The 230686-nt window shown below is 70.7% G+C and carries 201 protein-coding genes, 5 tRNA genes and 3 rRNA genes (1 of these 209 cut by a window edge); 49 read left to right on the forward strand and 160 right to left on the reverse strand.

Annotation, left to right across the window (positions count from 1 at the left end; all coding sequences use genetic code 11):
- Positions 1–88 precede the first annotated feature (88 nt).
- The 4 genes from cydC to B4915_RS04235 are packed head-to-tail and all read right to left on the reverse strand — an operon-like array spanning position 89 to position 6125.
- Positions 89–1825 (reverse strand): thiol reductant ABC exporter subunit CydC, encoded by a 1737-nt coding sequence (cydC, locus tag B4915_RS04220; protein ID WP_105804604.1) that lies wholly within the window; start codon positions 1823–1825, stop codon positions 89–91.
- Positions 1822–3573, reverse strand: coding sequence for a thiol reductant ABC exporter subunit CydD (gene cydD / locus B4915_RS04225; protein ID WP_105804605.1), 1752 nt, complete (start codon positions 3571–3573; stop codon positions 1822–1824). The genes cydC and cydD overlap by 4 nt, the downstream gene beginning before the upstream one ends.
- A gap of 56 nt (positions 3574–3629) precedes the next feature.
- Complete coding sequence (gene cydB / locus B4915_RS04230; protein WP_105804606.1) at positions 3630–4658, reverse strand: cytochrome d ubiquinol oxidase subunit II; 1029 nt, start codon at positions 4656–4658, stop codon at positions 3630–3632.
- A 24-nt stretch (positions 4659–4682) separates the two neighbouring features.
- Complete coding sequence (locus B4915_RS04235) at positions 4683–6125, reverse strand: cytochrome ubiquinol oxidase subunit I (RefSeq protein WP_105804607.1); 1443 nt, start codon at positions 6123–6125, stop codon at positions 4683–4685.
- 259 nt (positions 6126–6384) lie between these two features.
- On the opposite strand from B4915_RS04235, the gene B4915_RS04240 reads away from it, so the two are divergent.
- Genes B4915_RS04240 through B4915_RS04250 form a run of 3 tightly spaced genes read left to right on the forward strand, consistent with a single transcriptional unit; the run spans position 6385 to position 9224 of the window.
- Entirely contained in the window at positions 6385–7065 is a 681-nt protein-coding gene (locus B4915_RS04240; protein ID WP_105804608.1) for a DedA family protein, read from the forward strand.
- Positions 7066–7110: 45 nt separating this feature from the next.
- Positions 7111–8160, forward strand: coding sequence for an App1 family protein phosphatidate phosphatase (locus B4915_RS04245; RefSeq protein ID WP_245907334.1), 1050 nt, complete (start codon positions 7111–7113; stop codon positions 8158–8160).
- Complete coding sequence (locus tag B4915_RS04250; protein ID WP_245907335.1) at positions 8157–9224, forward strand: FUSC family protein; 1068 nt, start codon at positions 8157–8159, stop codon at positions 9222–9224. Before B4915_RS04245 ends, B4915_RS04250 begins: the two co-directional genes overlap by 4 nt.
- 75 nt (positions 9225–9299) lie before the next feature.
- Here the strand turns inward: B4915_RS04250 and B4915_RS04255 are convergent, their stop codons facing one another.
- The 9 genes from B4915_RS04255 to ftsY all read right to left on the reverse strand — a co-directional run bounded on the left by B4915_RS04255 (position 9300) and on the right by ftsY (position 17098).
- The gene (locus B4915_RS04255; protein ID WP_105804609.1) at positions 9300–9857 is read right to left on the reverse strand and encodes a YceI family protein; all 558 of its coding nucleotides are present in this window, start codon (positions 9855–9857) and stop codon (positions 9300–9302) included.
- A 182-nt stretch (positions 9858–10039) separates the two neighbouring features.
- A complete protein-coding gene (locus B4915_RS04260) occupies positions 10040–10807 on the reverse strand; it encodes a type 1 glutamine amidotransferase (RefSeq protein WP_281258196.1) in 768 nt (255 codons plus the stop codon).
- A 5-nt stretch (positions 10808–10812) separates the two neighbouring features.
- Complete coding sequence (locus B4915_RS04265; RefSeq protein WP_105804610.1) at positions 10813–12189, reverse strand: Mur ligase family protein; 1377 nt, start codon at positions 12187–12189, stop codon at positions 10813–10815.
- A 55-nt stretch (positions 12190–12244) separates the two neighbouring features.
- Positions 12245–13090, reverse strand: coding sequence for a tRNA (guanosine(37)-N1)-methyltransferase TrmD (gene trmD, locus B4915_RS04270; RefSeq protein ID WP_105804611.1), 846 nt, complete (start codon positions 13088–13090; stop codon positions 12245–12247).
- Positions 13087–13740: a ribosome maturation factor RimM gene (gene rimM / locus B4915_RS04275; RefSeq protein ID WP_105804612.1), complete on the reverse strand. Its 654-nt coding sequence runs from the start codon at positions 13738–13740 to the stop codon at positions 13087–13089. The genes trmD and rimM overlap by 4 nt, the downstream gene beginning before the upstream one ends.
- Positions 13740–14006 (reverse strand): RNA-binding protein, encoded by a 267-nt coding sequence (locus B4915_RS04280; RefSeq protein ID WP_181158455.1) that lies wholly within the window; start codon positions 14004–14006, stop codon positions 13740–13742. The genes rimM and B4915_RS04280 overlap by 1 nt, the downstream gene beginning before the upstream one ends.
- Before the next feature lie 5 nt (positions 14007–14011).
- Complete coding sequence (rpsP, locus tag B4915_RS04285) at positions 14012–14425, reverse strand: 30S ribosomal protein S16 (protein ID WP_105804613.1); 414 nt, start codon at positions 14423–14425, stop codon at positions 14012–14014.
- Positions 14426–14593: 168 nt separating this feature from the next.
- Positions 14594–16156: a signal recognition particle protein gene (gene ffh, locus B4915_RS04290; protein WP_105804614.1), complete on the reverse strand. Its 1563-nt coding sequence runs from the start codon at positions 16154–16156 to the stop codon at positions 14594–14596.
- A 66-nt stretch (positions 16157–16222) separates the two neighbouring features.
- On the reverse strand, positions 16223–17098 hold the full coding sequence (gene ftsY / locus B4915_RS04295) for a signal recognition particle-docking protein FtsY (protein WP_105804615.1): 876 nt from the start codon (positions 17096–17098) through the stop codon (positions 16223–16225).
- A gap of 330 nt (positions 17099–17428) precedes the next feature.
- Here ftsY and B4915_RS04300 point away from each other — a divergent pair, with 330 nt between their 5' ends.
- From B4915_RS04300 to B4915_RS04315, 4 genes are read left to right on the forward strand one after another with little or no spacing between them, the layout of a single operon-like run.
- The gene (locus B4915_RS04300; protein WP_245907336.1) at positions 17429–18766 is read left to right on the forward strand and encodes a branched-chain amino acid ABC transporter permease; all 1338 of its coding nucleotides are present in this window, start codon (positions 17429–17431) and stop codon (positions 18764–18766) included.
- An 8-nt stretch (positions 18767–18774) separates the two neighbouring features.
- Positions 18775–19764, forward strand: a complete 990-nt coding sequence (locus tag B4915_RS04305; protein WP_105804617.1) for a branched-chain amino acid ABC transporter permease — start codon at positions 18775–18777, stop codon at positions 19762–19764.
- Positions 19757–20725, forward strand: coding sequence for an ABC transporter ATP-binding protein (locus B4915_RS04310; RefSeq protein ID WP_105804618.1), 969 nt, complete (start codon positions 19757–19759; stop codon positions 20723–20725). The genes B4915_RS04305 and B4915_RS04310 overlap by 8 nt, the downstream gene beginning before the upstream one ends.
- Complete coding sequence (locus B4915_RS04315; RefSeq protein WP_105804619.1) at positions 20722–21486, forward strand: ABC transporter ATP-binding protein; 765 nt, start codon at positions 20722–20724, stop codon at positions 21484–21486. The genes B4915_RS04310 and B4915_RS04315 overlap by 4 nt, the downstream gene beginning before the upstream one ends.
- 89 nt (positions 21487–21575) lie before the next feature.
- Here B4915_RS04315 and B4915_RS04320 read toward each other — a convergent pair whose 3' ends face one another.
- From B4915_RS04320 to B4915_RS04395, 15 genes are all read right to left on the reverse strand, one after another.
- Positions 21576–22868, reverse strand: a complete 1293-nt coding sequence (locus tag B4915_RS04320; protein ID WP_105804620.1) for an ABC transporter substrate-binding protein — start codon at positions 22866–22868, stop codon at positions 21576–21578.
- A 204-nt stretch (positions 22869–23072) separates the two neighbouring features.
- Positions 23073–26819: an AAA family ATPase gene (locus B4915_RS04325; protein WP_105804621.1), complete on the reverse strand. Its 3747-nt coding sequence runs from the start codon at positions 26817–26819 to the stop codon at positions 23073–23075.
- 158 nt (positions 26820–26977) lie between these two features.
- Positions 26978–27574, reverse strand: coding sequence for a class I SAM-dependent methyltransferase (locus tag B4915_RS04330; RefSeq protein ID WP_105804805.1), 597 nt, complete (start codon positions 27572–27574; stop codon positions 26978–26980).
- A gap of 31 nt (positions 27575–27605) precedes the next feature.
- Positions 27606–28025 carry a TA system VapC family ribonuclease toxin gene (locus B4915_RS04335; protein WP_105804806.1) on the reverse strand — a complete coding sequence of 140 codons (420 nt, stop codon included), beginning with the start codon at positions 28023–28025 and terminating at the stop codon, positions 27606–27608.
- Entirely contained in the window at positions 28015–28269 is a 255-nt protein-coding gene (locus tag B4915_RS04340; RefSeq protein ID WP_105804622.1) for a hypothetical protein, read from the reverse strand. Before B4915_RS04340 ends, B4915_RS04335 begins: the two co-directional genes overlap by 11 nt.
- Before the next feature lie 311 nt (positions 28270–28580).
- A complete protein-coding gene (gene mutM, locus B4915_RS04350) occupies positions 28581–29531 on the reverse strand; it encodes a bifunctional DNA-formamidopyrimidine glycosylase/DNA-(apurinic or apyrimidinic site) lyase (RefSeq protein ID WP_105804623.1) in 951 nt (316 codons plus the stop codon).
- A 14-nt stretch (positions 29532–29545) separates the two neighbouring features.
- Positions 29546–30208, reverse strand: a complete 663-nt coding sequence (gene rnc, locus B4915_RS04355) for a ribonuclease III (protein ID WP_105804624.1) — start codon at positions 30206–30208, stop codon at positions 29546–29548.
- Between the two features lie 61 nt (positions 30209–30269).
- Positions 30270–30473: a 50S ribosomal protein L32 gene (gene rpmF / locus B4915_RS04360; RefSeq protein WP_017885009.1), complete on the reverse strand. Its 204-nt coding sequence runs from the start codon at positions 30471–30473 to the stop codon at positions 30270–30272.
- A gap of 11 nt (positions 30474–30484) precedes the next feature.
- Positions 30485–31072 (reverse strand): YceD family protein, encoded by a 588-nt coding sequence (locus tag B4915_RS04365; protein WP_105804625.1) that lies wholly within the window; start codon positions 31070–31072, stop codon positions 30485–30487.
- Complete coding sequence (gene coaD / locus B4915_RS04370; protein WP_105804626.1) at positions 31072–31566, reverse strand: pantetheine-phosphate adenylyltransferase; 495 nt, start codon at positions 31564–31566, stop codon at positions 31072–31074. Before coaD ends, B4915_RS04365 begins: the two co-directional genes overlap by 1 nt.
- A gap of 10 nt (positions 31567–31576) precedes the next feature.
- Positions 31577–32269, reverse strand: coding sequence for a response regulator (locus B4915_RS04375; protein ID WP_105804627.1), 693 nt, complete (start codon positions 32267–32269; stop codon positions 31577–31579).
- Entirely contained in the window at positions 32266–33705 is a 1440-nt protein-coding gene (locus tag B4915_RS04380) for a sensor histidine kinase (protein ID WP_245907337.1), read from the reverse strand. The genes B4915_RS04375 and B4915_RS04380 overlap by 4 nt, the downstream gene beginning before the upstream one ends.
- 72 nt (positions 33706–33777) lie before the next feature.
- Positions 33778–34677: an ABC transporter permease subunit gene (locus B4915_RS04385; RefSeq protein ID WP_105804629.1), complete on the reverse strand. Its 900-nt coding sequence runs from the start codon at positions 34675–34677 to the stop codon at positions 33778–33780.
- A gap of 103 nt (positions 34678–34780) precedes the next feature.
- Complete coding sequence (locus B4915_RS04390) at positions 34781–35686, reverse strand: ABC transporter ATP-binding protein (RefSeq protein ID WP_105804630.1); 906 nt, start codon at positions 35684–35686, stop codon at positions 34781–34783.
- A gap of 163 nt (positions 35687–35849) precedes the next feature.
- Positions 35850–38048 carry an ATP-dependent DNA helicase RecG gene (locus B4915_RS04395; protein ID WP_105804631.1) on the reverse strand — a complete coding sequence of 733 codons (2199 nt, stop codon included), beginning with the start codon at positions 38046–38048 and terminating at the stop codon, positions 35850–35852.
- Between the two features lie 81 nt (positions 38049–38129).
- On the opposite strand from B4915_RS04395, the gene B4915_RS04400 reads away from it, so the two are divergent.
- Complete coding sequence (locus B4915_RS04400; protein ID WP_105804632.1) at positions 38130–38768, forward strand: RsmD family RNA methyltransferase; 639 nt, start codon at positions 38130–38132, stop codon at positions 38766–38768.
- An 88-nt stretch (positions 38769–38856) separates the two neighbouring features.
- Here the strand turns inward: B4915_RS04400 and B4915_RS04405 are convergent, their stop codons facing one another.
- Positions 38857–40326 carry an NAD-dependent succinate-semialdehyde dehydrogenase gene (locus tag B4915_RS04405; protein WP_105804633.1) on the reverse strand — a complete coding sequence of 490 codons (1470 nt, stop codon included), beginning with the start codon at positions 40324–40326 and terminating at the stop codon, positions 38857–38859.
- Between the two features lie 35 nt (positions 40327–40361).
- Positions 40362–41699, reverse strand: coding sequence for a 4-aminobutyrate--2-oxoglutarate transaminase (gene gabT / locus B4915_RS04410; protein WP_105804634.1), 1338 nt, complete (start codon positions 41697–41699; stop codon positions 40362–40364).
- A gap of 160 nt (positions 41700–41859) precedes the next feature.
- On the opposite strand from gabT, the gene B4915_RS04415 reads away from it, so the two are divergent.
- Complete coding sequence (locus tag B4915_RS04415) at positions 41860–43512, forward strand: PucR family transcriptional regulator (protein ID WP_105804635.1); 1653 nt, start codon at positions 41860–41862, stop codon at positions 43510–43512.
- Here B4915_RS04415 and thiL read toward each other — a convergent pair.
- Positions 43479–44516 carry a thiamine-phosphate kinase gene (thiL, locus tag B4915_RS04420; protein WP_245907338.1) on the reverse strand — a complete coding sequence of 346 codons (1038 nt, stop codon included), beginning with the start codon at positions 44514–44516 and terminating at the stop codon, positions 43479–43481. The two genes, B4915_RS04415 and thiL, sit on opposite strands and share 34 nt — an antisense overlap.
- Positions 44517–44583: 67 nt before the next feature.
- Here thiL and B4915_RS04425 point away from each other — a divergent pair, with 67 nt between their 5' ends.
- Positions 44584–45066, forward strand: a complete 483-nt coding sequence (locus B4915_RS04425) for a DUF3515 family protein (protein ID WP_245907339.1) — start codon at positions 44584–44586, stop codon at positions 45064–45066.
- A 121-nt stretch (positions 45067–45187) separates the two neighbouring features.
- On the opposite strand, the gene B4915_RS04430 is transcribed toward B4915_RS04425, so the two are convergent.
- The 7 genes from B4915_RS04430 to B4915_RS04460 form a co-directional block, all read right to left on the reverse strand.
- On the reverse strand, positions 45188–46300 hold the full coding sequence (locus B4915_RS04430) for a D-alanine--D-alanine ligase family protein (protein ID WP_105804637.1): 1113 nt from the start codon (positions 46298–46300) through the stop codon (positions 45188–45190).
- Positions 46297–47418: an NAD(P)H-dependent glycerol-3-phosphate dehydrogenase gene (locus B4915_RS04435; RefSeq protein WP_105804638.1), complete on the reverse strand. Its 1122-nt coding sequence runs from the start codon at positions 47416–47418 to the stop codon at positions 46297–46299. The genes B4915_RS04430 and B4915_RS04435 overlap by 4 nt, the downstream gene beginning before the upstream one ends.
- Positions 47415–48191: a lysophospholipid acyltransferase family protein gene (locus B4915_RS04440; protein ID WP_181158456.1), complete on the reverse strand. Its 777-nt coding sequence runs from the start codon at positions 48189–48191 to the stop codon at positions 47415–47417. Before B4915_RS04440 ends, B4915_RS04435 begins: the two co-directional genes overlap by 4 nt.
- A gap of 67 nt (positions 48192–48258) precedes the next feature.
- Entirely contained in the window at positions 48259–49587 is a 1329-nt protein-coding gene (gene murA, locus B4915_RS04445; RefSeq protein WP_105804809.1) for a UDP-N-acetylglucosamine 1-carboxyvinyltransferase, read from the reverse strand.
- 116 nt (positions 49588–49703) lie between these two features.
- On the reverse strand, positions 49704–50306 hold the full coding sequence (gene leuD, locus B4915_RS04450) for a 3-isopropylmalate dehydratase small subunit (RefSeq protein WP_105804639.1): 603 nt from the start codon (positions 50304–50306) through the stop codon (positions 49704–49706).
- Between the two features lie 3 nt (positions 50307–50309).
- A complete protein-coding gene (gene leuC, locus B4915_RS04455; RefSeq protein WP_105804640.1) occupies positions 50310–51866 on the reverse strand; it encodes a 3-isopropylmalate dehydratase large subunit in 1557 nt (518 codons plus the stop codon).
- 280 nt (positions 51867–52146) lie between these two features.
- Entirely contained in the window at positions 52147–53181 is a 1035-nt protein-coding gene (locus B4915_RS04460) for a TerC/Alx family metal homeostasis membrane protein (RefSeq protein ID WP_105804641.1), read from the reverse strand.
- Between the two features lie 400 nt (positions 53182–53581).
- On the opposite strand from B4915_RS04460, the gene mgtE reads away from it, so the two are divergent.
- From mgtE to B4915_RS04480, 4 genes are all read left to right on the forward strand, one after another.
- Complete coding sequence (mgtE, locus tag B4915_RS04465) at positions 53582–54940, forward strand: magnesium transporter (protein WP_105804642.1); 1359 nt, start codon at positions 53582–53584, stop codon at positions 54938–54940.
- Between the two features lie 91 nt (positions 54941–55031).
- On the forward strand, positions 55032–55817 hold the full coding sequence (locus B4915_RS04470) for a TIGR00645 family protein (protein ID WP_105804643.1): 786 nt from the start codon (positions 55032–55034) through the stop codon (positions 55815–55817).
- A 123-nt stretch (positions 55818–55940) separates the two neighbouring features.
- Positions 55941–56022: transfer RNA gene (locus B4915_RS04475), tRNA-Leu, on the forward strand.
- 157 nt (positions 56023–56179) lie between these two features.
- On the forward strand, positions 56180–56842 hold the full coding sequence (locus B4915_RS04480; protein ID WP_105804644.1) for an alpha/beta fold hydrolase: 663 nt from the start codon (positions 56180–56182) through the stop codon (positions 56840–56842).
- A gap of 42 nt (positions 56843–56884) precedes the next feature.
- On the opposite strand, the gene B4915_RS14885 is transcribed toward B4915_RS04480, so the two are convergent.
- Positions 56885–57055 (reverse strand): tyrosine-type recombinase/integrase, encoded by a 171-nt coding sequence (locus B4915_RS14885; protein ID WP_281258192.1) that lies wholly within the window; start codon positions 57053–57055, stop codon positions 56885–56887.
- A gap of 377 nt (positions 57056–57432) precedes the next feature.
- On the opposite strand from B4915_RS14885, the gene B4915_RS14395 reads away from it, so the two are divergent.
- The 5 genes from B4915_RS14395 (at position 57433) to B4915_RS04505 (ending at position 61837) form a co-directional block, all read left to right on the forward strand.
- A complete protein-coding gene (locus tag B4915_RS14395; RefSeq protein WP_146120023.1) occupies positions 57433–57723 on the forward strand; it encodes a hypothetical protein in 291 nt (96 codons plus the stop codon).
- 222 nt (positions 57724–57945) lie between these two features.
- Complete coding sequence (locus B4915_RS04490; RefSeq protein ID WP_245907340.1) at positions 57946–58551, forward strand: ABC transporter ATP-binding protein; 606 nt, start codon at positions 57946–57948, stop codon at positions 58549–58551.
- Entirely contained in the window at positions 58548–60047 is a 1500-nt protein-coding gene (locus tag B4915_RS04495; RefSeq protein ID WP_105804646.1) for a hypothetical protein, read from the forward strand. Before B4915_RS04490 ends, B4915_RS04495 begins: the two co-directional genes overlap by 4 nt.
- Positions 60048–60443: 396 nt before the next feature.
- The gene (locus tag B4915_RS04500; protein ID WP_105804647.1) at positions 60444–60776 is read left to right on the forward strand and encodes a PadR family transcriptional regulator; all 333 of its coding nucleotides are present in this window, start codon (positions 60444–60446) and stop codon (positions 60774–60776) included.
- A complete protein-coding gene (locus B4915_RS04505) occupies positions 60773–61837 on the forward strand; it encodes a permease prefix domain 1-containing protein (protein WP_105804648.1) in 1065 nt (354 codons plus the stop codon). Before B4915_RS04500 ends, B4915_RS04505 begins: the two co-directional genes overlap by 4 nt.
- On the opposite strand, the gene B4915_RS04510 is transcribed toward B4915_RS04505, so the two are convergent.
- The 19 genes from B4915_RS04510 to B4915_RS04600 all read right to left on the reverse strand — a co-directional run bounded on the left by B4915_RS04510 (position 61819) and on the right by B4915_RS04600 (position 83659).
- Complete coding sequence (locus B4915_RS04510) at positions 61819–63309, reverse strand: MFS transporter (protein WP_105804649.1); 1491 nt, start codon at positions 63307–63309, stop codon at positions 61819–61821. The genes B4915_RS04505 and B4915_RS04510 overlap by 19 nt on opposite strands.
- Positions 63306–64091: an ABC transporter ATP-binding protein gene (locus B4915_RS04515; RefSeq protein WP_105804650.1), complete on the reverse strand. Its 786-nt coding sequence runs from the start codon at positions 64089–64091 to the stop codon at positions 63306–63308. The genes B4915_RS04510 and B4915_RS04515 overlap by 4 nt, the downstream gene beginning before the upstream one ends.
- Positions 64092–64102: 11 nt before the next feature.
- The gene (locus B4915_RS04520) at positions 64103–66448 is read right to left on the reverse strand and encodes an FtsX-like permease family protein (RefSeq protein WP_105804651.1); all 2346 of its coding nucleotides are present in this window, start codon (positions 66446–66448) and stop codon (positions 64103–64105) included.
- Positions 66445–67077, reverse strand: coding sequence for a TetR/AcrR family transcriptional regulator (locus tag B4915_RS04525; protein WP_105804652.1), 633 nt, complete (start codon positions 67075–67077; stop codon positions 66445–66447). Before B4915_RS04525 ends, B4915_RS04520 begins: the two co-directional genes overlap by 4 nt.
- 116 nt (positions 67078–67193) lie before the next feature.
- Complete coding sequence (locus tag B4915_RS04530) at positions 67194–67604, reverse strand: MmcQ/YjbR family DNA-binding protein (RefSeq protein WP_105804653.1); 411 nt, start codon at positions 67602–67604, stop codon at positions 67194–67196.
- A gap of 17 nt (positions 67605–67621) precedes the next feature.
- Complete coding sequence (gene murD / locus B4915_RS04535) at positions 67622–68968, reverse strand: UDP-N-acetylmuramoyl-L-alanine--D-glutamate ligase (protein WP_105804654.1); 1347 nt, start codon at positions 68966–68968, stop codon at positions 67622–67624.
- A complete protein-coding gene (locus B4915_RS04540; protein ID WP_105804655.1) occupies positions 68958–70265 on the reverse strand; it encodes a MurL-like N-terminal domain-containing in 1308 nt (435 codons plus the stop codon). The genes murD and B4915_RS04540 overlap by 11 nt, the downstream gene beginning before the upstream one ends.
- Positions 70266–70444: 179 nt before the next feature.
- Positions 70445–73516, reverse strand: a complete 3072-nt coding sequence (locus tag B4915_RS04545; protein ID WP_105804656.1) for an aminotransferase — start codon at positions 73514–73516, stop codon at positions 70445–70447.
- Between the two features lie 121 nt (positions 73517–73637).
- Positions 73638–74252: a non-canonical purine NTP pyrophosphatase gene (locus tag B4915_RS04550; protein ID WP_105804811.1), complete on the reverse strand. Its 615-nt coding sequence runs from the start codon at positions 74250–74252 to the stop codon at positions 73638–73640.
- Positions 74253–74254: 2 nt separating this feature from the next.
- Complete coding sequence (gene rph / locus B4915_RS04555; RefSeq protein ID WP_105804657.1) at positions 74255–75001, reverse strand: ribonuclease PH; 747 nt, start codon at positions 74999–75001, stop codon at positions 74255–74257.
- A gap of 64 nt (positions 75002–75065) precedes the next feature.
- The gene (locus B4915_RS04560; RefSeq protein ID WP_245907349.1) at positions 75066–75692 is read right to left on the reverse strand and encodes a ribonuclease HII; all 627 of its coding nucleotides are present in this window, start codon (positions 75690–75692) and stop codon (positions 75066–75068) included.
- Between the two features lie 131 nt (positions 75693–75823).
- Entirely contained in the window at positions 75824–76552 is a 729-nt protein-coding gene (gene lepB, locus B4915_RS04565) for a signal peptidase I (RefSeq protein ID WP_105804658.1), read from the reverse strand.
- Between the two features lie 150 nt (positions 76553–76702).
- Positions 76703–77050: a 50S ribosomal protein L19 gene (gene rplS / locus B4915_RS04570; RefSeq protein WP_105804659.1), complete on the reverse strand. Its 348-nt coding sequence runs from the start codon at positions 77048–77050 to the stop codon at positions 76703–76705.
- A 145-nt stretch (positions 77051–77195) separates the two neighbouring features.
- Entirely contained in the window at positions 77196–77606 is a 411-nt protein-coding gene (locus B4915_RS04575; RefSeq protein WP_105804660.1) for a DUF1622 domain-containing protein, read from the reverse strand.
- Positions 77607–77644: 38 nt separating this feature from the next.
- The gene (locus tag B4915_RS04580) at positions 77645–79552 is read right to left on the reverse strand and encodes a helicase HerA-like domain-containing protein (protein WP_105804661.1); all 1908 of its coding nucleotides are present in this window, start codon (positions 79550–79552) and stop codon (positions 77645–77647) included.
- 108 nt (positions 79553–79660) lie between these two features.
- On the reverse strand, positions 79661–80857 hold the full coding sequence (locus tag B4915_RS04585; protein ID WP_105804662.1) for an acyl-CoA dehydrogenase family protein: 1197 nt from the start codon (positions 80855–80857) through the stop codon (positions 79661–79663).
- 191 nt (positions 80858–81048) lie between these two features.
- A tRNA-Leu gene (locus B4915_RS04590) sits at positions 81049–81133 on the reverse strand.
- 166 nt (positions 81134–81299) lie between these two features.
- Complete coding sequence (gene ybaK, locus B4915_RS04595) at positions 81300–81797, reverse strand: Cys-tRNA(Pro) deacylase (protein WP_219845085.1); 498 nt, start codon at positions 81795–81797, stop codon at positions 81300–81302.
- A 53-nt stretch (positions 81798–81850) separates the two neighbouring features.
- Entirely contained in the window at positions 81851–83659 is a 1809-nt protein-coding gene (locus tag B4915_RS04600) for a DEAD/DEAH box helicase (protein ID WP_105804664.1), read from the reverse strand.
- Positions 83660–83734: 75 nt separating this feature from the next.
- On the opposite strand from B4915_RS04600, the gene B4915_RS04605 reads away from it, so the two are divergent.
- A complete protein-coding gene (locus tag B4915_RS04605; RefSeq protein ID WP_105804665.1) occupies positions 83735–84577 on the forward strand; it encodes an SGNH/GDSL hydrolase family protein in 843 nt (280 codons plus the stop codon).
- A gap of 9 nt (positions 84578–84586) precedes the next feature.
- Positions 84587–84928 carry a spore germination protein GerW family protein gene (locus B4915_RS04610; RefSeq protein WP_105804666.1) on the forward strand — a complete coding sequence of 114 codons (342 nt, stop codon included), beginning with the start codon at positions 84587–84589 and terminating at the stop codon, positions 84926–84928.
- A 3-nt stretch (positions 84929–84931) separates the two neighbouring features.
- Here the strand turns inward: B4915_RS04610 and gluQRS are convergent, their stop codons facing one another.
- Complete coding sequence (gene gluQRS, locus B4915_RS04615) at positions 84932–85873, reverse strand: tRNA glutamyl-Q(34) synthetase GluQRS (protein WP_105804667.1); 942 nt, start codon at positions 85871–85873, stop codon at positions 84932–84934.
- A gap of 466 nt (positions 85874–86339) precedes the next feature.
- On the opposite strand from gluQRS, the gene B4915_RS04620 reads away from it, so the two are divergent.
- The 4 genes from B4915_RS04620 (at position 86340) to pdxY (ending at position 89223) form a co-directional block, all read left to right on the forward strand.
- Positions 86340–86621, forward strand: coding sequence for a type II toxin-antitoxin system RelE/ParE family toxin (locus tag B4915_RS04620; protein ID WP_105804668.1), 282 nt, complete (start codon positions 86340–86342; stop codon positions 86619–86621).
- 13 nt (positions 86622–86634) lie between these two features.
- The gene (locus B4915_RS04625; protein ID WP_105804669.1) at positions 86635–86931 is read left to right on the forward strand and encodes a HigA family addiction module antitoxin; all 297 of its coding nucleotides are present in this window, start codon (positions 86635–86637) and stop codon (positions 86929–86931) included.
- A complete protein-coding gene (locus B4915_RS04630) occupies positions 86928–88298 on the forward strand; it encodes an FAD-binding oxidoreductase (RefSeq protein WP_105804670.1) in 1371 nt (456 codons plus the stop codon). Before B4915_RS04625 ends, B4915_RS04630 begins: the two co-directional genes overlap by 4 nt.
- A gap of 73 nt (positions 88299–88371) precedes the next feature.
- On the forward strand, positions 88372–89223 hold the full coding sequence (pdxY, locus tag B4915_RS04635) for a pyridoxal kinase PdxY (protein ID WP_105804671.1): 852 nt from the start codon (positions 88372–88374) through the stop codon (positions 89221–89223).
- Positions 89224–89281: 58 nt separating this feature from the next.
- On the opposite strand, the gene B4915_RS04640 is transcribed toward pdxY, so the two are convergent.
- Genes B4915_RS04640 through B4915_RS04650 form a run of 3 tightly spaced genes read right to left on the reverse strand, consistent with a single transcriptional unit; the run spans position 89282 to position 90793 of the window.
- A complete protein-coding gene (locus B4915_RS04640) occupies positions 89282–89662 on the reverse strand; it encodes a fluoride efflux transporter FluC (protein ID WP_105804813.1) in 381 nt (126 codons plus the stop codon).
- 8 nt (positions 89663–89670) lie between these two features.
- Complete coding sequence (locus B4915_RS04645; RefSeq protein ID WP_105804672.1) at positions 89671–90105, reverse strand: CrcB family protein; 435 nt, start codon at positions 90103–90105, stop codon at positions 89671–89673.
- 7 nt (positions 90106–90112) lie between these two features.
- Complete coding sequence (locus tag B4915_RS04650) at positions 90113–90793, reverse strand: cyclase family protein (RefSeq protein WP_105804673.1); 681 nt, start codon at positions 90791–90793, stop codon at positions 90113–90115.
- 171 nt (positions 90794–90964) lie between these two features.
- Between B4915_RS04650 and B4915_RS04655 the strand changes: the two genes are divergently transcribed.
- Positions 90965–91037: transfer RNA gene (locus tag B4915_RS04655), tRNA-Ala, on the forward strand.
- 204 nt (positions 91038–91241) lie between these two features.
- Here B4915_RS04655 and B4915_RS04660 read toward each other — a convergent pair.
- The 11 genes from B4915_RS04660 to B4915_RS04710 all read right to left on the reverse strand — a co-directional run bounded on the left by B4915_RS04660 (position 91242) and on the right by B4915_RS04710 (position 102320).
- Positions 91242–92270 carry a magnesium transporter CorA family protein gene (locus tag B4915_RS04660; RefSeq protein WP_105804674.1) on the reverse strand — a complete coding sequence of 343 codons (1029 nt, stop codon included), beginning with the start codon at positions 92268–92270 and terminating at the stop codon, positions 91242–91244.
- Between the two features lie 54 nt (positions 92271–92324).
- Complete coding sequence (rsfS, locus tag B4915_RS04665; protein ID WP_105804675.1) at positions 92325–92771, reverse strand: ribosome silencing factor; 447 nt, start codon at positions 92769–92771, stop codon at positions 92325–92327.
- Between the two features lie 19 nt (positions 92772–92790).
- The gene (locus B4915_RS04670) at positions 92791–94413 is read right to left on the reverse strand and encodes a prolipoprotein diacylglyceryl transferase (RefSeq protein ID WP_105804676.1); all 1623 of its coding nucleotides are present in this window, start codon (positions 94411–94413) and stop codon (positions 92791–92793) included.
- A gap of 16 nt (positions 94414–94429) precedes the next feature.
- The gene (gene nadD / locus B4915_RS04675; RefSeq protein WP_105804814.1) at positions 94430–94984 is read right to left on the reverse strand and encodes a nicotinate-nucleotide adenylyltransferase; all 555 of its coding nucleotides are present in this window, start codon (positions 94982–94984) and stop codon (positions 94430–94432) included.
- Positions 94985–95026: 42 nt separating this feature from the next.
- Positions 95027–95239 carry a hypothetical protein gene (locus B4915_RS04680; RefSeq protein WP_105804677.1) on the reverse strand — a complete coding sequence of 71 codons (213 nt, stop codon included), beginning with the start codon at positions 95237–95239 and terminating at the stop codon, positions 95027–95029.
- Between the two features lie 57 nt (positions 95240–95296).
- Positions 95297–96550, reverse strand: coding sequence for a glutamate-5-semialdehyde dehydrogenase (locus B4915_RS04685; protein WP_105804678.1), 1254 nt, complete (start codon positions 96548–96550; stop codon positions 95297–95299).
- Between the two features lie 56 nt (positions 96551–96606).
- Positions 96607–97425: a glutamate 5-kinase gene (gene proB, locus B4915_RS04690; RefSeq protein WP_105804815.1), complete on the reverse strand. Its 819-nt coding sequence runs from the start codon at positions 97423–97425 to the stop codon at positions 96607–96609.
- 17 nt (positions 97426–97442) lie between these two features.
- A complete protein-coding gene (obgE, locus tag B4915_RS04695) occupies positions 97443–98951 on the reverse strand; it encodes a GTPase ObgE (RefSeq protein ID WP_105804679.1) in 1509 nt (502 codons plus the stop codon).
- Between the two features lie 108 nt (positions 98952–99059).
- Entirely contained in the window at positions 99060–99314 is a 255-nt protein-coding gene (gene rpmA, locus B4915_RS04700) for a 50S ribosomal protein L27 (protein WP_105804680.1), read from the reverse strand.
- 34 nt (positions 99315–99348) lie between these two features.
- Positions 99349–99657: a 50S ribosomal protein L21 gene (gene rplU, locus B4915_RS04705; RefSeq protein WP_105804681.1), complete on the reverse strand. Its 309-nt coding sequence runs from the start codon at positions 99655–99657 to the stop codon at positions 99349–99351.
- A gap of 149 nt (positions 99658–99806) precedes the next feature.
- Complete coding sequence (locus B4915_RS04710; RefSeq protein ID WP_105804682.1) at positions 99807–102320, reverse strand: Rne/Rng family ribonuclease; 2514 nt, start codon at positions 102318–102320, stop codon at positions 99807–99809.
- 233 nt (positions 102321–102553) lie between these two features.
- Between B4915_RS04710 and B4915_RS04715 the strand changes: the two genes are divergently transcribed.
- Entirely contained in the window at positions 102554–103165 is a 612-nt protein-coding gene (locus tag B4915_RS04715) for a vitamin K epoxide reductase family protein (protein ID WP_105804683.1), read from the forward strand.
- Here B4915_RS04715 and coaE read toward each other — a convergent pair.
- Entirely contained in the window at positions 103152–103751 is a 600-nt protein-coding gene (coaE, locus tag B4915_RS04720; protein ID WP_105804684.1) for a dephospho-CoA kinase, read from the reverse strand. The genes B4915_RS04715 and coaE overlap by 14 nt on opposite strands.
- Before the next feature lie 120 nt (positions 103752–103871).
- Between coaE and B4915_RS04725 the strand changes: the two genes are divergently transcribed.
- Positions 103872–104486: a DUF4126 domain-containing protein gene (locus B4915_RS04725; RefSeq protein WP_105804685.1), complete on the forward strand. Its 615-nt coding sequence runs from the start codon at positions 103872–103874 to the stop codon at positions 104484–104486.
- A gap of 204 nt (positions 104487–104690) precedes the next feature.
- On the opposite strand, the gene rpsA is transcribed toward B4915_RS04725, so the two are convergent.
- Positions 104691–106136, reverse strand: coding sequence for a 30S ribosomal protein S1 (rpsA, locus tag B4915_RS04730; protein WP_105804686.1), 1446 nt, complete (start codon positions 106134–106136; stop codon positions 104691–104693).
- Between the two features lie 288 nt (positions 106137–106424).
- On the opposite strand from rpsA, the gene B4915_RS04735 reads away from it, so the two are divergent.
- The gene (locus tag B4915_RS04735) at positions 106425–107633 is read left to right on the forward strand and encodes an MFS transporter (RefSeq protein ID WP_105804687.1); all 1209 of its coding nucleotides are present in this window, start codon (positions 106425–106427) and stop codon (positions 107631–107633) included.
- 63 nt (positions 107634–107696) lie between these two features.
- Here the strand turns inward: B4915_RS04735 and polA are convergent, their stop codons facing one another.
- Positions 107697–110321 (reverse strand): DNA polymerase I, encoded by a 2625-nt coding sequence (polA, locus tag B4915_RS04740; RefSeq protein WP_105804688.1) that lies wholly within the window; start codon positions 110319–110321, stop codon positions 107697–107699.
- A gap of 142 nt (positions 110322–110463) precedes the next feature.
- Between polA and B4915_RS04745 the strand changes: the two genes are divergently transcribed.
- The gene (locus tag B4915_RS04745) at positions 110464–110862 is read left to right on the forward strand and encodes a PaaI family thioesterase (protein ID WP_245907350.1); all 399 of its coding nucleotides are present in this window, start codon (positions 110464–110466) and stop codon (positions 110860–110862) included.
- Positions 110863–110932: 70 nt separating this feature from the next.
- Here B4915_RS04745 and B4915_RS04750 read toward each other — a convergent pair whose 3' ends face one another.
- Positions 110933–111541 carry an ANTAR domain-containing response regulator gene (locus tag B4915_RS04750; protein WP_105804690.1) on the reverse strand — a complete coding sequence of 203 codons (609 nt, stop codon included), beginning with the start codon at positions 111539–111541 and terminating at the stop codon, positions 110933–110935.
- A gap of 107 nt (positions 111542–111648) precedes the next feature.
- On the opposite strand from B4915_RS04750, the gene B4915_RS04755 reads away from it, so the two are divergent.
- Positions 111649–111730: transfer RNA gene (locus B4915_RS04755), tRNA-Leu, on the forward strand.
- Positions 111731–112203: 473 nt separating this feature from the next.
- On the opposite strand, the gene pyk is transcribed toward B4915_RS04755, so the two are convergent.
- The 13 genes from pyk to rpe form a co-directional block, all read right to left on the reverse strand.
- Positions 112204–113679, reverse strand: coding sequence for a pyruvate kinase (pyk, locus tag B4915_RS04760; protein WP_105804691.1), 1476 nt, complete (start codon positions 113677–113679; stop codon positions 112204–112206).
- Between the two features lie 25 nt (positions 113680–113704).
- Positions 113705–114715, reverse strand: coding sequence for a prolipoprotein diacylglyceryl transferase (lgt, locus tag B4915_RS04765; protein ID WP_105804692.1), 1011 nt, complete (start codon positions 114713–114715; stop codon positions 113705–113707).
- Positions 114716–114794: 79 nt separating this feature from the next.
- A complete protein-coding gene (trpA, locus tag B4915_RS04770) occupies positions 114795–115613 on the reverse strand; it encodes a tryptophan synthase subunit alpha (protein ID WP_105804693.1) in 819 nt (272 codons plus the stop codon).
- Positions 115610–116833: a tryptophan synthase subunit beta gene (gene trpB / locus B4915_RS04775; RefSeq protein ID WP_105804694.1), complete on the reverse strand. Its 1224-nt coding sequence runs from the start codon at positions 116831–116833 to the stop codon at positions 115610–115612. Before trpB (B4915_RS04775) ends, trpA begins: the two co-directional genes overlap by 4 nt.
- A gap of 48 nt (positions 116834–116881) precedes the next feature.
- A complete protein-coding gene (gene trpC, locus B4915_RS04780; RefSeq protein ID WP_105804695.1) occupies positions 116882–117652 on the reverse strand; it encodes an indole-3-glycerol phosphate synthase TrpC in 771 nt (256 codons plus the stop codon).
- Position 117653: 1 nt separating this feature from the next.
- Positions 117654–117887, reverse strand: a complete 234-nt coding sequence (locus B4915_RS04785; RefSeq protein WP_105804696.1) for a DUF6704 family protein — start codon at positions 117885–117887, stop codon at positions 117654–117656.
- A 34-nt stretch (positions 117888–117921) separates the two neighbouring features.
- Positions 117922–118500 carry a Trp biosynthesis-associated membrane protein gene (locus B4915_RS04790; RefSeq protein ID WP_105804697.1) on the reverse strand — a complete coding sequence of 193 codons (579 nt, stop codon included), beginning with the start codon at positions 118498–118500 and terminating at the stop codon, positions 117922–117924.
- Entirely contained in the window at positions 118490–120211 is a 1722-nt protein-coding gene (locus tag B4915_RS04795; RefSeq protein WP_105804698.1) for an anthranilate synthase component I, read from the reverse strand. The genes B4915_RS04790 and B4915_RS04795 overlap by 11 nt, the downstream gene beginning before the upstream one ends.
- 165 nt (positions 120212–120376) lie before the next feature.
- Entirely contained in the window at positions 120377–120748 is a 372-nt protein-coding gene (hisI, locus tag B4915_RS04800) for a phosphoribosyl-AMP cyclohydrolase (RefSeq protein ID WP_105804699.1), read from the reverse strand.
- A complete protein-coding gene (gene hisF, locus B4915_RS04805) occupies positions 120745–121524 on the reverse strand; it encodes an imidazole glycerol phosphate synthase subunit HisF (RefSeq protein WP_105804700.1) in 780 nt (259 codons plus the stop codon). The genes hisI and hisF overlap by 4 nt, the downstream gene beginning before the upstream one ends.
- A 10-nt stretch (positions 121525–121534) precedes the next feature.
- Entirely contained in the window at positions 121535–122377 is an 843-nt protein-coding gene (hisG, locus tag B4915_RS04810; protein WP_105804701.1) for an ATP phosphoribosyltransferase, read from the reverse strand.
- 96 nt (positions 122378–122473) lie between these two features.
- Positions 122474–122737, reverse strand: coding sequence for a phosphoribosyl-ATP diphosphatase (locus B4915_RS04815; RefSeq protein WP_105804702.1), 264 nt, complete (start codon positions 122735–122737; stop codon positions 122474–122476).
- Positions 122738–122767: 30 nt separating this feature from the next.
- The gene (rpe, locus tag B4915_RS04820; RefSeq protein ID WP_105804703.1) at positions 122768–123430 is read right to left on the reverse strand and encodes a ribulose-phosphate 3-epimerase; all 663 of its coding nucleotides are present in this window, start codon (positions 123428–123430) and stop codon (positions 122768–122770) included.
- Between the two features lie 90 nt (positions 123431–123520).
- On the opposite strand from rpe, the gene B4915_RS04825 reads away from it, so the two are divergent.
- A complete protein-coding gene (locus B4915_RS04825; protein ID WP_105804704.1) occupies positions 123521–125128 on the forward strand; it encodes a hypothetical protein in 1608 nt (535 codons plus the stop codon).
- A gap of 106 nt (positions 125129–125234) precedes the next feature.
- Here the strand turns inward: B4915_RS04825 and B4915_RS04830 are convergent, their stop codons facing one another.
- Complete coding sequence (locus B4915_RS04830) at positions 125235–126788, reverse strand: RsmB/NOP family class I SAM-dependent RNA methyltransferase (RefSeq protein WP_425436312.1); 1554 nt, start codon at positions 126786–126788, stop codon at positions 125235–125237.
- On the reverse strand, positions 126785–127711 hold the full coding sequence (locus B4915_RS04835) for a methionyl-tRNA formyltransferase (protein ID WP_105804705.1): 927 nt from the start codon (positions 127709–127711) through the stop codon (positions 126785–126787). The genes B4915_RS04830 and B4915_RS04835 overlap by 4 nt, the downstream gene beginning before the upstream one ends.
- A 180-nt stretch (positions 127712–127891) precedes the next feature.
- Between B4915_RS04835 and trpB (B4915_RS04840) the strand changes: the two genes are divergently transcribed.
- Positions 127892–129103 (forward strand): tryptophan synthase subunit beta, encoded by a 1212-nt coding sequence (gene trpB, locus B4915_RS04840; RefSeq protein WP_105804706.1) that lies wholly within the window; start codon positions 127892–127894, stop codon positions 129101–129103.
- Between the two features lie 73 nt (positions 129104–129176).
- Here trpB (B4915_RS04840) and B4915_RS04845 read toward each other — a convergent pair whose 3' ends face one another.
- The 4 genes from B4915_RS04845 to B4915_RS04860 all read right to left on the reverse strand — a co-directional run bounded on the left by B4915_RS04845 (position 129177) and on the right by B4915_RS04860 (position 133635).
- A complete protein-coding gene (locus tag B4915_RS04845) occupies positions 129177–131258 on the reverse strand; it encodes a primosomal protein N' family DNA-binding protein (protein ID WP_105804707.1) in 2082 nt (693 codons plus the stop codon).
- The gene (metK, locus tag B4915_RS04850; protein ID WP_105804708.1) at positions 131258–132454 is read right to left on the reverse strand and encodes a methionine adenosyltransferase; all 1197 of its coding nucleotides are present in this window, start codon (positions 132452–132454) and stop codon (positions 131258–131260) included. The genes B4915_RS04845 and metK overlap by 1 nt, the downstream gene beginning before the upstream one ends.
- A 124-nt stretch (positions 132455–132578) precedes the next feature.
- The gene (gene rpoZ / locus B4915_RS04855) at positions 132579–132878 is read right to left on the reverse strand and encodes a DNA-directed RNA polymerase subunit omega (protein ID WP_105804709.1); all 300 of its coding nucleotides are present in this window, start codon (positions 132876–132878) and stop codon (positions 132579–132581) included.
- Positions 132879–132987: 109 nt separating this feature from the next.
- Positions 132988–133635, reverse strand: coding sequence for a DUF8185 domain-containing protein (locus B4915_RS04860; RefSeq protein WP_105804817.1), 648 nt, complete (start codon positions 133633–133635; stop codon positions 132988–132990).
- A 121-nt stretch (positions 133636–133756) separates the two neighbouring features.
- Between B4915_RS04860 and B4915_RS04865 the strand changes: the two genes are divergently transcribed.
- The gene (locus tag B4915_RS04865) at positions 133757–134638 is read left to right on the forward strand and encodes an acyl-CoA thioesterase (RefSeq protein WP_105804710.1); all 882 of its coding nucleotides are present in this window, start codon (positions 133757–133759) and stop codon (positions 134636–134638) included.
- Positions 134639–134705: 67 nt separating this feature from the next.
- On the opposite strand, the gene B4915_RS04870 is transcribed toward B4915_RS04865, so the two are convergent.
- The 3 genes from B4915_RS04870 to B4915_RS04880 all read right to left on the reverse strand — a co-directional run bounded on the left by B4915_RS04870 (position 134706) and on the right by B4915_RS04880 (position 137638).
- Complete coding sequence (locus B4915_RS04870; protein WP_105804711.1) at positions 134706–135173, reverse strand: acyl-CoA thioesterase; 468 nt, start codon at positions 135171–135173, stop codon at positions 134706–134708.
- A 110-nt stretch (positions 135174–135283) separates the two neighbouring features.
- A complete protein-coding gene (ettA, locus tag B4915_RS04875; RefSeq protein WP_105804712.1) occupies positions 135284–136966 on the reverse strand; it encodes an energy-dependent translational throttle protein EttA in 1683 nt (560 codons plus the stop codon).
- A 168-nt stretch (positions 136967–137134) separates the two neighbouring features.
- Positions 137135–137638, reverse strand: coding sequence for a DUF6993 domain-containing protein (locus B4915_RS04880; protein ID WP_105804713.1), 504 nt, complete (start codon positions 137636–137638; stop codon positions 137135–137137).
- A 223-nt stretch (positions 137639–137861) separates the two neighbouring features.
- Between B4915_RS04880 and ssb the strand changes: the two genes are divergently transcribed.
- Positions 137862–138437, forward strand: a complete 576-nt coding sequence (gene ssb, locus B4915_RS04885) for a single-stranded DNA-binding protein (RefSeq protein ID WP_105804714.1) — start codon at positions 137862–137864, stop codon at positions 138435–138437.
- Between the two features lie 3 nt (positions 138438–138440).
- Here ssb and msrA read toward each other — a convergent pair whose 3' ends face one another.
- The 4 genes from msrA to B4915_RS04905 form a co-directional block, all read right to left on the reverse strand.
- Complete coding sequence (gene msrA, locus B4915_RS04890) at positions 138441–138971, reverse strand: peptide-methionine (S)-S-oxide reductase MsrA (protein ID WP_105804715.1); 531 nt, start codon at positions 138969–138971, stop codon at positions 138441–138443.
- Positions 138968–139804: an ammonia-dependent NAD(+) synthetase gene (gene nadE / locus B4915_RS04895; RefSeq protein WP_105804818.1), complete on the reverse strand. Its 837-nt coding sequence runs from the start codon at positions 139802–139804 to the stop codon at positions 138968–138970. The genes msrA and nadE overlap by 4 nt, the downstream gene beginning before the upstream one ends.
- An 89-nt stretch (positions 139805–139893) precedes the next feature.
- Positions 139894–143403, reverse strand: coding sequence for a DNA polymerase III subunit alpha (dnaE, locus tag B4915_RS04900; RefSeq protein WP_245907351.1), 3510 nt, complete (start codon positions 143401–143403; stop codon positions 139894–139896).
- Between the two features lie 145 nt (positions 143404–143548).
- Positions 143549–144616 carry an acyltransferase gene (locus B4915_RS04905; RefSeq protein WP_245907341.1) on the reverse strand — a complete coding sequence of 356 codons (1068 nt, stop codon included), beginning with the start codon at positions 144614–144616 and terminating at the stop codon, positions 143549–143551.
- A 215-nt stretch (positions 144617–144831) separates the two neighbouring features.
- Between B4915_RS04905 and B4915_RS04910 the strand changes: the two genes are divergently transcribed.
- Entirely contained in the window at positions 144832–146358 is a 1527-nt protein-coding gene (locus B4915_RS04910; protein WP_105804718.1) for a glycosyltransferase family 2 protein, read from the forward strand.
- Positions 146359–146382: 24 nt separating this feature from the next.
- Here B4915_RS04910 and B4915_RS04915 read toward each other — a convergent pair whose 3' ends face one another.
- The 21 genes from B4915_RS04915 to B4915_RS05015 form a co-directional block, all read right to left on the reverse strand.
- Positions 146383–147300 (reverse strand): RluA family pseudouridine synthase, encoded by a 918-nt coding sequence (locus tag B4915_RS04915; RefSeq protein ID WP_105804719.1) that lies wholly within the window; start codon positions 147298–147300, stop codon positions 146383–146385.
- Positions 147287–147985: a signal peptidase II gene (gene lspA, locus B4915_RS04920; protein WP_425436313.1), complete on the reverse strand. Its 699-nt coding sequence runs from the start codon at positions 147983–147985 to the stop codon at positions 147287–147289. The genes B4915_RS04915 and lspA overlap by 14 nt, the downstream gene beginning before the upstream one ends.
- A 9-nt stretch (positions 147986–147994) precedes the next feature.
- The gene (locus B4915_RS04925) at positions 147995–148681 is read right to left on the reverse strand and encodes a DivIVA domain-containing protein (RefSeq protein ID WP_105804721.1); all 687 of its coding nucleotides are present in this window, start codon (positions 148679–148681) and stop codon (positions 147995–147997) included.
- Between the two features lie 90 nt (positions 148682–148771).
- Positions 148772–149068 (reverse strand): YggT family protein, encoded by a 297-nt coding sequence (locus B4915_RS04930; RefSeq protein ID WP_105804722.1) that lies wholly within the window; start codon positions 149066–149068, stop codon positions 148772–148774.
- A gap of 3 nt (positions 149069–149071) precedes the next feature.
- Positions 149072–149593, reverse strand: coding sequence for a cell division protein SepF (locus B4915_RS04935; protein WP_105804723.1), 522 nt, complete (start codon positions 149591–149593; stop codon positions 149072–149074).
- 30 nt (positions 149594–149623) lie between these two features.
- On the reverse strand, positions 149624–150301 hold the full coding sequence (locus B4915_RS04940; protein WP_105804819.1) for a YggS family pyridoxal phosphate-dependent enzyme: 678 nt from the start codon (positions 150299–150301) through the stop codon (positions 149624–149626).
- Between the two features lie 54 nt (positions 150302–150355).
- Positions 150356–151585 (reverse strand): cell division protein FtsZ, encoded by a 1230-nt coding sequence (gene ftsZ, locus B4915_RS04945; protein ID WP_105804724.1) that lies wholly within the window; start codon positions 151583–151585, stop codon positions 150356–150358.
- A 174-nt stretch (positions 151586–151759) separates the two neighbouring features.
- Positions 151760–152956, reverse strand: coding sequence for a cell division protein FtsQ/DivIB (locus B4915_RS04950; RefSeq protein WP_105804725.1), 1197 nt, complete (start codon positions 152954–152956; stop codon positions 151760–151762).
- 19 nt (positions 152957–152975) lie between these two features.
- Complete coding sequence (gene murC, locus B4915_RS04955) at positions 152976–154400, reverse strand: UDP-N-acetylmuramate--L-alanine ligase (protein ID WP_105804726.1); 1425 nt, start codon at positions 154398–154400, stop codon at positions 152976–152978.
- 96 nt (positions 154401–154496) lie between these two features.
- The gene (locus B4915_RS04960; protein WP_181158459.1) at positions 154497–155687 is read right to left on the reverse strand and encodes an MFS transporter; all 1191 of its coding nucleotides are present in this window, start codon (positions 155685–155687) and stop codon (positions 154497–154499) included.
- 125 nt (positions 155688–155812) lie between these two features.
- Positions 155813–156901, reverse strand: coding sequence for a UDP-N-acetylglucosamine--N-acetylmuramyl-(pentapeptide) pyrophosphoryl-undecaprenol N-acetylglucosamine transferase (locus B4915_RS04965; protein WP_105804727.1), 1089 nt, complete (start codon positions 156899–156901; stop codon positions 155813–155815).
- Positions 156898–158109, reverse strand: a complete 1212-nt coding sequence (locus B4915_RS04970; protein ID WP_105804728.1) for an FtsW/RodA/SpoVE family cell cycle protein — start codon at positions 158107–158109, stop codon at positions 156898–156900. The genes B4915_RS04965 and B4915_RS04970 overlap by 4 nt, the downstream gene beginning before the upstream one ends.
- A gap of 5 nt (positions 158110–158114) precedes the next feature.
- Positions 158115–159200 carry a Mur ligase family protein gene (locus B4915_RS04975; protein WP_146120024.1) on the reverse strand — a complete coding sequence of 362 codons (1086 nt, stop codon included), beginning with the start codon at positions 159198–159200 and terminating at the stop codon, positions 158115–158117.
- On the reverse strand, positions 159182–160267 hold the full coding sequence (gene mraY, locus B4915_RS04980; protein WP_105804730.1) for a phospho-N-acetylmuramoyl-pentapeptide-transferase: 1086 nt from the start codon (positions 160265–160267) through the stop codon (positions 159182–159184). Before mraY ends, B4915_RS04975 begins: the two co-directional genes overlap by 19 nt.
- Entirely contained in the window at positions 160264–161673 is a 1410-nt protein-coding gene (locus tag B4915_RS04985) for a UDP-N-acetylmuramoyl-tripeptide--D-alanyl-D-alanine ligase (protein ID WP_105804731.1), read from the reverse strand. Before B4915_RS04985 ends, mraY begins: the two co-directional genes overlap by 4 nt.
- Positions 161670–163235: a Mur ligase family protein gene (locus B4915_RS04990; protein WP_105804732.1), complete on the reverse strand. Its 1566-nt coding sequence runs from the start codon at positions 163233–163235 to the stop codon at positions 161670–161672. Before B4915_RS04990 ends, B4915_RS04985 begins: the two co-directional genes overlap by 4 nt.
- A 24-nt stretch (positions 163236–163259) precedes the next feature.
- On the reverse strand, positions 163260–165059 hold the full coding sequence (locus tag B4915_RS04995) for a peptidoglycan D,D-transpeptidase FtsI family protein (protein ID WP_105804733.1): 1800 nt from the start codon (positions 165057–165059) through the stop codon (positions 163260–163262).
- A 40-nt stretch (positions 165060–165099) separates the two neighbouring features.
- Complete coding sequence (gene ftsL, locus B4915_RS05000) at positions 165100–165711, reverse strand: cell division protein FtsL (protein WP_105804734.1); 612 nt, start codon at positions 165709–165711, stop codon at positions 165100–165102.
- The gene (gene rsmH, locus B4915_RS05005) at positions 165708–166694 is read right to left on the reverse strand and encodes a 16S rRNA (cytosine(1402)-N(4))-methyltransferase RsmH (RefSeq protein ID WP_105804735.1); all 987 of its coding nucleotides are present in this window, start codon (positions 166692–166694) and stop codon (positions 165708–165710) included. The genes ftsL and rsmH overlap by 4 nt, the downstream gene beginning before the upstream one ends.
- Positions 166695–166706: 12 nt before the next feature.
- On the reverse strand, positions 166707–167138 hold the full coding sequence (gene mraZ / locus B4915_RS05010) for a division/cell wall cluster transcriptional repressor MraZ (RefSeq protein WP_105804736.1): 432 nt from the start codon (positions 167136–167138) through the stop codon (positions 166707–166709).
- 372 nt (positions 167139–167510) lie between these two features.
- Positions 167511–167894, reverse strand: coding sequence for a DUF3040 domain-containing protein (locus tag B4915_RS05015; protein ID WP_105804737.1), 384 nt, complete (start codon positions 167892–167894; stop codon positions 167511–167513).
- An 89-nt stretch (positions 167895–167983) separates the two neighbouring features.
- Here B4915_RS05015 and B4915_RS05020 point away from each other — a divergent pair, with 89 nt between their 5' ends.
- The gene (locus tag B4915_RS05020; protein WP_105804738.1) at positions 167984–169084 is read left to right on the forward strand and encodes a polyprenyl synthetase family protein; all 1101 of its coding nucleotides are present in this window, start codon (positions 167984–167986) and stop codon (positions 169082–169084) included.
- Positions 169085–169155: 71 nt separating this feature from the next.
- Here B4915_RS05020 and B4915_RS05025 read toward each other — a convergent pair whose 3' ends face one another.
- Complete coding sequence (locus B4915_RS05025; RefSeq protein WP_105804739.1) at positions 169156–169503, reverse strand: Rv2175c family DNA-binding protein; 348 nt, start codon at positions 169501–169503, stop codon at positions 169156–169158.
- A gap of 94 nt (positions 169504–169597) precedes the next feature.
- Between B4915_RS05025 and pknB the strand changes: the two genes are divergently transcribed.
- Positions 169598–171523, forward strand: coding sequence for a Stk1 family PASTA domain-containing Ser/Thr kinase (pknB, locus tag B4915_RS05030; RefSeq protein WP_245907342.1), 1926 nt, complete (start codon positions 169598–169600; stop codon positions 171521–171523).
- 144 nt (positions 171524–171667) lie between these two features.
- Here pknB and B4915_RS05035 read toward each other — a convergent pair whose 3' ends face one another.
- Positions 171668–173038, reverse strand: coding sequence for a class II 3-deoxy-7-phosphoheptulonate synthase (locus tag B4915_RS05035; protein WP_105804740.1), 1371 nt, complete (start codon positions 173036–173038; stop codon positions 171668–171670).
- Positions 173039–173138: 100 nt separating this feature from the next.
- The gene (locus B4915_RS05040) at positions 173139–173810 is read right to left on the reverse strand and encodes a lysophospholipid acyltransferase family protein (RefSeq protein ID WP_105804741.1); all 672 of its coding nucleotides are present in this window, start codon (positions 173808–173810) and stop codon (positions 173139–173141) included.
- Between the two features lie 150 nt (positions 173811–173960).
- On the opposite strand from B4915_RS05040, the gene B4915_RS05045 reads away from it, so the two are divergent.
- Positions 173961–175787 (forward strand): AMP-dependent synthetase/ligase, encoded by a 1827-nt coding sequence (locus B4915_RS05045; protein ID WP_105804742.1) that lies wholly within the window; start codon positions 173961–173963, stop codon positions 175785–175787.
- Between the two features lie 115 nt (positions 175788–175902).
- On the opposite strand, the gene def is transcribed toward B4915_RS05045, so the two are convergent.
- Positions 175903–176394: a peptide deformylase gene (gene def, locus B4915_RS05050; RefSeq protein WP_105804822.1), complete on the reverse strand. Its 492-nt coding sequence runs from the start codon at positions 176392–176394 to the stop codon at positions 175903–175905.
- Between the two features lie 11 nt (positions 176395–176405).
- Entirely contained in the window at positions 176406–179804 is a 3399-nt protein-coding gene (locus B4915_RS05055) for a pyruvate carboxylase (RefSeq protein ID WP_105804743.1), read from the reverse strand.
- A 293-nt stretch (positions 179805–180097) separates the two neighbouring features.
- Between B4915_RS05055 and B4915_RS05060 the strand changes: the two genes are divergently transcribed.
- Positions 180098–182902 carry a M1 family aminopeptidase gene (locus B4915_RS05060; protein WP_181158460.1) on the forward strand — a complete coding sequence of 935 codons (2805 nt, stop codon included), beginning with the start codon at positions 180098–180100 and terminating at the stop codon, positions 182900–182902.
- Positions 182903–183065: 163 nt separating this feature from the next.
- Entirely contained in the window at positions 183066–183875 is an 810-nt protein-coding gene (locus B4915_RS05065; RefSeq protein WP_105804745.1) for a ParA family protein, read from the forward strand.
- 105 nt (positions 183876–183980) lie between these two features.
- On the opposite strand, the gene B4915_RS05070 is transcribed toward B4915_RS05065, so the two are convergent.
- The 4 genes from B4915_RS05070 to B4915_RS05085 form a co-directional block, all read right to left on the reverse strand.
- On the reverse strand, positions 183981–184592 hold the full coding sequence (locus B4915_RS05070) for a MerR family transcriptional regulator (RefSeq protein ID WP_245907343.1): 612 nt from the start codon (positions 184590–184592) through the stop codon (positions 183981–183983).
- Between the two features lie 158 nt (positions 184593–184750).
- Positions 184751–185422: a transcriptional regulator FtsR gene (gene ftsR / locus B4915_RS05075; protein WP_105804746.1), complete on the reverse strand. Its 672-nt coding sequence runs from the start codon at positions 185420–185422 to the stop codon at positions 184751–184753.
- Positions 185423–185887, reverse strand: coding sequence for an FHA domain-containing protein (locus tag B4915_RS05080; RefSeq protein WP_105804747.1), 465 nt, complete (start codon positions 185885–185887; stop codon positions 185423–185425). It abuts the gene before it with no gap.
- Positions 185888–186021: 134 nt separating this feature from the next.
- On the reverse strand, positions 186022–187494 hold the full coding sequence (locus B4915_RS05085; RefSeq protein WP_105804748.1) for an XRE family transcriptional regulator: 1473 nt from the start codon (positions 187492–187494) through the stop codon (positions 186022–186024).
- 152 nt (positions 187495–187646) lie between these two features.
- Here B4915_RS05085 and aceA point away from each other — a divergent pair, with 152 nt between their 5' ends.
- The 6 genes from aceA to B4915_RS05115 all read left to right on the forward strand — a co-directional run bounded on the left by aceA (position 187647) and on the right by B4915_RS05115 (position 194884).
- A complete protein-coding gene (gene aceA / locus B4915_RS05090; protein WP_105804749.1) occupies positions 187647–188960 on the forward strand; it encodes an isocitrate lyase in 1314 nt (437 codons plus the stop codon).
- Positions 188961–189106: 146 nt separating this feature from the next.
- Positions 189107–190768 carry a malate synthase A gene (gene aceB, locus B4915_RS05095; protein WP_105804750.1) on the forward strand — a complete coding sequence of 554 codons (1662 nt, stop codon included), beginning with the start codon at positions 189107–189109 and terminating at the stop codon, positions 190766–190768.
- Between the two features lie 142 nt (positions 190769–190910).
- A complete protein-coding gene (locus B4915_RS05100) occupies positions 190911–191399 on the forward strand; it encodes a type III secretion system chaperone family protein (RefSeq protein WP_105804751.1) in 489 nt (162 codons plus the stop codon).
- 170 nt (positions 191400–191569) lie between these two features.
- On the forward strand, positions 191570–193168 hold the full coding sequence (locus B4915_RS05105; RefSeq protein WP_105804752.1) for a PTS mannitol transporter subunit IIBC: 1599 nt from the start codon (positions 191570–191572) through the stop codon (positions 193166–193168).
- 121 nt (positions 193169–193289) lie between these two features.
- Positions 193290–193727: a PTS mannitol transporter subunit IIA gene (locus B4915_RS05110; protein ID WP_105804753.1), complete on the forward strand. Its 438-nt coding sequence runs from the start codon at positions 193290–193292 to the stop codon at positions 193725–193727.
- A complete protein-coding gene (locus B4915_RS05115) occupies positions 193724–194884 on the forward strand; it encodes a mannitol-1-phosphate 5-dehydrogenase (protein ID WP_105804754.1) in 1161 nt (386 codons plus the stop codon). The genes B4915_RS05110 and B4915_RS05115 overlap by 4 nt, the downstream gene beginning before the upstream one ends.
- A gap of 28 nt (positions 194885–194912) precedes the next feature.
- On the opposite strand, the gene mnhG is transcribed toward B4915_RS05115, so the two are convergent.
- The 9 genes from mnhG to B4915_RS05160 all read right to left on the reverse strand — a co-directional run bounded on the left by mnhG (position 194913) and on the right by B4915_RS05160 (position 206810).
- Positions 194913–195287, reverse strand: a complete 375-nt coding sequence (gene mnhG, locus B4915_RS05120; RefSeq protein ID WP_105804755.1) for a monovalent cation/H(+) antiporter subunit G — start codon at positions 195285–195287, stop codon at positions 194913–194915.
- The gene (locus B4915_RS05125; protein ID WP_245907344.1) at positions 195280–195582 is read right to left on the reverse strand and encodes an MrpF/PhaF family protein; all 303 of its coding nucleotides are present in this window, start codon (positions 195580–195582) and stop codon (positions 195280–195282) included. The genes mnhG and B4915_RS05125 overlap by 8 nt, the downstream gene beginning before the upstream one ends.
- An 8-nt stretch (positions 195583–195590) precedes the next feature.
- A complete protein-coding gene (locus tag B4915_RS05130; protein ID WP_105804757.1) occupies positions 195591–196151 on the reverse strand; it encodes a Na+/H+ antiporter subunit E in 561 nt (186 codons plus the stop codon).
- Positions 196148–197857 carry a Na+/H+ antiporter subunit D gene (locus B4915_RS05135; protein ID WP_105804758.1) on the reverse strand — a complete coding sequence of 570 codons (1710 nt, stop codon included), beginning with the start codon at positions 197855–197857 and terminating at the stop codon, positions 196148–196150. The genes B4915_RS05130 and B4915_RS05135 overlap by 4 nt, the downstream gene beginning before the upstream one ends.
- A complete protein-coding gene (locus B4915_RS05140) occupies positions 197854–198396 on the reverse strand; it encodes a Na(+)/H(+) antiporter subunit C (protein ID WP_105804759.1) in 543 nt (180 codons plus the stop codon). The genes B4915_RS05135 and B4915_RS05140 overlap by 4 nt, the downstream gene beginning before the upstream one ends.
- Positions 198393–201272: a Na+/H+ antiporter subunit A gene (locus B4915_RS05145; protein ID WP_245907352.1), complete on the reverse strand. Its 2880-nt coding sequence runs from the start codon at positions 201270–201272 to the stop codon at positions 198393–198395. The genes B4915_RS05140 and B4915_RS05145 overlap by 4 nt, the downstream gene beginning before the upstream one ends.
- Before the next feature lie 204 nt (positions 201273–201476).
- Positions 201477–201593: ribosomal RNA gene (rrf, locus tag B4915_RS05150) — 5S ribosomal RNA — on the reverse strand.
- A gap of 135 nt (positions 201594–201728) precedes the next feature.
- Positions 201729–204832, reverse strand: a 23S ribosomal RNA gene (locus tag B4915_RS05155).
- Positions 204833–205283: 451 nt separating this feature from the next.
- Positions 205284–206810, reverse strand: a 16S ribosomal RNA gene (locus tag B4915_RS05160).
- The 16S, 23S and 5S rRNA genes sit together here, the layout of an rRNA operon.
- A gap of 611 nt (positions 206811–207421) precedes the next feature.
- Between B4915_RS05160 and tgt the strand changes: the two genes are divergently transcribed.
- Positions 207422–208732 (forward strand): tRNA guanosine(34) transglycosylase Tgt, encoded by a 1311-nt coding sequence (gene tgt, locus B4915_RS05165; RefSeq protein ID WP_105804761.1) that lies wholly within the window; start codon positions 207422–207424, stop codon positions 208730–208732.
- Here the strand turns inward: tgt and B4915_RS05170 are convergent.
- Genes B4915_RS05170 through B4915_RS05190 form a run of 5 tightly spaced genes read right to left on the reverse strand, consistent with a single transcriptional unit; the run spans position 208713 to position 214296 of the window.
- The gene (locus B4915_RS05170; RefSeq protein ID WP_245907345.1) at positions 208713–209462 is read right to left on the reverse strand and encodes a queuosine precursor transporter; all 750 of its coding nucleotides are present in this window, start codon (positions 209460–209462) and stop codon (positions 208713–208715) included. The genes tgt and B4915_RS05170 overlap by 20 nt on opposite strands.
- Before the next feature lie 19 nt (positions 209463–209481).
- On the reverse strand, positions 209482–210483 hold the full coding sequence (locus B4915_RS05175; protein ID WP_105804762.1) for an NAD(P)/FAD-dependent oxidoreductase: 1002 nt from the start codon (positions 210481–210483) through the stop codon (positions 209482–209484).
- Positions 210480–212039: a glutamate--tRNA ligase gene (gene gltX, locus B4915_RS05180; protein ID WP_105804763.1), complete on the reverse strand. Its 1560-nt coding sequence runs from the start codon at positions 212037–212039 to the stop codon at positions 210480–210482. Before gltX ends, B4915_RS05175 begins: the two co-directional genes overlap by 4 nt.
- An 11-nt stretch (positions 212040–212050) precedes the next feature.
- Complete coding sequence (locus B4915_RS05185) at positions 212051–213352, reverse strand: MFS transporter (RefSeq protein ID WP_105804764.1); 1302 nt, start codon at positions 213350–213352, stop codon at positions 212051–212053.
- Entirely contained in the window at positions 213349–214296 is a 948-nt protein-coding gene (locus B4915_RS05190; protein ID WP_105804765.1) for a LysR family transcriptional regulator, read from the reverse strand. The genes B4915_RS05185 and B4915_RS05190 overlap by 4 nt, the downstream gene beginning before the upstream one ends.
- A gap of 93 nt (positions 214297–214389) precedes the next feature.
- On the opposite strand from B4915_RS05190, the gene B4915_RS05195 reads away from it, so the two are divergent.
- A complete protein-coding gene (locus B4915_RS05195; protein WP_105804825.1) occupies positions 214390–215463 on the forward strand; it encodes an aminotransferase class V-fold PLP-dependent enzyme in 1074 nt (357 codons plus the stop codon).
- 50 nt (positions 215464–215513) lie between these two features.
- On the opposite strand, the gene rlmN is transcribed toward B4915_RS05195, so the two are convergent.
- The 13 genes from rlmN to guaB1 all read right to left on the reverse strand — a co-directional run.
- Positions 215514–216818 carry a dual-specificity RNA methyltransferase RlmN gene (gene rlmN, locus B4915_RS05200; protein WP_105804826.1) on the reverse strand — a complete coding sequence of 435 codons (1305 nt, stop codon included), beginning with the start codon at positions 216816–216818 and terminating at the stop codon, positions 215514–215516.
- A gap of 95 nt (positions 216819–216913) precedes the next feature.
- Complete coding sequence (locus B4915_RS05205) at positions 216914–217348, reverse strand: DUF779 domain-containing protein (protein WP_105804766.1); 435 nt, start codon at positions 217346–217348, stop codon at positions 216914–216916.
- Positions 217349–217369: 21 nt separating this feature from the next.
- Entirely contained in the window at positions 217370–218389 is a 1020-nt protein-coding gene (gene adhP / locus B4915_RS05210) for an alcohol dehydrogenase AdhP (RefSeq protein WP_105804827.1), read from the reverse strand.
- Positions 218390–218477: 88 nt separating this feature from the next.
- The gene (gene exaC, locus B4915_RS05215; protein WP_105804767.1) at positions 218478–220001 is read right to left on the reverse strand and encodes an acetaldehyde dehydrogenase ExaC; all 1524 of its coding nucleotides are present in this window, start codon (positions 219999–220001) and stop codon (positions 218478–218480) included.
- Positions 220002–220128: 127 nt separating this feature from the next.
- Positions 220129–221481 carry a sigma-54-dependent transcriptional regulator family protein gene (locus tag B4915_RS05220; protein ID WP_105804768.1) on the reverse strand — a complete coding sequence of 451 codons (1353 nt, stop codon included), beginning with the start codon at positions 221479–221481 and terminating at the stop codon, positions 220129–220131.
- Between the two features lie 79 nt (positions 221482–221560).
- On the reverse strand, positions 221561–222652 hold the full coding sequence (locus tag B4915_RS05225; RefSeq protein ID WP_105804769.1) for a carboxylate-amine ligase: 1092 nt from the start codon (positions 222650–222652) through the stop codon (positions 221561–221563).
- 110 nt (positions 222653–222762) lie between these two features.
- Positions 222763–223551: a fumarylacetoacetate hydrolase family protein gene (locus tag B4915_RS05230; protein WP_105804770.1), complete on the reverse strand. Its 789-nt coding sequence runs from the start codon at positions 223549–223551 to the stop codon at positions 222763–222765.
- Complete coding sequence (locus B4915_RS05235) at positions 223548–224657, reverse strand: branched-chain amino acid aminotransferase (protein WP_105804771.1); 1110 nt, start codon at positions 224655–224657, stop codon at positions 223548–223550. The genes B4915_RS05230 and B4915_RS05235 overlap by 4 nt, the downstream gene beginning before the upstream one ends.
- Positions 224658–224717: 60 nt before the next feature.
- Complete coding sequence (locus B4915_RS05240) at positions 224718–225782, reverse strand: 3-isopropylmalate dehydrogenase (protein WP_105804772.1); 1065 nt, start codon at positions 225780–225782, stop codon at positions 224718–224720.
- A 301-nt stretch (positions 225783–226083) separates the two neighbouring features.
- Positions 226084–226156, reverse strand: a tRNA-Glu gene (locus tag B4915_RS05245).
- A 171-nt stretch (positions 226157–226327) separates the two neighbouring features.
- The gene (locus B4915_RS05250; protein WP_105804773.1) at positions 226328–227548 is read right to left on the reverse strand and encodes an AI-2E family transporter; all 1221 of its coding nucleotides are present in this window, start codon (positions 227546–227548) and stop codon (positions 226328–226330) included.
- A 133-nt stretch (positions 227549–227681) separates the two neighbouring features.
- Positions 227682–229112 (reverse strand): threonine synthase, encoded by a 1431-nt coding sequence (thrC, locus tag B4915_RS05255; RefSeq protein ID WP_105804774.1) that lies wholly within the window; start codon positions 229110–229112, stop codon positions 227682–227684.
- Between the two features lie 191 nt (positions 229113–229303).
- Positions 229304–230686: the 3' portion of a GMP reductase gene (gene guaB1, locus B4915_RS05260; RefSeq protein ID WP_105804775.1), read on the reverse strand. The gene runs 129 nt beyond the window's last position; 1383 of the gene's 1512 nt are visible here — the last part of the coding sequence; its start codon lies off the right edge, out of view; the stop codon is at positions 229304–229306.

Raw genomic sequence — 230686 nt, forward strand, 5'->3', positions numbered from 1 at the left:
TGCCCGAGCGGAGCGGGGCCCGGCCCGGTTTGCCCGGGCCGGGCCCCGCTCCGCTCGGGCAAGCCGGGCCGGATTCTGTGGCTGGCGGTCAGGCGGGCGGGCTGGGACGGAGGGGGAGGTCGAGGCGGTCGGCCTCGATCCCGGCGGGAAGCTCGGGGTGGGGGATGAGGATCACGGCGCGGTCCGGGGGAACGGCCCCCAGGAGATCGCGCATGAGCCGGTCGGCGAGCTCTCGGTCCACTCCGGCCGTCGGCTCGTCGAGGATCACCACGGGGAAGTCGGCGAGGATCGCCCGCGCGAGCGCGATCCGCTGCGCCTGTCCGCCGGAGACCAGCGCGCCGCGCTCCCCCACCGGCGCGTCGAGGCCCCCGCGCTCCCGGGCCCACTCGGCGAGGCCGACCCTTCCGAGCACCGCGAGCAGTTCCTCATCGCTCGCCGTGTCGCGGGCGAAGCGCAGGTTCTGCCGGAGATCGGCGTCGAAGAGGTGCGGCGTCTGCTCGCACAGCCCCACCACGGCGCGCACGAGCCCGACGGGAAGCTCGCGCGCCTCCACTCCGCGGAGGCGGTAGGAGCCGCTGTAGTCGAGAAAGCGCACTAGCGCGAGTGCGAGGGTGCTCTTGCCCGCTCCGCTGGGGCCCGTCACCACCAGGGTCTCCCCCGCCCGCAGGGTCGCCCGCACGCCGCTCACCGCGGGCCGTTCGCCCCCCGGATGCCGCACCGCGAGCCCGCTCAGTTCGATGAGCGGGGCCGTGGGGTCGAGGGCCGAGGCGGGCGACGGTGTCCCGCCCGCGTCGCCGCCGTGCCGCGGGCCCTCCGGCTCTCCGCCCTCGGCCACGATCTCCGGCGGCAGCGGCGCCTCGGTGAGGGCGGTCACCCGATCGGCGCTCGCCTCCACGGCACGGCGGGCCGCGATCGCCGCCGGAAGCTGGGCGAAGACCTCGAAGATCGCGGCGGGCACCACCACGACCGCGGCGAACAGCGGCGCCGAGAGCGCGCCCCCGCCCACCGCGGGCAGCAGCGCGAGCAGCGCCCCCAGTGAGGCGAGGCCCGCCGTGAGGCCGAGCAGCGCGCCGGTGAGCCCCGTCGAGCGGGTCCGCCGCAGTTGCAGTGCCGCCAACCGCGCCTCCGCAGCCGCGATCCGCGCTCGCTGCATGGGCTGGGCGCCGAATGCGGCGAGCACCTCCGCGGCTGCGAAGCGTTCGAGCAGGGCGTCGACCAGTGCCGCCCGGGCCTCGCTCAGCTCGCGGTCGGAGTCCGCCGCCATGCGACGGGAGAGCAGGATCGCGAGGCCGCCCCCGAGCAGCAGCGCGATCACGAGCACGGCGGCCCCGAGTGGCGCGATCAGCGCGACCGCGAGCACGCTGAGCGCCACGACGAGCCCGCTCACGAGGAGCGGTTGCCGCACCCGCAGCGCTTCGTCCTGCAGCTGGTCCACGTCGTCGACGAAGGCCGCGAGCACCTCGCCCCGGCGGTGCGTCTCGATACCGCCCGGCACGCGCGGCAGCAGCGCGTCGAAGGTCTGTGCGCGCAGGGAGGCGAGCTGCGCGAGCGCCGCGTCATGACTGAACACGCGCTCCGTGTAGCGCAGGGCCGCGCGGCCGATCGCCAGTGCGCGCACGCCGACGATCGCGAAGGTGAGGTGCAGGATCGGCGGCTGCTCGGCGGCGCGCACGATGAGCCACAGGCTCAGGCCCAGCAAGCCGACCACGCAGAGGTCCGCGAGTACCCCGAGGGTCAGCCCCGGCGCGCTGCGCCTCCCGCTCGGCACCGCGCGAGCGATGACGCGACGCCGAGCCGCCGCGTCCGCGGCACCGCGGGCGCTCACGCGACCGCTCCCGCCGCGACATCGACACGGACGACCCGCTCGGCGGACGCGAGCAGCGCGGGGCGATGGCTGACCACCAGCACCGCCCGCCCGGACCGGGCCTCAGCCCGCAGGGCACGGCACAGCACGGCCTCCGCCTCGGCGTCGAGCGCCGAACTCGGTTCGTCGAGCACCAGGGCGGCGGTGTCCCGCGTCCAGGCCCGGTAGAGCGCGCGGGCGGTCGCGACGCGCTGCGCCTGGCCGCCGGAGAGCCCCGCCCCCGCGGCGCCGAGCGTGCGAGCGGCATCGAGCTCCGGCAGCCCGGCCGTGTCGAGCGCGCGACGGATGCGCCCCGGATCCGGCCGGGCGCAGCCGAGCGCCACGTTCTCGGCGACCGAGCCCTGCAGCAGTCCGGGCCGTTGCCCCGACCACGCGAGCCCCCCCGCGAGCGCAGCCGTCCCCGCCACCGGCACGACGAAGCCGAGCAGCGCCGCGAGGAGCGAGGACTTCCCCGCCCCCGAGGGCCCCGCGAGCGCCACGAACTCCCCCGCGCCCACGGAGAACGTCATCGGTCCCGCCACGATCCGGCTGCCGCGCTCCACGACCACGCGGTCGAAGGCGATGACCGGCGTCCCGGGTGCCGCCGGGGGCGCGGCAGCGGCGGCCTCCGCGCCCCGGGACGCTCCCGCTGCCTCCCCCGCAGCCGCGCGCGTGCCCACGGCAGCTCCCGCGCCCCCAGCCGCTCCCGCACCATCGCCCTCGATCACCGCGAACATGCGCTCCGAGGCGGCGAGTCCCTCCGTCGAGGCGTGGAACGCCGCACCGAGCTGACGGATCGGCACGAACACCTCGGGCAGGAGCAGCAGCACGAACAGCCCGATGCCGAGTGGGAAGGCGCCGTCGACGAGCCTCGTTCCCACGGTCACCGCCACCAGCGCGATCGAGAAGGTGCCGGCGAGGTCGAGCACGAAGCCGGAGAGGAAGGTGACTCGCAGCACGCGCATCGTGCGACCGCGATACTCCTCGGTCTCACGGGCGATGCGCGCGGACTGCCGGCGCTCCCGGCCGAAGATCTTCAGCGTCGCGAGACCCTCGACAGCGTCGAGGAAGGAAGCGGAGAGGCGCTGCAGCTGCGCCCACTGGCGCTCCTGCACCGCCTGCGTGGCGAGGCCGATGAGGACCATGAAGACCGGGATCACGGGGAACACGAGCAGGACGGTGACGCCGCTCACCGGGTCCGCGAGCAGCACCGCGGAGACGAGCACCGGCGTGGCGACGACGGAGAGGATCAGCTGCGGCAGATACCCCGAGAAGTAGCCGTCGAGCGCGTCGAGCCCGCGGCCGAGCAGCGTCGTCAGCTCGGCGTCACTGCTCGGGCGAGCGTCGCCGCCCGTCTGCTCGCGCAGCGGCGAGCGGGCGTCGAGCGCGTCGAGCGCCGCGGCCCGCAGCTGCGATTTCACCCGCACGGCGCCGCGCGCGGCGACGACGTCCATTCCCCAGGCCGCGGCGGAGCGCACGCACAGCGCGAGCAGCGCCCCGGCTACGAGCCCGGGCACTGCGGCGGCCGAGGCTGCTCCCTCCCCGATCCGCCCGGCTCCCCCGCCGGCTCCGCCGAGGACGGGGAGCACGGCCGTGGTGATCGCCTGGGCGAGGCACCAGCTCCACCCGAGGATCGCGAGCGTCCGCAGGAGACCGAGCGCGGCGCCGAGCACCAGGACCCCGCGGGCGGCGCGCGCGTGGCGCAGCAGCCGCGCATCGAACGGCTTCATCGAACCCCTCTTCCCCTGTTCCCCGCTGGGGCCGTGCCGGCACGGCCCCCGTCATCCTAGTGAGCGGCCGCCGGGATGGCGTCGCGCGAGAGCCGCTTGCGGAACACCCAGTAGGTCCAGGCCTGGTAGGCAAGCACGAGTGGCATGGTGAAGGCCGCGACCCAGGTCATCAGCTCGAGCGTCTTCTGCGAGCTGGCGGCGCCGGTGATCGACATCGAATAGGCCGGGTCGATGCTGGAGTGCATGAGGTTCGGGAACATCGCCATGAAGATCGCGAGCAGTGCGAAGGCGATCGCGGTGGCGTTGCCGGTGAAGGCCCACCCCTCCCGGCCGCGCAGATTGGCCGCCCACGCGCCGATCAGCGCCACGGCGGCGACGGCCGAGCAGAGCACGATCACCCAGAGCGTCGGGCTGCCGAGGTGCTGCACCACGGTCCAGACGAGGAACGCGGCACCGGCGATGATCGCGGCGACGCCCACCCGGGCGGCGAGCGCCCGCGCGCGCTCCCGCATCTCACCCATCGTCTTCAGCGACACGAAGACGAGCCCGTGCGTGAAGGTGATGAGGAGCATGGTGACGCCTCCGAGCAGCCCGTAGGGATTGAGGAGGGTGAGCAGGGTCCCCTCGTAGAGCCAGCCGCCGTTCTCCATCGGCACGATCGGCAGCCCCTGCGCGAGGTTCGCGAAGGCGACGCCCCACAGCAGCGGCGGCACCACCGAGCCCCAGAAGATGAAGCGATCGAACCACCGCGTCCACCGTTCGCCCTTGCCCTGGTGGCGGTACTCGAACGACACACCGCGCAGGATCAGGGCGAGGAGGATCACCAGGAGCGCCAGGTAGAAGCCGGAGAACATCGTCGCGTACCACTCCGGGAACGCGGCGAAGAGCGCGGCGCCCGCGACGATCAGCCAGGTCTCGTTGAGGTCCCACACGGGGCCGATGGTGTTGATGATGACGCGCCGGTCGGTGTCGTCCCTGCCGAGGAAGGGAAGCGACATGCCGACGCCGAAGTCGAAGCCGTCGAGGACGAAGTAGCCGATGAGGAAGGCGCCGACGATGAGAAACCAGAGTGTGGTGAGTTCCATGGTGGTGTGTCCGTTCCCGTTTCCCTAGTAGACCGTGGCGAGGCGCTCGTGATCGGCCTCGCCGTGTTCGTCGCGGGCGATCTCGGGCGGGCCGTCCTTCGCGGCCTTCGCGATGAGCCGGAACTCGACCACCGCGAGCGCCCCGTACACCAGGGTGAAGACGATCAGCGAGGTGAGCACCGCCCATCCCGGCACGCCGGGCGAGACGCCCTGCTCGGTGGTCATCACCCCGAACACGATCCAGGGCTGGCGCCCCATCTCGGTGAAGATCCAGCCCACCAGCGAGGCGAGCATGGGCAGCGGCGCCGACCAGATCGCCACCTTCCACACCCACTGGGGCAGTTCGGCGTTCTTGCGGGTGATCCAGAGCCCGACCGCCGAGACGAGCGCGGCGAGCGCGCCGAGGCCGATCATCCAGCGGAAGGCCCAGTACGTCACCCAGATGATCGGGGCGAACTGGCCGTCGCTCGGGCAGGTGAGCAGCGTGTCCGCGCCGCCGCAGTACATCGCCTCATACTCTGCCTGCAGATCCCGGATCCCTTCGACGCTGCCGTCGAAAGTGCCGTTGGAGAGGAAGGAGAGGAGGTACGGGATCCGCACCGAGAAAATCTCATGGGCGCCGTCGGGGGTTCCGAGGCTGAACAGCGAGAAGGAGGCGTCGGCTCCCGATGCGTTCTCGTAGAGCGCTTCGGCGGCGGCCATCTTCATGGGCTGCGTCTCGGTCATCACCATGCCGAGCGAGTGCCCGGTGAGCCCGACCCCGAGGAAGGCGACGATGTTGGTCCAGGCGCCGAAGCGCAGAGCGGCGCGCATCTCTTCGAGGTACTGCCCGCGCTGCAGGTGCCAGGCGGCCACCGCGACCATGACCGTCCCGGCGAACATGGTCGCCGCGAAGAGCGTGTGCGGGAACTGCGTGACGGCCACCGGGTTGGTGAGCACGGCTCCGATGCTCTCGAGCTCCGCGCGGCCGCGCTCCTCGTTGATGGTGAAGCCGTCGGGGTTCTGCATGAACGCGTTGGCGGCGAGGATGAAGTAGGCGGAGGCGACCGTGCCGATCCAGGTCATCCAGATCGTGAGCAGGTGGATCTTCTTCGGCAGCTTGTCCCAGCCGAAGATCCACAGGCCGATGAAGGTCGCCTCGAAGAAGAAGGCGATGAGCCCCTCCATGGCGAGCGGCGCGCCGAAGATGTCGCCGACGAAGCGCGAGTAGTTCGACCAGTTCATGCCGAACTGGAACTCCTGCACGATGCCGGTGACGACGCCCATCGCGAAGTTGATGAGGAAGATCTTGCCGAAGAGCTTGGTGAGGCGGAGGTACTTCTCCTTGCCGGTGCGCACCCACGCGGTCTGCAGGAGGGCCACGAGCAGCGCCATGCCGATGGTGAGCGGCACGAAGATGAAGTGGTAGAGCGTGGTCAATCCGAATTGCCAGCGGGCAAGGATCAGCGGGTCGAGTACGTCGTTCATGTATCGCTCCTGAACGAATGGTGGCACCCTCCCCAAGGGTGCACTCCCTTAGTGAGGTCCGCCACGAGATGTCATTCTCGCCGGAGCTGCCGGTCGGCGACCGGCCACTCGTCACTCTACCCTTTCTGTGAATCAGCTGCGAATCAAACTTGACGTCGAGCTATTTTTCGTTCGCGTCCGAGATAAATGTCGTTTGACGTCGAGCAAAGTCCCCGATTCTCACGGCGGCGGGCAAGCCGCCTTCGCTACAGTCGTCACGATGACGGAACTCCTGAGCGCGCTGATCGAGGCCGTGCGCGACCTCGACCCCACGCTGCGCGCGCTCGTCGCCGGCATCGGGATGCTGCTCGAGACCTCCGTGTTCGTCGGCCTGCTCGTGCCGGGCGACACCATCGCCCTCGTCGCCTCGGTGGGGATCACGAACGCCGCCGAGTTCGCGTGGCTCACCGTCGCGCTCGTCATCGGCTCGCTCTGCGGAGAATCCATCGGCTTCACCCTCGGCCGGTTCTTCGGGCCGCGCCTGCGCAGCAGCCGCCTCGGCCGGCGCCTCGGCGAGCGCAACTGGCGGGTCGCCGAGCACTACCTGGGCGAGCGCGGGGGCGTCGCCGTGTTCCTCTCGCGCTTCCTTCCCGTGCTGCACTCCCTCATCCCGCTGACGGCCGGGATGGCGGGAATGCGCTACCGCCGGTTCCTGCCGTGGACCGCCGCCGCCAGCGTCGCGTGGGCACTGATCGTGACCTCCCTGGGGGCCGGAGCGGCGGCGAGCTTCGAGCAGCTCGCGGATCGCGTGAAGGGCGCCGGCTTCATCTTCGCGGCGGCCGCCCTGCTCGTCGCGGCGGGGCTGTGGGCGCTCAAGCGCGCGTTCCTGCGCCGCGAGCAGACGCACATGCGCGTTGACGAGGCCGGCGACGAAGACGGCGCCGGAGCCGCCGGAGCATAGACGGCGCGTTCAGCCACGCGAGAGGCCACGCCCTAGACTGACGGGGTGACTTCGAACGCGCGACCCGATTCCCGGCCACGCTTCGCGGCCCGCGTCGAGGACTGGATCCACGTGCGGCGGGCTCGTCGCGCCGTCGCACGCGGCAAGCAGCCCTCCGTGATCCCCTACATCGGCTACGGAAGCACCGACTGGGTCCGCGTGCTCGGCCGCGTGCTCTACCTCAAGCCCGAGACCCGGGAGCACACGCGCTTCCGCCACGATGTGGCCGAGGTGTCGCGGGTCAGGGGCTGGCGCACCTTCACGAGCCTCTCGGTTCCCCACCAGCCCGTGCGGGTGCTCATCGACGGCGAGCCCGTCACCGAGGTCGTCGCCGACCGCGGCGGCGTCATCGACGCGATCGTCCCCGTCTCGCTCACTCCCGGCTGGCACACGGTCACGCTGCAGGCGGGCGACAGCGAGGCGGCGGATGCGCCCGTCGACGTCATCGATCCCGCGGCCCGCATCGGCGTGATCTCCGACATCGACGACACGATCCTCATCACGGCGCTCCCCCGTCCCTTCGTCGCCGCCTGGAACAGCTTCGTCCTCGACGAGCACGCCCGCTCCGCGACCCCCGGGATGGCCGTGATGCTCGACCACCTCGTCTCCCGCCACCCCGGCTCCCCCGTCGTCTACCTCTCGACCGGGGCATGGAACGCGGCGCCCGCGCTGAGCCGCTTCCTCGCGCGCAATCTGTACCCGATGGGCCCGCTGCTCCTCACCGACTGGGGGCCGACACACGACCGCTGGTTCCGCAGCGGCACCGAGCACAAGCGGCGGGAACTGGAGCGCCTCGCCACGGAGTTCCCCGATGTGCGCTGGGTGCTCTTCGGCGACGACGGGCAGCACGACGAGGAGCTGTACCACGAGTTCGCGACCGCCCGTCCCGGCAGCGTTGCCGCGGTCGCGATCCGTCAGCTCTCCGTCGGGGAGGCGGTGCTGGCCGGCGGCCGCTCGAAGGCGAATCTGCATCGCACCACGAGCGGCGTTCCCTGGGTCTATGGTCCCGACGGCGCGACGCTGCGCGAGGAGCTGCGCAAACTGGGCTTGATGTGATCCCCGACCGTCTCGCCCGCTGGGGGCGCGCGCCCGGCGCCCTCACGAGCCGCGTGCGGGCCGAACGCCGCGTGCCGCTGATCCAGGTCGTGAAGACCCTCGCGGCGATGATCCTGAGCTGGTTCCTCTGCCTGCTCGTCTTCCCGGGTCAGCTGCCGATCTTCGGAGCCATCGCCGCCCTGCTCGTCGTGCAGGACAATGTGAACCAGTCGCTCAGCAAGGGGCTGGAGCGCGTGGTCGGGGTGCTGCTCGGCGTGGGCGTGGCGCTCCTCACCGGCGAGTTCCTGGGCCAGCACTCCTGGCTGTTCATCGCGGCCCTCGTGGCGGGCCTCGCCCTCGGCTGGCTGCTGAGCATGACCCCCAGCGCCGCGAATCAGATCGTCGTCAGCGCGCTGCTCATGATCGCGCTCGGCGGCCTCGATCTGCAGTACGGCGTCGAGCGGGTCGTCGAGACGCTGATCGGCGCGCTCATCGGCGTCGGGATCAACGCGCTCGTCGTCGCCCCGGTGCGCACGCTCCCCGTCCACGAGGCGATCATCGCGCTCGCGGAGGACGCCGCCACCGCGCTGCGCCGCATCGCGGACGCCCTCGACCGGCCGCGCGACGACGACTGGCTGGAGCGCATGCACCGCGAGGCGCGCGCCCTGCAGGCGGAGCGCGCCCGAGTACACACCCTGCTGCGCGAGGCGCGCGAGAGCCTGCGGCTCAATCCGAGGAGCCGGCGCTTCCGGCAGGGACTGGCGGCCGACGACGCGCTCTTCCAGCGCCTGCAGCCCATCGTCACCCAGATCGGCGGCATGTCCCGCGCGGTCTACGACCTCTACGAGCCGGACCTGGTCACCGACCCCTCCGTGATCGGCATGGTCGAGGAGCTGCGACGGGCCGCGCACGATCTCGAGCGTCTCGTCCGTCCCGCGCTGCCGGGCTCGGAGCCGCCCGAACCGCCCGCGCTCACCGCGCCCTACACGATCCCGCAGCCCCACCCCGAGCACTGGGTGCTCATCGGCTCGCTCATGGAGGATCTGCGCCGGGTGCGGGGACGGATCACCGGGGAACTCGACTGAAGGCGGACGGGGGCGGGACCGGCCACGCCGATCCCGCCCCCGCCGCCCCGCTCGCGCGGGATACCGCAGCAGACCCTACTGCTGGAGTCCGGCCTGGATGTCGAGCGTGATGGTGACGTCGGAGCCGAGGAGCAGGCCACCCTTCTCCAGGGGAGCGTTCCAGGTGAGGCCGAAGTCCTCGCGCTTGACCACGGTGGTGGCGGTGAAGCCGGCCTTGTAGTTGCCGTAGGCGTCCTCGCCGAAGCCGCCGAACTCGAAGTCGAAGGTGACGGGCTTCGTCACGCCGCGCATGGTGAGCTCGCCGTCGACCTTGAACTCGCCGTTCTCCTCGCGCACGCCGGTGGACGTGAAGACGATCTGCGGGTGCTCCTCCGCGGCGAAGAAGTCGCCGGTGCGGAGGTGGCCGTCGCGGTCTGCCTGGTTGGTGTTGATGGAGGCGACCTCGGCGGTGGCATGGACGGTCGAGTCGAGCGGGTTCTCGGCCGTGACGAAGGTGGCGTCGAACTGCTCGAACTTGCCCTTCACCTTGCTGATCGCGAGGTGGCGCACGGAGAAGCCGACCTCGGAGTGCGCGGCGTCGACCTTCCAGGTGCCGACGCGGTAACCGGGGATCTGGTCTGCGGTGATGGTCATGGATGTTCCTTTCGTTGAACCATGGGGTCTGGAGAGGACAACCGATACATGCAGACGCATATTCCCGCTCCCGGCAGACTTTCTCACGGCCGCCCCCGAGAAGCGTTCAGCGGACCGGGGTCGGGATCGGGCGGGAAGCGACTGCGAGCCGGATCGGGACCGGAACCGGGAACGGGATCGGGTCAGCGCGGACGACGCTTGGCGCTCTCCCGCGCGCGCAGCACGGTCTCCCCCGTCTCCGCGCGCGGCTCGAAGGCCCCGTGGCGGCGGCGCGCCGCCTCGCCGATGAGGAAATCGCTGATGGCCGGGTTCTTGGGCAGCAGCGAGCCATGCAGGTAGCTGCCGATCACATTGCCGGTGCGCGCCCCCTCGACGCCGTCGCTCGGGTTGTTGCCCGCGCCCTGCAGCACGCGGCCGAGCGGACGGGAGCCGGGCCCGAGCGTCGTGACGCCGCTGTGGTTCTCGTAGCCGATGATCTCGCCGAACTCGTCCGAGTCGAGCACGATGTTGCCGATCATGCGCTCGCTCCCGCCGCGGGTCTCCACGTCGAGCACGCCGATGCCCGCGAGTTCCTCGCCCGTGTGGGTGATGAAACGATGTCCGAAGAGCTGATAGAGACCGCACACCAGCAGCATGGGGGTGCCATCCTCGGCGAGGGCGCGGATCCCGTCCGCTCGGGCCGCGAGATCCACCGCGACCCGTCCCTGCCCGGAATCCTGCCCGCCGCCGCCGATCACGATGTCCACGTGCTCGGGCAGCGGATCACCGGGGTTCACCTCGACGACGCGGGGCGCGAATCCGTGGGCACGGGCGCGCCGGGCGAGGGCGAGGACGTTGCCGCGATCCCCGTAGATGTTCATGTCCCGCGGGTAGAGCGAGACGATCACCAGCTCTCGCGCAGCTGCGGGATCCGCGGCCGCCTCGGCCACGAGCCGCTCCGTCGCTTCCAGTTCGCTCACCAGACGTCCTCCACCTCGGTCAGCTCCGCGAGCGCGCGGCGCAGGCCGAGCATTGCGGTGTACGTGCAGTAGATGCGGCGCGGCCGCACGGCCCCGCCCTCGGGCGCGGTGCGGCGCCGGAAGCCGGCGAGCGCACGGCCGAGGTCTTCCTCGACGTGCCCGACCGGCACCTCGTCGTGCTCGAGGCGCAGCGCCATGTCCCACGCGCGGGTTCCGCTCACCGTGTCCACGCCGCCCTCGGCGAGCGAGGTGAAGTCGACGTCCCAGAGCCAGGACATGTCCCGGCCATCGGCGTACTGGTCGTTGATCGCGATCATCACGTCGACACCGCTCGGGTCGAAGGAGGCGAGGCCGAGGCGGAAGCCGGCCGGGTTCTTGACGAGCACGAGATCCAGGGGCTGGCCGTCGAGCGTCAGGCGCTCCCCCCGCCCGAAGGCCGGGCGCACCTCCGCCAGCGCGGAGAGCAGACGCTCGGTCGGCGCCTCGATGCGGAGGCAGTCCGGGCACACCTCCGCCGTCTCGCTGCCGCGGGCGATCATGCGCACGAGCGAGAGCGCCGCGGCCGCGTTGAAGGTGTTGTAGAGGCCCTCGAGCTTGAGCGCGGTCTCGTACTCGCGTCCGTCGATGCGGAACACCGCGCGGTGGTCCCCCACGGCGACGAGGGTGACATCCGCCTCGCGCGGCAGCTCTCGCTCCGGAGCGGATCTCTGCAGGGTGGCGGCGTGGAAGTCGTCGTCGCTGGGGAAGGTGGAGAGGAGCTCGTCGGAGAGCCCGAACTCCCGCACTTCGAGGGGCGGGTGGGCCTCGGCTGGGAGGTCGGCCGCCCGCTCGCGGGTGCGCTCCCCGATGGCCGCGACGAGCCGGTCCTCCCGGTTCACCACCACCCCCTCGGTGGTCGCGTCCGCAATGCGCTGGAGCAGGCGAGCGGTCGTGTCGATCTCCCCGAAGCGGTCGAGCTGGTCCCGCAGCACGTTGAGGAGGAGGGTGTGCCGCGGGGGGACACGGTCGATGAAGTACATGGCGTGAGCCTCGTCGAGCTCCAGCACGGCGACGTCCGCGTCGAGGCGGCCGCGCAGCGAGCACTCCTGCACGATCGCGGCGACGATCCCGCGCGAGAAATTCGATCCGGTGCGATTCGTGAAGACCTTGACGCCCAGCTGCTCCAGGATCTCGACGATCATCTTCGTGGTCGTCGTCTTCCCGTTCGTGCCGCTCACCACGACGACGCCGAGCGGAAGACCGCCGAGCGCGCGGGCCATGAAGCCGGGGTCGACCTTCTCGACGACGAGGCCGGGGAGCGCGGATCCGCCGCCCCGCAACCGGGCGACCGCCCGCACCGCTTTGCCGAGGAGGGCGGAGAGCACATCACGCATGCCTCCCAGCCTACCGTCGGCGGCGGCCCGCGGGCGGCGTGCTCCCGGCCGCGGCTCAGTCCGCCGCGTGCCTCCCGCGCGCCTCTCCGCGCAGTTCGCGCGGCAGCAGCTCCGGCCGCACGCGCCGCGTGCGCTCGATGCGCTGCTCCCGGCGCCACGCCTCCACGGCTGCGTGGTCGCCGCTGAGGAGCACCGGGGGCACGGACCGCCCCCGCCACTCGGCCGGCTTGGTGTAGCTCGGGTACTCGAGCAGCCCCTCCGCCTCGTGGGACTCCTCGACGAGGCTCTCGGGGTTGCCCACGACGCCCGGCACGAGTCGCGCGATCGCCTCGATCATGGCGATCGCCGCGACCTCACCGCCGTTGAGGACGTAGTCGCCGATGCTCACCAGCCGCACGCGGCCGCGCTCGGCGTACTCGTCGAACACGCGCTGGTCGATGCCCTCGTAGCGGCCGCAGCCGAACACCAGGTGCCGTTCGCCCGCGAGCTCCCGCGCCATCCGCTGGTCGAAGACCTCGCCCGCGGGCGAGGGGAAGACGATCAGCGGTTCCTCGGGCGAGGGCGTCTCCGCCTGCTCTGCCGCCTGCTCCGCCCGCTCCCCCGCCTGCGGCGTGCCACCCGGCACCGCCGAGCCTGCTTCCCCTCCGCCGCCCGCGCCGGCGGCCGAGGCCGCCTCGGAGAGGATCCCGTCGAGGACCTCGCCCCACGGTTCCGGCTTCATCACCATGCCGGCGCCGCCGCCGGCCGGAGTGTCGTCGACGGTGCGGTGGCGGTCGTGGGCGGCATCGCGCAGATCGTGCACGCGCACGTCGATGAGTCCCTTGCGCTTCGCCCGTCCCATGAGCGAGAGCTCCAGCACATCGAAGTAGCCGGGGAAGATCGAGACGAGGTCGATCCTCACGGGCGAGACCCTCCTGCGTCGCCGGAGCTTCCGGATTCACCGGTCTCTCCGGGGCCCCCGGCCTCACCCTCAGCGACGTCGATCTCCTCGAAGAGGCCCGCCGGCGGAGTCACCCGCACCACGCCGGCCTCGACGTCCACGCTCGGGACGATGGCTTCGACGAAGGGCACGAGCACGGTGCCGCCGGGCGTGTTCACCGCGAGCAGATCCTGCGCGGGCATGTGCTGCACCTCGGTGACGGTGCCGAGCACCACGCCATCGCGTTCGACGCGCATGCCCACGAGCTGGTGGTCGTACCAGGCGTTCTCCTCCGCGCCGGCGGCTACGGCTTCCTCGTCGATCCAGAGGATGGCGCGCACGATGCTCTCCGCTGCCGTGCGGTCGGGCACCTCCGCGAAGAAGCCGACCGGGGCGTCGTTGAACCAGCGCAGCTCGCGCATCGTGATGGTGCGACCGAACCAGGGCGAGTCCTCGGGGACCTGGAGCTGGAACTCGGCTCCCGGGACGAAGCGCAGCTCGGGATTGTCGGTGAAGAGCTCGAGCTTGATGCCGCCTTTCAGGCCGTGCGGCTTGGTGAGCCGCCCGACGCGCAAACTCCCCGCCCCGCGAGCGGGACGGGGAGCTCGCGGACGCTCGCGCGCCTCGGCCATCAGGCGTCGCCCTCCGGTTCGCCGTCCGTGTCGACGACGTCCACGCGCACCCGGCCGTTCTCCGCGAGGCTCGAGACGAGGGTGCGCAGCGACGAGGCCGTGCGCCCGCCGCGGCCGATCACCCGGCCGAGGTCGCTCGGGTGCACGCGCACCTCGAGCACCTCTCCGCGCGGGGTGTCGCGCACATCGACGCGCACCCGCTCGGGGTGGTCGACGATGCCGCGAACCAGGTGGTCGAGCGCATCGGCCAGCGCGTGCCCGGCCAAGAGGGTCAGTCCTCGCTCGTCTCGGCGGCGGCGTCCTCGGACGATGCCTCCGCAGCGGGAGCCGGCTTCTCGGCCTTGGGCCGCAGCACGGTCTTCTTGGAGGCGTCGGCCTCGAAGACGGGCTTCGGCTCGACGGGCTTCACCTGCGACTCGGTGCTGCCCTCGCCGCTGAACTTGCCCCAGTCGCCGGTCAGCTTGAGGATCGCGGCGACCTGCTCGGTCGGCTGCGCCCCGACGCTCAGCCAGTACTGGGCGCGATCGGAGTCGACCTCGATGAGCGAGGGGTTCTCGGTCGGGTGGTACTTCCCGATCTCCTCGATCACGCGGCCGTCGCGCTTGGTGCGCGAGTCGGCGACGACGATGCGGTAGTAGGGCGCGCGGATCTTGCCGAGGCGCTTGAGGCGGATCTTGACAGCCATGAGTGACTCCTTGAGTGATGTGTGACGCCGTACCCGCTACGGGCCGGAAGCCGAGACGCGCCGGTGCGCGAACTCGTCAATCCTGCCACACCGGCGCGTGAAAATCAATTTTTGTCAGGATCAGGGATTTTGCGAGCAAAGCGACCCTTGGAGCACCCGGGCCGAAGGCTAGCGCAGCCCCTTGCCCAGCATCTGCTGCAGCTTCGCCAGCTCCTCCTCGCTCGGCTGGGCCTTCCCGCCCGCGCCGAGGCCGAAGCCCGATCCGCCGGCCTGCGCAGGCCGCGCCACGGCGCCCGCGGCCTCCTGCGCCCGCTTGGCCGGGTTGCCCGAGCGCTTCGCACCCTTGCCCTTGCCCTGCGGCTTCTTCTTGCCGCCGTGCCCGCCCATCCCCGGCATCGGTCCCATGCCCGGGATCTGCGGCACGCCCCCGCGGGCCACGGTCTTCATCATCTTGGCGGCCTGCTCGAAGCGCTGCACCAGCTGATTCACATCGGTGACCGTCACCCCCGAGCCCTTGGCGATGCGCAGGCGGCGGGAGCCGTTGAGGATCTTCGGGTTCTGCCGCTCCTCGCGGGTCATCGACTGGATGATGGCTTCGGTGCGCACGATCTCGCGCTCGTCGAAGCTGTCCAGCTGCTCCTTCATCTTGCCCATGCCCGGCAGCATGCCCATCATCTTCTTGATGGACCCGGCCTTGCGCAGCTGCTGCATCTGGCCGAGGAAGTCGTCGAGGGTGAAGGCGTCCGAGGCGATCTTCTCGGCGACCTTGCGCGCCTCCTCCTCGTCGAAGGCCTGCTGGGCCTGCTCGATGAGGGTGAGGATGTCGCCGAGGTCGAGGATCCGGCTCGCCATGCGGTCCGGGTGGAAGGGCTCGAAGTCGCCGAGGCCCTCGCCGGTGGAGGCGAACAGGATCGGGCGGCCGGTGACGCTGCGGATCGACAGCGCGGCGCCGCCGCGCGCGTCGCCGTCGAGCTTGGTGAGCACGACGCCCGTGAAGTCTACGCCCTCCTGGAACGCCTGCGCGGTGGCGACGGCGTCCTGTCCGATCATGGCGTCGATGACGAAGAGCACCTCGTCGGGATCGGTGGCCTTCCGGATGTCGGAGGCCTGCTGCATGAGCTCGGCGTCGACGCCGAGGCGACCCGCCGTGTCGATGATGACGAAGTCGTGCTGGGTGCGGCGGGCCTCCGCGACGCCGTCCTTCGCGACCCGCACCGGATCGCCCACGCCGTTGCCGGGCTCGGGCGCGTAGATGTCGACGCCTGCCTGCTCGGCGACCACGCCGAGCTGGGTCACGGCGTTGGGGCGCTGCAGATCGCAGGCGACGAGCAGCGGGGTGTGACCCTGGTCGCGCAGCCACTTCGCGAGCTTGCCCGCGAGCGTCGTCTTTCCCGCGCCCTGCAGGCCAGCGAGCATGATGATGGTCGGCGGGTTCTTCGCGAACTGCAGGCGGCGCTGCTCCCCGCCGAGGATCCCCACCAGCTCCTCGTTGACGATCTGCACGACCTGCTGCGCCGGGTTCAGCGCCTGGTTCACCTCGTCGCCGAGGGCGCGCTCGCGGACCGTGGCGGTGAAGGCCTTGACCACGTCGAGGGCGACGTCGGCCTCCAGCAGCGCGCGCCGGATCTCGCGAACCGTGCCGTCGACGTCAGCGGCCGAAAGCTTGCCCTTCGAGCGGAGGTTCTTGAAGGTCTCGGTCAGCCGAGCAGACAGGTTTCCGAAAGTAGCCATAGCCCGGCCAGTCTACCCGCTCCGCGCCCGCTCCCGCCGACGGGGAGCCGCGTCGCCGGACCGCCCTCAGCCGACGAGCTGAGCGGCGAAGACGTGCGGCGTGAATCCGGTGAGATCACCGATCCCCTCGCCCTGTCCGACGAGCTTGATCGGCAGGCCGGTCTTCTCCTGCACCGAGAGCACGAAGCCGCCCTTCGCGGAGCCGTCGAGCTTGGTGAGCACGAGCCCCGTGACGCCGGCGTGCTCGATGAAGGCCTCGGCCTGCGCAAGGCCATTCTGGCCCGTGGTCGCATCGAGGACGAGCAGCACCTCGGCCACCGGGACCTGCTTCTCGATCACGCGGCGCACCTTGCTGAGCTCGTCCATCAGCCCGCCCTTCGTCTGGAGCCGGCCCGCGGTGTCGATGATCGCGACGTCGTAGCCCTCAGACCTGGCCCGCTCCACGGTCTGGAAGGCGACCGAGGCAGGATCCTGGCCCTGCTGCTGCGGCTTCACGATGTCGACGCCGGCGCGCTCCGCCCAGGTGCCGAGTTGCTCGACCGCGGCGGCGCGGAAGGTGTCTGCGGCGCCCACGAGGATGCGCTTGTCGAAGGCGGTGAGGTAGTTGGCGAACTTGCCGATGGTGGTCGTCTTGCCCACGCCGTTCACGCCGACCACCAGGATCACCGCGGGTCGCTCGGAGAGGCGGAGCGTCGGATCGTAGGCGGCGAGGCGCTCCTCGATCGCGTCGCGCAGCATGCCGCGCATCTCCTTCACCTCGGTGACGCGGTGGCGCTCCACATCCGCGCGGAGGCGGCCCAGGATCGACTCCGTGACGTCCGGCCCGAAGTCCGCGGTGATGAGCGCCGTCTCCAGTTCGTCCCAGGTGTCCTCGGTGATGAGCTCGGGACCGCTGAAGATGCTTCGGAACGCTTTCGAGAAAGACCAGGATCGCTCAGCCATGCTCACGATCCTAGCCGTGCCGCGGGGCGCACCCCTCGCGAGCACCGTCGGCCTCGGCGGACCGCGGAGCGCGCCAGGAGGCGGCGCACTGCCTCCGGCCGCCGCGGATCCGGCCCCGGTTTCTCGGGCTCCTCCAACGCGGCAGGCCGCCTCCCCGTCCCGCATGTCTCGGATCGACAACGATGCCGGGCCGCCCCGCGCTCGGTTACGCGCCGTCACACGATGCGGGTATATTTGGGCGACACCTTGTGCGAAGGGACGCTCCGCGCCCCACGTTCATTGACCAACGGAGGTCCGATGAATCGAACACCCCCACGGCGAGGAACGGCAGTGAAGGCGCTGCTGCTGCTCGTCCTCACGGCCCTGCTCAGCGCGCTCGGCGTCGGCGGACTCAGCTCCCCCGCCTACGCCGCGGACTGTGCTCCCGACGCATCGACCGCTTGCGTGCAGGGCGTCATCAAGCTCGCGAGCGGCGAGCCGGCTCCCGGTATCGCCGTCACCCTCAGCGGCGGCGGCGAGGAGCAGGAGACCACCACCGACGCCACCGGGAAGTGGGTGTTCAGCGTCACCGAGGCGGGCAGCTACACGGTCGCCGTCGACGAGGCCTCGCTCCCCGAAGGGCAGTTCTTCCGCAGCGCGGACAGCCGCGAAGTGGAGGTCCAGCTCAATAGCCAGGCGAGCGCTCTCTTCCCCCTCACGGACGACCCCGAGGCGGTGCAGCAGCCCGCGGGCGAGGACGAAGACGAGGCGGCCACGGCGGGTGCCTCGCGGAGCTCGGCCGATCCGTTCTCGTGGCCCCGCTTCTGGCAGCAGTTCGTGTCTGGCATCCGCATGGGCCTGCTCATCGCGCTCGCCTCGCTCGGCCTCTCGCTGGTGTTCGGCACGACCGGCCTGAGCAACTTCGCCCAGGGCGAGATGGTGACCATGGGCGGCCTGCTCGCGGCGCTCTTCATGGGCCTCACCGGCAATCTCTGGCTCGCCGGCCTGCTGGCGGTGATCGCCTCGGCCGGCTTCGGATGGGCGCAGGACAAGGTGCTCTGGAAACCGCTCAGGAAGAAGCGGCTGAGCCTGATGCAGCTGATGATCGTGTCCATCGGCCTCTCGATCACGCTGCAGTACACCTTCCAGTTCTTCTTCGGCTCGGGCGTGGTGCGCATCGACCGCGGCACCGCCGAGACCATCACCCTCGCGGGGGTCACGCTCACCGTGCAGTCCTACATCGCGATGGGGGTCTCGCTGCTCGCGATCATCGCCGTCGGACTCGGGCTCATGTTCACCCGCTTCGGCCGCGCCACGCGCGCGATCTCCGACAACCCGGCGCTCGCCCGCGCCTCGGGCATCGACGTCGATCGGGTCATCAACATCGTCTGGGTCGTCGGCGGCGGCCTCGCGGGGCTCGCAGGGGTGTTCTTCGGACTCGTCTTCAACGGGCTGAACTGGTTCACGGGCGGCACGATGCTCCTCATGTTCTTCGCCGCGGTGACCCTCGGCGGACTCGGCACCGCGTTCGGCGCCTTCGTGGGCTCGATGATCATCGGCATGATGGTGGAGCTGACCAACATCTGGCTGCCCGGTGACCTGAAGTACGCGACGGCGCTGCTGCTGCTCATCCTCATCCTGCTGGTCCGGCCGCAGGGCATCTTCGGTCGTAAAGAGCGGATCGGCTAAGGGGCATCATGAACTTCTGGATCGAACTCCTGCAGAGCATCGTGCAGACCGCGCTCTCCCCGACGACCGCGGCCTTCGTGCTCGCGGCCATCGGCCTCAACATCCACTTCGGCTTCACCGGCCTGATGAACATGGGGCAGGCGGGCTTCATGCTGATCGGAGCCTACGGCTTCGGCATCTCGGTGTCGTTCTTCGGCCTCGGCTTCTGGCCCGCGCTGATCATCGCGATCGCCGCGGCGGTGGTCTTCGCCCTGATCCTGGGCATCCCCACGCTGAAACTGCGCGGCGACTATCTCGCGATCGTCACCATCTCCGCCGCGGAGATCGTCCGCATGACCGTGAAACTCGCGGTCCTGCAGGACATCACGGGCGGCCCGAGCGGCATCCCCGGCCAGCGCTACCGCCCCGTGTTCACCGAGCTGTCCCCGCTGCCCGAGGGCAAGACCACCTTCCTCGGGCTCACCTACGCGAACACGGGCGTCGACGACTGGTGGACCCGGATCGTGGCCTGGGGCCTCGTCGCGCTGTGCCTGCTCATCACCTGGCTCCTCATGCGCAGCCCGTGGGGCCGCGTGCTCAAGGGCATCCGCGAGGACGAGGACGCGGTGCGCAGCCTGGGCAAGAGCTCCTACGCCTACAAGATGCAGGCGCTGATCCTGGGCGGCGTGATGGGAGCCTTCGGCGGCATCGTCATGGCCCTGCCGGCCGCGATGCAGCCCGACTCGATGGGGCGCCCGACCACCTTCAACCTCTGGATGATCATGCTGCTCGGCGGCGCCGCCACGATCTTCGGGCCGCTACTGGGCAGCATCCTCTTCTTCGTGGTCCGGCTGCTGCTGACGAGCCTCGCCGGCGAGTTCATTCCGAGTTCCCTGCTCAGCTCCCAGCAGACGGAGCAGCTGGCCTGGATCCTGATCGGCATCTCGCTGATCCTGCTGGTCGTGTTCAGACCGCAGGGAATCCTGGGCAACAAGAAGGAGCTGTCGTTCAATGTCTGAGCCGAACTACCCCTACGACCGGCAGGCACTCCGGGCAGAACTGGCCACGCTGGAGCAGGTGCCCGGGGTCCCCAAACCGGATCCGATCCTCACCGTCGATCGCATCGAACGACGCTTCGGCGGCATGACGGCGGTGAACGTCGAGCACCTGGAGGTCCCGCGCGGCGCCATCACCGCGCTCATCGGGCCCAATGGCGCCGGCAAGACCACCTTCTTCAACCTCATCACCGGCTTCGACCAGCCCTCGAACCGGCGGCGGCTGATCGGAGGCGGCGAGGCGAAGTGGGCATTCAACGGCAAGGACCTGCGGCGCACCGGGGCCTCCCAGGCCGCCCGCGCTGGCATGGTGCGCACCTTCCAGCTGACGAAGGCGCTCGGCCGCATGACCGTCATGCAGAACATGCTCATCGGGGCGAACAACCAGCCGGGTGAGAACCTCTTCGTGGGCCTCGTGAAACCGCTCTGGGCTGCGCGCGAACGTGAGAACGTCGCCCGCGCGGAGGAGCTGCTCGCGCGCTTCAAGCTCGATGCCAAGAAGGACGACATGGCGGGCGACCTCTCCGGGGGCCAGAAGAAGCTCCTCGAGATGGCGCGGGCGCTCATGTCGGACCCCGCGATGGTGATGCTCGACGAGCCGATGGCAGGCGTCAACCCGGCTCTCACGCAGAGCCTGCTCGGGCACATCCAGGCGCTGCGCGACGAGGGGACCACGGTGCTGTTCGTCGAGCACGATATGCACATGGTGCGGCACATCAGCGACTGGGTGGTCGTCATGGCGCAGGGAGAGATCATCGCGGAGGGCCTTCCCGAGGACGTCATGACGAGCCAGGCCGTCGTCGACGCCTATCTCGGCGCCCACCACGACAAGGATCTCGGCGACGACGAGGCGCTCACCACGGGCGTGCTCAGGTCCATCGCACAGGAGGTCGAGGCCGAAGAGGTCCAGGAGGAGAGCCGATGAACGATCAGCAACGACTCGTGGTGAAGGCCGACGAGTTGCACGCGGGCTATCTGCCGGGCATCAACATTCTCAACGGCTGCACACTCGAGGCCTATGCCGGCGAGCTGGTGGGCATCATCGGCCCGAACGGCGCGGGCAAGTCGACGCTGCTGAAGGCGCTGTTCGGCCTCGTCGACATCCGCCAGGGCAGTGTCACGCTCGACGGCGAGGACATCACGCACGCCGCCACCGACCAGCTCGTGCGCAAGGGCGTCGGCTTCGTCCCCCAGACGAACAACGTGTTCCCCTCGCTGAGCATCGAGGAGAACCTCCAGATGGGGCTCTTCCTGAAGCCCAAGGAGTTCGCGAGCCGCGCGGCGCAGATGTGGGAGCTGTTCCCCATGCTCGCGGACCGCCGCAAGCAGCGGGCCGGATCCCTCTCCGGCGGTGAACGGCAGTCGGTGGCGATGGCGCGCGCCCTCATGATGGATCCGAAGGTGCTGCTGCTCGACGAGCCCAGTGCCGGCCTCTCCCCCGTGCGGCAGGACGAGACCTTCATCCGCACCCGGCAGATCAACAAGACGGGCGTGACGATCATCATGGTGGAGCAGAACGCGCGGCGCTGCCTGCAGATCTGCGACCGCGCCTACGTGCTCGACCAGGGACGCAACGCCTACGACGGGCCCGGCCGCGAACTGGCCAACGACCCGAAGGTGATCGAACTGTATCTCGGCACGCTCGCCTCGGAGGTCGAGACCCGGACGGGCGGCGACGCGGCCTGAGACAACGCGAAGAGGGCCGGTTCCCGCGGGAACCGGCCCTCAGTCGTGCTCGGCGGCGCCGGGCCGAGTGCTCGGCGCCGCCAAAGCCCTTACTTCGTCTGGCCCTCGACCGCCTTCTGGAAGACGGGGTTGTTCGAAGCATCGTACTTGTAGATGCCGATGAACGCCGAGGACGGGTCGTTGTTGTCGTTCAGCGGGCCGGTGCCCGCCTTGCCGGTGTAGTGGATGTCCTTGCCGTCGTCGAGCAGCGCCTTGCAGTCGGCGAAGCTGCTGCACTCCTCGCCGCCGTCGGCACCGGAGACCGCGTGGAGCTCGCCCTTGATCGAGTCGGCGTCGGTCGCCCCGGCCTTCTCCGCGGCGAGCGACACGAGCATCACCAGGTCGTACGCCTCCGGCGCGTAGGTGAAGCTCGCCAGCTCCTTGCCGTACTGATCGGTGTAGATCTTCTTGAGCTGCGCCTGGAAGTCGTCGTTGGCCTGAGCACCCGGGATCGAGCCCTGCGCGCCCTCCAGCGTGCCCTCGGGGAACTCGTCGCCGTAGCCGTTCGCATTGCCGTCGACCAGGTAGAAGTTCGAGAGGTCGAGACCCTGGTTCACGGCCTCCGGGACGATCTGCTTGAACTGGTCGTAGGTGACCACGACGATGGCTTCGGCTCCCGAGTCCTTCACCGCGGTGATCTCCGAGGCGAAGGAGGTCTGCTCGGTCGGGAACTCGTTGCCCTCGCCCTTGCCGCCGTAGACGACCTCGGCGCCGCCGGCCTCGACGGTCTCCTGGATCACGTCGCGCAGGCCCAGGCCATAGGGATCGTTGAAGGTGAGGAACGCGACCGTGCTCTTGCCGTCGGAGAGGATCTGGTTGCCGAGCGCGTCGCCCTGCACCGTGTCCGGCGGTGCGGTGCGGAAGTAGTTCGGGCTGATCCCGCTGAGGTCCGCCGCGGTGTTCGACGGGGACCCCATGAGGATGCCGGCCTCCGCGATGCGGTCGACCACGTGGGAGCTGCGCCCGGAGCCCATGGCCCCGAGCACGAACGCCGGATCGGCGGCGATGACATCGTCGGCGCCCTTCTCGACCACGGTGAGATCGCTCGCGTCGCCCTCGTTGCCCTCGGCAACGATCTCGATCGGCTGGCCGAGCACGCCGCCGGCGGCCTCGACGTCGGCGAGCGCCTGCGCGATGCCCGCCTGCACGGGAGGCATCAGGAAGCCGAGCGAACCGGTCTGCGGGAGCAGCGTGGCGATCTTCAGCGCCTCGGTGCTTCCCGAACCGCCCTCGTCGGTGGCGGCGGGCTCGTCCGAGCTCGTCGTCGAGCATCCCGCCAGCACCAGCGCCGCGCTCGCCAGCAGCGCGAACGCGCCCGCAGTTCTCTTGGAGTAAACCCTCATTGGTTACGCCTTTCTCAGATGTGAGTGACGCCCCCTCATCGGAGCGCTGAGTCTAGAGAATAGTCGGCAGCGCACCGCGACGGCCAATCGATCACAGCGGCGAAACAAAGTTGTTAGAAAACTCGGGCGCACCGCCGTGGGCGAACGACAAGCCGGCCTCTGCGAGCGGAGCGCGGAAGCGGAGCGCGGAAGCGGCCCGCGCCCTCAGCCCTCCTCGCGGCCGATCCGCTGACCGACGACCGCCGAGATCCCGTCCTGCCGCATCGAGACGCCGTAGAGCGCGTCGGCGATCTCCATCGTGCGCTTCTGGTGGGTGATGACGATGAGCTGCGAGTTCTCGCGCAGCCGCTCGAAGACCTGCAGCAGGCGTCCCAGGTTCGCATCGTCGAGCGCCGCCTCGACCTCGTCGACGATGTAGAACGGGCTGGGCCGCGCCTGGAAGATCGCGATCAGCCACGCCACCGCCGCCAGCGACCGCTCCCCGCCGGAGAGCAGCGACATCCGCTCCACCTTCTTGCCGGCGGGCCGCACGGCGATATCGATGCCGGTGTTCAGCAGGTCGTCGGGATCGCTCAGCGCGATCTCTCCCGATCCCCCCGGGAAGAGGATCGGGAACACCTCGGCGAACGCGGCGCGCGTGTCCTCGAAGGCCTCGGCGAAGATGCCCTGCATCTTCTGATCGAGCTCCTCGATGATCGAGAGCAGATCGGCGCGGGTCTTCGTGAGGTCACTCAGCTGCTCCGAGAGGAATCGGTGGCGCTGTTCGAGCGCGGCGAACTCCTCCAGGGCGAGCGGGTTGATGCGGCCGAGCTGGGCGAGACGGCGCTCGGCGCGTGCGAGACGCTGCTCCTGCTGCTCCCGCGTGAGGGCGGCGGGATCGGGTTCGCCCGCGCTCGGCTCCGCAGAGGCGTCCGGCGCGGCGGAGCCGGCTGGCTTCTCCAGCCCCAGCTCGGCGGCGAGCTCGGCTTCGAGACGGTTGGCGTAGGCGGGGACGGAGGCGGGATCGTGCTCGGGATCGCCGTCCGCACCGGGTGCGCCGGGAATCGCGGCACCGTCGGCGCTCGATGCTTCGTCCGCGTGTTCCGAGCGCGGGGGCGCGCTCGGGACCGGGCGCGCGCGAAGCGGGGCTTCGCTCATAGCGCGCGGTCCATACTCGGCGATCAGCACCTCCTCGACGAGTCCCAGCTCGTTGCCCGCGCGTTCGAGCAGCGCGGAGAGCTGCAGCTTGCGCTCGTAGCTCTTGAGCTCGGCGCCGTGCACGCGCTCGGTGAGCGCACCCAGCTGCTGTCGCAGCTTCGACTCCTCCGCACGCAGCAGGGTCAGTTCCTGGCCGTGGCGCGCCCGCTCCTGCTCGGCGCGCTGCTGTTCGAGCCGCGCCTCGGCCAGCGAGCGGTCGCAGGCGTCGAGGATCGCCGGCAGCAGGCCGGCCACCCGCTCGGCCTGAGCGACCTGACGCGAACGCAGCACGGCACGACGGGCGGCCTCCTCGGCCGCGCGGCGTTCGAGCTCCAGCTGCTCGGCAAGGGTGTCCCGGTGCGCGGTCCCGGCGCGGGCGCGCTCGCGCGCCGTCTCGAGCGCGAGACGCGCTTCCATCTCCGCGGCTCGGGCCCGCTCCAGCTCCTGCACGAGCCCGTCGCGCTGGCTCGCGTCGAGGATCGGCCGCGGCTCCGCCTCCGCCTCCGCGAGGGCCTGCACGGCGCGGTCCGCCTCGCGGTTCGCGGCCTCGGCGGATTCGGCGACCGCCGTGATCGCCTGCCGCGCGCGTTCCGCTTCCGCCTGCGCGGCCTCCGCACGGGCCGCGAGCCGGTTGCGCTCCTTCGAGAGCTCGGCCAGGCGGGCGTCGGCGGCACGCAGCTCGGCGTAGGCCTGCTGGGCATCGCTCTTGGCACGCGCGGCCTGTGCGCGCAGTTCGGCGAGCTCCGCCTCGGTCTCCGCGATCTGCTCGGCGACGGCCGCGCGCCGCTGCTCCGCCTGTTCCAGTTCGGCGGTGAGTTCGATGCGCGAGGGGGCGAGTCCGGATCCGCCGCTCAGCGTGTGCTCGGTGAGCACGTCGCCGTGCGCGGTGACAATCGTGAAGCCGAGCGCCGGGAACCGCTCGCGCAGCCGCTCGGCGGCTTCGATCGCCGCGGGCAGCTCCCCGGCGATGTAGCTGCGGGCGAGCAGCCCGCGGACGCCCTCCGGCGCCTCGAGCAGCACCTCCGAAACGCGGGTCAGGCCGGGCACATCCGGCGCGTCCGCCGGCACGGAGCCGCTGCGCGCGATGACGGCGCGCATGCGGCCGAGATCCCGGTCGCGGGCCACCGTCACCGCGCTCTCGGCCGCTGCGGGCGTCTGCGCGAGCAGTGCATCGGCGAAGACGCCGAGCGCCGCCCCGACGGCCGCCTCGAAGCCTTCCCGGACGCGCACGCGCTCGGAGATCCGCTCCCCGATCCCGCCGAGATCCTCGGCCAGCAGCGCGGCCGAGGCATCCCGCTGGTCGAGCGAGCGGGTGAGCGCGCTCACGCGGGCTTCGAGACCGGCCCGCTCCTGCTCGAGCGCGTGCAGGCGATCCCGGGCCTCGTCGCGCGCCTGCTCGCCCGCGGCCTGCCGGTCCTGCGCCGCCCGGTAGAGGTCGTCGAGACCCGTCTCGGGCGTCTCGCCGATCTCTTCGCGCTGCTCGAAGTCGGCGAGCTGCTGCCGGGCCTCCTCCGATCGCGTCTCCGCCTGCGCCACCGCCTGCTCGCGGCGCGCCAGCTCCTGCGCCACGGCGTCGCGCTTCTGCTCGGCGGCTTCGGCGCGCCCGCGCAACTGGGAGAGCTGCAGATCGTGCCGCGACACGAGCTCGCTCTGCGCGGCGATGTGCTCGTCGATGGCATCGAGGGCCTGCTGCGCCTGGCGGGTCGAGGCGCCGGCGCGCTGCCAGCGCGCCTCGGCCTCGGGGATCCTCGCCTCGAGGCGGGCGGCCTCCTGCGCGGCTTCGTCCACGGCGCTGCGGCTGAGCCGGTTCACCTGCTCGGGGGCCTCGGCCTGCGTGGCGAGGAAGGTGAGCCGCTGCTGGGTCTGCGCGAAGAGCCCGCGCAGCTTCGACTGCGCCGATTCGAGGCCGAGGGTCACGCGGCGGGCGGCGTCGAGCTCCTCGCTCTCGCGGTCCTGTTCCAGGCGCTCGATGCGGAGCTGCTTCTGCTCGATCTGCTCCTGCAACACGATCCGCTCCGAGTGCTGCTCGGTCTCCTCCCGGGCGAGGGCGTCGAGCTCGGTGCGCAGCCGGAGCACGTCGTCGGCGAGCAGCCGGGCCTTCGCATCGCGCACCTCGGCAGCGATTCCCTGCGCCTGCTTGGCGACCTCGGCCTGCCGGCCCAGGGGCTTCAGCTGGCGCCGGATCTCGCCCGCCAGGTCGTTCAGGCGGGTGAGGTTGGTCTCCATCGCCTCCAGCTTGCGCAGCGTGCGCTCCTTGCGGCGGCGATGCTTCAGGATCCCGGCCGCCTCCTCGATGAAGCCGCGCCGGTCCTCGGCGGTCGCCCGCAGCACCGCGTCGAGCTGCCCCTGGCCCACGATGACGTGCATCTCGCGGCCGAGTCCGGAGTCGCTGAGCAGCTCCTGCACGTCGAGCAGGCGGCACGCCTCGCCGTTGATCGCGTACTCGCTGGAACCGTTGCGGAACAGCGTGCGGCTGATCGTCACCTCGGTGTATTCGATGGGCAGCGCGCCGTCGCTGTTGTCGATGGTGAGGCGCACCTCGGCGCGGCCGAGGGGACCGCGGGTGGAGGTGCCGGCGAAGATGACGTCCTCCATCTTGCCGCCGCGCAGGGTCTTCGCCCCCTGCTCCCCCATCACCCAGGCGAGCGCGTCGACCACATTGGACTTGCCGGACCCGTTCGGCCCGACGATCGCGGTGACGCCCGGCTCGAACTGGAAGGTCGTCGGCTGCGCGAACGACTTGAAGCCCTTGAGCGTCAGGCTTTTGAGGTGCACTCCGCCCCCTTCCGTTCTCCCGCCGGCCCGCCGCGCACCAGCCGATCCCTATGACTGTACCCGCTCGGCCCGCTCTCGCCCCCGATTGACCCTCATGCCGCCGCTGAACGGCCCACGGGCCGGGCGCGGGTGCCGGTCCCGGAGCGCGTCGCCGATGCTCAGCGGGTGGCGAGGAGTGCGCCGTGGGTGCGGCCGGGGCGGATCTCGCGGCTTTCCGTGTGCACCACGCTGAAACCCGCGGCCTCGACTTCAGCGGCCAGCAGCGCGATCGGCCAGGCGTGCGCGGTGGTGATCGCGTGGTCGAAGGACGCGAGGCGTTCTCCCGCGAAGAATCCGAGCAGCAGACCACCGCCGGGTCGCAGGCAGCGCGCGAACTCCGTGAGCGCCGCTCCGATCCGATCCGGTGCGGTGTGGATGAGCGAGTACCATGCGAGCACGCCGCCGAGCGTTCCGTCCGCGACGCCCAGCGCCTCCGCCTGCGCGATCCGGTAGCGGCTCTCGGGATACGTCTCCCGGGCGAGCTCGATGAACTCCGTCGTGGGGTCGATCCCCTCGGCATCCGCTCCCAGCAGGCGCAGGTGATCGGTCCACTGGCCGGGCCCGCAGCCGACGTCGAGGATGGGGCCGTCGATCCCGGAGGCCCAGCGCGCGACGAGGGCGAGGTCGGCCTCCTCCACGTGCTCGATCCGCCCCACCGCGGCTTCGTACTCACCCGCGCGCCGCCCGTAGGCGCCGCGCACTCGCTCGACGCTCACCGCGCGCCCCGCGGAGGCACGGAGCCGACGCTCACGCGCTCCAGACTTCGACATGCCGCCGGTCCTCGGGCACGAGGGAATCCCTGAGCGAGGCGTCGAAGGTCGCCAGCCGGGTCTCGTGGGAGGCGGCGAGGTTGACCAGCCAGAGGTCGGTCACCTGGCGTCGCCCCATCAGCACTCGCGTGTCGATCCTGGCCTCTGCGAGCGTGCCGGTGTCGTGGAGGAACGTCCATCCGCGAACCCGTCGTATCGCGGCGAGCTGCGCGAGGGCTTCTGCGCCGCTCACGCGACGTCCGACCACTTGTTCCGTCAGCAGCAGGCGCAGCAGCCCTGCCTCCGTCGCGGGGCAGGTGCTCCACTGCCCCAATCGAGCGAAGCTGGTGTGAGCGGCGGCATGATGCACGTGCTGATCCCATGTCAGTGCGAGCAGCACGTTGACGTCAAGCAGCATGTCCGTCACCGGCGATGTCGGCATCCTCGTCGCGATACGCGGCAACAAGTTCGTCCGTGACCGGGCGGCCGACGACGCCGCGCAGCACCGGGAAACCAGTCTCTGCAGCGGAGTCCAGGGGAGGACGGCTGATACCCGCGAGTGCGAGTTCGGAAACCGCTCTCCCGAGCGAGATCCTGTCCGCATTCGCCTTGGCACGGGCAGCGCTCAGCACGACGGGGTCGAGATCGAGCGTGGTTCGCATATACGCATCATAACATCAGAGCATCACTTCCCTGAACCGGCAGCACTCACTCAGTCACCTCACGTCGCGTGCGAGGAGGCCGCCGGGCCGCCGTGGGTGCCGCCGGGGCGGATCTCCCGGGTCTCTGAGGAGGTCACGGTGAGACCCCGTTCTCCCGCGAAGAACCCGAGCCGCAGGCTACCGCCGGGTCGCAGGCAGCGCGCGAATTCGGCCAGCGCCGCCCCGATCCGATCCGGTCATCGTCATGCAGCCATGATGGCATCATCGAATTCACATGCGTAACGGTCGGACGCCACAGGCATGCCACGCGTTCACCGCCGCCGCTGGCAGCGGGGGCAGAAGTGGGAGGAGCGGCCGGCGAAGGGGATGCGGCGGATCGGCTCACCGCAGCGCGGGCACGCCTCGCCGGTGCGCCCGTAGGCGTTGAGCGAGTGCGCGAAGTACCCCGCCTGGCCGTTGACGTTGACGTACTGGGCATCGAAGCTGGTGCCGCCCTCGGCGAGGGCCTGGGCGAAGACCTCGCGCACGCGCTGCAGCAGTTCATGGGCCTTCCGCGGCCCGATCCGGAGGCCGGGCGTGGCGGGGTGCAGCCGCGCGCGCCAGAGCGCCTCATCGGCGTAGATGTTGCCGACGCCGCTGATCAGGGACTGGTCGAGCAGCAGGGCCTTGACGGCGGTGCTGCGCGATCGCAGAGCCGTGACGAAGGCGAGATCGTCGAAGGCGGCATCGAGCGGGTCCCGGGCGATGTGCGCGGCCTGGCCCGGCACCCAGCCCCCGCCCGCGGCCGGTCGCAGCGCGTCGAGCGCGAGCGAGCCGAAGAGGCGCTGATCGGCGAAGTCGAGGCGCAGCTCGCCGTGGGCGGGGTGCTCGATCCAGAGCCGCACCCGCACGTGCCGGTCGTCGGGGGCGTCGAGCGAGCGCAGCAGCAGCTGCCCGCTCATGCCGAGGTGGGCGAGCAGGGCGGTTCCCGCGGCTTCCTCTGCGAGCGGGATCCAGAGGAACTTGCCCCGCCGCTCGGGCGCGGCGAGGCGGATACCCGTGACCCGCCGCTCGAAGTCCGCGGAGCGGAACAGGCCCGCCTCGGCGGTGAGGGTGACCCCGTGACCGCCGAGGCCGTCGTCCGCCGCAGCCCCGTCGGCGCCGAGCGGCACGTGCCGCTTCAGGGCTCGCGGATCCCGCACCTCGGCCGCGATGACCCGCGCCCCCGCGACCGCGGGAGCGAGCCCCGCGCGCACCACCTCGACCTCGGGCAGCTCGGGCATGCAACGCTCCCCCGCTATTCGCCGCGACGCGCGCGCAGCTGGGACACCGCGTCGCGGGCGGCCGCGAGCTCGGCGACCTTCTTGCTCGTGCCGGTGCCGGTGCCGGTCACGCCGTCGAGCGTCACCCGGGAGGTGTAGCGCCGGTCGTGGTCCGGTCCGCTTCCCACCGTCTCATAGGGCGGGTGCGGCTGCCCGATCCGCGCCGCCTCCTTCTGCAGCGTGGTCTTGGGGTCCAGAGTCACCGTGAAGCGCTCCGGGTCTGCGAACAGCGGCGCGACGAGCTGCAGCACGAAGCGGTCCGCGGTCTCGGGAGAGGTCGACAGGAACACCGCCCCGATGATCGCCTCGACGGCGTCGGCCAGCAGCGAGTCCTTGTCGCGCCCGCCGGTGCGTTCCTCTCCCCGCCCCAGACGCAACGAAGCGCCGATGCCGAGCCCGCGCGCCACCTCGGCCAGCGCGACCGTCGACACGAGCGCGGCACGGCGCTTCGCCAGCTCGCCCTCGCTGAGCTCGGGGTAGTCCCGGTAGAGCTTGACGGTGACGGCCTGCCCGAGAATGGAGTCGCCGAGGAACTCCAGGCGCTCGTTGTGAGGCGCGCCCCCGTGCTCATACGCCCACGAGCGATGCGTCAGCGCGAGCCGCAGCAGTTCCGGGTCGACCTGCACGCCGAAGGGCACGAGAAAGCCGTCGGGCTCACCCTGGGGCGTTCCCGACGGCTCTCGAAGCTTGCGGGCCAAGTTACGCGTCGGCGACCTTGCGGCCCTTGTACTCGAGGAACAGGGCGTTGCCCTGCGAGTCCTCGACGACGCGGGCACGGTGCGGCAGGCTGTAGACGGTGCGGCCGTTCTCGACGGTCTTCACCAGCTTCGGGGCCTCGGCCTTCCACGCCGAACGACGGTGACGGGTGTTCGAACGCGACATCTTGCGCTTGGGAACAGCCATGATTCTCTCTCCTACTTGCTTGCGGACCCGGGATTCCCACCCGAGCCGGGTTCATCTTCAGCCTCGACCTCGCCCGCCCGATCGCTCGGGCCGGCCTCGAAACCGGCCAGCGCCGCCCACCTCGGATCGAGATCCGCGCCGGGCGCCACCACAGCCTCGGCCTCGCGCAGCTCACCGGACTCGGGATCGAGCCCCGGGCAGTCCGGGCGACACACAGGCTGAAACGGCAGTGCGAGCACTACCGCGTCTCGGAGCGGGGGTTCAAGATCCACGTGATCACCGTGAACCCCATACTCGTCGGCCTCCGAAGGAGTATACGCGAAAAGCTCTTGAAACTCGACTCGAAACGGCGTGGTGAAGTCCCTCAGGCAACGGCCGCACTCCGCGTGGACGGTGGTGCGCACCTCGGCGGAGACGAGCACCCCCTCGTGCACCGATTCCAGCCGGAGCTCCAGCTCGATCGCCTCGCCCTCGGGCACCCAGGCGAGCCCCTCGCCCAGCTTCTCGGGGGCGTCGAGCACGCGGGAGCGCTCACGCATCTCGCCGGGCCGGTGCAGGAGGTCGCGGACGCTCTCCTGGAATACGCGCGAGCCGGCCATCAGGCGGGCCGGTTCCGGTCGAGGAAGCGCGCCACGGCGGACGGCACATAGGGGCTCACGTCCCCGCCCAGCGAGGCCACCTGACGCACGAGCGTGCTGGAGACGTGGGCGTGGGCGGGATCCGGGAGCATGAACATGGTCTCGACGTTCGCGAGGCTCCGGTTCATCAGCACCATCGGCGTCTCGTAGGCGACGTCGATCTGGGAGCGGATCCCCTTCACCAGCACCGAGGCGCCGACCTCGGTGCAGTAGTCCACGAGCAGCCCCACCGACCAGGACGCGACGAGCACGTTGCCGGGCATCTCGGGATCCTCCTGGAGGGACTTCTGGATCAGTCCCACGCGCTCCGCGATCGGCAGCATCGCGTCCTTCCCCGGATTGTGGACGACGAGGACGTGGACCTGATCGAACACGCCGGCCGTGCGGCGGATGACGTCGAGGTGCCCCAGGGTGACCGGGTCGAACGAGCCCGGTACGACGGCGATCTTGCTCATGCCCTCCAGCCTACAGGCCGTGCTGCTTCGCGAAGATGACCGCGTGCACCCGATCCCGCAGCTGCAGCTTCGCGAGCACGCGGCCCACGTGCGTCTTCACCGTCGACTCGGAGAGGAACAGCTCCGCGGTGATCTCGGCGTTGTTCTTACCCTCGGCGATGAGCCGCAGCACGTCCAGCTCGCGCTCAGTGAGGGCGGAGAGCGCGTCGCTCGACGCCGGGCCGGACGGCTCCTCCGCTGCGAATCCCGGTCCGCCGCCCGCCTTGATCTGCTCCAGGAGGCGCCTGGTCACGCTCGGGGCCATCGTCGCGTCCCCCGCCGCGACGCGCCGGATCGCGTCGACCAGCTCGGTGGGCCGGGCGTCCTTCAGCAGAAAGCCGCTGGCGCCCGCGCGGATCGCGCCCGTCGCATACTCGTCGAGGTCGAAGGTGGTGAGCACCACCACGCGCGCCTCCGGGAACTCCGCGACGATGCGGTCGGTCGCGTCGATGCCGTTCATGCCGGGCATGCGCACGTCCATGAGCACCACGTCGCAGCCTCCGCCGCGCTGGGCGAGTCCACGCAGCTCCGCGATCGCCGACTCTCCGTCGGAGGCCTCCGCCACCACTTCGATGCCCGGCTCCGCCAGCAGCACCAGCCGGAAACCCGTGCGGATCAATTCCTGGTCGTCGACCAGCATCACCCTGATCTGCTCCTCGCTCATGCGCGCTCCTCACTCTCTGACACTGTTCGCGGCCGGGCCGCAGCGGCTCCGCCAGGCTCCCCTGCTCCTCCGGATCCCGTCGGCTCGCGTGCGTCGGCGCTCACGGGCAGCACCGCCCACAGTCGCCATCCGCCGCCCGCCGAGGCATCCACGGGGCCCGACTCGATGCTGCCGCCGAAGACCCGCACACGCTCGGCCAGACCGGCGAGCCCGCGCCCCGAGCCGAGGCCGGCGACGGGCGTGGCCGCACCCGGAGGAGTGCCGTAATCGCGCACCTGCACGACGGTCCGATCCGCCTGCCGCAGGACGGTCACCTTCACGCGAGCACCCACTCCCGCATACCGCAGCACGTTCGTGAGGCCCTCCTGCACCACCCGGTAGACCGCGAGCTCCTGTCCGCGATCCCCCGCAGCCTCGCCGGTCACGTCGAGCGACACCGCGAGTCCCGCGTCCACGAATCCCCGCACCAGCTCGGGCAGATCCTGCACGCCCGGCTGCGGGACCAGCTCGGCGCTCCCCTCGGGCGCGTGCAAGGCGCCGAGCAGCCGGCGCATCTCTGCGAGGGCGGTCCGTCCCGTCTCGGCACTGCGTCGCATCGCGTCGGCGGCGGCATCGGGCGCCGCGGTGGCGGCACGGGCCGCGCCCTCCGAGAGCGCGATCATCACCGACACCGAGTGCGCCACGATGTCGTGCATCTCACGGGCGATGCGCGAGCGCTCCTCCGCGACGGCGAGCTGCGCCAGCTGGTCCCGCTCCCGGGCGAGCTGATGCGCCCGGTCGATGATGGCCTGCAGGTAGCGGCGCCGGTTGCCCAGATTGATGCCGAGCAGGACGATGCCCAGATACCAGATCCCCGTCATGATGCTGATCGCGATGAACTCGCCGACGCTGTTCGTGCGCCCCGCTGCGGTGAACAGCGCCTCACCCGGTGTCGCATCGGGCGAGACCGTCGCGGGGAACAGGGACCGCAGCCCCAGGCTCAGCAGACTCGCGCCGAAGGCGATCCCGAATCCCAGCCAGCCCGCCGCCGCACTGCGATAGACGGGCACGGCGTAGAGCATGAAGAGGAGCGCCACCCCGATGGCGAGGCTGATCGCCTGGGAGTCCCCGAGGCTCACGATCACGGTGACGATTAGCCCCGCCAGCGGGAAGCGCCTGCGGAACAGCAGCGCGGCCCCCACAGCCAGCACCCCGAGCAGGATCACGATGCCCTGGGGAGAGGTGAGATACGAGGGAAGCGCCTCGCCCGGGACGTTCTCGTCCAGCGGGGCCGCCGCCGCGAGGAAGTCGATCCCGAGCCCGAGCAGGCAGCCGATGAAATACCAGACGACGATGAACACGTCCACGGCGAGGGGGTGGGCGGCGAGCGCCCGCCGCAGCACGCCGGGCGGGCGCGGCAGCCGCACCTCCTCATCGTTCACCATCACCTGATTCACGCCTTCACCCTATCTTCGCGCCGCTGAGCGGACCGCACCGGTCGGCGCGGTCCGCTCAACGAATCCACGAGGCTACTTCGCGTCGCGACGCTTGAACGCGAGAAGCGCGGGGATCACGACCACAGCCGCCCACAGCACCATGGCCGCGAAGGCCAGCCCGAACCCCGGTCCGGCGGGTGCCGCGGCGGCCGTCTCGGTGACGCCCTGGGCCAGCCGGGAGCCCAGCGACCCCGGCAGATACGACGAGACCTCGGGCACCCAGCTCCATCCCGTCATCGTCATCAGCTGCATCACGATCGGCAGCACGAAGGAGACGCCCGCGACCACGGCGATGCCGCCCGCAGTGGAGCGCAGCAGTGCGGAGACCCCGAAGGCGAACAGTGCGACGAGCGTCAGATAGGCGATCGCGCCGAGCGTGCCCGACACGACCGCGGGCGATCCGAGCTGGGCGGCCGCATCGGGCATGAAGGCGACCGCGACGCCGAGCCCGCCGCCGAAGATCACGAGGGCGGCCGCGACCGATAGCCCCGCGAGCACGAGCATCTTCGCGACGAAGACCGAGGTGCGCTTCGGCACCGCCGTCAGTGTCGAGAGGATCATCCCGCTCGAGTACTCGCTCGAGATCGCGAAGACGCCGAGCACCCCGAACACGAGCGCGAGGAAGCTCGAGAGGAGCGCGGGACCGAAGAGCAGGTACCCCTGCAGCGCGGCGGGGCCGGAGCCGAACATGCCGATCCCCTGCTGACTCCACATGAGGGACATCAGGCCGCTCAGGCCGAGGCCGCCGAGCACGGTGAGCAGGAGGGTGATGCGGATGCTGCGCAGCGAGCTGAGCTTGATCCACTCGGAGCGCAGCACGCCCCCGAAGCCGAGCTTGGCGTGCACGGCGCGGGGCCGGGAGGACACGGTGCGGCCCGCCCCCTGGGACTGCTCGGGTGCGCTGCTCGCGTCGATGATGATGGTGGAGGTCATGGTGCGTTCCTTCAGCTGAATGTGGCGGGTACTGCGGGAGGGGCGGCGGCTGCGGCCCCGGAAGCGGGCGCCGCCCGGGAATCGGACGGGGCGCCGCCGTCGCTCAGGCGGCCTGGTACTCGACCTCGTCGCGCGTGAGCGCCAGGTAGGCGTCCTCGAGGCTCGCGCCGACCGGGCTGAGCTCGTGGAGTTCGATGCCGTACTGCGCAGCGGCCCGCCCGAGCTCGGCCGCGGTGATACCGGTGGCGGTGAAACGCTCCTCCCCCTCGGATTCGAGGGAGACGCCGGGGAGGTTCAGCAGAGCGGAGGCGAGTCGAGCCGCCTCGGGGCTGCGCACCACGACGCGCTCGCCGCCGCCGCGGCTGACGATCTCCGCGATCGGCGCATCGGCGATCACGCGCCCCTTGCCGAGCACGATGACGTGGTCGGCGGTCTGCGCCATCTCGCTCATGAGGTGGCTCGACAGCAGCACGGTGCGCCCCTCACCCGCGAGGTGCCGCAGGAGCTTCCGCACCCACATCACGCCGTCGGGGTCGAGGCCGTTCACGGGCTCGTCGAGGATCAGGACCTGCGGGTCGCCGAGCAACGCCGCGGCGATCCCGAGCCGCTGCCCCATGCCGAGCGAGAAGCCGCCGGCGCGCTTGCCCGCGACCGCGGCCAGGCCGGTCTGCTCGAGCACCTCGTCGACGCGCCGATTCGGGATCCCGTGCGTGGCGGCGAGCGCGCGCAGGTGGCTGCGGGCGCTGCGACCGGGGTGGACGCCCTTGGCGTCGAGCAGGGCGCCGACCTCGGCGAGGGGGGCGGCGCTGTCGCGGTAGCGCTTGCCGTTGACGGTGACCGTCCCCGAGGTGGGGCGGTCGAGCCCCACGGTGAGCCGCATCGTGGTGGACTTGCCGGCGCCGTTGGGGCCGAGGAAGCCGGTCACCTGTCCTGGGCGGATGGTGAAGCTCACATCTTCGACCGCGACCTTCTGGCCGTAGCGCTTGCCGAGTCCGCGTGCCTCGATCATGGTGTCTCCTCGCGTTCGCTCTCCGCCGGGTTTCGGCGATGCTTCCACGCTAGGAGCTGGCGGGTTCTTGGGGATCCCTCCCGGGTGCTGTTCGGGGTGGTACCTGAGTACGAGCGTGCGAGGCAGCGAGGGCGTGCGCGACCCGCGCTCCCGACCCTGGACCCTACGACTTGGCGAGGTTGTCGATGTGCCCGGACTCGCGCTCGCGGGCGAGGAGCGCGGCAAGCCCGGGTGCGCTGCGGAGCTCGGGATCGCGTTCGAGCAGCCCGGCGGCGAGCTCACGGGCGCGCACGATGAGCTCGCCGTGCTCGGCGACGCGCAGCAGCTTCAGCGTGGAACGACCGCCGGACTGGGCGGTGCCGAGGATGTCGCCCTCGCGGCGCAGTTCGAGGTCGATCTCGGCGAGGGCGAAGCCGTCCGTGGTGGCGGCGACGGCTTCGACGCGCTCACGGGCGACGCTGCCCTGCTCGGCGGTGGTCATGAGCAGGCAGAGGCCGGCGTGCTCGCCGCGGCCGACGCGACCGCGCAGCTGATGGAGCTGGGAGATGCCGAAGCGGTCCGCGTCCCGCACGATCATGATCGAGGCGTTGGGTACGTTGACGCCCACCTCGATGACGGTGGTGGCGACGAGGATCCCGATCTCGCCCGCGGCGAAGGCGCGCATGATGCGGTCCTTCTCGGGCGAGGCCATGCCGCCGTCGAGCCCGGCGATCTCCGCGCCCGCGAACTCGGGGCGCGCGCGCAGTTCGGCGACCGTGTCTGCAACATTGGCGAGGGGGCGGGGGCCCTGCCCGTCCCCGGCCTCCGCTTCCCCTTCCACGGCAGGATCGACTTCGCCCGGCGCGATCGCGGGGCAGACGACGTACACCTGCCGCCCGGCGGCGAGGTCCTCGGCGGTGCGCGCCCAGACCCGGGCGGCCCGCTTCGGCATCTCCAGCTCGGGGACGGTGAAGGTCTCGATCCCCTGCCTGCCGCGCGGCAGCTCCCGGATGGTGAGCACCTCGAGATCCCCGAAGGCGGTGAGCGCGACCGTGCGCGGGATCGGGGTGGCGGTCATGGCGAGCACGTGCGGCTGGGTTCCCTTGCGGCGCAGCGCCTCGCGCTGCTCGACGCCGAAGCGGTGCTGCTCGTCGACGACGACGAGCCCCAGGTCGAAGAAGGTGACGTTGTCGCTGATGAGGGCGTGGGTACCGACCGCGACGCGGGCGGTTCCGGCGGCGAGGGAGAGCAGAGCGCGTTTCCGCTCGCTCGCGGGCATGCGCCCGGTGAGGAGCACGGGATTGAGCTCCGCCGTGAGTTCCGGCCCGAGCGCTTCGGTGATGGAGCGGAGGTGCTGAGCCGCGAGCACCTCCGTGGGCGCGAGCAGTGCGCTCTGTCCCCCGGTCCCGGCGACCTGCAGCATGGCGCGCAGCGCGACGAGGGTCTTCCCCGAGCCGACCTCGCCCTGGAGCAGCCGGTGCATGGGGTGCGGTTCTGCCAGTTCCGCAGCGATGACGTCGCCGGCCCTGCGCTGGTCTCCGGTGAGCTCGAAGGGCAGGCGCGCGTCGAAGCGCGCGAGCGGGCTCCCCGTGGCCTGTCCGGCCGCGGGCAGCGGCCGCGGAGTGCTCGCCTCGCGGCCCGCACGGCGTCGCCGGTCGAGCAGCGCGAGCTGCAGCTCGAAGGCCTCGCGAAACCGCATGCCGTGCTGCGCGGCGCGCCAGTCGGCGTCGCGCTGCGGGCGGTGGATCAGCTCGAAGGCGCGCGACAGCTCCATCACGTCCTCGGAGTCGCGCAGCTCGCGCGGCAGCGGATCGTCGAGCGGGGCGAGCGCGTCGAGAGCGAGCTCGACGGCGCGCTGGATCGTCCAGCTCGGCATCTGCGCGGTGGCCGGGTAGATCGGCACGGGGGTCTCGGCCCAGGCCTTCGCGGCGGCCTCGTCGAGCCGGTCCGCCCCCGGGGCCGCGTCGCGGTCGTCGAACAGCTCGTACTCGGGGTGCTGCAGCTGGAACTGCCCGCGATACTCGCTGACCTTTCCCGCGAAGATGCCGCGGCGGCCGGCGATCAGCTCGCGCACCCGCCACTGCTGGTTGAAGAAGGTGAGGGTCAGCGTTCCCGTGCCATCGGTGATGCGGGCTTCGAGGAGGGTGCCGTTGCGGCGCTGCATGCGCCGCTCGCGCACGTCGAGCACCTGGGCGACCACCGTGATCTGCTCGCCGAGCGGCAGCCCGCGCAGCGGGGTCAGCTCGCCGCGCCGGGAGTAGCGACGCGGGAAGTGGGTGAGCAGATCGCCGACCGTGCGCATGCCGAAGGCCCGGTCGAGGGGCTTCGCGGTGCGATCGCCGACGACCCCGCCGAGCGGGGTGTCGAGCGTCACGGAACCCATGCGACCAGCGTAGCGGTGACCCCCGACGCCGGAGCCCCGGGGCGGCGGTGCGCGCGAGCCGCCACGCGGTAGCCTCTTCGGGTGACGAGAATCATTGCGGGGGCGGCCGGATCACTGCGCCTGGAGGTGCCGAAGTCGGGTACGCGGCCGACGAGCGACCGGGTGCGCGAGGCGATCTTCTCCGCGCTGGAGTCGTGGGGACTCGTCGAGGGCTGCCGCGTGCTCGACCTCTACGCAGGATCGGGGGCGCTCGGCCTGGAAGCGGCGAGCCGCGGCGCGGCCGAGGTGCTGCTGGTCGAGAAGCACGCGGCGGCGGCCCAGGTGGCCGCGCGGAACGCCCGGACGGTGCTCGGCGCGTTCAGGGCGGCGGGGTCCGCGCCCCGCATCGCGGTCGTGCGGCAGTCGGTGCAGGGCTACCTCGACGGTGCGGCGCCCGCGCCGGACCGCGAGGCGGGCGCCGACGGAGGCGCGCGGGCAAGCCTCCGGGGAAGCGCGGACGGGCACTGGGACGTCGCCCTGCTCGATCCGCCCTACGATCTCGGCGAGGCCGAACTCACCGTGAACCTTGCGGCGCTCACGCCGCTGCTCGCGCCCGGGGCCGTGGTGCTCGTCGAGCGCAGCTCCCGCTCCCCCGAGCCCGCCTGGCCCACGGGCCTCGTCCCGCTCCGCGCCAAGCGCTACGGCGAGACCGCCCTGTGGTGGGCCGAGCCGGCCCACTGAGCCGCGATCATCGTTCGCCGCCGGCCCCCGGCCACGACACGGGCCCGGGCCGCCTCAGGGGAGCCCGGGCCCGCGCGATCCCGCCCCGCTAGGAGCGCGGGATCAGCGTGTACTTCGTCGACAGGAACTCGTGGATCCCGTCGAAGCCGCCCTCGCGGCCGATGCCCGACTGCTTCACGCCGCCGAACGGCGCCGCAGCGTTCGACACCAGGCCCGTGTTGAGGCCCATCATGCCCGTCTCGAGCTTCTCGATCATGCGGTGACCGCGCGCGATGTTCTCGGTGAAGACGTAGCTCACGAGACCGTACTCCGTGTTGTTGGCGATCTCGACCGCCTCCTCCTCGGTGGAGAAGCGGACGATGCCGAGCACCGGGCCGAAGATCTCCTCGCGCATGATCGCCGCCTGCGGGCTGATGTGATCGATGACCGTGGGCTGGAAGAAGTTGCCCGGGCCGTCGACGGCCTCGCCGCCGGTGACGATCGTGCCGCCCGTCTCGACCGCGTCGGCCACGAGACGCGCCGTGTTGTTCACGGCCTTCTCCTCCACCAGCGCGCCGATGTCGTTGCCCTCGTCCGCACCGCGGCCGATCTTCATGGCCGCGACCTTCTCGCCCACGCGACGCGCGAACTCGTCGGCCACCGACTCGTGCACGATGATCCGGTTCGCCGCCGTGCAGGCCTGGCCGATGTTGCGGAACTTCGCGAGCAGCGCGCCCTCGACCGCCTTATCGAGATCCGCGTCCTCGAACACCACGAAGGGAGCGTTGCCGCCCAGCTCCATCGAGGTGCGCAGCACGTTCTGCGCCGCGGCCTCGAGCAGCTTCACGCCCACCGGCGTGGAACCCGTGAACGACAGCTTGCGCAGGCGCGGGTCGGAGAGCAGCGCGCTCGACTGCGCGCTCGACTTCGAGGTCGGCACCACATTCACCACGCCCGCGGGCAGGCCCGCCTCCTCAAGCAGCTGCACGAAGTAGATGGTGGTGAGCGGCGTGAGCGCGGCCGGCTTGATCACCGAGGTGCACCCGGCGGCCAGCGCCGGGGCGATCTTGCGGGTGGCCATCGCCAGCGGGAAGTTCCACGGCGTGATGAAGTAGCAGGGCCCGACGGGCAGGTGGGAGACCACCATGTTGCCGGTGCCCTCGGGGTTCTGACGGTAGTCGCCCTGCACGCGCACGGCCTCCTCCGAGAACCAGCGCAGGAACTCCCCGCCGTAGACGACCTCGCCGCGCGCCTCGGCGATGGGCTTGCCCATCTCCATGGCCATCAGCAGCGCGAACTCCTCCTTGCGCTCCATCAGCAGGTCGAAGGCACGGCGCAGGATGTTCGAGCGCACGCGGGTGGGCGTGTTGCCCCACTCCTCCTGCGCCTCAACCGCGGCGTCGAGGGCGCGCACCGCGTCCTCCACGGTCGCGTCGGCAATCGTCTTGATGACCTCGCCGGTCGCCGGGTCGTGCACGTCGAAGGTGGCGCCGGAGGTCGAGGCCTCCCACGTGCCGCCGATGCCGAGACCGCTCTCGATCCGGTCCAGCAGCTCCTGCTCGTTGGGCTTCAGTGCCATGGTGTTGATTCCTCTCGTACCCGTGGGCTCGTCGGTCAGTTGGCGGCCAGCGCGTCGGCCACGATCTGCAGGCCCTCGCGCAGCAGCTCATCCGAAATGGACAGCGGCGGGAGGAAGCGGATCACGTTGCCGTAGGTGCCGCAGGTGAGCAGCACCACGCCCTGCTCGCCGGCGTGCTTGGCGATGGCGCCGGTGAGCGTCGCGTTCGGGGTCTTCGAGCCCGGCTCGACGAGCTCGATGGCCTGCATGGCACCGCGGCCGCGGATGTCGCCGATGCGGTCGTCGCCCTTCGCGAGCTCGCCGAAGAACTCCTCGATGATCGCGCCGATCTCGCGGGCGCGCTCGGTGAGGTTCTCGCTCTGGTAGGTCTCGATGGTGGCGAGCGCCGCGGCGCAGGCGATCGGGCTGCCCGCGTAGGTGCCGCCCAGGCCGCCGGCGTGGGCGGAGTCCATGATCTCGGCGCGGCCGGTCACCGCGGAGAGCGGCAGGCCGCCGGCGATGCCCTTGGCCGTCGTGACGAGATCGGGCACGACGCCCTCGTGGTTCGCGGCGAAGAGGTCGCCCGTGCGCGCGAAGCCGGTCTGCACCTCGTCGAGGATGAAGACGACGCCGTTGGCGGTCGCCCACTCCTGCAGCGCGGGAAGGAAGCCCTCGGCGGGCGCGATGAAGCCGCCCTCGCCCTGAATGGGCTCGATGATGATCGCCGCGAGGTTCGAGGCGCCGACCTGCTTCTCGATCTGGGTGATCGCCACCTCAGCCGCCTCGGCGCCGGTGAGCCCGTCGCGGTACGGGTAGGAGGTGGGCACGCGGTAGACCTCGGGGGCGAAGGGCCCGAAGCCGTCCTTGTAGGGCATGTTCTTCGCGGTCATGCCCATGGTGAGGTTGGTGCGGCCGTGGTAGGCGTGGTCGAAGACGACGACCGCGTCCTTCTTCGTGTAGTGGCGCGCGATCTTGATCGCGTTCTCGACGGCCTCGGCACCCGAGTTGAAGAGCGCCGAACGCTTCTCGTGGTCACCGGGGGTGAGCTCGTTGAGCTTCTCGGCGACGGCGATGTAGCCCTCGTAGGGGGTGACGGTGAAGCAGGTGTGGGTGAACTGCTGCACCTGCGCGGTGACGGCCTCGACGACGCGGGGCGCGGAGTTGCCGACGCCCGTGACGGCGATGCCCGAACCGAGGTCGATGAGCGAGTTGCCGTCCACGTCGACCATCACGCCGCCGCCGGCGGCGACGATCGAGACGGGAAGGGAGGCGCCCACCCCGGCCGCGACCGCGGCCTGCTTGCGCGCGGTGATCTCCTGCGACTTCGGGCCGGGGATGCTCGTGACGAGCTTGCGCTCCTGCGGAAGCGAGGGGCCGCCGATGACATCGACCATGATGGTTCTCCTTGCGAGGCTCGGGTGAGGTCGCGACCCGAATGCGCGACCCCGGTGATTCGGGATCAGCCTAGCCGGGCCGGACCCCGCAGCGACGTGCCAGAATGGACGACGAGAGCGCCTGCTTTCGCCACACTGTACAAGCCGGAATCGGGGATCCATGGCAGAGCCGAACGCGACGGCCGACACGCCGTCCACTGCGCCGCCGGCGGCACGGGCGGGAGCCGCCGCACGGGAAGCGCCGTCGCCGCAGCCGACCATCGAGCTTGGCGAGCTGCTGCACCAGTACCAGCTCAGCCTCGTGCTCATCGCCGGCCAATCCGCGCAGGCGGCGGCACGCCCCGTGCAGTGGGTGCACGTGAGCGAGCTGGAGGATCCGACCCCGTTCCTGCCGCCGCGCACCGTGCTGCTCACCACCGGGGCGCGCTTCGCGGCCGTGGGCGGACAGGGCGACGCCGACGCCTATGTGCGGCGCCTGATCGACGCGGGGGTGACGGCGCTCGGCGTCGCCGTCGGCCTGCACTTCGACCGCGTGCCGCCCAGCATCGTCTCCGCCTGCGACCGGCTCGGGCTGCCGCTCTTCCGCGTCCCCTACGACACCGCCTTCATCGAGATCGTCCAGACGGCGGCGCGCCTGCTCGACGCGCGCACCCGCGAGCGGGATCTGTGGGCGCTCGACGCCCAGCGCGCGCTCGCCACGGCCTCCCTGCACCGCGACGGCCTCGGCGCCGCCGTGCGCGAGGCCGCGGCGCGCCTGGGACGCTGGGTGTGCGTCACCGACCGGGCGGGCCGCATCGTCGAGTTCGCTCCGCAGGCCGCACGCGCTCAGCTCCCGGCCGAGTGGGTGCGCCGCGAGACCCGGCACCTGGTGGAGCGCGGCCTGAGCGCCGGGCGCATCGAGGGAGAGGGCGGCGGGATGCAGATGCAGGCGCTCGGACGGCCGGGCCGCGTGCTGGGCGTGCTCGCGGTCGAAGGGCACGGCACGCCCGACACCGCAGAGCGGACCCTGATCGGTCTCGTCGCGGCGATCGCCACCGTGCAGCTGGAGCACCGCAGCGGCATCGACGGCGCCCAGGCAGCGCTGCGGCAGGCCGTCGTACGCCTGCTGCTCGCGCGCGATTTCGCACTCGCCGAGCAGCTCGCGGACGGTGCGCTCTCGCGACTGCCCCATGGACCGATCGTCGTCGCGCGCTATCGCCTGCCCGAGTCGCGCGATCCCGAGCTGCTCACCGAACTCCGCTCGCTCGATTCCGGCAGTCCCGGCCTGCTGATCGCGGAACACGAGGGAGCGCAGCTGATCCTCAGCGAGACTCGGCACCTTCCGGCCATCCGCCGCCTGCTGCTCGCCCGCGGCGTGCCTGCCGGACTCTCGGAGCGCGGCGCACTCCCCCACTTCGCCGAGCTGCTGGGGCAGGCGGACCGGGCCCTCGATCACGCGCGGAGCTCCGCGACGCCGGGCCCCGTCGATTACCTGCCGGCGCTGCACGACGGCGTGCTGCACCTGCTCGGCGAGCACCCCGAGGGCCGGCAACGGGCCGAGGGCCTGCTCGCGCCGATCCGGCAGCACGACCGCCGCCACGGCGACGGCATCGAGGCGGCCCTGCGAGCCTGGCTGGCCCATCACGGCCAGACGAGCCCGGCCGCCGCCGAGCTCGGCGTGCACCGTCACACGCTCCGGGCGCGCATCCAGACGGCGGCGGCGCTGCTGCAGGCCGAACTCGACTCCCCCGACACTCGGGCCGAACTGTGGGCGGCGCTGCGGCTCGCGGCGGAGCCGGCTCAGGAGCCGGAGCCGGGCGGCCACACTCGGTAGGGATCCCAGCCGCGCGCCTCGAGCGGCTCCTCGTCGAGGCGCACCCGCGCTTCGGCGGCCCCCGTCGCAGCGCTGCCCTCGACCGAGCCGATCACCGCGAAGCCCGCGGGCGGCGCTATCCCTTCCGGGAACGTCGCGAGCAGGCCGTGATCCTCCCCTCCGGTGAGCATCGCCTCCAGCGGAACCTCCGCGCCGTGCTGACGGCCGAACGCCGCCTCCAGGCGCGCACGATCGAGCCGCAGACGCACCCCGCTCGCACGCGCGAGGCGGTGCGCGTCGATCGCGAGCGAGTCGGAGACGTCCATCATCGCGCTCGCCCCCGCGCGGCCGGCGGCCGGCCCGAGCGGGATCGGCGGCGTCGGGGCGAGTTGCGCGGCGAGCGCCTCGGGATGCCGCGCCCACAGTTCGCCGAGCGTGCGATCGTGCGCGGTGCCGTCCGCCTCCGCGGCCTCCGCGAACAGCAGCGAGAGCCCCAGGCCCGCGAGCCCCAGTTCGCCGGCGTACGCGAGCACGTCGCCCGGCCGGGCCCCGGATCGCAGCACCGGCCGGGCGCCCGCGAGCTCGCCGATCGCCGTCACCGCGGCGGTCACCACGGGCGCCCGTCCCAGGTCGCCGCCCACGATCCCGCAACCGGGCGCGAGGGCGCGGCAGGCGGCGTCGAGCCCCTCCGCGATCCGCTCGAGCAGCACGACGGGCGTGTCGTGCGGGACCGCGAGCGAGACGGTGAGCGCCGTGGGGGTCGCGGCCATCGCCGCGACGTCCGAGAGGTTCGTGGCGGCGAGCTTCCATCCGAGTTCGAAGCCGTCGTGCCAGGCGAGCCGGAAATCGGGCCCCTCGATCATGGTGTCGCTCGTCACCACCGCGTCCCCGGACACGCGCAGCACGGCGCAGTCGTCGCCGGGGCCCACCTCGGAGGCCGCGGCCGCCCCGAGGCGCCTCAGGACGCGCGGCAGCACGCCGTCCTCGCCCAGTTCGCCCACGGTCGGGCCGCCTCGATCGATCACGCCCCCAAGCTAGCAGGCGAGGGCAGGCCGGGGCCCGCACCCAGACGGGCGGCGCTAAGCTGGCGGGGTGAGATCTCCCGGACTTCGAGCGTGCGCGGCCGCCGCTGCGCTCGCTGGCGCGGCCTCCCTGCTCACCGCCTGCGCGGGAGACGTGCCGATGGACGCCGCGCCGGGGGCGAACGACCCGGCGTGCGCCGACGTGATCGTGCGGCTCCCCTCGACGGTCGCCGAACTGCCCAAGCGCACCACGAACGCGCAGGCCACCGGCGCGTGGGGCGATCCCGCGGCGGTGCAGCTGCAGTGCGGGATCGAGCCGAGCGGCCCCACCACGGACAGCTGCGTCAACGTCAACGGCGTCGACTGGATCATCGACGACTCGGCCGCACCGATCTACCGCTTCGAGGCGTACGGCCGCGACCCCGGGCTCGTGGTATTCGTCGACTCCGAGCAGGTCAGCGGCACCGAGGCGGTGCTCGACCTGAGCGCCGTGGTGCAGCTCCTCCCGCAGGAGCGCAAGTGCACTGCGCTCAGCGACTCCCTGGAGCTGTAGCCGGCGCGGGGCCCGGCGGCGCCGGCTCGGCTCGACGCGCCGACTCCGCCCACGCACGCAGATCCCGCCCGCGCCTCGACCGCCGCCGCGAAGCCACGGTAAGCGAGCGGCGTCCCGGCCCTCAGTAGGCGGGGCGCTTCGCGATCGCCAGCTCGATGAGCTCGGTGATCAGCTCCGTGTAGCCGAGCCCGCTCTCCGCCCACAGGCGGGGATACATGGAGATCGGCGTGAACCCGGGCAGGGTGTTGATCTCGTTGAGCACCGGCCCCTCGGCGGTGAGGAAGAAGTCGATGCGGGCCAGGCCGGCGCACTGGGTCACCTCGAAGGCGAGCACGGCGGCGTCCCGGATCGCCGCGAACTCGGCGTCGGTGACGTCGGCGGGCAGCGCCAGCTCGACACCGGCGGCGCCGAGGTACTTCGCCTCGAAATCGTAGAACTCGCGGCCCGTGAAGACGATCTCGCCGATCGCCGAGCTCGTGCGCGGGCCCTCGTCCCCGCGCCCCTCCAGCACCGCGATCTCAACCTCTCGCCCGCTCACGCCCGACTCGACGAGCACCGTGCGATCCTCGGCGAAGGCCGTCTCGAGCGCCGCGGGAAGCTGGGCGGGATCCGTGACCCGGCTCACCCCCACCGAGGAGCCCGCCCGGGCGGGCTTCACGAACAGCGGGTAGCTCAGCCCGTCGTCGAGCCGCCCGATCAGCTCCGGCTCGCGGGCGATCTGCTCGCGCGTCACCGTGCGCCAGGGCGCGACGGCGATCCCCGAGTCCGCGAGGACCGTCTTCACGGCGTGCTTGTCCATGCAGAGCGCGGATGCGAGCACGCCGCTGCCGACATAGGGCAGGTCGACGAGGTCGAGCATGCCCTGCACGGTGCCGTCCTCCCCGTAGGGGCCGTGCAGCATGGGCAGCACGGCGTCGACGTGGCCGAGGCTGCGCAGCGAGCCGGACTGGTCGATCACCGTCAGCGCACGCGTCTCGGTGGAGGCCGGCCAGAGCACGCGGGTGCCGTTGTCGCGCACCTCGGGAAGCTGCGGGGCGTCGAGCCGGAAGCCTTCGAGATCCTCCTCGCGCATCAGCACCGTGGCACCGGTGCGGGTGATGCCCACGGGGATCACCGCGAAGCGCTCGCGGTCGATGGCGCGGAGCACGCCCGCAGCGGTCACGCAGCTGATGCCGTGCTCGCTCGACCGCCCTCCGAAGAGGAGGACGACGGTGCGCTGGGCGGCGGTGTTCACGAGGGGCTTCCCTTCAGTCGGTCGAGCAGGCGGCGCAGGCGGCCGGGACGGGGCCCGCCGAGGCTGAGCTCCGGCTGGGGCACCTCGTCCTCCGTGGCGAGGTGCGGGCCGAGGTTCTTGGGGGCCATGGTGCCGCTGAGCACCATCTGCACCTGCTCGACGATCGGCATCGTGATGCCCCGCTCGCGGGCCAGTTCGAGCACGGGGTGCACGGAGGTGATCCCCTCCGCCACCTGCTGCATCTGCTCGCGGGTCTCCTCCTGCGTGTAGCCCTGCCCGATGAGCCGACCGGCCGTGTTGTTGCGCGAGAGGGGCGACTGGCAGGTCGCGATGAGGTCACCGAGGCCGGCGAGGCCGGAGAGCGTTGCGGGATCGGCGCCGGAGGCGACCGCGAACTCCGTCATCTCGGCGAGGCCACGGGTGATGATCGCAGCCTTCGTGTTCTCGCCGTAGCCGACGCCGTCGACGATGCCGATCGCAAGGGCGATGAGGTTCTTGAGCACGCCGCCGAGCTCGGTCCCCACGACATCCGTGTTGACATAGCCCCGGAAGTAGGGTGCGGAGACCGCGGTCGCGATCTCCTGGGCCACGCCGAGATCGGCGCAGGAGGCGACCGCCCCGGTCGGCTGCTCCTTCGCGATCTCGAGCGCGATGTTCGGGCCGGAGACCACGGCGATGCGCGCCGGATCGAGGTCGAGCGCGTCGGCGATGACCTCCGACATCCGCATCGTCGTCGACTTCTCCACGCCCTTCACGAGGCTCACCAGCACGCTGCGCCGGTCGAGGTACGGTTCGAGGTCGAGCAGGTTCTGCCGCAGCGTCTGGCTCGGGACCGCGAGGAACACCAGGCTCGCGCCCTTCAGCGCCGCTGCGAGATCGCTCGTCGCCTTCAGCCCCTTCGGCAGGTTGATACCCGGCAGGTACTGGCTGTTGCGCTTCGCGACCTGGATCTCGTGCGCGACCTCCGGGCGCCTCGCCCAGACGGTGACATCGCATCCGGCGTCGGCGAGGACCTTCGCGAAGGTCGTCCCCCAGCTTCCGGAGCCGACGACCGCCACCCTGCGCCCGCGGTTGCGCGAGCGGCTGCCGGTGACGACGGGAATCTGCGCGGTACTCAAAAACGTCCCGTCTCGCTCTGCTGGTGCTTGCTCGGATCCCACCGCTCGGCGGGAGGCTGCTCCCCCCGCAGCCCGGCGAGCAGCTCCGTGATGGCGTCCATCAGCTCCGCCGTCGCCTCCGCGATCACTCGCTGGTCGGGGTGCCGGCCCGCGAAGCGGCTCAGGTCGATGGGTTCGCCGACCGCCACCCGGATGGTCTTGCGGGGGAAGGGATGGATCCGCTTCGCGTAGCGCGGCATGAGCTCCTGGGTGCCCCAGTGCGCGACCGGGATCAGCGGGATGCCGGTCTCCAGGGCGAGCCGCACCGCGCCGCTCTTGCCGCGCATCGGCCACAGCTCCGGATCCCGCGTCAGCGTGCCCTCCGGGTAGACGATCACGCCCGCCTCGCGCTCGATCAGCGCCCCCGCTGCGCCCATCGGGCTGCCGTCGGCGCCGCGCACCCGCGTCGATCCCTCGCGCTCCACCGGGATCTGGCCCGAGGAGCGCAGCAGCCGGCCGAGCACCGGCACCGAGAACAGGCTGGCCTTCGCCATGAAGCGCGGCAGCCGGCCGAGGTGCCAGACCGCCGCGCCCATCGCCACGGGATCGATCTCGCTGAAGTGGTTGGGGGCCAGGATGAAGGGCCCGCTGCGCGGCAGACGCGACTGCGGGGTGAAGCGATAGCGCACCATCAGCGACCACAGCGGCAGGATCAGGGACGCCAGCAGCCAGAACACGGAGGGTCGTCGTTTCTCCGCCGAGGAGCGGCTGCGGAGCTTCACCGTGTCGATCATGTTCCAATTATCCCGAAGCGGGGCGCCCGGAGCTGCATGGCGCCCCGGGAACCGCATTCGCGGCAGCTCAGCCCTCGAAAATGAAGTCGGCGCCGAGCTGGCGCAGCTTCTCGATGAAGTTCTCGTAGCCGCGGGAGATGATCCCCAGATTGGTCACCTTCGTCTGGCCCTCCGCGGTCAGGCCGGCGATGAGGTAGCTGAACCCTCCCCGCAGATCGGGCACCTCGATCTCGGCTCCGGAGAGCGGCGTCGGCCCCGCGATGACCGCCGCCTGCTCGAACTCACGCCGGTTGACCCGGCGCTGCTCGTCGTGCAGGCCGTCCTTGAACACCTGGATGTCGGCGCCCATCTTGTTCAGGGCGTCGGTGAAGCCGAAGCGGTTCTCGTAGACGGTCTCGTGGATGGTCGAGACGCCCTGCGCCTGGGTCAGGGCGACCACGAGCGGCTGCTGCCAGTCGGTCATGAAACCGGGGTGGACGTCCGTCTCGATCGTCACGGGCTTGAGCTCGCCGCCGGGGTGCCAGAAGCGGATCCCGTCGTCGCGCACCTCGAAGTCGCCGCCCACCTTGCGGAAGACGTTGAGGAAGGTCATCATCTCCTCCTGCTGCGCGCCCCCGACGAACACGTCGCCGCCGGTCGCGAGCGCCGCCGAGGCCCAGCTGGCCACCTCGTTGCGGTCGAAGATGGCGTGGTGGTCGTAGCCGCGCAGCTCCTCGACGCCCTCCACGAAGATCACCCGGTTCGGCTCGACCGTGATGATCGCCCCCATCTTCTGCAGGATGCAGATGAGGTCGATGATCTCGGGCTCGATGGCGGCGTTGCGCAGCTCCGTCTGGCCCTTCGCGAGGACGCTCGTCAGGAGGACCTGCTCCGTCGCCCCGACCGAGGGGTAGGGCAGCTCGATGTTCGCGCCGTGCAGCCCGTCCGGCGCGGTCAGGCTGATCCCGCTGGGCAGCTTCTCCACGACGGCACCGAACTTGCGGAGCGCGTCGAGGTGGAAGTCGATCGGGCGGTCGCCGATGCGGCAGCCGCCGAGGTCGGGGATGAACGCCTCGCCGAGCCGGTGCAGCAGCGGACCGCAGAACAGGATCGGGATCCGCGACGAACCGGCGTGGGCGTCGATGTCGGCGTGATGGGCGACCTCGACGTTCGAGGGGTCGAAGCGCCACTCGCCGGGGTCCTCGCCGCGGGTGATGAGCACCCCGTGGAGGGCGAGCAGGCCGGCGACGACGCGGATGTCGGAGACGTTCGGCACGTTGCGGAGCGTGCTCGGGGTCTTGCCGAGCAGCGCCGCCACCATCGCCTTGGGGGCGAGGTTCTTCGCACCGCGCACCTCGATGCGGCCGCGCAGGGGCCGGCCGCCGTTGATGATGATCTCGTCGGAGGTGAGCCCCACACGAGCCCCCGCCTTGCGGGCGTCCTGCTTCAGCCCGGGATCGTCACCGCTCGTCGCGGCCGCGGGGTGCGACTGCGCCTCCTCGGCTGCCTGCTCGTCGTTGATCTCGCTCGCGTTCACGCGGCCTCCACCGGGGTCGTTGTCGGCATCCAGCTCGGGCGTCGCGCCTCAAAGTCCGTGATGGCCTGTTCGTTGCGCAGGGTGAGGGAGATGTCGTCGAGTCCCTCCATCAACCGCCAGCGCGTGTAATCGTCCACCTGGAACGGCACGGTCAACTCGCCGAGCGAGACCGTGCGGTCCTCGAGGCTCACGGTCAGCCGGGCACCGGGCTCGGCGTCCATCGCCGCCCAGAGCCGCTTGACATCGCTCTCTTCGACCTGCGCGGCGAGCAGGCCCTGCTTGCCGGCGTTGCCGCGGAAGATGTCGGCGAAGCGGGGCGAGATGACCACCTTGAAGCCGAAATCGCGCAGCGCCCACACCGCGTGCTCGCGGGACGAGCCGGTGCCGAAGTCGGGGCCGGCGACCAGGATGCTGGCACCCTGGTACTCGGGCCGGTTGAGCACGAACTCGGGATCCTGCCGCCAGTGGAAGAACAGCGCGTCGTCGAAGCCGGTCTTGGTGACGCGCTTCAGGAACACCGCGGGGATGATCTGGTCGGTGTCGACGTTCGACCGCTTCAGCGGCGCGGCGATCCCCGTCATCGTGGTGAACTTGTCCATCTCTCAGGCCTCGACCTTCTCGTCAGCGGGCATGATCGGCAGGCGCCGCCGCACGGGGGCGGCGTCCGCCTCGCGCGGGGGCGCATCGTGCGTGATCCCCTTCGCGGCGTCGTCCTGCAGATCCCAGGGACTCGACAGCGTGCCGCGGATCGCGGTCGCAGCGGCGACGAGCGGCGAGACGAGATGCGTCCGGCCGCCCTTGCCCTGGCGTCCCTCGAAGTTCCGGTTGGAGGTCGAGGCGCAGCGCTCCCCGGGGGCGAGCTGGTCCGGGTTCATCCCGAGACACATGGAGCAGCCCGCGAAGCGCCACTCGCCGCCGAACTCCTCGACGATGCGGTCGATGCCCTCCTGCTCCGCCTCGAAGCGCACGCGCGCCGAGCCGGGAACCACCATCAGCCGGACGCCCTCGGCCTTCCGCTTGCCCTTGATGAGCTCGGCGAAGGTGCGCAGATCGTCGAGACGGCTGTTCGTGCACGACCCCATGAAGACGGCGTCGACGGGGATCTCCTTCATCGGGGTGCCCGGCTCGAGATCCATGTACTCCAGTGCCCGCTCCGCGGCGGCGCGCTCGTTCGGGTCGGCGATCTGCGCCGGATCGGGCACACGCTCGCTGAGCAGCACCCCCTGGCCGGGGTTCGTCCCCCACGTCACGAAGGGCTCCAGCTCGTTCGCGTCGATGAAGACCTCGGCGTCGAAGACCGCGCCCTCGTCGGTGGGCAGCGTCTTCCAGTACTCGACCGCGGCGTCCCAGTCGGCACCCTGCGGCGCATGCGGACGGCCCTTCACGTACTCGAAGGTGATCTCGTCGGGGGCAACCATGCCGGCGCGGGCGCCCGCCTCGATCGACATATTGCAGATCGTCATGCGGCCGTCCATCGAGAGCCCGCGGATCGCGGATCCCCGGTACTCCAGCACGTACCCCTGCCCGCCGCCGGTGCCGATCTTCGCGATCACCGCGAGGATGATGTCCTTCGCGGTCACGCCCGGACGCAGCTCGCCCTCGACGTTGATCGCCATCGTCTTGAAGGGCTTGAGCGGCAGCGTCTGCGTCGCCATGACGTGCTCCACCTCGCTCGTGCCGATGCCGAAGGCGAGGGCGCCGAAGGCTCCGTGGGTCGAGGTGTGGCTGTCGCCGCAGACGACGGTGATCCCCGGCATCGTGAGCCCCAGCTGCGGCCCGACGACGTGGACGATGCCCTGCTCCTTGTCGCCGAGCGGATGCGCGCGAACCCCGAACTCGGCGACGTTCTTGCGCAGCGTCTCGATCTGGAGACGGCTCGTGGGGTCCTCGATCTCGCGCGTGATGTTGAGCGTGGGCGTGTTGTGGTCCTCGGTCGCGATCATCAGGTCGACGCGGCGCAGCGGGCGGTCGGCCATGCGCAGGCCGTCGAAGGCCTGGGGGCTCGTCACCTCGTGGATGAGGTGCAGATCGATGTAGATGAGGTCCGGCTCGCCGTTCTCTCCCTTGACGACGACGTGATCGTCCCACAGCTTCTCGGCGAGGGTGCGGGGTCGCGCCGCGGCCTCGACCGCGCGCCCGGCAGCATTCTGTTCGCTCATGTGATGGCTTCTCTTCCCGATTTCCGTGTCCATGACACCGTGTTCTTCAACACCGCGCGAAAGTGATCGATTCCCGGCGCGGCGGTCGGCCAGGCGAGAACTCCGCGGCGGGTGACCGAAGGACTAGACCCCGCCGCGGCTGTGAAGGAGCTGCCGCTGCGAACGCATGGGCCAGAGTCTACCACCGGGCGGCCTTCTCCCCCGCCCGCTGCCCCCGGCCGAGAGCCCCGGAAAGCCGGCCGTCGCGCGGAGCGGAGCCTCCCCGCGGCGGCCTGCGAGCTCAGCGATCCCCGGGACGCTCCTCGTGCGGCTCCGCCGCGCCCAGGTGCAGGCGCTCGCCGTGCGCCCGCGCCTCGCGGCGCACCTTCACGACGCTCGCGACCGTGGCGACCCCCATGGCGAGCACGATGAAGCCGAGCGAGAACCAGGTGTTGATCTCGGGCACCGGCACGTGCTCACCGCCGTTGATGAACGGCAGCTCGTTCTCGTGCAGGGCGTGCAGGATCAGCTTCACGCCGATGAACGCGAGGATCGCGGCGATCCCGTACTTGAGGTACTCGAGCCGTTCGAGCAGGCCGCCCAGGAGGAAGTAGAGCTGACGCAGGCCCATGAGGGCGAAGACGTTCGCGGTGAAGACGATGAAGGGACTCTGCGTGATGCCGAAGATCGCGGGGATCGAGTCGAGCGCGAACAGCAGGTCCGTGGCGCCGAGCGAGATCAGGACGAGCAGGAAGGGCGTGTACATGCGCTTGCCGTCGACCGTGGTGCGCAGCTTGCCGCCGTCGTAGTGGTCGCTGAAGGGGAAGAAGCGCTTGGCGAGGCGCACCGCGAAGCCGTCGCCCTGCTCCTCGTGCCCGCCGGGCTTCACCTGCTGCCACGCGGTCCAGATGAGCCAGGCGCCGAAGACGAAGAACACGGCGATGAAGCGCTCGATGATCGCCGCACCGGCCAGGATGAACAGCCCGCGGAAGATCAGGGCGAGGATGATCCCGATCATCAGCGCGCGCTGCTGATACGCGGTCGGCACCTTGAAACTGCCGAGGATCAGCACGAACACGAACAGGTTGTCGATCGACAGGCTGTATTCGGTGAGCCAGCCGGCGAGGAACTCGGTGCCGTGCTGCACGTCCCCCAGCAGGAACATGCAGCCCGCGAAGACGAGCGCCAGGAGCACGTAGAAGCCGACCCACAGGCTGGCCTCCCGCATGCTCGGGACGTGCGGTCGCTTGATGATGAGGAGGAGATCGACGAGCAGGATCGCGACGAGCACGATCATGGATCCGATCTCGAACCAGACGGGGAGAACCGTGTTCACTGGAGGGCTTCTCTTTCCTTCGGCTTGCGCGGGTGCGCTGGACACCGAAGGTCTCTTCCCGGCGGGCGCCGCTGCGCCGCCGCGCCCGCACCGGCCGGGCGGTCGGCGCTCGGCGTCTTGACGATACGGGCGAATCGGAATACTCCCCTTCGCGGGGACCATCATACCCCGTGCTAGGGTGTGCGAGGGAACACCGTTCGCGGCCCATGCCGCGGCCCCTGACCAGCCGTTCCGGCCGAGGAATCGAGGTGAGACGCATGCCCAGTGACAGTTGCCATCAACGCCCGGGCTCCGCGCGCGCCTCCCTCGGCTCCTCCGGCTGAGCGGGGCCTGCGCGCTCCCGGGATCCCCACCCCGGTGCGCGCTCACGGCGAGGCGCACCCCAGCAAGGAGCGCCGCCATGACCACTCAGCAGATCCGCATCATCGACAGCGCCACGTCGACGATCGAGCAGCAGCTCGCCCGTCGGGACCTCGCGGCGCTGACCGCAACCGCCGCCGCACTGCCCGTCCAGGACCTCGTGGAGGTCTTCGAACGGCTCAGCCGTCGGCAGAGCGCCGTCGTCTTCCGCCTCCTCGCCAAGGACCGCGCCCTCGACGCCTTCGAGGCGCTCCCGCCAGCGCTGCAGAGCGACCTCGTCCACGGGCTGCAGGACGCCGAGGTGGCGCGCCTCTTCGGTGAGCTCGACCCCGACGACCGGACGTGGCTGCTCGAGGAGCTCCCCGCCGCAATCGTCACGCGGCTGCTGCGGGGACTGCCGGAGCCCGAACGGCTCGCCACCGCGGGCCTGCTGGGCTATCCGCAGGGCAGCGCGGGGCGGCGCATGACGCCCGAGTACGTGACCACGCACCCGCAGCTCACCGTCGGCGACACCCTCGACCGCGTGCGTGCGCGCCTCGGCACGGCCGAGACGGTCTACACGATTCCGGTGCTCGACCGGGGGCGGCGCGTGGTGGGAGTCGTCAGCCTCCGTGAACTGCTCGGCGCCTCGGGCGGGACGGCCATCGAGGCGATCATGAGCGAGCCCCGCACCGCCGCGGCGAGCGACCCCGCCGAGGCTGCGGCCCGGCGCTGCGCCGATCTCTCGCTGCTCGCCCTGCCGATCGTCGACAGCGAGCAGCGCCTCGTCGGGATGCTCACCATCGACGACGCGGTCCGCATCCTGGAACTGGAGGAGAGCGAGGACTCCGCGCGGCAGGGCGGTTCGGAGCCGCTCCGCCGTCCCTACCTCTCGACTCCGGTGCGGAGCCTGGTGCGCTCCAGGGTGGTGTGGCTGCTCGTGCTGGCGGTCGGGGCGACCCTCACCGTGCAGGTGCTCTCCGTCTTCGAGGCGACGCTCGAGCAGGTGACCGTGCTGGCGCTCTTCGTGCCGCTGCTCATCGGCACCGGCGGCAACACCGGCAATCAAGCGGCCACGACCGTCACCCGCGCGCTCGCGCTCGGCGACGTGCGCCCGCGCGACATCGGACGGGTGCTCGGCCGGGAACTGCGCACCGGGGCGCTGCTCGGACTGCTGCTGGGGGCTCTCGGCTTCGCGATCGCGGGGCTCGCCTATTCCCCGGCGATCGGCGCGGTCATCGCGCTGACCCTCCTGGCGGTGTGCACCGTCGCGGCGGCCGTCGGCGGCTGCATGCCGCTGCTCGCCCGTGCCGTGCGCGTGGATCCGGCGGTCTTCTCGAACCCCTTCATCTCGACCTTCGTCGACGCCTCAGGGCTCGTGATCTACTTCCTCATCGCACGCGCCATCCTCCAGCTCTGAGCGCGGTGCGGCGCGGCTGCTGCCGCATTCACAGAAATCCGAACGCGATCCAAGGCTACGATCTGTCCAGAACCGCAGTGAAAGGACGCCCGTGACCAACCGTTCAGGAGCACTCATCGAACGCAGCACGCAGCGCGGACCCAGCGGAGCGTCGCGCACGCTCGCCGGGTTCATCTTCGCGAGCCGCTGGCTGCAGGCGCCCCTCTACCTCGGTCTCATCATCGCGCAGGCGGTGTACGTCGTGCTGTTCTTCGTCGAACTCTGGCACCTCGTCGAGAAGGCCATCATCAAGGGGCACATCAGCGAGACCGACGTGATGCTCAGCGTGCTCGCGCTGATCGACATCGTCATGATCGCGAATCTGCTCATCATGGTCATCATCGGCGGCTACGAGACCTTCGTCTCGAAGATCCGCGTGCAGGGGCACCACGACGAACCCGACTGGCTCTCGCACGTCAACGCGAACCTGCTGAAGGTGAAGCTCGCGATCTCGATCATCTCGATCTCCTCGATCCACCTGCTGAAGACCTTCATCGAGGTGGGGCGCATGCGCAACGGGGAGGTCGTCGACGCCAACGGCAACGTCATCTACTCCTACGACGGCGTGCTGTGGGAGGTCGTCATCCACCTCGCCTTCATCGTCTCGGCCATCGCCCTCGCCTGGATCGACCGCATGAGCCACCACGGGGGCGGCCGCAAGGCCGTCACCGCAGGGTCGATCGAGGCCGAGCTGCAGGAGCCGAGCCAGGCTGGGCCGGCCGCTCCGGCTCCCGTCGCACAGGCCGCTGCGCCGGCCACCACGCCGGAGAGCGGCTACGTCACCGTGCGCGTGCCCGCGGGCGCGGCGCTCCCCGAGGGCGCACGCGTCGTCGAGTGAGCGGCGAGGCGGCCGTTGCCGCCTCGCGCGCCCGGTCCCGGGGCGGAGCCTCGAACCCAGCCACCCGGCCGCAGCACTCCCCCGGGAGCGCTAAGCTGGGCGCGGTGCCCAGTCGGCACCCGCGCGCGAGTGGCGGAATTGGCAGACGCGCTGGATTTAGGTTCCAGTGACTCCGGTCGTGGGGGTTCAAGTCCCCCCTCGCGCACGCGAATGAAATGGCCCCTGACCTGGGCTAACACTTCCCGGGTCGGGGGTCGTTTGCGTTGGAAGTGCTAGAAAAAGTGCTAAGCGTTGCCGTTGGCGTCATCGTGTTCTAGCGTCTGCGCGCATGGCAGTGTCAGCGCGACCTGAGAACATAGGGCATGTCTTCCGTCCGTTCCGTGGTGTTCCTGCATGGTTTGGCCGAGGTGCCTGGTGTGTGGGATGCGCAGCGTGCCGCCTTGCCATCGGGCTTCGAGGGCGTAGCAGTCGATGTGTTCGACGGAGCTGGCTCGGGTGCGGCATCGGCGTTCAGCCTTGAGGGAGCCTCGGCCCTCGTGGTGGATGAACTCGACCGCTTGGGGATCGAGCAGGCCGATGTGTGCGGCTTGTCGCTCGGAGCGATGATCGCACTGCAACTCGCGCTGGATCATCCGAAACGTGTGCGATCGTTGACGCTGGCCGCGGGCCAGGTGAAGCCGCCGAGGGCGCTCATGGCGGTGCAGTCAGCGGTGATGCGCATGCTTCCGTCATCCGTCTTCGAGAAGCAGGGAGCAGCGAAAGACGTGATGCTCCCCGTGCTGCAAGCGGTCGGCCGAGTGGATTTCTCGGCGCGGCTTGCCGCGGTATCGGTGCCGACGCTCGTGCTGTGCGGTTCCAAGGATCGCCCGAACCTTCCGGCAGCCAGGTGGCTCGCGCAAGGCATCCGCGACGCGCAGTTGCACATCATCCCCGGAGCGGGCCACCAGTCGCACATCCAAGCCCCCGACGAGTTCTCGCGTGCCTTGGGAGCCTTCCTGACCGGGGCTGCCGCAAACGGCAAGTAGCGGGCTCGGGAAACGCTGCACTGTCGGGTGAGGCGTTGTGTCTCAGGAGCTCAGATGCGCAGCGAAGCGGTCGACGGCCGAGCGTTGCATGGTCGGAGTGACGTGGGAGTAGATGTTCATCGTCGTCGTGATCGTTGAGTGACCCAACCGCTCCTGAACGACCTTGGGAGGCTCGCCGAGTTCGAGCAGCAGGGTCGCGTGCGTGTGACGCACCCCTTGATCGTGACCCGGTGCATGGTGTCGTACTTCTTGGTGAGCCAGTTCATGCGGCGATCCCACCGGCTCGTCATCGCATCGAGTGAACGCAGGAGCCCGTCGTCGTCTCCGAATACGTAGGCGTCGGCCTTGGCGAGAGTGAACGAGAGTTCCGCGCGGGCGACCTTGTAGGAGGCGAGCACTTTCAGGGTGTCCTCGTCCACGTCTATCACGCGCGCGTTGCCGGTCTTCGGGGGCTTGGTCCTCCTCCATTCAGAAGAGAAGGCGGTGCGTTTCAGAGAAGGGGCCTCCGTAGGACGGAACGAATCTGGGTCGGCAGCCGCGGTCAGATACTCTGGTGGTGGCTGGAGGTGAGTTTTGTGGAGAAGCGTTGGGTGTCGATCAAGCTCACCTTGCTGTTGCTGTATTTGGGCGTGCTGCCGCTGACTCCTGATGTTCCGCTTCCGTTCGCGTTCGCGTTGTTGGCGCTCGCGCTGGTCGCTGCGGTTCCGCTCTTCCTCCAGTTCGCTCGTACCCTGTCTCACAGGTTCTTCACGCCTGTACAGCCGTCGCTTGTTCGTTCGGCGACACCGGGGGCTTGGCAACTGCGCCGCCCCGTTGCGCCGGGAACGCGGGGAACGGTGCGCTCGCGTGCCCCGTCGGGTCTGCCCGCTGCCCACGGCTAAGTAGCTCGACTCTGGCGCGCTCGCTCATGAGCGCTGAACGTTCGTCGCGCTGTCGTGGGCGGCATCGGTCAGTCCCGAATGCCCGCACGCGACCAAAGGCGAATTGTGCATCCCAAAGATTCTCAATCAAACAAACCTTCTGAGCCTGCTCCTTCGACAGCCAAGAACACCGAAGACCCGGCCCGTGTCTTGCTGTCGCTCGTTGGCGTAGATGCGGTGAGCGTGACAGCCAATGACACGCTCCTGCTCCCATCAACGACGTTCCAGGCCGGAACGGGCCAGGTCGTCGCTTTGCGGGGCGAGAACGGGTCGGGAAAGACGACGCTCCTTCGCGCCGTGGCGGGCCGCATCAGACCGACAACGGGCACCGTGCAGGTGGGCGGCCAGCCAGTGAACGAACGCGATCCCGAGTTCCGGCGCAGGGTGGCAGCCATGATCGGATTGCCGCCAATGGCATCGGACCTGACGGTGTTCGATCATGTCGCGCTCGTAGCCTCGACCTGGGAGACGAGTGCCGGCACGGTGGAGCCGGTGACTCGCCGCGTGCTCGCGGAGTTCGGTCTCACCGCACTGGGGACAAGGTTTCCGCATGAACTTTCCTCCGGACAGACCCAGTTGTTCGGCCTTGCGCTGGTGTTCGTGCGCCCCTTCGACGTGCTCCTTCTCGACGAACCCGAGCAACACCTCGACCCTGGCCGGGTCGAAATGCTCGCACAGGCGATGCTGGAACGCCGAGCAGCCGGGGCAACGATCATCGCGGCTACGCACAGCAGCATCCTCTCGGCTCGCACCGCGGACCTCACCATCACACTCGGGGCGCAACCATGAGCGCCCCGCAGCTGTCGGCGGCATCGACTATCTGGCGGGCGCGGCGAGCACGATCCGGCGGCGATAAGACCTACGCGCTCTATGCCTTCCTCTTGGTCGCCGCGATCGTGATCGTGCCCGTTATCCGTGCCCTGTGGCTGATCGCGAGCAGCCAGGCCGGGCTGGTAGTCCTGACGTCTGCCGACGCTTCCGCCGCGGTGTCGTTGATTCTCGTGGCGCTCTGGGCCGGAGCATTGCTGGCAGGGCGGAAGCGCGGCCCGGCGCTCTTGCCACCGTTCCTGCTGCACGCTCTGACCGGCAGCAGCATCCGCCGCGCCCGCACTCTCCGACGGCCGGTACTCCGCTCAGCGGCGATCATCATCAGCGCCTGCGCTGCCGGAGCCGTGCTCGTAGGAATGGCCCTGCTCGGTGACGGTCACGCACAGCTCGGAGACGTGATCATGTTCGCTGCCGCGGCCGGTGCTGCCGGTGTCGTCACCGCGGTGCTGTGGCTGCTCGGGCAGATCTTCCCCCGCGCTGCGTTCCAGAGTGCGCTCACCATGCTCATAGTTGCGGGAATGAGCTTTTGGATACCGGAGATGCTCACGTTCACGCCATGGGGGTGGGCGGGATCGAGCTATCCGCTATCGGGATCGGGTGTTCTCTCATTGGCGGGCATGGCGGGGCTTGCCTCCGCCTCCATCGTCATGACTCCGGTGCTGCTCAGCCGAGTTACCGGGATGCAACTCAGTACGCAGGCGGCGCAGTGGGAACGGGCTACAGCGTTCTCGTTCTCGTTCGACTTCCGCGCAGCGACGTCCGTCTACGAGTCCGAACCACACCTCGGGCGCAACATCCGCGCCATCAACCCCAGCAGACACCGGTGGGTGACGTTCCTCCTCCGCGATGCGGTCGGACAAGCGCGAACGCCCGGCCGGTCATTCGGAGCCATCACCGCGACCGCCGCAGCCGCAGCCCTGATCACGCTCTCATTCCTACCTGGCGCACCGGCCGCGCTACTCGCAGGTATAGCCGGAGTTGTGATCTACAGCGCGACTGGCCCACTCACCAAAGGGCTCCAGCACGCCGCCTATGTAGCGGGCGACTACCCGCTATACGGCATCAGCGATAGACGCCTCGTTCTCCTTCACACCTTGTTTCCGCTCATGACTCTGCTCGCGGTTCTCACCACGTTTGCAACCATCACTGCATTCGTCACCGGAGTCGCACTCGGGCTTCCGCTGGCCGGAGCGGTCGTGGTCGGTGCCCTCACACTCGCCCTACGCCTCAGCAACGCGTTGAAGGGGCCACTGCCGCCGAGCCTGCTCGCCCCCGTCAATACACCGGCAGGCGACCTCAGCATCGTCATGCAAATCGGCTGGGCACTCAGTGACCCCCTCATCGCGATCCTCGGAGCACTCACCATCACTGTGCTTCCCATCACGCCTATCCCACTCATGACGCTGGCGGCCTGCGTCCCGGTCGTCGTCTTGGTTCGATGGAAGAAGCGACGGTGAACGTGTGGCCGTTGCATTCGCATTCGCAACCACACCGTTCAGCACGGTCGTCAAAAGTGCTAACGAAAGCGCTAAGCAACCTGTATGTCGGGGTGTCGAGGTGGAGTTATCCACAGGTCATATGTCGTAGATCGTTGATTTTATGCGGCAGAACGCTCGTGGCCGATTCGAGGCGCGAGGGGGTCGAGGTCAGTTCAAGTCCCCCCTCGCGCACGCGAATAAAGGGAGGCAGGATCCGCGATCCTGCCTCCCTTTCGCGTTCCCGTGCAGGCGAGGGAGGACGTGAACCCTGCGGCTTCAGCGGCGCGGGAGCGCCGCCGCGAATCGCCCCACGGACGCTTGCCGTACTATCTCAGGCGTAGTATGTTGAAGGGAGCACAAGCGAAGAGAGGGACGATGATCAGCGCGGATGCGATCCGGGGGTACGTCGACCTCATCGTGCTGTCGCTGCTGCGCGAGGGGCCCTCCTATCCCTACGAGCTCGCACAGCGCATCGCCGCGGTCGGCGGCGGCGAGTACGCGATCAAGCAGACCACGCTCTACTCGGCCGTGAAGCGCCTCGAGGCGGGCGGGCTCGTCACCTCGTACCCCGGCGTCTCCCCCACCGGCAAGCCCCGCAGCTACTACCGCATCACCGAGGCCGGCCTCGCCCACCACCTCGCCAAGGTCGAGGAGTGGCGCAGCACCAGATCCCTCGTCGACCGCTTCATCGAAGGAGCCACACCGTGAACGTCATCATCGCCTACCTCGACACGATGTTCAGCGCCTACCCGCAGACGCCGCGCATGATCGAGGCCAAGGCCGAGCTGCAGGGCATGATGGAGGACGCCTACACGAGCCTCATCGCCGAGGGGCGATCCGAGAACGAGGCGGTGGGCCAGGTGATCCGTGACTTCGGCAATCTCTCCGAGCTGGCGCCGGCCCTCGGCATCGCCTCGGACATCACGACCGCGCAGGCCCCGTCGCACCCCGCGCCCGAGCCGGCACCCCGAGTCCACGCCGCGAATGCCCGGCCCGCCCGCCCGCAGCACCCGCCCCTCACCCTCGACGAGGCACAGTCATACGCCGAGGTGCGTCGCCGTGCCCGCTTCCGCCCGGCCCTCGGCGTCGCCATGTTCGTCCTCTCCCCCGCCGCGATCATCACGCTGCCGGTGGCGCAGGAGGCCGGAACGCTCCCGATCTCCCAGGGCGCCGCCGCCTTCCTCGGCATCCTGATCCTGCTCGTGCTCGTCGCCGCCGGCGTGATGCTCTTCGTGTCGGCGTCGCGCGGCACGGCCTCCTTCCGCCGGATCGAGGAGGGGCGCTTCGCCGCCTCGCCCGAGGTCGCCGCCTGGGCGGAGCGTCTCGCGGACGAGCACGATCGCGCACGCGGCCGGGCGCTGCTGATCGCGATCGGGCTGTGGATCCTCGCTCCCGTGCCCGTGATCGCCTTCTCCCTGCTGCTCGACGGCAGCGACGAGCAGGGGCTCTGGTCGTCGCTCGGCGTGGTGCTGCTGCTCGCGATGGTCGCGGCGGGGCTCGCCCTCCTGCTCAGCCAGAGCTGGGCGCGCTCGGCGGCCGAGAAGCTCGGGGCGGGAGGGGCGAGCGCAGACGGCGACGAGGACGAGCGCAGCATCGTGGGCGTCATCGCCGCCGTCTACTGGCCGCTGCTCGCCGCGATCTTCCTCGCCTGGGGCTTCATCGGCAATGCCTGGGGCATCGCCTGGATCGTGTGGCCCATCGGCGCGGTGCTCTTCGGTGCCATCGCGGCGGGCGGCAACGCCCTCGAGAGCTACCGCAAGCGCCGCTGATCCACCGCGGGATCCGCGAGGTCCTCGCCGGAACCGTCACGAGACCGGGATCCGGGATCGGCCGAGGTGAACGCTGCGAGCCGGCGGGAACCACCGAGGCAGAGAGCGGCGACGGCGAGCAGTGCGCCGACGAGCACGATCATCAATCCGATCCCCCGCCCGGGCCCGGTGCCGAGAATGGAGCCGAGGCTCCCGGCGAGCGCCCCCTCCGGCAGGAGCAGCGGACCGAACACCCGGTCGGCGAGCGGTCCGGCGCTCGCGAACGCGGCCACGAAGCCGATGTTGCTGAGCAGGCTGATCAGGCCCCAAGCACGCCCCTGGGCCGCGTTCGGGATCGCCGAGCGGATGAGCACCTCGGCGGGGGTGTTCACGAACGGCAGCGACGCGAAGAAGCAGAATCCCGCCACGGCGATCACGACCGGGTTCGCGGTGATCCCGATGCCCGCGATGCACACCCCCGCGATCCCCAGTCCGATCAGCAGCTCCTGGACATAGCGCGTCGTGACCGTGACGGTCGACAGCACCAGGCTCCCGGCGATCATGCCGGTCGCGGCCACGGTCTGGACGACGCCCAGCGTCTGCGGAGTGGAGAAGGAGAGCATCATCGGGGGGAAGAGCGTCTCCAGGAAACCCACGCAGAAGGTCGCGAGGGCCATGATCCCCACGACCGTGAGGACCCCGGGATGCGCCGTCAGCTCCCGCCAGCCGCGCAGCAGCTCGCGCCCCCGGCGTTCCGCGCGGCGCCGGCCCGCCCGCTCCGGTTGCGGCGCCTGCCGGGCCGCAGCCGAGCTCCGGCGCAGATGCCGTCGCACCGCGAGCGTCGTCGCCACCGTCACCGCGAAGGTCGCGATGTCGAGTACCAGGATTCCCGCGATTCCGAGCAGCGGGTACAGGAAGCCCGCCAGCACCGGTGAGATGAGGTATTTCGAGGAGGCCGCGAGCTGCACCATGCCGGAGGCGCGATCGTAGTGCTCGGCGGGCACGAGATCCGTGACGGTGGCCCGATAGGCGGGATCGAGCAGGCTCCCGAACAGGGACGAGCACAGCACCCCGAGGTAGATCTGCCACGGCGCGACGTCCCCCGCCAGCGCCACCCCCAGGATGTAGGCGAGGCCCAGCATCGAGAGCCCATCTCCCGCGATCATGATGAGCCGGCGGTCGAAGCGGTCGGCGAGCACGCCCGCGAGCGGCGCGAGCAGCGCGGGAGGCAGGAACGCGCAGAGCGTCACGAGCGTCACGCTGGTCGCGGCGCCGGTCCGCTCGAAGAGGTAGGCGGCGAGCCCGAACGCGGTGAGACCGGAGCCGACGTTCGAGACGAACTGGCCCAGCCACAGCACCGAGAAGCGAGCGAGCGAGCGCGTGGAAGCCGCGTCGGACGCTCCCGGCGCCGCGGCTCCCCCGGGCGCCGGATCGGGCGCTCCGGACGGGGACACCGCCGGCCGGGTCCCCGGGGACTGAGGATCGACGCTCATACCCCGGCCCCCAGCAGCCAGCCGCTCAGCCGTTCCTCGCGCTCGTTCATCTCGGAAGGGCCGAGCGCTCCCTCCGGAAGCGCACCGAGCCGCTGCTCCGACACGACCGATCCGTCGCGCATCACGAGGACGCGCTCGGAGCGCGCCGCAACGCGCACATCGTGAGTGACGAGCACGAGGGTCGCGCCCGCGCGGTGCGTCTCGGAGAGCAGCGCGAGCACCTCGGCGGCGGCGGCCTGGTTGAGCGCGCCGGTCGGCTCGTCTCCGAAGAGGATCACGGGATCGTTGATGAGGGCGCGGCAGATCGCGGCCCGCTGCAGCTGGCCGCCCGAGAGCTGGGAGACGCTGCGGTCCGCGAGCTCGTCGATGCCGGTCACGCTCGCCAGCCGGTGTGCGCGGGCGAGGGCGTCGCGGCGCGGCATGGCTGCGAGTACCCCGGGGAGCACGATGTTGTCGAGCAGGCTCAGCGAGGGGAGGAAGGTGGGGTGCTGGAACACGAAGCCGATCCGGCGCAGGCGGATCTCGGATCGCTCGCGCTCGGTGAGTGCGGTGAGCGCGCTCCCGTCGAGGACGACCGTGCCGGAGTCGGGCGCATCGAGTCCGCTGAGGCAGTTCAGCAGCGTCGTCTTGCCGCACCCCGAGGGGCCCATGATCGTGACGAACTCGCCGCGCTCGATGGCGAGCGAGACGTCGTCGAGCGCCGGGCTCGCGGCGGACGAGCCGGAGCGATAGTGCTTGCGCAGGGCGCGAGCGGTGAGCAGCGGGCCGGAGGGGCGGGTCATGGGATCCTCGATCAGAACTCGGTGGGACGGGGGCGTGCCGCCGTCGCGAAGCGCGCGACGATCAGCGTGGCGACGGAAACGGCTGCGACGAGCAGGGCGGGGAGCGCCAGATAGGCGATCAGCGGATCCGGCCGCAGGGCGATGCTGGGCGCTCCGAGCACGGACATGAGGCCGCTCACCAGTGCTTCGCCGAGACTGGCTGCGAGCAGGGTGCCGAGCGCGACGCCGGCGAGCAGCAGCGCGATCAGGCGCACGAGGTACTGCCGGCGCACGAGCCGCACGGGGGCGCCGAGGGCGCGCAGTGCGGCGTTCGCTGCGGCGTCGCGGGCGAGCAGGATCCCCGTGAACATCGCCGCGATCAGGGCGACGACGACGGTGGAGACGGCGAGGGAGGCGCGCACGGCGACGTCGAGCGAGCCGATCGACGGCCCGAGCGTCTGCGACACGTACTCGCGCATGGAGTATCCGCGCAGCCCCGCGAAGGCATCCGCGTAGTCGGAGATGATCCCGTCGAGGACGGCGGGGTCCTCCCGCGTCCCCGCCGCGTCGAAGGGGATGGTGACCCAGATGGCGTCGCCGCAGGACAGCGTCCCCGCGGTCTTCGCGGTGCGGCCCCCGCTCGTGACGTCCTGGTAGACCCCCACCACGGCGGCGTCGCGCCACCCCGCGCCCTCCTGCACGCGAAGCGTGTCGCCCACTGCAGCCTCGAACTCCGCCGCGTTCAGCACCGAGAGCGCCACTTCGCCGCGCGCTGAGGGGGCGCGGCCCTCGAGGTAGCTCACCGGGAAGAGGTCGTGCCGCCCCGTGGTGACGAGGCTCGTCTCCGCTTCGCCCGAGGCCGGCCGGATCGCGCAGCGGGAGGTGGTGAGCAGCGCGGCGCTGGCGATGCGCGGATCCGCTCCGACGCGTGCGATGACCCGCTCGGGCAGGCCGGGGTCCCCCGAGCCGAGGGGCGCGTCGAGCCGCGCCTGCGACGCCCCCACGCCCAGGTATTGCACGAAGCCCGGCGAGCTGACGGTGGTGAGGAAGTTGACCGGGACGACGAGCAGGAAGGCCGCGACGGTGAACACGCCCAGCGGGACGAGATAGGCGCGGGGCCGGAGCTGCAGCTCTCGCACGCCGAGATACCAGGTGACCGGAACGCGGCTGCGCGCCAGTGACCAGCGACGCCAGCGGCCCGCGCTGCGGCCCATCGCACCGTGCCGCAGCGCCTCGCTCGGCGGCACCCGGCCCGCGGCACGCACCGAGATCAGGCACGAGACCGCCACGATCCCGAACATCGCCGCCGAGGCCAGGGAAACGGTGAGCAGCGTGGCGCCCGGGCCCGCCGGGGGTCCGGTGTACAGCAGCGCCTGCTCGGTGAGCACGGGGACGAGCAGCAGGGCTGCGGAGCAGCCCAGCACGGCCCCCGCCCCTGCGAGCAGGAGGTACTTCGCCGCGAAGGCCCGGCTGATGAAGCCCGGCGGCGCTCCGATCGCGCGCAGCACCCCGAGCTCCCGGGAGGCGGCGTGCACCGCCGAGGCGACCGCGAAGCGCAGGCAGATGATGCCGATGACGAGCAGCAGCAGGCTGACGAGCAGCAGCACGACGGCGACCAGGCCCTCGCCGAGGAAGGCCATGGTGCGGAGCAGTGCGGCGTCGACCGCGGGCCCCGACTGCGGCAGGCCTGCGGCGCGGTAGGCGTCCATGAACTCCGTCGTGGAGGCCTCGGGCTGCAGCCTGAACTCGATGAGGTGCTCGGCCGAGGGGATCAGCCCCTCCAGACGCCGCAGGTCCTCGGGGGCGACGACGAAGCGTTTGGAGCTGACGAGGGCCGGGTTCATCTGCGCGTCACGCACGAAGGAGGAGACGAGCAGGCTCAGCTCGCCGGCCCAGGTGTGCACCCGGACCGGGTCGCCGATCCGCAGGCCGTGCCGCAGCATGTCGGAGACCGGCACGCCGATCTGCCCGGGCTCCACCCGCACCGCTGCGTTGTCGAGGTCGAGCAGCAGATCGAAGTCCGGGCTCTGGGTCACGAAGTAGTGATCCACGACCGAAGCGGAATCGGGTGCTGTGGCATCACCGAACCAGAGCTTCTCGCCCGTCGCGACGACGGCCCGCGAGACCATCCAGTCGGCGACCTCGGGCCGGCTCTCCGCGAACTCCGCGATGCGCGCGGTGTCGACATCGCCAGACGTCATCTGCACCACATCGGGCGCGTGCGCGGCAGCGAAGAAACCGTCGACGGCCCCGAGCAGGCGAGCGGCGGTGCCCGCGCCTCCCGCGGCGAGCAAGGTGGTCGCGAAGAAGAGGCCGAGCAGCACGAGGCTCGCGCCGAGGCCTCGGCGCAGATCTCCCGCGAGCAGGCGACGGATCATGAGTGATCGCCGGGAACCGCGGCGATCGCCGCGAAGGCGCCCGGCTCGGTGCCGAGCAGCCGTTCCGCAGCGTCGAGCAGCGCGGCGAACTGGGCGGTGCGCTGTTCAGCGCTCCAGGCGAGTGCCGGATTGTCGAGGAGGGCGTGCGTGGCGGCGAGCAGGATCCGCGTCGCCTCCAGCGGGTGCGCGGTGCGCATCTCCCCCGTGGCGACTCCCTCGTGCACCACCTCGGCGATCACCGGGGCCATGCGCTGCATCAGGTCCTCGAGGGACTTCGCGAACAGGGCCGTGTCGGCCGAGCGGCCGAGCGCGTCGATGAGGGCCGCCTGCTCGGGGTCCTGCGGTGACATGGCCGCGATGCCGGCCATGAACTTCTGCGTCGGGGGCAGGGGCGAGGCGACGACGCCGCGCAGCCCCTCCAGCATCCGGTCGCCGTGGCGGCGGATGAGCGCGTCGAGCACCTCCTCCTTCGAACGGAAGTGGTGGTAGAGGGTTCCGCGCGCGATCCCGACCGCTTCGAGCAGATCCGCGATCGTCGTCGCCTCGTAGCCGCGGGTCACGAAGAGGCGCCCCGCCGCGTCGAGGATCTCGTCGCGGCGCTCGGCCGCCTGCTTCACGATTCGCGCCATGTCGTCCTCCGTTGCCCGGTCGATCCCTACCGACCGACTGTCGGTCTAGTGTAACACGGACGCGAGGACGCACGCAGGCACGGCCGAGCGCGCGTGCCCGCCGAGCGCGGACCGAGCTACTCCGCCGACTGCCCGAAGGTCGCCGGATTCACCGGCCACTGCGACTTCGGGACGTTCTTCTCGAGCACCAGGAGATACGACTCCGTGATCAGGTCCTCGACGAGCTGCGGATCCTGCTCCTGCGCGGCGGCCGGGTCGCCCGCGGCGGGCCGCAGCGAGATCCAGTGCTGCTTGTTCATGTGATACCCCGGCGTGATCCAGCCGTAGGCCTCCCGGAGCACCCGCGCGTCCGCGGGCCGCGCCTTCGCGTTCACGATGCGCTCCCCCGCGTGCTCGGTCAGCAGCAGGAACATCCGTCCCCGCACCTTGTACACCTCGCTCTGCTCCCCGAAGGGGTGCGTCAGCTCGGCGCCCGGCAGCTCGGCCGTGCGCGCGCGGGCCAGCCGGTGCAGCTCCTCTCCGTCCATGCCGCCCCTGCCGCCCGCTAGGCCCGCTCGGCGGCGGCGCGGAAGGCGGCGGCCCGGGCCTCGTAGTCCGCGAACTCGTCGAAGCTGGGGGCGCCGGGCGAGAGCAGGATCACCTCGCCGGGCACGGAACCGGCGCGCGCGCGATCCAGCGCGTCCGCGAAATCGCGCGCGAGCTCGGCACGCGGGAGACGCCCGCCAGCCTCAGCGAGGAGCCTCGCGCCCGAAGGGCCGGTCGCGACGACCCGGACCGGCCCGGCTCCGCCTCCCATGTCCTCGCCCCGCGCCGTGAGGTAGCCGATCAGCGGCGCGAAGGGCAGATCCCGTTCGGCGCCTCCCGCGATCAGCGTCACCCGCGCATCCGCGTAGGCTTCGAGCGCCGCGACCACCGCCTGCGGCGCGGTCGCGAGCCCGTCGTCGACCCACACGCGCCCGTCCGACGAGGGCACCACTTCGAGCCGGTGCTGCAACGGCGCGAAGTCGCGCAGCGCAGCGAGCGCCCGGCCGCGATCCGCGTCCGCCATGTCCGTGTAGGCGTGCAGGGCGGTGAGCGCCAGGGCGGCGTTCGCAAGATTGTGGGCCCCGCGCAGCGGCAGTTCCTCCGCCGAGAGGGCACCCGCGCCGTCCCACTCCAGACGGTCCTCGGAGGCTCGGATGCCGAGCTCGCCCGGTGTGACGATGCGCGTGCGCTCCCCCGCCCGCTCCGCTGCCAGCGCGTGCAGTTCATGCTCGCGCGAGGGCACCACGACCACCTCGGGACCGTGCGCGACGAGGTTCAGCTTGTCGGCGACGTAGCGCTCGTAGCCGCCGTGCCACGGCAGGTGCTCGGGGTAGAGCGAGGTGAGCACCGCGACGCGCGGCGAGGCGGTGAGATCCGAGGCCTGGTAACTCGACACCTCGGTGACTGCGGCCTCGACGGCCGGATCCAGGTCGCCCGCCACCGCGACGCCCACATTACCCGCGAGCACCGCCGAGACGCCGAGCGCCTCGAGCAGGTGTCGGATGAGGCTTGAGGTGGTGCTCTTGCCCTTCGTCCCGGTGACGGCGATGACCCGGTCCGCGTTGTCGTTCAGCCACAGGTCCATGAGCGAGGTGACGGGCACGCCGGCCGCCACGATCCGCTGGAAGTCGGGCGAGGTGCGCGGGATTCCCGGCGACTTCACCACGACCTCCGCGCCGAGCAGCGCCCGCAGCGCGGCGTCCCCCGTCACCGCGGCCGCGCGCAGATCCTCGGGCACGGCCCCGTCCCCGGTCACCGCGATCAGCGTCGGCACGCCCCGCCGGGCCAGCTCCGCGTGCGCGGCCCGCCCCTCGCGGCCCGCTCCCCAGATGACGACGCGGCGGCCGGCGAGCTCGTCAAATCGCACGCGCCACCGCCTCCAGGCGCGGCGACAGGAAGTGCTCGCCGTCGCGCCACGCGAAGACCGCCTCGCGCTCCGCCTCGGACGCGCCGATCCGCGCGACCTCGGGGCGCGCCAGGAAGGCGTGCCCGTGCCAGTCCGCGTGCTCGCGCAGCAGCGACAGCGCCACCCGGCACTCGTCCGGCTCGCCCACGCACTCGAAGGGCTTCACCAGGCCCTCGACCCCGAAGAGCTCCAGGAAGCCCGACGCCTGCGCCTCGTCGGCGAAGAGATCGCGGCCGTCGAAGATGTCGAGCAGCGCCGCCCGCGAGAGGAAGGGCGCCAGCATGAGGAAGATGAAGCGGCACTTGGGGCAGTCGCCGCACCACGACGTCGAGGCTCCGTGAATGCGGAAGGCCCGGTTGCAGCTCGTGAACACGGGATGGTAGTCCGTGAGGCTCGCGAAGCGGCGGGCGATGCGGATCTCGTTCACGGGGCGCAGCAGGGAGACGTAGTCGGGCGCCCCCGCCGGCAGGGTCTCGCGCAGCAGGCCCTCGAACTCGCTGCCCTTCGACCACTGGTGGTTGATGGTGCGCCCGGCCCAGACGAAATTGCCGAAGGACGAGCCAGCCTCGTTGCTGAACACGACCGTGTCATAGCCGAGCGCGAGCGCGGTGAGCTGCGCGATGAGCGAGTTCACGGCGGTCACCGGCACGTGCCCGTTCGGCGCGCCAGCGGCGTTCAGCGCGAAGAGCTCCGGGTCGAGGGTGCGACGGACCTCGTGCAGCGGCAGCCCCGCGACCTCGGCGGTGCGCGCCATGGGCGGCTGCGTGTTGACGGCGAAGAGCCCGAGCTCGAGTCCGTCGCGGCGCAGCGCCTCGATCGACACGATCGAGTCCTTGCCGCCGCCGACGGCGACGAGCAGGCGGCCAGGATCCGGCGATCCTGTACGGGCTCCGGAGGTGCGCGCTTCCTGCTCCCGCTCGGCGGCGCTGGTCGTCTCGGGCCGGGAGGGACCGAGCACCTCGCTCTCCAGCACCTCGGGCAGATCGTTGACGAAGGCGAACTCCCCGAGACCGCCCGCGATGATCGCGCGGGCGAAGGCGCGCTCGGCATCGCTCAGCCCCCCGGGCACCGAGAGCGCGGCCGGCGCGCAGGCCTTGAAGTAGCTGAGCGAGGCCGCCAGCGAGAGCAGCCGCAACACGCCGTCGACCACCGGGGTGCGATCGACGGGGCGCGGCAGCTCGATGTGCTCGGTGAACTCCGCCACCGCCTCCTCGCCCGCGCGAGCCACGTAGCGCAGCTCCACGGTGGCGCCGTGCACACGCGGCTCGACGCAGTCCAGCCGCGTGACGTGCGCCGTCGGCGAGACGGATGCTCGAGCGACGCCCGAGGCGGGTGTCTGAGCGGGGCGGGATCCCGGTGAAATTCCGGGGGCGGGCGAAGGAGACGACGCGGATGCCATGATCCAGCAGTCTACCCGCCCGCCCTCGGCGTTCCCCGTTACCAGCCCTCGCTGAGCACCCGGTCGAGGGCGGCGACGACGAAGTCGGCGCTCTCGGCGGTGAGGCAGAGCGGCGGCTTCACCTTGAGCACATTCGAGCGCTCTGAGGTGGTCAGCACGATCACGCCCAGCTCCCGCAGACGCTCGCAGATCGCGGAGGCCTCGGCCTTCGCGGGCTCCATCGACTCGCGATCCCGCACGAGCTCGACGCCCAGGTACAGGCCTTCGCCGTGCACGGGGCCGATGATCGCGTGCCGCTCGGCCAGCGCGCGGAATCCGTCCGCCAGGCGGCGGCCCACGACGGCTGCGTTCCGCTGCAGCCCCTCCTCTTCCATCGCGTCGAGCACGGCGAGCCCGACCCTGCAGCTCAGCGGGTTGCCGCCCGCCGAGGAGAAGAACTGCCCCTGTGTCGCGAGCGCGTCGGCGATGCGCTTCGAGGTGATGACGCCCCCGATCGGGAAGCCGTTGCCCATGGGCTTCGCGATCGTGATGAGGTCGGGCCGCACCCCCGACTGCTCGAAGCCCCAGAAGCTCGACCCCATCCGCCCGAAGCCGACCTGCACCTCGTCCGCGATGCACAGCCCGCCCGCGGCGCGGACCCGCGCGTAGGCCTCTGCGAGGTAGCCCTCGGGCAGCAGCACACCGCCTGCGTTGCCGAGCACCGACTCGCAGATGAAGGCCGCGACGTCGCGCCCTTCGGTGGCGAGGGCGTCGAGTTCGCGCCCGAGATCGGCGGCGTAGCGCTCGCCCACGGTGCGATCGTCCGCCTCGCCACGGTAGCTGCCGCGGAAGCGGTTCGGCACGTCCGCGACGTGGATCCAGTCGGGCCGGTTCTCCAGCGCGTAGGGATTGTCGTAGGCGCTCGTCGTCACAGCGTCGCTCGCCATCGTCCAGCCGTGGTAGGCCTCGCGCAGCGCGACCACCGTCTTGCGGCCAGTGGCCGCCTGCGCGAGCCGCAGTGCCAGGTCCACGGCCTCCGAGCCGGAGTTCACGAGCAGCACCGTGTCCAGCCCCGAGTCCTCGGGCAGCAGCGCCAGCAGCCGCTCGCTGTACTCGGCGAGCTCCCGGTACAGGAAGCGCGAGTTGGTGTTGAGGATGCGGATCTGCCGGTTCACCGCGTCGGCGACGCCCGGGTGACCGTGGCCGAGGCCGGTGACGTTGTTCACGACGTCGACGTAGGCGCGTCCGGTCGTGTCGATGAGGTGGTGCCGCCAGCCGCGCTCGATCTGCATGGGGCGCTCGTAGTAGCGCTCCTGCGCGCTCGCGAAGATCCGCTCGCGGCGCGCCTGCTCCTCGGCCGATTCGTCGCGCTGCGCAAGTCCGGGCAGCCGCAGCATCGCCGCGGGGTCGCGGGTGAAACGGGACCAGGCGGGCACGCGCTCCGGGACGACGAGCTGCGCGCGGCCCGGCGCCGGAACATCGAGGGAGAGGATCGGGGGCGCAGCGCCGTCGATGGCGTCCGCCCGGCAGAGCGTCACCGTCAGGGGCCGCGGACCGGCCGCCGCGTCGAGGCTGGCGATGCGGGTGCCGGGCTGCACCTGGTCGCCCGCGGCGCACTCGGCGGTGACGCCGTCGATCGAGAGGCACCAGTCGCCGCCGAGCTGGAGCAGCACGCCGCGCTCCGTCGCAACGGCCACCTCGGCCGCGACCGGGGCGGTCACGGCGAGCGCATCGCCGCCGGCCACTACCGCCTCGGTGCCGATCGGCCAGTTCGCGGCGGCGTCGGCGGCGTCCAGGACGGTGCGCGTCAGTCGGTAGACGCCGTAAGGCAGGACCGCCGCAGCCGCCCCCGCGTCCAGGGCGTCCGCGACGAGGCGATCCTCGGCGTCCGCGGCGAGCCACCGGCCCGCGTCGAGGGCGCAGCTCTCGATCCCGGGATCGAGGACCTTGACCTCTCCCTCCAGCCCGGGCAGCAGCGAACGCAGCGGCAGCGCCCCCCGCTCGCGCAGCTCCTCGGAGCCGAGCACGGCCTCTGCCGTGTCCTCCGGGGCGGCGGGCGTCGGCGTTGCGGGAAGGCGCAGCCCCGTCCCCTCGGCCACTCCCGCGAATCCCAGCCGGGCGAGCACCTGCTCGGTCATCTCGGCGAGCGGCAGCGCGGTCGCCGCATCGAAGATCGCCTGCTCCCCCGCGATGCGCTCGCGTGCGTAGTCGTTGCCGCCGTCGATCTCGAGCTGCCGCCAGCCGCTCGCCACGAGGACCGCGCCGCGCAGCACGATCAGCGGCCAGACCGCGCGCGCCTCCGCCGCCGACAGCGGCGCGCCGGCGTGGAATGCCTCGACGGTGTCGAGCACGCGCAGCGGCCGATCCGGCTCGTGATGCAGCATCGAGGAGGCCGTCACCGCGAGCTCGGCCACGCGCCAGCCGTAGGCCAGGTCGCCCAGGTCGAGCACGGTGCGCGGGTGGAGGCGGGTGTCGTCCCCGCGCACCCCGGTGACGTTGTCGTCGGTGAGGTCGCCGTGGATCGCCTGCACCGGCAGCGCCGGGGCGACCGCGTCGAGCGCGGCCTGCGCCTCCGCGGCCGCGGCGAGCACGCGCTCGCGGAGCGCCTCGTCCGTGATCGCGGGCGAGAGCTTCACGGTCTCGGCGTGGGCGACCGCCATCACCCACATGTGCTCGCGGTCGAGGCCCGGGTGCGCGAGGCTCGCGAGCGCGTTGACCGAGGCGGCGGCGAGGGCGCCGAACTCGCGCAGCACGACCGGCGCGAAGTAGCCGGCGTCGACCATCGGCTCGCCCGGCGCGAACTCGCTCCGGCGCACCGTGTGGCCGCCCGAGCTGCGCTGGGTGAGCCGTCCGTCGAGCCCCGGCAGCACCGCCGGGACGGCGACGCCCGACGTCCGGTACGCCTCCAGCGCCGCGTGCTGGGCGTCGCGCGCCGCGTCGGCGAACACGGGGTTGTCGACGCGCAGCACGCTGCGCGCGCCGTCCGCAGCTTCGAGCACGAAGTTGCGGTCCTGATTGCTGCCGAGCTCCGTCGCGGTGACCTCGATGCCGTAGCACTCGAGCGCGATCTGCGCGGCCTGTTCTGCGGTGACGTCGGGGCGCACGAGACCGCCCGTCTGCTGCTCCACCATTGCTGGGGTTCTCCACTTCTGGAAGGGTTGCGTACCTCGTGTGTTGGGTGCCGCGTCGCAGCTGCGGGGCACTCTGGCCCGGGTCATGGGACCCACAAGCCGTGGTCTGGGTCGGGCCGGATCAGCCGGCCGCGAGACGCTCCCGGATCTCGGGCGCGAGAGCGCCGAAGGCGCGGGTGCGATGCGAGAGCAGATCCTTCTCGGCGCCCGTGAGCTCCGCGGCGGATCGCGTCTCCCCCTCGGGCTGGAAGATCGGATCGTAGCCGAAGCCGTGCTCGCCGGCGGGCTCGCGCAGCACGCGCCCCGGCCACACGCCCAGCTCGCAGATCTCCTCGCCGGCCGTCCCGTTCACGGGCGGGAGGGCGAGGGCCGCGGCGCAGACGAATCCCGCGGAGCGGTGCTCGTCGGCGACGTCGCTGAGCTGCCAGAGCAGCAGTTCGACGTTGCGGGCGTCACTGCGCTCGGGTCCGCCCCAGCGCGCGGAGAAGATGCCGGGGCAGCCACCGAGCACGTCGACGGCGATGCCCGAGTCGTCCGCGATGGCGGGCAGCCCCGTGTGCGCGGCGGCGGCGCGCGCCTTGATGAGGGCGTTCTCCTCGAAGCTCAGGCCGTCCTCGACGGGCTCGGGGCCGTCGTAGCCGATGAGCTCGATGCCGGGGATCAGCGGCCCGAGGATCCGGCGCAGCTCTTCCAGCTTGTGCGCATTGTGCGAGGCGAGCACGAGGGTGCGGGTCACGGTCACCGCCCCTCGGCCAGGGCGGCGCGCTGCAGCTCGGCCAGCTCAGCGGTGCTGACGAGCGCGATGTCGAGCAGCGCGTCGAGCTCGGCGCGCGAGAAGGGCTTGCCCTCGGCGGTGCCCTGCACCTCGACGAACTCGCCGGAGCCGGTGACGACGACGTTCATATCGGTCTCGGCCCGTGAGTCCTCGACGTAGGCGAGGTCGCTCATGGGCACGCCGTCGACGATGCCCACGGAGACGGCGGCAACGCTGTCCGTCAGCGGCCGGGAGCTGCGCGGCACGTGCCCCTGCGCGCGCGCCCACTCGACGGCGTCCGCGAGCGCGACGTAGGCACCGGTGATCGATGCGGTGCGGGTGCCGCCGTCGGCCTGCAGCACATCGCAGTCGATGACGATGGTGTTCTCGCCGAGCGCCTTCGTGTCGATCACCGCGCGGAGGCTGCGGCCGATGAGGCGAGAGATCTCGTGGGTGCGCCCGCCCATGCGCCCCTTCACCGATTCGCGCTGCATGCGCTCGTTGGTGGAGCGCGGCAGCATCGAGTACTCGGCGGTGACCCAGCCGGTGCCGCGACCGGTCAGCCAGCGCGGCACTCCGGGCGTGAAGGAGGCGGTGCACAGCACCTTCGTGCGGCCGAAGGAGATGAGCGCGCTGCCCTCCGCCTGCGCGCTCCAGCCGCGCTCGATGGTCACCGGACGGGTCTGCGCGGGGGTGCGCCCGTCGGCGCGAAGATCAGCTGTCGAACTCATCCCACCAGGCTACCGCGAGGAACCCGCCGCGGACCATCGGCCGCGCGGAAGCCGGACGCATGCTTCAGGCGGCCGGTGCCCGCTTGATCCAGCTGCTGCGGTGCAGGGCCGTGAGTCCGTGACGGGCGATGCCCTCGTAGTGACTCCGGCATCCGTACCCCTTGTTCGAATCCCAGCCGTAGCCGGGGTGCGCCTTGTGCGCCTCGCGCATCACCGCGTCGCGTGCCACCTTGGCGCGCACGGAGGCCGCCGCGACGCTCGCGCAGGAGCGATCGGCCCCGACTCGGGTGCGCACGTCGAGGGGGCGGCGGAGCGCCGCCGACAGCCAGTCGTGCGCGCCGTCGAGCAGGATCACGGCGCGGTCCACCGGCACGCCGTCCGCGTGCAGCGCGAGCAGTGCGCGCCGCGCCGACTCCCCCAGCATCGCGCCGATCCCGCGCGCATCGATCTCCTCCGCGCTGGCGAAACCGACCGCGCCGGCGCCCCATTCGGCGACGAGCGGCGCGATCGCCTCACGGCGCTTCTCGCTGAGCAGCTTCGAGTCCCGCAGGCCTGCGGGAAACCCGTCCGTGCCCGCGAGCACCGCGTGCGCCCCGACCGCGACCGGGCCCGCGATCGCGCCGCGTCCCACCTCGTCGATGCCGATCACGAGCGTCGCCCCCGCCGCGAACAGCTCCGCCTCGACCGTCAGGGTCGGATCCTTCGAAACCGCATCGGCGGGCCTCGATCCCGAGCCACCCCCGCCCGGGCTCCGCGAACCCGCTCTGCCACTCAGCGCTGCCGCCCCGGTGCGGCGCGTGCCCGGACTCGTCGCCGCGCCGCTCACTCGCCCGCTCGCGCGCGCGCCTCTTCGACCCCCGTGAAGGTGCCGTCCGGCCTGCCCAGCCACTGGAAGCGGCTCAGCGGCCAGTTGAGCACGAAGGCCCGGCCCACGATCTCGCTCTCGGGCACGAAGCCCTTGCCCGGCTGATCCTGGTTGTAGCGCGAGTCCTTGCTCTGGTAGCGGTTGTCACCCATCACCCACACGGATCCCTCGGGGACGGTGACGTCGAAGTCGATCGCCGAGGCGCGCGTCTCGCCCTCGGGGATCACGATGTACGGCTCGTCGAGCGAGACGCCGTTGACCTGCACGCGCCCCTGGGCGTCACAGCACTGCACCCGGTCGCCGCCGACGCCGATCACCCGCTTCACCACGTACTCGTGGCTGGTGTCCGCTGCGAGACCGACCGCCTGCAGCACCTTCTCGAAGCCCTGCGGCGGGTTGGAGCTGCGCGGCAGCAGCCAGCCGCCGGGATCCTTGAACACGACGATGTCGCCCCGCTGCACGCCCACCACATCGGGCACGAGCTGATTGACGAGGATCCGGTCGTTCACCTGCAGCGTCTGCTCCATCGACACGGAGGGAATGTAGAAGCTGCGCACCAGGAAGGTCTTCAGCAGGAAGGAGACGAGGAACGCGACCAGCAGGATGACGAGCAGGTCGCGGAGGAAGACCAGCAGCCCGGATCGGCGCTGCCGCCTGTCGCCCTCGGCCGCGTGCGCTTCGCTCATGGGCACCCTCTCGGTGTGGCGGGCCGGGCCGGTGCGCAGCGCCGAACCCGGAATTGCAGTGTGGAAACACCTCAGGCTCCCACCCGCGACCGGGGGGAGCCTGAGAGCGGTGCGAGCATCGCGTGTCGCGGCCCGCGGGAGTCGAGACGATCAGGCGTCGCGCTTCTCCTTGATCTTAGCCTTCTTGCCGGTGAGGCCGCGCAGGTAGTAGAGCTTCGCGCGGCGCACGTCGCCGCGGGTGACGACCTCGATCTTGTCGATGGCCGGCGAGTGCACGGGGAACTTGCGCTCCACGCCCACCTGGAAGCTGATCTTGCGCACCGTGAAGGTCTCGCGCACGCCCTCGCCGTGGCGGGCGATGACGACGCCCTGGAAGACCTGGACGCGCGAGCGGTTGCCCTCGACGATGTTCACGTGCACCTTGACGGTGTCACCGGCGCGGAACTCGGGAATGTCGCTCTTCAGGGAGGCGGCGTCGAGGTGGTCGAGCTTCTGCATGGTTGTCTACTCTCTGCGCCCGCCGCAAGTCGGGATCGCGGATATCGAAAAGTACTGGTGGTGAGGCTCACGGTTCGTGCGGACCCTCGCGGCAGTGCCGCACCGTGGCACAAGGATCAATTATGGCACACTCCGCAGCGAGCGTTCACGCGCCGCGCTCCCTCGAATGCCCGCCGCGGGATGCCTCCGCGGCGATGACGGCGGCTCCGCTCGTCAGGAGTGCGCGCCGCCACGGGAGCGTCCCCTCGATCTCGATCTGGATCGACATGCTGAGCACGGTGCGGATGACGACGATGAGGCCGAGCACGGCGGCGTCCTGCAGCGTCGGCGTGGAGATGGTGCGGATGATGTCCGCGGCGACGAATATCTCGAGTCCGAGCAGGATGGAGCCGCCGATCGTCGTGCGCAGGGTCTGGAATGCGGCGGTCGCACCAGCCCCGCGCAGGAGCGCTCGCGCCGCGAGCACGGCTGCGACGGCGAAACCGGCGACGACGGCGAAGATCCCGATCGCCTCGATCACCACCACGATCCCGGTGAACAGCTCCTCCGCCTCCATGTCATCAGCGTAGCCTCGGAGCGCCGCGGGCGCGGCCCTCAGCGTCTGAAGAGGCTCCGGAGCAGCTGGTTGACAACGGTGCGGGCGCCCGAGGTGACGACCGAGCTGAGGCGGTCGGCGGCCTTCTTCGCGGCGGCGTTGCGCTCGCGCTCCTTGCGCGCCGCCTCCTGCTCGCGCTTGCGCTGGGCCGCAGCAGCCTCGCGCTCCGCCTGCTTCGCGGCGGCGATGGCGGCCTTCTCCGCCTGCTTCGCCTCGGCCGCGAGCTGACGCTGACGTTCCGCCTCCGCCTCCGCCTGGGCACGTTCGGCAGCGGCCTCCTCGGCGCGCTCGGCCAGCATCTCGGCGGCCGAGTGCTCGTCGATCGCCTCCCCGTACTTCGCCCGCAGCGGTGAGGCGAGCACCGCGGCCTGCATGCTCACAGCGGGGAGCGGCTCCATCGAGCCCTGCGGTGCGCGCAGACGGGTCCAGGCGACCGGGGTCGGAGCGCCGTTCTCACCCATGACCGTGACGATGGCCTCGCCGGTGCCCATTGCCTGCAGCACCTCCGCGAGGTCGTAACCCGATTTCGGGTAGGTGGAGACCGTCGCCTTGAGCGCTTTCGCGTCGTCGGGGGTGTGCGCCCGCAGGGCATGCTGCACGCGGGATCCGAGCTGCGCGAGCACGTCTCCCGGCACGTCCTTCGGCGTCTGCGTGACGAAGAACACCCCGACGCCCTTCGAACGGATCAGCCGCACGGTCTGCGTGATCTGCTGCAGGAACGCCTTCGAGGCGTCGGCGAAGAGCAGATGGGCCTCGTCGAAGAAGAACACCAGTCTCGGCTTGTCCTGGTCCCCGACCTCGGGCAGCGTGTCGAAGAGTTCGGCGAGCAGGTACATGACGAAGGTGGAGAACAGCGTCGGCCGGTCCTGCACGCCCGGCACCTCGAGGAGGGTGACCATGCCGGTGCCGTCGGGGGCCGTGCGCAGCAGATCGAGGGGGTCGAAGGCGGGCTCGCCGAAGAAGACGTCGGCGCCCTGCCCCGCGAACGCGATGACATTGCGCTGGATCACGCCCACCGTCTGCTTCGACAGGCCGCCGATCGCCGCGATCTCGGCCTTGCCCTCCTCTCCCGTGAGGTAGGCGAGCAGCGCCTGCAGATCGGCCAGCTCGATGAGCGGCAGTCCTCGCTCCTTCGCGTAGTGGAAGACGAGGCCGAGGCTCGACTCCTGGGTCGGGTTGAGGCCGAGCACTTTGGAGAGCATCACCGGACCGAAGCGCTCGATCGAGGTGCGGATTGGCGCGCCGACGCCCATGCCTCCCAGGGTGAGGAACTCGGCCTGCGTGGCGTGCGGCTGCCAGTCCTGACCGATCCCCGCCGTCCGGCCGAGGAGCTTCTCATTCGGCTCGCCCGGGGCGGCCATGCCCGAGAGGTCGCCCTTGATGTCGACCGCGAAGACGGGCACCCCGTTCGCCGCGATCTGCTCAGCGAGTCCCTGCAGCGTGCGCGTCTTACCGGTGCCGGTGGCGCCGGCAATGAGACCGTGACGGTTGAGCATGCTGATCGGGATCGTGATCTGCGCATCTGCCCGAGGCCCGCCGTTCACCAGCGCACCCACGTGCAGCAGCGTCGGACCGCCGTCCACCGCAGCCGGGTACCCGGCGCGGATCACCGCGACCTCTTCCTCGCTCAGCGGCCCGGCGGGACCGGCGGACTCCGCCGTCTCCGGTGCTGCGGGGGCAGGCTCGGCATCCGCAGCCGGGCCGGCGTCCATCGCGGCCGGCGCCGCGGCCGGCGCCTCCCCCGACGCAGCCGCTTCCCGTGCCGCGGCCTCCGCCGCAGCGCGGGCGGCCGCCTCGGCCTTTGCGATCGCGGCCTGCAGTTCCTCCTGCGCGAGCCGCGCCGCCTCGGCCGCCTCCGCCGCACTCACCGCCGCATTGCCGTCGTCCGGCTGAGATTTCGCGCCCATGCTGCTCTCCTTCGCGGGCCCGCGGAGCCGAGGCCCCGTTCCGGGCCCCGCGCTCAGTCAGGCATAGGCTAGCAGCCCCGATGGGATCACGGCGAGGACGCCGCCGGCTCAGCGGAACGCGGACTCGCCCGTGAGCGCCTGACCCAGCACGAGGGTGTGCATCTCGGCCGTGCCCTCGTAGGTGAGCACCGACTCGAGGTTGTTCTGGTGCCGGATCACCGGGTACTCGAGCGAGATGCCGTTGGCCCCGAGGATCGTGCGGGCGGTGCGGCAGATCTCGAGCGCCTCGCGCACGTTGTTCAGCTTCCCGATGCTGACCTGCTCCGGGCGCAGCCGGTCGGCGTCCTTCCGGCGGCCGAGGTGCACGGCGAGCAGGTAGCCCTTGATGTACTCCAGGGACATGTCGGCGAGCTTCTGCTGCGTCAACTGGAACGCGGCGATCGGCTTCCCGAACTGGATGCGATCTTTCGCGTAGGCGCGCGCGGTCTCGATGCTGGAACGCGCCGCGCCGAGCGCACCCCAGACGATGCCGTAGCGCGCCTCGTTGAGGCACGACAGCGGCCCCTTCAGTCCCCGCGCCTCCGGCAGCATCGCCGACTCCGGCAGCCGCACCCCGTCGAGCACGAGCTCACCCGTGGCCGAGGCGCGCAGCGACAGCTTGTGCGTGATCTCGGGAGCCGAGAAGCCCGGCGTGCCCGCCGGCACGACGAAGCCCCGGACACCCTCGTCGGTCTGCGCCCACACCACGGCCACGTCGGCGTAGGGGGCGTTCGAGATCCACATCTTGCGCCCGCTGAGCACCCAGTCGGAGCCGTCGCGGCGGGCGCGCGTCTGCATGCTGGCCGGGTCGGATCCGGCATCGGGCTCGGTGAGGCCGAAGCACCCGATCGCCTCGCCGGCCGCCATGCGCGGCAGCCACTCCTGCTTCTGCTCCTCCGAGCCCCACCGCCAGATCGCGAACATCGCGAGCGAGCCCTGCACCGACACCAGCGAGCGGAGCCCGGAGTCGGTGGCCTCGAGCTCGAGGCAGGCCAGCCCGTACTCCACCGCGCTCATGCCCGCGCAGCCGTAGCCTTCGAGGTGCATGCCGAGCACGCCGAGCGAACCGAGCTCTCGCGTGAGCTCGCGGATGTTCGGGATGCCGCCGTTCTCGAACCACTCGGCGATGCAGGGCTCTGCGACGGCGTCGAGCACCTCGCGCACCGCAGCGCGGATGGTCTTCTCGTCCTCGCTGAGTAGTTCGTCGAGGCTCGCCGGGTCGGTCGGGTCGATCGGGGGCAGTGTGGTGGGGTCCAGGTGCGTCATTGCGTTCCTCTATCCGTTGCCTGTCAGGAATCCTGCAATGATGCTATGGGATTGAGGAGCGATGCGCGAACGGCCGACGGCCGTTTTCCTCTGCGATGCCCTGGCCTGCGGATCCGACGGCGCCGGTCCGCACCTCGCCGGAAACGACGAAGGCGACCGAATCAGTGATTCGATCGCCTTCTGCCTGTTCGTGCGCGGAGGGGGACTTGAACCCCCACGCCCTAATACGGGCACTAGCACCTCAAGCTAGCGCGTCTGCCATTCCGCCACCCGCGCGAACGATCCGGACCGTCATCGGCCGAACAGAGAATAACCTAGCACGGAACGAGACCTCGCACGAATCGGTCCCGAAACTCGCGCGCGTCGGTCCCCGCGGGCGTCGCAGGGGCCCGGAAACGCCCGTGGCCCTCGCCCCCGACACCGGCCGCGCCCGGGATCCGGCTCAGCGGGGCCGGCCGATCTCCGCCCACACCGCTCCGGTCGCCCGGGCGAGATCGTCCGGCGCGAGCTCGATGTCGAGCCCCCGCCGGCCGCCCGAAACCAGCACCGTGCCGTGCGCGCGGGCGGACACGTCGAGCACGGTGCGCAGGCGGGTGCGCTGCCCGAGCGGGCTGATCCCGCCGACGACGTAACCGGTCTTGCGCTCCGCGAGGGCGGGATCCGCCATCGAGGCGCGCTTGGCGGCGAGCGCTGCGGCGAGCGCTTTGAGGTCGAGCACGCCCGAGACGGGCACGACCGCCACGGCGAGCGCGCCGTCCACCTCTGCGAGCAGCGTCTTGAACACGCGCTCGGGCGCGACCCCCAGCGCGGCCGCCGCCTCTCCCCCGAAGTCCGTGACGGCGGGGTCGTGCGCGTAGGCGCGGAGCGTGAAGGCGATGCCGGCGCGGGTGAGCGCCTGGGTGGCGGGCGTCGATCCCTCGCCGCGCTGCTTCTTCGACACGCGATTCACTCTATCCGCGCGCTCCCCCGTCCGCTCCCCCGCGCGGTCTCACCCTAGGGCCGCAGCCGCCGCCGCAGCAGATCGATGCGCTTCTGCAACTGGGTGACGGAGGCCTGCGCGACCGGCGGTCCGCCGCACACGCGCCGCAGCTCGTTGTGGATCTCCTTGTGCGGTTCCCCCGACACCTTCGCGTACATGCCCACCAGGGAGTTCAGCAGCTTGCGCTGCTCGCCGAGGGTGCGGTGCAGCGCCTCGGGGGCTTCGGCACGCTCGGGCGGGTGCTCCAGGAGTCCCTGACGGGTGGCCGAGCGGCGCGCCTGCCTGGCCTGCCGCTGCTGCAGCAGCGCCTTCACCTCCTGCGGTTCGAGGAGTCCGGGGAAGCCGAGGAAGTCGAGCTCCTCCTCGCTCTCCACCTCCGCGTAGCCGCCGAACTCGGCGCCGTCGAACACCGCCCGGTCGAAATGGGCGTCGGATCCGAGCGCCTGATACGTGAACTCCGCCTCTTCCAGCTCCGAGGAGGCGCGATCCTCGCGCTCCGCCTCGGCCATCAGCGCCGCCTCGGCGTCCCACATCTCCTCCGCGCTCTTCGGCCCCTCGAGCACGTGGTTGCGCTCCTTCTCGAGCTCGGCGGCGAGCTGCATGAGCGCGGGGACGTTCGGGATGAACACGGAGGCGACCTCGCCGCGGCGGCGGGAGCGCACGAATCGGCCGATGGCCTGCGCGAAGAACAGCGGCGTGGACGAGCTGGTCGCGTATACACCGACGGCGAGCCGCGGCACGTCGACGCCCTCCGACACCATGCGCACCGCGACCATCCAGCGTGACTCCCCCTTCGAGTACTCGTCGATGCGGTCGGAGGCGCCGTCGTCGTCGGAGAGGATCAGCGCGACCTCCTCGCCCGTGATGCGCCGCAGCTGCGCCGCGTAGGCCTTCGCGGAGGCGTGGTCGGTCGCGATGACGAGCCCGCCGGCGTCGTGGATCTGCTGGCGCACCTCGGTGAGCCTGCGGTCTGCGGCCGCCAGCACCTTCGCGATCCAGTCGCCGTTCGGGTCGAGCGCGGTGCGCCACGCCTGCGAGGTGATGTCCTTGGTGTTGCCCTCGCCGAGCGCGGCCTCCATCTCCTCGCCCGCGGAGGTCTGCCAGCGCATCTTGCCTGCGTACACCATGAAGATGACGGGGCGCACGATGCCGTCTGCGAGGGCGCGGCCGTAGCCGTAGTCGTAGTCGGTGAGCGACACCTTCGAACCGTCGCCCTGCGGCGCATACTCCACGAAAGGGATGGGGGCGTCATCGGAGCGGAACGGCGTGCCCGTGAGCGAGAGCCGGCGCTTCGCGGAACCGTAGGCCTCGCGGATCGCGTCGCCCCAGCTCAGCGCATCGCCGCCGTGGTGGACCTCGTCGAGGATCACGAGCGTGTCGGCGCTCTCCGTGAGCAGCCGGTGCTGCACGGGCTTCATGGCGACCTGCGCGTAGGTCACGGCGACCCCGTGGTAGTGGCGGCCGTAGCCCAGCCCGTCGCTGTTGGAGTAGCGCGGGTTGAGACGGATGCCAGCCCGGGCTGCGGCGTCCGCCCACTGCGTCTTCAGGTGCTCCGTGGGGGCGACCACCACGATCTGCGTGACGGTGTGGTTGGCCCGCAGGATCGCGGCGAGGCGCAGCGCGAAGGTGGTCTTGCCGGCGCCGGGCGTCGCCGAGGCGAGGAAGTCGCGGGGCTCGCGTTCGAGGTAGAGCCGGATCGCCTCCTCCTGCCAGGCGCGCAGGGTGCCGGCGGTGCCGTGCGCGGCGCGCTCGGGATAGGCGGGAGGCAGATGCTCGGCGGCACTCGTCCCCGGGAGGTGGAGTTCCGGATCCGCATCTGTCACAGCGCTCTAGGATAGACCGTATCGACAGGTGATGAGTGCGCGGGCGGTCGGACCGCCGGAAACGGGGACGAGGCAGTGGCAGAGGATCGGATCGAGCTTCCCTGGTCGCGGTTCGTGGCCATCGGCGACTCCTTCACCGAGGGGGTCGGCGACCCGGATGCCGACAGCCCGGGCGGCCTGCGCGGCTGGGCGGATCGCTTCGCGGAGGTGCTGAGCGAACTCGACGACGATTTCGCCTATGCGAACCTGGCGGTGCGCGGGAAGCTCATCCAGCAGATCGCCGACGAGCAGGTGGAGGCGGCGCTGAACCTCCGCCCGGATCTGATCAGCGTGTGCGCGGGCGGCAACGATGTGATCCGCCCCGGCACCGACCCCGACGAGGTCGCCGCGCGGCTGGACCGGATCGTCGAGCGTCTGAGCGAGAGCGGGGCGACGATCCTGCTGTTCACCGGGGTGGACACGAACTTCCAGCCGGTGTTCCGCACGATCCGCGGCAAGGTCGCGATCTTCAACGAGAATGTGCGCAAGGTCGCGAAGCGGTACGACTGCGTGGTCGTGGACCAGTGGGCGCTGGAGGAACTGCAGGACAGCCGCTACTGGGCGGGCGACCGGCTGCACCTGAACGCGCTCGGCCACCACACGATCGCCCGGGCGGCACTCGACGCGCTCAACATCCCCCACGAGCTCACCCCCCTCGATCCGCCGCCTCTGCCCGTCCGCAATTGGCGGCAGGCTCGGCAGGAGGACGTGGTGTGGGCGCGCGAGCACCTGGTCCCGTGGGTGATACGCAGGATCAAGCACGTCTCCTCCGGCGACCACGTGGTCGCGAAGCGGCCGGAGCCGGCCTCGGCTCGCCGCTCCTGGCACACCTCCGAGAGCGCAGGTCAAGCCCTGCCGCCGGAGGGCGCGAGCGAGTAGGGTGAGGGCATGTCTGATCTCACGATGAAACTCGCGGAAACTGTGATGCGCGTCGGTGTGCGCACCTCCTACGGCGATCCGATCGACGTCGACGGAACGACCCTCATCCCGGTGGCCTGCACCAGCTTCGGCTTCGGCGCCGGCGAGGGCGGGGGCGACCTGGAAGACGCGAAGGGCGAAGGCTCGGGCGGCGGGGGCGGCGGCATGGCCGTGCCGGTCGGCGCCTATGTGACGCGCGACGGGGTCACCCGCTTCGAGCCGAACATCGTGTCGCTGCTCGCGGTCGGGGTGCCCTTCGTGTGGGTCGCGGGCCGCGCACTGGCCCGGATCATCCGCGCGCTCAAGAAGTAGCGTTCACCGCGGCTCCGGATCCCGCCACACCCACGGTTCACGGGGCAGGCGGGACGGTTCGAAGCGCGCGAGCAGCGCCTCTGCCGTGACCCGCTCTCCCGGGGCGGCGAGCCCGAGGGAGGCGGCGAGCAGGCCGAGCACCTCGGCGTCGCCGATCCCGCGGTCCCGCAGCTGCGCGAGCGTCACCGCCCCGTCGCGCTTGGCGAGCCGTGCGCCGCTCGGCCCGAGCACGAGCGGCACGTGCGCGTACTGGAGGGCGGGCGGGCTGGGCAGACCCAGCAGCCGCTGCAGGAGGATCTGGCGCGGCGTCGAGGAGGCGAGGTCGTCACCGCGGACGATCTGGTCCACGCCCATCGCGGCGTCGTCGACGACGACGGCCAGGTTGTAGGCGACTGTCCCGTCACCGCGTCGCAGCACGAAGTCGTCGATGTCCCCGCGCACCCGCCCGAGCAGCAGGTCCTCGTAGCTCAGCTCGGCGACTTCGGTGCGCAGGCGGAGGGCGGGCCGTCTCGGCGCGATCGCCTCGCGCGCGGCACGGCGCTCGGCCTCGCTGCGGTTCCGGCAGGTCCCCGGGTACGCGCCCGGTGGCGCGTGCGGTGCGCTCGGCGCGGCGAGGATGTCGCGCCGCGAGCACGTGCACTCGTAGACGAGCCCGGCGGCATCGAGCCGTTCGATGGCGGCGGCGTGATCCGCGCCCCGCTCGCTCTGCAGCACCGGCTCGCCGTCCCAGTCGATCCCGAGCCGTTCCAGATCCCGCAGCTGCCGCTCGCCGGTGCCACCGTCCCGCGCGCGGTCCAGGTCCTCGATGCGCACGAGGAAGCGCCGCCCGCTCCCACGGGCGAAGAGCCACGCCAGCAGCGCCGTGCGCAGATTCCCCAGGTGCAGATCCCCCGAAGGACTCGGCGCATACCGCCCCGCGCCGCGGGTTCTGTCCGGACTTTCCACCTCCCCATCCTGTCACGCACGGCACCGACCAGTGCGCGCAACCCTACCGCTCGTCGGCCGCCTCTGAGCGCTCTGCGATTCGTTCGTATACGAGCCGCGTCAGCTCGCGCGAGTGGCTGCGAGCATTGACTCTCGCGCTCGCGCTGCGCATCACGGTGACCCGGGGCGGCGTTCACCCTGAAAAACGGTACGCCCTGCTCTCCAATCCCATCCGACGAGAGACGCCACCGACGGGGAAAAACGCGAGTTCGAGGGGGCCGACGTTGAGGGTCGCAAAGCGCCCGCCAGCCGTACTCGGATAATCCGAGAGCGTCCAGAACCGTGTTTCGAGTTCAACGGCCGACGGGATCTTTTTTCCTTGACGGCACATTCTTGATACTCAGAGAATCTCAAGCTCACACCCCTCAGGCCACGACCTTCAATACTCCTATTGCTCGATAGTACTATTGGGCGATACCATCAGAGTGTGATCCAGTCCTTCGCCGACGCTGCGACCCGAAGGGTGTGGAAGCGTGAGCACGACCGGCGATTCTCACCCGAGTTGCAGCGCGCTGCGCAGAAGAAGCTCCGGCTGCTGAACGCGGCCGGCGCGATCGGCGATCTGCGCATCCCGCCGGGCAATCGCCTCGAAAAACTGTCCGGGGATCGGGCCGGGCAGTATTCGATCAGGATCAACGAGCAATACCGGATCTGCTTCCTCTGGACCGCGAATGGCCCGGAGAAGGTGCAGATCGTCGACTACCACTGAAAGGAGCACCGCCGTGGACAAAGCGCACGCACCCATCACGCCGGGCGAGATCCTGCGCACCGAGTTTCTCGAACCGCTCGGCATCAGCACCTACCGGCTCGCTCAGGCGACCGGGCTCTCCCAGACCCGGCTCGGCGAGATCATCCGCGGCCGGCGCCGCATCACCGTGGACACCGCGCTCCGGCTCTCTCGCGCCTTCGGGCTCTCCGAGCGCTTCTGGCTGAACGTCCAGAGCGACTACGACATTGAGCTCGCGCACGACGAGCACGAGCACGAACTCGACCAGGTGGAGCGGCTGGTCTCCGCATGACGGGTGAGTGGAACGCGAAACTGCGCGCAGTGGAGGAGCTGCGCGGGGCACTGGGCGAGCGGTTGGTGCTGGATGCCGCGCTGATCGCGCCCTACGCCCGCGACACCTCGCGGGCCCGCCCGGAAGGGGCGCCGCTGGCGCTGGTGCTCGCCGAGTCGACCGCGGACGTCTCTGCGGCGCTCGCCTGGGCGCACGAGCACGGCGTGCCCGTCAGCGTGCGCGGGGCGGGAACCGGGCTCACCGGGGGTGCGATGGGCTACGACGGCGGCCTGATCGTGTCACTGGAGCGCATGAACCGGATCCTCGGCATCGACGAGGCGAACCGTCTCGCGCTCGTACAGCCGGGAGTGGTGACCGGCGAGCTCGACGACGCCTGCCGCGAGCGCGGCCTGTTCTTCCCGCCCGACCCCGCCAGCGCGCGCCTGTGCACCGTCGGCGGCAACATCGCCACGAATGCGGGCGGGTTGCGCTGCGTCGCGCACGGGGTGACCTCTGACAGCGTCGCCGCCCTCGAAGTGGTGCTCGCCGACGGCCGCGTGCTGCGCACCGGCGCCCGCACCCGCAAGAACGTCGTGGGCTACGACCTCACCCGGCTCTTCGTCGGCTCCGAGGGCACGCTCGGCGTCATCACCGAGGCGACCGTGCGCCTCAAGCCGGTGCCGCCCGGCACGCCACGCACCTTCCGCGCCGCCTTCGACCGTCTCGAAGACGCGGGCCGCGCCGTCACCGCGATCGTGGGCGGCAGCGCGCAGCCCGAGGTGCTCGAGCTCATGGACGCGCTGAGCGTGGAGATCATCGAGTCGTTCCACCCGACGGGCCTCACCGTGCCGGACGGCGCGATGCTCGTCGGGCAGACGGTCGGCGCCGACGCCGAGGCGAAGGCGGAGCGCATCATCGCGATCTGCGCCGCGCAGGGCGCCACCGACACGGGGATCTCCGACTCGGACGCCCTGCTCGAAGCCCGGCGCCTCTCCAATCCGGCGCTCAACGCGCGCGGCCTGAAGATCTCCTGCGACGTGGGCGTGCCGGTCGCCTCGCTCGCCGAGATGTTCCACGGCGTCGAAGAGATCGCGGTCCGTCACAGGAAGCGGGTCTCCACGGTGGCGCACGCCGGCGACGGGAATCTGCACTGCACCGTCGAGGCTCCGGACGACGCGGCGGGGATCGCGGCCGCGGACCTCGTGATCGACGACATCACCCGGCTCGCCCTCTCCCTCGGCGGCACCATCTCGGGCGAGCACGGCATCGGTTCGGTGAAGCGGCACGAGCTCCCCTGGCAGCTCGACGCCACCGCGCTCGACATGCAGCGCCTCATCAAGGACGCCCTCGACCCGCGCGGGATCCTGACCCCCGGTCGCGCGATCTGAGACGCATCGAAAAGTGGACCATCGCCCCCGCGCGGCATTGGTCCATTCCTCGGACCACTGGCAGGATCATGCTATGCGTATCCTCTCGATCCAGTCCTCGGTCGCCTACGGGCACGTGGGCAATTCAGCCGCCGTCTTCCCCCTGCAGCGCATCGGCATCGAGGTGATGCCGGTCGCCACCGTGCAGTTCTCGAACCACACCGGCTACGGCTCCTGGCGCGGACCCATGATGTCGGGCGAGGACGTCCGCGAGATCGTCATGGGCATCGAGGAGCGCGGCGGGCTCGCAGAGGTGGACGCGGTGCTCTCGGGCTACCAGGGCGGCGACAGCATCGGCGACGCGATCCTGGACGCCGTCGAACGCGTCAAGCATCACAGCCCCGAGGCGATCTACGCCTGCGATCCGGTGCTCGGCAACGCGAAGTCGGGCTGCCACGTCGCCCCCGAGGTGCAAAACCTCATCCGCGACCGGGTTGTGCCGCGCGCCGACCTCATCACCCCCAACCAGTTCGAACTCGGCTTCATCACCGGCACCTCGCCGGACACGCTCGAATCCACCCTCGCATCGGTCGACGCGGCCCGCGCCCTCGGCCCCTCCACCGTCCTCGTGACGAGCCTCGAGCGCCCGGATCGCGCGGAGGGCACGATCGAGATGCTCGCCGCCACCGGCGAGGGGGCGTGGATCGTGAGCACACCGCTGCTGCCGTTCAAGGTGAACGGCTCCGGCGACGTGACGGCGGCGCTCTTCACCGCGCACTTCCGGCGCAGCGGCGACGCCGCCGACGCACTCGCCCGCACCACGGCGAGCGTGTTCGCCCTGCTGGAGCGCACCTACGCGGCGGGTGCGCGGGAACTGCGGCTCGTGGAGGCGCAGGAGGCCTACGCGCACCCCGATCTGCGCTTCGAGGCGCGTCAGGTGCGCTGAGGAACTGCGCGTCCGGGATCGCGTCTGCGCGGTCCGGCGGGATCCCGGACCGGGCGCTTCAGCTCCAGAGCCGGCCGAGCAGGATCCCGCACATCGCGAGCGCGACCGTCGCGACCAGCATGCCGGGCCCATTGAGCAGCGCCGCCCCGATGCGGCGCTGCTGCAGCAGCCGCACCGTGTCGAGGATCGCGGTGCTGAAGGTCGTGTAGCCGCCGAGCAGCCCCACCGCGAGCACACTCGCGAGCGGCTGGCCGAGGGCGAGGCCCGCGAGCAGCCCGAGCGCGAAGGATCCCGTCAGGTTGACCAGCATGATCCCCCACGGAAAGCGCTCCCGCACCCGCACGGGCACGGCGGTGTCGAGCAGGTAGCGCAGCGCCGCACCGGCGCCGCCCGCGAGCGCGATCCCGAGCGCCAGCCACAGGCCGCCTGATCCGCTCATCTCCTCGCTCACTCCGCCGCTCCCCGCGTGAGGGCGCCGCCCAGTCGCACGCCCAGCCACGCCGCCAGCCCGCCCGCGGCAAGGCTCGCCGCCCCGTAGCCGAGCGCAACCCAGGCCTGCCCGCCGAGCAGCAGCCCGGCGATGTCGCTCGCGAGCAAGCTGTAGGTGGTGAAACCGCCGAGCACGCCCGTGCCGAGCAGCAGGCGCGCCGTCGGCTCCCCCGGCGCACCCCGGCGGCGGTCGAGGCCGGCGAGCGATTCGAGCAGCAGCCCCAGCAGGAAGCCGCCGAGCACGTTGATGCCGAACACCGCGACCGGGAACGCCCCGGTGTCCCCCACCGCCAGCGTCACCACATACCGCGCCAGCGAGCCCGCGGCGCCACCCGCTGCGACGAGTGCGACGGCGCTGAGCCGCCCGCCGCCGGCACCTTCACCACCCGACACGGGCCCCTCAGCAGCCCTCGTCGGGCCAGGCGACCACGCGCGCTGGCGCGCCGTCGGCGCCGGCCAGCGGCAGCGGGAAGATCCCGATCCGGCAGCGCTCGCCGAGCCGGCCGAGCCCCCGCGCGTTCTCCACGATGATGCCGTCACCACCGAGCACCACCTCATGCACCGGGAACACAGGGCCGCCCCCGGAAGGGGCGTCGTGGCCCGGGTCCGCAGTCGGCGCGCCGGTCTGGTCCGGGCTCAGCGTGTCCACGACGAGCACCCGCATGCCGAGCCGCCACAGCAGTTCCGCCGCATCCCGGCTCAGATACGGATGATTCGTGGCCGCCGCGCCGCCGAAGTGCCGATCCCAGCCGGTGTGGATCGCGACGATCGCGGGGAGCGACCCTACCCCCATCAGCCCGAGCTCCCCCGCTTCGATGCGGTGGCCCGGTCCGACCCGATCCGCGAGGCGAAGCACGCGCGCCTCCCCCGAGAGCCGTTCGAGCGGGATCTCGTCGATGGTCCGCCCGCCCGCCACCGTGTGCGCCGGCGCATCCACATGGGTGCCGCTGTGCGAGCCCAGATGGAGCTCGCACACCGCCACCCCGTCGACCGCGAGCGACAGGGCCTCGCGCATCGTCACCTGCGGATCGCCCGGGTACACCATCATCCCGTCGGCGATGGGCTGGCTGAGGTCGATCACCCTCGCAGTGTACCCCCGCTCCGCTGCCCACAGCGTCACCCGCGACGACCGGCCCGCACGGAGCTCCCCCGCCCACCCGGGCGACGCGCCCGGACCGCCCCGATTTGCGTTCCTCGCCGGAGCCTGGTGTAAACTCGAAGAGTTGTCGGGTGAGCATTCGTCCGACTTCGAGGGTCTGTGGCGCAGCTGGTAGCGCACCTGCATGGCATGCAGGGGGTCAGGGGTTCGAGTCCCCTCAGATCCACTCTTGAAAGCCCCGCAGCGCGGGGCTTTTCTGATCTTCGGGGACTCGCGCGGAATCCGGCAAACGCGATGCGTTTGCCCCCAGGATTCCACGCCCCTCAGATCCACTCTTGAAGGGCCCCGCAAGGCGGGGCCCTTCTGATCTTCGGGGACTCGCGCGGAATCCGGCAAACGCGATGCGTTTGCCCCCAGGATTCCACGCCCCTCAAATCCACTCCTTGCGCTTGAAGGCGATGTAGAGCGCGGCTCCCGCGCCCACCATCACGACGACGCTCGCTACGAATCCCCACCAGGTGCCGTAGCCCGGGTAGGGCACATTCTGCCCGAAGAACCCCGTCACCGCGGTCGGCACCGCGATGATCGCCGCCCAGCCCGTGAGCTTCTTCATCACCGTGTTCAGCCGCGCATCCTGCAGCGACAGGTTCGTCTCGAATATCGCCGTGACCATGTCGCGCAGCGACTCCGTCCACTCGGTCACCCGCAGCACGTGGTCGTAGAGATCGTCGTAGGAGGCGTCCAGCTCGGGGCTCGAACCCGCCTCCCGGTGATGCCGCAACACGCCGTTCACGACCTCCCGCATGGGGAGCACGATCCGCCGCAAGCGCACGAGCTCCTTGCGCAGACGATAGGTGTCCCGCTGCACGCGCCGGGCGAGCACCCGCTCGTCGAAGAGCACGTCCTCGATGCCCTCGACCGTGTCGTCGAGGGACTGCACCGCCTCGAAGTGGCCGTCGACCACGACGTCGAGCAGGCCGTGCACCAGGGCGCCCACCCCCGAGCCGAGCAGATCCGCGTTGTCCTCCCAGCGCTGCACCAGTGCCTCTACGTCGAACTCGGGCGCCCGCACCGTGATGAGGCCGCGCGGGAACACGAACGCGGAGATCTTGTGCAGCCGGATCCGCGCCGCCAGGCTCCCCTCGTCCGCGCTCCCGCCCCCAGCCCCGTTTCCGAGCCCGGACGCGTCGAAGTCCGCCGAGTAGACCGTGAAGAAGGTGTGCGTCGCGTAGCGCAGGGCCTTCGGCCGCTCCACGTGGGCGACCGCGTCCTCCACGGCCATCGGGTCCAGGCCCAGCTCGCCCGCCAGACGCTCGAGATCCTGGGGCTCCGCGCCGCTCAGATCGACCCAGCTGAGCACATCGTCCCGGCGCAGCAGCTCGGAGATCTCCGCGAAGGGCACGTTCCGGGAGATCACCGCCCCGCGGCCGTCCCAGACGAGTGAGCTCACCGATCCCATGCCCGCCATGCTACCCCGCGGCCGTCAGGCAGGCACGCCGACCGCGGGGAGGAGCTACCCGGCGGCGGAGAGCGCGCCGCCCGCCGTTCCGCGCAACGGCTCGAGCTCGATCAGGGGGCAGTCCTGCCAGAGCCGCTCAAGCTGGTAGAAATCGCGCTCCTCCGCGTGGAACACGTGCACGATGAGGTCGCCGAAGTCGAGCAGCACCCAGCGGCCGCTCTCGCGGCCCTCCCGGCGCACGGTGCGCACACCGGCCTCGTTGAGCGCGTCCTCGACGGCGTCGGAGATCGCCTGCACATTGCGCTCGACGCTTCCCGTCACGATGAGGAACGCGTCGGCGAGGCCGAACTGCTCCGTGACCCGCAGCGCGACAGGCGCCGTCGCCCCGGTGCCCTCGGCGGCGCGCAGCGCGACACCCAGCTCTTCGAGCACATCGCGGTTCTCAGTCGCTTCGACGTTCAGTTCAGTTCCTTCGTTCAGCGGACCGGGGCCCGCGCTCATCTGGTGGGGAGGGTGCCGGCTACCCGAACACGCCGTTGCTGGCGCCCCAGGCGCCGAGTGCGATCACCGCGATCAGCACGCCGCCACCCGTCAGCGAGAGGATGAGCGGCAGCTTGCTGCGCTCCTTCGCGGGTTTCGCAACGGCGGGCATGCTCGAGAGGGCGCGGGCGCTCACGGCGTGCCGGGCGGACACGGGAGCGGGACCCTCGCCGGTGACCCCGGTATCCTCCGCCGGGGCGCCGGTGATGGGGTCCATCTCGATCGAGTCGTGCAGCGCGGAGTGCCCGCCGGTCTCGCCGAGCGACTTCGGCAGCTTCAGCGAGCCCGTCACGTACAGCTCGCCGGTGCCGCCGAGCGGTCCCGTGAGCCCGCCGGTGTCCTCCGGCATGGACGGCAGGATCAGCGCGGCCGTGCTCGCTCCCCCGGTCGACCCCTCCTGCGCCACGGCCCGTGAGATGAGGTCGTCGAAGTCACCGCCGGCGTCGTTCCGATCGAGCTGGTCGGGCACGGTGCGCGAGCTCGGGTCGTCGAACACGGAGCGCCACTCCTCCGGGGGCGCGATGTCCGGGAAGGAATAGCTCGTCTTCTGCTCGGGAGCGCTCTCCGCACTCTCCGCGACCGGCTCCTCCTGCGGTGCCGCGCTCGGCAGATCCGCCGCCTCGTCCTGTGCGGGGGCGGCGAACACCGCGGTCTCGGGCTCTGCCTCGTCCGTCGCCGGAGCGGCCTCGGCCGGCTCTTCGCGAACGACCTCGGCGACCACGGTCTCGGCGGCGGGCCCGGTGTCAGCGCCGTCATCCACACGGTCGACGGGCACCTCGCCCACCTCCACGGGCTCCGGCGCCTCCGCCGGCGCCGGAGCGGCGGCCTCCGCGCCGCGGTCCGCCTCCTCACGGCCACGCTGCCAGAAGCGGCGCTTGGGCTTCGCAGCTTCCGGATCGGCCGGCGCAGCAGCGGTCTCGGCCTCAGGGGCGGTCGGCGCTTCGCCGGTGGTTCCGTCATCAGCGACCGGCTCGGCTGCGTTCTGCTCGGCCTCGCGCAGTTCCTCGACGGTGAACGGCTCGGTCGGCGGCGCGATCAGCGTGTCGAAGTCGGGTTCGTCGGCCTGCGGCGCGGGCGCCGCCATCGGCTCGGCGACCGGGGCGGGCTCGGCGACCGGGGCGGCCGCCGGCTCCGGCATCGGCTCCGGCGACGCGTAGGCGAGCTCGGGAGTCCCCGCCTCCACCTCGGGCTGCGCGGCGGCGTGCTGCGTCGCCGGAGGCTCTGCCGGGGCTTCTCTCGGTGCGGGGGCGTCCGCCGCCGCGCTCGACGGCTCGACGGACTCGTCCCCCGCGGCGGACTCGTCCCCCGTGGCATCCTCGGCATCCGCGGCGGACGTCTCCGGAGTCGATCGCGCGGCCCGCGCAGCGAGGGCCGCCTCGCGCAGCTGGCGCATCTCACGGCGGCTGCGCGGTGTCCCGTCCTCGTGGAACGGGGAGATCTCGATGTCCCCCGTGCCGGGATCGGCCACCTCTGCAGGCTGCGGCACGCTCCCCCCGTCCGTCGCGGCAGACATCTCCGAGAGGTCCAGCGCGCCGGTCTCGGCCATCTCCCGCAGACGGCGCTCGCGCCGCGTCAGCGGTCGTTGTTCGTCCTGCTCACTCATCTACTCTGTCGCTTCCTCAGGTGTACAGCCTGTGCTTCGCAATGTACTGCACCACTCCGTCCGGCACGAGATACCACACCGGAAACCCCCGCCCCACCCGCTCGCGGCAATCCGTGGAGGAAATCGCCAGGGCGGGAACTTCCAACAAGCTTATGTGCTCGTCGGAGAAGCCGGAGAGCGACAGCTCGTGGCCGGGGCGGCTCACGGCGATGAAGTGCGCCAGCTCCCACAGCTGATCGACGTCTTTCCAGCTGACGATCTGCTCCACCGCGTCGGCGCCCGAGATGAAGAACAGCTCCGCATCCGGGTACTGGCGCCGCAGATCTCGGAGTGTGTCCACCGTGTAGGTGGGGCCGTCCCGGTCGAGGTCGACGCGGCTCACGCTGAACCGCGGATTCGAGGCGGTGGCGATCACCGTCATGAGGTAGCGGTGCTCGCTGGGCGAGACGTTCTGCTTCTGCCACGGCCGTCCCGTGGGCACGAAGACGACCTCGTCGAGCGCGAAGCTCTGTGCGACTTCGCTGGCCGCGACGAGGTGGCCGTGGTGGATCGGATCGAAGGTGCCGCCCATCACCCCGATGCGACGCTGTGCTGACACCGTCCGTTCGAATCCCTAGTGCTGCTGCTCTCCGCCGTGCTCGCGGGCGTACGCCTCAGCCTTCGCGGAGTGCCGGTTGGCGACGTCGCGGAAGGAGTAGGTGAGCACCACCAGGGAGGCGAGCGCGACCAGCGCGATGAGGCCGAAGAGCGGGGCCGGGAACGGGAGCTCGTTGACGACGTGGTGCCCCTCTTCGGCGGCGACGGCGATCGTGGCGAGAAGTGACATGATGACCCCTGCGGTTCGTGGCGGATCGGTTGACTGCTACCAGTGTACTGGGTACTGTCAGCGGATCTGCCCAGTGCCGCGCACCAGCCACTTGGTGCTGGTCAGCTCCGGCAGCCCCATGGGGCCGCGCGCGTGCAGTTTCTGGGTGGAGATGCCGACTTCCGCGCCGAAGCCGAACTCGCCGCCGTCGGTGAAGCGCGTGGACGCGTTCACCATCACGACGGCGGAGTCCACCTCGGCGAGGAAGCGCTCCGCGCTCGCGTAGTCCTGGGTGACGATGGCCTCGGTGTGCCGCGTGGAATAGCGCTCGATGTGCGCGAGAGCCTCGTCCAGGGAGCCGACCACGCGCACCCCCATCGCCAGGGCGTGATGCTCAGTGGCCCAGGTCTCCTCGTCAGCGACCCCGACGCCGGGGACGGCCGAGCGGCTCGCCTCGTCGCCGCTCAGCTCGACGCCGGCGCCCATGAGCTCGCGGGCGAGGCGCGGCAGGAGGCGCTCGGCCGCGTCGCGGTGCACGAGCAGCGTCTCGGCCGCGTTGCACACGCTCGGCCGATGTGTCTTGGCGTTCTTCACGACCGAGACCGCCATCCCTTCCTCTGCCGAGGCGTCCACGTAGACGTGGACGACGCCGGATCCCGTCTCGATCACGGGGACCGTGGATTCCTGCACGACGGTGGAGATGAGCCCGGCGCTGCCGCGCGGGATCAGCACGTCGATGAAGCCGCGTGCGCGCATGAGCCGCGATGCGCCCTCACGGCCGAACTCGTCGATGGTCTGCACCGCGTCGCCGTCGAGGCCCGCCCGCGAGACGGCTCGCTGGATCAGCTCGACGAGCACCCGGTTGGAGTGCTCCGCGGCGCTGCCCCCACGCAGCACGGCGCCGTTGCCGCTCTTCAGGGAGAGGGCGGCGATGTCGACGGTCACGTTCGGACGGGCCTCGTAGATCGCGCCGACCACGCCGAAGGGCACGCGCACCTGGCTGATCTGAATGCCGTTGGCGAGCGTGGAGCCGCGAACCACCTCCCCCACCGGGTCCGGGAGCGCGATCACGTCCCGCACGGCGGCCGCGAGCCCGCGGATGCGATCGGTGTCGAGGCGCAGACGGTCGAGCAGCCCCTCGCCGATCGCGTTCGCGCGTCCGCGCTCGAGGTCGATCGCGTTCGCGGCGACGATCTCGTCGACGGAGTCCTCGAGCTCTGAGGCGATGGACTCCAGGGCGGCGTTCTTCTGGGTCGTGGTGACCGTGGCGAGCCGCTTGGAGGCGCTGCGCGCTCGTTCGAGTCTGGCGAGGAAGGGATCGGCGTGCGACATGACTCCAGCCTACCCGGGGTGCAGCAGCGACAGGCGCGCGTCCGCCGCGCCCCCGCTCAGCTCGCTCCGGCCTCGGAGCGCGCCTCGAAGCGGGTGCCGTGGTCTTCGCCGTCGAGCACCGCGGCCAGCAGCCGCGTCTCGGTGAGCAGCACGGCTGCGCCGGCGTCGGCGGCCAGACGCGCGGCCTGCACCTTCGTGGCGGCGCCGCCGGTGCCCCAGCCGGACTGGGACTCGCCGATCTCGATCCCCTCGAGCGGGTCGCCATAGGCCACGCGGGCGATGCGACGCGCCCCGGGCATCATCGGCGGAGCGGTGTACAGGGCGTCGACGTCGGAGAGCAGCACCAGCCGGTCCGCGCTCACCAGCCGAGCCACGAGTGCCGCCAGGCGGTCGTTGTCGCCGAAGCGGATCTCGTGGGTCGCGACGGTGTCGTTCTCGTTGATGATCGGCAGGATCCCGAGCTGCAGCAGCCGCTCGAGCGCGCGTCGCGCGTTCCCGCGGTGGGTCGGGTTCTCGATGTCGTGCGCGGTCAGCAGGACCTGGCCCGCGATGATTTCGTGGCCGGTGAGCGCGCGCTGGTAGCGGTTGACGAGGATGTTCTGCCCCACCGCGGCGGCCGCCTGCTGGGTGGCCAGGTCCTCTGGACGCTCGTCCAGCCGGAGGAAGGGCACGCCCGTCGCGATCGCACCGCTCGATACGAGGATCACCTGGACGCCGGCCTCGACGAGGCGCGCGAGGCACGCCACGAGCTGCGGGATCTGATCGGCGTTGTCCCCGCTCACGGAGGAGGATCCCACCTTGACGACGACTCGGCGGGCGGCGAACAGCTGCGCCCCTGCCGCAGCGTCGGAGCCCCCTGCCGCGCGATCCGCCAACTCGCTGCCCTCGGCGCTCACGACTCGTCCTCCTGCCACATCCCGGCCGCGCGCTCCCGCTCCAGCTCGGCGCGCGCCTCGGCCTTCGCGTCCATCCGCTCGTGATAGCCGACGCGCCGTTCCTTATTGGTGCGGCGCTCGTTCTGCTCGACGCGGAGGTCGCTGCCGCGCGCCCCCATCTGCACCTCGGCGGCGCTCGTGACCGTCGGCTCCCAATCGAAGACGACGCCGGCGCCCGGGCCGATCACCACGGTCGATCCGGCCGTCGCTCCCGCCTTCACCAGGGCGTCCTCCACGCCGAGCTTCTGCAGGCGGTCGGCGAGGTAACCCACCGCCTCGTCGTTCGTGAAGTCGGTCTGCTCGACCCAGCGCTCGGGCTTCGCGCCGAGCACCCGGTAGAGCGTCCCGTAGCTGCCGCCCTCTGGCACCACGCGGAAGCCGCCGTCGTCGACGGCGCGCGGCTGCAGCACCACCCGCGGGCTCGCCACGGTCTCGGCGAGCTCACGTTCCCGGGCCGCTTCGACGAGCTCGGCGAGCGCGAAGCTCAGCTCGCGCAGGCCCTCGTGCGACACCGTGGAGATCTCGAAGACGCGGTGTCCGCGCGCCTCCAGCTCGGGCCGGACGAAGTCGGCGAGCTCCCGGGCCTCGGGCACGTCGATCTTGTTCAGCGCGATGAGCTGCGGACGCTCCAGCAGCGGCGTCTGCCCCTCCGGCACCGGATAGGCGGCGAGCTCGGCCTGGATGACCTCGAGGTCGGAGAGCGGATCGCGTCCGGGCTCCAGGGTCGCGCAGTCGAGCACGTGCAGCAGCGCGCTGCAGCGCTCGACGTGGCGGAGGAAATCGAGGCCGAGGCCCTTGCCCTCGCTCGCGCCCTCGATCAGGCCGGGCACGTCGGCGACGGTGAAGCGGTGATCGGCGATCTGCACGACCCCGAGGTTGGGGTGCAGTGTGGTGAAGGGGTAGTCCGCGATCTTCGGCTTCGCGGCGCTCATCGCGGCGATGAGGCTCGACTTCCCGGCGGAAGGGTAGCCGACGAAGGCGACATCGGCGATGGTCTTGAGCTCAAGGGTGAGGGTGCCGCTCCAGCCCTCGGTGCCGAGGAGCGCGAATCCGGGGGCCTTGCGCTTCGAGCTCGCCAGCGCGTGGTTGCCCAGTCCGCCGATCCCGCCCTTCGCTGCGAGGAAGCGCTCGCCCGGCTCCGTCAGGTCGACGAGGGTCTCACCGTCGGCGTCCTTCACGACCGTGCCGACCGGCACCGGGAGCAGCAGCTCTGCGCCGTTCGTGCCCGCGCGGTAGTCTCCCGCCCCGTACCCGCCGTTCTCGGCGCTGCGGTGCGGACGGCGATGATACTCAAGCAGGGTGGTGACCTGCGGGTCGGCGACGATCACGATGTCGCCGCCGTGACCACCGGCCCCGCCGTCGGGACCGGCGAGCGGCTTGAACTTCTCACGCCGGATCGACACGCACCCGTTGCCGCCCCGGCCGGCCTGCAGGTGCACCTGCACCTGATCGACGAACGTCACCACTGTGTCCCACTCCCTCCCCCTGGCTCACGAACCAGGGATCGCGGCCCGAGCGGCCGCGAAAACGGCAAAAGGCGAGCCGAAGCCCGCCTCGCCGATGCCCTGCGCAGATTACGCAGCGGCCACGATGTTGACGACCTTGCGGCCGCCCTTCACGCCGAACTCGACCGCGCCGGCCGACAGCGCGAACAGCGTGTCGTCGCCGCCGCGGCCCACGTTCGCGCCGGGGTGGAAATGCGTGCCGCGCTGGCGGACGATGATCTCGCCGGCGCTGACCTGCTGGCCACCGAAGCGCTTCACGCCGAGGCGCTGCGCATTCGAGTCGCGACCGTTGCGGGTGGAGCTGGCGCCCTTCTTATGTGCCATGAGTCTCTCCTCGTTCCGAAACGCCCGTGGGCGCTTACTTGATGCCGGTGATCTTGATGCGGGTCAGGTCCTGACGGTGGCCCTGACGGCTCTTGTACCCGGTCTTGTTCTTGTAGCGCTGGATGACGATCTTCGGACCCCGCAGATCGTTGAGCACCTCCGCGGTCACCTTCACCTTGGCGAGGGCTGCGGCGTCGGTCGTCACCTGATCCCCGTCGACGAGCAGGACCGCGGGAAGCTCGAGCTTGCCGTCCGCGTCACCCGCCACACGATTGACGGTGAGGATCGAGCCGACCTCGACCTTCTCCTGCCGGCCGCTTGCGCGCACTACTGCGTAAACCACTTGTCACCCTTTTCTCGAGGATCGTCTTCCGTGTCGAAGCGCAGCCCCGCCGCCTTCGAAGTCTGAGGTGTTCGCCCCCCGCGAGGGTGGCACCAACGCTCAATAATATCGTGTGCGACCGTTTCCGGTCAAATGGATGCTCCCGCGTGTCACTCGCGGCCCGCCTCGCGACGGCGAGCAGTCTCCTCGAGGGCCCGGGCGAGAGCGAGCTGCGCCTCCTGCGCGGCGTCGACAGCTCCCGCAGCGGGAACCGCGTCTCCGCGAGAGCCGTCGTTCACGGGTCCCGAGCCGCTCATCGGCGGGGTCGACACGCGTCGCCCCCGCCCGCGGCCGCCGCCGACGGCGGGAGCCGGGGGAAGCGCGTCGAGGACGGAGTCGAGCAGCGTGCCCGAGGACTCCGGCTCGCGTCGCGAAGAGGTGTCGGCGCGTTCGCGAGGCACTCGCGAGACCTTTCCCGTCACGGGGGCCTCACGGGGAGTCTCCCCGGCCTCACCCGCCCGGCCCGCCGACTGAATCGTCGACGCGGCCACCTGGGCGAGCATGTTCTTCGCACCGTCGGAGATGGCGTGGGTCTGCGGCTTCGGCTCGTGCTGCGTCTGCGCACCCTTCCCGCGTCCCTTTCCGCGGGAGCTCCCCTCGCTGCGGTGATGCTTCGCCACCGGCTCGTGGTGGACGATGATCCCCCGCCCGGCGCACGTCTCGCAGGGCTCGCTGAACGACTCGAGCAGGCCCAGTCCGAGCTTCTTGCGCGTCATCTGCACGAGGCCGAGCGAGGTGACCTCCGCGACCTGGTGCTTCGTGCGATCACGGCTCAGGCACTCGACGAGGCGGCGGAGCACGAGATCGCGGTTCGACTCGAGCACCATGTCGATGAAGTCGATCACGATGATCCCGCCGATGTCGCGCAGCCGCAGCTGGCGGACGATCTCCTCGGCGGCCTCCAGGTTGTTCTTGGTGACGGTCTCCTCGAGATTGCCGCCGGAGCCGACGAACTTGCCGGTGTTGACGTCGACGACGGTCATGGCCTCGGTGCGGTCGATCACGAGCGAGCCGCCCGAGGGCAGCCAGACCTTGCGGTCGAGCGCCTTCGCGATCTGCTCCGTGATCCGGTACTCGTCGAAGACGTCGCGCTCACCCGCGTGGCGCTCCACGCGCTGGAGCAGGTCGGGCGCGACCTGCGAGAGGTACTCCTCGATCGTGCGGTAGGTGTCGTCTCCCGAGATCAGCAGTCGCTGGAAGTCCTCGTTGAAGACGTCGCGGATGATCTTGATGAGCATGTCGGGCTCGGAGTGCAGCAGCACCGGCCCGCCGCCCTTCTCGACCCGCTTCTGGATCGACTCCCACTGACGGGTCAGCCGCTGCACGTCGTGGGTGAGCTGCTCCTCGCTGGCCCCCTCGGCGGCAGTGCGCACGATCACACCGGCGCCGCTCGGAAGCACCTCCTTGAGGATCTTCTTGAGGCGCGCGCGCTCGGTGTCCGGAAGCTTCCGCGAGATGCCGTTCATGGCGCCGCCCGGCACGTAGACCAGGAAGCGCCCGGGCAGCGAGATCTGGCTCGTCAGGCGCGCGCCCTTGTGCCCCACGGGGTCCTTCGTGACCTGCACGAGCACCTGATCGCCCGGCTTCAGCGCGTTCTCGATCTTGCGCGCCGTGTTGCCGCCCTCGAACTCGGACCAGTCGACCTCGCCGGAGTAGAGCACGGCGTTGCGGCCGCGGCCGATGTCCACGAAGGCGGCCTCCATGCTGGGCAGCACGTTCTGCACGCGGCCGAGGTACACATTGCCGATCAGGGAGGACTCGCTCGAGCGCGCCACGTAGTGCTCGACGAGCACCTTGTCCTCGAGCACGCCGATCTGCACGCGGTCCGCGGTGGTGCGCACGATCATCTCGCGGTCGACCGCCTCGCGGCGCGCGAGGAACTCCGACTCGGTGATCACCATGCGGCGGCGGCCCGTGTCGCGACCGTCGCGGCGGCGCTGCTTCTTCGCTTCGAGGCGCGTGGACCCCTTGACCTTCTGAGGCTCCGTGATCACGGGGGCCTGACGTGGCTGGCGCCGCGCGGATTCACCGTCCCCCTGGCCCTCCGCTCCGCCCGAGCGCCGGCGGGTCCGGCGCGAGCCCGGCTCGCGCTCCGCCGCGTCCTCGTCGCGCGAGAAGCGCTTGTCGAGCAGCTCGTCGAGCTCGCGCAGCTCGCCGCCGCGCAGTTCCCCGCTCTGCGACTCGCCGCGGAACTCTCCGCCACGACCTTCTCCACGACGCGACTCCCCCGCGCGCGCCTCGGGCTGGCGCGGCTCCGAAAAGCGCCAGTCGCTGCGTCGCGGCCGGGGCTGCACGGGAGGCACGTCCGGAGCGAGGAAGATGAGCCGCGTCGTCGCCCGGAAGCGCTCCTCCGGCGTCATCTCGGCGAAGGGGATCGTCGTCAGGCTCTGCGACGCCGATGAGGAACCCTCGGATGCCTCCGCCGCCGTCTCCGCGCCGTCCGCTGCGGCCTCGGCCGCCGTCTCCTCGCTCACCGGCTCAGATCCTTCTGCGACGGTCGGCCGGTCCTCGGAGGCGCCGACGGCGCTCGGCTCTGCGGCCGGTCCGTCACCTTCCACCACCTCGGCCTGCTGCGGGACGAAAGCGTCCCCCTCGTGCTGTTCTGCTGTCGTGCTCTTCACCATTCCTGGTGTCTCCTCTTGCCCGGGACGAGCCTGCGCCGCCCGGAAACCTCGTGTGCGGGAAACCCGCGAATCCTGTTCTCCGCGGGTGACGTCACCCGCGCTCGGTCGGTCCTCGACCGGTGGGGGCGCTCACGCCCCCAAAAGACTGTACGCACAAGATCCCCATCGGAACCCCGTGACGCACACCATTATGTCACGGCGCGCTCGAAGTCACCGCGAGTAGGATGCGGAACATGACAACCGAGCTCCGTGCCCCCGCACGGCCCACCGCCTTCGCCATCTTCTCCATCGTCGCGGGCGCCATCGGCTGGTTCGCCTCCTTCGAGCTGCTCACCGAGTACATCAAGACGCTGCGCGACGCGGACTACGTGCCCAACTGCAACGTGAGCGTCCTGGTCACCTGCGGCCCCAACATGGGCTCCTGGCAGGGCTCGCTCTTCGGATTCAGCAACACCATCATCGGCGTGGCGGCCTTCGTGGCCCCCATCGCGGTGGGGGTCGCGCTGCTCGCCGGCGCGCGGTTCTCACGGTGGTTCTGGATGCTCTACCAGCTCGGCCTCCTCGGAGGCTTCGTGCTCGTGTGCTGGCTGTTCTCGCAGAGCGTCTTCGTGCTCGGCACGCTGTGCCCCTGGTGCATGGTCGTCTGGAGCGTGACCATCCCCCTGTGGTGGACGACGTTCTTCAGGCCGTACGCGGTCGGCGACGTCCCGGTGAGCGCCGGCGCGCAGAGCGTCTTCAAGCGCCTCTACTCCTGGACCTGGGTGATCGTCCTGCTGTGCTACCTCACGATCGCCTTCCTCGCGCAGCTGCGACTCGACTGGCTCGCCGAGTTCAGCCGGATGTGATCCGCCCCCAGAGCGCGTCCACCTGCCGCAGCGTCTCCTCCTCGCTGCCCGAGGTGTCGATGACCACGTCGGCGACGGCCCGGCGCTCTGCGTCGCTCGCCTGGTTCGCGATCCGGCGGCGCGCTTCCTCCTCCTCCATTCCCCGCAGTTCGACCATGCGCGCCACTCGCTGCTCGGCGGGCGCCTCTGCCATCACCACCAGGTCCCAGCCCTGCGCCAGGCCGGCTTCGACGAGCAACGGCACCTCGTAGACGACGACGGCTTCCGGATCCCTGGCCCTCACCGCTTCCACACGCTCCGCGAACAGCCTGCGCACCTCCGGATGCACGATCGCATTCAGCTCCGCGAGTGCCGCAGGATCCCCGAATACGATCGCACCGAGCGCGGCACGGTCGAGGCTGCCGTCAGCGGCGAGCACCGCCGCGCCGAAGCGATCCGCCACCCGCGCCAGGCACGGCGATCCCGGCGCGACGGCCTCACGCGCGAGCACATCGGCGTCGATGCGCTCCGCCCCCAGTTCCTGCAGCCGCCGTCCGATCATGGATTTGCCCGCTGCGATGCCGCCGCTCAAGCCGATCAGTTTCACGGCACCACAGTACCGGTCCCGCGCGCGAGGGGTCGATAGCTCCCGGGACGGCTCATCGCGCACCGTCCCGGCAGCGGTTCCGCGCAAGGGGTCGGTAGGCTGGAAGCGAGGAGGGGAACCGTGCTCGAGATCATTACCGGGCTCACGCTCGCCGCATCGGCAGGCCTCAACGCCTACATCCCGATGCTCGGACTCGGACTGCTCTCGCGGTTCACCGAGCTGGTGCATCTGCCCGCGGGCTGGGCCTGGCTCGAGAACGAGTGGGCGCTCGGCGTCCTCGGCGTGCTGCTCATCGTCGAGGTGCTCGTCGACAAGTTCCCGGCTCTCGACAGCGTCAACGATGTCGTGCAGACGGTGGTGCGGCCGGCCTCGGGCGGCATCGTCTTCTCCGCGGGATCGTCGAGCGAGACGGTCGCGGTGACGGATCCCGCCGAGTTCGTTGCCTCGGCGCAGTTCTGGCCCTTCGTGCTGGGCGTGGCGATCGCCCTCGTGCCGCACATACTGAAGGCGCTCGCGCGGCCGATCCTGAACGTGCTCACCGCGGGCGCTGGGGCCGCGGTGTCGAGCACGCTCGAGGATCTCGGGGCCGTGGTGCTGACAATCCTCGCGGTGGTGGTGCCGGTGATCGCGCTCGCGCTGCTCGTGCTCACGGTCGCGCTGCTCGTGCGGCGCCTGCGCCGCGCTCTCAGGGAGCGGGCGGCCCGGCGCGCCGCGGCGCCCGCCTCCGCTCCCTGAGCGGCTGCGGGACGGGCGCAGCGGCCGCCTCCGCTCCCTGAGCCGCTGCGGGAAGGGCGGACGACGCGGGACCCGCCGGGCGGCTGCGTCCGTTCCGGCGATGCCCCCCCCTGCGGGCGCGCGTGACGCATCCGGAGACGCCGAAGGGCCCGGCATCCCTGAGGAGTGCCGGGCCCTTCGTCTGCTCGGGAGCGTGCGCGAGGGTCAGTTGCCCTCGAGCTGCGCCTTCAGCGCCGCGAGGGCGGCGTCGTCGGCGAGTGCACCGGTCGACGACGACTCGCTCGAGAAGCTCGAAGCCGAGTTGTCGGCGGCGGGAGCTGCGGCGACCTCGTTGAGCGAAGCGGCGACCTGCTTCTTGTGGGCCTCCCAGCGCTCCTGGGCAGCAGCGTACTCCTGCTCCCACTTCTCGCGCTGCGCCTCGAAGCCTTCCTTCCACTCCTGGGTCTCGGGATCGAAGCCCTCGGGGTACTTGTACTCGCCGTTCTCGTCGTACTCGGTGGTCATGCCGTAGAGCGCCGGGTCGAACTCGGTGCCCTCGGGGTCCACGCCCTCGTTGGCCTGCTTGAGGCTGAGCGAGATGCGGCGACGCTCGAGGTCGATGTCGATGATCTTGACGAAGACCTCCTGGCCGGCCTGCACGACCTGCTCGGCGAGCTCGACGTGCTGACCCGACAGCTCGGAGATGTGCACGAGGCCCTCGATGCCGTCGGCGACGCGTACGAAGGCGCCGAAGGGGACGAGCTTGGTGACGACGCCCGGGGCGATCTGGCCGATCGCGTGGGTGCGGGCGAAGACCTGCCACGGGTCCTCCTGGGTCGCCTTGAGGGACAGCGAGACACGCTCGCGGTCCAGCTCGACGGAGAGCACCTCGACGGTGACCTCCTGGCCGACCTCGACCACGTCGGAGGCGTGCTCGATGTGCTTCCAGGACAGCTCGGAGACGTGCACGAGGCCGTCCACGCCGCCCAGGTCGACGAAGGCGCCGAAGTTGACGATCGAGGAGATGACGCCCTTGCGGACCTGGCCGGGCTTGAGCTCGGCGAGGAAGGAGGAGCGGGTGGCCGACTGCGTCTCCTCGAGGAGCGCACGGCGCGAGAGCACCACGTTGTTGCGGTTCTTGTCGAGCTCGAGGATCTTCGCCTCGATCTCCTGGCCCAGGTAGGGGGTCAGGTCGCGGACGCGGCGCAGCTCGATGAGCGAGGCCGGGAGGAATCCGCGGAGCCCGATGTCGACGATCAGGCCGCCCTTGACGACCTCGATGACGGTGCCGGTGACGACGCCCTCGTTCTCCTTGATCCGCTCCACGTCGCCCCACGCGCGCTCGTACTGCGCGCGCTTCTTCGACAGGATGAGGCGGCCTTCCTTGTCCTCCTTCTGGAGCACGAGCGCCTCGACCGGATCGCCGACCTGAACGACCTCGTCGGGGTTCACGTCGTGCTTGATGGACAGCTCACGCGAGGGGATGACACCCTCGGTCTTGTACCCCACGTCGAGGAGCACCTCGTCGCGGTCGATCTTCACCACGGTGCCCTCGATGAGGTCGCCGTCGTTGAAGAACTTCAGGGTCGATTCGACCGCTGCAAGGAAGTCGTCGGCCGAGCCGATGTCGTTGATCGCGACCTGCTTGCTTTCGGTCGTTGCGTTCGTCATGAAATTGGTCTCCAGAATGGACAGGGATTCAGGCGGGCGCGCGCCGCAAAGCGGTCGGATCGATGATCCGCGAGGCGCGTCCACGTGTGGACATGGTTGAGTCGCCACAGTTGTGACACTCCACTCTACCCCGCGCGCGGCCCGGGGACAAGCGCGCGATGCGCCCGGCACCGCGGGTCGCCGCCGGCTCGTCGCCGCCGGTGGCGGGGCTAGGCTGGGCGGAGGCGCCGCCGGAGTGCGGCGGGCGAGCGGATCGGTGCCGGCGGCACCCGTCAGGAGGAGAAGCGGATGCGGAGCGCGCGAAGCCGGGCAGTCCTCGCGGTGCTCGCCCTCTGCCTCGTGGCGGTGGTGATGCGGCCGGCGATCACGGCCGTCGGGCCGCTCATCGACCCGATCGCCGCCGACACCGGCATTCCGCTCGCCGTCCTGGGATCCCTGTCCACGATCGTGCTCGTCACCTGGGCGATCGTCTCGCCGTTCGCTCACGGTCTCGGCCGCCGGCTCGGCCTCGGCGGAGCGGTGCTCGCCGCGCTCGTCCTGCTCGTCGTCGGCACGGTGCTGCGCTCGCAGCCCGGGCCGAGTCTGTGGCTGTGGCTCGGCACCGCGTGCATCGGAGTCGCCCTGGCCATCGGGAACGTGCTGCTGCCCGCCGTGGTCAAGCGGGACTTCCCGCGGCGCGTGCCGCTGATGATGGGCGTCTACTCGGCCATTCTCGGCGGGGCGGGGGCCCTCGCCTCGGGACTTGCGGTGCCACTCGCGGTCGCCGGCGATGACGGCTCGGGGCCGGACTGGCGCCTCGCCCTGCTGGTCACCGGAGGGGCGGTGCTCCCGTTCGCTGTGGGCGCCTGGGTGCTGAACACGCGCCTTGCGCGGGCCAACGACCCCGCGGGAGGACGGGCCCCGGTCGCTGCGCCGAGCCGGCTCGGCATCTGGCAGGACCCCATCGGCTGGCTGGTCGCGGCCTACATGGGCTTGCAGTCCACGAGCTTCTACGTGCTGGTGACGTGGCTCGCCCCGATATCGCTGTCGACGGGTCGCGATGCGACCGTGTCGGGTTTCGACGTCATGGTGTACCAGCTCTGCTCGGTGATCGGGGCGCTCGCGGTGGCCGCGCTGCTGCGTGGCCGCGGCGCCCGGATCACACCGGTGGCGCTGCCGCTGCTCGGCCTGGCGGGGATCCTGGGCATCATGCTGCTGCCGGGGGCAATCGGGTTCTGGGTGCTGCCCCTGGGGTTCTTCGCCGGGGCGTCGCTCGGCACGGCGCTCACCCTCATGGCTCAGCGGGCTCGGGATCACGGCACTTCCTCGGCCCTCTCCGGCATGTCGCAGTCGGTGGGCTACGCCTTCGCGGCGATCGGTCCGGCACTCTTCGGTGCGCTGCACGCGGCGACGGAGAGCTGGACCGCGCCGCTCGCGATCCTGCTGGTCACGATGACGGGGCAGGGGGTCGTCGGGATCTTCGCGGCGCGAGACCGCTTCGTGCTCGAACCCCGCTGACGCGGCTGAGGCGCCGCGCACGCCCTCGGGCGCGGTCCGGCCTGCAGCACGCTGCCGCGCACGCTAGTGCGCGGCAGCGTTCCAATTCGCCCCGCGCCCCACCTGCACCTCAAGCGGCACGGAGAGCTCTGCGGCTCCCGCCATCTCCTCGCGGACGATCTCTTCGAGCGCGTCCCACTCCCCTGGCGCCACCTCGAACATGAGCTCGTCGTGGATCTGGAGCAGCATGCGCGAGTCGAGCTCGGCCTCACGCATCCGGCGCTCCACCTGGATCATGGCACGCTTGATGATGTCGGCTGCCGAGCCCTGGATGGGTGAGTTCAGGGCGGCGCGCTCGGCGTTCTCGCGCAGGACCCGGTTGGGGCTGGCGAGGTCGGGGAACGGCCGACGGCGCCCGAAGATGGTCTCGGTGAAGGTGTCGCGCTTGGCCTGGTCCACCACGGAGCGCAGGTAGTCGCGCACGCCGCCGAATCGCTCGAAGTAATCGACCATGAGCTGCTTCGCCTCGGCGCCCGTGATCCCGAGCTGCCGGGAGAGCCCGAAGGCCGAGAGCCCGTAGGCGAGCCCGTAGGACATGGCCTTCACCTTCGAGCGCATCTCGCTGGTGACCTCCTCGGGCGGCACGCCGAAGATGCGAGCGCCGACGAAGCGGTGCAGATCCTCCCCCGCGTTGAAGGCCTCGATGAGCCCCGCGTCTCCGGAGAGGTACGCCATGATCCGCATCTCGATCTGCGAGTAGTCGGCGGTCATCAGCGTCTCGTACTCGGGTGCGTGGATGAAGCCCTCGCGGATCCGCCTGCCCTCCTCGGAGCGCACCGGGATGTTCTGCAGATTCGGGTCGGTGGAGGCAAGACGCCCGGTGCTGGCGCCGGTCTGCAAGAAAGTGGTGTGGATGCGCCCGTCTTCCTGCACGGCCTTGATGAGCGTCTCCACCATCTGACGCAGCTTGTTTGCGTCCCGGTGCGCGAGCAGCGCGTCGAGGAAGGCGTGCGGCTTCTTGAGCTGCAGCTCGGCGAGCGCCGCCGCATCGGTCGTGTACCCGCTCTTCGTCTTGCGGGTCTTGGGCATGTCGAGCTGCTCGAAGAGGACCTCCTGCAGTTGCTTCGGCGACGACAGGTTGACCTCGCGGCCGATGGCGGCGAAGGCCTGCTGCTCCAGTTCCGCCACCCGCTCCGTCAGTTCGGCGTGGTGCGCCTCGAACAGCGGCTTGTCGATCTGCACGCCGCGCTCTTCGAGTGCGGCGAGCACCGGCACGAGCGGCAGCTCGATCTCGCGGTAGATCTCCTCCGTGCGGGACTGGAAGCGCTCCACCGCGGCGGCGTGCGCGCGCACCGTGTACCAGGCGAGCAGCGCCGAGTCGGCGACGCTGCCTTCGTCGGGCACGAGCTGATTGGGGTCGCCCTGCGGTACCTGCTCCCCCAGGAAGCGGAACGCCGCCTCGGCGATGTCCTTCTCGGCGTTCCCGGGACGCAGCAGCCATGCCGCGAGCAGCAGGTCGCCGTCGATGCCGCCGATCGTGGCGCCCGCGCGAGCCGCAGCTGCGATCTGCTGCTTCGCATCGAAGAACACCTTGGGCGCCTCCGAGGCGAGCCACCCCTCGAACTGCGCATAGTCGCGGCCGCCGGGCTGCCAGTGGAACAGCACCGTCGCCTCCGGAGTCGCGACCCCCACTTCGAAGCCCGCCTCGCTCTCGCGGATCACGACGGCCGGCCGGTCGGCCTTCGACAACCAGTCGCCCAGCTCCTCGTCGATGAGCGTCTTCGCCACCGGGCGCTCAGGGGCGAGCGACGCGGCAGCGGTCGTGGCGCCCCCCGCAGGCACTTCGGCCCCGGCGAGCTTGCCCACCCGCTGCAGCAGCGTGCGGAACTCGAGCTTCGCGAACACCTGCTGCACGGCCGCCATGTCGATCTCACCGCGCTTGAGGTCGTCGAGCGTGACGTCGAGTTCCACATCGCGCACGAGGCGATTGAGCCGACGGTTGCGCTCCGCGAGGTGGGCGTGCTCGCGCAGGCTCTCCCCCACCTTTCCCCCGATCTCGTCCTGACGACGCAGGATCTCCTCGAGCGAGCCGAACTGGTTGATCCACTTCACCGCAGTCTTCTCGCCGACACGGGGAATGCCCGGCAGGTTGTCGCTGGTCTCGCCGACGAGCGCCGCGATCTCCGGATACTGCTCGGGACGGATCCCGTAGCGCTCCATGACCTTCTCGGCGTCGTAGCGCGTCAGCTCACTCACGCCCTGCTTCGACGGGTAGAGCAGGGTGATGCGATCGTCCACGAGCTGGATCGTGTCGCGGTCACCGCTCACCACCAGCACCCGGTACCCCGCCTCGGCGCCGCGCGTCGCAAGCGTGGCGAGGATGTCGTCCGCCTCGAAGTTCTCCTTCTCGAGCGTGCGGATGCCCATCGCGTGCAGCGCCTCCTGCAGCAGCGGCACCTGACCCTTGAACTCGGGCGGCGTCTCCGCACGGGTCCCCTTGTACTCCGGGTACTCCTCCGTGCGGAAGGAGTGGCGGGAGATGTCGAATGCCACCGCCAGCGCATCGGGCCGCTCATTGCCGAGCAGATTGATCAGCATCGCGATGAAGCCGTGGATCGCGTTCGTGTGCTGGCCCGTCTGGGTCTGAAAGCTGTCGACGGGGAGGGCGTAGAACGCCCGGAACGCCAGCGAATGGCCGTCGATGATCATGAGGGTAGGCTGAGGATTCGACACACGGCAAGCCTACAAGCCACCACCGACAAAGGAACCAGATCGCACCATGCAGGACCCCGCAGCAGCTCGCACCGACCCCGCCGAATCCGCGCTCGCCGCCTCGGGTTCGGAAGACGGTATGCACTACATCCGCCGGCGCGGCCTCGGTGCGCTCGCCGACAAGATGGGCATCGAGTTCACCGAGTTCACGCGGGAGCGCGGAGTCGCCACCATGCCGGTCGCGGGCAACACCCAGCCGATCGGCCTGCTGCACGGCGGCGCCTACGTCGTGCTCGGCGAGTCGCTCGGTTCCATGCACGCGAACCTCGTCGCCCCGGAGGGTTACGTGGCCGTCGGCGTCGACATCAACGCCACGCACACAGGCTCGGCCACCAGCGGCACCGTCACCGCCGTCTGCACCCCGCTGAAGCTCGGCCGCTCGATCGCGGTGCACGAGATCGTCATCACCGACGATCGAGGCGTTCGCTGCTCCACGGTCCGGATCACGAACTACTACAAGCCCATCCGCCGCGACTGAGGAAACAGACGCTGGAACGCAAAACGCCCCCGCGGCGGCGGGGGCGTTTCACAGAGCTTCCGGGTCGCGGTCAGTTCTTCTTCGGGCCGAGCTGATCGATGATCGTCTTCGCGACGTCCTGCATCGTGAGGCGGCGATCCATCGAGGCCTTCTGAATCCAGCGGAAGGCCTCGGGCTCGCTGAGGCCCATCTTGTCGTTCAGGATGCCCTTCGCGCGGTCCACCAGCTTGCGCGTCTCAAAGCGCTCGGCAAGGTCAGCGACCTCGCTCTCCAGCGCGACGATCTGCTGGAAGCGCGACAGCGCGATCTCGATCGCCGGGATCAGATCGGCGGGGGTGAACGGCTTCACCACATAGGCGAGCGCGCCGGCCTCACTGGCGCGCTCCACCAGCTCGCGCTGGCTGAACGCGGTCAGCAGCACGACGGGGGCGATCTGATCCTTGTTGATCTGCTCGGCGGCGGAGATCCCGTCCAGCTTCGGCATCTTCACGTCCATGACGACGAGATCAGGACGCAACTCCTCCACCAGGCGGACCGCCTCCTCGCCGTCACCCGCCTCTCCCACCACGTCGTAGCCGCTATCGCGCAGGGTCTCGACGATGTCGAGGCGGATCAGGGACTCGTCTTCCGCGACGACGACGCGTCGCGGGGCGCTCGGTGCAGTGCTCTGGTCATTCACGCCTCAAGCCTACCGCGATCGGACTCCATGCCGCCTGAAACACGCGCCCGCCGAGCTCACCCGGCGCTCGGCCCCGCCCCGCCCGTGCGCTACAGTAGTGCCGTTACGCCGGATTGGTGGAATTGGCAGACACGGCGCACTCAAAATGCGCTGCCGAAAGGCGTGCGGGTTCGAGTCCCGCATCCGGCACCGCAGTGCCGCACACGGGCCTCCCCCAGAACCCGGAACGCGGCCCGAGGACGGGCCACGCGGCGTGGCCGCGCGACGCGATGCGTCGCCCCAAACGGCCGGCCGGGGTTCGAGTCCCGCATCCGACACCCCAGCGCCGCACACGGGCCTCCCCCAGAACCCGGAACGCGGCCCGAGAACGGGCCACGCGGCATGGCCGCGCGACGCGCTGGTATCCCGTACTCGCCTCCCCCGAGGGGTGTGAGGAAGGAAGCGCCGAGCCCCCGGGGGATACCGGGACTCGGCCCTGACGCTTGTCTAGGACAGGGTAACGGTGTGCTCGGTGATCGCGTGCTTCAGCCGCTGATACGGCTCGTCGTCGAGGCCGCGGTGGTGCATGCCGACCGCAACTCATCGCGGATCGTCGGCGGCAAGGGTCTCACCGGGGCGCCTTGGCCGGGGCCTTGCGCCGCCCGGGGCAGGGCCCGGGCGGGTCACACCGGGATGGAGCCGCGGCCGATCGTGTGCTTGCGGGGGCCGGCGTCGGGCAGGCGGCCCGTGGCCTCGCCGATGCGGTGGATGCGCAGGGTGTTCGTCGTGCCGACCACACCGGGGGGCGAGCCCGCGATGATCAGCACCTTGTCGCCGATCTCGACGCGCGAGTGGTCGAGCAGCACCTCGTCGACCTGCACGAACATCTCATCCGTGGACCCCACGCGATCCACCTCATAGCTGCGCGCACCCCAGGTCAGCTCCATGCGGCGGCGCGTCGAGGCGTCGGGGGTGAAGCCGATGATCGGGATCGGACGGCGCAGGCGGGACATGCGGCGTACCGTGTCCCCCGACTCCGTGAAGACGCAGATGTACTTCGCGCCGACGAAGTCCGCGACCTCGGAGGCCGCCAGCGTCAGCGCTCCGCCCTGCGTGCGCGGGGCGGCTCCGAGCGGGTCGATGCGATCCAGCGCGTGCTCCTCCGTCGCCTCGATGATCCGCGCCATCGTCTCCACGGCCTGAACCGGGTACGCCCCCACGCTCGTCTCGCCCGACAGCATCACCGCGTCGGCGCCATCGAGCACCGCGTTCGCGCAGTCCGAGGCCTCGGCCCGCGTGGGACGAGGATTCTCGATCATCGACTCGAAGACCTGCGTGGCGACGATCACCGGTTTCGCGTTGCGCCGCGCGATCGCGATCGCCTCGGTCTGCACCAGCGGCACGCGCTCCAGCGGCAGCTCGACGCCGAGATCGCCTCGCGCGACCATGATGCCGTCGAAGGCCGCAACGATCTCCTCCAGGTGGTCGACCGCCTGCGGCTTCTCGATCTTCGCGATCACCGGGAGGCGCGTTCCCTCCTCCGCCATGATCTCGTGCACGCGGGTCACATCCGCGGCGTCGCGGACGAAGGAGAGGGCGATGTAGTCGACGCCGAGGCGCAACGCCCAGCGCAGATCGTCCTCGTCCTTGTCTGAAAGCGCCGGCACGTTCACCGCGACGCCGGGAAGATTGATCCCCTTGTTGTTCGAGATCGTCCCCGGAACCTCGACGACCGTGTGCACGGTGTCCTCGGTGACCTTCACGGCCCGCAAGGCGACCTTTCCGTCGTCGATGAGCAGCGGATCGCCCGGCTGCACATCCCCGGGAAGCCCCTTGTGCGTCGTCCCGGCCAGGTGGCGGTCGCCCACGACGTCGCGGGTGGTGATCGCGAACTCGTCGCCCTCGGCCAGTTCGTACGGTCCGTTCGCGAAGGTGCCCAGGCGGATCTTCGGCCCCTGCAGATCGGCGAGGACGGCGATCGGCCGCCCCACCTCGGCCTCCGCCCGGCGGATATTGCGGTAGATGCCCTCGTGCACGTTGTAGGTGCCGTGGGACATGTTCAGACGCGCCACGTTCACCCCCGCTCGGATGAGCGCGAGCGTGTGGTCGTAGCTCGAGACCGCGGGCCCCCAGGTTGCGACGATCTTGGCATGACGCATAGTCGGTTTCGGCTCCTCGGTCGGCTTACTTGCTCTGGCTGGTCGGCTGCGCGGAGGCGAGATCCGCCGTCGGGGGCGCGAGATCGTCGCCCTCCGAGTCGTCCGCGGCGGACGGCGATGCGGCATCGCCGCGATCGATCACGTGGAAGAAGCGCTCGGGATCCGCGGTCTCGACGAGCACCGCATCGGCGGGATTGTGGCGGCCCGGGAGGTAGACGGAGGTCTCCACCCCGACGTGACGCCGGCGCTGCACGATGAAGATCACGAGGCCCAGCACCACCGCGGCGAAGGCGGCGAGCACATTGGTGCGGATACCGAGGAACAGCAGGCTCGGATCCACGCGCAGCGACTCCGTGAAAGTGCGGCCGATGCCGTACCAGATGAGGTAGAGCGCGAAGAAGGTGCCCCAGCGCGGCCGCCAGCGACGCTCGATCGCGAGCAGCACGACGACGCCGAGAAGATTCCACAGCGCCTCATAGAGGAAGGTGGGGTGGAAGAGCGTGTCGGCCGGAAGTCCGATCGGGAACGCCGGATTGCTGGACTCGATCTCCAGCCCCCACGGCAGCGTGGTCGGGCCGCCGAAGAGCTCGTGATTGAACCAGTTGCCGAGACGGCCCACGGCCTGCGCGACGAGCAGGCCGGGGACGAGGGCATCGGCGAAGGACCAGAAGCGGATCCCGGTGATGCGGGAGGCGACGAGCACGCCGATCGCACCTCCCAGCAGCGCGCCGAAGATCGCGATGCCGCCATTCCAGAAGGCGAAGGCCTCGAGCGGATTGAGGCCGGGGCCGAAGTAGTCGCCCCAGTGAGTGACCACGTGATACAGGCGAGCGCCCACGATGCCGAGCACCAGCGCCCACACGACGAAATCGAAGACCGCTCCCCGCTCGCCGCCGCGGCGGCTCAGGCGCCGCCCGGTCCAGACGGCGGCGATGATGATGCCGGTGATGATGCAGAGCGCGTACAAGTAGATGCGCAGCGGACCGATCTGCAGGAACTGCAGATCGGGGCTCGGAATACTCAACGGGAGAATCATTCACTCCTCTTTCGCCGGCGACGCTCTGCCGCTGGGTTCGTTCGTCTGTGGCGCGGGCGGGCCCGCGGTCGGGTCAATCCTAGCGCGCGGCTCCGACATCGCCCGGGCTCCGCGTGCCCGCCGCGATCTCCGCGACGACCTCCGAGAGGCGCGGCACCCCGCCCTCGCGCAGCGCGCGGACGAACGCGGTCCCCACGATCGCGCCGTCCGCGTATTCCAGCGCCGAGGCGACCTGCGCGGCCGTCGAGATCCCGATGCCGACACAGGCCAGCTCCGCTCCCTGTTCGCGCAGGCGGGCCGTCAGGCCGCGCGCCGCGGCGTCGAGCTCCGCCCGCTCGCCGGTGATCCCCATCGTCGAGACCGTGTAGACGAAGCCGGTGGTGGCCTCCGCGACGAGACGCAGTCTCGCGTCCGTCGAGCTCGGCGCCGCGAGGAAGACCCGGTCGAGGCCATAGCGCTCGCTGACCTCGATCCAGTCGGCGGCGGCGTCGGGGGTGATATCGGGGGTGATGAGCCCCGCACCCCCCGCCTCCGCGAGCTCGGCGGCGAAACGGTCGACTCCGTACTGCAGCACCGGGTTCCAGTACGTCATCACGAGCACGGGTGCATCCACGGCCTCCCGCACGCGGCGCACCGCATCGAACAGCTGCCGGAGACGGAAGCCCCCCGCAAGCGCGACGTTCGTGGCCTCCTGGATCACCGTCCCGTCCATCACCGGATCGGAGTAGGGGACGCCGAGCTCGATCACATCGGCCCCGGCACGCGCCATCGCGATCGCCGCCTCGACGCTGGTGTCGAGGTCGGGGAATCCGACCGGAAGGTAGCCGACGAGCGCGCCGCGGCGCTCCCGCCCGGCCGCGCGGATCGTCTCCGCGACCACAGACCCCTGCTCCGTCATTCGCCGAGCCCCGCTTCCCCGCCGTCGAGCAGGCCGAAGTACCGGCCCGCCGTCGCCATGTCCTTGTCCCCGCGGCCCGAAAGGCTGACGGCGATGATCGCCTCGGGACCGAGCTCGCGTCCGATGCGCATCGCGCCCGCGAGCGCGTGCGCGGACTCGATCGCCGGAATGATGCCCTCGGTACGGCTCAGGAGCCGCAGCGCCTGCATCGCCTCGTCGTCGGTCGCCGGAATGTACTCCGCACGTCCGATGTCGGCCAGCCAGGCGTGCTCGGGACCGACGCCCGGGTAGTCGAGGCCGGCCGAGATCGAGTGCGACTCGATGGTCTGCCCGTCCTCGTCCTGCAGCACATAGGTCTTCGCGCCGTGCAGGATGCCGGGGCGGCCGCGCTCGATGGAGGCCGCCTGGCGCTCCGTGTCCACGCCGTCGCCCGCGGCCTCGACGCCGAAGAGCCGAACGCCCGCGTCGTCGAGGAAGGCGTCGAACATGCCGATCGCGTTCGACCCCCCGCCGACGCAGGCCACGACGGCGTCGGGCAGCCTGCCCGTCCGCTCCAGGAGCTGCGCCCGCGCCTCCTCCGAGATGATCTTCTGGAAGTCCCGGACCATCGCCGGGAAGGGGTGCGGTCCCGCGGCGGTGCCGAAGATGTAGTTGGTGCGTTCGACGCTCGCCACCCAGTCCCGGTAGGCCTCGTTGATCGCGTCCTTCAGCGTGCGCGAACCCGCCGTCACCGGCACCACCTCGGCGCCGAGCAGGCGCATGCGGGCGACGTTGAGCGCCTGGCGCTCCGTGTCGACCTCGCCCATGTAGATCGTGCACTCGAGCCCGAAGAGCGCCGCCGCGGTCGCCGTGGCGACGCCGTGCTGGCCCGCGCCCGTCTCGGCGATCACGCGGCTCTTGCCGAGCCGGCGCGTCAGGAGCGCCTGGCCCAGCACGTTGTTGATCTTGTGCGATCCGGTGTGGTTCAGGTCCTCCCGCTTCAGGAAGACGCGGGCACCGCCCGCGTGCTCGGCGAAGCGCGGCACCTCCGTGATCGGCGAGGGGCGTCCCGCGTAGGAGGCGAGGAGCTCGGCCAGCTCGGCGCGGAACTCCGGATCCGCCTGCGCAGACTCATACGCCTCGGTGAGCTCGTCGATCGCCGCGATCAGCGACTCCGGCATGTAGCGTCCGCCGAAGTCTCCGAAGAACGGCCCGCGCTGGGCGCGCAGCGACTCTGTCATCTCTGCCTCTCGTGGGGTCGGTGGGGGCGCTGCGGGGCTCCGCGCGCCTCAGACGCTCAGGAAGGACCCCAGCGTCGCGATCGGGTCACCGGTGACCAGTGCCTCCCCGACGAGCACGGCATCGGCGCCGGCCTCGCGGTAGCGCTGCACATCGGCGACGTCGAGCACCGCCGACTCCGCGACGCGGATCACGCCGGCGGGGATCTGGTCGGCCACGCGGCCGAAGAGCTCCCGATCGAGTTCGAAGGTGCGCAGATCGCGGGCGTTGACGCCGATGAGCTCGGAGCCGAGGTCGACGGCCCGGGCCACCTCGTCGGCGGAGTGGGCCTCGACGAGCGGGGTCATGCCGAGCTGCCGGATCAGCTCGTACAGCCGCTCCAAGCGGTCCTGCGGGAGAGCGGCGACGATGAGGAGGACCAGGTCGGCTCCCGCGGCCCGCGCCTCGAGCACCTGGTACTCGTCGCCGATGAAGTCCTTGCGCAGCACCGGAATGCTGACGGCCTTGCGGACCGCCTCGAGATCGTCGAGGGATCCCTTGAAGCGGCGTTCCTCGGTGAGCACGCTCACCGCGCTCGCCCCGCCCGCCTCGTACTGGGCGGCGAGGGACTGCGGCTCCGCGATCTCCGCGAGCTCCCCTCGCGAGGGGCTCGCGCGCTTCACCTCGGCGATGACCCGGATGCGCTCCGCAGGAGCGAGCGCCTCGAGGGCGTCGAGGGCCGCCGGTCTCGCGAGTGCATCGGCCTCGACTTGGCGGAGGGGACGCCGCTCCATGCGGGCCCTCGCATCGTCGAGGGAGCCCGCGAGCAGTTCTTCGAGCACCTCAGTCGTGCGGCTTGGGGCTGAACTTCGGCCCGTTGACGCCGAAGCCGGCCTTGGCGAGGATCCAGCCGAGTACGGCGCCCACCACGACCACACCAGCGCACACCCACACCATCGTCGCGTTGTGGAGGAAGAAGAAGACGGTGCCGGCAGCGATGCCGAGCAGCATCACCACGACCGCTGTCCACGCGGCGGGCGAATCACCGTGACCGGGGTCTCCGTGCTGAGTACTCATGAATCTCCTCTGAACAGATGTGAACGGGACCAGCCTACCGGAAATCGTCGCTGGGGTCGGTGCCCTCGCTGAGGGAGTCCCAATCGGAGATGCGGTCCGGCGCCTCGCCGGCGGGGCGCACGCGCGACTGCGACTCGTACTTGCGCCCGGCAGCACCCCAGCGGCCCCCCAGCAGCAGCACGGCGAGGCCGAGCAGCACGGCGGCGACGCCGCACGCGGCCCCGATCCAGGCCGCAGCCGAGACCGAGCTCCAGATCACGACGGTCTCGGTCGCCCCGCCCGCGAGGCCAGTGAGCTCGGTGATGCGGCCACCGGCCGCCGCGAGCGGATCGGCGAGCACGCCCGCGCTCAGCGCGAGCAGGCCACCGCCGAGCAGGGCGACGAGGACCCCGAGCACGCGACGGAAGACGGGACCGGCGATCGTGAGCGCGAGCGCCGAAGCGACGATCGCGATCGCGACGGGCGAGAGGGCGGGATTCGCCTCGTGCCCCGTGATGCTCTCCACGGCGTGCGTGCCATCGAGCATGAACGAGACCCACGGCTGGGAGCCGGCGATCAGCGCGACGGCACCCGAGAGCGCCACGCCTGCGAGGAGGACGAGCTTAGCGCGCATGGCGGCCGCCTCTCGGGAGAGCGCCCGGCCGAGCCGGATCGCGGAGATCCTGCAGTGTGTTCGCGATCGCGATGGCGCGCAGCGGGGCGGCCGCCTTGCTGCGGCACTCGGCGTCCTCGGTCTCGGGCACCGAGTCCGCGACGATGCCGGCGCCCGCCTGCACCATCGCCACGCCGCCCGTGATCGTGGCCGTGCGGATCGCGATCGCGAGATCCGCGGCGCCGCCGAGTCCGAAGTAGCCGACCACTCCCCCGTAGACGCCGCGCTGCACGGTTTCGAGCTCATCGATGATCTCCAGCGCCCGCGGCTTCGGCGCCCCCGAGAGCGTGCCCGCGGGGAAGGTCGCGCGGAAGACGTCCACCGGGTTCTGGTCGCCGCGCACCTGCCCCTCCACCGTCGAGACGATGTGCATGATGTGGCTGAAGCGCTCGACGCGCATGAACTCGGTGACCGCCACGGACGACGGCTCGCAGACCCGCAGCAGATCGTTGCGGGCGAGGTCGACGAGCATGAGGTGCTCGGCGCGCTCCTTCTCGTCGGCGAGGAGCTCGCGCTCGTGCTGCTGATCCTCCTCGATCGTCTCCCCGCGCGGGCGGGATCCGGCGATGGGGTGCGTCATCACGTGCCCGCTCTCCTGCACCGTGACCAGCGCCTCCGGGCTGGAGCCGACGACCGCGAAGGGCTCCCCGTCACGGCCCTCGAGCTGCAGCAGATAGAGGTACGGGCTCGGGTTGAGATGGCGCAGCACCCGGTACACATCGAGCGGATCGGCAGAGCACTCCTGGTCGAAGCGCTGCGAGGGGACCACCTGGAAGATGTCGCCGTCGACGATGTGGCGCTTGGCGCGCTCCACGGCCTCGATGAACTCGGGCGTCGAGGTGAGACGGACGGGATCGGGCAGCGCCTCGCGATCGAGACCGCCCAGAGGCGACGGGGCGGGGGCGGCGAGCGACTCCTGCAGCGCATCGAGCCGGGCCTGCGCCTCGGCCCACTGGGCATCGGCGTTCTGGGCGTCGGCGTTCTCGGCCTCGGCGGCCTGGTCGCCGGAGGTCTGGGCGCCGTCATCGGCGGGGCGATCGGATGAGCCGCCGTCGGGCAGCGCGCCCGCGGGGGCCTCGCCGTCGAGCACCGCGTCGTTGAGCACGTTCGCGAGCAGCACGACGCTGCCCTCGCGATGGTCGATCACGACGAGTTCGGAAACGAAGCTGAGCCCCTGCGTCGGCAGGCCGGGCCCCTCCTGCGGTCCGTGCTCCAGGCGCTCGAACTGCCGCACCGTCTCCCATCCGAGGTACCCCACGAAGCCGCTCGCGAGGGGCGGCAGGCCGGGTACCTGCGGCGCGCGCCAGCGCTCGTACACCGCGCGCAGCGCCGCGACGGGCGCGAGTGAGGACACGCCGCCCGGCAGCAGCCGGTCCTCCGACACCTCGGCGCGGCCGGCCCGGGCGCCCGACCCCCCGGCCGGGCGCCAGTGGGCACGCCCCTCGCGCTCGCCGAGCACGCCGAAGCTCCCCGCTCCGACGAAGCTGAAGCGGGTCCACACGCCGCCCTGCTCGGCGCTCTCCAGCAGGAAGGTTCCCGGCCGCGAGGCGGCGACCTTCCGGTAGATGCCGACCGGCGTGTCGGCGTCGGCGAAGATCTCCCGGCACACGGGGATCACGGCGTGGGAGGCGCGCGCCCGCTCGAAATCGGCGCGCGAGGTCGTCAGTGTCACCGTCTCAGCCTACCCCTGCGGCGCGCGCGCACTCGCGCGCACCCCTGATCCCGAGTCCGCACGGTTCCGCCGAGTCCGCACCTTCCGGTTTCGCAGAAACCTGCATTCTCGGCGGAAGCGTGCGGACTCGGGACGTGGAGGAACGGAGCGGACGGACGGAGCGGGCTACTCCTCCGGGGCGGAGGGGTCACCGACGAGGGCGGCGATCTCGCGCTCGGTGAAGCAGCTGCGGGTGCCGGTGTGGCAGGCCGCGCCGAGCTGCACCACGCGCACGAGCAGCGTGTCGCCGTCGCAGTCCATCGCGACCGAGCGCACGTACTGGCGGTGGCCCGAGGTGTCGCCCTTCCGCCAGTACTCGCCGCGCGAACGCGACCAGAACGTCACCCGCCCCGAGGTGAGCGTGCGACGCACCGCCTCGCGGTCCATCCACGCGAGCATCAGCACCTCGCCCGACTCGTCGTCCTGGATGATCGCCGGCAGCAGGCCGTCGGCGTTGAAGACCAGCGCCTCGGGCACGGGATCGCGGTGCTGGGTCATGCCTCGGTTCCTGTCATCCGCACGGTGTGCCCGGCCTCGGCGAGTGCGCGCTTCACCTGGCCGACCGTGAAGGTGCCGTCGTGGAAGATCGACGCCGCCAGCACCGCGTCCGCGCCCGCCTCGACCGCCGGGGCGAAGTGCTCCAGCCTGCCGGCGCCGCCCGAGGCGATCACGGGCACCTGGGCGAGCTGCCGCACGGCGCGGGTGAGCTCCAGGTCGAAGCCGGCGAGCGTGCCGTCCGCGTCCATGGAGTTGACGAGCAGCTCCCCCGCGCCCCGGTCGACCGCCTCCCGGCACCAGGCCAGGGCGTCGAGATCGGTCTCGCGCTTGCCGCCGTGCGTGGTGACCACGAAGCCCGACGGCGTGCGCGGCGAGCGCTTCACGTCGAGCGACAGCACCAGCACCTGCGATCCGAATCGATCCGCGATCTCGCCGATCACCGCCGGGCGCGCGATCGCGCCGCTGTTGATCCCGACCTTGTCGGCGCCGACCTCCAGCAGGCGGGCCACGTCGCCGACCTCGCGCACGCCGCCGCCCACCGTGAGCGGGATGAACACCTGCTCCGCGGTGCGCCGCACCACCTCGTAGGTGGTGGAGCGGTCATCGACCGTCGCGGTGACGTCGAGGAAGGTGAGCTCGTCGGCGCCCTGCGCGGCATAGTTCGCGGCGAGCTCGACGGGGTCCCCGGCGTCGCGCAGGTTGAGGAAGTTGACGCCCTTGACGACGCGCCCGCCGGCGACGTCGAGGCAGGGGATCACGCGTGTCGCGATAGCCATGCCGCCGGCCTCAGAACCGTGCCGCGTGGACCTGGGTGACGAAGATCCCCTTCGCGCCGATGTCGTAGAGGCGATCCATCACCTCGTTCGCGTCGTCGCGGCGCACCATCACGCGCACGGCCACCCAGCCGTCACGGTGCAGCGGGGAGACGGTGGGGGCCTCGATCCCGCTCGCGATCGCGCTCGCCTCCTCGATCTTCTCGGCGGGGAGGTCGTATTCGAGGATCGCGTACTTGCGGGCGACGAGCACTCCCTTGAGGCGGCGCAGCAGGCGGTCGCTGCCGGGGTGCGGGCTGGGGCCCCCGATGAGCAGCGCGGTGGACTGCAGGATCACCGGTCCGAAGATGTCGAGCCCGGCCGCCCGGAGCGTCGCCCCCGTCGAGACGACGTCGGCGACCGCGTCGGCGACGCCGAGCTGCACCGCCGACTCCACGGCCCCGTCGAGTTTCACGAGCTCGGACCGGACGCCCCGCTCGAGCAGGAAGTCGTCGACGAGCTTCGGATAGCTGGTGGCCACCCGCTTGCCGGCGAGGTGGGCGATGTCGGTGATCTCGCCGCCGGCGGGGGACGCGAAGCGGAAGGTCGAATCGGCGAAGTCGAGAGGGGCGATCTCCTCGGCCCCGGATCCGGAATCGAGGAGCAGGTCGCGGCCGGTGATGCCGACGTGCAGGGCGCCCGAGCCCACATAGGTGGCGATGTCGCGGGGACGCAGATAGAAGAACTCGACACCGTTCCGGGTGTCGGTGTGGACGAGCTGGCGGGAGTCGCGGCGGCCCGAGTAGCCCGCTTCGGCGAGCATCTCGGCGGCGACCTCGGACAGCGATCCCTTGTTGGGGACGGCGATGCGCAGCATGTGGGGTGAATCCTTCCGTGTCGGCCGGCGGTGCGCCGGCCGTGGTGATGAGGTCAGCGGCGAGCATCTGAGCGCGGGACGACCCGGGCGCAGATGCTACAGATGCGCGTAGACGTCGCGGAGAGACAGGCCCTTGGCGAGCATGAGCACCTGGAGGTGGTAGAGCAGCTGGCTGATCTCCTCGGCGCAGGCCTCGTCGCTCTCGTACTCGGCGGCCATCCACACCTCGGCGGCCTCTTCGACGATCTTCTTGCCGATGGCGTGGACCCCGGCGTCGAGGCGCGCGACGGTGTCGCTGCCCTCGGGGCGCGTGGCGGCCTTCTCACCGAGCTCGGCGAACAGCTCATCGAACGATTTCACGTGACTACACTACCGTGTCCCGCGACGGGCTCAGTGCCGGTGTGCGGCCGCGGCGGCGCGCAATTCGGCGATCCGTTCCTCCGGCACTCCCCCGTAGACCGCGGAGCCTGCGACGAAGGTGTCGGCGCCCGCCTCGGCGGCGATCCCGATCGTGTCGACCGAGATCCCGCCGTCGACCTGCAGCCACACGTCGATCCCGAGCCGTGCTCTCGCCTCGGCGAAGCGCCGCAGCTTGGGCATCGTCTGGGGCATGAACGACTGCCCGCCGAACCCCGGTTCCACGGTCATGACGAGCACCTGATCGAACTCCGGCAGCAGCTCGAGATAGGGTTCGGGATCGGTGCCCGGCTTGAGCGCGATGCCCGCCCGCGCGCCGATCTGCCGCAGCCGGCGGGCGAGTGCGACCGGATCTGCGGCCGCTTCGGCGTGGAAGGTGACCGAGAAGGCGCCGAGTTCGGCGTAGCCGGGCGCCCAGCGATCGGCGTCGGAGATCATGAGATGGACGTCGAGCGGCACCGGCGAGACGGCCTGGATGCGCTCGACGATGGGCGGTCCCATGGTGAGATTGGGGACGAAGTGGTTGTCCATGACGTCGACGTGGACGAGGTCCGCGGACGCGATGGCGTCGAGTTCGGCCTGCAGGTTGACGAAGTCGGCGGACAGGATGCTCGGGTTGATGCGCTGCACGGTCACCGAACCAGCCTACGGTGTCGGACGCGGCGGGCGGATCGGATCCACCGCCGCATCACCGGATTGAGTCCGAAAACACATAGAGTATTAGTTATGAGCGATTCGCGTGAGCACCCGCAGCAGCCCGAACCCGACGCGACGAGCCCCGGCGCGTCGACGCCGGGTCTCCCCGAGCAGGACGCGCCAGGGACGCCTGAGCTTCAGGCGTCGGAGCCCGAGCCCACCTCGGAGCCCCCCGCCGGCCTCGCACCGTCCCCCGGGCTCGCACCGCCGCCGGGCATCCAGCAGCCCGCGGACTTCCAGCAGCCCGCAGACTTCCAGCCCCCGCAGCAGCCGGTCGAGCCGCTCGGTTATGCGCCGCAGCAGGATCCTGCAGCCCAGACCCAGCAGGCGGAGGCCTTCGAGCAGGCCCATGCCCCCGCTCAGCCGGAGGGATCGACGCAGGGCTATGGCGGATACGGCGGATACGGCGCGCAGTCGCAGGCGCCCGGCGAGCCGCAGCAGTACGCCGCACAGGGCCCCGGCGAGCCGCAGGCACCGCAGGGCTACGGCGAGGCTCAGCACTACGGGCAGCAGGCGCCCTACGAGCAGGGCGCATACACCGGCGGACCGCAGGGCCCCGGCGGCCCGGCCGGCCCCGGCGGCCCCGCCGGTCCCGGCAGCCCCCAGGGCAAGCGGGGACTCCCCACCGGCGCGCTCATCGGCATCATCGCCGGCGCGGTGGTCCTCCTGCTGCTCATCGTCGGCGGCGTCTTCTTCGTGAGCTCGGCGCTCGGCCGGTCGCCCGCGGGCTCGGCGTCGGGCAGCGACTCCGAGCAGAGCTCCGCGAAGACCCCCTCCGCCGCCGTCGAGGAGTACCTCCAGGCGCTCGCCGACGGCGATGCGACCACGGCGCGCAAGCTCGCCGGGGGGAGCACCTCCGACCGCCTGCTGAGCGATGAGGTGCTCGCGCGATCGAACGAGCTCGCTCCGATCACCAACATCTCGGTCGACGAGGAGCCGTCTTCGGAGAGCGACTACGACGCCGTCGTGTCCGCCACCTTCGATCTCGGCGACACCTCGGTGGCCCGTGATTTCCGCGTCTACAACTCCTACAGCAGCGGCTGGCAGCTCTCCGACGCGGTGCTCAGCACCTCGCTCTCGGCCTTCGACGGACTCGATCTGCAGATCAACGGCGTCGAGGCCGGCGGTGACCGCGTCACCTTCTTCCCCGGTGCCTACGAATTCGAGCTGGGCGCCGAGGCGTTCGAGCTCGACAGCGACGACAAGGTGTTCGTGATCGCCGACCAGAACGACATCACGAGCCTGTACGACGTGCAGCCGACGCTCACCGAGGAGGCGACCCAGACCTTCCGCGAGCTGGTCCGCGCCTCGCTGGAGGAGTGCCTCGCGTCCACCGCGCTCACGACCCCGTGCGGGCTCGACGTGTCGTCGGAGCTGAGCGACGGCTCGATCCCGGTGGCCGACACGGCCAAGCGCACCCTCACCCCCGAGGGCGATGCGGCGCTGAAGTCGCTGAAGCCGCGCACCGACTACGACAACCCGACGCTGGTGACCTCCAGCGACTACATCCGCATCTCGACCTCCATCGAGGCCGACAAGGATGGTCAGCGTGTCAGCGGCGAGCTGATGTTCGGCGGCGATCTGCTGAAGCCCTACGTCGACTTCTCCGAGGACAAGCCGACGGTGACCTGGCAGTAGCCGCGAGGCGCAACGCCCCCGGGGCGGTCGGTTTCGGCCGCTCTCGGGGGCGTTGCGCATTCCGGGGGCCGGATCCCATCGGCTCGCGCGGCGGCAGCGGAGGAGCTCAGGCCTCGCGCTGCAGCAGGGCGATGAACATGGCGTCGGTGCCGTGTCGGTGCGGCCAGAGCTGCGCGCTCGGCGCACTCCCGGCGAGGTCGAGCGCGTCGCCCCCGCGGGCGACGCCCCGCACGGCCGCCTTCGCGTCCAGCTCGCGCAGCTCCGGCCGGCGACGCAGCAGCCGATCGACGATCACCCGCGTCTCGGCGAGGTGAGGCGAGCAGGTCACATAGGCGAGCACCCCGCCCGGGGCGAGGCGCTCGGCGGCCGCGTCGAGCAGTTCGGCCTGCAGGGCGGTCAGCTCGGGCAGGTCCGCGGGGCGCTTGCGCCACCGCGCTTCGGGGCGCCGCCGCAGCGCGCCGAGACCCGAGCACGGCGCGTCGACCAGGATCCGGTCGAACACGGCCCCACGGTCACCGAACGCCGCCGCGTCGCGGCCGTCGTGCGAGACCACCTCGACCGCCTCCGCGACCGCGGCGACCGAGCGACGCACCAGCTCCGCACGGTGCGCCGACACCTCGTTCGCGCGCACCGTCGCACCGCCCCGCAGCGCCTCCGCACCGAGCACCGCGGTCTTGCCTCCCGGCCCGGCGCACAGGTCGAGCCAGCGCTCCCCCGGGCTCACTGGCCTGAGACGGGTGAGCGCGAGGGCGGCGAGCTGCGAGCCCTGATCCTGCACCCGTGCGAGACCCTCGGGCACGCCCACGCGGGCGAGCACCCGTGCCGGGTCGCCGCCGGAGAGCTCGAGGCCGAGCGGCGAGGGGCCCGTCGCGGACAGCGCCGGGTACGCCTCGTCCGCGGCGCTCCCAGCGGCGAGCGTCTCGGGGTCGACCCCGGCTCCCGGCAGCAGCGCGATACTGACCCGCGGCGGCCGGTTGTCGGCGGCCAGCAGCTCGGCGAGCTCGCCCTCGCGCCCCTCGGCACGGAGCGCGTCGCGCAGCGCGCGCAGCACCCAGCTCGGGTGCGAGGTGATCGCGGCGAGCGCATCGTCTTCGCTGCGCGCACGCTCGGCGATCCGGCGGTCCCACTCCTCGTTCGAGGAGCGCCCGATCGCGCGCAGTACCCCGTTCACGAAACCCGCCGCGTTCGCACGTCCCACGCGCCGCTGCAGCTCGACGCTCTCGTTGACCGCGGCGTGCGCGGCGGTGCGCATGCCGAGCAGCTGGTGGACGCCGAGGCGCAGCACATTGAGCGTGCGCGGGTCGATCTCGGCTGCGTCACGCCCCGCCGAGAGCTCGATGATGCGGTCGTAGCGGCCCCGTCCGCGCAGCGCCCCGGCCGCGAGCTCGGTGGCGAGCGCGGCGTCGCGGCCGTCGAGGCGGGCCTCGCGGATGCGGGAGGCGAGCGCCAGGTTCGCGTAGGCTTCACGGTCCTCCACATCGCGCAGCACGTCGTAGGCGACGAGTCGCGCGGGCGAGATGCTCGCCCGCTGCGGGCGCGCCCCGCGCTCCGGGCGCTGAGGTGAGCGCGCTCGCTGCCCACGCGAGCCGCGGCCGGCTCCCCCGGAGCGGCCGTGCTCACGATCCCGCGAGCGGTCCCGGCCGCCCGGCTCCCCGCTCACCGCAGCACCGCCCGTCCGCCGCGTCCGCGCAACCACGCAGCACCGTCCATCGCGGCCTTGCCCGCGGGCTGCACGCGCACGAGTTCCAGACCGCCGTCGGCGAGACGCAGGATCGCCGCTCCGCCCAGCAGCTCGACGGCACCCGCGTCCGCGGCGCTCGGCGCCGCAGCCTCCGGGCCCGCGTCGCGCAGCTCGTGCAGCTTCAGTGCCTGTTCCTCGTGCAGCGCGAACGCCCCCGGTTCGGGCGTCACGCCGCTCCAGTGCGCGAGCAGCTCCGAGGCGGGCCGGTTCAGGTCCAGGCGGCCGTCCTCGCGGCTGAGTTTCTGCGCATAGCTCGGCTCGCCGCGCTGCGGTTCTCCGGCCGCCGGATCGGCGGCGAGCGCCTCGACCGCAGAGAGGAGCGCGCCGGTGCCGAACTCGGCGAGCGCGCCGAGCGCCTCCCCCGCGGGCGTACCCGGGGCGAACACCCTGGCGTCCCGGCTGAGCACCGCGCCCGCATCGAGCTCGGCCACGAGCCGGAAGACCGTCACCCCCAGTCGCTGCTCCCCGGCCTGCAGCGCGCGCTGCACGGGCGCGGCGCCGCGCCAGCGCGGCAGCTCCGAGAAGTGCAGATTGATCCAGCCGAGCTTCGGCAGGCTGAGCAGCGGCTCGCGCACGAGCCCGCCGTAGGCGACGATGACGCCCAGCTCCGGTTCGCGATCCCGCACCCACTCCGTCGCCGCCTCGTCGAGCCTGTTGGCGCGAAGCACGGGAAGGCCCAGCTCCTCGGCGACGCGAGCGACCGGGGAGGGGGTGAGCACGCGCTTGCGCCCGAGCGGCGCGTCCTCGCGGGTGATCACCCCCACCACCTCGTGGCCCTCGCGCAGCAGGGCGCGCAGGCTCGGGACGGCGAACTCGGGGGTTCCGGCAAAGACGATCCGCATCCAGCTATTCTCGCACCCCGTCCGGCTGCTACACTCGCCGACATGCGTCTCGCGAAGCAGTGGTGGACCGCCTGAGGGCGGCCCCGCACGCGCACGCATGCACCCACACCGCCTGTTCACAGGCGGTGTTTTTTCGTCTGCGAACGGCGCAATGCAGCACCGAAGCAAAGGAAGCACGACATGTCACACACCGACGCCCCCTCCGTCTACCGCGCCGATGCGGACGGGTTCTTCGGCGAGTTCGGCGGCGCCGAGCTGCCGCCGTTCCTCGCGGGCCCGATCGCCGAGGTCGCGGTCGCCTACGACGCCGCCTCGCAGGATCCCGGGTTCCAGGAGCAGTTCCAGTCGCTGCTCGCCAAGTACGTGGGGCGCCCCTCGCTGCTCTACTTCGCCGAGAACCTGAGCCGCGAGCTGGGCGGCGCGAAGGTCTACCTGAAGCGTGAGGATCTGAACCACACGGGCGCGCACAAGGTCAACCACTGCCTGGGTGAGGCGCTGCTCGCGAAGCGCATGGGGAAGACGCGGCTGATCGCCGAGACGGGCGCGGGCCAGCACGGGGTGGCACTCGCGACCGCCGCTGCGCTCGTCGGCCTCGAGTGCGAGATCCACATGGGCGCCATCGACGTCGCGAAACAGCACCCCAATGTGGTGCGCATGGAGCTGCTCGGCGCGAAGGTCGTGCCGGTCGAGGAGGGCGGGCGCTCACTGAAGGAGGCCGTGGACTCGGCCTTCGCCGTCTACGCATCGGCCCCCGAGGAGTACTTCTTCGCGATCGGCTCGGTGGTGGGTCCGCACCCGTACCCTTCGATGGTGCGCGATTTCCAGTCGGTCGTGGGGCGCGAGGCCCGCGCGCAGATCCTGGAGACCGAGGGCCGGCTGCCGGATGCGCTGGTCGCGGCCGTGGGCGGCGGCTCGAACGCGCTCGGGCTGTTCGACGCGTTCCTGGAGGACGAGTCGGTGCGCATCGTGGGCGTGGAGCCCGCGGGCGAGGGACTGGAGGGCGACCGTCACGCGGCGACCATGACACTCGGGACCCCCGGCACGCTGCACGGCATGCGCACGAAGGTGCTGCAGGGGGAGGGCGGCGAGCCCTCCCCCGTGCACTCCATCGCCTCGGGACTCGACTATCCCGGTGTCGGGCCGCAGCACGCGCAGCTGGAGCAGCTCGGGCGCGTCGAGTACCTCTCCGTGACCGACGCGGAGACGCTCGACGCCTTCCAGACCCTCTCCCGGGTGGAAGGCATCATCCCTGCGCTTGAGTCCTCGCACGCGATCGCCCAGGTGATGAAGCTGGCGCCCGAGCTGCCGGCCGACGCGGTCGTGATCGCAAATCTCTCGGGCCGCGGTGACAAGGACGTCGATTTCGTCGCGGAGCGGCTGCGCGAGGCCTGAGCGGCGGCTCCGGATCCCGGGCGGCGCGCGGATCCCGAGCGGCGCCCGGATCCCGGGCGGCGGCGCCGGAGCCTCAGCCGTCGAAGACGCCGCGGTCGTCGAAGCGCAGTCGCAGCGCCTCGGGTCGCGCCCGGCCCGGGGCGCTGCGAGCCCTGGTCCGCGCGTGCGACCCTGCCGCGTCAGCGACGAGGGCGCCGCGCAGGCGGCTCGCGACCTCGTCTCCCTGGGCGTAGTCGAAGCGCACGATGGCGCGCACCGTGCCGTCCGGCGCGCGACTCGGACCGCCGGCCGGCACGGGCGTCGGACCGAGGTGGTCCACGCCGGGGAGATCCTGCAGCTGCCGCAGCGCACGGTCGACCTCTTCGGGGCCGCCGCTCACGCTCGCCACGCGGACGGCGGGCGGATAGCGCAGCGCACGGCGATCCCGCAGCTCCCCCCGCAGCCACTCCTCGGTGCGGCCCGTCACGAAGGCCTGCACCACCGGGCCGCCGCCGGATGCCATGAGGCAGACCCCGTCGGGGGCGGTCAGCGCCGCGGCGTTCTCCCACCAGCGCAGGCAGTCCTCCCCGGCGCGCAGGGTCTCGATCCCGAGCAGACGCTCTGCGTCGAGCAGCACGACCGCACGGTAGCCCCCGGCCGCGAGCGGCTCGGCGCCGCGGGTCGCGACGATCAGCGCCGGGCGTGCGTCGACGCGCTCGCGCGGGTGCTCACCGTCGCTGAGAATGACCCTCGCCCCCTCGAACTGCCGTTCGAACTGCTCGACGGTTCGCGCGGAGCCCATGCCGCGCTCCTCCAGCCGCGCGCCGTCGCATGAGGAGCAGCGCCAGCCCGCCGCGTACTCACCGCACCAGCGGCAGGAGGCACGCCCCACCGTACGGAAGCCGAGCGGGCCGCCGCAGGCGCGGCATCGGGCGGGGTCGCCGCAGTCGGCGCACACGGCGACGGGCGCGTAGCCGGGGGTGGCCACCTGCACGAGGACCGGACCGCTGCGCAGGCCCCCGCGGATCGTGCGCGCCGCGAACTCCGGCACCCGCCCGGCGAAGGCGTCCGGCGTGATCGAGGCGTCGGCGTGGCGCACCCGCGCCCGGCGCGGCGGATTCTGATGCGCGCGCACGTAGCCGAGGTCGATGAGCCGCTGCACCTCCGCGCTGCGCGCGTGCCCGGCGAAGAACAGGCCGGCGGGCTCGGCGCTCTCCTGCTCCGCGCGCTCCGCGCTCTGCGCGGCGCGCATGAGCGCGGCGTCGCGGGCGTGCACGTAGGGGGTGAGGGGTTCTGCGAGCACGGGGTCGCCGTCGTCCCACACGATGATCGCACCGAGGCGGTGCGCGGGGGCGTAGACGGCGGAGCGGTTGCCCAGCACGATGCACGGTTCTGCGTCGAGCGCGCGCAGAAAGCCGGCGTAGCGCTCGGCGTTCGACTGCCGGGAGTCCACGCGCACGATGCCGGGATGCCCCAGCGCGGCGAGCGCATCGCGCAGCTGGTCGAGATCGCGATAGTCGGGGGCGATCAGGATCGCGCTGCGGCCGAGATCGTGCACGGCGATCGCGAGCCGCGCGAGGCGCGCTGCCCAGCCGCCCACCCACTCCCCCGTGTGCAGCCGCTCGGGACCGTGAGACGCGGTGAAGGCGAGACGGGCGCCCGTCACGAGCTCGGCCGCCATCTCCCGCTCCGCCGCGAAGGGATCCGGCGTCGCACCGTCCCGACCCGCTTCGCCCGGGGCCGCTCCGGGCGTCTCGTCCCGCCGCGCTGCCTCCGCCGCGAGGTGCTGCTTCTCGACCCGGACCTGCCGTGCGGGGATGGCGAGACGCAGGATGTCCCCCGCCGATCCGCCCGCCCGGTCCGCGACGGCTCGCGCCAGCCGCCACACCTCGGGGGTGAGCAGCGGAACGCGCGTCACGAGGTCGGCGATGGGCGAGAGCTCACCCCCGAAGTCGCTGCGCTCGGCGAACTCGACGATGTAGCCGAAGCTCTTGCGCTGCTGCGAGCGGAAGGGCACCCGCACGCGCTGCCCGATGCGCACCTCCTCGGCCAGCTCGGGCGGGATCGCGTAGTCGAAGAGGTGGTCGAGCTGCGGCAGCGCGGAGTCGAGCAGGATGCGCGCAACCGGCCGGCCGGCCGCACCCTCCGCCCGCTCGTAGGCGCCGCCCCAGCTCACTAGAGCCCCGCGGCCGCCCGCAGCTCGGCCACACGCGGGGTCGCCTCCCAGCTGAACTCGGGAAGCTCCCGGCCGAAGTGACCGTAGGCGCTCGTCTTCGCGTAGATCGGGCGCAGCAGTTCCAGGTCCCGGATGATGGCGAGCGGACGGAGGTCGAAGACCTCGCGCACCGCGCGCTCGATGCGGTCGAGCGGCACGGCCTCGGTGCCGAAGGTCTCGACGTAGAGGCCTACGGGGTGGGCACGGCCGATCGCGTAGGCGACCTGCAGCTCGGCGCGGCGCGCGAGCCCGGCGCGCACGACGTGCTTGGCGACCCAGCGCATGGCGTAGGCGGCCGAACGGTCAACCTTCGAGGGGTCCTTGCCAGAGAAGGCGCCGCCGCCGTGCCGGCTCGCGCCGCCGTAGGTGTCGATGATGATCTTGCGGCCGGTGAGGCCGGCATCGCCCATCGGCCCCCCGATCACGAAGGGGCCGGCAGGATTGATGAAGAACTGCGCGTCATCGCTGCGCAGCTCCACCCGGTCGAGCACGGGGCGGATGACCTCGCGCTCCACGGCGTCGCGCAGCGCCGCCTGGGTGAGGTCGCCGCGGTGCTGCGTCGAGACGACGACCGCTTCGACGCTCACCGCGCGGTCTCCGTCGTAGCCGATCGTCACCTGCGTCTTGCCGTCCGGCCGCAACTCCGGCAGCACCCCGCTCTTGCGCACCTCGGTGAGCCGCTCGGCCATGCGGTGCGCGATCCAGCTCGGCAGGGGGTGCAGCTCGGGCGTCTCGTCGGTGGCGAAGCCGAACATGATGCCCTGATCGCCCGCACCCTGCGCGCTCAGTCCATCGTCCTCCCCGATCTCGCCGCTGCGCACCTCGAGCGAGGCGTCGACGCCGCCGGCGATCTCGGGCGACTGCTGCCCGATCGACACCGAGACGCCGCAGGAGGCGGCATCGAAGCCCATGTCGGAACTGGTGTAGCCGATCTCGCGCACCGCGTCGCGCACGATCTGCGGGATCTCGACGTAGCCGCTCGTCGACACCTCGCCGGCGACGTGCACGAGGCCGGTGGTGACGAGCGTCTCGACGGCGACGCGCGCACCCGGATCCTGTTCGAGCATCGCGTCGAGGATCGAGTCGGAGATGCGGTCGCAGATCTTGTCGGGGTGGCCCTCGGTCACGGACTCCGAGGTGAACTGGCGCAGCGGCACAGGGGCTCCTAGCGTGTGGGGTACAGGCGGGCTAGCGGTGCGGCGCCGCCGGAAAACGGCGGTGGCGCCGGACCCCATTCAGGGTATCCGACGCCACCGACAAGGCTGCGGGCGCAGCGGAAGATTACAGCTCGACGCCGTCCTCGCTCGCCTCGTCGAGCTCGGCTGCGGCATCCGTCCGCCGCGTCATCGTCAGCTTGCCCTCGACGATCTCGTGCAGCGCGATCGACAGCGGCTTGTCGTCGACCGACGAGTCGACCAGCGGGCCGACATTGTCGAACAGGTTGCCGTCGTGCAGATCCGTGTAGTAGTCATTGATCTGGCGAGCGCGCTGCGAGGCGAAGATCACCAAGGCGTACTTCGAATCGACCTTCTCGAGCAGATCGTCGATGGGCGGGTCGATGATGCCGTTGGGGTTGGCCATGTACACACTCCTCTAGTTGACCCACCCATCCTAGCCGACGATCCCGGATCCCGCTGAGACGTGCCGAGTCGCGCACGGCGCCGGGCACCCGGCGCCCCTCCCAGAGGGATCAGCCCAGCAGGGACCGGACGAGCACGTGCCCCCGCGAGGTGGTGAGCCGCGTCCACGTCAGCGAGCGCGCGAGGCGCACCGGCTCATCCTCGCGGAGCAGTCCCATCGACTCGGCGGCGAAGGCGGCGGCGGCGGGCAGCCCCGGGGCGACCTCGGCGCCCCACACCGTCGCCCGCACGCGGTGCACCACCGCCTCCCCCGGATCCTCGGGCAACTGCGCCGCGACCCGCGCGATCCCCTCGGCCGCGACCCCCGCGAGCGAGGCGGCGTCCACCGTCCCCGCCGGGGTCCAGCCGGAGAGCGGCGGCAGCACGCCCGCCCACGCCACCATGCCCGAGGCCTCCGGCACGTCGAGCGCGAGACCGACGAGCCCCATCCGGGCGATGCGGTCCAGCAGGGCGCGCGCCGGAACCGTCGCGTCCACCGGCACAGCCGGCTCCTCCGCGAGCTCGAATCCGCGCATGACCAGCACCACGGGCAGCTCGTCCGTGATCCCGCGCGGCGCCTGCGTGCAACCGTAGACGGCGAGCACCCGCCCCCGCACGGTCAGGCGCACCTCTTCGCGGCCGGCCCGCTGCAGGCGTTCGAGGAAGATCCGCAGGTCGTCGCGAGTCGCGTGGTCCGCGAGCGGCAGCGTGGCATTCATCCACACCAGCTTAGAGCTCGCCGGGGCGGAGCGCTCCGTGCTGCGCGCCGCCGCCTCGGCGCCGAGCGGCGCCGCCATAGACTGAAAGCGTCCCGCCCCGCCGCAGACTCCTGGAGGAACCATGACCGCCGCCGCCCCCGATCTGCTCACGATGCTGTCGGTGCTCGACTCGGGCGCGCGCACCCGCGAAGACATCCTCACCGGCCCGGCCTTCCCCACCCCCCACGGCCGCTCCTTCGGCGGCCAGGTGCTCGGCCAGGCCCTCGCCGCGGCGGGAACGACGGTCCCCGAGGACCGCGAGATCCACTCCATGCACGGCTATTTCCTCCGCCCCGGCGACAGTCAGGACCGGATGACCTTCGAGGTCGCACGCCTCTACGACGGCCGCTCCTTCTCGACCCGGCGCGTGCAGGCCTATCAGGGAGGTCAGGTGCTCATGTCGCTGATCTCCTCGTTCCAGACCTCCGACGAGGGACTGGAGCACCAGGAGCGGACGGACCTCGGCCCGGTGCCCGATCCCGAGTCGCTGCCGAGCGTGTGGCAGCGCTACGGCCACCTGGCGGAGCCCGGGGGCGGCGGCCGCGCCTCCTGGGTCCTGAACCGGCCCTTCGACATCAGGCACATCGAGCCGGACATCATCCTCGACGTGGCCGAGCCGAGCAGCCGTCAGCGGGTGTGGCTGCGCAGCCGCGACAGCTTCGACGCGCCGCCGCGGCTGCACGCGGCCGCGCTCGCCTTCGCGAGCGACTACCTGCTGCTGGAGCCCGTGCTGCGCCGGCACGGCGTGCCGTGGGCGACGCCGGGCCTGCGCGGCTCGAGCCTGGACCACGCGATGTGGTTCCACCGGCCCTTCCGCGTCGACGAGTGGCTGCTCTACGAGCTCGACTCCCCCACCGCGCAGGGCGGTCGCGGGCTCGCGCACGGACGCTTCTACGACCGAGACGGCGCGCTGGTCGCCAGCGTCTCGCAGGAGAGCACGATCCGGCTCCCCGGCGGCGACTGAGGCGTCCCCGTGCCACGTGCTCCCGGCGGCCACGTCCCGCCGGACATCGCCGCCTCGCTCCCCTGCGCTACGCGCGCCGGAGCCGGACCGGCTCGTCCATCCACCACTCCACGGAGGCCCGGCCCTCGGCGGAGAGCCGCGTCGGGCGCATCGTCGTGCCGTCGACGATCACGATGTGCGAGACCGCCCGGGCGACGACGCTGCGCTCCGCCGCGCCTCCGTCGATGATCTCGTAGTGCACTTCGAGGCTGGATCCGCCCAGTTTCGCGACCCACAACTCCACCGTGATCGGCCGCTCGCCGTACTCGAGCACGCTCACGAACTCGATCTGCTGACTCGCGACGAGCATCTTGGGGCCGGAGGGGTCGTCTCCGCGGAAGTGCCGCTCCATGCCCGTGCGCTCTCGCCCGCTGCCCAGCCAGAAGGTGCGCACGCGCGCTTCCTCCAGGAACCGCGCGAACGCCACGTTGTTCACGTGCCCATAGGCATCCTGGTCGCCCCAGCGGAGCTCGATATCGACGTGCGTGCGCGCCATCGCACCATCCTCTCTCATGGGCTGAGCCGCCCGGTTCGGCCGCGCTCGCGGCCGAACCGGGCGGGCCGGGCATCGTGCGGGGGCGACGCTGGGCGCCGCCCCGTCGCGGCTCAGTTCCGCGTGAGCTTCCGGTAGGCGACCCGGGAGGGCTTCGCCGCATCGGGCCCGAGGCGCTCGATCTTGTTCGCCTCGTAGGCCTCGAAGTTGCCCTCGAACCAGTACCAGCTCGCCGGATTCTCCTCGGTGCCCTCGTAGGCGAGGATGTGCGTGGCGATGCGGTCCAGGAACCACCGGTCGTGGGTGATGACCACGGCGCAGCCCGGGAACTCGAGCAGCGCGTTCTCCAGGCTCGTCAGCGTCTCGACGTCGAGGTCGTTCGTCGGCTCGTCGAGCAGCAGCACATTGCCGCCCTGCTTCAGCGTGAGCGCGAGGTTGAGCCGGTTGCGCTCACCGCCCGAGAGCACCCCGGCGGGCTTCTGCTGATCCGGTCCCTTGAAGCCGAAGGTCGACACGTAGGCGCGCGACGGAATCTCCGTCTTGCCCACCTGGATGTAGTCGAGCCCGTCGGAGACGACCTCCCAGACGGTCTTCTTCGGATCGATGCCGCCGCGCGTCTGATCGACGTAGCTCAGCTGCACGGTCTCACCGATCTTCAGCTCGCCGCCGTCCAGCGGCTCCAGGCCGACGATCGTCTTGAACAGGGTCGTCTTGCCGACGCCGTTGGGGCCGATGATGCCGACGATGCCGTTGCGCGGCAGCGAGAACGACAGCCCGTCGATGAGCGTGCGCCCGTCGAAGCCCTTCTGCAGATCCTTCGCCTCCAGCACGAGGTTGCCCAGGCGGGGACCCGCGGGGATCTGGATCTCCTCGAAGTCGAGCTTGCGCGTGCGCTCCGCCTCCGCCGCCATCTCCTCGTAGCGCGCGAGACGCGCCTTCGACTTGGCCTGGCGGCCCTTCGCGTTGGAGCGCACCCACTCCAGCTCCTCCTTGAGGCGCTTCTGCAGCTTCGCGTCCTTCTTGCCCTGGACCTCCAGGCGGGCGGCCTTCTGCTCCAGGTAGGTGGAGTAGTTGCCCTCGTAGGGGTAGAGACGGCCGCGATCGACCTCGCAGATCCACGTCGCGACGTGGTCGAGGAAGTAGCGGTCGTGGGTGACGGCCATCACCGCGCCGGGATACTTGGCGAGGTGCTGCTCCAGCCACAGCACGCTCTCGGCGTCCAGGTGGTTGGTGGGCTCGTCGAGCAGCAGCAGGTCGGGCTTCTCGAGCAGCAGCTTGCAGAGCGCGACGCGGCGCTTCTCGCCGCCCGAGAGGTGCTTCACCACCGCGTCGGAGGGCGGGCAGCGCAGCGCGTCCATGGCCTGCTCGAGCTGGTTGTCGAGATCCCAGCCGTCGACGGCGTCGATGGCCTCCTGCAGCTCGCCCATCTCGGGCAGCAGCTTGTCGTAGTCCGCGTCGGGGTTCGCCATCTCGGCCGAGATCTCGTTGAAGCGGTCGAGCTTGCCCTTGATCCCCGCGACGCCCTGCTGCACGTTCTCGAGGACGGTCTTCTCCTCATCGAGTTCCGGCTCCTGCATGAGGATGCCGACGGAGTACCCCGGTGTGAGGATCGCCTCGCCGTTCGACGGCGTGTCGAGCCCTGCCATGATCTTGAGGATCGTGGACTTTCCCGCGCCGTTGGGGCCGACGACGCCGATCTTCGCCCCGGGCAGGAACGCCATCGTGACGTCGTCGAGGATCACCTTGTCGCCGTGCGCCTTGCGCGCGCGAACCATCTGGTAAATGTACTCAGCCATATGCTCTCTCGGGCGCGACAGCGCCCCGGACTCCCTGAAGTGGACGGTTGAAAACGGATCGCCCCCACTCTACCGCCCGCGTCCGACGGCGGACCGCCGCCGCTCGCGCCGCAAGCGGGCTCCGTCGCGCAGTCCGGGCCGCCCGCTCAGCCGGGCCTGCCCCGGCGATCACCAGTCGATGGGACGGGTCTTCCCGATCAGGCAGATGTCCTTGTTCGGGCCGACAGCCGGCTCGTTCTGCGCCACGAAGCTGCGGTCTTCGCTCACCAGCTGCCCGATGAGGCAGTCGCCGCCGATCCGGACCGACACGTAGATGCTGTCCGCCACGAGCCCCGTCTGCGTGCGGTCGAAACTCACCTGCATCGCAGCGCGGTCGAAGCCGGCGTCGGCGACGGCGTCCACCACGGGCTGACCCTCGATCGGCTGGGTCGAGGCGGCGTAGGCGCGCAGGACCTCGGTGAAGTAGGGCAGGTTCTGCTCAGCCGTGCCGCCCGGAACGAACTCCGGCGGGGCCTCTGGCGCAGGCGGGGTCTCGCGGCTCGGCGTCTCGGGAGTGGGCCCTTCGAGCACGCCCTGGATCAGGCTGCAACCGCTCAGAAGCGGGAGCGCGATGCCGATCGTCGCAAGGGCGCGGAGGAGCGGACGGCGGGGTCTTGACGGAGTTGCACGCACCCGCTCAGTGTACGCATCCGCTCCTGGATGCGTGCCTCGCTCACAATGAGACATCTATGGCCACTTCGGGGGTTTCCTCCACATATCCGGTTCTCGGGCTTCCGTGATCGACGCGCGGAACTCACCCTGGAAACGAGCGGACGGATCGTCACTCGCACGGCACGAGCCGTCCGCTCCCCGCACACCGACCACGGCCCGCCAGGGCCCAACGAAGGAGGCCTCCATGTCCACCCCCATCTGCATCGTCGGCACCGTCGCCACCGAGCCCAGGTTCTCGCGCGGCAACGCGCAGGTGCCGTTCTGCTCCTTCCGCGTGGCGAGCACCGAGCGGCGTTTCGACCGCGAACAGGGACAGTGGGTCGACGGGGAGACCAACTGGTACACGATCACCTCGTTCCGGGGACTCGCAGAGCACGCGCTCGGCTCCTTCGCGAAGGGCGACCGGGTGGTCGTGAGCGGGCGCCTGCGGATCAGGAGGTGGTCGTCCGGCGAGAAGTCGGGAACCAATGTGGAGATCGAGGCCGACGCCTTCGGCCACGACCTGCGCTGGGGCGTGTCGAGCTTCACGAAGCGACTGGGCGCGGAGACGAGCCCGCGCGGCGAGGTCACGCCTCCGCCGGAGACGAGCGGGAGCGCCGAGGATCCGAACGGGGCGGATCCCCGCGCCGCGACGGGGGCGGAGCTGCCGGCCTGGCTCGCAGCGCCCGCGGGAGACGGGCCCCGAGGCGATGACGGATTCACCCCGGCGGAAACGGCGCAGGATCCAGAGCCGGCGGAGCAGCTGGCCGACGCCGCCTGAGCACTACCGCAGGTACTCGGCGAAGGCGGCCCGCACCTTGTTCACCTTGGGCACCGCCACGGCGAGGCAGTAGCCCTGAGTGGGGTTCTTGGCGAAGAAGTCCTGGTGATAGTCCTCTGCCGGGGTGACCTCCCCGAGCGGTTCGATGGTCGTCACGACGGGACCGCGCTCCGCCCACGTCTCTGCTGCGCGCTCTCGCGCGGCTTCGAACAGCCCGCGCTGCTCGTCGTCGCGCGGGAACATCGCGGAGCGGTACTGGGTGCCGACGTCATTGCCCTGACGGTTGAGCTGCGTCGGGTCGTGCATGGTGAAGAAGGCGTCGAGGATCACCTCGGCGGGGATCACGGTGTCGTCGAAGGTCACGGCGACCGCCTCGGCGTGACCGGTCGTACCCGTGCAGACCTGCTCGTAGTCCGGGTGCGCGGTGGATCCTCCCGTGTAGCAGGAGACCACCTCGACCACGCCGCGCAGCTGACGGTAGGCGGCGTCGAGGCACCAGAAGCAGCCTCCGGCGAGCACGAAGGTCGTCGTCATGCGCGTTCCCCCCTCCACCAGCCGTCCGCAGGCGAGACCGGGAGGCGGCGCTTGTGCTCGGTCGTCCGGTACCGCCGCTCGAGATTCTCGCGTGCCGTTCCCTCGATCTCTTCGCCGCGCAGATACGCGTCGATCTGGGCGTAGCCGACGCCGAGGCTCGCCTCGTCGCTCTGCCCGGGCTCGGCGTCGAGGAGGTCCGCCGTCGGAGCCTTCTCCCAGAGCCGGCTGGGAGCCTCCAGCACCCGCAGCATCTCGGCACCCTGCCCCTTGGTCAGCCCAGCCAGGGGGACCACGTCGGCCGCCCCGTCGCCGAACTTGGTGAAGAAGCCGGTGATCGCCTCCGCCGCGTGATCGGTGCCGATCACCAGAAGCTGCCGATCGCCTGCGATCGCGTACTGGGCGACCATCCTCAGCCGTGCCTTGACGTTGCCCTTGGTGAAATCGGTGACGGCTTCGCCCGTGCCCTCGGACACCGCATCCGTGATGCCGTCGACCCCCGCCGCGATGTTCACGACCACCGAGCGGTCGGGCCGGATGAAGGACAGCGCGAGCTGAGCGTCGTCCTCGTCGTGCTGCACCGCGTATGGGAGCCGCACGGCGACGAACTCCGCCTCGCCGCCCTCAGCGCGCCGCCGCTCCACGGCCAGCTGCGCCAGCCGCCCCGCGAGCGAGGAGTCCTGCCCGCCGGAGATCCCGAGCACGAAGCCTCGCGCACCCGGTACCGACGCGAGGTACTCGCACAGGAACGACACGCGCCGATCCACCTCGGCCGCCGCGTCGATCTCACTCCGCGCCCCCAGCGCCTCGATGATGTGCCGCTGCGTTTCGCTCATGCCCACCACCCTACTCCGCGCCCGTTTCACCGGGGTTACGCCCACGGCGAAGCCTGCGCACCGCTCCGCGCCGAGCCGCCCCGCCCCGCTCAGACGAGGACGTCCTCCACGGGGAGCAGGCACTTCGGCCCCAGCATGCCCTTCAGCTCGCCGAACAGATCAGAGCTGATCCGCACCTGCTCCCGGAGCTCGAAGATCCGCACCGCGGTCGGGGTGATGAGGCTCAGTCGCACCTCGCTCGCGCCCGGGTGCCGCTGCAGCGTCGACCTCAGCTCCTCCATCAGCGGCTCGGTCGCCCGCGACTCGGTGAGCGTCAGCTCCAGGGTCGACTCGTCCTCCTGCACCCCCGCGTCGATCGGCTTCACTCCGTAGGCGTGCATCGACATGCCGTCGTCCCGGGCGTTGAGCTTGCCGCGCAGCGCCACGATGCTGTCCGGCTGCAGCAGACTGCCGAACTCCTGGTACGACTTCCCCATGAACAGCGCCTGGATCTCGCCCGTGAAGTCCTCGAGGGTGACCATGCCGTAGAGGTTGCCCGACTTCGCCGTCCGGTGCTGCACGCTCGTGAGAAGGCCGGCGAGGGTCACGATCTCCCCGTCGTATCCCCCGCTCGAATCCGGGTTCGTGACCTGCGCGACGGTCGCGCTCGCCTCCTTCGCCAGCGCCGATTCGAGACCCCGGAGCGGATGATCCGAGACGTACAGGCCCAGCATCTCCCGCTCGAAGGAGAGCTTGTCCTTCTTGGTCCACTCGGGACGATCGGGGACCTGCGACACGGGCTCCACCTCCGCCCCTGCGGCCTCGGCGGCCTCGGCGAACAGACTGTCGAAATCGAAGCCGACGTCGCCCTTCTCCTCGGCTCGCTTCTCCTTCACGGCGCTCTCCACGGCCTGCTCGTGGATCTCGAGCAGCGCCCGCCGCGTGCCCCCGAGGCCGTCGAGAGCCCCCGCCTTGATGAGCGACTCGACGGTGCGCTTGTTCAGGGCCACCACGGACACCTTCTTCAGGAAGTCGTGGAAGCTCTCGAAGGCCCCGAGCCGCTCGCGCGCGTCGCGAATGGCCTCGACGACGTTGCTTCCCACGTTGCGGATCGCGCCGAGGCCGAAGCGGATGTCGTCGCCGACGGCCGAGAAGTTGGCGAAGGAGTCGTTGACGGCGGGCGGGAGCACCTTGATGCCCATGCGCCGGCACTCGTTCAGATAGATGGCGAGCTTGTCCTTCGAGTCGCCCACGCTGGTGAGCAGCGCCGCCATGTACTCCGCCGGATAGTGCGCCTTCAGGTAGGCCGTCCAGTAGCTCACCACACCGTACGCGGCAGAGTGGGCCTTGTTGAAGGCGTAGTCGGAGAACGGCAGCAGGATGTCCCAGAGCGCCTTGATCGCTGCCTCGGAGAAACCCCGCTCCTTCATGCCGCCGGAGAAGCCCTCGTACTGCTTGTCGAGCTCGGACTTCTTCTTCTTGCCCATGGCGCGACGCAGGATGTCCGCCTGGCCGAGCGTGAATCCCGCGACCCGCTGAGCGATCGACATGACCTGCTCCTGATAGATGATCAGGCCGTAGGTCGTGTCGAGGATGTCCCGCAGGGGCTCTTCCAGCTCCGGGTGGATCGGGGTGATCGCCTGCAGCCCGTTCTTGCGCAGCGCGTAGTTCGTGTGCGAGTCGGCGCCCATGGGACCCGGCCGGTAGAGCGCAAGCACGGCCGAGATGTCCTCGAAGTTGTCGGGCTTCATCAGCCGCAGGAGCCCGCGCATCGGGCCGCCGTCGAGCTGGAAGACGCCGAGCGTGTCACCGCGCGCCAGCAGCTCGTAGGAGGGCGCGTCATCGAGTTCGAGGCGCTCCAGGTCGAGTTCCTCGCCCCGGTTGAGCTTGATGTTCTCCAGGGCGTCGGAGATGATCGTCAGGTTGCGCAGCCCGAGGAAGTCCATCTTGATCAGCCCGAGGCCCTCACAGGTCGGGTAGTCGAACTGCGTGACGATCTGCCCGTCCTGCTCGCGCTTCTGCAGCGGGATGATGTCGATGAGCGGATCGCTCGACATGATCACGCCGGCGGCGTGCACGCCCCACTGCCGCTTCAGGCCCTCCAGCCCGAGCGCGGTCTCGTACACCTTCTTGGCGTCGGGGTCCTCCTGCAGCACCGCGCGGAACTCAGCCGCCTCCTTGTAGCGCGGGTGCTCCGGGTCGGTGATGCCGGAGAGCGGGATGTCCTTCGCCATGACCGCGGGCGGCATCGCCTTGGTCAGCTTCTCCCCCATGCCGAAGGGGAAGCCGAGCACGCGCGAGGCGTCCTTCAGCGCCTGCTTCGACTTGATGGTGCCGTAGGTGACGATCTGCGCGACCCGCTCGTCGCCGTACTTCTCGGTGACGTATTTGATGACCTCGCCGCGGCGGCGGTCGTCGAAGTCGACGTCGAAGTCGGGCATGGAGACGCGATCCGGGTTGAGGAAGCGCTCGAAGATGAGGCCGTGCTGCAGCGGATCGAGGTCGGTGATGCGCATCGCGTAGGCGACCATCGATCCCGCGCCCGAGCCACGGCCGGGCCCCACGCGGATGCCGTTGTCCTTTGACCAGTTGATGAAGTCGGCGACGACGAGGAAGTAGCCGGGGAACCCCATCTGGGTGATGACGCCGATCTCGTATTCGGCCTGCTTGCGCACCTCGTCGGGGATGCCCCCCGGGTAGCGGTAGTGCAGGCCCTTCTCGACCTCCTTCACGAACCAGCTGTCCTCGGTCTCCCCTTCGGGCACCGGGTAGCGGGGCATGTAGTTGGCCGAGGTGTTGAACTCGACGTTGCAGCGCTCCGCGATGAGCAGCGTGTTGTCACAGGCCTCGGGGTAGTCGCGGAAGATGTGCCGCATCTCTGCGGCGGTCTTCAGGTAGTAGCCGGTGCCGTCGAACTTGAAGCGGTTCGGATCGTCCAGTCGCGAACCGGACTGCACGCACAGCAGCGCCGAGTGCGCTTCGGCGTCGCCCTCGTGCACGTAGTGCAGATCGTTGGTGGCGACGAGCGGGATGCCGAGATCCTTCGCGATCCGCAGCAGATCGCTCTGCACGCGGCGCTCGATCTCCAGGCCGTGGTCCATGAGCTCGCAGAAGAAGTTCTCGCGCCCGAAGATGTCCTGGAACTCCGCGGCCGCCTGCCGCGCCTCGGCGTACTGCCCCAGGCGCAGGCGGGTCTGGATCTCGCCCGAGGGGCAACCCGTCGTGGTGATGAGCCCCTTGCCGTACGTCTGCAGCAGTTCGCGGTCCATGCGCGGCTTGAAGTAGTAGCCCTCCATCGAGGAGTAGCTCGACAGCCGGAACAGGTTGTGCATGCCCTCCGTGGTCTCGGAGAGCATGGTCATGTGGGTGTACGCGCCCGCACCCGAGACATCGTCGCCGCCGCCGTCCCCCCAGCGCACGCGCGTCTTGTCGCTGCGGTGCGTGCCCGGCGTGAGATAGGCCTCGATGCCGATGATCGGGTTCAGGCCGCGATCCTTCGCCTGCTTCCAGAAGTCGAAGGCGCCGAAGGTGTTGCCGTGGTCCGTGACCGCGATGGCCGGCATGCCCTGCGCCACGGCGGCGTCCATGAGCGGGCCCACCCTCGCCGCCCCGTCGAGCATCGAGTACTCGCTGTGCACGTGCAGGTGGACGAAACCGTCGTTTTCGGACACGCCTGAACTCCTCTCGCCGGCCCCCACCAGGATACCGCCCGCCACCGGCGCCGCCCGCCCGCCCGCCGGGAACGCGGAGCGGGGCGACACCTCCTCAGGAAAGGTACTTGCCCGCCCCGGGGATGCGCTGGATCGCGACGGCGGCGAGCGCGCTCGGCACCATGATCGCGATCACGAGCAGCGGCACGGAGAGGAACGGGGGCGCGAACTCCGTGGTGAAGCCGAACTGACGGTACACCCACTGGAAGAGCGGGTGGACGAGGTAGATCCCGAACGAGGCGCCCGCTAGGAAGACCACCGCCCTGCCCCGGCCGCCGGAGAGGGAATGCCGCTCGCCCCAGGCCTGCGCGAGGCAGAACACGGCGATCGCGGGCGCGGCCACCCCGGGCGTGAGAAAGCCGAAGAACAGCTCATCCCACTCGCCTCCGGCGCGCGACACGAGCACGGTGCCGAGGACGGTGCCGACGACGCCGGCCACGCCCGCCACGGCGAGCGCGATCAGCGCGCCGCGCCCGAGCACGGCGCCGCTCAGCAGATACCCCAGCAGGAAATAGGCCGAGTAGCCGAGCACGAGGTCGAAGCGCATGTCGTCGAGCATGCGGGCGAGCACCTCCCCCGCCACCGGCACCCGGGTGAGCAGCGGAAGCACCGAGGCGAAGGGGAGGGCGAGCCAGACGAAGTACCAGGCGACGCGCCGCTCGCGCACGACGAGCCGCAGGATGGGCGTTGCGAGGTACAGCCCGGTCAGCGCGAGCAGGAACCAGAGGTGGAAGTGCCCTTGGAAGAAGCGCGTCACCAGTTCGCCGAAGGACCCGCTGCCGCCGGGCCCGTAGACCTCGATCAGGCCGTAGACGAGGGACCACACGGCGAAGGCGACGAGGATCCTGGGAATCCGCTTCCGGAACAGCTCGCGAACGGTGACGGCGCGGTGGGGAGAGAGGAAGAGCGCGCCGGAGATCATGAAGAACACAGGCACGCAGAACCGCAGCGCCGCGTTGATCCAGGTGAGTTCCTCCCAGCGCTGAGCGGTGACGGGCGCCTGATGCCACTCCGTGATCGCGGCGTGGATCCCGACGACCGCGACGATCGCCACGGCGCGCAGCACATCGAAGTACTCGACGCGCCCCGCCCGCGTCCGCTGCTGCTCCGGCGCCTCGGTCACGGTCCCTCCGTTCGCCCATCGGATGCTCCCCGGCATCGTAGCAAGCACACCGAGGACGCGCTGCGGGCGGGGGCAGGCTCGGGTGGGCGCCGCCGCTCCCGCCACCGCGCCCGCCGCCGCGTGACAGGCTTCGCGGAGTCGCGGCCGATAGAGTTGCGGAGTCGTCCGATGAGGGGTGGCCGGAGAGAAAAGCCGGTCTGGAAAGGGGGCACGCCATGTCCGATACCTCGATGCCGCTCGTCAGCGTGGTGATCCCGGTGTACAACTCGATGCCGTATCTCACGGCGACGCTCGAATCGCTGCTCGCCCAGGACCTCACCGACTTCGAGGTCATCGCGATCGATGACGGCTCCTCCGACGGCTCGGGCGAGGAACTTGACCGCTTCGCCGAGCGGGACGCACGCCTCACGGTGATCCACCAGCCCAACAGCGGCTGGCCCGGCATGCCGCGCAACCGGGGCCTCGAGCTCGCCCGCGGCGAGTTCGTGCTGTTCATGGACTCGGACGACACGGTCGCCCCCCAGGCGCTCAGCTCGATGGTCGCCATGGCCGAGGACCGCGACGCCGACGTCGTGATCCCGCGCTTCGCGGGAACCGGCGGCCGCGGGGTGCAGTCGCTCTTCCTGCGGCACCCGCACGGGGAGATCACTCTCGCGCGCGCCATGGAGACGCTCTCCCCCCAGAAGCTGTTCCGGCGCGAGATGATCGAGCGCGACGGGCTTCGGTTCCCCGAGGGGCGCGTGCGCCTGGAGGACGGGATCTTCGTCACGCGGGCCTACACGATTGCGCGGCAGATCGTGTTCTGCGGTCGGGAGCCGCTCTACTTCATCCACAAGCGCGATGACGGCCAGAACATCTCCTCGCAGGCGATCGAGCCGGCCGGCTACGTCGACTCGTGCCGCCGGATCGCGCGGCTGCTGATGGACGGCGTGCCGGATCAGGATCGCGCACGGGTGCTGGTGCGGCAGTTCTTCACCCGCAAGGGCCTGCGCTTCTACGCGCCCCAGCGCTGGCTGCGCATGGATTCCGAGCGGAGGCGCGAGTGGGTGGCCCTCCACCGCGCCTTCCTCGAGGAGTTCGTCCCGCCGGAGCTGGCGGCCGGCACGGCTCACCCCACTGATCGGCGCAAGATGGAGCGCATCCGTGCCGCCGACGTCGCCGGGCTCGACGCCCTGATCGGCGCCGAGCACGGCCTGGAGCATTCGCCGCGCCACCTCGCGGCACGCGGGCTCGCGGGAGGCGGCGTTGAGCTGACCGTGCAGCTGACCCCCGCGCGCGACGCGGCGCTCCTGCGCGGCGCGCCGTTGCCGTCGCGAGCAGCGCAGCGCATGGCGGCCGGGCTCGCCCGTGCCCTGCGGCCGGCCATGCGCTGGCGGGCGGTCCGCGGAGCGGTGCGCCGCGCATTCACGGCGCTCTCTCCCGGTGCACCCCGCGCCTACCTCTACGCCGCCGGCCGGAAGACCGGGCGCGGGATCGCCGTTCCCGGACGCCTCAGCGGGGTCGACCCGGCTTCGGGGTCGCTCAGCTACGACTTCGCGCTGACACCGGCGCTGCTGCGACGCTTCGGCACGGACCGCGTGGACCTGTGGACGATCGCCGAGGTGGAGGGGATGAGCGGCCGGCTCACGCGCGTGGAGAGCGCAGCGCAGCTCTCGAAGCGCGTCTGGACGCTGCGGGTCTACGCGACGAATCAGGGCAATGTGAGCCTGGACCTCGCCCCGAAGAAGCGCCCGGCTTCCTGACCCGCCGCGCTCCGAGCGCGCACCCTACTGCGACAGCACGTCGAGGGCGTGCTGCAGATCAGCGGGGTAGACGCTGGCGAACTCCACCGGCTCACCCGTTCCCGGGTGCCGGAAGCCGAGGCGCATCGCGTGCAGCCACTGCCGTTCGAGGCCCAGCCGCGCGGTGAGCGTCGGATCTGCCCCGTACATGGAATCGCCGACGCAGGGGTGTCGCTGCGCCGACATGTGGACCCGGATCTGGTGCGTGCGCCCCGTCTCGAGCTGGATCTCCAGCAGCGAGGCGTAGGGGAAGGCCTCGAGGGTCTCGTAGTGCGTGATCGAGGGCTTCCCGTCCCGCGTCACCGCGAACTTCCACTCGTGATGGGGATGACGCCCGATGGGTCCGTCGATCGTCCCCGAGAGCGGATCGGGGTGCCCTTGCACGACGGCGTGATAGATCTTCGAGACCTCGCGCTCCTTGAAGGCGCGCTTGAGCTGCGTGTAGGCGCGCTCGCTCTTCGCGACGACCATCAGGCCGCTCGTGCCCGCGTCGAGCCGGTGCACGATCCCCTGCCGCTCGGCGGGGCCCGAGGTGGCGACGCGGAATCCGGCGCCGGCGAGCGCGCCGAGCACGGTGGGACCCTCCCAGCCGAGTGAGGGGTGCGCCGCGACTCCGGCCGGCTTGTCGACGACGACGATGTCGTCGTCATCGTGGATGATGCCGAGCTCGGGGAGGAGCACGGGCACGACCTCCGGGCCGCGCCGCTCCTCCCAGCTGACCTCGAGCCAGGCGCCCGGGCTGAGCCGGTCCGACTTGCCGATCTCCCGGCCGTCCAGGCGAACCTGACCGGCCTGCGCGAGCTCCGCGGCGAAGCTCCGCGAGAAGCCGAGTAGCTTGGCGAGCGCCGCGTCGGTGCGCTCGCCGGCGAGGCCGTCGGGCACGGGAAGGCTACGGTGCTCCATGCTCGCGCTCCTCGGGTCGCTCGACGGGCGACGCGGGATCCGGATCATACTCGGCGGCAGGATCCGCGTCCTCGGCGGCAGGATCCGCGTCCTCGGCGGCAGGATCCGCGTCCTCCGCGGGAGAGCCGCGGCGCGCCCGCGGACCCCCGTCGATGGGGAGCCCGAGCAGGCTGATGAGCACGAACAGGATCATGCCGGAGACGATCCCGATGTCGGCGACGTTGTAGATGGCCGGGTTGAAGCCGAGCCACATCCAGGGCGTCAGGATGAAATCGACGACGTGCCCCTCGGGAAAGCCGGGCTCACGAGTAAGACGGTCGGTCAGATTCCCGAGGACGCCCCCGAGCAGCAAGCCCAGGAAGACGGCCCACGAGATCGAGCGCAGGCGCCGGATCTGCCAGAGGATCACGACGACGACGACCGCCGCAAGGATCGTGAAGACCCAGGTCGCTCCGCTCGCGAGGGAGAACGCCGCGCCGGGGTTGCGGACGAAGTGCCACTGCAGGAAGCCGCCGAGCACGGGGACGGTGCGCCCCTCGGGCAGCTCCGCAACGACCCAGTTCTTGCTCAGCTGGTCGACCGCGAACACCACGATCGCGACGGCGAACAGGAGCACGGGCACCAGTCGCCGCCGCGAGGCGGGGGCTGCGGGCGATGGGCCGCCCGCGGGTGTGGGGTCGTTCACGCTCCCCTGCTACTGCAGGCCGTCGGGCGCGCCGGCCGGCTCGGGCGAGTCGTCCAGGCCGCGCAGCTGCGACTGAATGTAGGAGCGCAGCGTCGAACGGTACTCGCTCTCGAACTGGCGCAGATCCTTGATCTTGAACTGGAGATCGCTCCGCTCTTCGCCGAGGACGCGGAGCTCCTCGGCCCGCTGCTTCTGGGCGTCCTCGATGAGCTGCCGGGCAGTGCGCTCGGCGTCCTCGATCATCTGGTCGCGCTTCTGCTCGGCCTCGGCGATGAGCCGGTCGCGCGTGGTTTCGCCCTCGTGGACGTGCTTGTCGTGCAGCTCAAGCGCCAGCTGCAGCATCGCGCTGGACTTCACGGCGTCGGGCTGCGGCGCCGACTCGCTCGCGGGCGCGGCTGCGGGGGCCGACTGCACGGCAGGCGCGGGCGCGGGAGCCGGGGCGTCGACCACGATGGTCTGCTCCGAGGCGGCCTCCCCCGAATCGGATCCCGCACTCCCCTTCGACGCCTCGCAGGCCTCGAGCTTGGCGGTCAGTTCGGCGATCTCGGCGCGCAGGCGCTCTTTCTCCTGCTCGTGCTGGCGCAGCTCCTCGACGATGGTGTCCAGGAAGTCATCCACCTGATCGAGATCGTAGCCGTCGCGGAACTTGGTGATCGTGAACTTCTGGTTCACGACATCTTCGGGAGTCAGTGCCATCGTTACGTCTCTTTCGCTTCGGGACCACTTCCGTGGTCATGGGTCAACGCTAGCAAACAATGCGGGGTCCGCGCAGAACCCCGTCGGGCCTCAGAAGAAGCCCGGGATGATCGCCAGCAGGATCCAGCAGCAGATCAGGGTCAGGATCCAGCCCAGGTCGAGCATCACCTGCCCGAGCCGGATCGGGGGCAGCACGCGCCGGAACATCTTGATCGGCGGGTCGGTCACGGAGAACACGAACTCGACCAGGACCGCACCGACCCCGCGGGGCCGGAAACTCCGGTTGAACACCGTGATCCAGTCGATGATCAGTCGCACCCACAGCAGCAGGACGTAGATGCGCAGCACCACGCGCACCGGGGTGCCGATGAGTTCGAGGACGTCCACGCCTTACGCCGAGGGTGCCACGAAGAACGAACCGCTGTCGCCCTGTCGCGTGTCCTCGCTGCCGGTCTCGATGTGCTCGGGCGAGAGCAGGAAGACCTTGCTCGTGACCCGCTCGATGCGGCCGTGCAGGCCCATGGTCAGGCCGCTCGAGAAGTCGATGAGGCGCTTCGCCTCACCCTCCTCCATCCGGGAGAGGTTGATGATGACCGGCACGCCCTCGCGGAAGCTCTCTGCGATGACCTTCGCGTCCTTGTACTCGGTCGGGTGCACGGTGAGGATCTCGTTCATGGGCTGCGGCGCGGGGGTCTGCGTGGGGGTGACGCGGCGCAGCGGCGTGACGGCGGCACGCGGCGGGGCAGCGGGGCGCTGCGGGGCCGCGGGACGGCTCGGCTCGGCTGCGGGCGCCGCGGTCGAGGCGCGCTGCGGCGCGGGGGCCTTCTGCTGTGGCGAGGCGGCGTCCTGCCCCTCGAGCTCTTCTTCGGCGAGCCCCAGGAACACCATCGTCTTCTTCAGCGGGTTGCTCATTGTTTCTCCCAACGGTGCGGTGGTTCGAGGTTACCGGGGCTCCGGTCGGTTTCCGGTGATTGCGCTGCCAATGCGCAGGTGTGTCGCCCCGTGCGCGATGGCTTCGCGGTAGTCGTGGGTCATGCCCGCCGAGATGGCGGAGGCGGAGGGATCGAGTGCGCGCACGCGCGCCGAGTATCCAGCCAGCCGCTCGAATGCGCGGGCCGGCTCCTCCTCGAGGGGCGCCACCGCCATGACGCCGCGGAGGCGGAGTGCGGGCGCGGCGAGCACGCGCTCGGCGAGCGGTTCGAGGTCGGCCGGGGCGACTCCGCCGCGGCCCGGGTCGTCGGTGAGGTTGATCTGCACGAAGGCGTCGATCACCCGGTCCCCCTCGGCGAGCGCGTCGACGAGGCGCTCCCGGTCGATGGAGTGGATCGCGTGGGCGTAGCGGGCGGCCTGACGGGCCTTCTTCGTCTGCAGCTGACCGACGAAGTGCCAGTTGAGACCGAGCTGCGCGAGCTCCTCTGCCTTCTGCTGCGCCTCCTGATGCCGGTTCTCGCCGACGTCGCGCACGCCGAGCCCGGCGAGCGCGGCGACGAGGGACGCCGGATGGAACTTGGTCACGACGATCAGGGTCGTCTCCGCGGGGTCCCGGTTCGCCTGGCGGCAGGCGTCGGCGATCCCGGCCCGCACCGTCTCGAGACGGTCGGACAGCCCGGGGAACGCCATCGCGGCCTCGCCTGCTCCGGCCGTCGCTCCGCCCGCATCGATGGACACGCTCGGCTACCTCAGGAACTCGGGAATGTCGAGATCGTCGTCGTCATCGCCGTCGAAGGCGGGGTCCGAGAGCTGGGCCTCCACCGGAGGGTTCAGCACCTCGCCGAACTGGCCGGTCGGCGGGTTCTTCGTCTCCGCGCCCGGCTCGGGTGCAGCGGTGAAGCCGGGGAAGCCGAGCCCCGTCGCCTCGCTCGCGACGGCGCCGCGCGCCGTGGGAGCGGCGACCTCATCGAGACCCTCGACGTGGCTGCCGCGGCGGCCGCGCTCGGGCGAGGAGACCTGCGGCGAGGGGTCGGCGTCGAAGCCGGCGGCGATGACCGTGACGCGCACCTCGTCGCCGAGGGTGTCGTCGATGACCGTGCCGAAGATGATGTTCGCCTCGGGGTGGACGACGTCCTGCACGAGCGTCGAGGCCTCGTAGATCTCACTGAGCGCGAGGTTCGAGGAGCCCTGGATCGAGAGCAGCACGCCGTGCGCCCCCTCGACGGAGGCCTCGAGCAGGGGCGAGGCGACGGCGAGCTCGGCGGCCTTGATGGCGCGGTCCGCGCCGCGCGCCGAGCCGATGCCCATCAGGGCGGCACCCGCTCCCTGCATCACCGATTTGACGTCGGCGAAATCGAGGTTGATGAGTCCGGGCGTGGTGATGAGGTCGGTGATGCCCGAGACGCCGGCGAGCAGCACCTGGTCGGCGGCGGCGAAGGCTTCGATCATGCTGATGCCGGGCTCGCTGATGTCGAGAAGCCGGTCGTTGGGAACGACGATGAGGGTGTCGACCGCCTCGCGCAGGGTGTGGACGCCGACGTCCGCCTGCGCGGCGCGGCGCTTGCCCTCGAAACTGAAGGGGCGGGTCACGACGCCGATGGTGAGCGCGCCGATGGACTTCGCGATGCGCGCCACGACCGGCGCGGCGCCGGTGCCGGTGCCGCCGCCCTCGCCGGCGGTCACGAAGACCATATCGGCGCCGGCGAGCGCCTCCTCGATCTCCTCGGCGTGGTCCTCGGCGGCACGACGACCCACCTCGGGGTCGGCACCGGCGCCGAGGCCGCGGGTCAGCTCCCGCCCGATGTCGAGCTTCACGTCGGCGTCACTGAGCAGCAGCGCCTGGGCGTCCGTGTTGACCGCGATGAACTCGACGCCGCGCAGCCCGAGCTCGATCATGCGGTTGACGGCGTTCACCCCGCCGCCGCCCACACCCACGACCTTGATCACCGCGAGGTAGTTCTGGTTCCCTGACACCTGGTCCTCCGCCCCAACCTTAAAGCTCTACCTTAAGTTCAAAGTTAGTATCGTCGCATACGTTTACCGGGCTCAACGCTACGGGGAGGCGGCCCCGGCGCATCGCAGACACGCCGCGAGGCGGCATCGCAATCCGCGTTTTGCGCTGCAACACCAGGGAGACACGACGCCGCCTCAGCGGAACACCGGAGCGTGCGGCGAGGAGACGTCGATGAGTTCGATCGGCCGCTCCCCCAGCGAGGCGACCATGCGCTGCAGGACCACCGCCTTCATCGCCGTCTCCTCGGTGTCGCCCCACAGCACCCGCACACCGCTCGCCAGCGTCAGCGCAACATCCTGCGCGCTCGTCGCCTCCACCGAGACGATCTGCGCGCGCAGCTCGGCCGGCATATCGCGCAGGGTCTGCGCCGCCGAGCGGAACGCCGGGGAATTGAGGTCCGCCACCGAGCCGCCCGCCACGGGCACCCCGGCGGGCGGCGCATCTCCGCGTCCGAGGAGCACCCCGGCCGCATCGTAGAACGCGAAGCCGTCGTCGCCCTGCACCGACACCACGGGCACCCGTTCCACGATGCGGACCACGAGCGTGTGCGGCGGCACCCGCTCCACCGCATAGCGCTGGATCAGCGGAAAGGGCTCCAGCGCCCGATGCACTTCGGCGTCGTCGACGAGGGCCAGCGGGCGGCCGTCGAAGCGCGCGAGCGCCTGCGCCACCTCCGCCTCGTTCACCGCGGCCGCGCCCTCGACGCGCACCTCGCGCACCGCCATCAGCGGCGTGAACGCACCCGCCACCACGAAGAGCGCGAGCGCGCCGATCGCGGCGAGCACGATCAGCGCCGTGCGCCGACGGCGCCGCGCCTGCGCGGAGAAGCGGCGGCGCTCACGGCGGATGCGCGCCCGGTGCTGCCGCTCGGCCTGGCGCACCCGCCGCTCGGCCGCCCGCACCGGATCATCGTCGCGGGCGCGCAGGCGCGCGAGCGGCGAACGCCGTTCCGGCGAGACGTCGAGCTCGGCCTCGCGCGCCTCCCGCACCTCGCTGAGGTCCACGGTCGGGGCGAGCCCGGGATCACCGACGCGGCTCCCCGGGCCGAGCCGGGAGCCCGCCGGCGGATCCGCGTCCAGGATGGACGGCGCCGCGAGAGCGGAGGCCTCGCCGTCGGCCTCAGCAGCAGCCGCGCCCGGCTCACCGGGACCGGCCCCGCTCGAAGCGGGGCCGGGGCGCTGCCCGAGCCTCCGGCGCAGCAGCGCGGAAAACCGCCCGGTCGAGTCGCCGCCCGGCTCCGTTCCGGCCCCGGCTTCGGGCTCCGGCCCGGCCGGAGCTTCCCGCTCGGGCTCCGGTCCGGGTGCCCGGTCGAATCCGCTCGGTCGCTTCATGCCTCCGCCCGCCGCTCGCTCAGCCGGCTGCCGGCTCGAAGCGCCGGCGCAGCGCTTCGACCAGCTGCGGAATGATCTGGTAGACCGTGCCGCAGCTCATCGTCACCATGACGTCGCCCGGACGCGCGATCTCCGCCAGATAGTCGGCGGCGTCCTGCCAGTCGGGACGGTAGGCCACCCGCCCCTGATCCGCGAAGTCGTCGGCGACGAGCGCCCCCGTGACGCCCTCCACCGGGTCCTCGCGCGCCCCGTCGACGGCGAGCACCACGGTGTGGTCGGCCCCCGCTTCGAGCACCCGGGCGAACTCACGATGGAACGTCTGCGTGCGGCTGTAGAGATGCGGCTGGTGAACCGCGATGAGACGCCCCTCCCCCACGACGGCGCGCGCCGAGTCGAGCAGCGCGGCAACCTCCGTGTGGTGGTGCGCGTAGTCGTCGTAGACCCGCACGCCGCCGACCTCCGCGTGGAACTCGAAGCGCCGCTTGGTGCCTGCGAAGCCGGCGATCGCGGCGAGCGCCGCCGCGGGCTCGATCCCGAGTCCCGTCAGCACCGCGAGGGCACCCACCGCGTTGACCGCATTGTGCCGCCCATACACGCGCAGCTGAGCGGCGTGGCGCGCACCGTCGATGTCGACCTCGAAACGCACGGGGCCCGAGTCGTCGACCGAGACGATGCGCACATCGGCGTCGGGCGCGAAACCGAAGCTGCGGATCGGCGGCAGCTCGCCGCCCTGCTCGCGCAACGCGCGCAGCACCTCGAGCGCGCCCGGGTCGTCTGCCGAGATCACGAGCAGCTCACGGGCCCCGCGCGCGAACTCGACGAAAGCCGACATGAAGTTCTCGCGCGAGCCGTAGAAGTCGAGATGCTCCGGGTCCACGTTCGTGATGAGGGCGACAGCGGTGTCATAGAGCAGGAACGACTTGTCGGACTCGTCCGCCTCGATCACGAAGAGATCGTCCCCACCCGGGGCCGAGCTCACGCCGATCCCCTCGATGACGCCGCCGTTGACGAATGAGGGATCGGCGCCCGCCCCGAGCAGGCCGGTGACGATCATTCCCGTCGAGGTCGTCTTGCCGTGCGCACCGGCCACCGCGACCACGCGTTTGCCGCGCGTCAGCCACGCGAGCGCCTGCGAACGGTGCAGCACCGGCAGCCCCCGGGCGAGGGCGAGCTGGTACTCGGGGTTGTCCTGCCACAGCGCGCCGGTGACGACGAGCGTGTCGGCGTCGCCCACGTTCTCCGCGGCGTGCCCGATCGCGACGGGGATCCCGATGCCTTCCAGTGCGGCCGTCGAGTAGCTGGCGCTGCGATCCGACCCGGTGACCGCGACGCCGGCCTCGTGCATCATGCGCGCGATGCCGCTCATGCCCGAGCCGCCGATGCCGACGAAGTGCACCCGCCCCAGCTCCTCCGGAATCCCCATGTCGAGATCGGGATAGATCATCAGGCCTCCTCAGGACGAATCGACACCCCAGCGTACCGCCTCGGGGGCTCGCGTCCCTGAGACGCACCGCCCCTCCGTCTGGCGGTCGACGGCCCCTCAGTCGCGCGCTCGCTCGGCCGCGGGACCCGGCACGAGCGGCACCGCGAGCGCCGGCGTGAGCGCGAGGAGCGCGAGCGCGGCCGGGATGCCCGCAACGCCGATCAGCCCGCCGACCACGGGGCCGACCGCCGCCGCGGCGAGGAACTGCCCGGTGTTCTGGATGCCGAGCGCACGCCCCGCCCACGCCGGCCCCGAGAGCTCGGCCACGGCGGTGAAGGCGAGGCCGTTGTCGGCGACGCTGATGCAGCTCGCCACCACGTACGCGAGCGCGGCCGCGGCGCCCCACTCCGCCCAGCCCAGCGCGCCGCAGGCGAGCATCGCGAAGACCCCCGCCACCGCCACGAGGCGCAGCGGCCGCAGACGCGACGCAGCCCGGTCGCTCCACACCCCCACGAGAATGCGCCCGGCCGCGCCCGCGAACTGCGCGACCGCCACCAGGGCGCCCGCCGCGAACGCGCTCCACCCGAATCCCACCGTGAACCACACCAGCCCGAAGGTCGAGAGCGCGAACTGCGGCACCACGAGCAGCACGGAGGCGGCGTGAATCCGCACGAGGGTGAGCGATCCGCGGTACGGGCTGCCCGCACCGGGAACGCCGCCTGCCGCACCCGGCCTGGGCGCCCGGTCGGGGTCCCGCACCACCAGTGCGCACACCACGAGGCTGAGCGCGCTCAGCGCTCCGCCGAGCGCGAGCGCCCCCGGCACCCCGAACGCCTCAGCGAGGGGTGGAACGCCGAGGGCTGCCACCGCCATGCCGAGCGGCTGGCACGTCTGGCGGATGCCCATCGCGAGCCCGCGCCGCTGCGCCGGGAACCACCCGGTGATCAGCCGGCCGCTCGCGCTGTTCGTGCACGCCGAGACGGCGCCGCTGAGCGCGAGCGCCGCCCCGAGCACCGCCGGCTCGCGCGCCGACATCGACCCGGCGACGGCCGCGACCGTGAGCGCGAGTCCGACGAGGATCACGCGCCGCTCGCCGAAGCGGTCGGTCGCCGCTCCCCACAGCACGAGGGTGAGGACGAGACCGAGGTTGGGGGCCCCGGCGAGCATCCCGGCCGCCACGAGGCTCAGCCCCCGTTCTGCGAGCAGGTGCGGGATCAGGAAGGCGGGCGCGGCGGCGACCACGGTGGTCGAGGCCTGCGCCAGCACCATCGCGGCGAGCATCGCCCAGGGGCGGGGTGAAGGGGTCATGCGCGGGTCTCCGGTCGACGGGATCGTGGACCGGCACGACGACGGGGCCGCGGACGGGGCGCCGGTCGGTTCAGACCCCGTCGCGGCTCCGAAGCAGGAGCGCACAAGACATGGTGATGACGATCCTATCGCGCGGCGAGCGCCTCACGCACCAGGGCGAGCAGACGCTCGGTGCCGTCGAGAGAGCCCGCCGCTCGCGCGCGCTCCGACATCTGCGCGAGCCGCGCATCATCGCTCGCGAGCGGGATCAGGGTCTCGCGCACCCACTCGGGCGTGAGCTGCGCGTCCTCGACCAGCAGCGCACCACCGGCCTCCACGACGCCCGCGGCGTTGAAGCGCTGTTCCCCGTTGCCGTGGCCGTAGGGAACGAACACGGCGGGGATCCCGAGCCCGGCGAGCTCGCTCACCGTCGTGGATCCCGCACGCGACACGGCGAGATCGCAGGCGGCGAGCGCCAGGTCCATGCGATCGCAGTACGGGATCACCGTGTAGCCCGCCACTCCGGGATCCTGGAGCTCGGTGAGCCCTCCCCAGATGTGCAGCACCTGCAGGCCGGCTCCGGTGATCTCGGCCGCGGAGGAGGACACCCCGAGATTGATGGCGCGCGCCCCGAGCGAGCCGCCGGTGACGAGCAGCGTGCGGCGGGCGGGATCGAGGCCGAAGTGCGCTCGCGCCTCCGCGCGCAGGCCCGCCCGGTCGAGTCCCGTGATCTCCGGGCGCAGCGGCATCCCGGTGACCCGCGGAACCGCGCCGGCCGCGCGGATCGGCGTGCCGGCGAAGGTCACCGCGACGTAGGGGGTGGCGCGCGCGCCGAGCCTGTTGGCGAGGCCGGGCTTCGCGTTCGCCTCGTGGATCACGACGGGCACGCCCTCCTGCGCGCCGGCACGGTAGGCGGGAGCCGAGGCGTAGCCGCCGAAGCCCACCACCACGTCGATGCCGCGCTCGCGGATCAGGGCGCGCACCTCACGGACGGCGCGCCGGAAGCGCGCCGGGAAGCGGAGCGCGGCCGCGTTCGGCCTGCGCGGGAACGGCAGGCGCTCGATGTGCACGAGCTCGTAGCCGCGCTCGGGCACGAGCCGCGCCTCAAGCCCCTCGCGGGTGCCGAGCACCACGATCTCGGCCTCCGGTTCCTCCGCGCGGATCAGATCGGCGAGTGCGAGCAGCGGGTTCACGTGCCCCGCGGTGCCGCCGCCCGCGAGCAGGTAGCTGGTCATCGAGTGGTCCTTCCTGCGGATGCGTCGAGCTCCGCGTGATACTTCGCGCCGTCGCGGGCGATCGAGATCACCACGCCGATCGCGCCGAGACAGGCGATGAGGGCGGTGCCGCCCGCGCTGATCAGCGGCAGCGGCACGCCCAGGACCGGGAACACGCCGATCACCACGCCGATGTTCACGAAGGCCTGCCCGACGATCCACACCAGGATGCCGCCGACCACGGCGCGGCCGAAGCGATCCCGCGCCCGCGCGATGACGCGCAGCATCACGACGGTGAGGACGATGAACAGCACCACCACGAGCAGCGCGCCGATCAGTCCCAGCTCCTCGCCGATGATCGCGAAGATGTAGTCGTTGTCCGCCGCGGGAAGCCACGACCACTTCGCCTTCGAGCCGCCGAGACCCACCCCGAACACGCCGCCGCCGGCGAGCGCCCACAGTCCGTGCAACGGCTGCCAGCCGAGGCCGCTGTAGTCCTCATTCCCGCTGGCGTGACCGAAGAGGCGGTTGAGGCGGTTCTCGCTCGTCACCACGAAGAAGACCACGGCGAGCGCTCCGCCGAGCGCGGTCACCCCGAGCGTCTTCCAGCTGATGCCGCCGAAGAACATCGCACCGAAGACCATTGCGGCCATGATGAGCACGGTCCCCAGATCGCGGCCCAGCAGCACCGAACCCAGCGCGATGATCGAACCGGGGATGACGACCGGGATGAGCTCGTGACGCATCTGGCCGAGCAGCGGCTCCTTGCGCTGGAGCACCGCCCCCACCCAGACCACGAGCGCGAGCTTCAGTGCCTCGGAGGGCTGGGCTCCGAAACTGCCGATCTGGATCCAGTTCCGGTTGCCGTAGACCTCGATGCCGAGCGGCGTGAAGACGAGGGCCTGCAGCAGCAGGCCGGTGCCGAGCAGCACCCAGGCCCAGCGCTTCCAGAAGTCCAGCGGCATGGCCGCGGCGATCAGCATGAGCGGGATGCCGATCACCGCGAAGGTGACCTGGCGCCAGAAGCCGCCGAAGAAGCCCTGGTCGTCGAGGTAGGAAGTGATCGAGGAGGACGAGAGCACCATGATCAGCCCGAAGCCGACGAGCAGCAGTGTGATGGCGTAGAGCGCGACGACGGTGCGGTCGCTCCCGGTGCGCAGCACGGCTCCCAGGCGGATGCGCGCCTGGCCCGAACCGCGCCCCTGCGACGTCGCCCGCCCCTCGGACACGCCGCTCACTCCCGCCCGCGGGACGCGTGATGGTACTGCAGGATCGCCTCGGCGATCTCCGCGGGCTCGGCGCCGCGCGCTCGCGCGAGCGCGCTGGCGGCGAGGAGGTCCTGCACGAAACCGGGCTCCGCGAGGCCGAGCTCGTGCAGCTCGTCGAGCGTGACGAGCTCGTAGGCTTCGCTGCGGCGCTCCGCGTGGTAGCCGCGGTCGACCAGGATCTCCTCGACGATGCCGAAGCCGCTCGGCGGCGGCGAGTCCAGCCCGAAGCTGATCGCTCGGGCCCCCTCCACCACGTCGGCCTCCTCGACCATCCGCTCCGTCTCGGGGTCCGCGCGGTTGTACACGCACGCGATCTGCGTGCGCTCGTACACCCGCGCGGCGGTGGCCCAGCGGGAGGGGGCGTCCGCGGCGGCAGCGGCAGAGGCGTCGAAATCGAGGCGCACGCTGGCGTAGGGCGAGATCTCGCCGAGTCGCGCGAGCTGCAGCTCGCTGAGCTCCACGACCAGCGCGTCGTAGCCGTGCGGATCGCGCAGCGGGTCGAGGATCGGCGCACCGCTCCCGCCCGCGGGCGCGACGCGCAGGCCGGCCGCGGCGAGCATGTGCGCGGTCAGCCGAGCGGCGACCGCGGTGTCGCGGGACCCCGAGACGCAGATCCAGTCCGCGACGCGCGGGGTCTTGTCGCGGAGCCGCCACGCGAGCTCCACGTCCCCCCACACGGGCAGTCCGCGCGAGGCGGCCCAGGCGGTGAGCGGATCGTCGGCCGGCACCTCGGGGCCGGCGATCACGAGCTCGGGCCCGAAGGCCGCGAGCTCGCCGAGGCGCGCCGCGCTGGTCTCCGCCAGCACCCGCTCCGCGCCGATCACGTCGAGCAGGCGCTCGTGGTCGGCGTCGGCCAGCTCGTGGATCACGCGTACCCGGGCCCCCAGCTCGGCGAGCGTGTCGGCTGCGGCGAAGCCGACGGCCCCGAGGCCGAGCACCGCGATCCGCAGCCCCGACCAGTCGTGGTGCCAGCTCCCCAGTTCCGCGACGCGCTCGGCCTCCGGCCGCCTCGCCCCTGTCGTCTCCGCCTCGCTCACTGCGACAGCAACCATTCCCCGTAGAAGGCGCCGATCCCGGAGATCACGAAGAGCCCGGCGATGATCCAGAACCGCACCACCACGGTGACCTCGGCCCACCCCTTCAGCTCGAAGTGGTGGTGGATGGGGCTCATCAGGAAGATCCGCTTGCCCTTCGTGAGCTTGAAGTAGATGCGCTGCACGATCACCGAACCGGTCTCGATGATGAACAGCCCGCCGATGAGCACCAGCAGCAGCTCCGTGTGGGTGAGGATCGCGAGCGCGGCGATCCCGCCTCCGAGACCCATCGAACCGGTGTCGCCCATGTAGACGTGCGCGGGGCTCGTGTTCCACCACAGGAATCCCGCCAGCCCGCCGACGAAGGCGGCAGCGATGACGGCGAGATCCATCGGGTCGCGCACCTCGTAGCAGCCGGCCTCGTTCGCCGTCGCGGCGCAGGACTGAGCCGCCTGCCAGAAGCCGATGATGACGTAGGCGCCGAAGGCGAAGATCGAGGCGCCGCCGGCGAGGCCGTCGAGGCCGTCGGTCACGTTGACGGCGTTCGTGGTGGCGGTGACGATCACCATCACCCACAGCACGAACAGGCCAACGCCGAGGATGGGGCCCAGCGCCATGAAGTCGAACGGCAGATCACGGAAGACGGAGATGTGCGTCGAGGCCGGGGTCAGGCCCTGCTCGTTCGCGAACTGCAGCGCGAGCAGCGCGAACACCACGGCGATGAGGATCTGCCCCGCGATCTTCGCCCAGCCGCCGAGCCCGAGCGACTGCTGCTTGCGGGTCTTCATGAAGTCGTCGATGAAGCCTACGGCGCCGGCGCCGACCGCCATGAGGATCACGAGCAGCGCGGAGGGCGACGGCGTCTCCCCCATGATCAGCTTGCCGATGAAGTACGCGATCACCGACCCGGAAATGAAGATGAGCCCGCCCATGGTGGGGGTGCCGCGCTTCGCGTAGTGCGACTGCGGGCCGTCCTCGCGAATGAACTGCCCCCAGTGCAGCTTGCGGAAGCCCCGCACGAAGAGCGGCGTGAGCAGCAGTGAGTACAGCAGCGAGACGCCGCCGGCGATGAGCAGCGCGATCATGCGTAGGCCTCCCCGAGACGGTCGCCGAGGCGCTGCAGTCCGGCCGCGTTCGACGACTTCACGAGCACCGTGTCGTGGGGCCGCAGGGTGCGCAGCAGATAGTCGTGCGCCTCGTCCTGCGTCTCGAAGAACACGCTCTCCCCGTCCCACGAGCCCTCATTGATGGCGCTGATGTGCAGCTGGCGCGCCTCGCGGCCGACGACGACGAGCTCCGAGATGCGCAGGCGCACCGCTTGCAGGCCGACGCGGATGTGCTCCTCGATGGAGTATTCGCCGAGCTCGCTCATCGCCCCCAGCACCGCGACCGAGCGCCCCTCCGGCCTGCGGATCTGCGCGAGGGTGCGCAGCGCCGCGCTCATCGAGTCGGGGCTCGCGTTGTAGGCGTCGTTGATGATGGTCACCCCGTCCCGGCCGCCGAGCACCTCCATGCGCCCGGGGGCGGCGAGCGTCGCGCCCTCCAGTTCGGCGACGATGTCCGCGAGCGGGAGGCCGAGCTCGACGCCGATCGCGGCGGCGGCGAGGGCGTTCATGACGTGGTGCTCGCCCAGCACGCGGAAGTGCACCGGCAGGGACTCCCCCGCTGCGTGGATCGTGAAGCGGGTGCCGTCTGCGGAGGGCTCCACCTCGGTAGCCCGCACCTCGGCGTCGCGGTGCAGCCCGAACCAGCGCACCCGCGCACGGGTCAGCTCCGCCATCTTCGCCACGCGCGGGTCGTCGCGATTGAGCACGGCGACGGCCGTCTCCGGGAGTTCGCGCACCATCTCGCTCTTCGCGCGGAAGGTCGCCTCGATGCCGCCGAACTCACCGGCGTGGGCGAGACCCACCGAGAGCACCACCCCGATGTGCGGGGGCGCCATGCGGGTGAGGCGGGCGATCTCGCCCTCTGCGCTCGCGCCCATCTCGGCGACGAGGGTGCGGGTGCGCTCGTCGACGCGGAGCATCGTGAGCGGGCCGCCCACCTCGTTGTTGAACGACTTCGCCGAGGCCACCACGGGCCCGAGCCGCGCGGCCATCGTCGCGACGAGGTTCTTCGTGGTGGTCTTGCCGTTGGAGCCGGTGATGCCGACGACGGTGAGCCCACCGCGCTCGCGCACCCGGCGTACGACCTCGGTCGCCAGCGCCCCGAGAGCCTCCGTGGTCTCCGCGACGATGATCTGCGGCACGCGGTCGTCCACCTCGCGCTCGGCGACGATCAGCGCCGCTCCGGCCTCGACGGCCTTCCCGGCGAAGCGGTGCCCATCGGTCTCCTCGCCGCGGCGGGCGAAGAAGATCTGCCCGGGCTGCAGCTCGCGGGAGTCGGTCTGCGACTCGCCGCGCACCACGGTCTCCGGGCCCGCCCCGCTTCCGCCGGGGACCAGCCGCCCCTGCACGGCATGGGCGATCTCGGCCAGCGTCAGTTCAATCACGGAAGCAATCCTGCCTCGCGGAGCGCTCCGCGTACCTCTTCACGCGCCGAGTAGGGAAGGATCCGCCCGGCGATCTCCTGATAGTCCTCGTGTCCGGGACCGGCATACAGGATAACGTCACCCGGCTGCGCGATCGAAACCGCGAGCCGGACGGCGGTGCGCGGATCCCCCTCCTCGAACACCCTCGCGTGGTTGGCCGAGCGCACGCCGGCGATGAGCTGCGCGCGGATCGCCTCGGGCGGCTCCGAGCGCGGATGGTAGTCGCAGACGATGACGGCGTCCGATCCGGCGCCCGCGATCCGGCCCATCTCCTCGCGTTTGGTGGTGTCGCGGTCGCCGTCCGCGCCGAAGAGGAAGATGATGCGGCCGGGAGCGACCTCCGCGAGCGCGTCGAGCATCGCCGCGAAGGCGCCCGGCGTGTGACCGTAGTCGACGAAGAAGCGGGGTCCCGCCTCGAGCGGCGTCTCCGGGTTCATGCACTCCAGTCGTCCGGGGATGTAGACCGGGATGCGCCCCCGGTCGAGCCCCGCCGCGACCCGCTCGAGGGGGATCCCCGCCTCGTGGAGCATGATGAGCGCGAGCGCGGCGTTCTCGGCCATGAAGCGCCCGAAGACCGGCACGCTGCCGCGGAAGTGCGCGCCCTCGGGGCCCTGCAGCACGAAGGAGACGCCGTCGAGGCTCTGCCGGGTGACCGCCAGATGCCACTCGGCGTCCTGCCCGTACTCGGTGGCGAGGCGCGTCACCGGGATGCGCGACTCACGGGCGACGCGCTGCCCCGCGGGCGCATCGACCACGACCACGCCTCGCTCCGCGTGCTCGGGGGCGAAGAGCGCGAGCTTCGCGGCGAAATAGCTCTCCATGTCCCCGAAGTCGTCGAGGTGGTCCTGGGAGAAGTTGTTGAAGGCCACGACGTCGAAGCGCACGCCGTCGATGCGGTGCCGCTCGACGGCGTGCGCCGACACCTCGAGCGCGACCGCGTCGACGCCCTTCTCGCTCATGCGTGCGAGCAGCGCGTGCAGTTCCGTGGCCTCGGGGCTGGTGAGGTTCGAGACGATGACTTCCTCGCCGATCCGCCGCTCCGCGGTGGAGCTGAGCCCGGGGGTCATGCCGGCCGCGCGGAGGAGCTCCGCGAGCAGGTAGACGACGCTGGTCTTGCCGTTGGTGCCGGTGATCCCGAACACGCGCGCGGGCAGCTCGGCGGTGCCGTACACGGCCGCGGCGAGCTCGCCGAGCGATTCTCGGGGCGGAACGGCCGACACGAAGACCGGGATCCCGAGTCCCTGCGTGGCCGTCACTTCGAGGCCGGCCGCATCGGTGAGCACCGCGACGGCTCCGCTGCGCTCGGCCTGAGCGGCGAACTCGGCTCCGTGCCGGCGCGCGCCGGGCAGGCCGACGTAGAGGTCGCCCTCGCGCACGTCGCGGGAGTCGATGGTCACGCCGAAGGCCGCGGCGTCACCCGCGTGCCCTGATCCCGTCTCCCAGCCGAACTCCCGGCGCAGCGCCTCGAGCGGGCGCGGCGCGGGATGCTGCGGACGAATGCTCAGCGCGTCTCCGGTGCTCAACTGCTGGTGCCTCCTGGGCTCTGCTCAATACTCCGTCGGCAGGGGCTGGTACTCGCCCGACGACGGCGGGATCTGGAAGGTGCGGATGGTCGCCTCGGCGGCATCGTGGAAGGCGCGCAGAGCGGCCTCGGGCCCGTCCCCCGCCTTGGCGTACGCGATCGATGCTACCGCGACGTACTGGGGGTCGTCGGCCGGGAAGATCCCCGCGAAGGAGTTCACGAAGTCGGTGCGGTAGAGGCCCGTGTTCGGGTCGACCTGCTCGGCGGTGCCGGTCTTGCCCGCGATGCGGTACCCGGGGATGGCGACGATGTCCTTGAACCAGGCCTCGTTCGCCACGGTCTCGAGCATCTGCACGAGCTGCTGCGCGGTCTCAGAGGAGACGGCCTGCACCGGCTCGCCGTGTTCGAGCACCTGCTCGTTCCCGTCCGCATCGGTGCAGCTGTGCACGAGGGCGGGCGGCACGCGCGTGCCGCCGTTCGCGAGCGCCTGGTACACCCCGGCGGTCTGCACGATCGTGGAGGAGAGCCCCTGCCCGAACATGGTGTTGTAGGAGGTCTGCCGGTCCCACTGCTCCGGCGGGTAGAGGAGCCCGCTGTCCTCGACCGGCATGCCGGCCTGGGTGGCGACGCCGATCCCGAAGCGTTGCAGGTAGTCGTAGCGGACCTGTTCGCTGAGCGCGCTGCCGAGCATCGAGGTGCCCACGTTCGAGGACTGGGTGAGGATCCCGGTCAGGGTCCACTGCATGGGCGGGTGGTTGAAGGAGTCGCCGAAGCGCACATTCGGCTCCGGCTCGAGGTAGTCGGGGGTGAGGTTCTGGCTCGTCGGGGTGGCGGCTCCCTGATCGATGAGCGCCGCGGCGGTGATCGCCTTGAACGTCGAGCCCGGTTCGTAGGGCGAGGTGAAGGAGCGCGCCTCGCGCTTGGCGGGGTCGGAGGCGTCGACGTCGTTGGGATCGACGGATCCGTCCTCGGCGACCGCGACGAGCTCTCCGGTCTTCGCGTTCATGATGACGAGCAGGCCCCAGTCGGCGATGCTGCGCTCCACCTGTTCGTTGATGGCCTGCTGTGCCTCCCACTGCAAGTCCCGGTCGATGGTGAGCTGGACGGTGCCGCCGTCGACGGCCTTCTTCTCGACGACCACGCTGCCCGGCAGGGCGACGCCGTCGGCTCCGCGCTCGTAGACCTCCGAGCCGTTCGTGCCGGTGAGGCACTCGTTCTGCGAGAGCTCGACCCCCGCCTGGGGCTCCTCGTCCTGGCCGGCGAAGCCGACGACGTTGCCGGCGACCGCCCCGTTGGGGTAGGTGCGCTCGTGCTGCGCCGTGAAGGTGAGCCAGCCGATGCCGAGCTTCTTCAGCTCGTTGAGCTGGGAGAGGTCGATGCCCCGCTTCACGTAGGCGAAGTCGGAGTTCTTGTCCTTCGCGTAGGCGTCGTCGACGATCTTCCGGATCTCCTCGGCGCTCTGGCCGGTCACCGCCCCGATCTCCGCGTAGGCCTGATCGGCGGTGACCTCCACGGTCGCAGCTCCCCCCCGTTCCGGGTCCGGACGCCAGAAGCGCCCGTTGTTGAGCTTCGCGTTCTTCGGCGAGAGCTGCACGTCGTAGCGCTCATCCGTGGTGGCGAGCACATTGCCGTCGCGGTCGACGATGTCTCCGCGGACGCTGAGGATGTCCACGGGCACGGCCCGCTTGTCGCGGGCGTCGTCGTTGAGCGCCGAGGCGGAGACCACCTGCACGTCGACGAGCCGCACCAGGAAGACGAGGGCGGCGAGGATGACGATCGCGAGTGCGACCGTCCGTCGCAGTGAGGTTCCGCGCAGTCTCAGCATCCGCTCTCCCTTCTCCCGATTCCCGAGGCGACGTTACCCCCTAGTGCGTCTCCGGGGCTGGCAGTTTGCCCTTCCACCGCACCGGGGCGGCGGCGGGGCCCTCCGCGGCGGCGGACTGGTTCCGTGAGACGAGGAGCCCGGCGGCGTCCACGACGGGCATCGACTCGAGCGTGGCGTTCGGGATGCGGTTGCCCTGCACTTCCGAGGTCGGCGAGTCGAGCGAGCCGAGGATCGCGCCGTCGCTCAGGCGCAGCGCGGCGGGGCGGGTGTTCTGCACCATCCCGAGCGCGGCGGCGTTCTCGGCGAGATTCTGCGGGGAGGAGAGCCGGTCGACGTTCTGCGAGAGCACGCGCTCCACCCGCGCGAGGTCGCGCTGCTCGATCTCCAGGGCGCGCGCCTCGTAGGCGCCCTGGGAGACGGCGATGCTGAGCCCCAGCTGCGTCGCGAGGATGGTGAGCACGACCCCGACCGCGAGCAGCGCGCCCGCGAGGGGGTTGTGCGCCGGGCGCCGGGCGCGGCGCGGCTCGGGTGGCGCCAGCCGGAGGTGGCGTTCGCCGGGCGGAGCTCCCGCCGGTGCCTGCGGGAGCGGGTGCGCGGCGGCGGCCCCGCGCAGGCTGTCGCGATCCACGTCGATGGGTACGGTGGAGCTCATCGCGCGTCCCTCACTCGTTCGGCGGCGCGCAGCCGCACCGGGATGGCCCGCGGGTTGCGGGATCGTTCCGCTTCGCTCGCGAGTTCGGCGCCGCGGGTGAGCAGGCGGAACTCGGGGCGGTGCTCGGGGAGTTCCACCGGCAGGCCGGGGGGCGCGGTGGAGCGGCTGCGCTGCGTCAGCTCCCGTTTCACCAGGCGGTCCTCGAGCGACTGGTACGACATCACCACGGCTCGTCCTCCGACGCGCAGCAGCCCGAGCGCGGCGGGGATGGCCCGTTCGAGCACCGCCAGCTCGCCGTTGACCTCGATGCGCAGCGCCTGAAACACCCGCTTGGCGGGGTGGCGCTGGTCGCGCACCGCCGCCGGCGTCGCCTGCTGCAGCACGTCCACGAGCTGCGCACTGCGCTCGATCGGCGCCTCGGCGCGGGCCGCGACGATGGCGCGCGCGTAGCGCGCGGCGAGCGGCTCCTCCCCGTAGCGTTCGAAGATCGCCCGCAGCCGCCCCTCGGGCGCGGTCGCGAGCACCTCGGCCGCGGTCTCGCCGCGGCTCTGGTCCATCCGCATGTCGAGGGGCGCGTCCTGCGCGTAGGCGAAGCCGCGATCCGCTGCGTCGAGCTGCAGGGAGGAGACCCCGAGGTCGAAGAGCACCCCGTCGATCCTCGGGAATCCCGCCGCGCGCACCGCCTCAGCGATCTCGTCGTAGACGGCGTGGACCCGCACGGCCCGCTCGCCGAAGCGCGCGAGCCGCATGCCCGCGAGTTCGAGCGCTTCGGTGTCGCGGTCGAGTCCGACGACGGTGAGCGCGGGGAAGGCGGAGAGCATCGCCTCGCTGTGGCCGCCCATGCCGAGGGTGGCGTCGACGACCACCGGGTCGCGGCCGGAGTCCGCAGCCCGTTCGATGGCGGGAGCGAGCAGTTCGATGCAGCGTTCGAGCAGCACCGGTGTGTGCAGCGCGCTGGGATCTCTGGTCTCGTGCTGTGTCATGCGTTCGCCGGGCTAGAACATGCCCGGGATCACCTCCTCCTCGATGTCGGAGAAGGCGGACTCCTGCTCCGCCAGGTAGCGCTGCCAGGCCTCGGCGTCCCAGATCTCGGCGCGGAAACCTGCTCCGATGACGGCGAGTTCGCGGTCGAGGCCGGCGTACTCGCGCAGCGCCTGCGGGATGGTGACGCGGCTCTGCTTGTCCGGGGTCTCGGGGTGCGCGCCGGAGAGGAAGACGCGCAGGTAGTCGCGTGCCCGCTTGGACGCGACGGGGGCCTGCCGGATCTGCTCGTGCATGGCGGCGAACTCCCGCTCGCTGAAGACGTAGAGGCACCGCTCCTGGCCCCGGGTGATGACGAGCCCGTCGGCCAGCTCTTCACGGAATTTGGCGGGGAGGATGAGTCGGCCTTTCTCGTCGAGCCGGGGCGTGAAGGTACCGAGGAACACGGCGCCCTCCTCTCCACGACTCGTCAGTGGACCCCACCTTACTCCACTTTCCTCCACCAGAACGGCTCGCGCCTCCACTTTTTGCCACGAGCCCGGCGTTTCCGCGCGATTCCGGCGCCCGCACCACGAATCCGGAGCCGCCGACACAGCCGGGCCACGGCCCGGGCGCGCCGTCCGCCACCGCCGGATGACGGGATTCACGCGGCACTCGGCGAGTCACGGGATGCGCCGCACGCTCCCCCAGCGCATCGGTGGAGCAAAGTGGAGGAATCCCGGGGCGGCGGGCCCGTCCCACTCCCGACAGACACAAAAAACGGGGGCCGCGGAAACCCGCGACCCCCGTTCGGAGATCAGAACACCAGCGCTCGCTAGCTAGCGCTCGCCTCCCATGCGCTCGTCCCAGCGCCGCTCCATGCGCTCGCTCAAGGACTCCCGTCCGGCACGATCGTGCGCGCCGCCCTTCGGCTCATCCGGCAGCCTGGGCTCGGCGTCCGGCTCGGATCCTCGCGCGAACATCAGCATCACGCCGCCCAGCATGACGGCGAAGCCGATGAGCCCGAGCCACAGCTGCTGCGCAGCCACGCCGCCCACGAGCACGCCGATCCCGACGAGGACCACGATGATGCCGAGGACCAGCGAGCGGTAGTTGAGACGACGCCGGTGACCCGGAGCGGTCTGCATCACGTCGGCCTCGCTCTGATAGAAGCCCCGCTCCATCTCGTCAAGCAGCCGCTGCTCGCGTTCTGACAGCGCCATGACGATCCTCCCGCAGTTGTCCGTCCCGAAGGCGGTGATCCCTTCGTATCCTTCAGTCTACGTCTCCGGCCCGCCGATAGGCTAGTCGGGTGCATGAAACGACTCGACTCGCAGGGCTTATTCAGGAGCGGATCGCGGACACGATCGACCGTCACCGCCGGGCCCTCCAGCCGCTCGGGCCAGACGCCTCGCCCCTCCTCGACGAAGCTCTCACCTTCCTCGCCGGGGGAAAGCGCTTCCGCGCGCAGTTCGCTGCGCTCGGCTACCGGGCCGTGCGGCCGCTGAACCTCGACGAGCGCGTCGGAACCGAGCTCGGAGCGGTGCTCGACGCGGCCTGCGGGCTCGAGCTCTTCCACGCGGCGGCGCTGATCCACGACGACGTGATCGACCGCTCCGACACCCGCCGAGGACGCCCCTCCGTGCACCGGCTCTTCGAGGCCGGGCACCGAGAGCGTCACTGGCGCGGCGCCTCAGACCACTTCGGACTCGCCGGGGCGATCCTGCTCGGCGACCTCCTCCAGTCCTGGGCCGACGAGCTGCTGCAGGCCGCCTGCGACGCCCTGCCCGACAGGAGCGCCGCGGCGCGCGCACGCGAGCACTTCAACCGCATGCGCAGCGAGGTCGCGGTCGGACAGTACCTCGATGTGCTCGAAGAGCAGATCCCGGGCTTCGCGGAGCACGCCGAGCAGCTGGAGCGCTCGACCCGCGTGCTCGTCTACAAGTCGGCGAAGTACAGCGTCGAGGCTCCGCTGCTCATCGGAGCAGCGCTCGCGGGCGCAGACGAGGCCCAGGAGGACGCCCTCGCCTCATTCGGCCTCCCGGTGGGGGTCGCCTTCCAGCTCCGCGACGACCTGCTCGGCGTCTTCGGGGACGCGGAGCTCACCGGCAAGCCCATCGGCGACGACCTCGCCGAGGGCAAGCGCACCGTGCTCGTCACCCTCACCCGAGAGCGGCTGCCCGCCACCCAGCGGCGGATCTTCGACGATCTGCTCGGCACCGATCTCGACCGCGAGCAGGTCGCCATCCTGCAGCGCACGATCCGGGAAAGCGGCGCGGTCGAACGCGTCGAAGAGATGATCGCCCGGAACGTGGACCGCGCGACGGGAGCGCTGCAGGGCGCCCCGGTGCGGGCGGAAGCGGCAGCGGCTCTGAGCGGCCTCGCGGAGCGGGCGGCCCGACGCAGTTTCTGAGGCGCGCGGGCGGGCTCACGGTGCCCGCGGGTAGCTGCGGGCGCAGGCCTGCTCCGCGGAGCCGCGGGATCCTAGAAGGCGAGTGCCTGCGTTGCGCGGCGCACCGAGCTCTTCCGTCCCCCGCGCAGCGCGGCGATCGGCCGCTCACCGAGCTCCTCATTGTGGGCGAGCAGCCAGGACACGGCCTCGTCCTCGGCGAAGCCCGCATCGAGCAGCACCAGCAGCGTGCCGCGCAGCGGCGGCAGCGGATGCCCGTCGACGATGAACTCGGCGGGCACTTTGAGCACGCCCTCGTGGCGGATGGCCGCGAGCTGGTGGTCCTCGATCAGGCGGTGGATCTTCCCCGGGGCGAGTCCCAGCTCGTCCACGAGCTCGGGGACCGTGAGCAGGGGTGTATCGGGTGCAATGTTCTCGGGCACGTCTCAACTCTGCCAGCGACGAGTCGCGATCGCAATCTGCGGGTGCGCGGCGCGGATCGGACGATTCACCGCACCCGTTCCGTAGACTCTCGTCGTGACCTCTGCGCCTCCGGACCCGCTGATCGGGCAAACGCTCGACGGGCGATACGCCATCCGCTCGCGCATCGCGCGGGGCGGCATGGCGATGGTCTACCTCGCGAACGACCTGAGGCTCGAACGCCGGGTCGCGGTGAAGGTGATGCACGAGCACCTCGCGGAGGACGAGAACTTTACGCGGCGCTTCGAGCAGGAGGCCCGCAGCGCCGCGCGGCTCTCGCATCCGAACCTCGTCAACGTGTTCGACCAGGGGCACGACGCCGGGCGCACCTACCTCGTCATGGAGTACCTGCCCGGCATCACCCTGCGCGACCTCCTCAAGCAGCAGCGCCGTCTCACCGCCGAGCAGACCCTCGAGATCGGGGAAGCGATCCTCTCGGGCCTCGCTGCGGCGCACCACGCCGGCATCGTCCACCGCGATCTCAAACCCGAGAACGTCCTGCTCGCCGACGACGGGCGCATCAAGCTCGGAGACTTCGGCCTCGCGCGTGCCGTCAGCGCGAACACCACCACCGGCCAGGCGCTCCTCGGCACGATCGCATACCTCTCCCCCGAACTCGTGACGCGCGGGGTCGCCGACGCTCGCAGCGACCTCTACGCCTTCGGGATCATGGTCTACGAGATGCTGACGGGCGCGCAGCCCTTCACCGGCGACCAGCCGATGCAGATCGCCTACCAGCACGCGCACTCGGAGGTGCCGCTGCCGTCCCAGGCGAGCGGCGAGGCGACGCCCGAGCTCGACGAGCTCGTGCGCTGGACCACGCAGCGCGACCCGGAGCAGCGACCGCTCAACGCGGGCGAAGCCCTCGACTACCTGAGACCCCTGCGCCGCGGCCTCGCCCCCGCCACCGCGACGCGCGTGCTGCCCGAGCTCTCCGGGGCCGCCACGCCTGCCACGGCCGTGCTCGACGACGCACAGCGGAGCCTCCTCGCCGCAGGCGACGGCGAGGAGCGCGAAGCGGAGACCGCCGATCCGCCCGCCTCGCCGCTCGAGGCGGCCGCGAGCGCGGAGCGTGCGCGTCGGCGGCGCGGCAGGATCACGGCCGCCGTGCTGGTGCTGCTGCTCGTGCTCGCCGGCGGAACCGGGTGGTGGTTCGGACAGGGTCCGGGCTCGCGGGTCACCGTGCCGGACGTCGCCGGCGAGGAGATGGCGGCCGCCCAGGCCCTGCTGGAGGAGCGCGAGCTGGTCGTCACCCCCACTGAGTGCGCGAGCCTGGAGGTGCCGGCGGGACGGGCCGTGAGCACCGAGCCGGCGGCGGGCGCCCGCCTCGACCGCGGAAGCGCCGTGCAGCTGTGCCAGTCGACGGGCCCGCGCCAGCTGCCCGTGCCGACGCTCGTCGGGCTCGCCCGGCCACAGGTCGAGGAGAAGATCCGCGATGCGGGTTTCAGCTTCGGCACGGTGCTCGAGGAGCGCTTCGACGACGCCGAGAAGGGCACGGTGCTCGCGGCGCTCGGCGAGGACGGCGAGGCGCTGGGCGACAGCTACCCCGAGCAGGGCAGGATCGACCTGATCGTCTCCGCCGGTGCGATCCCGCAGGTCGCCGGCATGACCGCCGAGGAGGCGACGCGCGCCCTCGAGAGAGCCGGCCTGCGGGTCGACCCCTCCCTGGGCGCGGAAGCCCACGACCCCGAAGTGCCCAAAGGCAGCGTCATCGCCCTCCTCACCTCGACGGATCCGGTTCGCCCCGGCGATCCCGTCGGCCTCAACGTCTCTCTCGGGCCCGAGCTGTTCGAGATCCCGAGCGTCGCCGGGATGCCGCTGCAGGACGCGATGAACACGCTCTCGGCCGCAGGCTTCGCGCCGTCCACCCTCGTGCCGGAGGCACTGCGCGGTTTCGCCGAGGCGACCGGGACGGAGCCCGCCGCCGGCGAGCGCGTGCCTGCGGGCACCGAGATCCTCGTCCGCAGCACCATTCGTCTCTGAGGGGCCTGCGCCGCCGCTCCCCCTCCCCCTCCCGATCCTGCTCCTGCTCGGGCGAGGAGCCGCTGAGGCGCCGCGCCGCCGGCCGGGCGGAACGGCAGCGGCCCCGGCCCCCGCAGGGGAACCGGGGCCGCTGACGGGCACGACTCAGCGAGCTGCGCGCTTCAGCTCCTCCGCCACCAGGAAGGCGAGCTCCAGCGACTGCATGTGGTTGAGTCGCGGATCGCACAGCGACTCGTAGCGGGACTCGAGCGCCGCCTCGTCGATGTTCTCCGAGCCGCCCAGGCACTCGGTCACGTCGTCGCCCGTGAGCTCGACGTGGATGCCGCCGGGCACCGTCCCCACGGCGCGATGCGCCTCGAAGAAGCCCAGCAGCTCGTCCATCACATCGTCGAAGCGCCGCGTCTTGTAGCCCGTGGCGGTGGTGATCCCGTTGCCGTGCATGGGATCGGTGATCCAGAGCGGGGTGGCGCCCGCGTCGCGCACGCCCTCGAGCAGGCCCGGCAGCACCTCGCGGATCTTCCCGGCCCCCATGCGGGTGATGAAGGTCAGGCGGCCGGGCTCCCGCTCGGGGTCGAGCTTGTCGATGAGCCGGAGCGCGTCATCCACGCTCGCGGTCGGCCCGAGCTTCACGCCGATAGGGTTGCGCAGGTGCGAGAGGAACTCCACGTGCGCGCCGTCCAGATCGCGCGTGCGCTCGCCGATCCAGAGCATGTGGCCCGAGGTGCCGTAGAGCTCGCCGGTGCGGGAGTCGACGCGCACGAGCGGCCGCTCGTAGTCGAGCAGCAGCGCCTCGTGGCTGACGTAGAACTCCGTCTGCCGGAGCGCCGCGCTCTCCACGCCGCAGGCGCTCATGAAGCTCAGCGCCCGGTCGATTTCGGCGGCGAGCGATTCGTAGCGCTGGTTCGCCGGGTTCGAGACGAAGCCCTTGTTCCACTCCTGCACCTGCCGCAGATCGGCGAAGCCGCCCTGCGTGAAGGCGCGGATGAGGTTGAGGGTCGAGGCGGAGACGTGGTAGCCCTGCAGGAGCCGTCGCGGATCGGCGGTGCGCGAGGCCTCGGTGAAGTCGTAGCCGTTGACGAGGTCCCCGCGGTACGCCGGCAGGGTGACGCCCTCGCGCGTCTCGCTGTCGCTCGAGCGGGGCTTCGCGAACTGCCCGGCCATGCGCCCGACCTTGATCACCGGCATGGAGGCGCCGTAGGTGAGCACGACGGCCATCTGCAGCAGGGTCTTCACGCGATCGCGGATCTTATCGGCCGTCGCCGCGGCGAAGGTCTCGGCGCAGTCGCCGCCCTGCAGCAGGAATGCCTCGCCGCGCGCCGCGGCCGCCAGGCGCTCGCGCAGCTGGTCGGACTCACCGGCGAAGACGAGCGGCGGCTGCGTGGCCAGCTCGGCGGTGGCCGCGTCGACCGCTGCCGCGTCCGGCCAGCTCGGCTGCTGCTTGGCCGTGAGCCCGCGATACGCGTCGAGCTCCGCGAACGCGCGAGTGGCGGCGGGGTGGATGCTCTGGATCGTCATGGGCTCTTCCGGATTCTCTGTGCGGCAGCCCGGCTGCCGGGGAGGTGAACGTCACGGCGGCTCGCCGCAACCACCCCAGCTTACTCGCGTGCGCTGGACGCTACGGCTTGCGTACGCTGGAGGCGTAGACGTCGGCGTACTGCTGACCGCTCAGCTTCTGGATCTCGAGCATGATCTCGTCCGTCACGCTGCGGAGCACGAAGCGGTCCGCGCTCATCCCCTCGAAGCGGCTGAAGTCCAGGGGCTTCCCGATCACGGTCCCGATGCGCCGGATCCGGGGGACCTTCCGGCCGATCGGCATCGCCTTCTCGGTGTCGATCATGACGGCCGGAACGACGACGGCACCGGATTCGAGCACCAGGCGGGCGACGCCGGTGCGGCCGCGGTAGAGGCGCGCATCGGGGCTGCGGGTGCCCTCCGGGTAGATGCCGAGCACGTCACCGCGGTCGAGCACGCTGAGACCGGTGTTGAGGGATGCCTCGGAGGCCTTGCCTCCCGAACGGTCGATCGGGAGCTGGCCGACGCCGAGCATGAAGTTCTTGACGAGCCAGCCGCCGAGACCCTTCCCCGTGAAGTAGTCGCTCTTCGCGAGGAAGTAGACCCGCCGGTCGATCATGAGCGGCATGAAGAAGGAGTCGATCACGGAGAGGTGGTTGCCGACGATGATGACGGGTCCCGTCGCGGGGATGTTCTCGGCACCCTCGACCCACGGGCGGTAGATCGTCTTCAAGAACGGCCCGATGATCAGGTGTTTGAAAATCCAGTAGAGCACGGTGGCCGGTTCCTCTCGTCAGCACACACAATAGCGGAGCACGGGCGGGGATGCCCGTATGCGTCCCGCGGTGCGTATAGGCTGAGTGCATGATCGCGGCGCTGCGGGATCGCGGCCGCGTTCCCCTCACGAGGTATCGAAGGAGCTGCCGTGCAACAGTCTGAGACCCCGATCCTGATCCCCTCCGTTCCCGAGGACAACATCACCGATCTCCTTGAGCAGCGCGTGCAGGCCACGCCCGACCGTGCGCTCTTCTCCGTTCCGGCCGGCGAGGGCTGGCGGGACATCAGCGCCCGGGACTTCCGGGAGCAGGTCGTCGCGCTCGCGAAGGGCTTCGCCGCGGCGGGCGTCGAGCCCGGAGACCGGATCGCCTTCGTGTGCAAGACCAGCTACGAGTGGACGCTCGTCGACTTCGCGCTGCACTACGCCGGGGCGGTGATGGTGCCCGTCTACGAGACGTCTTCCGCGTTGCAGATGCACTGGATCCTCGAGGACTCGGGGGCACGGGGCATCCTCACGGAGACCGCCGAGCATGCTGCTCGCTTCGACGAGATCCGAGACCAGGCCCCGGGCGTGACGCTCGACTGGCGCATGGACGAGGGGGCGATCGACGCACTCCGCGGCTCCGGCAGCTCCGTCGCCGACGAGGAGATCGAGCGGCGCCGCGGGCTCGCGGTCGGCAGCGACATGGCGACGCTGATCTACACCTCCGGTTCGACCGGCAGGCCGAAGGGCTGCGTCCTCACTCACGCCAACTTCGTCGACCTCGCCCGCAACGCGGCGACCGCGCTCTCGGACGTCGTGCAGCAGCCCGGTTCCTCGACGCTGCTGTTCGTGACCCTGGCACACGTGTTTGCACGGTTCATCTCGGTGCTCGCGGTGCACGGCGGCGTGCGGGTGGGGCACCAGGCCGACACCACGCAGCTGCTGCCGGCGCTCGGCAGCTTCCAGCCGACCTTCCTGCTGGCCGTGCCGCGCGTGTTCGAGAAGGTCTACAACTCGGCCGAGCAGAAGACGGAGGCGGAGGGCAAGGGGAAGATCTTCCGCGCCGCCGCGAAGGTCGCGGTCGAGCACTCGGAGGCGCTCGACGCCGGCAAGGTGCCCTTCATGCTGGGGCTCAAGTTCAAGCTCTTCGACAAGCTGGTCTACGCGAAGCTGCGGGAGCGCCTGGGCGGCAAGGTCCGGTTCGCGGTCTCCGGATCGGCGCCGCTGAGTCACTACCTCGGTCACTTCTACCGCAGCCTCGGCGTGAAGATCCTGGAGGGCTACGGCCTCACCGAGACGACCGCGCCCGTGACGGTGAATCTGCCCGATAAGTTCAAGATCGGCACCGTCGGGCCCGCGCTGCCGGGCCACACGGTCCGCATCGCCGAGGACGGCGAGATCGAGGTGAAGGGCATCGACGTCTTCAAGGAGTACTGGAACAACCCCGAGGCGACGCAGGCGGTCTTCACCGAGGACGGCTTCTTCCGCACCGGGGATCTGGGCTCCCTCGACGAGGACGGCTACCTCTCGATCACGGGCCGCAAGAAGGAGATCATCGTCACCGCCGGCGGCAAGAACGTCGCCCCTGCCGCGCTGGAGGATCCGATCCGCTCGAATACGATCATCGGACAGGTCGTCGTGGTCGGGGATCAGAAGCCGTTCATCTCGGCGCTCATCACCCTCGATCCCGAGATGCTGCCGGTCTGGCTCAACAACAACGGCGAGGATCCGAACATGTCGCTGGACGAGGCCGCGGTGCATCCGAAGGTGCTCGCCGAGGTGCAGAGCGCGATCGACCACGGCAACGCCTTCGTGTCGCGCGCGGAGTCGATTCGCAAGTTCACGATCCTGCCCACCGAGTTCGTCGAGGCCAATGGTCACCTCACCCCGAAGATGAGCATCAAGCGGGACAACATCCTGCGCGACTTCGCGGGCGAGATCGCCGCCCTCTACGGCGACAACCCCCAGACCGAGTCCCTCTCCGTCAAGTAGCCTCCGCCGCGCCCCGGCGCCGAGAGGGGAGAAACACACGCACCGCCCGCGGTGCTCACTGCGTTGTTCCCCTCTCGCCGGGGATCGAAGTTCAAGGGCTCAGGAGCTCAGGGGCTCAGAACCAGGCGGACTGGCGGATCTGGCGCATCGCCTCGCCGCGGGTCTCGCGGTCGAGGCGCGAGAGGTAGAGCTTCCCGTCCAGGTGATCGCACTCGTGCTGCAGCGCCTGGGCGAGAAGCCCCTCTCCCGAGATGACGATCTCCTTGCCGTCGAGGTCGATCCCGCGCACCGTCGCACGCGGGTGGCGCATCACCGGGAACCACAGATCGGGCACCGAGAGGCAGCCCTCGCCCGTCGGCTCGGGCTCCCCCTCCAGCGCCACGATCTCCGGGTTGATGACGTAGCTGATCTCGCCGTCGATGTTCAGGCTGAACACGCGCTGCGTGTGTCCGATCTGAGTGGCCGCGAGACCGGCCCTGCCGTCCATGTCGACGGTCTCGCAGAGGTCTGCGACCAGTCCGCGCACCCCCTCGTCGATCGATTCGACCGGATCGCACACCGTGCGCAGCACCGGATCGCCGAACAGCCTGATCTCCCGAATCGCCACGAGCACCCAGCCTACGCGATGACCACGATGAGGTCTCCGGCCTCGAGGCCCCTGGTGCCCGCGAACACGATGCGCTCCACGGTGCCCGACACCGGCGCCGTGATCGCGGCCTCCATCTTCATGGCCTCGATCGTGGCGACCGGCTGACCCGCTTCGACCGCGTCGCCGACGGCTGCCTTCACGGTGACGGTGCCCGAGAAGGGGGCGGCGACGTGACCGGGAACCGTCCGGTCGGCCTTCTCGGCGACCGGCGCATCGACCGACACGCTCTCGTCCTTCACGAAGACCTGCCGCAGCTGACCGTTGACGCGCACCATCACCGTGCGCACGCCCTTGTCGTCCGCCTCGCCGATCGCTTCGAGCCCCACGTACAGGCGCACGCCCTTCGCGAGGTCGATCGCGTGCTCCGCCCCCGCTTCGAGCCCGTAGAGGTAGTCGGGCGTGTCGAGCACGGAGAGGTCGCCGAACTGCTCGCGTGCCTGCTCGAACTGCCGGGTGGGCTGCGGGAAGAGCAGCCGGTTGAGCGCCGAGCGCCGCTCCGGCCCGCTGCTCGCGAGCGCGGCGGCGTCCTCCTCGCCCACCTGCGCGAGCTCGATGTTCACCGTGCGGCCCGCGAGCACCTTCGAGCGGAAGGGCTCCGGCCAGCCGCCGGGGATCTCCCCCAGCTCGCCGGCGAGGAAGCCGACGACCGAGTCGGGCACGTCATAGTTCTCGGGGTGCGCCTCGAAGTCCGCGGGGTCCGCGTCGACGGCGGCCAGATGCAGGGCGAGGTCGCCGACCACCTTCGAGGACGGGGTGACCTTCGGGATGCGGCCGAGGATGCGATCCGCGGCCGCGTACATGTCCTCGATCTTCTCGAAGTTCTCGCTGAGGCCCAGCGCGATCGCCTGCTGCCGCAGATTCGAGAGCTGGCCGCCGGGGATCTCGTGCGTGTACACGCGCCCGGTGGGCGACGGCAGGCCCGACTCGAAGGGCTTGTACACCGCGCGCACCGCATCCCAGTAGGGCTCTAGCGCGAAGACCGCCTCCGCGTCGAGCCCCGTGTCGCGCGGCGTGTCGGCGAGGGCGGCCACGAGCGCGGAGAGCGAGGGCTGGCTCGTGGTCCCCGACATCGGCGCGCTGGCCGCGTCGACGGCGTCCGCACCGGCCTCGGCCGCCGCGAGCAGCGTGGCGAGCTGCCCGCCAGGCGTGTCGTGCGTGTGTAGGTGGACGGGCAGATCGAAGCGTTCGCGCAGCGCCGCCACCAGCTTCGCGGCGGCGGCGGGGCGCAGCAGGCCGGCCATGTCCTTGATCGCGAGCACGTGCGCCCCGGCCGCGACGATCTCGTCGGCGAGACGCAGGTAGTAGTCGAGGGTGTACTTGTCCTCGTGGGGCGAGAGCAGGTTACCGGTGTAGGCCATCGCGACCTCGGCGACCGCGGTGCCGGTCTCGCGCACCGCGTCGATGGCGACGCGCATCTGCTTCACGTCGTTGAGCGCGTCGAAGATGCGGAAGACATCCACCCCGGTCTCGGCGGCCTCCGCGACGAAGGCGCGCGCCACGCTCTCGGGGTACGGGGTGTAGCCGACCGTGTTCTGCCCGCGCAGCAGCATCTGGATCGGGATGTTGGGCAGCGCCTCGCGGAGCACCGCCAGCCGCTCCCAGGGGTCCTCCCCCAGGAATCGCAGCGCCACGTCGTAGGTCGCCCCGCCCCACGCCTCGACCGACCAGAGCTGGGGGGTGAGCCGCGCGACGTAGGGGGCGATGCGGGCGAGGTCCTTCGTGCGCACGCGCGTGGCGAGCAGGCTCTGGTGCGCGTCGCGGAAGGTCGTCTCCGTCACCGCGAGCGCGGTCTGCTCGCGCAGGCTGCGCGCGTAGCCCTCCGGTCCGAGCTCGAGGAGGCGCTGGCGGTAGCCCTCGGGTGCGGGCCGGGAGAGATCGGCGGCCGGCAGTTTCGCGGCGGGATCGATGGCACCGGGCCGCGGACCGTTCGGCTGATTCACGGTGACGTTCGCGACGTGCTGGAGCAGGCGGGTGGCACGGTCCTTGGGCTTGTTCATCTCCAGGAGCTCGGGCCGCTCCTCGATGAAGGAGGTGGCGATGTCGCCGGCCTGGAAGGCGGGGTCGGCGAGCACGGCCTGCAGGAAGGGGATGTTGGTGGCGACGCCGCGGATCCGGAACTCGGCGAGCGCGCGCCGCGCCCGCACGACCGCGTCGGCGAAGGTGCGCCCCCGGCAGGTGAGCTTTGCGAGCATCGAGTCGAAGTGCGGGCTGATCTGTGCACCGGCGTTGATGGTGCCGCCGTCGAGGCGCACGCCGCCGCCGCCCGGCGAGCGGTAGGCGGTGATACGGCCCAGGTCGGGGCGGAAGCCGTTCGCGGGATCCTCCGTGGTGATGCGGCACTGCAGCGCCGCGCCGCGCATCTCGATGCGATCCTGCGTGAGCTCCAGCTCGGCGAGCGTGGCACCCGCTGCGATCCGCATCTGCGCGCGGACCAGGTCGACGTCGGTGATCTCCTCGGTGACCGTGTGCTCCACCTGGATGCGCGGATTCATCTCGATGAAGACGTGCTCTCCGGCGCGAGCACCCTCGGTGTCGAGCAGGAACTCCACGGTGCCTGCGTTCTCGTAGCCGATGCTCCGGGCGAAGGCGATCGCGTCGCGCGTCAGCTCGTCGCGCTTGGCCTGCGAGAGGTTCGGGGCCGGCGCGATCTCCACGACCTTCTGGTGACGCCGCTGCACCGAGCAGTCGCGCTCGAAGAGGTGCACGGTCTCGCCCGTGGCGTCTGCGAGCACCTGCACCTCGATGTGGCGCGGACGCAGCACGGCCTGCTCGATGAACATGGTCGGATCGCCGAAGGCCGACTCGGCCTCGCGCATCGCCGATTCGAGCGCCTCGCGCAGATCCTCCTCGCGCTCCACGCGCCGCATGCCGCGGCCCCCGCCGCCGGCGACCGCCTTGGCGAAGACCGGGAAGCCGATCTCGCGGGCACCGGCCACGAGCGCGTCCAGATCGGTCGACGGCGGCGTGGACCGGAGCACCGGCACCCCCGCGGCGATCGCGTGCTCCTTCGCGGCGACCTTGTTGCCCGCCATCTCGAGGGCCTGGCGGCCGGGACCGATGAACCGGATGCCCGCCGCCTCAGCGGCGGCGGCCAGCTCCGGGTTCTCGGAGAGGAAGCCGTATCCGGGGTAGATCGCGTCGGCCCCGGATTCCACGGCGACACGCACGATCTCGGCGACGTCCAGGTACGCCCGCACCGGGTGTCCCGGCTCCCCGATCAGGTACGCTTCATCGGCCTTCAGCCGGTGCAGCGAATTGCGGTCCTCGTACGGGAAGACGGCGACCGTCGAGGCCCCCAGCTCGTGGGCGGCGCGAAACGCCCGGATCGCGATCTCTCCGCGGTTGGCAACCAGAACCTTCTTGAACACTCGGAGGTCTCCTCTTCGTCGTCGGTGATCAGCGGCTGCCCAGGCCGGAACGTCGTTCGATATCAAGATACATGGTCTTGACGTCCTCGCCCGCATCCCCGATGAGACGCGGGAGCGCGACGGCCATCGCTCGCTCGCTCCTCTCCGAGCCCCGGTGACGACGCCGGAGCACCCCAGCCCGTCTGGAGGGGTCCAGCCGTGGCACCGCTCCGCGTCTTCTGCCGGAAACAGCTCCCGCGTATCGTGGGTCCCGGTTGACGGCGCGGTCACTGGGGATCCGCATGGTCGACCGAATGATCGAAACCTCGAACCCGAAGGACACCATGACTCCGACCAGACCGCCCAACGGCGCGCGACCGCGCCGCCACCTCTCGATTGCCGCGACGCTCGCCCTCGCCGCGGGCATGCTCGTGCTTCCCGCCCAAGCCGCCTTCGCCGCCGAGCCGATCGACGGCGCGCCGACCGCCGGTGACACCGTGTTCCCGAACGTCGGTAACAGCGGGTACGACGCCCTGGACTACGCCGTCGCGATCGCGTGGTCCCCCGACACCGTGCAGTCGGACGGTCTGGTCAGCGGCACGATCGAGTCGGCGACCACGACCATGACGGCGAACGCCTCGCAACCGTTGCGCTCGTTCACGCTGGACTTCGAGGGCATGGAGGTCGATTCCGTCACGGTGAACGGGGAACCGGCGAACTGGGTGCGCGATGTCGACGCCGCAGCGATCAAGTACAAGCTGGTGGTGACCCCTGCGACCCCCGTGTCGGGCGAATTCACGACGACGATCTCCTATCACGGGGTCCCGGTCACGCACATCGACGCCGATGGATCCGCGGAGGGGTGGAGCCGCACCAGCGACGGCGCGATCCTGCTGGGTCAGCCGGTCGGGATGATGGCCGGGTTCCCCCACAACAACACACCCGCCGACAAGGCGACGTACACCTTTACCGTCGACATCCCCTCGCAGCTCTCCGCAGCGAACGGGACGGGGCTCTCCGACGCCGCGGTCGTGAGCAACGGTGAGCTCGTCTCGCGCACCCCCTCCGAGGACGCCACCCGCACCACCTGGATCTGGCGCCAGAACCAGCAGATGGCCTCCGAGCTCGCCGTGATCGGCATCGGCCGCTACGACATCATCGAAACTCAGCTCGCCCTGAGCGACGGCCGGGTGATTCCGAGCTGGTCGTTCATGGACTCGACGCTCTCGGCCGCGAACAAGACGACGATCACGAACCGCGTGAACCAGCTGGAGACGATCACGCGCAACCTCGAGAGCGTGTACGGCCCCTACCCCGGCAACAGCACCGGGGTGATCGTCGACACGGTGCCCGCCGAGATCAACTACGCGCTCGAGACGCAGGATCGCTCCTTCTTCCCCTCGGTGAACTCGGTGAACGGGAACACGCTGATCCACGAGCTCGTCCACCAGTGGTACGGGGATCACGTCTCGCCGACCACCTGGACCGACATCTGGATCGGCGAGGGCATGGCGACCTGGGGGCCGACGCACTACAACAGCGCCGCGGGCTTCGGCTCCGGCTCGTCCACCGAGCAGACGTACTTCAACTCCTGGAACAGCGTCCCCGCGACAAGCGTCAACTGGTCGATTCCGCCCGGCGCGCAGACCGACTCCGCGGCGCTGTACGGCTACCAGACGTACACGCGGAGCGCCCAGTTCTGGGAGGCGCTGAAGATCGCGATCGGAGACGAGGCGTTCTTCGGTGTCGTCCGGCAGTGGCAGGACCGCTTCGGGGGCACGAGTGTGTCCGGATCCGAGCTGAAGGCGCTGGCCGAAGAGCTCTCCGGGCGCGATCTCACCGCGTTCTGGGAGGACTGGATCCTCACCCCGGGCAAGCCCGACTGGCCCGAGAAGCTGACGGCCTCCCTCGCCTCGGACCGCAGCGACGCCGTCGGGCGCGGCGACCGGGTGGAGTACACGCTGTCCGCCGAGAACACCGGACGGATCCCGCTCGCGAGCTCGGTCGTGACGGTGGATGTGTCGTCCGTGCTGGCGCGCGCCGCGATCGAGGAGCCGCTCGCCGAGGGACTCACCCTCGACGGCACCACGCTCAGCTGGGCCGTGCCGGCGACAGCCACCGGCGCGAGCTCGACGGTCGCCTTCGCGGCGGTCGTGGACGACGCGGCCTCGGGCGGCACGCTGGAGGCCCAGGCGACCGTGGCGACGCTCGGCGGCACCTGCGTCAGCTGCGGCACCTCGCTCGAGGTGACGGAGTACGAGCTGTCGCCGGCCCCGAAGCCGACCGTCTCGGGCCCGGCCCGTGCGGGCGAGACCCTCACCGCGCAGGCTGCCGGCTGGCCGGAAGGAACGACGTTCGCGTATCAGTGGTCGGTCGGCGGGAAGCCGGTGGACGGGGCCACCGCGCAGACCTTCGCGGTGCCCGAGACCGCGGTCGGCTCGCCCGTAACAGTCACCGTCACCGGCACGAAGGCGGGCTATCTGCCGACGAAGGCCACGAGCGACCCGACCGCGCCCGTCGCACCGGCGCCGAAGCCCGGTCCGTTCCGCGATGTCACGCCGAGCACCAAGTTCTCGAAGGAGATCAACTGGATGGCGGAGGCGGGCCTGGCCACGGGTATCCGGAAGACCGACGCGAACGGCGCGGTCTACTTCGACTACGAGCCGAAGACCGCGGTCACCCGCGAGGCGGTCGCCGCCTTCCTCTTCCGGCTCGAAGCGCCCCGCGGCTACACCGCCCCCAAGGTCTCGCCGTTCGCGGACGTCCGGCCGGGAGACAAGTTCTACCGGGAGATCGCGTGGATGCACGAGGCAGGACTGGCGAGGGGCATCAAGCAGCCGGCCGGCAAGCCGGACTACGCGCCGAAGGCGACGATCACCCGTGAGGCGATGGCCGCTTTCATGTACCGGAAGGACGCGCGGGGCGGCTTCGTCGCTCCGAAGTCGTCGCCGTTCGCCGATGTGCGGCCGGGGGACCGCTTCTACCGGGAGATCGCGTGGATGTACGATTCGGGACTGTCGACCGGCATCAAGCAAGCCTCGGGAAAGCCGGCGTACGCCCCGAAGGCGAACATGAGCCGTGAGGCCATGGCCGCCTTCCTCTACCGCGCCGAGCACTGAGGACGCACTCCGCTTCCCCGCAGCCGCGCGGCCGGGACCTCCCGGCGCGCGGCTGCTTCGCGGGTGCCGGCGGGCCCGGCTGCACCCGGCGGCGGGCGTTTCCGGAAGTCCACTCCGGGTTTCCCCTGGAAGTTTCACAATGGGCATCGACTAAACTCGTGCTGTGCATGTATTGAGTGTGAGTTCCCTCAAGGGCGGTGTCGGCAAGACCACCGTGACGCTCGGCCTTGCTTCGGCCGCGTTCTCCCGCGGCCTCCGAACGCTGGTCGTCGACTTCGACCCGCAGTCGGATGTGTCCACCGGCCTCGCAGTCGACCCGGAGGGGTTCGCGAACGTCGCCGACGTGCTCGAGAGCCCGAAGGAGAAGACGGTGCGCGCCGCGATCGCGCACAGCGGCTGGAACGAGTACCACGAGGGCGGAACCATCGACCTCCTGGTGGGCAGTCCCTCCGCGATCAACTTCGACGGCCCCCACCCCTCGACCCGTGACATCTGGAAGCTCGAGGAGGCGCTCGCCATCGTCGAGTCCGAGTACGACCTCGTGCTCATCGACTGCGCGCCCTCGCTCAACGCGCTGACCCGCACGGCCTGGGCGGCGAGCGATCGCGTGCTCGTGGTCGCGGAGCCGAGCCTCTTCGCCGTGGCCGCCACCGACCGTGCCCTGCGCGCGATCGAGGAGATCCGCCGCGGGGTGAGCCCGCGCCTGCAGCCGCTCGGGATCCTCATCAACCGCACGCAGCCGCAGTCCATGGAGCATCAGTTCCGCGTCCGCGAGCTGCGTGAGATGTTCGGCCCCCTCGTGCTCAACCCCCAGCTTCCCGAGCGACCCTCGCTGCAGCAGGCGCAGGGCGCGGCGAAGCCCGTGCACATGTGGCCCGGCGAGGCCTCGCAGGAGATGGCCGCCAACTTCGACCTGGTGCTCGACCGGGTCATGCGTTCTGCGGGCATGGACGCCGCCCGCGCGGGCAAGTAGGCGGCGCTCCGAGTTCCGCTCGCCGTCTCCGGCCTTCTCCCCTGAAGACGCTTCAGCCGGGAGCGGACGCGGGCGGTGCTGGCGGGGCGGGCCGCGCGCGGTGAGCTAGGAGATCTTCTGGCGGCTGCGCCGGCGGGCCGCGAGCTCGTCGACGGCCTCCGCCTGCTCGCGGTGCTCGTCCATGTCGACGAGAGAGGTCTCGACCTCGCGCAGCACCTTGCCGACGGCGATTCCGAACACGCCCTGCCCTCGGCTCACGAGGTCGATCACCTCGTCGTTGGAGGTGCACAGGTAGACGCTCGCGCCATCGCTCATGAGGGTGGTCTGCGAGAGGTCGTGGACTCCTGCCTCGTGCAGCTGGGCGACGGCGGTGCGGATCTGCTGCAGCGAGATGCCGGTGTCGAGCAGCCGCTTCACGAGCTTGAGCACGAGGATGTCGCGGAAGCCGTACAGACGCTGCGAGCCCGAGCCCTTCGCGCCGCGCACGGTGGGCTCCACGAGGCCGGTGCGCGCCCAGTAATCGAGCTGACGGTAGCTGATGCCCGCGGCCCGGGCCGCCGTGGCGCCCTTGAAGCCCCCGTCTTGATTGGGCTTGGGAAGACCATCGTCGAAGAGGAGCTCGTCTCCCAGTGATCGGGGGCGCTCGTGCCGGACGCCGTCGCTGCGGTCGCCGGAGGGAGCTGCCTCGTCGCCCGGCGACTGCGGGGTGTGCTCCATCGTGTTCCTCTCTGCGGGACCGCGCGCGCGGTGCCGGACTCCAACAACGGTACCCAGATGGGCACCCCCGTGCAACGACCGCCGCTCGCCAAATATCGCGTGTCGACCTCTACCTCAACTTGAAGGTTGAAATCACGCCGAACGAGGGCGGAAAAAGCTCAGCCGAGCCGCCGGCGCAACACGCCGGAGCGCACCGTCTCCAGGTGCGCCGCGAGTTCGAGCGCCTCCTCCGTCCCTGCCGGGCTGCCGCTCTTGTGACCGCGCACGGACACCGCGTGGGCGATCAGCTCGGCCTCACGCTCGGCCGCGACGCGCAGCGCACGCAGATGCCGGGGCGTGATGCCCTGCTCGGCGAGGCGAAGCAGTGCCGTCACCTGCGCGACCGCGTCGTGCGGGAAGACCTCGGCGGCCGGCAGCAGCCCGGCTGCGATCGCCTCGCCCAGGAAACGGCTGCTCGCGCCCGTCGCGCGACGCAGCTCCTCACTGCTCAGCACGCGGCGCGGCGCGAGGATCGTGGACGCGCTGCGCGGCGCGGCGCCGGGGATGATCGGATCGCGGCCCGCGTCCAGCTCTTCGAGGAGTTCAGCGATGACCTTCAGCGGCAGGTAGTGCTCGCGCTGGAGCGTCAGGATGAGGCGCAGGCGCTCGATGTGCTCCTGCGAGAACTTGCGGTAGCCCGAGGGCGTGCGCTCGGGCGTGACGAGCCCCTGCTCCTCGAGGAAGCGAAGCTTCGACGGCGTGAGATCCGCGAAGTCGTCCTGCAGGCGGGCCAGCACCTGTCCGATGCTGAGCAGTTCGGGCGCGCGCCCCCCCGCCCGCGCGACCGCCATCTAGGCGTCCTCGCCGAGGTCGAAACGGGAAGCGAAGAAGGTGAAACGGAACTTCCCGACCTGCACCTCGATCCCGTCCTCGAGCTGAACTTCTCCGTCGATGCGCTTCCCGTCGCAGAAGGTCCCGTTCAGGGAGCCCAGGTCCGCGACCGAGAACTGCGTGCCGTTCCGGCGGAACTCCGCGTGCCTGCGCGACACGGTCACATCGTCGAGGAAGATGTCCACGGCCGGGTGCCGCCCCGCCACCGTGACATCCTGGTCGAGCAGGAAGCGGGCGCCCAGATCGGGGCCCCGGCGCACCACCAGGAGCGCCGCCCCCGAGGGGAGCGCCTCGACGGCTTCCCGCTCGTCGATCGTGAGGTCGGTGGCGCGGGTGCGGATCATGGCGCCGAGGTCGTCGCGGAACTGCTGGGTGGACCGCACCTCGGTGCTGTCGGCTCGACGAGCATGATTCTCGGCGTTCACGTCATCTCACCTGCTTCGCTCGGGGGCCTCGATCGGCCGCGGGGCTTGGGCTTTCTACGCTATCGCAGCGATGGGCGGCGGCGCATCTCGGGACCGCGTTTCCGGGCAAATACCCCGCCGGCCGCGCGCTGCGCTCACTCGTGCGCCTCGAGGAAGGCATATACCTCGTTCGCGTCGACCCCGGGGAAGGTGCCCGTCGGCAGTGCCGCGAGCAGGCTCGTGGGCGTCGCCGCCTCCGGCCACGCCGCCGCCTCCCACTTGCTCGTCAGCTCCCCCGACGCCCTCCGGCAGCACCGGTCGTCCGGGCAGAAGGAGCGCGAGCGATGCGGGGTCTCGCGACCGCGGAACCACTTCACGTCCTCGAAGCGCACGCCCACGCTCACGGAGTAGAGCCCCTCCTTCGCCTTCTCCACGCGCGAGGTGCACCAGTAGGTGCCACCCGAGGCCATGTCCGTGTACTGGTACCAGGGATTGAAGCGGTCGGGCTGCGAGAAGATCGTCCGAGCCGTCCAGTTGCGGCACACCGTTGCGCCCTCGAGATTGCCCAGCGCGTCCGAGGGGAAGCACACCCCGTCGTTCTCGTAAGCCTTGATGAGCGTCCCCGACTCGTGCGCCTTCATGAAGTGGACCTGCAGCCCGAGCCGCTCGGTGGCGAGGTTCGTGAAGCGGTGCGCAGCCATCTCGTAGGAGACGGCGAAGGCGTCGCGCAGATCCTCCATCGAGATCTGACGCTGCTGCTTGGCCTCCGAGAGCAGCTCGACGGTCGCGTGCTCCGGGAGCAGCACCGCGCCGGCGAGGTAGTTGGCCTCCACGCGCTGACGCAGGAAGTCGCCGTAGCTGCGCGGCTCCTCGTGTCCGCACACGACACTCGCGAGGGCGCGGAGGATCGGCGCCCTCGCGTCGCGCGAGGGGAGGTTGTTGCCGAGGTACAGCCGCCCGTTACGACGGTCGATCACCGAGCGGGTGGAGTGCGGGATGTCGGAGACGTAGTGCAGGCTGAAGCCGAGTTTCTCCGCAATCGAGGAGATGGCCCGCTGGGACACCGGCCCGCCGGCGTAGCCCACGCTGTCGAGCAGCTCACGGGCCGCCTGCTCGAGCTCCGCGAAGTAGTTCCCGGCCACGCGCATCTCGCGCCGCAGCTGGGTGTTCGCGCGCCGGGCCTCCTCAGGCGTCGCCGCCCGCTCGCGGTGCAGGCGCTCGACCTCCTGGTGCAGACCGAGGATCGCACGCAGGGTCTCGTCGCCCGTCGCCTTGGAGACGCGGATCGGCTGAATGCCGAGCGAGCGGAATACGGCGCCGCGCTGAGCGCGCTCCACGGCGATCTCCAGCGCCGCTCGCTCGCTCGGCGGCTCGTCCACGAGCAGCTCGTCGACCGTCGAGTCGAGCGCGGCGGCGAGCGCCCGCAGCAGCGGCAGTCGCGGCTCGCGGCGGCCGTTCTCGATGGCCGACAACTGCGAGGGCGCGCGGTCGACCGCGGCGGCCAGCTGCTCGAGGGTGAGGCCGAGCGCCGTGCGCCGCTCGCGGATCCGGCGCCCGAGCGTGAGGGCGTCCCCGGCTTCCTCGGGCTGAGGCGCTGCCCCCGCGAGTTCGCTGTCGAGAAGAGTCATGGCCCCATGGTGCCAGAGCAGAGTTCTTCCGGCAAGCGGAAAAATTCAATTTCTTCACCGCGGGATCTGCCCACTTGGCCGGTTGACCCGCCCCCAGGATGGAACTACCCGCAAAAACCGCCCGCTCCGGGCACCGAGACACAGGAGTCATCGTGACGAACGACGCAACGCAGCAGACGCCGGATCAGAGCCCCGCCGAGCAGCTCGCGTGGGACTGGGAGAACGACCCCCGCTGGGAGGGCATCACCCGTGACTACAGCGCCGAGGACGTCGTCCGCCTGCGTGGCCGCGTGCAGGAGGAACACACCCTCGCCCGCCGCGGCGCCGAGAAGCTGTGGGCCCAGCTCACCTCCGAGGCCCCGAACGGCGGCTACACGAACGCGCTCGGCGCGCTCACCGGTAATCAGGCCGTGCAGCAGGTGAAGGCCGGGCTCCGAGCGATCTACCTCTCCGGCTGGCAGGTCGCCGCCGACGCCAACCTCTCGGGTCACACCTACCCCGACCAGTCGCTGTACCCCGCCAATTCCGTGCCGCAGGTGGTGCGCCGCATCAACAACGCACTGCTGCGCGCCGACCAGATCGAGCACGCGGAGGGCATCCAGACCGTCGAGGACTGGCTGGTGCCGATCGTCGCCGACGCCGAGGCCGGCTTCGGCGGACCGCTGAACGCCTACGAGCTGATGAAGTCGATGATCGCGGCGGGGGCCTCGGGCGTCCACTGGGAGGATCAGCTCGCGAGCGAGAAGAAGTGCGGCCACCTCGGCGGCAAGGTCCTGATCCCCACCCAGCAGCACGTGCGCACCCTGAACGCGGCCCGGCTCGCCGCCGACGTGGCCGGCGTGCCGAGCGTCATCATCGCCCGCACCGACGCCGAGGCGGCGACCCTCATCACCTCCGATGTCGACGAGCGCGACCGGCCGTTCATCACGGGCGAGCGGACCGCCGAGGGCTTCTACAAGGTGACGAACGGCCTCGCGCCGTGCATCGCCCGAGCGAAGGCGTACGCCCCCTACTCCGACCTCATCTGGATGGAGACCGGCACCCCCGACCTGGAGCTCGCGCGCAAGTTCGCCGAGGGGGTCAAGGCCGAGTTCCCCGACCAGATGCTCGCCTACAACTGCTCGCCCTCCTTCAACTGGAAGAAGCACCTCGACGACGCGACGATCGCGAAGTTCCAGCGGGAGCTCGGCGCGATGGGCTTCAGCTTCCAGTTCATCACGCTCGCCGGCTTCCACGCCCTCAACTCCTCGATGTTCGACCTGGCGCACGGCTACGCCCGGAACGGCATGTCGGCCTACGTGGAGCTGCAGGAGCGCGAGTTCGCGGACGAGGCCCGCGGCTACACGGCCACCAAGCACCAGCGCGAGGTCGGGACCGGCTACTTCGACGCGATCTCGACGGCGCTGAACCCCGACGCCTCCACGCTCGCGCTCGTCGGCTCGACCGAGGAGGGTCAGTTCCACTGACCCGACCATGGACACAGCGGGCACCCGCGCAGCGGGTCAGTTCCACTGACCCGACCATGGACACAGCGGGCACCCGCGCAGCGGGTCAGTTCCACTGACCCGCTGCACCGCCCCGAAACCGCACCACTCACGCAAAGGACCAGATCATGACCACCACGCAGGCGGCCCCGCAGCAGCAGACCGCCCCCTCCACCACCGCCCGTCCCACCGGCCCCCGCATCGAGGTGCTCGGCCGCCCCTTCGAGCGCAGCGAGGAGATCCTCACTCCCGAGGCGCTGCAGTTCCTCACCGAGCTGCATGAGCGCTTCGCGAGCACGCGCCACGAGCGGCTCGCGGATCGGCAGCGCCGTCGCTACGAGATCGGCAACGGTCGGGATCCGAAGTTCCGCGACGACACCCGCGCGATCCGGGAGGATCCGAGCTGGCGAGTCGCCGGGGCGGGGCCCGGGCTGGAGGATCGACGCGTGGAGATCACCGGGCCGACGGACCCGAAGATGACCATCAACGCGCTCAACTCGGGTGCGCGGGTGTGGCTGGCCGACCAGGAGGACGCGACCAGCCCCACCTGGCGCAATGTGATCGGCGGCCAGCTCTCGCTGTTCGACGCGATCCGCGATCGGCTGAGCTTCACGAGCCCCGAGGGCAAGGAGTACCGTGTCACTGCGGAGCGCACGCCGACGATCGTGATGCGACCTCGCGGCTGGCATCTCGTCGAGAAGCACATGCGGTACGTCGACGCGCAGGGGCAGTCGGGCGCCGCCTCGGGCAGCCTCGTCGACTTCGGCCTGTACGCCTTCCACAATGCCCGCGAGCTCGTCGCCCGGGGCCGCGGCCCGTACTTCTACATCGCCAAGCTCGAGTCGAGCGAGGAGGCGAAGCTGTGGGACGACATCTTCACCTTCACCGAGCAGGCGCTGGGCCTCGATCACGGCACGATCCGCGCTACGGTGCTCATCGAGACGCTGCCGGCGGCCTTCGAGATGGAGGAGATCCTGTACGTGATGCGGGATCACATCGCCGGCCTGAACGCCGGGCGCTGGGACTACATCTTCTCCATCATCAAGAACTACCGCGGCCGGGGCGCGCGCTTCGTGCTCCCCGACCGCAGCGAGGTCACGATGACGGTCCCGTTCATGCGCGCCTACACCGAGCTGCTCGTGCAGAGCTGCCACAAGCGCGGCGCGCACGCCATCGGCGGCATGAGCGCGTTCATCCCGAACCGCCGCGACCCGGAGGTGACGGCTCGCGCCGAGGAGAAGGTGCGCGCCGACAAGCACCGCGAGGCGAACGACGGCTTCGACGGCACCTGGGTGGCCCATCCGGATCTCATTCCGGTCGCGCAGGCCGAGTTCGATGCGGTGCTCGGCGAGCGCCCGAACCAGGTGGATCGGCAGCGCGACGACGTGGAGGTCACCGCTGCGCAGCTCCTCGATGTGCGCATCGGACGCGACATCACCGAGAGCGGCGTGCGCGACAATGTGTCGGTGGCGATCCGCTACATCGAGGCCTGGCTGCGCGGTCTCGGGGCGGTGGCGATCGACAATCTCATGGAGGACGCCGCCACGGCCGAGATCAGCCGTTCCCAGATCTGGCAGTGGATCTATCAGGACCAGTCGACGGCCGAGGGGACGCGGATCACCCGCGACTGGGTGCGCGAGATCGTCGAGGAGACGGTGGCCGGACTGGATCGCTTCGACGGCGACCGCTATAACGACGCCGCGGCCCTCTTCGCCGACGTCGCCCTGGGGGACGACTTCCCGACGTTCCTCACCGTGCCCGCCTACAGCCGCTATCTCGTTGACGCCTGAGGGGGAGTGTGCGAGCTGCGGTGCGGCCCCGGGGATCCGTCCCCGGGGCCGCACCCGTGTTCGGCGGCCGGCGCAGCCCGCCCTCCTCGCGGTCTCGCTCGGGCGCCGGATACGCTGAGGGGACGTGAGGAAAGGAACCGGGATGGGATTGTTCGGGAAGAGCGAGCGGCCGGAGTCCGGCGGGCTGGAGGCGCTCGCGCCGCTGTCGAAGGACCGGATCAAGGCCGCTCTGGAGCGCGCCGGCTGGTCGTACACGGTCGATTCGGACGGCGATGTCGGCGGCGGCTGGGAGTACGGCTCCTTCTACTTCTTCGTCAACGGGAAGATGGACGAGCTGCTGTGCGTGCGCGGCTTCTGGCGCGGTCGGCTCGACGGCGACGACTACGCGCGGGCTCTCGAGGTGTGCAACATCTGGAATGCGGACAAGCTGTGGCCGAAGACCTACGTGGGGCGCGACGACGAGGGGATGGTCCGCATCAACACGGAGCACAACGTCGATTACGAGCACGGCCTCACCGACGAGCAGCTCATGCAGCATCTGCTCTGCGTCATCAACACGAGCATGGCGTTCTTCGAGCACGTCAATGAGCAGTTCCCCGAGGCCTGGGAGCGGTTCCGGCCGGAGGGCTGAGCCGGCCGGCTCCCCCGCGCGCGGAGAGCTCGTCCCCTGCATGCGGTGCACCACGCACCCGCATCGTGCAAGCGGTAGCGCCGAGCGGCGCCACGCAGGAGAATGAGGGTGCATGCAGGCGGCATCGGGGCCCCGGTCCCGTTCCTCCGCGGACAGGAAGGATGACGAGCATGACGACAACGACGACGTCTGAGCGGGGCGGGGCGCGGGTTGCCGTGCAGCGCTTCGGCACCTTCCTCTCAGGCATGATCATGCCGAATATCCCGGCGCTCATCGCGTGGGGCATCTTCACGGCGTTCTTCATCCCCGTCGGCTGGACGCCGAACGCGCCGCTCGCGACGATCGTCGAGCCGATGATCCACTATCTGCTGCCGCTGCTCATCGCCAACACCGCGGGACGCATGGTCTATGACACCCGTGGCGGGGTCGTGGGCGTCGTCGCGACGATGGGCGCGATCGCCGGCTCCGATCACCTCATCGCCGAGTTCAATGAGACGCTGCCCCCGGGCGCCGAACCGTTGAACCCGATACACATGTTCATCGGCGCCATGATCCTCGGACCGCTCGCCGCCTGGACGATGAAGCGCCTCGATGCGCTCTGGGCCGAGCACGTGCGCGCGGGCTTCGAGATGCTCGTCAACATGTTCTCAGCGGGGATCTGGGGATTCATCATGGCGATCGTGGGCTTCTACCCGGTCGCCTGGCTGGTGAACGGCATCATGACGGTGCTCGGGAACGCCGTGAACTGGCTGGTCGAGACGAACCTGCTGCCGCTCACCAGCATCTTGATCGAACCCGCGAAGGTGTTCTTCCTCAACAACGCGATCAATCACGGAGTGCTCACTCCGCTCGGCACCGCCGAGGCGGCCGAGACCGGGAAGTCCATCCTGTTCCTGCTCGAGGCCAACCCCGGTCCCGGGCTCGGGATCCTGCTCGCCTTCACCTTCTTCGGGGTCGGGATGGCGAAGGCCTCCGCTCCGGGCGCGGCGATCATCCAGTTCTTCGGCGGCATCCACGAGGTCTACTTCCCCTACGTGCTCATGAAGCCCCTGCTGCTGATCGCCGCGATCGCGGGCGGTGCGACGGGCGTCGCGACGAACATGGTCTTCGACGCGGGCCTGCGCGCGCCCGCCTCGCCGGGCAGCATCATCGCCGTCCTCGCCCAGACCGCTTCCGACTCCTATCTCGGCGTGATCCTGTCGGTCGTCCTCTCGGCAGCGGTGTCGTTCGCGATCGCGGCCGTGATCCTGCGGGCCTCGCGGCGGCGCGATCTCGAGACCGAGAATGCCGGGGATCTGAGCGACGCCATCGCGCGCACCGAAGCGAACAAGGGCAAGTCGAGCACGGTGCTCGCGGGGCTCGCCGGCTCGTCGGCCGGCGGGAGCCCGGCCGACGCCCAGGCCCCCGCAGCCGCTGCGGGCCGGGCCGGCGCAGCGCCCGTCCCGAGCGGCGACGCCCCCTCCCCCGGTCCCGTCGGCTCGATCATCTTCGCCTGCGACGCGGGCATGGGTTCGAGCGCGATGGGCGCGACGGTCCTGCGCGCGAAGCTGAAGTCGGCTGGCGTCGAGGGCGTCACGGTCAGCAACAGCGCGATCTCGAAGCTGGGGCCGGGCGCCGCGGACATCGTCATCACGCACGCGGACCTCACCGACCGTGCCCGCGCGCAGATTCCGGAGGCTGAACACGTCTCCGTCGACAATTTCATGTCCAGCCCGCGCTACGAGGAGGTCGTCGAGCGGGTACGGCAGTCGCGGGCCGAGGCGGGGTGACGGGCATCGCCGGCTACGCCCCGCCACCGGAGTCGTCGCTCTCGCCCGTCTCACCCGCCACGGACGCGGCGAGCGGTTCCCTGGCAGGCACCTCGACCCACCACCCGACGAAAGGACCACGATGAACGAGATCCTCCAGAAGCGCAGCGTGCTCGCCCCGGGAACGGCGAGCGACCGCGACGCCGCGATCCGCGAGGCCGGCGGCCTCCTGCGTGAGGCCGGCGCGGTCACCGCGGCCTACGTCGAGTCGATGCTCGAACGCGAGGCCTCGGTGTCGACGTACATGGGGAACCTCCTCGCGATCCCCCACGGCACGAACGAGGCGAAGGGGGACATCCTGGCCTCGGCGCTGAGCTTCGTCCGCTACGACCGGCCGATCGACTGGGGCGGAAACGAGGTGCGCTTCGTCGTCGGCATCGCGGGACGCGGCGACGAGCACCTCGAGATCCTCTCGAAGATCGCGATGATCTTCTCCGACGGCGACGCCGTGGAGCGCCTGCTCGCGCTGCCGGACGCCGCGGCGCTGCACGCCGAGCTCTCGAGAGCGGTCGAGCCGTGAGCGCGCCCGTCGCCGTCCACTTCGGCGCCGGCAACATCGGCCGGGGCTTCGTGGGCCTGCTGCTCGACCGGGCCGGCTACGAGCTGGTCTTCGCCGATGTGAACGCCGGGCTGATCGACGCGCTGCGCGCGACGCCCTCCTACCGTGTGCATGAGGTCGGCGAGCACCCGCGCACGCACGAGGTCACCGGCTTCCGCGCCCTCAACAGCGCCGCGGACCCCCGCTCCGTCGCGGAGGCGATCGCGGACGCACGGGTGGTCACCACGGCCGTGGGCCCCACGGTGCTCCGCTTCATCGCCCCGCTCATCGTCGAGGGGCTGCGCCTGCGAGCCGCGGACTCCCCGAGCCTGCAGATCATGGCGTGCGAGAACGCGATCGGGGCCAGCGACACGCTCGCCGCCGAGGTCCGGGCGCTGCTCTCCCCGGCGGAGGCGGCGGAACTCGCCGGCCGCGCGGAGTTCGCCAACACCGCCGTCGACCGCATCGTCCCGGCGCAGGCCACGGACGCGGGCCTCGACGTGACGGTGGAGAGCTACTTCGAGTGGGTCGTGGACGAACGCCCCTTCGGCGAGCAGCGGCCCGACATCCCCGGCGTCACCTGGGTGCCGCAGCTCGAACCGTATATCGAGCGCAAGCTCTTCACCGTGAACACCGGGCACGCCACCGCGGCATATCTGGGGTGGCTCGCCGGTCACGAGGGCATGTCGGAGGCGCTCGCCGACCCCGAGGTGCACGCGGGCGTGCTCGCCGCGCTGCGCGAGACCAAGGAGATGCTCGTGCGCGCGCACGGTTTCGAGGCAGAGGCCCAGGAGGCGTATCTGCAGCGGATCCTCACCCGCTTCGCGAACCCGCAGCTGACGGACACGGTGCGGCGCGTCGGGCGCCAGCCGCTGCGGAAGCTCTCGCGGCATGAGCGCTTCATCGAGCCAGCGGAGCGTCTCGCCGCGGCCGGCACCTCCCCCGCCGCACTGCTGCACGCGATTTCCGCCCTGCTGCGCTTCGATGTGCCGGAGGACGCCGAGAGCGTCGAACTGGGGCGCCTGCTCGCGACGCGAAGCCCCGAGGACTTCGTCGCGGAGGCGACCGGCCTCCTCCCCGGAGACGCGCTCACCGCTCAGCTCGTCGAGCTCGTCGCGGAGACGCAGCGGGCGCGCTGAGCGGGCGGCGTGCACCCCGGTTGCCGAGTTATCGCTTCGCCTCGTTCGCGCGCTCGATCGCCGGCCCCAGCTCGTCGACCATGAGCGTCTCGGTGTCGAGCTGCCCGGTGCGGTACGCGGCACGGCCCACCATGTGCGCGGCGATCGGCGCCGTCAGCGACTGGAACACGAAGACCGGCACGAGGCCGAGCAGCGTGGCGACGGAGCGCTGATCGAGCGCGACGGCGGTGATCACGAGCAGCAGGCCGAAGATCTGCGGCTTCGTCGCCGCGTGGAGCCGGCTCAGCGCGTCGGGGAAGCGCAGCAGGCCCACCCCTGCCGCCACCGACAGGACCGCCGCGAGGAAGACGCAGACCATCGACGCGAGGTCCATGATGCCTCCGAGCGTCACCGCCTCAGACATGGCCGGCCTCCTTTCCCGCCTCCGGCACGCTCGGCTGCTCAGCACGGCGCTTGACGAAGCGCGCGACAACGATGGTCGCGAGCGTCGCGGTCGCAGCGATCACCGTCATCAGCGGGATCGTGTCGGTGTGGCCTCTGACCACCATGTCCGTGCCCACCGCGAGCATCAATGTCGTCAGGAGCACGTCGGAGGCGATCATCCGGTCGAGGATCGTCGGCCCGCGGACGATCCTCACGATCGCAGCCAGGGCCGTCACCGTCAGCCCGACCCCCGCGGCGACGGCGAGCAGCGACATGGTCAGGCTCATCGGATGCCCCCGATCTCCTGCTTGGATCCGAGTGTGAGGACGAGCAGCCGCTCGATCTTCCCCGCTTCGCGGCGCACGGCGGAGATCTCGCGCTGAGTGGGCGTGTTGAGCACGTGCAGATACAGGATCGAGGCGAAGCGGTCGACCTCGGCGACGAGCGATCCAGGGATCAGCGACATGGTGAGCGCGACCATCGTCATGATGAAGTCGGAGCGCGTGCGCAGCTTCACCGCGATGATCGACGTCTGCGGGGGCAGGCCCGGCCGCACCGCGAGCCAGGCCACCTGCCAGGAGGCGCGGGCGAGGTGCCAGAAGAAGTACCCGAGGTAGCGCAGCGCGTACCACGGGTTGAAGCGCCCGGCGAGCTCCACGGGCGGCAGGTAAAAGACCCGCATGACCACGAATGCCACGGTGACGCCGCTGAGCACGGACAGGAGGGAGACCTCTTTCCAGAGCATCATCCAGAGCACCACCAGCCCGAGCAGCAGCGGAAGCTCGTGCAGGCGCACGCCCCACTCAGCCCGGCGTGCGGTGCGCGTCAGCTGCGGCCGGCTCACGGGAGCACCTCCCCCGCCGGATCGGTGTCGCCGCTGCCGCTGCCGAGCTGACCCGGCGTGTCGCCGAGGATGAGCTCGACCAGGGCCTGCGGCGCCGCCATGTCCTCGCCCGCCCGGTCCGCGTAGGCGTACAGCGGACCGGCGAAGATGGTGAGCGCGACGCTCACCGCGACCATGGACGCCGTCGCGGCCACCATGAGCCGCGGGATCTCCTTCTGCTCCTGGGTGGGGGCGGCGTCGGGCGCGTCGTGCAGCTGCAGGAACAGCGCCTCCTCCCGTTCGCGCAGCACCTTCGCCTCGGCGCTCGGCTTCGGCGCGGGGGCCGGAAGCCGCCCCGGCTCCGCCCGCTGCTGCGGCACGGCCCCGGTATCGGCCGTGACCTCGGCCCGCTTGCGGGGACGCCAGAACGCGAGCACCCACGCGCGTGCCAGCGCGTAGAGGGTCAGAAGTGAGACGAGCGCGCCGACCCCGATCAGCCAGTAGGCGCCGGGCGTCGCCAGCTCAGCCGCGACCGTGAAGAGGCCCACCTTGCCGATGAAGCCGGAGAACGGCGGTATCCCGCCGAGATTGAGCATGGGGATGAAGAACAGCACGGCGATGACGGGCGAGGCGCGCAGCATGCCCCCGAGCCCCTGCAGCGAGGTCGTGCCTCCCTGCCGCTCGAGCAGGCCGACCGCCAGGAACAGGGTGGTCTGCACGATGATGTGGTGGGCGATGTAGTAGATGGTCGCCGCGAAACCGGCCGCGTTCGCCATGCCGATGCCGAAGATCATGTAGCCGATGTGGCTGACGAGCGTGAATGACAGCAGCCGCTTGATGTCGAGCTGCGAGACCGCGCCGAGGATCCCCACGACCAGGGTGAGCCCGGCGACCACGAGCAGGAGGCCGTCGACGCTCGAGTCGGGGAACAGCAGCGTCTGGCTGCGGATGATGGCGTAGACGCCGACCTTCGTGAGGAGGCCGGCGAATACCGCGGTCACCGGCGCCGGCGCCGTCGGATACGAGTCCGGCAGCCAGAACGACAGCGGGAAGACGGCGGCCTTGATCCCGAAGGCGATGAGCAGGGCCAAGTTGAGGAGCAGCTGCACCTCACTCGGCAGCTCGGCGATGCGCACGGTGAGCTGCGCCATGTTGACGGTCCCCGTCGCGCCGTAGATGAGTCCGATGGTCGCGAGGAACAGCACGGAGGAGACGAGCGAGACGATCACGTAGGTGACCCCGGCGCGGATCCGCTGCGCCGTGCCTCCGAGGGTGATGAGCACGTAGCTGGCCACGAGGAGGATCTCGAAACCGACGTAGAGGTTGAAGAGATCCCCGGCGATGAAGGCGTTGAAGACCCCCGCCCCGAGCACCAGATAGGTCGGGTAGTAGATCGACACCGGCGTCTCCTCGTCCCCGTCCGCGAGGCCCTGACCGATGGAGAACACGAAGACGCCCAGGAGCACGACGGAGGAGACGGCCAGCATCAGCGCGGAGACACGGTCGACGACAAGGGCGATCCCGAACGGGGCCGCCCAGCCGCCCACCTCCATGATGAGCACGCCCTGCTGATCCACGATCCACATGAGGGCCCCGCTGAGCGCGAGCACGGCTCCCAGGGCGACGAGCGTGATGCCCTGCTGGAGCTTGCGGTACCCGGGAACGGCAAGCGCGAGCGCCGATCCGACGAGCGGGATCAGCACGACGAGAGGCACCAGCGCCGTCATCGTCTCTCCTCCCCGTCATCCCCGCCACTCGCCGCGACGCGCTCGTTCTCGGCTGCGCCGTCCGCGCGTCCCTCGTCCGGCTCGCCGTCTCTGTCGCCGTGCTCGTCGTCCGCCTCCTCGTCGGAGAACTCGGGCGCTTCGGCCAGGTCCTCGTCCGTGACCTCGACGGTCGTGAGCGCCTCGGTCGAGGCGATCTCGAGATCGGCCTCGTCGTCCTGCACGGTGTCGTCGAGGCCCCGGGCGAGCCGCCAGGAGCGGTAGATCAACGCCAGCAGGAACGCGCTCACGCCGAAGGTGATGACGATGGCCGTGAGGATGAACGCCTGCGGCAGCGGGTCGCTCATTTCCTCCGCGCTCTCCTCGCCCACGAGCGGCGCCACCCCGAAGGAGCCCGTCATCAGGAAGATGAGCAGGTTCGTCGCATTGCCCACGAGCAGGAAGCCGAGCAGCACGCGCGTGAGCGTGCGATCGAGCAGCAGGTAGACCCCGCAGGCGTAGAGCACGACCATTGCGGCCACGAGCACCAGGGGCATCGTCATCGGGCGCCCACCTCCTCCTCTTCGAAGGATGCGACCTCCGCCTCCTCGTGCTCGTCGATCTCGGCGCCCAGGCTGCGGAGCACGTCGAGGATGAGCCCGAACACGACGAGGTAGACGCCCACATCGAAGAGCGTCGAGGTGACCAGCGGCACGGTGCCGAAGACTCCGAGATCGAGGTCAATCCAGGCGGAGGCGAGTGCGGACTGCCCGAATGCCATGGGAAGCAGCGCCATCGACACCGCGAGCGCGAGGCCGACGCCGAGGATGCGGCCGGCGTCGAGCGGAACTGTGGCACCGAGCTCGTAGCGGCCGCCAGCCAGGTAGCGCGCCACCAGAGCCAGGCCTGCCACCAGTCCGCCGGCGAATCCGCCGCCCGGGGTGTTGTGGCCGGTGAGCAGCAGATAGATCGACAGGATGATGAGCGCGTGGAAGATGAGCCGCACGACCACCTCGAGCAGGATGGAGCGCCGAGCCGGGTTCAGGTGGCGCCCGGCGAGCAGCCAGCTGAGGCGGCTCGCCGGATGGTCGGGATCGGCGATCCGCATCAGGTGCTCCCGCGCCTGCGTCCGCGCTTCGCGACGGCTCAGCTTCGGCCGCAGATCCGCACGGGTGCGCAGGAAGACCAGGGACGCCACGCCCGTCGCCGCGGCGAGGATCACGGAGAGCTCACCCATCGTGTCCCAGCCGCGGACGTCCACGAGCATCACATTGACCGTGTTGGCACCGTGACCTCCCGCGTAGGCGAGGCCGGGGAGCTCGAGCGAGATCGGCTCCGCGATCCGCGAGCCCAGGGCGACCACGGCGAAGGCGCCGAGGACGAGCCCCACGCCCACGCCGATGATCGCCCTGATCCAGCGGACCCGCAGGGGGTGGCGGGTGCCGAAGCGCTGGGGCAGGCGCCGGATGACGAGCACGAAGGCGATGAGCGTGACGGTCTCGACGAGCGCCTGCGTGAGCGCGAGATCGGGCGCTCCGTGCGTGGCGAAGATGGCGGACATGCCGAAGCCGGTGACGCCCACCAGCACGACCGCCTGGAAGCGGGTGCGGGCACGCAGGGAGAAGACAGCGGCCACGATCATGATGAGCGCGATGGGGACCTCGATGGGCGTCGCGACCCACTCCACCCGGCTCGGCCACTCCGCGACCACGATGAGCGTGCCGCCGAGCGTGCCCAGTGTCACGAGGAGGATCACCGCGAGGTAGAAGGGCAAAGAGCCGCGCTGAGTGAGCGAGGTGACCCGGACGGCGAGGCTGTCGAGCCAGTGCGTGAGCACCCAGTAGGCGTGCGACGCGGAGAAGCGCTCGGGGATGGGACGCAGCACGACCGTCGTGCGCGACACGATGGGGATGAGGATCGCGCCGACGACGATGACGGCGACCGAGGCGCCGAGCGCTGCGGAGAGCCCATGCCAGAGCGCGAGATGCTCGGGATCCGCCGCCGGCACCGTCGCCTGGAAGATCCGGTCGACGGACCGCGCGAGGATCCCGCCGAGGAGCGTCGCAAGCACGAACGCCGCCGGAGCGATGCAGATGCTCCACCGCGGACGGTGGATGACGGCGCAGGCTGCGGTGTCGGGCTTGTCGGCGAAGGCGCCCCAGATGAACCGGCCCATGTACGCCACCGTGAGCATGCTGCCGACCACCGCGACCGCGAAGGCGAGGGCGGCGATCGGGCGCTCGTCCCTGATTGCGAGCAGCTCCGTGAAGGCGGATTCCTTCGCCACGAAGCCGAAGAACGGCGGCAGGCCGGCCATTGATGCCGCGGCGAAGGTGGTGATGAGTGCGAGCACCGGCATGCGTCGCCCCAGACCGCACAGCTTGCGGAGGTCGCGCGTACCGGTCGAGTGGTCGATGATGCCGACAGCGAGAAAGAGCGGCGCCTTCGCGAGCGCGTGGGCGATGAGCAGCGCGAGCCCCGCGAAGGAGGCGCGCGGGTCCGCGACGCCGATCACCATCACGAGCAAGCCGAGCTGGCTCACCGTTCCGTGAGCGACGATGAGCTTGATGTCGAACTGCTTGAGGGCGCGCACGCCGCCGTTGATCATGGTGATGGCACCGAGGATCACGAGCGTCTCCCGGTAGCCCGCGACGTCGCCGAAGCCCGGGCTGATGCGAGCGACGAGGTACACACCGGCCTTCACCATCGCCGCCGCGTGCAGGTAGGCGCTGACCGGCGTCGGGGCCGCCATCGCGCCGGGAAGCCAGAAGTGGAAGGGGAAAATCGCGGACTTCGAGAGCGCACCGGCGAGGACCAGGAACACGGCGACGGTGGCCACCGGCCCGCGAGGCGCCTCCGCCACGATCTCAGACAGCCGGGAGGTCCCGGCGAGCTGCGCCAGCAGGACAAACCCCACGAGCATGGCGAGTCCGCCGAGAACCGTCACCATGAGCGCCTGCAGCGCCGCTGCGTTCGCCGTGCGGAGGCGCGTGACGTGGCCGATGAGCAGGAAGGAGAAGACGGTCGTCCCCTCCCAGAAGATGAACAGGAGGTAGACGTCATCGGCGAGCACCAAGCCGAGCATCGAGGTGGCGAAGCCCATGAATACTGCCGCGAAGCGCGGAAGGCCGGCCTCACCGTCTTCGAAGTACTGGGCGCAGTAGAGCAGCACGAGCGATCCCGCCCCCGTGACGAGGAGCGCGAATATCGCGGAGACTGCGTCGAGACGCAGCGTGAGGGTCATGCCGAGCTGAGGAATCCAGGGTACGGACTCGGTGAGGACGGTGCCGGAGAAGACGGGCTGAGCCAGCCAGATGAACACGAGGAACACCACTGCGAGGAGGGCGGCAAGCGCGATGAAGGTGCGGCGTCCGAACCGCTGCATCACGGGGTGGATCAGAAGGGCACTGAGAGCGAGGACGAGCAGAACGCTCATCATCACTCCCATAGGCAGCCCGCTTCCCCGTGTGTCGCCGTGTGCTCTGCGAGCCAGTCTATCGGAAAAGAGACTGAAAACCGGCGGCGCGGGGTGGTCCGGGCGCGCCACGCGGAGTAGCATTCCGCTTTCGCGAATCGAGGAGCGCATGAAAAAAGCCCCAGGGCGTTCACCAGCAGTGGTGAAGCCCCGGGGCTCTGGAAAGGTGTCCGGCGGTGTCCTACTCTCCCACGAGGTCCCCCTCGCAGTACCATCGGCGCTGTCAGTCTTAGCTTCCGGGTTCGGAATGTGACCGGGCGTTTCCCTGACGCTATGGCCGCCGTAACTCTATCAACATGTGTGCACACCCACCCCTGTGCGGGGGTGCGGGGTGTGGACCGTCTGTTGGGAACCACAAAGTGGACGCGATACATCGTTACGTTACTGCTCATGTCCACCCCACAAAACTGGGGGCGGGTTGAAGTCAAGTCATCGGCTTATTAGTACCAGTCAGCTCCACACCTTGCGGCGCTTCCACATCTGGCCTATCAACCCAGTCATCTACTGGGAGCCTCACGAACCGAAGTTCATGGAGATCTCATCTCGAGGCCGGCTTCCCGCTTAGATGCTTTCAGCGGTTATCCATCCCGAACGTAGCCAACCAGCCATGCCCTTGGCAGAACAACTGGCACACCAGAGGTCCGTCCAACCCGGTCCTCTCGTACTAGGGTCAGATCCTCTCAAATCTCCAACGCGCGCAGAGGATAGGGACCGAACTGTCTCACGACGTTCTAAACCCAGCTCGCGTACCGCTTTAATGGGCGAACAGCCCAACCCTTGGGACCAACTCCAGCCCCAGGATGCGACGAGCCGACATCGAGGTGCCAAACCATGCCGTCGATATGGACTCTTGGGCAAGATCAGCCTGTTATCCCCGAGGTACCTTTTATCCGTTGAGCGACAGCGCTTCCACAAGCCACTGCCGGATCACTAGTCCCGACTTTCGTCCCTGCTCGACCTGTCAGTCTCACAGTCAAGCTCCCTTGTGCACTTACACTCGCCACCTGATTGCCAACCAGGTTGAGGGAACCTTTGGGCGCCTCCGTTACTTTTTGGGAGGCAACCGCCCCAGTTAAACTACCCACCAGGCACTGTCCCAGAACCCGATCAGGGTCCGTAGTTAGATGTCCAATATGACCAGAGTGGTATTTCAACAACGACTCCACAAGAACTAGCGTCCCTGCTTCACAGTCTCCCACCTATCCTACACAAGCCACACCGAACACCAATACCAAGCTGTAGTAAAGGTCACGGGGTCTTTCCGTCCTTCTGCGCGTAACGAGCATCTTTACTCGTACTGCAATTTCGCCGAGTTCACGGTGGAGACAGCTGGGAAGTCGTTACGCCATTCGTGCAGGTCGGAACTTACCCGACAAGGAATTTCGCTACCTTAGGATGGTTATAGTTACCACCGCCGTTTACTGGGGCTTAAATTCAAAGCTTCGAACCCGAAGGCTCTAACCTCTCCTCTTAACCTTCCAGCACCGGGCAGGCGTCAGTCCGTATACATCCACTTGCGTGTTGGCACGGACCTGTGTTTTTAGTAAACAGTCGCTTCCCACTGGTCTCTGCGGCCACCACACCCTTTCCCGCGCAAGGCGGTATAAGCGGGTGGCCCCCCTTCTCCCGAAGTTACGGGGGCATTTTGCCGAGTTCCTTCACCATGATTATCTCGATCTCCTGAGTATTCTCTACCTGACCACCTGAGTCGGTTTGGGGTACGGGCAACAGCAAACCTCACGTCGATGCTTTTCTCGGCAGCATAGGATCACCAGCTTCCCCATACGGGTCCGCATCATGTCTCACCCGAAGCCCCGAACTATTCATCCGGGACGGGCTACGCATTTACACCGGGACAACCATCGCCCGGCACTGGCTACCTTCCTGCGTCACACCTCACGCTCACCACCCCAGTTCGGGTTCACAGCCGCAACCAGGCATCACCCGAAGGATCCACCCGGCATTGGTTTGTTTAGCACTACTGGTTAGGTCTTTGACGGTTTACCGCCGGTACGGGAATATCAACCCGTTGTCCATCGACTACGCCTGTCGGCCTCGCCTTAGGTCCCGACTTACCCAGGGAAGATTAGCTTGACCCTGGAACCCTTGGTCTTCCGGAGGACGGGTTTCTCACCCGTCTTTCGCTACTCATGCCTGCATTCTCACTCGTGTGGCATCCACGACTGGATCACTCCGCCGCTTCACTCGCCACACGACGCTCTCCTACCCATCCATACGGCTGGACCACGAAGGCCTACCTGTTATATGAATGCCGCAACTTCGGTGGTGTGCTTGAGCCCCGTTACATTGTCGGCGCGGAATCACTTGACCAGTGAGCTATTACGCACTCTTTCAAGGGTGGCTGCTTCTAAGCCAACCTCCTGGTTGTCACAGCAACTCCACATCCTTTTCCACTTAGCACACGCTTAGGGACCTTAGTTGGCGATCTGGGTTGTTTCCCTCTCGACTATGAAGCTTATCCCCCACAGTCTCACTGCTGCGCTCTCACTGACCGGCATTCGGAGTTTAGCTGACGTCAGTAACCTTGTAGGGCCCATCGGCCATCCAGTAGCTCTACCTCCGGCAAGAAACACGCAACGCTGCACCTAAATGCATTTCGGAGAGAACCAGCTATCACGAAGTTTGATTGGCCTTTCACCCCTATCCACAGCTCATCCCCTCAGTTTTCAACCTAAGTGGGTTCGGTCCTCCACGCGCTCTTACACGCGCTTCAACCTGGCCATGGATAGATCACTTCGCTTCGGGTCTAGGACATGCGACTGAACCGCCCTATTCAGACTCGCTTTCGCTACGGCTACCCCACACGGGTTAACCTCGCCACATATCGCTAACTCGCAGGCTCATTCTTCAAAAGGCACGCCGTCACCAGAACAAGCTGGCTCCGACGGATTGTAAGCAAACGGTTTCAGGTACTCTTTCACTCCCCTCCCGGGGTACTTTTCACCTTTCCCTCACGGTACTCGTCCGCTATCGGTCATCTGGGAGTATTTAGGCTTATCAGGTGGTCCTGACAGATTCACACGGGATTTCTCGGGCCCCGTGCTACTTGGGATACACACCACGCGGTAAAACCATTTCGGATACGGGACTCTCACCCACTCCGGTCCGCCGTTCCAAGCGGTTCTCCTATAGCTTCACTCTCACGTCCAAGACTCAGCAGCGCCTTGAGGCATGTCCCACAACCCCGATGATGCAACCCCTGCCAGGTATCACACACCACCGGTTTAGCCTCTTCCGGGTTCGCTCGCCACTACTACCGGAATCACTATTGTTTTCTCTTCCTGTGGGTACTGAGATGTTTCACTTCCCCACGTTCCCTCAACCCGCCCTATATATTCAGGCGGGAGTCACCAGGTACGCACGCGCCCTGGCGGGGTTTCCCCATTCGGAAATCCTCGAATCACAGCCCGTTTATCGGCTCCCCGAGGCTTATCGCAGATTACTACGTCCTTCTTCGGCTCCAGATGCCCAGGCATCCACCGTTTGCTCTTTGAAACTTGAAATCACATAAGCATTAATCAGAACACACACCCCCAAAAAGGGCATGCGAACCAATGAAAATAAAGTAAATAAACCAGCCCCACCACCCAAACCCGAAGGCCCAGATCATGACGCCGGCTTAGATGCTCGCGTCCACTGTGTAGTTCTCAACGTACGGTCGATCCCACCATCACGAACAACACGTTCCGTGACCGCAGGTCAGAAAACCAGCACCCACACCCCGAAGAGCATGAACGCCTGGTCTCCCAGGACCCAATAATGTGCACCCGACGAACAACCCCCATCACCCGCCCAGCTTTCCCCCCGACCCGAAAACGAGCCAGTGTACTCACACAGACGAACAGACAGAGCCTGCCCTGTTGACATATGTTCCACCCATGAGCGGCCGGCATCACACATTCGGTGATGACCCGACCATTCTGCGCACCCGAAACGGGTGCGAGTGCTCCTTAGAAAGGAGGTGATCCAGCCGCACCTTCCGGTACGGCTACCTTGTTACGACTTAGTCCTAATCACCAGTCCCACCTTCGACGGCTCCCTCCACAAGGGTTAGGCCACCGGCTTCGGGTGTTACCGACTTTCATGACTTGACGGGCGGTGTGTACAAGGCCCGGGAACGTATTCACCGCAGCGTTGCTGATCTGCGATTACTAGCGACTCCGACTTCATGGGGTCGAGTTGCAGACCCCAATCCGAACTGAGACCGGCTTTTTGGGATTCGCTCCACCTTACGGTATCGCAGCCCTTTGTACCGGCCATTGTAGCATGCGTGAAGCCCAAGACATAAGGGGCATGATGATTTGACGTCATCCCCACCTTCCTCCGTGTTGACCACGGCAGTATCCCATGAGTTCCCGGCATAACCCGCTGGCAACATAGGACGAGGGTTGCGCTCGTTGCCGGACTTAACCGAACATCTCACGACACGAGCTGACGACAACCATGCACCACCTGTATACGAGTGTCCAAAGAGTCCTGCATCTCTGCAGTGTTCCCGTATATGTCAAGCCTTGGTAAGGTTCTTCGCGTTGCATCGAATTAATCCGCATGCTCCGCCGCTTGTGCGGGCCCCCGTCAATTCCTTTGAGTTTTAGCCTTGCGGCCGTACTCCCCAGGCGGGGAACTTAATGCGTTAGCTACGACACAGAACCCGTGGAACAGGCCCTACATCTAGTTCCCAACGTTTACGGCATGGACTACCAGGGTATCTAATCCTGTTCGCTCCCCATGCTTTCGCTCCTCAGCGTCAGTTACGGCCCAGAGATCTGCCTTCGCCATCGGTGTTCCTCCTGATATCTGCGCATTCCACCGCTACACCAGGAATTCCAATCTCCCCTACCGCACTCTAGCCTGCCCGTACCCACTGCAGGCCCGAGGTTGAGCCTCGGGTTTTCACAGCAGACGCGACAAGCCGCCTACGAGCTCTTTACGCCCAATAATTCCGGACAACGCTTGCACCCTACGTATTACCGCGGCTGCTGGCACGTAGTTAGCCGGTGCTTTTTCTCCAGGTACCGTCACTTGCGCTTCTTCCCTGACAAAAGAGGTTTACAACCCGAAGGCCGTCATCCCTCACGCGGCGTTGCTGCATCAGGCTTGCGCCCATTGTGCAATATTCCCCACTGCTGCCTCCCGTAGGAGTCTGGGCCGTGTCTCAGTCCCAGTGTGGCCGGTCACCCTCTCAGGCCGGCTACCCGTCGTCGCCATGGTGAGCCATTACCTCACCATCAAGCTGATAGGCCGCGAGTCCATCCCGAACCGATAAATCTTTCCACCCACACACCATGCGGTGATGGGACATATCCAGTATTAGACGCCGTTTCCAGCGCTTATCCCAGAGTTCGGGGCAGGTTACTCACGTGTTACTCACCCGTTCGCCACTCATCCACCCAGTGCAAGCACCAAGCTTCAGCGTTCGACTTGCATGTGTTAAGCACGCCGCCAGCGTTCGTCCTGAGCCAGGATCAAACTCTCCGTAAAAAACAATGCATACCCAGCACCGGAATAAGGCACCAAGCAGCGAGTTTGACCTGACAACAGACCATCAAAAACTGACAATCCAGTTATCCAAAAAAGGAATCTCCAACACCATCACAACGATGACGCCGGGGATAAATAATTGGCATATGACAATCAAGTGCACACTATTGAGTTCTCAAAGACCAGACACCACCCGTCACACCGACTTCACAGCCGGAAGCTCCGAACAGCAACCTGTCTAACTTACCACTCCCGCTTGCTCTTCGCAAACTCGCGCATCCTTGAGGATGAGCATGAGAATCTCAGCCCCTCGGGGCTGCATCTCAGTGGTGAGATCGAGACTCCCACTTTACTCACTCGGGCAAGACTTATCAAGTCCCGTCCCGGGTGATCCTGAGGGATCCGATACGCTCCGGATTCGAGCCGCTTCCGCGTCTCACTCCGTCGCGCTGACAAGGGATTACATTACGCGGGTCCGGGCCGGAGGCGCAAAGCGGCGCCGCATCCCGGGCGTGTCCCACTCCCCCGCCGCCCCGGGCGCTCGGCAACCGCGCCCCCGGAGCCCTTGCGCGGACTCAGGAGCGGGACGGGCGGAGTGCTTAGATGGACGGGTGAACGAGCGTCCCGCATCCGAGCAGCCCACCCCCTCCCCCGCAGATTTCGGCTTCACCGTCGAGCATCGCCTCGACCGCGGAGGCGCCGAGGGCAGCGACGGCCGCCCGCTCGGCCGCGTCGGCACCATCCGCACGCCCCACGGCGAGATCCAGACACCCGCGTTCATCCCGGTCGGGACGAAGGCCACCGTGAAGTCGCTGCTTCCGGCCGCGGTGCGCGAGCTCGGCGGTCAGGCGGTGCTCGCGAACGCCTACCACCTGTTCCTGCAGCCCGGCAGCGACATCGTGGACGAAGCGGGCGGCCTGGGGCGCTTCATGAACTGGGACGGCCCCACCTTCACAGACTCGGGAGGATTCCAGGTGATGTCGCTCGGCGTGGGCTTCAAGAAGGTGATCTCCATGGCCGAGAACGCGCACCGCAGCGACGAGGTGATCGCCGAGAACAAGGAGCGGCTCGCGCACGTCGACGAGGACGGCGTCACCTTCAAGTCCTTCCTCAACGGGGACCGCCACCGCTTCACCCCCGAGGTGTCCATGCGGATCCAGCACCAGCTCGGCGCCGACATCATCTTCGCCTTCGACGAGTGCACCACCCTGCTCAACACGCGCAGCTACCAGGAAGACTCCGTCGACCGGACCGCCCGCTGGGCCGTGCGCTGCCTCGACGAGCACGCTCGCCAGACCGCCGAGCGCGCGCACCGCCCGTACCAGGCGCTCTTCGGGGTGGTTCAGGGAGCCCAGTACGAAGACCTGCGGCGCACAGCGGCGCGCGGGCTCGCGGAGATGAGCGGCGATGCCGCCCCCGAGCAACGCTTCGACGGATTCGGCATCGGCGGCGCCCTCGAGAAGAGCGAGCTCGGCACCATCGTGGGCTGGGTGAACGACGAGCTCCCCGAGAACAAACCCCGGCACCTGCTCGGCATCTCCGAACCCGACGACCTTTTCGTCGCCATCGCGGCGGGCGCCGACACCTTCGACTGCGTGGCACCGTCGCGCCAGGCACGCGGCGGCACCCTGTACTCCAGCACCGGGCGGATCAACGCCAAGGCCGCGACCCAGCGCCGGCGATTCGAGGCGATCGACCCCGAGTGCGATTGCTACACCTGCGAGAACACCACCGCCGCATACCTCCACCACCTGTTCAAGGCGAAGGAAATGCTGGCCTCCACGCTCGCGACGATCCACAACGAGCGCTTCATCGTCCGCCTCGTGGACCGGATCCGGCAGTCGATCATCGACGGGACCTTCGCGGAACTGCGCGAGGAGACGCTCGGGCGGCTCGGGCGAGCTAGGAGTTCGCGCGGATAGCGCGCTCCTCCGCGCTGCGGATCACCCGGATCACCCGCGTGGTCACCGGTAGCAGCACCACCTCGGCGAGCACCTTCACCACATAGCCGAGCACGACGTACATCACGAAGTCGATGCCGGTAATGATGCCGGCGAAGGCGATCGTGCAGAAGAGCAGCGTGTCCACGAGCTGACCGGCGAGCGTGGACACGATCAGCCGGGTCCGCAGGAACCGCCCTTCGGTGCGGCGGCGGAGCCGGTCGAGCACCCAGGCGTTCAGCAACTGCCCGACCAGGAACGCAGCCAGGCTGGCGGCGACGATCCGGGGCACGAAGCCGAGCACCGCCGCGAACGCCTCCTGATTCTCCCAGCCGTCGGCGGGCGGCGACAGCTGCACCGCGAGGATCGTCAGCGAGGCGAGCAGCGCCAAAGCGAACGCCGTGAAGATCGCGCGGCGAGAAGCGCGCAGGCCGTAGACCTCGGCGATGACGTCGCCCAGGATGTAGGCCAGCGGAAAGAGGAACACGCCCCCGTCGAAGACGAGCGGGAGCGCGAAGCCGCCCAGCTGGATCGCGCCGAACGCGATCGGCTTCACGGCGACCACGTTCGAGATGAGCAGAACGCCGACGAAGATCGCGGAGATGACGGCGTAACGCGATCCTGCCGCCGCGGCACGGGCACCCGGAGTCAGATACCGCCGCTCGTCGTCCGCCCGCTCGCGCATCGCCACCGCTTCACCCGTCGTGTTCATTCCGCCCACTGTACCCGCTTCACTCGTCGACCACGCCGACGCCGAGCGCGCCCCGGATCATGTCCATGTTGAGCTTCGCCGCAACGCGGGCGCCCTCGCCCGCCGCGATGATGAGCTGCTGCGGGCCCGGCGGAACGATGTCGCCCACCGCGTACACGCCCCGGATCGACGTCTCCCCGCGTTCGTCGACGACGACGAGCCCCCAGCCATCGCGCTCGATGCCGAGCTCGCCGAGGAACTCGACGGGTGCGTGCCAGCGCGGCCGCACGAAACCGCCGACGCGCGGGATCACCTCGCCGTCGGCGAGCCGCACCCCCGTCATCTCGGCGCGGTCGCCGACGATGTCGTCGATCGGCCGGCGCTCGACGCGGATCCCGATCGAGGCGAGCTGCCGCTCCTGCTCGGGGGTCACCGTGTCGGCGCCGTTGGTGAACACGATCAGATCGGAGCTGAAGCGGCTGATGAGCAGCGCCCGCGCGAACACGTCGCTCGTCTCGCCGATCAGGGCGAGCGGCGCAGCGGACTTCTCGAATCCGTCGCACTCCACGCAGCTGTGCAGCGCGGTGCCGTAGTAGGCGCGGATCATCGGGAGCGCGGGCAGTTCCTCCGTGAGACCGGCGGCGATCAGCACCCGCCGCGCGGTGAACTCCGCGTCCGCGGAGCCCCGGATCCCCGTCCCGCGCACGCGGAAGCCGATGCCGTCTGGGAAGCCCGCCGCCCGCGCCTCCTCCGGGGCGAGCGGTACGACCTCCCGCACGACCGCCTGTGCGTAGATCGCGGAGGGATACGACTCGAACTCCTCGCGACCCAGCCGCCGCAGCTCCAGCGGGGGCGCCCCGTCGCGGGTGAGGAAGCCGTGGGAGCGGAGGGTCGCCGAGTGCCGCGGCCGGTTGCTGTCGAGGATCGCGATGCGCCGGTTCGCGCGCACCAGTTGCAGTCCCGCCGAGAGCCCCGCCGGGCCGCCGCCGATCACCGCGACGCCGATGGGGGCCTCAGGGAGGGCGCGATCCTGTCCCCTCATGCTGCGGCGGGGCCCCCGCCGAGACGGTCCGCGAGCCGCCGCAGGCGCGCCAGCGACTCCTCGCGCCCCAGCAGCTCGAAGGACTCGAACAGCGGCGGCGACACCCGGCGGCCCGAGGCGGCGACGCGCAGCGGCCCGAAGGCGAGTCGCGGCTTGAGCCCGAGCTCGTCGATCAGTGCCTGCTGCAGCGCGGCCTGGATCTGCTCGGTGCGCCACTCCCCGGCGGGCAGCGCCTCCAGCGCCGCGATCCCGGCGGCGAGCACCTGCGGCGCGTCATCCTTCAGCGAGCGCAGCGCGTCATCCTCGTACACCAGCGCATCGGCGCTCGTGAAGAGGAAGCCGAGCATGCCCACCACCTCGGAGAGCACCGTGACCCGGCTCTGCACGAGCGGCACGGCGGCGCGCACCGTGGCGAGCTGCTCCGCGGAGGGCTCGACCGGCAGGGCGCCGCCCGCGATGAGATAGGGCAGGATCCGCTGCTCGAAATCGTCCTCGGAGAGGAGCCGGATGTGATCCGCGTTGATGGCGTCGGCCTTCTTCTGGTCGAAGCGGGCCGGGTTCGGGTTCACGTCCGCGACGTCGAAGGCCACGACCATCTCCTCACGCGTGAAGACGTCACGGTCGGGTGCGAGGGACCAGCCCAGCAGCGAGAGATAGTTGAGGAGTCCCTCGGGGATGAAACCGCGGGCCCGATGATTGAGAAGGTTCGATTCGGGATCGCGCTTCGAGAGCTTCTTGTTGCCCTCTCCCATCACATAGGGCAGGTGACCGAAGTTCGGGATCGCCTCCTCGATGCCGAGCTCGACGAGCGCCCGGTGCAGGGCGATCTGACGCGGCGTGGAGGACAGCAGGTCCTCGCCGCGCAGCACGTGGGTGATCCCCATCAGCGCGTCGTCGACCGGGTTGGTGAGCGTGTAGAGCGGGGCCCCGTTCGGACGCACCACGACGAAGTCGATGGTGGAGCCGGCCGGGAAGGAGATGTCGCCGCGCACCAGGTCCGTGAAGGAGAGGTCGGTGTCGGGGACGCGGAAGCGCAGCGCGGGCTCGCGGCCCTCCGCCCGGAAAGCGGCGCGCTGCTCGTCACTGAGACCGCGGTCGAAGTTGTCGTAGCCGAGCTGCTTGGGGCGGCCGGCGGCCTCGTTGCGCGCGTCGATCTCCTCGGCCGTCGAGAAGCTCTCGTAGAGGTAGCCGGCCTCCAGCAGTCGGGCGATGACATCGCGGTAGATCTCGCCGCGCTGAGACTGCCGGTACGGGCCGTGCGGACCGCCCACGTCGATGCCCTCGTCCCAGTCGAGGCCGAGCCAGCGCAGGGAATCGAGGATCTGGGAGTAGCTCTCCTCGCTGTCGCGGGCGGCGTCCGTGTCCTCGATGCGGAACACGAAGGTGCCGCCCGTGTGACGCGCGTAGGCCCAGTTGAAGAGGGCGGTGCGCACCATGCCGACGTGCGGGGTGCCGGTCGGCGAGGGGCAGAAGCGCACGCGCACCTCGCTGCCGGTGGCCGTCGAGAACGGGCTGCCGTCGGCAGCGGAGGACTGGGTGGAGGCGTTCGCAGACATCGCCTCCTAGTCTAGTGAGTCCGCTCGGCGGGCGCGGGCCGCGCGCGCCGCAGCAGCACCGCGGCGACCGCGCCGAGGACGATGAAGCCGCCCGCGATCCCGGAGAGGACCCCGAAGCCGCCCGCCGCGAAGATCGCGCCCGACGCCGCGCCGAAGATCGCCCCGGCGGCGTTCATCGCCGTATCGGACTGCCCCTGGCGTCGCGGGCGCGCCGCGAGCGGCGTGACCTCGGTGAGCAGCGCCGATCCTGCGACCGTGACCATGCTCCAGCCGATCCCGAGCAGCACCAGCGCAAGCTGGACCACGAGCATCGATTCGCCGCCGAAGCCGGTGCCGAGCGCCGCGAGCCCGAGCACGGCGAAGCCCCCGAGCACCACCGGGACCGCGCCGAGCCGCCCCGCCGCCAGGCCGAACAGGGGCGAGAGCGCGTACATGCCGGCGATGTGCAGGCTGATGGTGATGCCGACCAGCGTGATGCTGCCGCCGTGGTGGGTGATGTGCAGCGGCGTCATCGCCATGATCCCGACCATCGTCGCGTGGGCGAGCGCGATCAGCGCGATCGCGAGGAACTGCGGGGTGCGGCTCGCCGCGGCCGTCATCCTCCCGGGCGACGGCGACGGCGAGGAGTGCGCCGAGACCGGGGCATCGCTCGCGGCCGCCGCGATCCGCCGCGCTTCCAGCAGCGGGTCGGGTCGCAGGCCGAACCAGACCACCAGCCCCGCTGCGAGCTGCGCGGCGATGGTGAAGACGAAGATGCCCGCCAGCTCGGGCAGTCCGAGCGCGCGGCCGACCACGGCGCCCGGGGTGATGAGATTGGGGCCGATGACCGCGCCGACCGTGATCGACCACACCACGAGCGAGAGATCGCGGGCGCGGTGCTCGGGCACCGCGAGGTCGGCGGCGGCGAAGCGGGACTGGAGCTGCACCGCGCTCGCGACGCCGAGGACCCCGAGTCCCGCGAACAGCAGCGGCGGCAGCTGCACGGCGGCCGCCGCGATGATGGCGAGTGCGCCGAGCACGGCGATGCCGTTGCCGGAGGCGAGCGCGATGCGCCGGCCGCGCCGGGCGGCGAGGCGGGCGAGCGGGATCCCCGCGATCGCGGCGCCGACCGCGTTCATGGTCGATCCGAAGCCCGAGAGGGCGTCGTTCCCGGTCACGTCGACGATCAGCAGCGCGCCTGCCGAGAGCGAGGCCCCGACGCCCAGACCGCCGAGCACGGTCGCGAGCGCGAGGATCGCGACGATCCGGCGCTGCGGGCCGCCCCTGCTCGCGAGGGCAGACACCCGCGCGGGCGCGGGCACCGCGCCGCTCACGCGACGGGCTCCAGGCCCCAGCGTGCGCCGTCGACGCCGGCGAGCAGGCGCTTCGCGAGACGCACCTGCGGGCTCTCGTTCGCCGTGACCATGGACACGATGCCGATGGTGCGGTGACGGGGCGGATCGAGCGGCAGCGCGCGGACGTCCTCGGGCAGCATGCGCGCGGCGGCGAGCGCGAGTCCCGGAACGAGGGCGACGGCGCCGCCCGCGGCGGCCATCGCGATCATGGCCGGGACGTTGTCGGTCTCCTGGATGATGTCGGGTTCGAAGCCGGCGTCGGCCGCCGCGCTGAGCAGATGGCCCCGGCACTTCTCGCAGCCTGCGATCCAGTGCTCCTCGGCGAAGTCGCCGAGGTGGGCGGCGCCGTCCCGCGCCCGATCCTCGGAGACCACGAGATGCACCTCCTCGCGCCACAGCGGGAGGAAGGCGCTTCCCGCCGGATGCTCGGCCGCGCCCTCGTAGTCGAAGACGAGCGCGCAGTCGACCTCGCCGTCGCGCAGCATCGCGGTCGCGGCGGGCGGCTCCGCCTCGCGGTACTGCAGCGCGACGTCGGGCGCCTCGCGCGCCAGCTCGCGCATGAGGGCCGGGACGATCGTGGCGCTCGCGCTCGGGAAGCCGACGAGCCGCAGGGTGCCGGCCCGCTCGCCGCGCAGATCGTCGATGGCGGCGATGGCGGCGTCGATCTCGGCGCACACGGTGCGCCCGTGGTCGGCGAGGATGCGGCCGGCGGGGGTGAGGCGGATGCCCCGGCCGCTGCGCTCGATGAGGGGCACGGCGAGCCGGGTCTCGACGCGCTTGATGCGCTGGCTCACGGCGGGCTGGCTGAGGCCGAGGCTCGCGGCGGCGGCGGTGAGCGAGCCGGTCGTGGCGAGCGCGGAGAGGATTCGCAGCTCGGTCGAGTCGATCGAGCCGACCGGGTCGGCGGTGCGGAGCTGGGTCATGCGGCCGATTCTACGCCCCTCATAACCAGAAGTGAAATAAATCATAAAAATGATTCCCTTACATTATGGATTGGCGTGTCCTACGCTGGCCAGATGCATACCACCGCCCACGCCACCCCAGCCGCAGAAAGCCCCTTCGCCCACCTCTGCTTCGCCGCCGGTCCGGGCTACCTCTCCGCCTGCACCGGAGGCCTGCCGACGGCAGCGACCGCGGCGGCCATGCGCAGCTACCTCGACGACTGGGCGGCCGGCCGCGCCGACGCCCGCGCCCTGGGAGAACAGGCGGAGCGCTGCCGCGCGCTCTACGCCCGGATCGCCGGGGTACCCGCCGAGCGGGTCGCCCTCGGCTCGCAGGTCTCCCAGCTCGTCTCCGTGGTCGCGAGCTCGGTCCCCGACGGCTCCGAAGTGCTTTGCGCAGCCGGCGACTTCGCCTCGCTCGCGCACCCGCTCGAACAGCTCGCGCACCGCGGCGTGAGCGTGCGCTACGCGCCCGTCGCGCGACTCGCCGAGGAGGTGCGGCCCGGCACCGCGCTCGTCGCCTTCTCGCTCGTGCAGTCCGCGAGCGGCGAGGTGGCCGACGCCGCGGCGATCGCGGACGCCGCAGCGCGGGCGGGAGCCCGCACCCTCGTCGACCTGACCCAGTCGCTCGGCTGGCTGCCCCTCGGCGCGGCGCCCTTCGACTTCACCGTCTGCCACGCCTACAAGTGGCTGTGCGCCCCGCGCGGCACCGCCTTCCTCACGGTGCGCGAGGGCCTCGACGACGAGCTGCGACCCCTTGCCGCGGGCTGGTGCTCCGCCGACGACATCTGGTCCTCGTGCTACGCGGGGAACATGCCGCTCGCGGCCGGCGCGGGGCGCTTCGACGTCTCCCCCGCCTGGCCCGTGATCGGCGGCACCGAGGCCGCGCTCCGCGACATCGCGTCCCTCGACATCGACGCCGTCCACGCGCACGACCTCGCCCTCGCCAATGCCGCCCGCACAGCCCTCGGCCTCCCCGCGGGAGGCTCGGCCATCGTCACCTGGTCCGACCCCGCGGGCGACGACCTCGCGGCGCTCACCGCGGCCGGGATCGTTGCGTCCGGCCGCGCAGGCAACGCGCGGATCAGCTTCCACCTCTGGAACACCGAGGCGGACGTCGCCCGGCTCGCCCGGGCGCTCGGCCGCTGAAGCAGAAGGGGGCGCGTGGATCCCGGAAGACGAGGGGCGACCCGCGACCCTCAGCGGGCAGCCGCGAAGGCCTCCGCCTCCGCGCGATCCTGCTCCGTCGCGACCAGCTGCCCGCAGGCGCCGTCGATCTCCTTGCCTCGCGTGTCGCGCAGCGTCGTCGGGATGCCCGCGGCGTTCAGCCGGTCGACGAACTCACGCGTCACCTCGCGCGTCGAGGACGTCCAGATCGAGCCGGGCGTCGGGTTCAGCGGGATCGGATTGACGTGCACCCAGCCCCGGCCGCGGGCGTTGAGTTTCTCCGCGAGCAGATCCGCACGCCAAGCGTGATCGTTCATGTCCTTGATGAGCGCGTATTCGATGGACACGCGCCGGCCCGTCCGCTCGTAGTAGTGGTAGGCGGCGTCGAGCACCTCCTCGACCTTCCAGCGGCTGTTCACCGGGATCAGGTCGTCGCGCAGCTGATCGTCGGGCGCGTGCAGCGAGAGCGCGAAGGTGATCGGGATGTTCTCGTCCGCGAGCTTGCGGATCGCGGGCGCCAGGCCCACGGTCGACACGGTGATGCCGCGGGCCGACATGCCCAGCCCCTCCGGAGCAGGCGCGATCATGCGGTGCACCGCGTTCATCACGCGCTTGTAGTTGGCGAGCGGCTCCCCCATGCCCATGAACACGATGTTGTTCACGCGTTCCGGCTCCGCGCCGTTGCCGCTCGCGCGCACGCGGCCGAGGCCGCCCTCGGCGATCACGCGGTTGGCCTGCACGATCTGGTCGAGGATCTCAGCGGTCGACATATTGCGCGTGAGACCCGCCTGGCCGGTCGCGCAGAAGGGGCAGTTCATACCGCAGCCGCACTGGCTCGACACGCACAGGGTGATACGGCCCGGGTAGCGCATGAGCACCGACTCGACGAGGGCGCCGTCGAAGAGCCGCCACAGGAACTTCACCGTCGCGCCGTCGTCGGTGACGAGCCGCTTCACCTCGGTGAGCAACGGCGGGAAGAACGCCTCCGCCAGCCGCTCCCGGTGCTCCTTCGGCAGATCGGTCATCTGCTCGGGATCGGTGGTCCGGTGCTCGAAGTAGTGCTTCGAGAGCTGCCGCGCACGGAACTTCGGCAGCCCCATCTCGGCCACCTTCGCCTCGCGCTCGGCGAGGCTGAGGTCGGCGAGGTGGGTGGCGGGCTGCTGCACGCGCGGCGAGGCGAACTGCAGCGTGGGCCGCCCGTCGGGGGTGGTGAGCTGCTTCCAGCCCTCCGCCTTCGGGCGCACCTGCGGGCGCGCGGACCCCTCGCTGCGGGGGCGGGTGCGGATCAGCCGGCCCTCGGCCGGCTGCGCATCGTGAGTGAGCTTGTTGGGATCCATCGCCCCCATTGTCTCATCCGCCGGCGCCGGCAGGCTGAGCGGTGCGGGCCGGCGTTCCCGCGGTCGCGGCCGTGACCGCGGGAACCGCCGCCCGCTCAGAGCATCCGGGAGCGGATCAGGAAGCGCAGCCCCTCCGGCGCCTCGAGCGAGAATCCCGAACCCCGGCCCGGGACCGCGTCAACCGTGAGATGCGTGTGCGCCCACAGCCCGAACTGCTCGCGCGACATCCAGAAGCCGATCTCGCGCGGCGATCCGGCCCCGGACCCCGAGCCGCCCGGGAGCGGCGACAGCTCGAGGGTGCCGAGCAGCACGTCCTGCCCGCCCACCTTGAACTCCCCCGCCTGATAGCACATGGGCGAGCTGCCGTCGCAGCAGCCGCCCGACTGGTGGAACATCAGGGGGCCGTGCATCTCCCACAGCCGGTCGACCAGCTCCAGCGCCGCGGGGGTGAAGGCGAGACGGCTCGCCTCCTCCCCCGGCACCTCGGGCCGCGCCTCGACGGCCGCGCCACCGTCACTCGCATCGGACACGATCCGCTCCTCACCGCGAGGTCACGCCGCGGCGAGCCGCAGCACCACCCGGCCGTCGATCTTGCCGGCGCGCATCTCGTCCAGCACCTCGTTCACATCGTCCAGCGGCCGCTCGGCGACCGTCGGCTGGATGAGGCCGCGCGCGTAGAAGTCGAGCGCCTCGACCATGTCCTGCCGCGTGCCGACGATCGAGCCGCGGATCGTGAGGCCCTTGAGCACGATGTCGAAGATCGGCGCGGGGAAGTCCCCCGGCGGGAGCCCGTTGAAGACGATCGTGCCGCCGCGGCGCGTCATGCCGATCGCCTGCCCGAAAGCGGAGGGGTGGACGGCGGTGACGAGCACGCCGTGGGCACCGCCCGTCTCCCGCTGGATCGCCTCGACGGGGTCGGTGTCCCTCGCGTTGACGACCACCTCGGCGCCGTGGCGCTTCGCGAGCGCCAGCTTGTCGTCGGCGATGTCGACCGCCGCCACGCGCATGCCCATCGCAACCGCGTACTGCACGGCGATGTGCCCGAGGCCGCCGATGCCCGAGATGACGACCCACTGGCCGGGACGCACCTCCGTCACCTTGAGCCCCTTGTAGACCGTGACCCCGGCGCACAGCACCGGCGCCACCTCGACCGGGTCGGCGCCCTCGGGGATCCGCGCCGCGAAGTCGGCGTCGACCAGCATGTACTCCGCGAAGGACCCGTCCACGGAGTAGCCGCCGTTCTGCTGCCGCTCGCACAGCGTCTCCCAGCCGGTCCGGCAGTGCTCGCAGTGGCCGCAGGCCGACCACAGCCACGCGTTGCCGACGAGGTCGCCCACGGCGAGGTCGGTGACGCCCTCGCCGAGCGCCTCCACGACGCCCACCCCCTCGTGACCCGGGATGAACGGCGGGCTCGGCTTCACCGGCCAGTCGCCCTCGACGGCGTGCAGATCGGTGTGGCAGACGCCGCTGGTGAGCACCCGCACGAGGGCCTGGCCCGGGCCGGGGACGGGACGATCCTGCTCGGCGACGTCGAGCCGGGCGCCGAAGGACGGGACGGAGGCTGCGCGCATGGTCTGCGTGGTCATGGTGATGCTTCCTTTCATCGGTGATGGGTGGCGATGCGGGACCGGCTCGGGCGCCGGCCCCGCGGAGCACGGCTCAGAAGAAGCCCAGTTCGGTCTCGCCGTAGCTGACGAGCAGGTTCTTGGTCTGCTGGTAGTGATCGAGCATCATCAGGTGGTTCTCCCGGCCGATGCCGCTCGACTTGTAGCCGCCGAAGGCCGCGTGCGCCGGGTAGGCGTGGTAGTTGTTCACCCACACGCGCCCCGCCTCGATGGCTCGGCCAGCACGGTAGGCGGTGTTGCCGTTGCGGCTCCACACGCCGGCGCCGAGGCCGTAGAGCGTGTCGTTCGCGATCCGGATCGCGTCGTCGAAATCGGTGAAGGTCGTCGCCGACACGACCGGGCCGAAGATCTCCTCCTGGAAGATGCGCATCGAGTTGTCGCCGCGGAAGATCGTCGGCTGGATGTAGAAACCCTCCGAGAACTCGCCGCCGAGATCCTCGACCTCGCCGCCGATGAGCACCTGCGCGCCCTCCTGCTTGCCGATGTCGAGATACGACTTGATCTTCTCGAACTGGTCGTTGGAGGCCTGCGCGCCCACCATCGTGTCCGTGTCGAGCGGGTTGCCGCGCGTGATCCGGCGCGTGCGCTCCACCACGGCGTCGAGGAAATCACCGGCGATCGACTCCTGGATCAGCGCCCGAGAGGGGCAGGTGCAGACCTCGCCCTGGTTGAGGGCGAACATCGTGAAGCCCTCCTGCGCCTTGCTCCAGTAGGCGTCGTCCTTCGCCATGACGTCGTCGAAGAAGATGTTGGGGCTCTTGCCGCCGAGCTCCAGCGTCACCGGGATGATGTTCTCCGAGGCGTACTGCATGATGAGCCGGCCCGTCGTCGTCTCACCCGTGAAGGCGACCTTGCGGATGCGCTTGTTCGTGGCGAGCGGCTTGCCCGCCTCGGCGCCGAAGCCGTTGACGATGTTCACGACCCCCGGGGGCAGCAGATCGCCGATGAGCTCGAAGAGGAACAGGATCGACACCGGGGTCTGCTCGGCCGGCTTCAGCACGACGGCGTTGCCTGCCGCGAGCGCGGGCGCGAGCTTCCAGGTCGCCATGAGGATCGGGAAGTTCCAGGGGATGATCTGCCCCACCACGCCGAGCGGCTCGTGGAAGTGGTAGGCGACGAGATCCTCGTCGATCTGGGAGATCCCGCCCTCCTGGGCGCGGATCGCTCCCGCGAAGTAGCGGAAGTGATCGACGGCGAGCGGGATGTCGGCGTTGAGCGTCTCGCGCACCGCCTTGCCGTTCTCCCAGGTCTCCGCGACCGCGATCGCCTCGAGGTTCTGCTCGATGCGATCGGCGATGCGGTTCAGGATCACGGCGCGCTCGGCCGGGCTGGTGCGCCCCCAGGCTGGCGCGGCGGCGTGCGCCGCATCGAGCGCGGCCTCGATGTCCTCCGCCGTGCCGCGCGCCACCTCGCAGAAGGCCTTGCCCGTCACCGGGGTCACGTTCTCGAAGTACTGCCCCTTCACGGGCGGCACCCACTCGCCGCCGATGTAGTGCTCGTAGCGGCTCTTGAACTGCACCAGCGAATCCGGCTGCCCCGGGGCTGCGTAAACGGCCATGTCGGCCCTCCTTTGACGTCGTTGTCGGCGCCGGGCCGGCCTGTGCGACCCGGTTGCCGCAGACGCTACGCGGCGCATCGTTGCAGCAACGTTGCACGCAGGAGTCGCCGAGGTTTCCTCGGCTGCCTCAGAGCTCGGCGAGCTGTTCGAGGCGCGCCACCACCCGCGCCCGCTTCGGGGAGAGCGGCGGGAGCACCTGCAGCAGCGTCTCCCACACCTGGGCGTCGTCGGCCGCCCAGCTCTGCGCGTACTCGAACAGCGGATCGGCCGCGGCGGACTGCAGCATCGACTCGCGCAGCGTCGCGTCGACCTCGGAGCGCAGGCGCTCCGCCGAGGGCGCGGCCGAGCCGGGCAGCACCGGGCCCTCATAGGCGGCGAGGGCGAGCCGGTGGGCACCGCGCCCCAGGGCCTCCAGCGCCTCGAGTGCGTCGACGCGCAGCGGGCCGCTCAGCCGGTAGGGGCGGGAGAGCAATTCGAGTCCGGTGCCGTGCCGCTCGAGCCAGCGGCGCAAGCGCACCAGCTCGGGGCGCAGCGTCTGCTCCGAGCCGCCGTCGCCGTACACCTGCTCGGCGAGCGCCGTGGCACTCAGCCCCTGCGGGTGCGCCGCGAGCGCGAGCAGCACCTCGGCGTGCCGGCCGGAGACGGGCACCGGCGCCCCGCCGTGTTCGAGCAGTGCGGGATCGCGGCCCAGCACCACGAGGCGGGGCGGCTGCCGGCGCTCCGGCACGGCCCGCCGCGGCGGGGCTGAGGCGCCCGGCCGCTCAGACTCGATGAGCGCACGCAGCGACTCGAGCTTCAGCTCCGCCTCGACGGCGGCGAGCGTCGCCTCGACGAGCGGCAGGAGGTGCGGCGAGGCGGCGGCGTCTCCCCCGGTGACGTCGATGACGCCGATGATCGAACCGCTCGACGGATCGTGCACGGGGGCCGCCGTGCAGCTCCACTGGTGCACGGCACGGTTGTAGTGCTCGGCTCCGAGCACCTGGATCGCGTGGTCGAGGGCGAGCGCACTGCCCGGTGCGCTCGTGCCGACCGCGGCCTCCGACCAGTCCATCCCCGCACGGAACCCCATCTCCTCCGCCCGGGACCGCAGCCTCGCGTCCCCGTCGAGCCAGAGCAGGCGGCCCGCCGCATCGCCGACGGCGACGATCAGGCCCGAGTCGCCGGCCTCCTCGAAGAGCAGGCGCTGCACCACCGGCAGCACGCGCGCGATGGGGTGGATGCGGCGCAGCTCGGCGAGCTCCTCGTCGCTCAGCGCCGGCCGCTCCGGGGTGAGCGACGGGTCGAGGGTGCGCTGCAGCGAGCGGGCCCACGACTCCACCACGACCGGCCGCAGGCCGGCGCGGCTCGCGAAGCGGCGCAGGGAGTCCGGATCGTCGTGCGCCACTTCACCCGCGACGAAGGCCTCGTGCGCGGCTGCGAGGCGCGCGCGACGCTCGCGTGCCGACTCGCCGCTGCGCAGCGCCCGCCACTCGCTCGACATCCCGGCTCCTTCCCCGCAGCCCCTGCCCCCGAGGGTAACCGAGAAAGCTCCCGGCGGCGTCGACGGCGTGCGCCTCAGCTCACTCCTGACCGCGATACAGCGCGAGCAGCGGAGCGATCCCGCCCGAATCCCAGGCCGCGAGCTGACGGTGCGCCGGCCCGCGGTCCGCCCGCCTGCGCGCCACGAAGTCGGCGACGAGCTCCGCGTCGCCCGCGACGGCGAGCTCATGGGCCGCGTGCTCGAGCAGCTGATCCACCACCTCGAACGCCGGCCGGGGCCGCGCGTCGAAGGGGTCGTAGAGCTCGCCGCCGAGCCCGTTGCGCGCGGCCAGCCAGTGCGCGCCACGCAGCAGGTCCGGCTGCGGCTGCGGCTGCCGGACGCCGAGCTCGTGCTCGCGGAGCGCACGCGCCGTCAGTGCACGGAACAGGACGGCGAGCGCCACCGCGTCCTCCGCACGCAGCTGCGCGTCGGCCGTACGCAGCTCGATGGTCGGAAAGTGCTCGGAGAGCCGGATCGACCAGTTCACGAGCGCCGCATCGACCAGCGCGCCCGCACCCACCAAGCCGCCGACGATGCGCTCGTACTCGGCTGCGTCGGCGAAGGGCGGCGGATAGCCCGAGGTGGGCCACTGCTGCGTCATCAGATAGCGCCAGCTCGCGTAGCCGGTGCGCTCCCCGAGGTACAGCGGTGAGTTCGCCGCCAGCGCTGAGAGGGTCGGCGACCAGTGGGCGAAGCTCGCAATGGCCGCCACCCCGGCATCCCGGGAGGGCACCTCGACGTGCACGTGCGCGCCGGTCGAGTAGTAGCGGGCCACCGAGCCGCGCACGGCGTCCGCGATCTGCAGGTAGCGCGGCTTCTCCACCACCCGGCCCGGGAGCTCGCCGCCGAGCGGCGGCAAGCCGGTGCCCGCCAGCACGATCCCGAGCCCCGCCGCCGCGCTACCCGCTGCCGTGCGGAAGCCGCCGAGGGATTCGATCGCCTCCCCGGCGGTCTCGCACACGGGCGTGGCGGTCTCGATCTGGCTGGAGAAGAACTCGTGCTCGGCTCGCTGCGCGGGCAGGGCCGCGATCAGCTCGTCCGCGGCGTCGCTCGGCAGGCCGGTCTCCGCGTCGAGCAGCAGGAACTCCTCCTCGACGCCGAACCTCGGCGCGCGGGCACCCTCAGCGATCATGCACACACCTGCCCTTCTCGCGGGTTTCCAGTGTGGCACAGCCCGTCCGGGGCGGCGCGCCTGTTACCGCGCGCCGCGCTCGCCGTCCGAGCCGGCGTTCCGCGCGCCGCTCAGCGCACGGGGTTGCTCAGCTTGCCGATGCCCTCGATCTCCACCTCGACCGTGTCGCCCGCAACGAGCGGCCCCACGCCGGCGGGCGTGCCGGTGAGGATCACATCGCCCGGCAGCAGCGTGAAGGCCTGCGAGGCGTACGAGACGATCCGGGCGAGCGAGTGGATGAGCTGGGAGGTGCGCCCCTCCTGGCGGAGCTCGCCGTTCACCCGGGTCACGATGCGGGCGTCGGCGAGATCCGGATCCGTCTCGATCACCGGGCCCAGCGGGCAGAAGGTGTCGAAGCCCTTGCCCCGCGTCCACTGGCCGTCCTTGAGCTGCAGATCGCGCGCGGTGACGTCGTTCGCGCAGGTGAAGCCGAAGACGCGCTTCAGCGCTTCCTCCTCCGGGACGTCCTTCGTGACCGCGCCGATCACCATCGCCAGCTCACCCTCGTGCTCCACCCGCTCCGAGATCGCGGGCAGGATGATCGGCTCGCCCGGGCCGATCACGGCGGTGTTCGGCTTCAGGAACAGCAGCGGCTCCTCGGGGACGCCGCCGCCGGTCACGCCCTGCATCTCCTCGACGTGATCGGCGTAGTTCTTGCCCACGCATACCACCTTCGAGCGCGGGATCACGGGCGCGAGCAGACGCGCCTGCTCCAGCGGAATGCGCCGCCCCGTCGTGTCGAAGCCCGCGATCATCGGGTCGCCGCTCAGCTCGACGAGCTCGACGCCCTCACCGTCGTCGGCGCGGTCGAGGATCCCGAAGGAGATCTCTCCCTCGAACTGGAACCGTGCGAGCTTCACGCGGCGGCCTCCGCTCCGGCGGGCACGAGCACCGTCAGCCAGCCGTGCCGGTCCTCACGCGCGCCGCTCTGGATACCGGTGAGCTCCTCGCGCAGCGTGAGGGTCAGCTCACCGGGCGCGCGGTCGCCGAAGTCGATGTCGAGCCCCTCGCCCTTCAGCCGGCCGATGGGCGTGATCACGGCGGCCGTGCCGCAGGCGAAGGCCTCCACGATGCTGCCGTCGGCGACGCCCTCGCGCCACTCGGTGACGGTGATGTCGCGCTCCTCGACGGCGTGGCCGCGGTCCTTCGCGAGCTGGATCAGGCTGCGGCGGGTCACCCCGTCGAGGATGTTGCCGTTGAGCTGCGGGGTGAGCAGCGTGCCGTCGCGCCGCACCAGGAAGAGGTTCATGCCGCCGAGCTCGTCGATGGTGTCCTCGGTCGCGGCGTCCGTGAAGAGCACCTGCTGGCAGCCGTTCTCGGCCGCGACGCGCTGCGGCAGCAGCGAGGCGGCGTAGTTGCCGCCGCACTTCGCCGCACCCGTGCCGCCCCGGCCCGCACGGGCCAGATCCTGGGACAGCCAGATCGACACCGGCTTCACGCCCCCGCTGAAGTAGGGGCCTGCGGGGCTCGCGATGACGAGGAAACGCGCCCGCTCGGCGGCGCGCACGCCGAGGAAACTCTCGTCGGCGATCATGAAGGGACGCAGGTAGAGGCTCTGATCCTGCCCGCCGGGTACCCAGTCGGCGTCTGCGCTGACGAGCTCGCGCACGGCCTGCACGAACAGCTCCTCCGGCAGTTCCGGCAGCGCGAGGCGGCGGGCCGACTCGTTCAGGCGGCGTGCGTTCGCCTCGGGGCGGAAGGTGACGACCGAGCCGTCCGGCCGGCGATACGCCTTCAGCCCCTCGAAGATCTCCTGACCGTAGTGCAGCACCGAGGACGCGGGATCCATCGGGATCGGGCCGTAGGGGACGAGCTCCGCGTCATGCCAGCCCGCGTCCCTCGTCCACACGATCGAGACCATGTGATCGGTGAAGTGGTTGCCGAAGCCCGGATCGGCGAGGATCGCCTCGCGCTCGGCGGCGGGCAGGCGATCGGCTTCGGTGCGGGTGAAGGCGAGGTCAGTCATGGTGTGCTCTCTTGCGTCGGGGTCTGTGCGGGTCGCGCCGTCGCGCGCCGGCTCTTCGGTTCAGGCGCTGCGCGGCGGCAGCTGGGCGATCACGGCGTCGCCGATCGCGGCCGTCGCGCACTGCGCGGCGCCTCGGGCGGCGAGGTCGGCGCGGACGGCGGCGCGCACGCGGTCGCCCTCGGCGGTGAGGCCGAGGTGGTCGAGCATGATGGCCGCGGAGAGGATCGCCGCGGTCGGGTCCGCCTGCTGCTTCCCTGCGATGTCGGGAGCAGAGCCGTGGACGGGCTCGAACATGCTCGGGAAGGAGCCGTCGGGATTGATGTTGCCGCTGGCTGCGAGCCCGATGCCGCCGCCGATGGCGCCGGCCAGGTCCGTGAGGATGTCTCCGAACAGGTTATCAGTGACGATGACGTCGAAGCGCGCGGGATCCTGCACCATGAAGATCGTCGCCGCGTCGACGTGCATGTAGTCGACCGCGATCTCGGGATACTCGGCGGCGACGGCCTGCACGGTGCGCTGCCAGGTGGCGCCCGCGTGCACGAGGACGTTGGTCTTGTGCACCCAGGTGAGCTTCTTGCGGGGCCGCTTGCTCGCCGTCTCGAAGGCGTAGCGCACCACGCGCTCGACGCCGTATGCGGTGTTCACGGAGACCTCGGTGGCGACCTCGTGCGGGGTTCCCGCCCGCAGCCGGCCGCCGTTGCCCGCGTAGGGGCCCTCGGTGCCCTCGCGGACCACCACGAAGTCGACCTCGCCGGGCTCGGCGAGCGTCGAGGCGACCCCCGGGAACAGCGTGCAGGGGCGCACGTTCGCGTAGTGGTCGAAGTCGAAGCGGAGCTTCAGCAGCAGGCCGCGCTCGATGTTCGCGTCCTTGAGGCGCGGGTCGCCGGGCACGCCGCCCACCGCGCCGAAGAGGATCGCGTCGTGCTCCGCGATGGCGGCCTGCTCCGCCTCGGGCAGCGTCTCCCCCGTCGCGAGGAAGCGCTCCGCACCCAGCCGGAACTCCGTGCGCTCCAGGACCGCGTCGCCGCCGTCGAGCACCGCGTCGAGCACGCGATTGGCCTGCTCGATCACCTCGGGTCCGATGCCGTCGCCCGGGATGACGGCGAGCTTGATGGTGCGGGTCACTGAACGCTCCTCTTCGTGCTGGGACACAACAGCACCAGCTTACTCCGGGCGCTCCGCGCGGGCCGTGCCTGCGCGGACGGCGCTTCACCTCGGCCGTGTACCTTTCTCACGAGCGTGTACCTCAATCACCGGGATCACGGTACACACTCGCGGGAAAGGTACACGCTCACAGGGAAACGCGCAGCGTTTCCGTGCGGCGACCGGCGGGCCCACCGGCCCGCAAGCCGCGAAGCGGGTTCGAAGCCCGCACGCCCCCCACCAACGACGAAAGCCCCGCCCGAAGGCGAGGCTTTCGATCCGGTGACCCCAGCGGGATTCGAACCCGCGTTACCGCCGTGAGAGGGCGGCGTACTAGGCCGCTATACGATGGGGCCGGACGCTTCCAGGCCTCGGGATTCCCACCCCGCTGCCGTGGCAACTCATCTATAGTGGCACAAGCTCCGGCTCACGGCAAATCGGGCCGTGCAGCCCGGGTGTGTCCCGTCGCGGCGCCGAGCTGACTTCCCGGCAGGCTGCCGAATGAGCGGGCCGCCGCGTTGCGCCTGTCACCGCTCGTCCGCGAGTTCCTCGGGGCTGGGGCGGAAGGCGCGGGCCGGGAGCTCGGGCCCGTCCCACACCTTGATGATGCCCCAGGCGACGGCGGCGAGCGGCACGGCGAGCACGGCGCCCAGGATCCCGCTCAGCACGGTGCCGATGGTCAGTGCGAGCAGGATCACCAGCGGGTGCAGCTTGAGCGCGCGGCCCATGAGCACCGGTTGCAGCAGATTGCCCTCCAGCTGGTTGACGAGGATGACGACGCCGACCACGAGCACCGCGCTGAGCGGTCCGTTCGCGACGAGCGCGACGAGCGCCGCGAGCGTGCCGGCGAGCGTCGCGCCGACGAGCGGAATGAAGGAGAGCACGAACACGAGCACCGCGAGCGGCAGCGCGAGCGGCACCTGCAGGATGAGGAGGCCGATCCCGATCCCGAGCGCGTCGACGGCCGCCACCGCGGCCGTGCCGCGGACATAGGAGCCGAGCGTCTGCACGGTCTTCGCACCGGCCCGCTCGGCCCGGGCCCGGCTGCGGCCCTCGAAGGGACGCAGCAGGAAGCGCCAGATCCGCGGCCCGTCCTTCAGGAAGAAGAAGAGCACGACGACCATCAGCACGAGCCCGGTGACGAAACTGGTGATGGCGCCGACCCCGGCGAGCGCGCCCGAGCCGAACTGGGAGCTCGTGACGAAGCCGGTGACGAAGTCGATGACCTTGTCGCGCCACTCGTCGAGCTGCTGCTGGTCGGGCGCGAAGGGCAGGGTGTTGATCCACCGGAGCACCTCGGTGAAGCCGTCCTGCGCCTGATCCTGCAGTTCGGACCACTGGTCGCGCACGGCCCACACGATCAGCCAGCCGACGCCGGTGAGCAGCAGCAGGATCGCGAGGAGCACGAGCACCGTCGCGAGCGCGGACGGCACGCGGTGCCGTCGCAGCCAGTCCATCACCGGGAAGAAGGTGCTCGCGAAGATCAGCGCGAGGAGGATCGGGATCACGACCGTGCTCAGCTGCCGCATGCCGATGATGACGCCGGCCGCGAGGACGACCACGATGATGATCTGCAGGGAGCGGGTGGCGAGGAGGCCGAAGCCGTCACCCCAGGCTCGGCGGGCGCGAACCGTCGCACCGAGACCACCGCTGGCCGCGGCGTCCTCCCCCGGGCGGGCGACGCCCGCGTGGTCTTCGAGGCGCGCCAGGCGATCCTCGACTTCGCGTCTCCCCCACCAGCCGAACATGTCGCCCTCCGTTCGCGTTTCGTCCAGCATATGGGCTCGGCCCCCGCAGCTTCCAGGGGGCTCTGCGCCCGGAACCCCGGGTCTCTGCTCCCGGTGCCCGGTGCCCGCAGGGGTCGCTGCTCCGTCTGCTGGACTAGCGCCGGACGGCGCGCTCCGCGATGAAGGCGCGCAGCTCGGCCTCGTCGTCGCGCATCTCGGTGACCCGCTGCGGCAGCTCGAGCAGACCCGAGAGCCGCTCGGGGATCCCGATCCGCTCGCCCGTCGCCTCCAGCACGATCTCCGGGAACTTGGCGGGCTTCGCGGTCTCGAGCACCAGCATCGGCGTGCCGGGCTCGACGTGCTCGCGCGCCACCTTCACGCCGTCGGCGGTGTGCGGATCGATGAGCACCCCGTCGCTCTCGAACACGGAGCGGATCGTCGCGACCCGGTCGGCGTGCGTGCTGCTGCCGCTCTGCACGCCGAACTCCTGCTCGAAGCGCGGCTGCTCGGCGGAGAGGTCGATCCGGCCCGTCCCGTCGAGCTCGCGCCACGCCGCAGAGAGCCGCTCGGGATCCCGGCCCAGCAGCTCGAAGACGAAGCGCTCCAGGTTCGAGGCCTTCGAAATGTCCATCGAGGGGCTGGAGGTGGCGAAGGTGTCGGCGGCGCCGCGGGGCGTGTAGACGCCGGTGCGGAAGAACTCGTCGAGGACGTTGTTCTCGTTCGCGGCGAGCACGAGCCGCCTGACGGGCAGGCCCATCGACTTCGCGAGGAAGCCGGAGAAGATGTTGCCGAAGTTGCCCGAGGGCACCGTGAAGGAGACCTCGAAGCGCTCGCGTGCGGCCGCGTCGAGCCCGTCGCTCGCGCGCAGCCACGCCCAGAAGTAGTACACGCACTGCGCCGTGACACGGCCGAGGTTCACGGAGTTCACGGCGCCGAGATCGTGCGCGCGCTTGAAGTCGAGGTCCGCGAACAGCGCCTTCATGAGGTTCTGGCAGTCGTCGAAGACGCCCTCGACGGCGATGTTGTGGATGTTGTCGTCCATCAGGGAGTACATCTGCGCGCGCTGGAAGTCGCTCATCCGCCCCTGCGGCGAGAGCATGAACACCGCGATGCCGTCCTTGCCGCGCAGCGCGTACTCTGCGGCCGAACCGGTGTCGCCGGAGGTCGCGCCGACGATGTTCAGCGCGCGGTCGTTCCGCGCCAGCACGTATTCGAGCGCCTGCCCCAGGAACTGCATCGCCATGTCCTTGAAGGCGAGCGTCGGCCCCTCCGACAGGCCGACGAGCGTCAGGCCGCCGCCGAGGGGCGTGAGCGGCACGACCGCCTCGGAGGCGAAGTTCTCGGCGCTGTAGGCGGCGCGGCACATGGCGGCGAGGTCATCCCGGGGGATGTCCGTCGCGAACAGGCCCAGGATCTCGGTCGCGAGCTCGGGGTAGCTGAGCGGGCGCCACGCCTCCAGCTGTTCGCGGGTGACCCGGGGAACGGACTCGGGGATGACGAGGCCGCCGTCCGTCGCGAGCCCCTCCAGCAGGATCGCGCTGAACGAGGCCGGCTCCATGCCGCCGCGGGTCGAGATGTACTTCACCGATGCTCCTTGTTCGAGGCCAACCCGTCCAGTCTATTGGCCCTGTCCACCGGCCTCCGAGCCCCCGAGTTCCCTCTCCCCGCGTGTTGCCCGCCATCGAGAGGGGAGAAACGCAGGCCCGACGGGGGTTGCGGCCTGCGTTTTCCCCCTCTCGGCGGAGTGGGCGGGGGGGGAGAAGGGAAGGGAAGGAGTTACCAGGAGACGGGGAGGGCTTTTCCCTCCTCGTAGCCGGCGGCCGACTGCAGGCCGACACGGGCGCGGGTGTGGAAGTCGCGCAGGGTCGCCGCGCCGGCGTAGGTGAAGGAGGATCGCACCCCCGAGGTGATCATGTCGAGGAGGTCCTCCACCCCGGGCCGCTGGGGGTCGAGGTAGATCTTGGAGGAGGAGATGCCCTCGGCGAACAGCTCCTTGCGCGCACGCTCGTAGGGGTCCAGCCCGCCGAAGCGGCCATGCACGGCCTTCGTGGAGGCCATGCCCCACGACTCCTTGTACTGCCGCCCCTCCTCGTCGCTGCGGAGCTCGCCGGGCGACTCGGCGGTGCCGGCGAACCAGGATCCGATCATCACCGAGGCGGCACCGGCCGCGAGCGCGAGCGCGACGTCGCGCGGGTAGCGCACGCCGCCGTCCGCCCAGACGTGCGCGCCCAGTTCGCGTGCCGCCTGCGCGGTCTCGAGCACGGCGGAGAACTGGGGGCGCCCCACCGCGGTCATCATGCGGGTGGTGCACATGGCGCCCGGCCCCACCCCCACCTTCAGGATGCCGGCGCCGGCAGACACGAGATCGTCGACGCCGTCGGCCGTGACGATGTTGCCGGCGACGATCGGCAGGCCGAGCCGCAGCCCGCTCACGGCGCGCAGCGCCCGCAGCATGCCCTCCTGGTGGCCGTGGGCGGTGTCGAGCACGAGCACATCGGCGCCGGCGGCGGCGAGGGCGCGCGCCTTGCCCGTCACGTCGCCGTTGATGCCGACCGCGGCGGCGACCGTGAGGCGCCCGTCCGCGTCGAGCGCGGGACGGTACAGGGTGCGGCGCAGGGCCGAGCGCTGGGTGAGCACGCCCACGAGCTCGCCCCGCGAGACGACGCACACCGCCTCGGGCGACGACCCGGCCGCGTGGCGCTCCGCGGGCTCCCCCACCGCGAGCGCCTCGGTGACGAGGTCGAAGGCGCGGCGGGGCTCGTCGAGTTCTCCGGCGTCGAGGACCGGGGTGTCGCCGCGGACGAGGCTCCCGAGCCGGGCGTCGGCGGGCACGGTGGCGAGGCGTTCCGCGGAGAGGATCCCGCGGACCAGTCGCTGGGCGATCCGCGCTCCGAACTCCGGAGCATCCCCCTCGGCGACGACCACGGTCTGGCCTGGCGCGCGCGGGATCAGCCGCAGCGCGTCCGCCGCGGTGGCGTCCGCGGCGAGGACGAGGGGCGTGTCGAAGGGGACGGGCTGATCCTTCACCCAGTGGATCGCGCGATCCATGGCGGCCGGGTCGAGGTCCTGCGGGAGCACGGCGAGGCCGCCGCGGCGGGCGAGCACGGCGGCGAGGCGGGGCCCGGTCACGGAGTTCATGTTGGCAGCGACGAGCGGGAG

It is taken from the genome of Leucobacter massiliensis (assembly GCF_002982315.1).
Classification (GTDB): domain Bacteria; phylum Actinomycetota; class Actinomycetes; order Actinomycetales; family Microbacteriaceae; genus Leucobacter; species Leucobacter massiliensis.

Excerpts from the sequence above, each read along its gene's own strand:
- rplS (WP_105804659.1), bottom strand. The coding sequence starts at position 77,050 with ATGCAGAAGCTCGACCACCTCGACGCCGCCTCCCTGAAGAGCGACATT.
- gltX (WP_105804763.1), bottom strand. The coding sequence starts at position 212,039 with ATGTCTGCGAACGCCTCCACCCAGTCCTCCGCTGCCGACGGCAGCCCG.
- B4915_RS04870 (WP_105804711.1), bottom strand. The coding sequence starts at position 135,173 with ATGGCGCGCACGCACGTCGATATCGAGCTCCGCTGGGGCGACCAGGAT.
- B4915_RS05135 (WP_105804758.1), bottom strand. The coding sequence starts at position 197,857 with ATGACGGCGCTGGTGCCTCTCGTCGTGCTGATCCCGCTCGTCGGATCG.
- pyk (WP_105804691.1), bottom strand. The coding sequence starts at position 113,679 with ATGCGTCATGCCAAGATCGTCGCAACCTGGGGGCCCGCGGTCTCGAGC.
- B4915_RS04495 (WP_105804646.1), top strand. The coding sequence starts at position 58,548 with ATGAGCGCCCCGCAGCTGTCGGCGGCATCGACTATCTGGCGGGCGCGG.
- B4915_RS04640 (WP_105804813.1), bottom strand. The coding sequence starts at position 89,662 with ATGAGCGGATCAGGCGGCCTGTGGCTGGCGCTCGGGATCGCGCTCGCG.
- B4915_RS05085 (WP_105804748.1), bottom strand. The coding sequence starts at position 187,494 with ATGACTCTTCTCGACAGCGAACTCGCGGGGGCAGCGCCTCAGCCCGAG.
- B4915_RS04825 (WP_105804704.1), top strand. The coding sequence starts at position 123,521 with ATGAGCGATTCGCGTGAGCACCCGCAGCAGCCCGAACCCGACGCGACG.
- B4915_RS05235 (WP_105804771.1), bottom strand. The coding sequence starts at position 224,657 with ATGACTGACCTCGCCTTCACCCGCACCGAAGCCGATCGCCTGCCCGCC.
- exaC (WP_105804767.1), bottom strand. The coding sequence starts at position 220,001 with ATGGCCGTTTACGCAGCCCCGGGGCAGCCGGATTCGCTGGTGCAGTTC.
- rph (WP_105804657.1), bottom strand. The coding sequence starts at position 75,001 with ATGAGTTCGACAGCTGATCTTCGCGCCGACGGGCGCACCCCCGCGCAG.
- B4915_RS04315 (WP_105804619.1), top strand. The coding sequence starts at position 20,722 with ATGAACGATCAGCAACGACTCGTGGTGAAGGCCGACGAGTTGCACGCG.
- B4915_RS04915 (WP_105804719.1), bottom strand. The coding sequence starts at position 147,300 with ATGGAGCACCGTAGCCTTCCCGTGCCCGACGGCCTCGCCGGCGAGCGC.
- leuC (WP_105804640.1), bottom strand. The coding sequence starts at position 51,866 with ATGAGCGAACAGAATGCTGCCGGGCGCGCGGTCGAGGCCGCGGCGCGA.
- mnhG (WP_105804755.1), bottom strand. The coding sequence starts at position 195,287 with ATGTCTGAGGCGGTGACGCTCGGAGGCATCATGGACCTCGCGTCGATG.
- ettA (WP_105804712.1), bottom strand. The coding sequence starts at position 136,966 with ATGGCTGAGTACATTTACCAGATGGTTCGCGCGCGCAAGGCGCACGGC.
- B4915_RS05170 (WP_245907345.1), bottom strand. The coding sequence starts at position 209,462 with ATGAACACGACGGGTGAAGCGGTGGCGATGCGCGAGCGGGCGGACGAC.
- B4915_RS04240 (WP_105804608.1), top strand. The coding sequence starts at position 6,385 with ATGACGGAACTCCTGAGCGCGCTGATCGAGGCCGTGCGCGACCTCGAC.
- B4915_RS05125 (WP_245907344.1), bottom strand. The coding sequence starts at position 195,582 with ATGTCGCTGCTCGCCGTCGCCGCGGGGGTCGGGCTGACGGTGACGGCC.
- lgt (WP_105804692.1), bottom strand. The coding sequence starts at position 114,715 with ATGATTCTCCCGTTGAGTATTCCGAGCCCCGATCTGCAGTTCCTGCAG.
- trpB (WP_105804694.1), bottom strand. The coding sequence starts at position 116,833 with ATGACAGAGTCGCTGCGCGCCCAGCGCGGGCCGTTCTTCGGAGACTTC.
- msrA (WP_105804715.1), bottom strand. The coding sequence starts at position 138,971 with ATGACGACGACCTTCGTGCTCGCCGGAGGCTGCTTCTGGTGCCTCGAC.
- B4915_RS05110 (WP_105804753.1), top strand. The coding sequence starts at position 193,290 with ATGAACGAGATCCTCCAGAAGCGCAGCGTGCTCGCCCCGGGAACGGCG.
- B4915_RS04630 (WP_105804670.1), top strand. The coding sequence starts at position 86,928 with ATGACGGGTGAGTGGAACGCGAAACTGCGCGCAGTGGAGGAGCTGCGC.
- lepB (WP_105804658.1), bottom strand. The coding sequence starts at position 76,552 with ATGAGCGAAGCGCACGCGGCCGAGGGCGACAGGCGGCAGCGCCGATCC.
- B4915_RS04575 (WP_105804660.1), bottom strand. The coding sequence starts at position 77,606 with ATGGAGGCGGAGGAGCTGTTCACCGGGATCGTGGTGGTGATCGAGGCG.
- B4915_RS04440 (WP_181158456.1), bottom strand. The coding sequence starts at position 48,191 with ATGATCGACACGGTGAAGCTCCGCAGCCGCTCCTCGGCGGAGAAACGA.
- ssb (WP_105804714.1), top strand. The coding sequence starts at position 137,862 with ATGTCCACCCCCATCTGCATCGTCGGCACCGTCGCCACCGAGCCCAGG.
- trpB (WP_105804706.1), top strand. The coding sequence starts at position 127,892 with ATGTCACACACCGACGCCCCCTCCGTCTACCGCGCCGATGCGGACGGG.
- hisF (WP_105804700.1), bottom strand. The coding sequence starts at position 121,524 with ATGGCTATCGCGACACGCGTGATCCCCTGCCTCGACGTCGCCGGCGGG.
- cydD (WP_105804605.1), bottom strand. The coding sequence starts at position 3,573 with ATGAAGCCGTTCGATGCGCGGCTGCTGCGCCACGCGCGCGCCGCCCGC.
- B4915_RS04545 (WP_105804656.1), bottom strand. The coding sequence starts at position 73,516 with ATGGTGGAGCAGCAGACGGGCGGTCTCGTGCGCCCCGACGTCACCGCA.
- B4915_RS04255 (WP_105804609.1), bottom strand. The coding sequence starts at position 9,857 with ATGACCATCACCGCAGACCAGATCCCCGGTTACCGCGTCGGCACCTGG.
- B4915_RS05100 (WP_105804751.1), top strand. The coding sequence starts at position 190,911 with ATGGGATTGTTCGGGAAGAGCGAGCGGCCGGAGTCCGGCGGGCTGGAG.
- rpmF (WP_017885009.1), bottom strand. The coding sequence starts at position 30,473 with ATGGCTGTTCCCAAGCGCAAGATGTCGCGTTCGAACACCCGTCACCGT.
- B4915_RS05175 (WP_105804762.1), bottom strand. The coding sequence starts at position 210,483 with ATGAGGGGACAGGATCGCGCCCTCCCTGAGGCCCCCATCGGCGTCGCG.
- B4915_RS05035 (WP_105804740.1), bottom strand. The coding sequence starts at position 173,038 with ATGACGATCCAGAGCATCCACCCCGCCGCCACTCGCGCGTTCGCGGAG.
- B4915_RS04310 (WP_105804618.1), top strand. The coding sequence starts at position 19,757 with ATGTCTGAGCCGAACTACCCCTACGACCGGCAGGCACTCCGGGCAGAA.
- rsmH (WP_105804735.1), bottom strand. The coding sequence starts at position 166,694 with ATGACACAGCACGAGACCAGAGATCCCAGCGCGCTGCACACACCGGTG.
- B4915_RS05015 (WP_105804737.1), bottom strand. The coding sequence starts at position 167,894 with ATGGCGCTGTCAGAACGCGAGCAGCGGCTGCTTGACGAGATGGAGCGG.
- B4915_RS04935 (WP_105804723.1), bottom strand. The coding sequence starts at position 149,593 with ATGAGCAACCCGCTGAAGAAGACGATGGTGTTCCTGGGGCTCGCCGAA.
- B4915_RS04385 (WP_105804629.1), bottom strand. The coding sequence starts at position 34,677 with ATGACCTCCACCATCATCATCGACGCGAGCAGCGCACCCGAGCAGTCC.
- rimM (WP_105804612.1), bottom strand. The coding sequence starts at position 13,740 with ATGGCCGAGGCGCGCGAGCGTCCGCGAGCTCCCCGTCCCGCTCGCGGG.
- B4915_RS04940 (WP_105804819.1), bottom strand. The coding sequence starts at position 150,301 with ATGGCGTTCCCCGGGCTGTCCGACCGTCTCGAGACGGTGCGGGCCGGG.
- B4915_RS04405 (WP_105804633.1), bottom strand. The coding sequence starts at position 40,326 with ATGGCACTGAAGCCCAACGAGCAGGAGCTGCTGGACCGGATCGAGAGC.
- B4915_RS04520 (WP_105804651.1), bottom strand. The coding sequence starts at position 66,448 with ATGATCCGTCGCCTGCTCGCGGGAGATCTGCGCCGAGGCCTCGGCGCG.
- dnaE (WP_245907351.1), bottom strand. The coding sequence starts at position 143,403 with ATGCTCGACGGGGCGGCGAGGGTGGGCCCGCTCATGGACGCCGCCGTG.
- B4915_RS04860 (WP_105804817.1), bottom strand. The coding sequence starts at position 133,635 with ATGAATGCCACGCTGCCGCTCGCGGACCACGCGACTCGCGACGACCTG.
- B4915_RS04510 (WP_105804649.1), bottom strand. The coding sequence starts at position 63,309 with ATGAGCGTCGATCCTCAGTCCCCGGGGACCCGGCCGGCGGTGTCCCCG.
- B4915_RS04335 (WP_105804806.1), bottom strand. The coding sequence starts at position 28,025 with ATGCTGCTTGACGTCAACGTGCTGCTCGCACTGACATGGGATCAGCAC.
- rpsP (WP_105804613.1), bottom strand. The coding sequence starts at position 14,425 with ATGGCTGTCAAGATCCGCCTCAAGCGCCTCGGCAAGATCCGCGCGCCC.
- leuD (WP_105804639.1), bottom strand. The coding sequence starts at position 50,306 with ATGGACAAGTTCACCACGATGACGGGGATCGCCGCGCCGCTGAAGCGG.
- pdxY (WP_105804671.1), top strand. The coding sequence starts at position 88,372 with ATGCGTATCCTCTCGATCCAGTCCTCGGTCGCCTACGGGCACGTGGGC.
- B4915_RS04735 (WP_105804687.1), top strand. The coding sequence starts at position 106,425 with ATGCGGAGCGCGCGAAGCCGGGCAGTCCTCGCGGTGCTCGCCCTCTGC.
- B4915_RS04910 (WP_105804718.1), top strand. The coding sequence starts at position 144,832 with ATGTCCGATACCTCGATGCCGCTCGTCAGCGTGGTGATCCCGGTGTAC.
- B4915_RS04305 (WP_105804617.1), top strand. The coding sequence starts at position 18,775 with ATGAACTTCTGGATCGAACTCCTGCAGAGCATCGTGCAGACCGCGCTC.
- B4915_RS04660 (WP_105804674.1), bottom strand. The coding sequence starts at position 92,270 with ATGGGATCGGTGAGCTCACTCGTCTGGGACGGCCGCGGGGCGGTGATC.
- B4915_RS04365 (WP_105804625.1), bottom strand. The coding sequence starts at position 31,072 with ATGGCCGGCTCGCGCGTATTCCAGGAGAGCGTCCGCGACCTCCTGCAC.
- B4915_RS04375 (WP_105804627.1), bottom strand. The coding sequence starts at position 32,269 with ATGAGCGAGGAGCAGATCAGGGTGATGCTGGTCGACGACCAGGAATTG.
- B4915_RS04710 (WP_105804682.1), bottom strand. The coding sequence starts at position 102,320 with ATGGTGAAGAGCACGACAGCAGAACAGCACGAGGGGGACGCTTTCGTC.
- ftsL (WP_105804734.1), bottom strand. The coding sequence starts at position 165,711 with ATGAGCTCCACCGTACCCATCGACGTGGATCGCGACAGCCTGCGCGGG.
- B4915_RS04745 (WP_245907350.1), top strand. The coding sequence starts at position 110,464 with ATGCACTACATCCGCCGGCGCGGCCTCGGTGCGCTCGCCGACAAGATG.
- hisI (WP_105804699.1), bottom strand. The coding sequence starts at position 120,748 with ATGACCCAGCACCGCGATCCCGTGCCCGAGGCGCTGGTCTTCAACGCC.
- B4915_RS05060 (WP_181158460.1), top strand. The coding sequence starts at position 180,098 with ATGATCGAAACCTCGAACCCGAAGGACACCATGACTCCGACCAGACCG.
- B4915_RS05105 (WP_105804752.1), top strand. The coding sequence starts at position 191,570 with ATGACGACAACGACGACGTCTGAGCGGGGCGGGGCGCGGGTTGCCGTG.
- B4915_RS04235 (WP_105804607.1), bottom strand. The coding sequence starts at position 6,125 with ATGAACGACGTACTCGACCCGCTGATCCTTGCCCGCTGGCAATTCGGA.
- B4915_RS04500 (WP_105804647.1), top strand. The coding sequence starts at position 60,444 with ATGATCAGCGCGGATGCGATCCGGGGGTACGTCGACCTCATCGTGCTG.
- B4915_RS04995 (WP_105804733.1), bottom strand. The coding sequence starts at position 165,059 with ATGCTGAGACTGCGCGGAACCTCACTGCGACGGACGGTCGCACTCGCG.
- trpA (WP_105804693.1), bottom strand. The coding sequence starts at position 115,613 with ATGACGGAGCAGGGGTCTGTGGTCGCGGAGACGATCCGCGCGGCCGGG.
- B4915_RS05195 (WP_105804825.1), top strand. The coding sequence starts at position 214,390 with ATGCATACCACCGCCCACGCCACCCCAGCCGCAGAAAGCCCCTTCGCC.
- B4915_RS04580 (WP_105804661.1), bottom strand. The coding sequence starts at position 79,552 with ATGGGCGCGAAATCTCAGCCGGACGACGGCAATGCGGCGGTGAGTGCG.
- adhP (WP_105804827.1), bottom strand. The coding sequence starts at position 218,389 with ATGCGCGCAGCCTCCGTCCCGTCCTTCGGCGCCCGGCTCGACGTCGCC.
- gabT (WP_105804634.1), bottom strand. The coding sequence starts at position 41,699 with ATGGTCGATGTCATCGGCGGCCCCTCGCTTCCGCAGGAGCGCAAGCTC.
- rpsA (WP_105804686.1), bottom strand. The coding sequence starts at position 106,136 with ATGACGAACGCAACGACCGAAAGCAAGCAGGTCGCGATCAACGACATC.
- B4915_RS04480 (WP_105804644.1), top strand. The coding sequence starts at position 56,180 with ATGTCTTCCGTCCGTTCCGTGGTGTTCCTGCATGGTTTGGCCGAGGTG.
- rpoZ (WP_105804709.1), bottom strand. The coding sequence starts at position 132,878 with ATGGCCAACCCCAACGGCATCATCGACCCGCCCATCGACGATCTGCTC.
- ffh (WP_105804614.1), bottom strand. The coding sequence starts at position 16,156 with ATGGCTACTTTCGGAAACCTGTCTGCTCGGCTGACCGAGACCTTCAAG.
- B4915_RS04925 (WP_105804721.1), bottom strand. The coding sequence starts at position 148,681 with ATGGCACTGACTCCCGAAGATGTCGTGAACCAGAAGTTCACGATCACC.
- B4915_RS04525 (WP_105804652.1), bottom strand. The coding sequence starts at position 67,077 with ATGGCGCGAATCGTGAAGCAGGCGGCCGAGCGCCGCGACGAGATCCTC.
- B4915_RS05250 (WP_105804773.1), bottom strand. The coding sequence starts at position 227,548 with ATGTTCGGCTGGTGGGGGAGACGCGAAGTCGAGGATCGCCTGGCGCGC.
- B4915_RS05140 (WP_105804759.1), bottom strand. The coding sequence starts at position 198,396 with ATGACGATGCCCCTGGTGCTCGTGGCCGCAATGGTCGTGCTCTACGCC.
- B4915_RS04340 (WP_105804622.1), bottom strand. The coding sequence starts at position 28,269 with ATGCGAACCACGCTCGATCTCGACCCCGTCGTGCTGAGCGCTGCCCGT.
- B4915_RS04715 (WP_105804683.1), top strand. The coding sequence starts at position 102,554 with ATGACAACCGAGCTCCGTGCCCCCGCACGGCCCACCGCCTTCGCCATC.
- B4915_RS04950 (WP_105804725.1), bottom strand. The coding sequence starts at position 152,956 with ATGAAGCGACCGAGCGGATTCGACCGGGCACCCGGACCGGAGCCCGAG.
- B4915_RS04530 (WP_105804653.1), bottom strand. The coding sequence starts at position 67,604 with ATGGACGGAGAGGAGCTGCACCGGCTGGCCCGCGCGCGCACGGCCGAG.
- B4915_RS05190 (WP_105804765.1), bottom strand. The coding sequence starts at position 214,296 with ATGACCCAGCTCCGCACCGCCGACCCGGTCGGCTCGATCGACTCGACC.
- B4915_RS04395 (WP_105804631.1), bottom strand. The coding sequence starts at position 38,048 with ATGGGTTCCGTGACGCTCGACACCCCGCTCGGCGGGGTCGTCGGCGAT.
- nadD (WP_105804814.1), bottom strand. The coding sequence starts at position 94,984 with ATGGGCGGCACCTTCGATCCGATCCACCACGGCCACCTCGTCGCGGCC.
- B4915_RS04975 (WP_146120024.1), bottom strand. The coding sequence starts at position 159,200 with ATGGTTGCTGTCGCAGTGAGCGAGGCGGAGACGACAGGGGCGAGGCGG.
- B4915_RS05070 (WP_245907343.1), bottom strand. The coding sequence starts at position 184,592 with ATGGAGCACACCCCGCAGTCGCCGGGCGACGAGGCAGCTCCCTCCGGC.
- nadE (WP_105804818.1), bottom strand. The coding sequence starts at position 139,804 with ATGAGCGAAACGCAGCGGCACATCATCGAGGCGCTGGGGGCGCGGAGT.
- B4915_RS04835 (WP_105804705.1), bottom strand. The coding sequence starts at position 127,711 with ATGCGGATCGTCTTTGCCGGAACCCCCGAGTTCGCCGTCCCGAGCCTG.
- B4915_RS04790 (WP_105804697.1), bottom strand. The coding sequence starts at position 118,500 with ATGCGCGCTAAGCTCGTCCTCCTCGCAGGCGTGGCGCTCTCGGGTGCC.
- aceB (WP_105804750.1), top strand. The coding sequence starts at position 189,107 with ATGACCACCACGCAGGCGGCCCCGCAGCAGCAGACCGCCCCCTCCACC.
- ftsR (WP_105804746.1), bottom strand. The coding sequence starts at position 185,422 with ATGGCGGTCGCGCGGGCGGGGGGGCGCGCGCCCGAACTGCTCAGCATC.
- rpmA (WP_105804680.1), bottom strand. The coding sequence starts at position 99,314 with ATGGCACATAAGAAGGGCGCCAGCTCCACCCGCAACGGTCGCGACTCG.
- B4915_RS04610 (WP_105804666.1), top strand. The coding sequence starts at position 84,587 with ATGTCTGATCTCACGATGAAACTCGCGGAAACTGTGATGCGCGTCGGT.
- B4915_RS04390 (WP_105804630.1), bottom strand. The coding sequence starts at position 35,686 with ATGATCGAGGCACGCGGACTCGGCAAGCGCTACGGCCAGAAGGTCGCG.
- B4915_RS04585 (WP_105804662.1), bottom strand. The coding sequence starts at position 80,857 with ATGACGCACCTGGACCCCACCACACTGCCCCCGATCGACCCGACCGAC.
- B4915_RS04785 (WP_105804696.1), bottom strand. The coding sequence starts at position 117,887 with ATGAGTACTCAGCACGGAGACCCCGGTCACGGTGATTCGCCCGCCGCG.
- cydB (WP_105804606.1), bottom strand. The coding sequence starts at position 4,658 with ATGGAACTCACCACACTCTGGTTTCTCATCGTCGGCGCCTTCCTCATC.
- ftsY (WP_105804615.1), bottom strand. The coding sequence starts at position 17,098 with ATGGCTGAGCGATCCTGGTCTTTCTCGAAAGCGTTCCGAAGCATCTTC.
- B4915_RS04415 (WP_105804635.1), top strand. The coding sequence starts at position 41,860 with ATGGCAGAGCCGAACGCGACGGCCGACACGCCGTCCACTGCGCCGCCG.
- B4915_RS05225 (WP_105804769.1), bottom strand. The coding sequence starts at position 222,652 with ATGATCGCTGAGGGTGCCCGCGCGCCGAGGTTCGGCGTCGAGGAGGAG.
- B4915_RS04685 (WP_105804678.1), bottom strand. The coding sequence starts at position 96,550 with ATGTCGCACGCCGATCCCTTCCTCGCCAGACTCGAACGAGCGCGCAGC.
- coaD (WP_105804626.1), bottom strand. The coding sequence starts at position 31,566 with ATGAGCAAGATCGCCGTCGTACCGGGCTCGTTCGACCCGGTCACCCTG.
- rsfS (WP_105804675.1), bottom strand. The coding sequence starts at position 92,771 with ATGAGCGCGGGCCCCGGTCCGCTGAACGAAGGAACTGAACTGAACGTC.
- B4915_RS04265 (WP_105804610.1), bottom strand. The coding sequence starts at position 12,189 with ATGCGTGATGTGCTCTCCGCCCTCCTCGGCAAAGCGGTGCGGGCGGTC.
- B4915_RS04670 (WP_105804676.1), bottom strand. The coding sequence starts at position 94,413 with ATGAGTGAGCAGGACGAACAACGACCGCTGACGCGGCGCGAGCGCCGT.
- B4915_RS04965 (WP_105804727.1), bottom strand. The coding sequence starts at position 156,901 with ATGACCAGCTACCTGCTCGCGGGCGGCGGCACCGCGGGGCACGTGAAC.
- mutM (WP_105804623.1), bottom strand. The coding sequence starts at position 29,531 with ATGCCCGAGCTGCCCGAGGTCGAGGTGGTGCGCGCGGGGCTCGCTCCC.
- rlmN (WP_105804826.1), bottom strand. The coding sequence starts at position 216,818 with ATGGATCCCAACAAGCTCACTCACGATGCGCAGCCGGCCGAGGGCCGG.
- hisG (WP_105804701.1), bottom strand. The coding sequence starts at position 122,377 with ATGCTGCGCATCGCCGTCCCCAACAAGGGATCGCTGTCCGAGGTCGCC.
- mgtE (WP_105804642.1), top strand. The coding sequence starts at position 53,582 with ATGACCACTCAGCAGATCCGCATCATCGACAGCGCCACGTCGACGATC.
- B4915_RS04320 (WP_105804620.1), bottom strand. The coding sequence starts at position 22,868 with ATGAGGGTTTACTCCAAGAGAACTGCGGGCGCGTTCGCGCTGCTGGCG.
- murC (WP_105804726.1), bottom strand. The coding sequence starts at position 154,400 with ATGATCTATCCCGATCTCGACATGGGGATTCCGGAGGAGCTGGGGCGG.
- B4915_RS04680 (WP_105804677.1), bottom strand. The coding sequence starts at position 95,239 with ATGTCACTTCTCGCCACGATCGCCGTCGCCGCCGAAGAGGGGCACCAC.
- polA (WP_105804688.1), bottom strand. The coding sequence starts at position 110,321 with ATGATCATCGACGGCCATTCGCTGGCGTTCCGGGCGTTCTACGCCCTC.
- B4915_RS05145 (WP_245907352.1), bottom strand. The coding sequence starts at position 201,272 with ATGATGAGCGTTCTGCTCGTCCTCGCTCTCAGTGCCCTTCTGATCCAC.
- B4915_RS04515 (WP_105804650.1), bottom strand. The coding sequence starts at position 64,091 with ATGACCCGCCCCTCCGGCCCGCTGCTCACCGCTCGCGCCCTGCGCAAG.
- B4915_RS05220 (WP_105804768.1), bottom strand. The coding sequence starts at position 221,481 with ATGTCGAGCGAGTGGCGGGCGCTGCGCAGCGGCGAGTCGGCACGCGAG.
- mraY (WP_105804730.1), bottom strand. The coding sequence starts at position 160,267 with ATGATCGCGCTGCTCATCGCCGGCGGCGTCTCGCTGCTGTACTCACTG.
- B4915_RS04865 (WP_105804710.1), top strand. The coding sequence starts at position 133,757 with ATGACCGCCGCCGCCCCCGATCTGCTCACGATGCTGTCGGTGCTCGAC.
- B4915_RS04960 (WP_181158459.1), bottom strand. The coding sequence starts at position 155,687 with ATGACCCCTTCACCCCGCCCCTGGGCGATGCTCGCCGCGATGGTGCTG.